Annotated in this window: 178 protein-coding genes, 5 pseudogenes and 1 riboswitch (1 of these 184 only partly in view); of the genes and pseudogenes, 102 read left to right on the forward strand and 81 right to left on the reverse strand. The window is 72.1% G+C overall.

The features are described from left to right. Positions 1 to 127 precede the first annotated feature (127 nt). The 3 genes from ACZ4V1_RS21715 to ACZ4V1_RS21725 all read right to left on the reverse strand — a co-directional run bounded on the left by ACZ4V1_RS21715 (position 128) and on the right by ACZ4V1_RS21725 (position 1,630). Positions 128 to 403 (reverse strand): helix-turn-helix domain-containing protein, encoded by a 276-nt coding sequence (locus ACZ4V1_RS21715; RefSeq protein ID WP_179181131.1) that lies wholly within the window; start codon positions 401 to 403, stop codon positions 128 to 130. Further along, positions 400 to 1,170 carry a hypothetical protein gene (locus ACZ4V1_RS21720; protein ID WP_468338569.1) on the reverse strand — a complete coding sequence of 257 codons (771 nt, stop codon included), beginning with the start codon at positions 1,168 to 1,170 and terminating at the stop codon, positions 400 to 402. The genes ACZ4V1_RS21715 and ACZ4V1_RS21720 overlap by 4 nt, the downstream gene beginning before the upstream one ends. Before the next feature lie 301 nt (positions 1,171 to 1,471). Beyond that, the gene (locus ACZ4V1_RS21725) at positions 1,472 to 1,630 is read right to left on the reverse strand and encodes a hypothetical protein (RefSeq protein WP_468338571.1); all 159 of its coding nucleotides are present in this window, start codon (positions 1,628 to 1,630) and stop codon (positions 1,472 to 1,474) included. 245 nt (positions 1,631 to 1,875) lie between these two features. Here ACZ4V1_RS21725 and ACZ4V1_RS21730 point away from each other — a divergent pair, with 245 nt between their 5' ends. Next, the gene (locus ACZ4V1_RS21730) at positions 1,876 to 4,635 is read left to right on the forward strand and encodes an AfsR/SARP family transcriptional regulator (RefSeq protein ID WP_468338573.1); all 2,760 of its coding nucleotides are present in this window, start codon (positions 1,876 to 1,878) and stop codon (positions 4,633 to 4,635) included. A 30-nt stretch (positions 4,636 to 4,665) separates the two neighbouring features. Here ACZ4V1_RS21730 and ACZ4V1_RS21735 read toward each other — a convergent pair whose 3' ends face one another. After that, positions 4,666 to 5,568, reverse strand: a complete 903-nt coding sequence (locus tag ACZ4V1_RS21735) for a serine/threonine protein kinase (RefSeq protein ID WP_468338575.1) — start codon at positions 5,566 to 5,568, stop codon at positions 4,666 to 4,668. Between the two features lie 39 nt (positions 5,569 to 5,607). On the opposite strand from ACZ4V1_RS21735, the gene ACZ4V1_RS21740 reads away from it, so the two are divergent. From ACZ4V1_RS21740 to ACZ4V1_RS21765, 6 genes and pseudogenes are all read left to right on the forward strand, one after another. Beyond that, positions 5,608 to 7,170 (forward strand): PD-(D/E)XK nuclease family protein, encoded by a 1,563-nt coding sequence (locus ACZ4V1_RS21740; RefSeq protein WP_468338577.1) that lies wholly within the window; start codon positions 5,608 to 5,610, stop codon positions 7,168 to 7,170. 56 nt (positions 7,171 to 7,226) lie between these two features. Then, the gene (locus ACZ4V1_RS21745; RefSeq protein WP_468338579.1) at positions 7,227 to 8,312 is read left to right on the forward strand and encodes a pPIWI_RE_Y domain-containing protein; all 1,086 of its coding nucleotides are present in this window, start codon (positions 7,227 to 7,229) and stop codon (positions 8,310 to 8,312) included. Beyond that, positions 8,305 to 11,814 (forward strand): pPIWI_RE_Z domain-containing protein, encoded by a 3,510-nt coding sequence (locus tag ACZ4V1_RS21750; RefSeq protein WP_468338580.1) that lies wholly within the window; start codon positions 8,305 to 8,307, stop codon positions 11,812 to 11,814. Before ACZ4V1_RS21745 ends, ACZ4V1_RS21750 begins: the two co-directional genes overlap by 8 nt. A gap of 31 nt (positions 11,815 to 11,845) precedes the next feature. Then, positions 11,846 to 14,587 (forward strand): pPIWI_RE module domain-containing protein, encoded by a 2,742-nt coding sequence (locus ACZ4V1_RS21755; RefSeq protein WP_468338582.1) that lies wholly within the window; start codon positions 11,846 to 11,848, stop codon positions 14,585 to 14,587. A gap of 598 nt (positions 14,588 to 15,185) precedes the next feature. Beyond that, a pseudogene (locus tag ACZ4V1_RS21760) lies at positions 15,186 to 15,287 on the forward strand (ribbon-helix-helix protein, CopG family); the annotation flags it as partial. Continuing rightward, positions 15,284 to 15,646, forward strand: a pseudogene (locus tag ACZ4V1_RS21765) (type II toxin-antitoxin system death-on-curing family toxin); the annotation flags it as partial. The pseudogenes ACZ4V1_RS21760 and ACZ4V1_RS21765, both read left to right, overlap by 4 nt. A 465-nt stretch (positions 15,647 to 16,111) precedes the next feature. Here the strand turns inward: ACZ4V1_RS21765 and ACZ4V1_RS21770 are convergent. Further along, the gene (locus ACZ4V1_RS21770; protein ID WP_468338584.1) at positions 16,112 to 17,542 is read right to left on the reverse strand and encodes an endo-1,4-beta-xylanase; all 1,431 of its coding nucleotides are present in this window, start codon (positions 17,540 to 17,542) and stop codon (positions 16,112 to 16,114) included. Between the two features lie 846 nt (positions 17,543 to 18,388). Between ACZ4V1_RS21770 and ACZ4V1_RS21775 the strand changes: the two genes are divergently transcribed. Further along, positions 18,389 to 19,810 carry a non-reducing end alpha-L-arabinofuranosidase family hydrolase gene (locus ACZ4V1_RS21775; protein ID WP_468338586.1) on the forward strand — a complete coding sequence of 474 codons (1,422 nt, stop codon included), beginning with the start codon at positions 18,389 to 18,391 and terminating at the stop codon, positions 19,808 to 19,810. Positions 19,811 to 20,196: 386 nt separating this feature from the next. Here ACZ4V1_RS21775 and ACZ4V1_RS21780 read toward each other — a convergent pair whose 3' ends face one another. After that, positions 20,197 to 20,562 carry a hypothetical protein gene (locus ACZ4V1_RS21780; RefSeq protein WP_468338588.1) on the reverse strand — a complete coding sequence of 122 codons (366 nt, stop codon included), beginning with the start codon at positions 20,560 to 20,562 and terminating at the stop codon, positions 20,197 to 20,199. Between the two features lie 840 nt (positions 20,563 to 21,402). On the opposite strand from ACZ4V1_RS21780, the gene ACZ4V1_RS21785 reads away from it, so the two are divergent. Both ACZ4V1_RS21785 and ACZ4V1_RS21790 read left to right on the forward strand, forming a co-directional pair. Beyond that, a complete protein-coding gene (locus ACZ4V1_RS21785) occupies positions 21,403 to 22,929 on the forward strand; it encodes an ABC transporter substrate-binding protein (RefSeq protein WP_468338590.1) in 1,527 nt (508 codons plus the stop codon). 3 nt (positions 22,930 to 22,932) lie between these two features. Beyond that, complete coding sequence (locus ACZ4V1_RS21790) at positions 22,933 to 24,810, forward strand: ABC transporter permease subunit (RefSeq protein WP_468338592.1); 1,878 nt, start codon at positions 22,933 to 22,935, stop codon at positions 24,808 to 24,810. A 321-nt stretch (positions 24,811 to 25,131) separates the two neighbouring features. On the opposite strand, the gene ACZ4V1_RS21795 is transcribed toward ACZ4V1_RS21790, so the two are convergent. Together ACZ4V1_RS21795 and ACZ4V1_RS21800 are read right to left on the reverse strand one after the other, a co-directional pair. Then, positions 25,132 to 26,223, reverse strand: coding sequence for a fatty acid desaturase family protein (locus ACZ4V1_RS21795; RefSeq protein ID WP_468338594.1), 1,092 nt, complete (start codon positions 26,221 to 26,223; stop codon positions 25,132 to 25,134). 211 nt (positions 26,224 to 26,434) lie between these two features. Beyond that, positions 26,435 to 26,638, reverse strand: coding sequence for a cold-shock protein (locus ACZ4V1_RS21800; RefSeq protein WP_468338596.1), 204 nt, complete (start codon positions 26,636 to 26,638; stop codon positions 26,435 to 26,437). A 693-nt stretch (positions 26,639 to 27,331) separates the two neighbouring features. On the opposite strand from ACZ4V1_RS21800, the gene ACZ4V1_RS21805 reads away from it, so the two are divergent. From ACZ4V1_RS21805 to ACZ4V1_RS21820, 4 genes are all read left to right on the forward strand, one after another. Next, the gene (locus ACZ4V1_RS21805) at positions 27,332 to 28,546 is read left to right on the forward strand and encodes a N(5)-(carboxyethyl)ornithine synthase (RefSeq protein WP_468338598.1); all 1,215 of its coding nucleotides are present in this window, start codon (positions 27,332 to 27,334) and stop codon (positions 28,544 to 28,546) included. Positions 28,547 to 28,703: 157 nt separating this feature from the next. Continuing rightward, a complete protein-coding gene (locus tag ACZ4V1_RS21810; RefSeq protein ID WP_370443954.1) occupies positions 28,704 to 28,781 on the forward strand; it encodes a 50S ribosomal protein bL37 in 78 nt (25 codons plus the stop codon). Between the two features lie 122 nt (positions 28,782 to 28,903). After that, positions 28,904 to 30,250 carry an APC family permease gene (locus ACZ4V1_RS21815; RefSeq protein WP_468338600.1) on the forward strand — a complete coding sequence of 449 codons (1,347 nt, stop codon included), beginning with the start codon at positions 28,904 to 28,906 and terminating at the stop codon, positions 30,248 to 30,250. A gap of 254 nt (positions 30,251 to 30,504) precedes the next feature. Beyond that, positions 30,505 to 31,161: a TetR/AcrR family transcriptional regulator gene (locus tag ACZ4V1_RS21820; RefSeq protein WP_468338601.1), complete on the forward strand. Its 657-nt coding sequence runs from the start codon at positions 30,505 to 30,507 to the stop codon at positions 31,159 to 31,161. 73 nt (positions 31,162 to 31,234) lie between these two features. Here the strand turns inward: ACZ4V1_RS21820 and ACZ4V1_RS21825 are convergent, their stop codons facing one another. After that, entirely contained in the window at positions 31,235 to 31,930 is a 696-nt protein-coding gene (locus ACZ4V1_RS21825) for a TetR family transcriptional regulator (protein ID WP_468338603.1), read from the reverse strand. Positions 31,931 to 32,167: 237 nt separating this feature from the next. Here ACZ4V1_RS21825 and ACZ4V1_RS21830 point away from each other — a divergent pair, with 237 nt between their 5' ends. Next, positions 32,168 to 33,781 carry an MFS transporter gene (locus tag ACZ4V1_RS21830; RefSeq protein ID WP_468338605.1) on the forward strand — a complete coding sequence of 538 codons (1,614 nt, stop codon included), beginning with the start codon at positions 32,168 to 32,170 and terminating at the stop codon, positions 33,779 to 33,781. A 27-nt stretch (positions 33,782 to 33,808) separates the two neighbouring features. On the opposite strand, the gene ACZ4V1_RS21835 is transcribed toward ACZ4V1_RS21830, so the two are convergent. From ACZ4V1_RS21835 to ACZ4V1_RS21860, 6 genes are all read right to left on the reverse strand, one after another. Beyond that, entirely contained in the window at positions 33,809 to 34,624 is an 816-nt protein-coding gene (locus ACZ4V1_RS21835; protein ID WP_468338886.1) for an ATP-binding cassette domain-containing protein, read from the reverse strand. Positions 34,625 to 34,782: 158 nt separating this feature from the next. Next, positions 34,783 to 35,532, reverse strand: coding sequence for a cobalt ECF transporter T component CbiQ (gene cbiQ / locus ACZ4V1_RS21840; protein ID WP_468338606.1), 750 nt, complete (start codon positions 35,530 to 35,532; stop codon positions 34,783 to 34,785). Next, positions 35,533 to 35,901, reverse strand: a complete 369-nt coding sequence (locus tag ACZ4V1_RS21845) for an energy-coupling factor ABC transporter substrate-binding protein (protein WP_468338608.1) — start codon at positions 35,899 to 35,901, stop codon at positions 35,533 to 35,535. Next, entirely contained in the window at positions 35,898 to 36,605 is a 708-nt protein-coding gene (locus tag ACZ4V1_RS21850) for an energy-coupling factor ABC transporter permease (protein ID WP_468338610.1), read from the reverse strand. The genes ACZ4V1_RS21845 and ACZ4V1_RS21850 overlap by 4 nt, the downstream gene beginning before the upstream one ends. Before the next feature lie 30 nt (positions 36,606 to 36,635). Continuing rightward, a riboswitch (cobalamin riboswitch) is annotated at positions 36,636 to 36,820 on the reverse strand. Between the two features lie 127 nt (positions 36,821 to 36,947). Beyond that, positions 36,948 to 37,433: a potassium channel family protein gene (locus ACZ4V1_RS21855; protein ID WP_468338888.1), complete on the reverse strand. Its 486-nt coding sequence runs from the start codon at positions 37,431 to 37,433 to the stop codon at positions 36,948 to 36,950. A gap of 86 nt (positions 37,434 to 37,519) precedes the next feature. Next, the gene (locus ACZ4V1_RS21860) at positions 37,520 to 38,893 is read right to left on the reverse strand and encodes a chloride channel protein (protein ID WP_468338612.1); all 1,374 of its coding nucleotides are present in this window, start codon (positions 38,891 to 38,893) and stop codon (positions 37,520 to 37,522) included. A gap of 281 nt (positions 38,894 to 39,174) precedes the next feature. Here ACZ4V1_RS21860 and ACZ4V1_RS21865 point away from each other — a divergent pair, with 281 nt between their 5' ends. Continuing rightward, the gene (locus tag ACZ4V1_RS21865) at positions 39,175 to 39,651 is read left to right on the forward strand and encodes a DUF7144 family membrane protein (protein ID WP_468338614.1); all 477 of its coding nucleotides are present in this window, start codon (positions 39,175 to 39,177) and stop codon (positions 39,649 to 39,651) included. 176 nt (positions 39,652 to 39,827) lie between these two features. Here ACZ4V1_RS21865 and ACZ4V1_RS21870 read toward each other — a convergent pair whose 3' ends face one another. Next, complete coding sequence (locus tag ACZ4V1_RS21870) at positions 39,828 to 42,959, reverse strand: FAD-binding and (Fe-S)-binding domain-containing protein (protein ID WP_468338616.1); 3,132 nt, start codon at positions 42,957 to 42,959, stop codon at positions 39,828 to 39,830. A gap of 194 nt (positions 42,960 to 43,153) precedes the next feature. Here ACZ4V1_RS21870 and ACZ4V1_RS21875 point away from each other — a divergent pair, with 194 nt between their 5' ends. The 4 genes from ACZ4V1_RS21875 to ACZ4V1_RS21890 all read left to right on the forward strand — a co-directional run bounded on the left by ACZ4V1_RS21875 (position 43,154) and on the right by ACZ4V1_RS21890 (position 45,859). Next, the gene (locus ACZ4V1_RS21875; RefSeq protein ID WP_468338618.1) at positions 43,154 to 43,546 is read left to right on the forward strand and encodes a cell division protein SepF; all 393 of its coding nucleotides are present in this window, start codon (positions 43,154 to 43,156) and stop codon (positions 43,544 to 43,546) included. A 157-nt stretch (positions 43,547 to 43,703) separates the two neighbouring features. Continuing rightward, positions 43,704 to 44,867 carry an AAA family ATPase gene (locus ACZ4V1_RS21880; RefSeq protein ID WP_468338620.1) on the forward strand — a complete coding sequence of 388 codons (1,164 nt, stop codon included), beginning with the start codon at positions 43,704 to 43,706 and terminating at the stop codon, positions 44,865 to 44,867. Next, on the forward strand, positions 44,864 to 45,208 hold the full coding sequence (locus ACZ4V1_RS21885; RefSeq protein ID WP_468338622.1) for a nucleotide pyrophosphohydrolase: 345 nt from the start codon (positions 44,864 to 44,866) through the stop codon (positions 45,206 to 45,208). Before ACZ4V1_RS21880 ends, ACZ4V1_RS21885 begins: the two co-directional genes overlap by 4 nt. A gap of 180 nt (positions 45,209 to 45,388) precedes the next feature. After that, positions 45,389 to 45,859, forward strand: a complete 471-nt coding sequence (locus tag ACZ4V1_RS21890; protein ID WP_468338624.1) for a DUF6099 family protein — start codon at positions 45,389 to 45,391, stop codon at positions 45,857 to 45,859. Positions 45,860 to 45,949: 90 nt separating this feature from the next. Here the strand turns inward: ACZ4V1_RS21890 and ACZ4V1_RS21895 are convergent, their stop codons facing one another. Next, positions 45,950 to 46,126 (reverse strand): hypothetical protein, encoded by a 177-nt coding sequence (locus ACZ4V1_RS21895; RefSeq protein WP_468338626.1) that lies wholly within the window; start codon positions 46,124 to 46,126, stop codon positions 45,950 to 45,952. Between the two features lie 247 nt (positions 46,127 to 46,373). Here ACZ4V1_RS21895 and ACZ4V1_RS21900 point away from each other — a divergent pair, with 247 nt between their 5' ends. From ACZ4V1_RS21900 to fxsT, 6 genes are all read left to right on the forward strand, one after another. After that, complete coding sequence (locus tag ACZ4V1_RS21900) at positions 46,374 to 47,297, forward strand: LLM class F420-dependent oxidoreductase (RefSeq protein ID WP_468338628.1); 924 nt, start codon at positions 46,374 to 46,376, stop codon at positions 47,295 to 47,297. 181 nt (positions 47,298 to 47,478) lie between these two features. Next, positions 47,479 to 48,972, forward strand: a complete 1,494-nt coding sequence (locus ACZ4V1_RS21905) for a 3' terminal RNA ribose 2'-O-methyltransferase Hen1 (RefSeq protein WP_468338630.1) — start codon at positions 47,479 to 47,481, stop codon at positions 48,970 to 48,972. Further along, positions 48,969 to 51,527: a polynucleotide kinase-phosphatase gene (locus ACZ4V1_RS21910; protein WP_468338631.1), complete on the forward strand. Its 2,559-nt coding sequence runs from the start codon at positions 48,969 to 48,971 to the stop codon at positions 51,525 to 51,527. The genes ACZ4V1_RS21905 and ACZ4V1_RS21910 overlap by 4 nt, the downstream gene beginning before the upstream one ends. A 147-nt stretch (positions 51,528 to 51,674) precedes the next feature. Next, positions 51,675 to 53,222 carry a VMAP-C domain-containing protein gene (locus ACZ4V1_RS21915; protein WP_468338633.1) on the forward strand — a complete coding sequence of 516 codons (1,548 nt, stop codon included), beginning with the start codon at positions 51,675 to 51,677 and terminating at the stop codon, positions 53,220 to 53,222. Further along, complete coding sequence (locus ACZ4V1_RS21920) at positions 53,219 to 54,343, forward strand: AAA family ATPase (protein WP_468338635.1); 1,125 nt, start codon at positions 53,219 to 53,221, stop codon at positions 54,341 to 54,343. Before ACZ4V1_RS21915 ends, ACZ4V1_RS21920 begins: the two co-directional genes overlap by 4 nt. Then, entirely contained in the window at positions 54,344 to 58,993 is a 4,650-nt protein-coding gene (gene fxsT / locus ACZ4V1_RS21925) for an FxSxx-COOH system tetratricopeptide repeat protein (protein WP_468338637.1), read from the forward strand. Between the two features lie 177 nt (positions 58,994 to 59,170). Here fxsT and ACZ4V1_RS21930 read toward each other — a convergent pair whose 3' ends face one another. Further along, positions 59,171 to 60,526, reverse strand: coding sequence for a cation:proton antiporter (locus ACZ4V1_RS21930; protein WP_468338639.1), 1,356 nt, complete (start codon positions 60,524 to 60,526; stop codon positions 59,171 to 59,173). 152 nt (positions 60,527 to 60,678) lie between these two features. Here ACZ4V1_RS21930 and ACZ4V1_RS21935 point away from each other — a divergent pair, with 152 nt between their 5' ends. From ACZ4V1_RS21935 to ACZ4V1_RS21965, 7 genes are all read left to right on the forward strand, one after another. Next, entirely contained in the window at positions 60,679 to 61,878 is a 1,200-nt protein-coding gene (locus ACZ4V1_RS21935; RefSeq protein WP_468338641.1) for an alpha/beta fold hydrolase, read from the forward strand. Continuing rightward, positions 61,875 to 63,035, forward strand: a complete 1,161-nt coding sequence (locus tag ACZ4V1_RS21940) for a caspase family protein (protein WP_468338643.1) — start codon at positions 61,875 to 61,877, stop codon at positions 63,033 to 63,035. Before ACZ4V1_RS21935 ends, ACZ4V1_RS21940 begins: the two co-directional genes overlap by 4 nt. A gap of 105 nt (positions 63,036 to 63,140) precedes the next feature. Then, the gene (locus ACZ4V1_RS21945) at positions 63,141 to 63,371 is read left to right on the forward strand and encodes a hypothetical protein (RefSeq protein ID WP_468338645.1); all 231 of its coding nucleotides are present in this window, start codon (positions 63,141 to 63,143) and stop codon (positions 63,369 to 63,371) included. A gap of 94 nt (positions 63,372 to 63,465) precedes the next feature. Beyond that, positions 63,466 to 65,514: an aKG-HExxH-type peptide beta-hydroxylase gene (locus ACZ4V1_RS21950; RefSeq protein ID WP_468338646.1), complete on the forward strand. Its 2,049-nt coding sequence runs from the start codon at positions 63,466 to 63,468 to the stop codon at positions 65,512 to 65,514. Positions 65,515 to 65,578: 64 nt separating this feature from the next. After that, positions 65,579 to 66,802, forward strand: coding sequence for an arginine deiminase (locus ACZ4V1_RS21955; RefSeq protein ID WP_468338648.1), 1,224 nt, complete (start codon positions 65,579 to 65,581; stop codon positions 66,800 to 66,802). Positions 66,803 to 66,876: 74 nt separating this feature from the next. Beyond that, complete coding sequence (argF, locus tag ACZ4V1_RS21960; protein ID WP_468338650.1) at positions 66,877 to 67,884, forward strand: ornithine carbamoyltransferase; 1,008 nt, start codon at positions 66,877 to 66,879, stop codon at positions 67,882 to 67,884. A 171-nt stretch (positions 67,885 to 68,055) separates the two neighbouring features. Then, entirely contained in the window at positions 68,056 to 69,498 is a 1,443-nt protein-coding gene (locus ACZ4V1_RS21965; RefSeq protein ID WP_468338652.1) for an amino acid permease, read from the forward strand. Here the strand turns inward: ACZ4V1_RS21965 and ACZ4V1_RS21970 are convergent. After that, positions 69,455 to 69,895: an ATP-binding protein gene (locus ACZ4V1_RS21970; RefSeq protein WP_468338890.1), complete on the reverse strand. Its 441-nt coding sequence runs from the start codon at positions 69,893 to 69,895 to the stop codon at positions 69,455 to 69,457. The genes ACZ4V1_RS21965 and ACZ4V1_RS21970 overlap by 44 nt on opposite strands. 310 nt (positions 69,896 to 70,205) lie before the next feature. On the opposite strand from ACZ4V1_RS21970, the gene ACZ4V1_RS21975 reads away from it, so the two are divergent. Next, entirely contained in the window at positions 70,206 to 71,033 is an 828-nt protein-coding gene (locus ACZ4V1_RS21975) for an enoyl-CoA hydratase family protein (protein ID WP_468338654.1), read from the forward strand. Beyond that, the gene (locus tag ACZ4V1_RS21980) at positions 71,018 to 73,417 is read left to right on the forward strand and encodes a bifunctional salicylyl-CoA 5-hydroxylase/oxidoreductase (protein ID WP_468338656.1); all 2,400 of its coding nucleotides are present in this window, start codon (positions 71,018 to 71,020) and stop codon (positions 73,415 to 73,417) included. The genes ACZ4V1_RS21975 and ACZ4V1_RS21980 overlap by 16 nt, the downstream gene beginning before the upstream one ends. Here the strand turns inward: ACZ4V1_RS21980 and ACZ4V1_RS21985 are convergent. From ACZ4V1_RS21985 to ACZ4V1_RS21995, 3 genes are all read right to left on the reverse strand, one after another. Then, positions 73,405 to 74,307 carry a sulfotransferase family protein gene (locus tag ACZ4V1_RS21985; RefSeq protein ID WP_468338658.1) on the reverse strand — a complete coding sequence of 301 codons (903 nt, stop codon included), beginning with the start codon at positions 74,305 to 74,307 and terminating at the stop codon, positions 73,405 to 73,407. The two genes, ACZ4V1_RS21980 and ACZ4V1_RS21985, sit on opposite strands and share 13 nt — an antisense overlap. An 83-nt stretch (positions 74,308 to 74,390) precedes the next feature. Continuing rightward, the gene (locus ACZ4V1_RS21990) at positions 74,391 to 75,239 is read right to left on the reverse strand and encodes a PaaX family transcriptional regulator (protein WP_468338660.1); all 849 of its coding nucleotides are present in this window, start codon (positions 75,237 to 75,239) and stop codon (positions 74,391 to 74,393) included. 15 nt (positions 75,240 to 75,254) lie between these two features. After that, positions 75,255 to 76,964: an AMP-binding protein gene (locus tag ACZ4V1_RS21995; RefSeq protein ID WP_468338892.1), complete on the reverse strand. Its 1,710-nt coding sequence runs from the start codon at positions 76,962 to 76,964 to the stop codon at positions 75,255 to 75,257. A 74-nt stretch (positions 76,965 to 77,038) separates the two neighbouring features. On the opposite strand from ACZ4V1_RS21995, the gene ACZ4V1_RS22000 reads away from it, so the two are divergent. The 3 genes from ACZ4V1_RS22000 (at position 77,039) to ACZ4V1_RS22010 (ending at position 79,773) form a co-directional block, all read left to right on the forward strand. After that, positions 77,039 to 78,394: an acyl-CoA dehydrogenase family protein gene (locus ACZ4V1_RS22000; protein ID WP_468338662.1), complete on the forward strand. Its 1,356-nt coding sequence runs from the start codon at positions 77,039 to 77,041 to the stop codon at positions 78,392 to 78,394. Next, complete coding sequence (locus ACZ4V1_RS22005; RefSeq protein WP_468338664.1) at positions 78,391 to 78,789, forward strand: RidA family protein; 399 nt, start codon at positions 78,391 to 78,393, stop codon at positions 78,787 to 78,789. Before ACZ4V1_RS22000 ends, ACZ4V1_RS22005 begins: the two co-directional genes overlap by 4 nt. 156 nt (positions 78,790 to 78,945) lie before the next feature. Beyond that, positions 78,946 to 79,773: an alpha/beta fold hydrolase gene (locus tag ACZ4V1_RS22010; RefSeq protein WP_468338666.1), complete on the forward strand. Its 828-nt coding sequence runs from the start codon at positions 78,946 to 78,948 to the stop codon at positions 79,771 to 79,773. Positions 79,774 to 79,792: 19 nt separating this feature from the next. Here ACZ4V1_RS22010 and ACZ4V1_RS22015 read toward each other — a convergent pair whose 3' ends face one another. Then, the gene (locus ACZ4V1_RS22015; protein WP_468338668.1) at positions 79,793 to 80,002 is read right to left on the reverse strand and encodes a DUF5999 family protein; all 210 of its coding nucleotides are present in this window, start codon (positions 80,000 to 80,002) and stop codon (positions 79,793 to 79,795) included. Between the two features lie 239 nt (positions 80,003 to 80,241). Here ACZ4V1_RS22015 and ACZ4V1_RS22020 point away from each other — a divergent pair, with 239 nt between their 5' ends. Both ACZ4V1_RS22020 and ACZ4V1_RS22025 read left to right on the forward strand, forming a co-directional pair. Further along, complete coding sequence (locus ACZ4V1_RS22020) at positions 80,242 to 80,682, forward strand: DUF6299 family protein (RefSeq protein WP_468338670.1); 441 nt, start codon at positions 80,242 to 80,244, stop codon at positions 80,680 to 80,682. 251 nt (positions 80,683 to 80,933) lie between these two features. Continuing rightward, positions 80,934 to 81,290: pseudogene (locus tag ACZ4V1_RS22025) on the forward strand (ABC transporter permease subunit); the annotation flags it as partial. 20 nt (positions 81,291 to 81,310) lie between these two features. Here ACZ4V1_RS22025 and ACZ4V1_RS22030 read toward each other — a convergent pair. Then, positions 81,311 to 82,204 (reverse strand): hypothetical protein, encoded by an 894-nt coding sequence (locus tag ACZ4V1_RS22030; protein WP_468338672.1) that lies wholly within the window; start codon positions 82,202 to 82,204, stop codon positions 81,311 to 81,313. Between the two features lie 1,108 nt (positions 82,205 to 83,312). Between ACZ4V1_RS22030 and ACZ4V1_RS22035 the strand changes: the two genes are divergently transcribed. After that, positions 83,313 to 86,087, forward strand: coding sequence for a glycosyl hydrolase (locus ACZ4V1_RS22035; protein ID WP_468338673.1), 2,775 nt, complete (start codon positions 83,313 to 83,315; stop codon positions 86,085 to 86,087). 133 nt (positions 86,088 to 86,220) lie between these two features. Here ACZ4V1_RS22035 and ACZ4V1_RS22040 read toward each other — a convergent pair whose 3' ends face one another. Both ACZ4V1_RS22040 and ACZ4V1_RS22045 read right to left on the reverse strand, forming a co-directional pair. Beyond that, the gene (locus ACZ4V1_RS22040) at positions 86,221 to 87,243 is read right to left on the reverse strand and encodes a LacI family DNA-binding transcriptional regulator (protein WP_468338675.1); all 1,023 of its coding nucleotides are present in this window, start codon (positions 87,241 to 87,243) and stop codon (positions 86,221 to 86,223) included. Between the two features lie 341 nt (positions 87,244 to 87,584). Next, on the reverse strand, positions 87,585 to 88,082 hold the full coding sequence (locus tag ACZ4V1_RS22045; RefSeq protein WP_468338677.1) for a TerD family protein: 498 nt from the start codon (positions 88,080 to 88,082) through the stop codon (positions 87,585 to 87,587). A gap of 898 nt (positions 88,083 to 88,980) precedes the next feature. Between ACZ4V1_RS22045 and ACZ4V1_RS22050 the strand changes: the two genes are divergently transcribed. From ACZ4V1_RS22050 to ACZ4V1_RS22065, 4 genes are all read left to right on the forward strand, one after another. Next, positions 88,981 to 89,319 carry a DUF7144 family membrane protein gene (locus tag ACZ4V1_RS22050; protein WP_468338679.1) on the forward strand — a complete coding sequence of 113 codons (339 nt, stop codon included), beginning with the start codon at positions 88,981 to 88,983 and terminating at the stop codon, positions 89,317 to 89,319. A 423-nt stretch (positions 89,320 to 89,742) separates the two neighbouring features. Further along, the gene (locus ACZ4V1_RS22055) at positions 89,743 to 91,569 is read left to right on the forward strand and encodes a glycoside hydrolase family 15 protein (RefSeq protein ID WP_468338681.1); all 1,827 of its coding nucleotides are present in this window, start codon (positions 89,743 to 89,745) and stop codon (positions 91,567 to 91,569) included. After that, positions 91,566 to 92,966 carry a glucose-6-phosphate dehydrogenase gene (locus ACZ4V1_RS22060; RefSeq protein ID WP_468338683.1) on the forward strand — a complete coding sequence of 467 codons (1,401 nt, stop codon included), beginning with the start codon at positions 91,566 to 91,568 and terminating at the stop codon, positions 92,964 to 92,966. The genes ACZ4V1_RS22055 and ACZ4V1_RS22060 overlap by 4 nt, the downstream gene beginning before the upstream one ends. An 85-nt stretch (positions 92,967 to 93,051) precedes the next feature. Further along, complete coding sequence (locus ACZ4V1_RS22065; protein ID WP_468338685.1) at positions 93,052 to 93,573, forward strand: gluconokinase; 522 nt, start codon at positions 93,052 to 93,054, stop codon at positions 93,571 to 93,573. 258 nt (positions 93,574 to 93,831) lie between these two features. Here ACZ4V1_RS22065 and ACZ4V1_RS22070 read toward each other — a convergent pair whose 3' ends face one another. The 6 genes from ACZ4V1_RS22070 to ACZ4V1_RS22095 form a co-directional block, all read right to left on the reverse strand. Further along, positions 93,832 to 94,641: a universal stress protein gene (locus ACZ4V1_RS22070; protein ID WP_468338687.1), complete on the reverse strand. Its 810-nt coding sequence runs from the start codon at positions 94,639 to 94,641 to the stop codon at positions 93,832 to 93,834. A gap of 167 nt (positions 94,642 to 94,808) precedes the next feature. After that, the gene (locus ACZ4V1_RS22075) at positions 94,809 to 95,849 is read right to left on the reverse strand and encodes a C-terminal binding protein (RefSeq protein ID WP_468338689.1); all 1,041 of its coding nucleotides are present in this window, start codon (positions 95,847 to 95,849) and stop codon (positions 94,809 to 94,811) included. After that, positions 95,836 to 97,626, reverse strand: coding sequence for an IlvD/Edd family dehydratase (locus ACZ4V1_RS22080; protein WP_468338691.1), 1,791 nt, complete (start codon positions 97,624 to 97,626; stop codon positions 95,836 to 95,838). Before ACZ4V1_RS22080 ends, ACZ4V1_RS22075 begins: the two co-directional genes overlap by 14 nt. Before the next feature lie 138 nt (positions 97,627 to 97,764). Continuing rightward, complete coding sequence (locus ACZ4V1_RS22085) at positions 97,765 to 98,223, reverse strand: universal stress protein (RefSeq protein ID WP_468338693.1); 459 nt, start codon at positions 98,221 to 98,223, stop codon at positions 97,765 to 97,767. Positions 98,224 to 98,682: 459 nt separating this feature from the next. Beyond that, positions 98,683 to 100,212 carry a helix-turn-helix domain-containing protein gene (locus ACZ4V1_RS22090; RefSeq protein WP_073732162.1) on the reverse strand — a complete coding sequence of 510 codons (1,530 nt, stop codon included), beginning with the start codon at positions 100,210 to 100,212 and terminating at the stop codon, positions 98,683 to 98,685. A gap of 75 nt (positions 100,213 to 100,287) precedes the next feature. Beyond that, the gene (locus ACZ4V1_RS22095; RefSeq protein WP_468338695.1) at positions 100,288 to 100,485 is read right to left on the reverse strand and encodes a DUF4236 domain-containing protein; all 198 of its coding nucleotides are present in this window, start codon (positions 100,483 to 100,485) and stop codon (positions 100,288 to 100,290) included. A gap of 306 nt (positions 100,486 to 100,791) precedes the next feature. On the opposite strand from ACZ4V1_RS22095, the gene acnA reads away from it, so the two are divergent. Next, positions 100,792 to 103,506, forward strand: coding sequence for an aconitate hydratase AcnA (acnA, locus tag ACZ4V1_RS22100; RefSeq protein ID WP_468338696.1), 2,715 nt, complete (start codon positions 100,792 to 100,794; stop codon positions 103,504 to 103,506). An 87-nt stretch (positions 103,507 to 103,593) separates the two neighbouring features. On the opposite strand, the gene ACZ4V1_RS22105 is transcribed toward acnA, so the two are convergent. Then, positions 103,594 to 104,538, reverse strand: coding sequence for an FG-GAP repeat domain-containing protein (locus ACZ4V1_RS22105; protein ID WP_468338698.1), 945 nt, complete (start codon positions 104,536 to 104,538; stop codon positions 103,594 to 103,596). A 223-nt stretch (positions 104,539 to 104,761) separates the two neighbouring features. After that, positions 104,762 to 105,772: an acetylxylan esterase gene (locus ACZ4V1_RS22110; RefSeq protein WP_468338700.1), complete on the reverse strand. Its 1,011-nt coding sequence runs from the start codon at positions 105,770 to 105,772 to the stop codon at positions 104,762 to 104,764. A gap of 270 nt (positions 105,773 to 106,042) precedes the next feature. Here ACZ4V1_RS22110 and ACZ4V1_RS22115 point away from each other — a divergent pair, with 270 nt between their 5' ends. Genes ACZ4V1_RS22115 through ACZ4V1_RS22140 form a run of 6 tightly spaced genes read left to right on the forward strand, consistent with a single transcriptional unit; the run spans position 106,043 to position 113,806 of the window. After that, on the forward strand, positions 106,043 to 107,038 hold the full coding sequence (locus tag ACZ4V1_RS22115) for an ABC transporter permease (RefSeq protein WP_468338702.1): 996 nt from the start codon (positions 106,043 to 106,045) through the stop codon (positions 107,036 to 107,038). Continuing rightward, positions 107,032 to 107,913 (forward strand): carbohydrate ABC transporter permease, encoded by an 882-nt coding sequence (locus ACZ4V1_RS22120; protein WP_468338704.1) that lies wholly within the window; start codon positions 107,032 to 107,034, stop codon positions 107,911 to 107,913. The genes ACZ4V1_RS22115 and ACZ4V1_RS22120 overlap by 7 nt, the downstream gene beginning before the upstream one ends. Positions 107,914 to 107,941: 28 nt before the next feature. Beyond that, complete coding sequence (locus ACZ4V1_RS22125) at positions 107,942 to 109,591, forward strand: ABC transporter substrate-binding protein (protein ID WP_468338706.1); 1,650 nt, start codon at positions 107,942 to 107,944, stop codon at positions 109,589 to 109,591. Then, on the forward strand, positions 109,588 to 111,102 hold the full coding sequence (locus ACZ4V1_RS22130; protein ID WP_468338708.1) for a GH39 family glycosyl hydrolase: 1,515 nt from the start codon (positions 109,588 to 109,590) through the stop codon (positions 111,100 to 111,102). The genes ACZ4V1_RS22125 and ACZ4V1_RS22130 overlap by 4 nt, the downstream gene beginning before the upstream one ends. Continuing rightward, positions 111,099 to 111,791 (forward strand): YesL family protein, encoded by a 693-nt coding sequence (locus tag ACZ4V1_RS22135; protein WP_468338710.1) that lies wholly within the window; start codon positions 111,099 to 111,101, stop codon positions 111,789 to 111,791. The genes ACZ4V1_RS22130 and ACZ4V1_RS22135 overlap by 4 nt, the downstream gene beginning before the upstream one ends. Continuing rightward, positions 111,788 to 113,806 carry a beta-galactosidase gene (locus ACZ4V1_RS22140; protein WP_468338712.1) on the forward strand — a complete coding sequence of 673 codons (2,019 nt, stop codon included), beginning with the start codon at positions 111,788 to 111,790 and terminating at the stop codon, positions 113,804 to 113,806. The genes ACZ4V1_RS22135 and ACZ4V1_RS22140 overlap by 4 nt, the downstream gene beginning before the upstream one ends. Positions 113,807 to 113,809: 3 nt before the next feature. Here ACZ4V1_RS22140 and ACZ4V1_RS22145 read toward each other — a convergent pair whose 3' ends face one another. The 3 genes from ACZ4V1_RS22145 to ACZ4V1_RS22155 all read right to left on the reverse strand — a co-directional run bounded on the left by ACZ4V1_RS22145 (position 113,810) and on the right by ACZ4V1_RS22155 (position 120,246). Next, positions 113,810 to 115,750: an alpha-glucuronidase gene (locus tag ACZ4V1_RS22145; RefSeq protein ID WP_468338714.1), complete on the reverse strand. Its 1,941-nt coding sequence runs from the start codon at positions 115,748 to 115,750 to the stop codon at positions 113,810 to 113,812. Between the two features lie 4 nt (positions 115,751 to 115,754). Continuing rightward, complete coding sequence (locus tag ACZ4V1_RS22150; protein ID WP_468338716.1) at positions 115,755 to 116,285, reverse strand: hypothetical protein; 531 nt, start codon at positions 116,283 to 116,285, stop codon at positions 115,755 to 115,757. A gap of 154 nt (positions 116,286 to 116,439) precedes the next feature. Then, complete coding sequence (locus ACZ4V1_RS22155; protein ID WP_468338718.1) at positions 116,440 to 120,246, reverse strand: GH92 family glycosyl hydrolase; 3,807 nt, start codon at positions 120,244 to 120,246, stop codon at positions 116,440 to 116,442. Positions 120,247 to 120,699: 453 nt separating this feature from the next. Here ACZ4V1_RS22155 and ngcE point away from each other — a divergent pair, with 453 nt between their 5' ends. The 9 genes from ngcE (at position 120,700) to ACZ4V1_RS22200 (ending at position 132,895) form a co-directional block, all read left to right on the forward strand. Then, the gene (gene ngcE, locus ACZ4V1_RS22160; protein ID WP_468338719.1) at positions 120,700 to 122,148 is read left to right on the forward strand and encodes an N-acetylglucosamine/diacetylchitobiose ABC transporter substrate-binding protein; all 1,449 of its coding nucleotides are present in this window, start codon (positions 120,700 to 120,702) and stop codon (positions 122,146 to 122,148) included. Positions 122,149 to 122,233: 85 nt separating this feature from the next. Further along, entirely contained in the window at positions 122,234 to 123,160 is a 927-nt protein-coding gene (locus tag ACZ4V1_RS22165) for a carbohydrate ABC transporter permease (RefSeq protein WP_468338721.1), read from the forward strand. Between the two features lie 3 nt (positions 123,161 to 123,163). Further along, the gene (locus ACZ4V1_RS22170; protein WP_468338723.1) at positions 123,164 to 124,087 is read left to right on the forward strand and encodes a carbohydrate ABC transporter permease; all 924 of its coding nucleotides are present in this window, start codon (positions 123,164 to 123,166) and stop codon (positions 124,085 to 124,087) included. 193 nt (positions 124,088 to 124,280) lie between these two features. Continuing rightward, positions 124,281 to 125,492: an ROK family transcriptional regulator gene (locus ACZ4V1_RS22175; protein WP_121749743.1), complete on the forward strand. Its 1,212-nt coding sequence runs from the start codon at positions 124,281 to 124,283 to the stop codon at positions 125,490 to 125,492. A 132-nt stretch (positions 125,493 to 125,624) separates the two neighbouring features. After that, on the forward strand, positions 125,625 to 126,728 hold the full coding sequence (locus ACZ4V1_RS22180) for an ABC transporter substrate-binding protein (protein ID WP_468338894.1): 1,104 nt from the start codon (positions 125,625 to 125,627) through the stop codon (positions 126,726 to 126,728). Between the two features lie 167 nt (positions 126,729 to 126,895). Beyond that, complete coding sequence (locus ACZ4V1_RS22185) at positions 126,896 to 127,687, forward strand: ATP-binding cassette domain-containing protein (RefSeq protein WP_468338726.1); 792 nt, start codon at positions 126,896 to 126,898, stop codon at positions 127,685 to 127,687. Then, a complete protein-coding gene (locus ACZ4V1_RS22190; RefSeq protein WP_468338728.1) occupies positions 127,684 to 128,976 on the forward strand; it encodes a sugar ABC transporter permease in 1,293 nt (430 codons plus the stop codon). Before ACZ4V1_RS22185 ends, ACZ4V1_RS22190 begins: the two co-directional genes overlap by 4 nt. A 320-nt stretch (positions 128,977 to 129,296) precedes the next feature. Then, a complete protein-coding gene (gene dxs, locus ACZ4V1_RS22195; RefSeq protein ID WP_468338896.1) occupies positions 129,297 to 131,225 on the forward strand; it encodes a 1-deoxy-D-xylulose-5-phosphate synthase in 1,929 nt (642 codons plus the stop codon). Between the two features lie 107 nt (positions 131,226 to 131,332). Beyond that, positions 131,333 to 132,895 carry an amino acid permease gene (locus ACZ4V1_RS22200; protein ID WP_468338730.1) on the forward strand — a complete coding sequence of 521 codons (1,563 nt, stop codon included), beginning with the start codon at positions 131,333 to 131,335 and terminating at the stop codon, positions 132,893 to 132,895. A 94-nt stretch (positions 132,896 to 132,989) separates the two neighbouring features. Here ACZ4V1_RS22200 and ACZ4V1_RS22205 read toward each other — a convergent pair whose 3' ends face one another. Continuing rightward, positions 132,990 to 133,367 carry an NTP pyrophosphohydrolase gene (locus ACZ4V1_RS22205; RefSeq protein ID WP_468338732.1) on the reverse strand — a complete coding sequence of 126 codons (378 nt, stop codon included), beginning with the start codon at positions 133,365 to 133,367 and terminating at the stop codon, positions 132,990 to 132,992. Positions 133,368 to 133,447: 80 nt separating this feature from the next. Here ACZ4V1_RS22205 and ACZ4V1_RS22210 point away from each other — a divergent pair, with 80 nt between their 5' ends. The 3 genes from ACZ4V1_RS22210 to ACZ4V1_RS22220 all read left to right on the forward strand — a co-directional run bounded on the left by ACZ4V1_RS22210 (position 133,448) and on the right by ACZ4V1_RS22220 (position 139,997). Beyond that, on the forward strand, positions 133,448 to 134,467 hold the full coding sequence (locus ACZ4V1_RS22210) for a DUF8189 domain-containing protein (RefSeq protein ID WP_468338734.1): 1,020 nt from the start codon (positions 133,448 to 133,450) through the stop codon (positions 134,465 to 134,467). Positions 134,468 to 134,587: 120 nt separating this feature from the next. Further along, a complete protein-coding gene (locus ACZ4V1_RS22215) occupies positions 134,588 to 135,712 on the forward strand; it encodes a PLL family lectin (protein ID WP_468338736.1) in 1,125 nt (374 codons plus the stop codon). A 340-nt stretch (positions 135,713 to 136,052) separates the two neighbouring features. Further along, the gene (locus ACZ4V1_RS22220; RefSeq protein WP_468338738.1) at positions 136,053 to 139,997 is read left to right on the forward strand and encodes a bifunctional glycosyltransferase/CDP-glycerol:glycerophosphate glycerophosphotransferase; all 3,945 of its coding nucleotides are present in this window, start codon (positions 136,053 to 136,055) and stop codon (positions 139,995 to 139,997) included. A gap of 148 nt (positions 139,998 to 140,145) precedes the next feature. On the opposite strand, the gene ACZ4V1_RS22225 is transcribed toward ACZ4V1_RS22220, so the two are convergent. Further along, positions 140,146 to 141,066, reverse strand: a complete 921-nt coding sequence (locus ACZ4V1_RS22225; protein ID WP_468338740.1) for an endonuclease/exonuclease/phosphatase family protein — start codon at positions 141,064 to 141,066, stop codon at positions 140,146 to 140,148. A 71-nt stretch (positions 141,067 to 141,137) separates the two neighbouring features. On the opposite strand from ACZ4V1_RS22225, the gene ACZ4V1_RS22230 reads away from it, so the two are divergent. From ACZ4V1_RS22230 to ACZ4V1_RS22240, 3 genes are read left to right on the forward strand one after another with little or no spacing between them, the layout of a single operon-like run. Next, complete coding sequence (locus tag ACZ4V1_RS22230; RefSeq protein WP_468338742.1) at positions 141,138 to 142,616, forward strand: hypothetical protein; 1,479 nt, start codon at positions 141,138 to 141,140, stop codon at positions 142,614 to 142,616. 48 nt (positions 142,617 to 142,664) lie between these two features. Continuing rightward, positions 142,665 to 144,182, forward strand: a complete 1,518-nt coding sequence (locus tag ACZ4V1_RS22235; RefSeq protein ID WP_468338744.1) for a hypothetical protein — start codon at positions 142,665 to 142,667, stop codon at positions 144,180 to 144,182. A gap of 46 nt (positions 144,183 to 144,228) precedes the next feature. Then, a complete protein-coding gene (locus ACZ4V1_RS22240; protein WP_468338746.1) occupies positions 144,229 to 145,737 on the forward strand; it encodes a hypothetical protein in 1,509 nt (502 codons plus the stop codon). An 81-nt stretch (positions 145,738 to 145,818) separates the two neighbouring features. Here the strand turns inward: ACZ4V1_RS22240 and ACZ4V1_RS22245 are convergent, their stop codons facing one another. The 5 genes from ACZ4V1_RS22245 to ACZ4V1_RS22265 form a co-directional block, all read right to left on the reverse strand. Further along, positions 145,819 to 147,957 (reverse strand): 3-hydroxyacyl-CoA dehydrogenase NAD-binding domain-containing protein, encoded by a 2,139-nt coding sequence (locus ACZ4V1_RS22245; protein WP_468338748.1) that lies wholly within the window; start codon positions 147,955 to 147,957, stop codon positions 145,819 to 145,821. Next, positions 147,954 to 149,171, reverse strand: a complete 1,218-nt coding sequence (locus ACZ4V1_RS22250) for a thiolase family protein (RefSeq protein WP_468338750.1) — start codon at positions 149,169 to 149,171, stop codon at positions 147,954 to 147,956. The genes ACZ4V1_RS22245 and ACZ4V1_RS22250 overlap by 4 nt, the downstream gene beginning before the upstream one ends. 182 nt (positions 149,172 to 149,353) lie before the next feature. Next, positions 149,354 to 150,640, reverse strand: a complete 1,287-nt coding sequence (locus tag ACZ4V1_RS22255; RefSeq protein ID WP_468338752.1) for an HRDC domain-containing protein — start codon at positions 150,638 to 150,640, stop codon at positions 149,354 to 149,356. 230 nt (positions 150,641 to 150,870) lie between these two features. After that, entirely contained in the window at positions 150,871 to 151,533 is a 663-nt protein-coding gene (locus ACZ4V1_RS22260; RefSeq protein ID WP_003972894.1) for a response regulator transcription factor, read from the reverse strand. Positions 151,534 to 151,821: 288 nt separating this feature from the next. Further along, positions 151,822 to 152,499 carry a DUF3000 domain-containing protein gene (locus ACZ4V1_RS22265; RefSeq protein WP_468338754.1) on the reverse strand — a complete coding sequence of 226 codons (678 nt, stop codon included), beginning with the start codon at positions 152,497 to 152,499 and terminating at the stop codon, positions 151,822 to 151,824. Between the two features lie 150 nt (positions 152,500 to 152,649). Between ACZ4V1_RS22265 and hemE the strand changes: the two genes are divergently transcribed. The 6 genes from hemE (at position 152,650) to ACZ4V1_RS22295 (ending at position 159,766) form a co-directional block, all read left to right on the forward strand. Next, the gene (gene hemE / locus ACZ4V1_RS22270) at positions 152,650 to 153,717 is read left to right on the forward strand and encodes a uroporphyrinogen decarboxylase (RefSeq protein ID WP_468338756.1); all 1,068 of its coding nucleotides are present in this window, start codon (positions 152,650 to 152,652) and stop codon (positions 153,715 to 153,717) included. A gap of 681 nt (positions 153,718 to 154,398) precedes the next feature. Then, positions 154,399 to 155,496: a phytanoyl-CoA dioxygenase family protein gene (locus ACZ4V1_RS22275; protein WP_468338758.1), complete on the forward strand. Its 1,098-nt coding sequence runs from the start codon at positions 154,399 to 154,401 to the stop codon at positions 155,494 to 155,496. Further along, positions 155,478 to 156,803, forward strand: coding sequence for a DUF6271 family protein (locus tag ACZ4V1_RS22280; RefSeq protein ID WP_468338760.1), 1,326 nt, complete (start codon positions 155,478 to 155,480; stop codon positions 156,801 to 156,803). The genes ACZ4V1_RS22275 and ACZ4V1_RS22280 overlap by 19 nt, the downstream gene beginning before the upstream one ends. 8 nt (positions 156,804 to 156,811) lie before the next feature. After that, positions 156,812 to 158,008 (forward strand): type III PLP-dependent enzyme, encoded by a 1,197-nt coding sequence (locus tag ACZ4V1_RS22285; RefSeq protein ID WP_468338762.1) that lies wholly within the window; start codon positions 156,812 to 156,814, stop codon positions 158,006 to 158,008. Further along, entirely contained in the window at positions 158,001 to 158,570 is a 570-nt protein-coding gene (locus ACZ4V1_RS22290; RefSeq protein WP_468338763.1) for a GNAT family N-acetyltransferase, read from the forward strand. Before ACZ4V1_RS22285 ends, ACZ4V1_RS22290 begins: the two co-directional genes overlap by 8 nt. Continuing rightward, positions 158,570 to 159,766, forward strand: a complete 1,197-nt coding sequence (locus tag ACZ4V1_RS22295) for an MFS transporter (RefSeq protein WP_468338765.1) — start codon at positions 158,570 to 158,572, stop codon at positions 159,764 to 159,766. The genes ACZ4V1_RS22290 and ACZ4V1_RS22295 overlap by 1 nt, the downstream gene beginning before the upstream one ends. Before the next feature lie 18 nt (positions 159,767 to 159,784). Here ACZ4V1_RS22295 and ACZ4V1_RS22300 read toward each other — a convergent pair whose 3' ends face one another. After that, a complete protein-coding gene (locus tag ACZ4V1_RS22300) occupies positions 159,785 to 160,603 on the reverse strand; it encodes a rhomboid family intramembrane serine protease (protein ID WP_468338767.1) in 819 nt (272 codons plus the stop codon). A gap of 134 nt (positions 160,604 to 160,737) precedes the next feature. Between ACZ4V1_RS22300 and ACZ4V1_RS22305 the strand changes: the two genes are divergently transcribed. Further along, complete coding sequence (locus ACZ4V1_RS22305) at positions 160,738 to 161,100, forward strand: hypothetical protein (protein ID WP_468338768.1); 363 nt, start codon at positions 160,738 to 160,740, stop codon at positions 161,098 to 161,100. A gap of 20 nt (positions 161,101 to 161,120) precedes the next feature. On the opposite strand, the gene ACZ4V1_RS22310 is transcribed toward ACZ4V1_RS22305, so the two are convergent. Together ACZ4V1_RS22310 and ACZ4V1_RS22315 are read right to left on the reverse strand one after the other, a co-directional pair. Continuing rightward, positions 161,121 to 162,545 carry an FAD-dependent oxidoreductase gene (locus ACZ4V1_RS22310; RefSeq protein ID WP_468338770.1) on the reverse strand — a complete coding sequence of 475 codons (1,425 nt, stop codon included), beginning with the start codon at positions 162,543 to 162,545 and terminating at the stop codon, positions 161,121 to 161,123. 27 nt (positions 162,546 to 162,572) lie between these two features. Further along, positions 162,573 to 163,643, reverse strand: coding sequence for a DUF4349 domain-containing protein (locus tag ACZ4V1_RS22315; protein WP_468338772.1), 1,071 nt, complete (start codon positions 163,641 to 163,643; stop codon positions 162,573 to 162,575). A 191-nt stretch (positions 163,644 to 163,834) separates the two neighbouring features. On the opposite strand from ACZ4V1_RS22315, the gene hemG reads away from it, so the two are divergent. After that, the gene (gene hemG, locus ACZ4V1_RS22320) at positions 163,835 to 165,313 is read left to right on the forward strand and encodes a protoporphyrinogen oxidase (RefSeq protein WP_468338774.1); all 1,479 of its coding nucleotides are present in this window, start codon (positions 163,835 to 163,837) and stop codon (positions 165,311 to 165,313) included. 4 nt (positions 165,314 to 165,317) lie between these two features. Then, positions 165,318 to 166,055, forward strand: a complete 738-nt coding sequence (gene hemQ, locus ACZ4V1_RS22325; protein ID WP_468338776.1) for a hydrogen peroxide-dependent heme synthase — start codon at positions 165,318 to 165,320, stop codon at positions 166,053 to 166,055. 109 nt (positions 166,056 to 166,164) lie between these two features. Here hemQ and ACZ4V1_RS22330 read toward each other — a convergent pair whose 3' ends face one another. The 14 genes from ACZ4V1_RS22330 to zapE all read right to left on the reverse strand — a co-directional run bounded on the left by ACZ4V1_RS22330 (position 166,165) and on the right by zapE (position 181,206). Next, positions 166,165 to 167,790 carry an alpha/beta hydrolase gene (locus ACZ4V1_RS22330; protein ID WP_468338778.1) on the reverse strand — a complete coding sequence of 542 codons (1,626 nt, stop codon included), beginning with the start codon at positions 167,788 to 167,790 and terminating at the stop codon, positions 166,165 to 166,167. A gap of 114 nt (positions 167,791 to 167,904) precedes the next feature. Continuing rightward, on the reverse strand, positions 167,905 to 168,699 hold the full coding sequence (locus ACZ4V1_RS22335) for a TIGR04222 domain-containing membrane protein (RefSeq protein ID WP_468338780.1): 795 nt from the start codon (positions 168,697 to 168,699) through the stop codon (positions 167,905 to 167,907). 117 nt (positions 168,700 to 168,816) lie between these two features. Then, positions 168,817 to 170,142 (reverse strand): MbnB/TglH/ChrH family RiPP precursor modification enzyme, encoded by a 1,326-nt coding sequence (locus ACZ4V1_RS22340; RefSeq protein WP_468338782.1) that lies wholly within the window; start codon positions 170,140 to 170,142, stop codon positions 168,817 to 168,819. Between the two features lie 112 nt (positions 170,143 to 170,254). Next, positions 170,255 to 170,827 carry a GNAT family N-acetyltransferase gene (locus ACZ4V1_RS22345; RefSeq protein WP_468338784.1) on the reverse strand — a complete coding sequence of 191 codons (573 nt, stop codon included), beginning with the start codon at positions 170,825 to 170,827 and terminating at the stop codon, positions 170,255 to 170,257. Positions 170,828 to 171,140: 313 nt separating this feature from the next. Continuing rightward, positions 171,141 to 171,860, reverse strand: a complete 720-nt coding sequence (locus ACZ4V1_RS22350) for a peptidyl-tRNA hydrolase (RefSeq protein ID WP_468338786.1) — start codon at positions 171,858 to 171,860, stop codon at positions 171,141 to 171,143. Between the two features lie 207 nt (positions 171,861 to 172,067). After that, a complete protein-coding gene (locus ACZ4V1_RS22355) occupies positions 172,068 to 172,268 on the reverse strand; it encodes a hypothetical protein (protein WP_468338788.1) in 201 nt (66 codons plus the stop codon). An 18-nt stretch (positions 172,269 to 172,286) separates the two neighbouring features. After that, the gene (locus tag ACZ4V1_RS22360; RefSeq protein ID WP_468338790.1) at positions 172,287 to 173,144 is read right to left on the reverse strand and encodes a polysaccharide deacetylase family protein; all 858 of its coding nucleotides are present in this window, start codon (positions 173,142 to 173,144) and stop codon (positions 172,287 to 172,289) included. A 96-nt stretch (positions 173,145 to 173,240) separates the two neighbouring features. Further along, the gene (locus ACZ4V1_RS22365; RefSeq protein ID WP_468338792.1) at positions 173,241 to 174,776 is read right to left on the reverse strand and encodes an FAD-dependent oxidoreductase; all 1,536 of its coding nucleotides are present in this window, start codon (positions 174,774 to 174,776) and stop codon (positions 173,241 to 173,243) included. A gap of 118 nt (positions 174,777 to 174,894) precedes the next feature. Continuing rightward, positions 174,895 to 176,307, reverse strand: coding sequence for a PhoX family protein (locus ACZ4V1_RS22370; RefSeq protein WP_468338794.1), 1,413 nt, complete (start codon positions 176,305 to 176,307; stop codon positions 174,895 to 174,897). Positions 176,308 to 176,396: 89 nt separating this feature from the next. Further along, complete coding sequence (locus ACZ4V1_RS22375) at positions 176,397 to 177,197, reverse strand: slipin family protein (protein WP_468338796.1); 801 nt, start codon at positions 177,195 to 177,197, stop codon at positions 176,397 to 176,399. A gap of 106 nt (positions 177,198 to 177,303) precedes the next feature. Further along, positions 177,304 to 178,800, reverse strand: a complete 1,497-nt coding sequence (locus tag ACZ4V1_RS22380; protein WP_468338798.1) for a SulP family inorganic anion transporter — start codon at positions 178,798 to 178,800, stop codon at positions 177,304 to 177,306. Between the two features lie 8 nt (positions 178,801 to 178,808). Next, positions 178,809 to 179,390 (reverse strand): carbonic anhydrase, encoded by a 582-nt coding sequence (locus ACZ4V1_RS22385; protein WP_468338800.1) that lies wholly within the window; start codon positions 179,388 to 179,390, stop codon positions 178,809 to 178,811. Between the two features lie 77 nt (positions 179,391 to 179,467). Next, a complete protein-coding gene (locus ACZ4V1_RS22390) occupies positions 179,468 to 179,842 on the reverse strand; it encodes a hypothetical protein (protein WP_468338802.1) in 375 nt (124 codons plus the stop codon). Between the two features lie 233 nt (positions 179,843 to 180,075). Further along, a complete protein-coding gene (gene zapE / locus ACZ4V1_RS22395) occupies positions 180,076 to 181,206 on the reverse strand; it encodes a cell division protein ZapE (RefSeq protein ID WP_468338803.1) in 1,131 nt (376 codons plus the stop codon). A 300-nt stretch (positions 181,207 to 181,506) separates the two neighbouring features. On the opposite strand from zapE, the gene ACZ4V1_RS22400 reads away from it, so the two are divergent. The 4 genes from ACZ4V1_RS22400 to msrB all read left to right on the forward strand — a co-directional run bounded on the left by ACZ4V1_RS22400 (position 181,507) and on the right by msrB (position 184,851). After that, positions 181,507 to 182,301: a pyrimidine reductase family protein gene (locus ACZ4V1_RS22400; RefSeq protein WP_468338805.1), complete on the forward strand. Its 795-nt coding sequence runs from the start codon at positions 181,507 to 181,509 to the stop codon at positions 182,299 to 182,301. A 156-nt stretch (positions 182,302 to 182,457) separates the two neighbouring features. Beyond that, positions 182,458 to 182,931 (forward strand): indole-3-glycerol phosphate synthase, encoded by a 474-nt coding sequence (locus tag ACZ4V1_RS22405; RefSeq protein ID WP_468338807.1) that lies wholly within the window; start codon positions 182,458 to 182,460, stop codon positions 182,929 to 182,931. 100 nt (positions 182,932 to 183,031) lie between these two features. Further along, complete coding sequence (gene murC, locus ACZ4V1_RS22410) at positions 183,032 to 184,429, forward strand: UDP-N-acetylmuramate--L-alanine ligase (protein WP_468338808.1); 1,398 nt, start codon at positions 183,032 to 183,034, stop codon at positions 184,427 to 184,429. A 14-nt stretch (positions 184,430 to 184,443) separates the two neighbouring features. After that, entirely contained in the window at positions 184,444 to 184,851 is a 408-nt protein-coding gene (msrB, locus tag ACZ4V1_RS22415; RefSeq protein WP_468338810.1) for a peptide-methionine (R)-S-oxide reductase MsrB, read from the forward strand. Position 184,852: 1 nt separating this feature from the next. On the opposite strand, the gene ACZ4V1_RS22420 is transcribed toward msrB, so the two are convergent. Together ACZ4V1_RS22420 and ACZ4V1_RS22425 are read right to left on the reverse strand one after the other, a co-directional pair. Further along, positions 184,853 to 186,286 (reverse strand): sensor histidine kinase, encoded by a 1,434-nt coding sequence (locus ACZ4V1_RS22420; RefSeq protein WP_468338812.1) that lies wholly within the window; start codon positions 186,284 to 186,286, stop codon positions 184,853 to 184,855. Further along, positions 186,283 to 187,026, reverse strand: coding sequence for a response regulator transcription factor (locus ACZ4V1_RS22425; RefSeq protein WP_468338814.1), 744 nt, complete (start codon positions 187,024 to 187,026; stop codon positions 186,283 to 186,285). The genes ACZ4V1_RS22420 and ACZ4V1_RS22425 overlap by 4 nt, the downstream gene beginning before the upstream one ends. A 357-nt stretch (positions 187,027 to 187,383) precedes the next feature. On the opposite strand from ACZ4V1_RS22425, the gene ACZ4V1_RS22430 reads away from it, so the two are divergent. From ACZ4V1_RS22430 to ACZ4V1_RS22445, 4 genes are all read left to right on the forward strand, one after another. Continuing rightward, entirely contained in the window at positions 187,384 to 188,565 is a 1,182-nt protein-coding gene (locus ACZ4V1_RS22430; RefSeq protein ID WP_468338816.1) for an ABC transporter ATP-binding protein, read from the forward strand. Then, complete coding sequence (locus tag ACZ4V1_RS22435; RefSeq protein WP_468338817.1) at positions 188,562 to 189,272, forward strand: ABC transporter permease; 711 nt, start codon at positions 188,562 to 188,564, stop codon at positions 189,270 to 189,272. Before ACZ4V1_RS22430 ends, ACZ4V1_RS22435 begins: the two co-directional genes overlap by 4 nt. Further along, positions 189,269 to 189,934 (forward strand): ABC transporter permease, encoded by a 666-nt coding sequence (locus ACZ4V1_RS22440; RefSeq protein ID WP_468338818.1) that lies wholly within the window; start codon positions 189,269 to 189,271, stop codon positions 189,932 to 189,934. The genes ACZ4V1_RS22435 and ACZ4V1_RS22440 overlap by 4 nt, the downstream gene beginning before the upstream one ends. A gap of 87 nt (positions 189,935 to 190,021) precedes the next feature. Next, positions 190,022 to 190,981 (forward strand): ABC transporter substrate-binding protein, encoded by a 960-nt coding sequence (locus tag ACZ4V1_RS22445; protein ID WP_468338819.1) that lies wholly within the window; start codon positions 190,022 to 190,024, stop codon positions 190,979 to 190,981. Positions 190,982 to 191,066: 85 nt separating this feature from the next. Here ACZ4V1_RS22445 and ACZ4V1_RS22450 read toward each other — a convergent pair whose 3' ends face one another. The 7 genes from ACZ4V1_RS22450 to ACZ4V1_RS22480 form a co-directional block, all read right to left on the reverse strand. Further along, positions 191,067 to 191,681 (reverse strand): GTP-binding protein, encoded by a 615-nt coding sequence (locus ACZ4V1_RS22450; RefSeq protein ID WP_468338820.1) that lies wholly within the window; start codon positions 191,679 to 191,681, stop codon positions 191,067 to 191,069. After that, positions 191,668 to 192,027 carry a DUF742 domain-containing protein gene (locus ACZ4V1_RS22455; protein ID WP_468338821.1) on the reverse strand — a complete coding sequence of 120 codons (360 nt, stop codon included), beginning with the start codon at positions 192,025 to 192,027 and terminating at the stop codon, positions 191,668 to 191,670. Before ACZ4V1_RS22455 ends, ACZ4V1_RS22450 begins: the two co-directional genes overlap by 14 nt. A gap of 1 nt (position 192,028) precedes the next feature. After that, complete coding sequence (locus ACZ4V1_RS22460; protein WP_468338822.1) at positions 192,029 to 192,448, reverse strand: roadblock/LC7 domain-containing protein; 420 nt, start codon at positions 192,446 to 192,448, stop codon at positions 192,029 to 192,031. After that, a complete protein-coding gene (locus ACZ4V1_RS22465) occupies positions 192,445 to 195,015 on the reverse strand; it encodes a sensor histidine kinase (RefSeq protein ID WP_468338824.1) in 2,571 nt (856 codons plus the stop codon). Before ACZ4V1_RS22465 ends, ACZ4V1_RS22460 begins: the two co-directional genes overlap by 4 nt. A 105-nt stretch (positions 195,016 to 195,120) precedes the next feature. Then, entirely contained in the window at positions 195,121 to 196,134 is a 1,014-nt protein-coding gene (locus ACZ4V1_RS22470; RefSeq protein WP_468338826.1) for a substrate-binding domain-containing protein, read from the reverse strand. 366 nt (positions 196,135 to 196,500) lie between these two features. Beyond that, the gene (locus ACZ4V1_RS22475; protein WP_468338828.1) at positions 196,501 to 196,956 is read right to left on the reverse strand and encodes a DUF6114 domain-containing protein; all 456 of its coding nucleotides are present in this window, start codon (positions 196,954 to 196,956) and stop codon (positions 196,501 to 196,503) included. Then, a complete protein-coding gene (locus ACZ4V1_RS22480) occupies positions 196,956 to 197,660 on the reverse strand; it encodes a DUF6230 family protein (protein ID WP_468338830.1) in 705 nt (234 codons plus the stop codon). The genes ACZ4V1_RS22475 and ACZ4V1_RS22480 overlap by 1 nt, the downstream gene beginning before the upstream one ends. Before the next feature lie 558 nt (positions 197,661 to 198,218). On the opposite strand from ACZ4V1_RS22480, the gene ACZ4V1_RS22485 reads away from it, so the two are divergent. From ACZ4V1_RS22485 to ACZ4V1_RS22505, 5 genes are all read left to right on the forward strand, one after another. Further along, a complete protein-coding gene (locus ACZ4V1_RS22485; RefSeq protein WP_468338832.1) occupies positions 198,219 to 198,884 on the forward strand; it encodes a Tat pathway signal sequence domain protein in 666 nt (221 codons plus the stop codon). Positions 198,885 to 199,039: 155 nt separating this feature from the next. Further along, complete coding sequence (locus ACZ4V1_RS22490; protein ID WP_468338834.1) at positions 199,040 to 199,687, forward strand: ScbR family autoregulator-binding transcription factor; 648 nt, start codon at positions 199,040 to 199,042, stop codon at positions 199,685 to 199,687. A gap of 102 nt (positions 199,688 to 199,789) precedes the next feature. Further along, complete coding sequence (locus ACZ4V1_RS22495) at positions 199,790 to 201,010, forward strand: damage-control phosphatase ARMT1 family protein (RefSeq protein ID WP_468338836.1); 1,221 nt, start codon at positions 199,790 to 199,792, stop codon at positions 201,008 to 201,010. 181 nt (positions 201,011 to 201,191) lie between these two features. Then, positions 201,192 to 203,375, forward strand: a complete 2,184-nt coding sequence (gene cyc2, locus ACZ4V1_RS22500; protein WP_468338838.1) for a germacradienol/geosmin synthase Cyc2 — start codon at positions 201,192 to 201,194, stop codon at positions 203,373 to 203,375. Positions 203,376 to 203,450: 75 nt separating this feature from the next. After that, the gene (locus ACZ4V1_RS22505; protein WP_468338840.1) at positions 203,451 to 204,050 is read left to right on the forward strand and encodes a PDZ domain-containing protein; all 600 of its coding nucleotides are present in this window, start codon (positions 203,451 to 203,453) and stop codon (positions 204,048 to 204,050) included. Positions 204,051 to 204,084: 34 nt separating this feature from the next. Here the strand turns inward: ACZ4V1_RS22505 and ACZ4V1_RS22510 are convergent, their stop codons facing one another. Then, a complete protein-coding gene (locus tag ACZ4V1_RS22510; RefSeq protein WP_468338842.1) occupies positions 204,085 to 204,840 on the reverse strand; it encodes a phosphodiesterase in 756 nt (251 codons plus the stop codon). Positions 204,841 to 205,019: 179 nt separating this feature from the next. On the opposite strand from ACZ4V1_RS22510, the gene ACZ4V1_RS22515 reads away from it, so the two are divergent. Together ACZ4V1_RS22515 and ACZ4V1_RS22520 are read left to right on the forward strand one after the other, a co-directional pair. Further along, positions 205,020 to 206,150 carry an aminopeptidase P family protein gene (locus ACZ4V1_RS22515; protein ID WP_468338844.1) on the forward strand — a complete coding sequence of 377 codons (1,131 nt, stop codon included), beginning with the start codon at positions 205,020 to 205,022 and terminating at the stop codon, positions 206,148 to 206,150. A gap of 53 nt (positions 206,151 to 206,203) precedes the next feature. Then, positions 206,204 to 207,205, forward strand: a complete 1,002-nt coding sequence (locus tag ACZ4V1_RS22520; protein ID WP_468338845.1) for a phosphotransferase family protein — start codon at positions 206,204 to 206,206, stop codon at positions 207,203 to 207,205. Positions 207,206 to 207,267: 62 nt separating this feature from the next. Here the strand turns inward: ACZ4V1_RS22520 and treZ are convergent, their stop codons facing one another. After that, positions 207,268 to 209,013: a malto-oligosyltrehalose trehalohydrolase gene (treZ, locus tag ACZ4V1_RS22525; RefSeq protein WP_468338847.1), complete on the reverse strand. Its 1,746-nt coding sequence runs from the start codon at positions 209,011 to 209,013 to the stop codon at positions 207,268 to 207,270. Positions 209,014 to 209,288: 275 nt separating this feature from the next. On the opposite strand from treZ, the gene ACZ4V1_RS22530 reads away from it, so the two are divergent. The 3 genes from ACZ4V1_RS22530 (at position 209,289) to ACZ4V1_RS22540 (ending at position 211,850) form a co-directional block, all read left to right on the forward strand. Next, positions 209,289 to 209,840, forward strand: a complete 552-nt coding sequence (locus ACZ4V1_RS22530; RefSeq protein WP_468338849.1) for an FHA domain-containing protein — start codon at positions 209,289 to 209,291, stop codon at positions 209,838 to 209,840. 226 nt (positions 209,841 to 210,066) lie between these two features. Beyond that, the gene (locus ACZ4V1_RS22535; RefSeq protein ID WP_468338851.1) at positions 210,067 to 211,392 is read left to right on the forward strand and encodes a M14 family zinc carboxypeptidase; all 1,326 of its coding nucleotides are present in this window, start codon (positions 210,067 to 210,069) and stop codon (positions 211,390 to 211,392) included. Continuing rightward, positions 211,389 to 211,850 (forward strand): SSI family serine proteinase inhibitor, encoded by a 462-nt coding sequence (locus tag ACZ4V1_RS22540; RefSeq protein WP_468338853.1) that lies wholly within the window; start codon positions 211,389 to 211,391, stop codon positions 211,848 to 211,850. The genes ACZ4V1_RS22535 and ACZ4V1_RS22540 overlap by 4 nt, the downstream gene beginning before the upstream one ends. A gap of 58 nt (positions 211,851 to 211,908) precedes the next feature. Here the strand turns inward: ACZ4V1_RS22540 and ACZ4V1_RS22545 are convergent. The 3 genes and pseudogenes from ACZ4V1_RS22545 to glgX all read right to left on the reverse strand — a co-directional run. Beyond that, a pseudogene (locus ACZ4V1_RS22545) lies at positions 211,909 to 212,079 on the reverse strand (dihydrolipoyl dehydrogenase); the annotation flags it as partial. A 257-nt stretch (positions 212,080 to 212,336) separates the two neighbouring features. Beyond that, a complete protein-coding gene (gene treY, locus ACZ4V1_RS22550) occupies positions 212,337 to 214,745 on the reverse strand; it encodes a malto-oligosyltrehalose synthase (RefSeq protein WP_468338855.1) in 2,409 nt (802 codons plus the stop codon). A gap of 93 nt (positions 214,746 to 214,838) precedes the next feature. Then, on the reverse strand, positions 214,839 to 216,968 hold the full coding sequence (glgX, locus tag ACZ4V1_RS22555) for a glycogen debranching protein GlgX (protein ID WP_468338857.1): 2,130 nt from the start codon (positions 216,966 to 216,968) through the stop codon (positions 214,839 to 214,841). 365 nt (positions 216,969 to 217,333) lie between these two features. Between glgX and ACZ4V1_RS22560 the strand changes: the two genes are divergently transcribed. Further along, positions 217,334 to 218,581, forward strand: a complete 1,248-nt coding sequence (locus ACZ4V1_RS22560; protein ID WP_468338859.1) for an SAV2148 family HEPN domain-containing protein — start codon at positions 217,334 to 217,336, stop codon at positions 218,579 to 218,581. 115 nt (positions 218,582 to 218,696) lie between these two features. After that, positions 218,697 to 219,419, forward strand: a complete 723-nt coding sequence (locus tag ACZ4V1_RS22565) for an exonuclease domain-containing protein (RefSeq protein ID WP_468338860.1) — start codon at positions 218,697 to 218,699, stop codon at positions 219,417 to 219,419. A 31-nt stretch (positions 219,420 to 219,450) separates the two neighbouring features. On the opposite strand, the gene ACZ4V1_RS22570 is transcribed toward ACZ4V1_RS22565, so the two are convergent. Then, a complete protein-coding gene (locus ACZ4V1_RS22570; protein ID WP_468338862.1) occupies positions 219,451 to 220,314 on the reverse strand; it encodes a phosphotransferase enzyme family protein in 864 nt (287 codons plus the stop codon). Between the two features lie 248 nt (positions 220,315 to 220,562). On the opposite strand from ACZ4V1_RS22570, the gene ACZ4V1_RS22575 reads away from it, so the two are divergent. The 5 genes from ACZ4V1_RS22575 (at position 220,563) to mgt (ending at position 226,019) form a co-directional block, all read left to right on the forward strand. Further along, positions 220,563 to 221,558, forward strand: a complete 996-nt coding sequence (locus tag ACZ4V1_RS22575; RefSeq protein WP_468338864.1) for a carbohydrate ABC transporter permease — start codon at positions 220,563 to 220,565, stop codon at positions 221,556 to 221,558. Beyond that, positions 221,555 to 222,388, forward strand: a complete 834-nt coding sequence (locus ACZ4V1_RS22580) for a carbohydrate ABC transporter permease (protein ID WP_468338866.1) — start codon at positions 221,555 to 221,557, stop codon at positions 222,386 to 222,388. The genes ACZ4V1_RS22575 and ACZ4V1_RS22580 overlap by 4 nt, the downstream gene beginning before the upstream one ends. Then, positions 222,388 to 223,677: an ABC transporter substrate-binding protein gene (locus ACZ4V1_RS22585; protein ID WP_468338868.1), complete on the forward strand. Its 1,290-nt coding sequence runs from the start codon at positions 222,388 to 222,390 to the stop codon at positions 223,675 to 223,677. The genes ACZ4V1_RS22580 and ACZ4V1_RS22585 overlap by 1 nt, the downstream gene beginning before the upstream one ends. Before the next feature lie 300 nt (positions 223,678 to 223,977). After that, positions 223,978 to 224,757 carry a 23S rRNA (adenine(2058)-N(6))-methyltransferase Erm(O) gene (gene erm(O), locus ACZ4V1_RS22590; protein WP_468338870.1) on the forward strand — a complete coding sequence of 260 codons (780 nt, stop codon included), beginning with the start codon at positions 223,978 to 223,980 and terminating at the stop codon, positions 224,755 to 224,757. Then, positions 224,754 to 226,019 (forward strand): macrolide-inactivating glycosyltransferase, encoded by a 1,266-nt coding sequence (gene mgt / locus ACZ4V1_RS22595; RefSeq protein ID WP_468338872.1) that lies wholly within the window; start codon positions 224,754 to 224,756, stop codon positions 226,017 to 226,019. Before erm(O) ends, mgt begins: the two co-directional genes overlap by 4 nt. Positions 226,020 to 226,127: 108 nt before the next feature. Here mgt and ACZ4V1_RS22600 read toward each other — a convergent pair. After that, positions 226,128 to 226,763: pseudogene (locus ACZ4V1_RS22600) on the reverse strand (MMPL family transporter); the annotation flags it as partial. 208 nt (positions 226,764 to 226,971) lie between these two features. Between ACZ4V1_RS22600 and ACZ4V1_RS22605 the strand changes: the two are divergent. Then, the gene (locus tag ACZ4V1_RS22605; protein ID WP_468338874.1) at positions 226,972 to 227,520 is read left to right on the forward strand and encodes a DUF1697 domain-containing protein; all 549 of its coding nucleotides are present in this window, start codon (positions 226,972 to 226,974) and stop codon (positions 227,518 to 227,520) included. Between the two features lie 178 nt (positions 227,521 to 227,698). Here the strand turns inward: ACZ4V1_RS22605 and ACZ4V1_RS22610 are convergent, their stop codons facing one another. The 4 genes in view from ACZ4V1_RS22610 to ACZ4V1_RS22625 are tightly spaced (at most 35 nt apart) and all read right to left on the reverse strand, a layout consistent with a single transcriptional unit that may run on beyond the window. Next, on the reverse strand, positions 227,699 to 228,436 hold the full coding sequence (locus ACZ4V1_RS22610; RefSeq protein ID WP_468338876.1) for a sirohydrochlorin chelatase: 738 nt from the start codon (positions 228,434 to 228,436) through the stop codon (positions 227,699 to 227,701). A gap of 7 nt (positions 228,437 to 228,443) precedes the next feature. Next, the gene (locus ACZ4V1_RS22615) at positions 228,444 to 229,340 is read right to left on the reverse strand and encodes an ABC transporter permease (protein ID WP_468338878.1); all 897 of its coding nucleotides are present in this window, start codon (positions 229,338 to 229,340) and stop codon (positions 228,444 to 228,446) included. Next, the gene (locus ACZ4V1_RS22620) at positions 229,327 to 230,121 is read right to left on the reverse strand and encodes an ABC transporter ATP-binding protein (RefSeq protein ID WP_468338880.1); all 795 of its coding nucleotides are present in this window, start codon (positions 230,119 to 230,121) and stop codon (positions 229,327 to 229,329) included. Before ACZ4V1_RS22620 ends, ACZ4V1_RS22615 begins: the two co-directional genes overlap by 14 nt. A gap of 35 nt (positions 230,122 to 230,156) precedes the next feature. After that, positions 230,157 to 230,686, reverse strand: partial view of an aliphatic sulfonate ABC transporter substrate-binding protein gene (locus ACZ4V1_RS22625; RefSeq protein ID WP_468338882.1) — the end only. It continues 574 nt past the right edge of the window; 530 of the gene's 1,104 nt are visible here — the last part of the coding sequence; its start codon lies off the right edge, out of view; it ends in the stop codon at positions 230,157 to 230,159.

The raw sequence follows: 230,686 nt of genomic DNA on the forward strand, positions 1-230,686 counted from the left end.
TTCCCCCTCTGGTTGCGGGCGAGTGGGGGAGAACTTTGCGGCAACCGTCGGCGGAGAACGCCCTGTTGGGGGGGGAAGTGCTCTGCTCCTCTTTGCCCGCTCCCACGGACCCCCACGGTGGTTACCGTCAGAAGCCGGCGCTCGGATCGTCCGTGTCCTCTTCCGGGTCCACGCTGTACAGCGGGCGGTCCTCGATCCCCAGGGCGCGCATCAGCTCGTTGGTCGGAATCCTGTACCTACGTCCGATGCGGAGGACGGGGCAGGGGAACTCGTGCTCGCGGATCAGCCGGTACGCGGTCGTCGAGCCGATTCCGAGTGCTCGGGCCGCCGTGCGCAGGTCCACTGCGACGGGCAGGTCGAACATCTCCGTGAAACTGAGGCGGCCCTCTGCCGGGTCCTTCATCCTCGCCTCCCCGCAGGGCGGACCGGCCGGGTGTCCGCGCGGCGCCCGGGCCGTCGCCTCTTCCCGGGGCTGTGACCCGCCGAACGGTCCTGCGACCCGTCGTCGGTGTCGATGAAGATTCCCTGTCGGCGCAGATGCTCCGGGCGCACCCGGAAACGCAGCGGTGCGCACAGCCCGTCCGGGCCGTCCGGACGGTCGACCCGTACGTCCAGGCTCTCCGCCGCCGGAGCGTCCGCCTCCTCGCCGGACGCAGTGAGAGCGTGCTCCTCGGTGATGCGTTCGATCTGGGTGGAGGGAAGCTCCCGCAGCCCTTCCCGGGCGAGATGCCACGCCCTGGCGCGCGCCGCGTGCAGCAGGGAGGAGTCGGTGAGACAGCTCGCGCCGTCCCGATCCGCCAGCTTCTCCAGGAGAGACAGGACCATCTCGGCCTCCACGTCCGACCGGTCGGCCCGCAGGCGCGTGCAGACCCGGTGGACCGTCCCGGTCAACCGGGGCAGGGCCAGCCAGATCGCCAGGAGTTTCCCCGTGCTGTCTGGAGTCAGGTCGCTCTGCGCCGTGCGGATGACCTCCTTCCAGACCGCGGTGGCGAACTGCGGGTCGGAGTCGGGGCCGTACAAGGCCTCGTGCGTCTCGGCGGCGGTCAGCCGGACCGGATCAGCCTCGTCGGCGTCCGTGGGGACGAGCACGAAGACCGCGTCACTGGTCCGGGGATCGTCGAAGTGCCGCTTCACCGAGGCGAACGCACTGCTGTGCGGTGGATACATCATGAAATGTCCTCTCTTCGGACTGCGGGAACCTGAGTCCGGAGGTGCTGGAGATACCGAGATGCTGGACGAGGTGGGTCCTGTGGTGGGGACGTACCGCCTCATATCCGCGTCAAGGGGAGACGAGTCCCACCAGCCTCACTTTGATGCGTGGGCATGCGGTAGTGGTCTTCTCGACCAGGTAACGCCGCCTTTGACCACGAGCGTGCAACAAGCGCGGCAGCCAGGCCGCGAGCTCGCCGGTGACGGAATTCGCGAGGCGGGTGGGTGCCCGTACAGAACGGGCACCCACGAACTGTTGCGCTCAGGCGGTCTCGGAGGACGAGGTGTCCGGCATCTCGGTGGGCGGGGTCGCCGGGGTGGTGTCCTCGGTCCGGACGGCCGCCCGCCGGCGGCGGCTCGGCGGCCAGTCGGGGGACTGGCGCAGACGGGCTGCCCGGCGGTTGCGCTGACGGTTGTTCATCGGGTTCGCGGTTCCTCTCTGATAAGTCGATGGATGACTAAGCCGCCGTTTCGTGCTTCTGCGAGCGGCTGGTGCCATCGTGCCCGGGGGTGAAGCGGGGCCGCAGAGCGAAAACTGAGGGGTAACTGAGTCCCCGGGGGGCGTGAAGAAGCAAGCGCGTGTGAAGCGGCACAGCGCGGCGCACAGATGAAGGAGCGCCGGCGAGGGGCCGGATCACTGACTGCGGCGCGGTGAGGGGGAGGGCGATGGAGGGGTACGTGCTGGGCCCGGTGCGAGCGGAAGGGGACGGCGGCAGAAGGGTGGTCGAAGGGTCGAAGGTGGCGGCCCTGTTCGCCCTCCTGGTGACCTCGCCAGGCTGCCGGTGTACCAGGAAGGAGATAGCCGAGGTCCTCTGGGAGGGCGACGAGGATGTCGGCGTCCGGGTTGACCGCGTCGTCGCCGACCTGCGGAAGCGGTTGGGCCGGGAATCCGTGCCCCATAGCGGCAAGTCGGGTTACTGCACGCTCCGCGTGCCGGTGGGAGACGTCGACCTGCTCCGTTTTCGCGAAAAGGTGAAGCAGGCTGAGGGACTGACCTGTAAGGCGCAGTTCGAGCTGCTCGGCGCGGCCTTGGAGGAGTGGAACGGCGAGGACGAACCGCTGCACGGACTGTCCGAGACCGGCTTCCACTTGCGTCGGGAGGAGCTACGGGTCGAGTTGATGGCCGCCGTGTACGCGCGGCTGGACGCAGCCTACAAGTCCAGGGAGGTCAAATGGCTGCGCGAGGAGACGGAGAAATGGTTCGAGCGCGCGCCGGAACTGCCCCAGATCTTCCGGTTCTACCTGCTCGCCCACGCAGACCTGCCGGAGTCCCAACGTGAGCGGCTCATCAGGAAGTGGGAGACGCGCAACGGAAAAGCGGATGTCGATGTACAGAGCGCCATCGACCAGGTCCGGGGAGAGAGCCGCCGGCCGGGCGGGGCGCTCCTGCCGCCCGTTCCCGACCAGTTGCCCGGCGGCAGGCGCAAGCCGATCGGGCAGGACGAGCTGATCGGTGACCTCTTCGAGGCCGTGTGCGAGGAACAGGATGCCGGCAATCTGGCGCTGGTCCTGATCAGCGGCATGGCGGGCGTCGGGAAGACCACGGTGGCCGAGAACCTCGCCGGTCGGCTGCGGGAGCGGTTTCCCGACGGGGTGCTGTGCGGCGAACTGAACGGATTCGCCGACGGAGACGTGCGGCCCGCCGAACCGGACGAGGTCCTGGACGGCTTTCTGGCCGCGCTGCCGCCCTACACCACGGTGACCGGAACGGAGAGCAAGAGCAACGCGCTGCGGTCGGCGCTGGCCCACCGGTCGGTGCTCATCGTCCTCGACGACGCGCTCAGCGCCCAGCAGGTGCTGCCGCTGCTTCCCGGAGACGGTACCTGCGCCGTGATCGTCACCAGTCGTAACGACCTCTTGCGGCTGCAGTCCGAGAGAAAGGTGCTGTTCCGCAAGATGGAGCCGCTGCACGAGGCGGACGCCCTGGAGGTGCTCCAGGAGAAAGTGTCGGCCGAGGACCGGGCCAAGCACGCCGTGCCCTTCAGCAAGCTGGTCCACCTCTGCGGTCGGCTGCCGTTGGCCCTCGTGGTGGTGGCCCGGCTCTTGGAGGTCGGTGCGCGTCCGCTGCACACCCTCCCTGCCCTGGTGCGGGAGATGGAGAAGGAGCTGGAGCGGGCGAAGCTGGACACCCTGGACCTGCCCGAGCACGAACTGTCGGTCCGCGCCGCGCTCAACTGCTCCGTGCGCGTGCTGAATGAGGAAGCCCGGCTGCTGCTGTGGCAGCTCGCCGTCCACCCCGGGCCCAGCGCTTCCTGGGAGGCGGTGATGGATCTGGGACGGGCAGTGGACGAAGGGACGCGTACCGACCGGGCCCTGGTGGACCTCGTGGCGGCGAACCTGGTGGAACATCACGGCGACCGCTACGGGCTGCACGACCTCGTGCGGGCCTTCGCCCTTCGGCACGTGCGGCCGGTGCCGGACGGAGAGAACGCGGAGATCGAGCGGGCGACCGTACGACAGGTGCTGGAACACCAGCTGCACAACGTCCGCGCCTGCGACCGGGTGCTCGACCGCGAACGCACCCTGCCCACCGGCGAGCCCGGAGCGGTCAGGGTCACCGACCCCGCGGACCTCGCGGAGGCGATGGCGTTCCTGGACGAGGAGTACGCCACCGTCCAGCGAGGCATTCACTTGGCGATCAATCGGCGTATCGACCGGTACGTATGGCTGCTTCCGATGGCCCTGGTCATCTACCAGTGGCGCCGTCGCCTGCTCGATGATGCGCGGCAGAACCTCCGGTACGCCGCCGAGGCGGCGGAAACCGTCGCCGGCCCGGTCGATCGCGCCATGGTCTACCGGTCGCTGGCAGGGACCCACTGGCGGCTCGGTGAGTACGACTTGGCTGTGGGCAACCTGCGCAGGGCCGTCCGGCTCAGCGAGGAGGACCGCAGCACGGAAGGCCGGCTGAGTCTGGCCCGTACGCTGCACCGGCTCGGACTCACCCTGCGCAAGCAGGGCGACCGGACGGGAGCGGAGGAAGCGCTCGGCCGCGCACTGGAGTTGTGCCGGGAGGTGTCCGACCGGGTCGGGGAGGCGGCTGTTCTGAACGTCCTCGGCGCGATCGACCTCGACCGGGGCGAGCACGAGCAGGCGCTCCGTCGGTGCGCCGACGCTCTGGGCATGGCGGAGCGCACGACGGAGCGCAGCGGCCTGGCCGATGTGCTGTTCACCCTGGCCAAGGTGCACCTGGCCCGTTCCGAACGGGACGAGGCCATCACCCTGTACCGGCAGGCCTCCGACATCTACCGCGAACAGGAGAACTGGCCCAACGAGGACAAGGTGCGGATGCTCTTCGCTGATGTCCTGGTGTCCGCCGGCGACACCGACGCGGCGGTGCGGGAGCTGGAGAGAGTCACCGTGCTGCGTGAGCTGATGCACGGTGAGGGGGTGCGGGAGGTCCGGGAGCGGCTGGAAGGGCTGAGGTGACCCGCCCGGTCGGCGGCCGTCGGCTCACCGTCAAAGCCGGGGCGGATGCGTGCGGTAGTACTCGGTCGGGTCCGGGCGCAGGGGCTTCGATGGCCGTTGCGAGCCGAGCTGAGGTAGGTAGCAGCGGAGCCGATCGAACACTTCACGGACATCCGCGGGGCGCTCCGCCGCCTTCCACCGGACCATCCACAGCGCCAGGGAGGCGAACTCCGGGGGTAGTTTGGCGAGCCGGTCGGCCGGCAGCACCGGGGCGCCCTCTTCCGCCCGCTCGTCCTGTCCGCCGTAGGGCAGGCGCATCACGGTCATCTCCAGCAGGATGCAGCCGAGTGCGAAGATGTCCGCTTGCCGCGTCAGACCTGACTGGCACGCGTCGGACTGCTCGGGGGAGGCCCAGCCGCGCGTGCCGCGTGCGTATTCCGTTTTCTGATCCGCCACGACCGCGTGGCCCATGTCAATGAGCCGGAGACGGCCGTCCGGCTGCACGATGACGTTCTCGGGCTTGAGATCGCAGTGCACCAGATTCCGGTCGTGGACTTCTGCCAGAATTTCGCACAGTTGGCCGATGACGGCCGCAACGGTCCCAGGATCCTTAACGGGCAGGGCCGCCGACAGGACCTTCTGCAGTTGGTGCCCTTCGACAAATTCCATGACCAGGCACCGGCGTCGCCGGTGTGTCCCCGTGGCGATGACTTCGGGAATCGCCTGGATTCCCGTCAGCATCATCATGCGTGACCCCTCTTTGAGGAGTTCATCGCCGGCCCAGTGGAAATCGCTCTCGGGCCCGAGGTCCCGGGCCTTCTGAAGCTTCAACGCCACCTTCTGCCCGCTGTTGCGGTCACGCCCGAGGAAAAGGTCGCCTTGGCCGCCGTCGCCGACCATGTCCAGCACTTCGTAGCGCCCCTCCACATCACCGACCTCCTCGATCTCCCTCACGGCCATCCACCTTTCCTTCGTACGGAAATGGAGCATGAAATGTCACAGCCATGGCTGCCCCCCGACGGGGTGACCCGCACGTCCGACGTCATCACGGTATCCGCCGGAATGTTCAAGGGGGGAGAGTTCCGATGCCCCGCCGCCGACGCTCTCAAGACCCGCGGTTACCACACCACCGACCCCGTACCGCGCCGCCGTGAGCGGTTAGAGCACTTCGCTCTGGGCCCCTTCATGGCTGCCTGTGACATCCGTTCGGGGCCTGCCGGCAGCCCGCCCCGGACACGTACCGGGCCCCTGCACGACGGTCTGCGGACCTGGTCGGAGCACGGCGTGACGATGTACGAGGCAGCCTTCCCCCTCGACCCGGAACGCCCCCTGCACGAGGTGCCCGAGCCGTGGACGTACCGCTACCGGCCGTCCGGTCCCGACCCGCGCGACGCCCAGGAGTACCGCCTCACCGTGTGGGGCCGCTGCCTGGCCTCCCCCGACGGTGCCTACCGCGAGCTTCGTCTGCCCGTGCACCGCCTGCGCGACCTGCCGCCCGACGGGTTCACCGCGGCCGTCGCCCTGGTGCTGGCCGAGGGCGCCCCCGGACCACCGCCGGAGCACGTACGGATCGTGGAGTTCGCGCTCTTCGACGGCCGTACGCGGGAACTCTTCGCGGGAAGCCGGGAAGAGGCGCGCGCCCGGTACCGCGAACACGGCCCCGCTGCCCTGGCCGGCGTACTGGACGGACGGGAATACCGCCCGGGGTCCGCCTGCGGCGGATGCCCCTACCTGTCGGTGTGCCCGGCCCTGCGCACAGCGCCCGGACTGCTGGGCATCGAGGCGCACGACCGGCCCCGCCGTACCTGGTCGGTCACCAACGGGCGGTCCTACCGAGCCTGCCCGGCGCGTGACCACATGCGCCGGCTGCACCTGCCCACGGCGGATTCCGTCGAACGCGAGGTGACGGCCGAGCGCGGCCGGGCCCTGCACGCCTACCTCGCCGAACGGCACGCCCACGGATCGCCTCGGCCCTGCACGGTCGAGGTCCCCGAGGAGTGGGTCCCGCAAGGATTCGACCTGCCCTCAGACGAACGCGCACTCGGCGCCCTGCTGTTGCGGCGGCACGCCGCGGTCTGCCCGCTGCGGTACGTCGGGGACGGCACGGATGTGCGGACCGAGCCCCGGGTGGTGCGGCACGACACCACCGCCGACGTGGTGGTCCTGGCCGCGCCCGACCTGCTCTACCGGGATGCCGGGTCATGGGTGTGGCGCGAGACTAAGACCTCCGTCACCGACCGGCGGTCCGACCGCCCCCTGCTGGAGCGTTATCCGCAGTTGGCCCTGGCCGTCGTGCTGATCGCCCGCGGTGACCTGGGCGGTGATCCGTTCCGCGCCCGGGTCGAGCTGGAGGTGCTGCGCCCCGGCGGCGCCGACCTGGAGATCATCGATCCCTTCGCCCCGGCCAATCGGGTCACCGCCGAGAAGGTACTGCGGGCAATGGTGGCCGACTGGCACGGTGACGACCAGTACGCGGCCCGGCCCGGACGCTCCTGCGAGCGGTGCGAAGTGGCCCGCTGGTGCACGGCGTCGTCCGTCAGCAAGGCCGCGGCATGAGGGCGGGGTCGGCCGGCCGGGCCGATCGGCCGGACGCCGGCGAGGCGCCCGATGGCGTGGGCAGCGACCTCTTCGGTGAACTCGCCCGCATGGTGGCGGCTCTCTCCGAGGTCCAAGGGCTCCGCTCCTTCACCCTGCCCTACCCCGGCCTCGCCCAGCGGGCGCTGGATCACACGGTGATGCGCTGCCTCGAAGCGGGGGAGTCGCCGCCGAGGAGTCTTCCGGAGCTGTGGGAGTGGTGCCGGGCCAGGCCGTCCGACGACTCACTCTTCGCGGTCCCCTCCTCCTTGGTCTCGCCGGGCACCACGCTGGTGCACCGGGTCGGCCGGATGCCGACCCGGTCGTGTCTCGAGGTGGCCTCGCACGGACCGGACGGAGGCGTGGCGGCACACGCCCGCGCGCTCCTCGGGGACCTGCACGCGCGGAGTGGAACGGAGGAGCGCTACCGGCAGTGCCGGGCGTTCCTGGCGCGTCACCCGGTCGTCCACCAGCAGGACCGCTTCGCGCCGGGTTGGAACAGGGCGGTCTGGAGCCGGGTCAAGAGCCTCTACGGTCCGTTGCCCGAGTTCTTGCTCGTCGACGGAGACTTCCTGTACTGCCCCTCGTGCAGGCTCCCCGCGCTGCCCCGGGACAGTGCCGTGCCCGTACCCGGACCGTCCGGCACCGGCACGGAAGTCTGGTGCGAGGGGGAGGACTGCCCGCGCGATGCCCCTCCGCGGCTCATCCGTGAGCCGGACCAGGCGTGGATCCTGCAGCGCTCGCTGCGGTGGTACCTCGTACTGCCGCACCGCACCGACGAAGCCGCCCGGGAGGCACTGGAGCGCGCCGAAGTCGCGTACGAGACCCTGCCCGGTCTTCTGCCCGCCTACCGGCTCAGGGACACCGGCCCCCGCATCGTGGACATCCAGGTGTACGACCGCCTGCAGCCGGCGCTCCTCGCAGCCCATCTCACCGACAACACACTCCTCGCGGACCGCACCCTCGTCGTGGTCCCCGACGCGCTCGCCGGACGGGACGGCTACCGGCAGGCCTTCACCGACGCCCTTCCTGCGCTCCTGCGGGACCGGCTGCTGCTCACCACCCCCATGGACCTCGTGCCCGACCTGGGACAGACCCGGCGAGAAGAGAAGGACGATGCGTAGCCTCACCCCGCCCTTGACCGACGTGTTCAACGCGCTCAAAGCATTTCTGGGGTCCTCCGTGCCACAGCCCGCGCTGGAAGCCCTCTGCCAGGTCGAACTCGGCCTGTACCTCCAGCAGAAGATGATGCCGGGCAGCCCCGCGGGCAGCGCCTGGGTGCTGTTCAGCGGGTACGGATTCGCCGAGGCGCACCGGGCACCGCTGCCATCCGACGCGGCGAAGACCCTGCGTACCGCCCGGTACTCGCTGTGGACGCTGCGCCGGAGCCGTACCTGGCTCGATGCGCTGGACACCTACCAGAGGTTCGACCCCAGGGTGCGCGCCTACGACGTACCGGACGCCGAGACACCCGCTGCCCGCCGCGACCTCTCCGTCGCCGGCGACCGCTTCTCCGTCTACGAACAACTGCTGTGTGCCGCACCGCCGCTGGCGGGCAAGCGGCTGCCGGTCGCGGGTCAGGGCCCGCACGCCTTCCCCGTCAGTCGCACCATGGCCGTCGTCGATCTGCCGCCGGTCCCCCGCGCCCCCCTCGTCGCCCACGACATGGACCTGGAACCGGCCGGCGGCGGCGAGCCCCTTGTCTTCACCAGGGAGGGGCTGGAGCGCACGGCGGCGGAAATGGACGCACAGCACACCCGCTTCGGCGAGGGACGGGCGCCACGGTGGCTGGAGCGGTTACGGTCGTTCGACCTGTCCACCAAGGAGAACGGAACCTTCCACAAGACGAGGAAGGACGAGGACTTCACCTTCACGGTCGACGGCATCCAGCACCTGCTCGGCATCGTCGGCGCCGGCAAGAGCACACTGCGCGACATCATCGCCGTCCATCTCGCCAAGCTGGGCAAGCGCACCACCGTCGTCGTCACCGATGTCGCGGAGGTGCTGAAGCTCGTCCGGCTCTACGACCTCTATACCGACGGCGCCGCCGCACCCGTGCTCGGCTCCTCCGGCCGCGAGCGGCACGCCCAGCGGCTGCACCGTCGGCTGGCGGGCCGGGGCGAGCACCGACTGCTCGCCCACGACGACCCCGCCTTCGCCTACCTCGGCACGTCCTGCCTGCTCAACGTCAGACGGCAGGGCGCCACATCGACGACCGAACCACTCGCCTACGGCGAGGCACCCTGCTCCCGGCTCCGACCCCCGTCGGCCCTGCGCCGTGCCCCGAGCGACGGACGACACTCCGCGTGGCAGAAGAGGGCGATGAGCTGCCCGTACTGGTCCGCCTGCCCCCGCCACCACGGAGCCCGCACGCTGGTCGACGCCTCGATCTGGGTGGCCACCCCGGTCGGGCTGATCGACGCCTCGCCGCCCCGCCCTCAGAACGGCGAGCGCATCCGCTTCCTCGAACTCGCCTGCCGCCGTAGTGACCTCGTGATCATCGACGAGGTCGACCGTGTCCAGATGCAGCTCGACCGGACTTTCGCACCCGCCGTGGTCCTCGCCAGCGACGAGGACAAGGGCCTCATCGACCAGCTGAGCCGGCACAAGATCCGGGAACTCGCGGCCGGCGGACGCACCCAGCTCTCCGAACGGGACGTCGAGACCTTCGCCGCCGCCCTCAACACCGCAGGCGCGGCCACCGACCGGCTGTACGCGATGCTCGTCGCCGGGTACGAGCTGCGCAAGTGGGTGCGGACGGGCTACTTCAGCGCCTGGACGCTCCAGCTGGGGCTCCTCGACGAACGCTACGAACTCCCCGACGACAGCGGTCGGGACCACCCTCATCACGCCCCCCGCGAGGCTCTCGGGAAACTGCTCGACGCGTTCCGGGACAACCCGTTCGGTGACCGTCACCGTAGGACGGAGGAGGACTTCAGCCGGCTGACCGCCCTTCTCAACGAGCTGCTTCACACCGGCAACCCGGAGAACACCCGGCGCCGCCTCACCGAGGTCATGGATGACGTCTTCGCCATCGACCCGAAGTACATGGCTGCCCGGCAGCGGAAGTACCAAGAGGCGTACGACGAGTGGCGGCGCGAGGAGGAGGAACAGGAGAAGAAGCGCGGACGCCGCAGGAAGCCCAAGCCTCCGCCCCAGACTCCCGAGGAATGGCGGAAGCAACTCGCGGAGCGCTTCGAGTTCACACTGTTGCTCAGCGCCCTGGAACCACGGCTCGCCATGATCAACGCCATGTGGCCCCGCGTCGAGGGCGCCCTCAGCCTGGGCTTCAACACGATGTACCGCCGGCCGCTCGACTACGGCCCGATGGTGCCCGAGGCCCCGATGGGCAATGTGCTCGGCTTCCAGTTCCGGGTCCCGGGTGAGGACAAGGGCGGAGTCCGCAGTGGCGAACTGACCTTCTTCCGGTGCAGCGGCGTCGGACGTGAGCTGCTGCGCGCCATCCCCGATCTCACCTCCGTCGACGGCAGGCCTGGTGCCCACTTGCTGCTCATGTCGGGCAGCAGCTGGGCGGGTGCGTCCAGCCGCTACCAGGTCTGCGTCCCGGTCGGTGTGGTCATCGAACCGCCGGCCGAGGTGACCGAACGCATCGCCAACGAGAGCTCCATGCGTTTCGAGTTCATCGACGACGGCGACGAGAAACTGCGCATGTCGGGAACCCATCCGGACGACCGCCCGGAGAAGCTGCGCCGCATCGCGTGCCATCTAGGTGAGGGCGGAGACGAGTACGAGGTCACTGAAGGTGGTCCGCTCCAGCAGGAGTTGCTCTCTCTTCCTCCAGGGCGCGACCAGATCCTTCTGCTGGTCGGCAGCTATGCCGAGGCACGTGTGGTGGCCGACACACTGCACAACCTCAACGTCCGCTGGCGCAACAAGGTGCTGTGCCTGGTGTCGGACGACGAGGAGATCACCGCGGAGGACGAGGCGCCGTCCGCCTACCACGCCCGATCACTGCGCCGGGGCGACGTCGAGCACCTGAAGGACCTCGAGGCGGACATCCTGGTGGCGCCCCTGCTCGCGCTGGAACGCGGCCACAACATCCTCAACGAGGACGACGAGGCGGCCATCGGCACGGTCTATTTCCTGGCACGGCCCCATCCGCACCCAGAGGACCTCCACTTGGCCGTCAATGCCGTCAACGACTGGGTCGTCCGCGCCGTCACCGGCGGTGACTTCGCCACCCTGGTACAGGGAAAACTCACCGTCGAGGAAGGAGCGGAGGAGTTCCGCCGCCTCGCCCGTTCGTACTGGTACCAGGTACTCGCCCGTTCGATGGCGTGGAGCCGTCTCGACGACGACGTACGGGAGCAGGTCACCTGGGACATGCTGGTCCTGTTGTGGCAGGTGATCGGGCGACTGGTACGCGGTGGCGTACCGGCCCGGGTGGTCTTCGTCGATGCCGCCTTCGCCCCCAACCGCGGCGCCGTACCGGCGCGGCCCGACACCCCCGAATCCAGTCTGCTGCACAGCGTCCTTGCCGTCCTGGACCCGTACTTCGACGGCGGCACGACGACCGCGGAGGAGCAGTTCATCGTCCGCGCCCTGTACGCGCCACTGCGCAGCATGCTCACCCGCCTGCTCGCCGCCGTACCCGCCCGCCCGTAAGCGCCGAACCCCTGTCCCAGGAGGTAATTCCGTGTACCACCACATTCGCGTCGCGGCCTACGAACCCGACCCGCTCCACGGACCCTGGCGGGAGGAGATGAAAGTGCTGCGGCTCGGCGAGGACCTGCACGCCGAGCTCACCGGGATGCATGCCGAGGCGGACAAGAACTCCGTCCACCCCCACCGGCTCCCCGTGCGCAGGCTCAACTCCCTGCTGCAGGCGATGGCGCCAGGCGTCATCGCGACCGGCCGCAACGCCGGGACGGATGGCCGTCTGCCGTGGCTCTATGCGCGGGAAGCCGTCCCGCCGGACGTTCTGGCTCCGGTGGTAGGAGCTTGGGCGGCGGGCATGCACCGGGAGGACGACGACTCGGAGGGCGCCGATCTCGAGGAGAGGCTCCGCTCCGGTGACCCGGCCGAGACGGTACGTCTGCCTCACTGGGAGACGGAACCGGTCGACCTCGCCGAGAGCGTGCTCTCGGCGGGCGGAACCGCCGAACCCGCAGTGCGGCTCTACAGCCTGCTGCCCGAGTGGATCGCCTTCCGGCTGGCCGCCCGGACGTTCCGCACGGGCGGCACCACACTCCACTTCCGCGTCGAGAGCTCGGGTGACGGCGCGCGGCTTGTCTCCTGGCCGCCTCAGCGATACGAGCGCCGCCGGCAGACCTGGTACTACTCGGCCTGCCTCACCATCACCGTCCACACCGTGCCGTTCGCCCCGCGGTTCCGCGTCCATGTGTCCACCCAGGTACGCCGGTGGGCCACCCGACTGGACGTACGCCCCCACCAGCTCGGCGGTACGACCGTCCTGCTCGACGCTCCACTGCCGTGGCCGGAAGGGCCGGACCGGGGCCACCGGCTGATGGTGAACACGCTGGGCTACGACCGGCGGTCGAAGGAACTGGCCTGGCGCCGGCACAGCCCCGCACCGCTCGTGCCCGAGCTGGACATCGTGCGCAACTATCCCCGGCCCGAAGCGCTCTTCTCCGACCCCGAACGCTGGATCAACGGTTCCGGGGACGTGGCCGCCGGCATCGTCTACCACCCGTCGATCGGCCCGCACGAGGTCGGACCCGGGCTGATGCCACGGGAGCGGGCGGATCTGGACGCCTGGGTCGAGGAAGGGCTGCGCCCCCTGTTGACCCGGGTCCCCGACCTCACGCGCGTCTCCCGGAGCAACACACCCTCCCTGCTGCCCCGTTCCGGCGCCGGACGCGTCCCGGGTGTCCGCGACGCCCAGCTGGCTCTGCAACGGCGGGCGGCGCTGACACGCGCACTGAACGGCCGCCCCCTGGAGATCGACGTCTTCTGGCAGTCCCCGGAAACCCGTGCGGCGCTGCTCGCTGAGCTGCCCAAGCTCATTGGTCTTTCCGCCGGGCAGCAAGTGCTGTCGGCCGACGGGGAGACCTGGCAGTGGCAGTGCGAGGGGGTCGACATCCGCGTCCGGGCCCGGCCCGCAGGACCCTTGGCCGACGCCCTGCCGACGACCCGAGCTCGCGGGCGCCTCCGGGCCGTCCGGCTGGCCGAGGCCATCGAAGGGCGCTGCGGGCTCGTGGCGGACCAGGCGGACCCGCTCCTCGGCGGGGCCGGAGTCGTGATCACGGAGATCGCCGGCAAGGAGCGCTTCGCCGCCGTCCCGGACTCCGACCCCAAGCACGCGCTGCGCATCGCCTGGGCACGGCAGGGACGGCTGACCCAGTTCGTGAACTCGCCCGACGACACCGACAGCGCTCTGGAACACCGGGCCAGGTGGACCTGGCTGGACGCCTTCCGGCAGCTGGGCGCCATCAGCCCGCCCGCCCATCGGGTGGGAGCCGGCATTCCGGGCGACCTCCAGTACGCGGCGCTCTGGCTCGTACGCCACACCAGGAAGGGGCCCACGCGATGCCCCGTCCACCGGCTGGTGGCGGTGCGGGTGCGCCCCGGGGACGGACCGGGCGTCATCGAGGGGTGGGACGCAGAACGAGCCGAATGGGTGCCGTATCCGAAGCTGTTGCTGCTGCTCTCCCAGGCGCGGGAACCGGCGGCGAGCGGCGGGAAGGAGGCCGGCACGGGGAAGATCGTCGATGACTCGGCAGCCCCGGGAGGATCCCGGCCCGCTGCCCGCCCGGGCGTGGAGCAGGACAGGCAGCGGGAGACCGAGCGGCAGATCCGGGCACTGCTCTTCCAGCTCCGCGACCGCCCGACGCTGCTGCTGGCGGACGCCGGCAATCTGCGCCAGTGCTGGCCTGGCCTGCGCAACGGTGCACTGGACCGCGACACGCTCGGCTTCGGGGCCGAACCCGCCCAGCGGCACACGCTCTACGGCCACGACCTGCGGGTGCTGCTCGTACGGGACGCCAACGCCCGGGGTGAAGTGGCGGAGTGGTACGCCCACGACACCGAGGACGGGGTCGGCTTCGCCGAGGGGGTGTGGGGGACGGCGGATACGGAGGGCCGTGTCTTCGCGAGTACGGCCTCGAAGCCGCACACGGTGGCGAAACTGCCGAAGGGGCTCATGAAGCTGGTGCCCACGGCACAGGGCCGGACAGCGCCCGGGAAGACCGCGTGGAACCCTGGGCAACTGGAGATCACCGTGCTCGGCTGTCTGTCGGAGAAGGCGCTGACGGACTCGGGGCGTGCGGGTGACCCGCCCGACCGGCCGGCGGAGTGGGCGACGCTCGCGCACCAGCTGCGTTACCACGACGACTACCCACCGCTCGCCCGGCCTCTCCCGCTGCACTGGGCGCGTCTCGCCGGTGAGTACGTGCTTCCGGTGGCCGGAACGAAGTAAGCGGGGAGTACGTCATCCGCTTCCTGAACGAGGTGCCGCCTGCATGGGGCGTCCCAAACGATCGACGCTGATAAGGATCAATGCTTCCCTCGTGTGAGCGCCGAAGCCTGAACCTGACCACGGGGACGGCGTCTGGTGCACTCCTTGCTGGGATCACTGGGCGTCCGCCGTGACGCTCGTTTGACGCTCTTCGCGCCTGGTGCCCCCAAGACGGAGAGGAGAGACGGACCTGACATGCGGTTTTCTCTGAGTTCACCCGGGTGACATGCTTCCGATGACGCATCATGTGGAGTGCGTGGCGATCCTGGAGCCTGCGGGCAAGGGTGCTTGACCTGCGGTTTTTGTTGCTCTGGTGGGTTGCTCGACCTGTCTCCCTCCGTGCAGCGGTTCAAGCGAGCGGATCGATCTTTGAGACCTCTCTGACCTGCCGGCTCGTGAGGGATGCGCTCCATGGGGGCGACGCCTTCAGATGTCTCTTCGGAGATTCTTGACGCTCGAGTGACGCTTGAATGGAGTCTCTGCTGCGCCTCCGCGGTAGCGGTGCAAGCGGCCGCCTGGTCCCGCGCTCCGCGGAGCTGAGAGCGGGATCCGACCGCGCCAGGCTATCCGCGAGGCCCAGAACCGGGCCGAGTTGAAGGTCGACGACGTCCTGGCCGAGCTCATGGACAGCGATGCGGAGATCCTGGACCACCTGAAGTGACCGACGTGCGCCACATCCAGATCGACGAGATCCTGGCCATCGCCCGCACGGTCAACGGTACCGAGCACAGCGTGCGTGACATGGGCCTTCTGGTGTCGGCGATCGAGCGGCCCCGGACCAACGTGTGCGGAGCCGAGTTGTGTCCCACGCCGCACGAGAAGGCGGCGGCATTGCTGCGCTCCGTCGCCCGCAATCACGCCCTGATCGACGGCAACAGGCCCACCGCCTGGCTCGCCATGCGTGTCTTCCTGCGGTTCAACGGTGTCAGCGCCAGTACCGTCCTGCCGCCCGTCTCGGTTGCCGGCCCGTTCGTCGAGGAAGTCGCGCAGGACAACATCGATGTACCGGCCATTGCCGAGGTCTACGATGCCTCGCCGTGTAGGACACGGCCTCCAGAGGTCATCGTTGGCGAGTCGATGGTGCCTGCGGTGGCACACAAGGAGGGCGGTGGAGCCCTCGACGCCTCACCGCCGACCGTGCGTGAACTCGTGAGCGAAACCGCACATACGAGACGCTTGACGATGCGACGCCGCCAGGACCGGGTGGAGGTGCCAGGTGTGCTGTCGGGAGGTTGGTGACGGGATCACCACGACAGGCGTCCAGTGCCTTGCCGTTGTCGCGATCGACCAGGACGCCCCAGGTATCGGTGTCCACCGTCGCCGCCTCGGCGGGCGCCGGCTTCACCGCGGCGAGCATGTCGATGGTCCCGGGTCGCCGCCACCGCGGCAGCGACCCGGGACCGTCAACGATGTCCTCCTGGAGGGGTGGGAGAAGCCGCACCGAAGGCCGTCATCGATGCGCCCGTCCGTTCGTGGCGGGTCCCATCAGGTGCGGGTCCAGCGTTGGTTGCTGCCGTTCGAGCAGGAGTAGAGCTGGATCAGGGTTCCGTTGGCGGTGCCGCCCGCGACGGCGTCGAGGCAGAGGCCGGACTGGACGCCGGTTATGGATCCGTCAGAGTTGAGGCGCCATTTCTGGTTGTCGCCGCCCCAGCAGCTGTAGATCTGGACCTTGGAGCCGTTGCCGGACCCGGCCGCGTCCAGGCACTTGTTGCCGTAGACCCTGAGCTCACCGGCGTCGGTGTACGTCCACTGCTGGTTGGTGCCGCTGTGGCAGTCCCACAGGTGGAGCTGGGTGCCGTCGGTGGTGCTGGTGCCGGGCACGTCCAGACAGCGGCCCGAACCGACGCCCTTGATCTGTCCGGATTCCGCAGGGGGCGTGGTGGAGCCGCCGTTGAGTGCGTTGAGGACGGCGGTGTAGGCGGGCTTCTTGCTGCCGTCACCGTTGAACAGCAGCGGTGTCTGCTCCGAACGCCAGGAGTCGGTGTCGCGCACCCCCCAGACGGTGATGCCGAGGCAGCGCGGGACGGCCAGGCAGTCGTTGGTCACGTTGGCGTAGGTCGAGGCCGGGGCACCCTGGATGTCCAGTTCGGTGATGGCCACGTCGACGCCGAGGGCGGCGAAGTTCTGCAGGGTGGTGCGGAAGTTGCTGTTGTAAGGGCTGCCGCTGTTGAAGTGCGACTGGAAGCCGACGCAGTCGATCGGCACGCCGCGCTGCTTGAAGTCCCGGACCATGGCGTACATGGCCTGGGTCTTGGCCCAGGTCCAGTTCTCGACGTTGTAGTCGTTGTAGCAGAGCTTGGCCGCCGGGTCGGCGGCGCGCGCGGTGCGGAAGGCGACCTCGATCCAGTCGTTGCCGGTGCGTTGCAGGTTGGAGTCCCGCCGGGCGCCCGAACTGCCGTCGGCGAACGCCTCGTTCACGACGTCCCACTGGGCGATCTTGCCCTTGTAGTGGGCCATCACGCCGTTGATGTGGTCGATCATCGCCTGGCGCAGTGCGCTGCCGCTGAGGCTCTGCATCCAGCCGGGCTGCTGGGAGTGCCAGGCCAGAGTGTGGCCGCGTACCTGCTTGCCGTTCTGCACCGCCCAGTTGTAGACGCGATCAGCGGCGGTGAAGTTGAACTGGCCCCGCTGCGGTTCGGTGGCGTCGATCTTCATCTCGTTCTCGGCCGTCACCGAGTCGAACTCACGGCCCGCGATCGTCGTGTACGTCGAGTCGCCCAGCTTGCCCGAGGCGATGGCGGTGCCGAAGTAGCGACCGCTCTGCGCCGCCGCTGCGCCGAGCGTGCTCTCTGCGGCGTGTGCGTTCGGCGGCGCGACCAGTGCGGCGACCACACCGAGGACGCCGGCGACCATGGCCAACAGCAGGCCGCGGACCTTTCGGCGGACAACGGATCTGGGAAGGGCATACGAGCCCATGACTGTGCCTCCAAGGTAGACAACACGGAAGGACTGAAGCGCAGGGGGACTTCGTCGTCCGCTCCCATTCGGCAGACGGACGGACGGGGTGGGCCGAAGCCCGGGCGGCACGGAGTCACCGGACAGCGCGGTCATGGAACGGGACGGTCTACGACACCGGTTACTCAGACAGGAATGATTGGGGAATTGACGATGCATCGTCAACACTCCTGCCAAGAAAAGTTTCCGTGACATTTACGAAACTGTCGAGACTCGGCGATGTGGGCTCGGTCTGCCTCGGCGTCCGCGTGAAACGACTGGTGTTCGGCTGCGCTCGGCCGTCTCCCCTTCGGCGCCGAGTGTGGTGCTTGAGCACTTGTCGGTGTGACGTGCGGGGTTTCGTGAGTGAGAACTCGCGAAAGTTTCGGTATCGATGACGACCTCTGCGGAAGGTATTGACGTCGTTCACCGGTTCTCTATCATTCAGCTTGCTCGATACTTCGATCTGCGTTCGATATCACGGACATCTGAAGTCGCTCTCGCTTCGGGTCGCACCGCCCGAACGTGGAGCCGCAAGGAGCCGTGCCGCATGCATGTGTCATGACCTCGCCAATCATTGTCGTCGCCCTCGTCGCCCTCGTCGCCCTCGTCGCCCGGGCGCTCGGTCGTCGAAGCCTCCATCCCTGGTGCCCATGCCGCCCGAGACGCTGGGCACCACCGGTCATTCAGACGGTCGCGAAGGACCGGGAAGCCGCAAGCGGTCTGCCGTGGTGCTCATGGGCCGCCGCACACCGCAGTGCACCGACAGTCCGGACGACCTCTGACGAGGCCGGCCGGAACCGCCCACTCACGGTTGAGGAAGTCCCTATGCACAGAGGAAGTTTCAGCCGCAGGCATCCGTCCGCGGTGCTCGCCGCCGCGGTTGCGGTCCTGGCCGCGTTGGCGGCGATGCTCGTCACCACCCCGGCTCAGGCGGCTTCCACCGGCGCCTTGCGCGGTGTCGGTTCGAACCGGTGCCTGGATGTGCAGGGCGCCGGCCAGACCAACGGAACGTACCTGCAGATCTACGACTGCTGGGGCGGGACCAACCAGCAGTGGACGCTCACGGACAGCGACCAGCTCACCGTGTACGGCGACAAGTGCCTGGACGTTCCGGGCCACGCCACCACGGCCGGTACCAGGGTGCAGATCTGGAGCTGTTCCGGCGGCGCGAACCAGCGGTGGCGGGTGAACGCCGACGGCACGGTCGTCGGCGTGCAGTCCGGACTGTGCCTGGAGGCTACGGGCGCCGGCACGGCCAACGGCACGGCGGTACAGCTCTGGACGTGCAACGGCGGCAGCAACCAGAAGTGGACCGGTCTGACCGGAACGCCGCCGGACGGCACGTGCTCTCTTCCGTCGGCGTACCGGTGGTCCTCGACGGGTGTGCTGGCACAGCCGGCGAACGGGTGGGCCGCGGTCAAGGACTTCACCACCGTGACGCACAACGGCAAGCACCTGGTCTACGCGTCGAACTTCTCGGGATCGTCGTACGGCTCGATGATGTTCAGTCCCTTCACGAACTGGTCGGACATGGCGTCTGCCGGCCAGACCGGGATGAGCCAGGCCGCGGTGGCGCCCACGCTGTTCTACTTCGCGCCCAAGAACATCTGGGTGCTGGCGTACCAGTGGGGTCCGTGGCCCTTCATCTACCGCACGTCGAGCGACCCGACCAACCCCAACGGATGGTCCTCCCCGCAGCCGCTGTTCACCGGGAGCATCTCCGGCTCCGACACCGGCCCGATCGACCAGACCCTGATCGCCGACGGCCAGAACATGTACCTGTTCTTCGCCGGTGACAACGGCAAGATCTACCGGGCGAGCATGCCGATCGGGAACTTCCCGGGCAACTTCGGCTCGTCGTACACGACGGTCATGAGTGACACGAAGGCCAACCTGTTCGAGGGCGTGCAGGTCTACAAGGTCCAGGGCCAGAACCAGTACCTCATGATCGTCGAGGCGATGGGCGCGAACGGGCGCTACTTCCGTTCCTTCACGGCCTCCAGCCTGAGCGGCTCGTGGACCCCGCAGGCCGCCAGTGAGAGCAACCCCTTCGCGGGCAAGGCCAACAGCGGTGCCACCTGGACCAATGACATCAGCCACGGTGACCTGGTCCGCGACAACCCTGACCAGACCATGACCATCGACCCCTGCAACCTGCAGTTCCTCTACCAGGGCAAGGACCCCAACGCGGGCGGCGACTACAACCGGCTGCCGTGGCGGCCGGGTGTCCTCACCCTGCGGCGCTGACCTACCGGTCACGGTGCCCGTGATGTGGCGCGGTCCGCAGGTAAGGCGAGCGGTTCACGGCGTGGGCGATTCCACCTCCTGACCGACGGCACCGAGGAACCCCAGCCGTGCGGCGGCCGGGGTTCCTCTCACCTGCGGTGCCGTTGTCGCGGCCCGGGTACTCCGCCGGCGAGACCTGAAGGACCGCCGCGAGGACGCGTGGCTCGGCACCCAGCAGTGGAGGCTCGTACAAGACGCCCCAAGGCGCCCCCTTTAGTCCATTCGGGTTCGGGCCCTGCCGTCGGGGTGGCAGGGCCCTGCCGTAGGGCTTTCCCGGGCGGGCAGGCCCTAGGAGAATCCACCCGTCGGGCGGGGATGGAAGAGGGTCCTCGGTTACGTGACCGTTCTCAGCAGGTGGATCGTGAGTCGATGCGAACGGCTATGACTCTTTCCCCAGAGCCGAAGCTACCGTTCGGCTTCACGCACAACACCTTTCCGTCACTCTGCAATACGTACGCGACGTCGTCGTTGCGAGTGTTCACGACGGCGTAGCCGGTGTTCGGGTACCGCAAGTACTGCCAGGAAGATGTCACCACCTGGAAGCGAGCGACGATTCCGGACTGCACGCTGGGACCGGAGTAGAAGCAAACCTCGGGATAGTTGCAACCGTACGCACTGACGGCGTGCGCCGACGGCGCGGCCACCATCGGAATGGTGACGGCGGCGGCAGTCGCACCGATCACGCCGACGAGCTTCCGCGTCCAAGGCTTCATGTGTGATACCTGCCATTCTGTGAGGGGGACTCGAGGTGCGCCCCGTGGTGTCTCCGACCAGGAGGCGGCGGTGCACTGGGCGATGGCGATGGCGATGGCGATGGCGATGGCGACGCTTCGCTTGGAGGAAGTCCCGCTCGGTGCATCCCGTGGCGGGGTGACGAGTGAGGCTCGTCCGCGGCTCCGGTCAGGTGGTGGATCAGGGCCTGAGGATTCAGCAGAATCAGGAGCCGGCAGAGGGCAGCCCGTAGGGCCTTGAACTCGGGCCCTCCGCTGCCGAACAGCAGGTAGCGGTTCCGACTCGTGGTGTCGTAGGCGGGCCGTCGGGCCGTCGCTGTTCGAAGCCGTTGGTGGTCGAAACGGCATCGACGCTGTCGCACTCGCTCCCTTCTCCGGTCTCGCTCATGAAGCCTAGGGGCGTCGTCGGCCTCGAACTTTGTCATTCGTGCCAGAAGCTTTGTCAGTGGTGCACGGCTTCGGGCGCCGCGAGTCGACCACCACTTCGTCCGTTCCGCGCGGGACGTGCCCCTCGGGCGTCTCCCGTTCGGCCGGCCCATCCGCCGGTGTCCCTCCGAAGAGCTCGACGAAGTCGCGGCACGGACTCCGGCGGCAGCTTGGTCCGCCTCTCCCGGTCATGCCGACCGCGCACTGACGCGCGGTTCTACCGGACCGCGGCGGTGTCACCTCTGACGCGACCTTGGGATGGCGGTCGGTTCATATGTTGAGCGTTCAGTCACCCGGGTGAAGTTTGGTAAGGCTTACCTCATAGACTGCCGAGGTCTCTGAGGCGCGCCCGCCGCGGCCAGGGCACGCCGTCCCCCCTCGTACGACAGGACCCACATGCGCACGCCCCGCTCCCGTGCTCCCCTCACGGTGCTCGCCCTCGCTCCGCTGCTGGCCGGCTGTTTCGTGTCGGGGGAGGGCGGTGCCGACGCCGGGGCGAACGACGGATCCGGCGGTCGGCTGAGGGTGGCCCTCGCGGTGCCGCCGGTGCGAGCCCTGTCGCCGTACAGCAACGACGCCACCGTGCTGAGCAAGCTCTCCGTGGCCGAAGGGCTCACCGCGCTCGACGAGGACGGCTCCGCAGCGCCCGCGCTGGCGAAGTCCTGGAAGCGGCGGAGCGACACCACCTGGACGTTCGAGCTGCGCAAGGCCGACTTCCAGGACGGCACCGCGGTGACCGCCGAGTCCGTCGTCAACGCGCTCGACCACGCGGCCGCCGCCGAGCCCAAGCCCCGTGTGCTCAGCGACGTGACCCTCACCGCGAAGGCCGATGACGCCGACACCGTCACGCTCACGACGAAGACCGCCGACCCCGTCCTCCCGCTGCGCCTCGCCAGTCCCGCGCTGGGCATCCTCGCCCCCAAGGCGTACGCGAAGGACGGCGTCGTCGACCCCGTCAACAACGGCACCGGCCCCTTCGAGATCACCAAGCTCACCGGGAAGACCGAGGCCACCCTCGACCGCTACGACGGCTACTGGGGCGGCAAGGCCAAGTCGTCCGGCATCGACGTCACCTGGATCGCCGACGGCACCGCCCGCGCCAACGCCCTGCGAGGAGGCGACGTCGACATCGCCGAGTGGATCCCCACCGCGCAGGCGAAACTGCTGGACGAGGGCACTCGTCACGAAGTGCCCTCCGTGCGGACCGACAGCCTGATCCTCAACACACGAAGCGGCGTCTTCACCGACGCGTCCCTCCGTGCGGCCGCCCGTGCGGCCGTGGACGGCTCCGCCCTCGTCGACTCGGTCTTCGGCGGGTACGCCGACCCCGCACAGGGACTGTTCGGGCCCGCGATCCCCTGGGCGGCCGGCCACCGGGTCGAGGTGTCCGGCCGCGCCGAGGCTGCGACCGCCGCCCAGATCAAGTCGAGGACGAGGGGCCGCACGCTGCGCCTGGCCACCTACACCAACCGGGCCGAGCTGCCCGAGGCCGCCACCGTGCTCCAGCAGCAGCTGGAGAAGGCCGGGTTCACCGTCAAGCAGGACGTGCGCGAGTACACGCGGATGGAGGCCGACCTCCTCGCGGGCAAGTACGACGCGCTCGTCTTCTCCCGGGTGACGCTCCTCGACACCGGGGACGCGGTCGCCTACCTCGCCAGCGACTTCACCAGCGACGGCGTCTACAACATCGCGGGCCTGAAGGACGCCCGGGTCGACCAGGCCATCGAGGCCGCCGCCGAGGAAGGCGACAGCGCGCGTCGGCAGCAGAAGGCCATGCGGGCCGAGGCGGAGATCCTGCGTACCGACGCCGTCGTGCCGCTGGTCCACGAGAAGGTCGTACAGGGCGTCAGCCCCGAGGTCACGGGCGTGCTGCTCGACCCCCGCGAGCGCGCGCTGATCGATGTCGACACGCGCCTGAAGTAGTCGATGACTGTGACTTCGGCCGGTGCCGACACCCGAACTTCGGCCGGTGCCGACGCCCGCCCGTCCCGGTGGCCCGCCGGCCTTTGCCGCCTCCTCGCGGGTGCCGCGCTGCTGACGGCCGTCGCCCTGCTGCCCTGGCTGTCAGGTACCGACCCCGCGCTGACGGTCCTCCGGGCCCGCCAGGCCGACCAGGACCCGACGCCTGCCCAACTGGCCGCCGTGCGGGAGCAACTGGGCCTGGACGAAGGGCCGTTCAGCCACCTCGTGCACTGGCTCGGCGGGCTGCCGCTCGGTGACGCGGGCACCTCCTGGGTGTCGGGCGAGCCGGTGCTGCCCCAGGTGACGTCCGCCTTCGCGGTCTCCCTCACCCTGATGTTCGGCGCGTTCGCGGTCACCGTCGCGGTGGCCGCGCTGGTCAGCGCCCGCACCCTGTACCTCGGCTCGCGACGGCGGCTGTACCGGGCGGGCGCGGGCACCGGGGCCGCCGTCCTCGCCGCACTGCCCAAGTTCCTGCTCGCCTCGCTGCTCGCCACCGTCTGCGGCGTCTGGCTGGGCTGGTTCCCCTCCAGTGGCTGGGAGGGACCGCAGTCGATGGTGCTGCCCTCGCTCGCCCTCGGCGTACCGTCCGGAGCGATGATCGGCGGCCTGCTCGACCAGGCCCTGCCCGCCGCCTTCGACGAGCCGTGGGCACGGACCTGGCGCGCCTTCGGCTTCCCGTCCGGCCTTGTCGTCCGCAACGCGTTGCGCCGCGCGCTGGCCGGTGTCCTTCCACAACTCCTGCCGACCGTCGTCGCCCTGGTCGGCGGCGCGGTCGCGGTGGAGAAGATCTTCAACATCCCGGGTCTCGGCCGGCTCGCCCTGGACGCCGCCGTGGCCCAGGACCTCCCGCCGCTGCAGACCGCGACGTTGTTCCTCGTCCTGCTCGGTGTTGTTGCCGGCCTCCTCATCCAGGTTCTGCGCCGTGCCCTGCTCGGCCCGGCCCTGCGTGACGGCGCGCTGGCCGCCCCGCCCCGGTCGGCTCCCGCGCCACGGCACTCCACGCGCTGGGCCGCCGGCCTCTGCGGCGTCGCCCTGCTCGTCCTCGTCGTGACCGGTCTGCTGCGCGATCCCCTGCACGTGGACACGGCCGCCCGGCTGCTGCCGCCGTCCGCCGAGCACCCGCTCGGCACCGACCCCCTCGGCCGGGACCTGCTCGCCCGGCTGGGTCACGGGGCGCTGCGCACGGCCGGCGTGGCCCTCGCGGTGACCGCGGTCAGTGCCGTCGTCGGGCTGCTGCTCGGTATGACGGCTCGGGTGAGCGCGGGCCTGACCGAGGTGGCGTCCACACTGCCGGCCGTCCTCGCGGGACTGCTGACGACCGCGGTGACCGGCCCGTCCGTGTGGGGTGCCGCGTGCGCGGTGTGCCTGGTGGGCTGGACGCCGTACGCCGCCCAGGCCGCCGCGCTACTCGAAGAGGAACGGGCCAGCGGTCACATGCTCGCGTCGATCTCGTTCGGCGCCGGCCCGCTGTACATCCTGCGCAACCACCTGCTGCCCGCGGCCTTGCCCGCGCTCGTGCGCAACGCCCTGCTGCGGCTGCCCACCATGGTCCTGGTGCTGGCCTCCCTCGGCTTCCTGGGGCTGGGTGAGCAGCCGCCCACTCCGGAGTGGGGGCGGCTGCTGTCGGAGAACCAGCCCTATGCCGAACTGGCCCCCTGGACCGTCCTCGGCCCGGCCTGCGCACTGGTCCTGCTCTCCGTCCTCGCCGTGTCCGCCACGGCGTCGGGACCGGGCGGTACCCGACGGGTCCGGCACGGCCTCGTCCCGAAAACTCGCCGCCCCCGGCGTTTCACGGTGGGCCTTGGCGGCCCGCGAAGCGGTGACGCTCGTCCGACGCTCTGATCGCTCGGCGGCTCTTCCCGGAGGGGCCGCGCGGACCGGGCCGTCGGCACGGGGGCAGGACTCCGGCTCGGGGTCCGAGCGGCTCCCAGCCAAGCCGGCGTTCTCGGAGCCGGACCGAGCCACGCCGCACGAGGAAACCGCGGCACTGCCGCACTCCGTTGCCCGAAACGAGGCACTGATCGACGGCGACGAGCACTCCGCCTGACTCGCCCTGCGCGTTGTGCTGCGGTTCAACGGCGTCAGCGCCGGTATCCCCGCGCCGCCCGTTTCTGGTGCCGGCCCGCTCGGCTCGCCTGCGCTCAGGTGCGGGCGGGTGAGTGGTCAGTACTCCAGTTCGGGGCGTAGTGGTCCGCCGACGGCGTGGAGGTGCCTGAGCACCTGGGCGTACGAGTCGAAGAGGCCCGTCTCGTGGTACGCGATGCCGTGCCGGGCGCAGAACGCGCGCACGATCTCCTGGGCACGGCGCAGGCTGGGCCGCGGCATGGACGGGAACAGGTGGTGCTCGATCTGGTAGTTCAGTCCGCCGAGCGCCAGGTCGGTGAACCGGTGGCCACGGATGTTGCGTGACGTCAGCACCTGGCGGCGCAGGAAGTCGACCTTGTCGTCCTTGGCGAACAGGGCCATGCCCTTGTGGTTGGGGGCGAACGAGCACCCCATGTACAGACCGAACAGCCCTTGGTGCACAAGGAGGAAGGCCACGGCCTGAAGGGGGGTCAGGAACCAGAACAGGGCGGTGAGATAGCCGACGATGTGCGTCGTCAACATGCCCGCCTCGGCCAGCCTGGCCGCCCGCCCGGTACGCCTGCCGGTGCCTTCGATCATCGCCCGTACACCCGCGACGTGCAGGGCGAGTCCCTCCAGCAGCAGCATGGGGAAGAAGAGCCAGGCCTGGTGGCGGCCCAGCCAGGCGTGGGCCCCCCGGCGGACGCGGGCCTGGTCCTCGGTGAAGGCGATCGCGCCGTCGGCGATGTCGGGATCGCGGTCGACGTGGTTGGGGTGGGAGTGGTGCCGGGTGTGCTTGTCGATCCACCAGCCGTAGCTGAGACCGACCAGCAGGTCGGCGTGGACGCGGCCGAGCAGGTCGTTGACCCGCTTGGTGCCGGCGATCTGGTGGTGGCCGGCGTCGTGCCCGATGAAGGCGGTCTGGGTGAACATCACCGCGAGGAACGCGGCGGTCCCCAACTGCCACCACGACTGGCCGAGCAGGACGAAGGCGGTCCATCCCGCGGCCAGGAGGAGCAGGTTCGCCCCGACCTTGACGGCGTAGTAGACCGGGCGGCGCCTCAGCAGCCCGCTCTCCTTCACCTCGCGGGAGAGGGCGGCGAAGTCACTGCCGCGGCGGGTGGGCGGGGTCTCGGTCGTTCGGGCGGGGTCCGCCGGGCCGTTCCCCCGGTCGATGGTCTCCGTGGTCACGTTCTACCTCTCGGGGTGCGTGGGCGCCGACGGCGCGGGCAGGGCGCCGGGCGGCGCGAGCACCCCGGGACGGGCCCGCGTGCACGGGCCTGCCCCGGAAGGTGCCGGCTTCGGGACAGGACTCGTCCTGGGGACGGGGCTGGTCCTGGGAACGGGGCCCGTTCTGGGACCGGGCCCGCCCCGGTGACTGCCTGTTCAGGGAAGGCGCGCCTCAGAGCGCACGGACCTGGTCGGCTTGCATGCCCTTGGGGCCCTGGCTGGAGGCGAACTCCACCTTCTGGTTCTCCTCCAGGGAGCGGAAGCCCTCGGTGTCGATGGCCGAGTGGTGGACGAAGACGTCGGTGCCGCCCTCATCGGGGGCGATGAAGCCGAAACCCTTCTCCGCGTTGAACCACTTCACTGTTCCTTGAGCCATGCGCTGTCTCCTCCGAGACGACGAGCCGATCGGAGAGCACACGTCCGCGCGCCTCCGGGTTGCTGGTCGCCAGCCGTCGAAGAAAACCCCAAACGACGGCGCCCGCTGTCGGAACTCCGCGGGCGCTTCCACGTTCGCAAACTTCAAACCACAACCACTCGTCACAACGTTCGGTGTGCCGGATGCGTTCCCGCGCCGGCGGAGAGGGACCCTCGGCGCGGCTGCGGCCCGCTCGCGGCAGGTCGGGGCCGGGCGCGAAAGGGAGTACGGTTGCGTCCACTGGGCGCACCTCGTATGCCGTCATCCGTCGCGGCGTCGCACCCGGAGAACGGCAAATGGCCGACGTACGACGAATCCGGCCGGAAATGAGCCACGCGATGCCTTCTGGCTCGCACAGTCCCGCCGTCTCCCGCGAGCTCTTCCGCGCCCGGCGGTAGCCGGATCTCCCAGCTCCCCAGGCACCTGCGGGCGCCCTTCGGGCACACGTACCCGGCGAGAAGCCCCTCCCCGCCGCGGGAGCAGCCTCCTCAGGCACCGGGGTGATCGCGTTCCCGGGCCCGGGCCGTCCGTTCCCGGCCGGGCGCTCCCGGCGGCCACACGTACGACGACGAACACGTACGACGACGAACACGTACGACGACGAACACGTACGACGACGAACACGTACGACGACAACGAAATAGAAGGACGCGCATGAGTCTGCTGAGTCTCGGAGTGCTCGCCTCCTCCCTCAAGGAGAACGAGTTCCGACTGCCGTTGCATCCCGATCACCTCGACCGGATCGCACCCGACGTACGCGCGAAGGTCTTCCTCGAAGAGGGCTACGGCGAACGGTTCGGCGTCGCCGACGACACGCTGCGTCCGCTGGTGGGCGGGCTGCGCTCCCGCGGGCGGCTCATCGCCGAGTGCGACGTGCTGCTGCTGCCCAAGCCGACGCACGAGGACGTCGCCCAACTGCGTGCGGGCCAGGTGCTGTGGGGCTGGCCGCACTGCGTGCAGGACGAGCGGATGACCCAGCTCGGCATCGACCGGCGGCTCACCCTCATCGCCTGGGAGGCCATGAACCACTGGACCTCCACGGGCGCCTTCAGCGTCCATGTCTTCCACAAGAACAACGAGCTCGCCGGCTACTCCTCGGTGCTGCACGCCCTGCAGCTCGGTGGGCTGACCGGCAGCTACGGCCGCCGGATGCGCGCGGCGGTCATCAGCTTCGGCGCCACGGCACGCGGGGCGGTCACGGGCCTGGGCGCCTTGGGCGTCTCCGACGTCACGGTGCTCACCCAGCGGGCCGCCGCCGCGGTGGCCTCGCCGATGCCCTCGGTGGTGATGGGCCACTTCGCGGAGCGGGCGGGCGATCCGTCCCGCCTGGAGGTGCCCACCGGGTTGGGCCCCGTGCCGCTCGCGGAACATCTGGCCGGGTTCGACATCATCGTCAACTGCGTGCGGCAGGACACCGACGCGCCGCTGACGTTCGTCACCGACGAGGAACTCGCCCTGTTCCGGCCCGGGACCCTCTTCGTCGACGTCTCCTGCGACGAGGGGATGGGCTTCGAGTGGGCCCGGCCGACCACCTTCGAAGACCCGGTGATCGCAGTGGGCCCCGGCTGCCACTACTACGGGGTGGACCACAGCCCGTCGCATCTGTGGAACTCGGCCACCTGGGAGATCAGCGAGGCGCTGCTGCCCTATCTGCGCACGGTCATGAGCGGCCCCGCGTCCTGGGACGGCGATGCCACGGTCAGCAACGCCGTCGAGATCCGCGACGGAGTCGTCCTCAACCCCAAGATCCTCTCCTTCCAGAACCGGCCTGCCGAGTACCCGCACGTCCCGGCTCCGGCTCCGGCTTCGGCTCCGGCTTCGGCTTCGGCTTCGGCTTCGGCTCCGCACTCCTCCGCGCAGCCGGTCTGACCCCCGCGGTGGGGCGGCGTCGCCTCCCGTGACGTAGGCCACCCGTGTGCATTTGGCGTGTGGGGTTTGCCGTCGCGCCGGTGGGAAAGGCGCTCCGTGATCTCCGGGGCCACAATCCGGTGGATAGTACGTGAACGCGCAGGAACAGGAGGTTTCGATGTCCTCGAAGCGACGTCGTAAGAAGAAGGCCCGCCGCAAGAACGGCGCGAACCACGGCAGCCGTCCGCAGAGCTGAGGACGCGTCGACGTATCGGGTGGGTGGCGGTCGCCGCCCACCCGAACGCGTTCCTGGCGGGGCGCCCCGTGCGGCGCGGCGACAGGGCGTGCTTCCCGTCCTTTCGGGAAACCTGAGGCGTCATGGCGAGACTCGGAGAGCAACCGACGGCGGACGCGCCGGACAGCCCGGCACTCAAGCGCGCGCTGACCACCCCGCTGCTGTACTTCTTCATCCTGGGCGACGTGCTCGGCGCCGGCGTCTACGTCCTGGTGGGACAGGTGGCCGGGGACGCCGGGGGAGCGGTGTGGGTGCCGCTGACCGTCGCGCTGCTGCTGGCGATGCTGACCGCCGCCTCCTACGCCGAGCTGGCCACGAAGTATCCGCGGGCGGGAGGGGCCTCCCACTACGCCACCCGAGCCTTCGGACCGTTCGCCGGATTCGTCGCGGGCTTCTGCATGCTCGCCGCCGGCATCGTCTCCGTGGCGGCCCTCGCCCGCGGTTTCGGGGGCGACTACCTGTCGGCCTTCGTGACGCTGCCGGTGGCGCTCGTCGCCGTCCTGTTCCTCGCCCTGCTCGCGCTGGTCAACACGCGGGGCATCAAGGAGTCGACCCGAGCCAACGTCGTCGCCACCGTCGTCGAGGTCGGCGGCCTCCTCGTCATCGTCGTCCTCGGTGTCCGGCTGCTGTTGCGCGGCGACGGCGACGTGGCGCGGCTCGGGCAGCTCGGGACGCCGGAGAAGGGCGCCGCGGCGGCGGTCCTGAGCGGCTCCGTACTGGCCTACTACTCCTTCGTCGGCTTCGAGACGTCCGTGAACGTCGCCGAGGAGACCCGCGACCCCCGGCGCTCCTACCCGCGCGCCCTCTTCGGCGCCCTCGCCACCGCGGGCGCCGTGTACGTGCTGGTGGGGCTCGCCGCGTCCGTGGCGGTGCCGACGGCCCGGCTGGCCGAGTCGAGCGGGCCGCTGCTCGAGGTCGTCGAGGCGGCCGGCGGCGTCCCGCCCCGGCTGTTCAGCGCCATCGCGCTCGTCGCCGTGGCGAACGGCGCGCTGCTCACCGGCATCATGTCCTCCCGCCTGGCCTACGGCATGGCCCGGGACGGGCTGCTGCCCACCGCGCTGACCAAGGTGCTGCCCGGCCGCCGTACACCGTGGGCCGCGATCGCGGTCACGACCCTGCTGTCGATGCTCCTCGCGCTCACCGGCAGCGTCGCCACGCTGGCGTCCACCCTGGTCCTGCTGCTGCTCGTGGTCTTCCTCATGGTCAACACGGCCGTACTCGTGCTGCGCCGCGACCGTGTCGAGGCCGATCACTTCCGTGCCCCGACCGTGCTCCCCGTGCTGGGCGCTCTGTCCTGCGTCGCGCTCGCCACGCAGATCGAGGCCGAGGTGTGGCTGCGCGGTCTGCTGGTCGTGGCCGTGGGGATGGTGCTCGCCGCGCTCGCCGCCGCGCGGCGGGGCCGGGGCCCGGAACCGGCCGGACGCGGGTAGCCGGTCGCGGGGCCGCCGAGGGCGTGGAGCCGCCGGGGGCGTGGAGCCGCCGGGGGAGGGGAAGGGGGCTCCGGTCGTGGTCCGCGGGGCGTGGAGCGGTCGACGTCGGGTGCGTCGCGGGGGTCCTCTTCTCCGTCGTGGTTCCGCGTGGAGCCGTTCCGGTGCCCCGAGCCCGCCGGTCACCGGCCGGGCCGGGGTCTCCGTGCCAGAATGGACGCCCCCGCTGCCCCGCCCGACCGCCCAGAGGTTCCCCCGTGACCAAGCCCGTCGCCCGTGAGCCGCAGCGCCGCAACGCGCGGTCCAACCGGGCGCGCATCCTGGCCACGGCCCGCCGGGAGCTGGGGCGGAACCCGGACACGACCCTCGAGGAACTGGCCCGGGCCGCCGGTGTCGTGCGGAGGACTCTCTTCGGTCACTTCCCCGGGCGCGCGGCGCTGCTGGAGGCCCTCGCCGAGGAAGCTTCCGAGGTGCTGCGGAGTGCGATGGACGCCGGGGCGCAGCGGGTGGGGCCCGCCGAGCCGGCCGAGCGCGCGCTCGCGCACTTCGTGCTGCTGATGTGGCCCGTGGGCGACCGTTACCGGATGCTCCTGGCGCTGGCCCGGCACGACCTGGGCGTGGAGCGGGTGGCCGAGATCCTGGCGCCGGCCCGCGCGGAGGTCACCGCCATCCTGGAGCGGGGGCAGCGGGACGGTGTCTTCCCGGGCCACCTGCCCCCGGCCGTGCTGAGCGCCGGACTGGAGGCCATGACGGTGGCGCTGTTGGAGCAGGTCAACACCGGTGCGCTGGAGGACGACGGCACCCGGGCCGCGGTCGCCCAGCTCATCGCGGCCGGCGTCCCGGAGCAGCGGGCCCGGGCCGTGGTCGAGGACGTGGCACCGGTGGCGCGCGCGGAGGCCGTCCCGGACGAGTGAGGCGCCGGGCCGGACGGATTCCCGTACGGCGGACGCTTCCGGGCCGGACCGTGCGCGCACTCGCGCGCCGGCCCTATCCGGCGCCGCTTGTTCCGCCTGTACCGCCTGTACCACCCACACCGCGCACCGTCCCCGTCGCGGCGTCGCTCCCGACCCCAACGACGATCAGCGCTGCCACGGCCGCGTCCGGGCCGCCGCCGTCCCAGGCCCCGGAACGGGCGCAGCCCAGGAGCGCCAGCAGATGCGCCTCCAGCGCGGCGCCGAGCACGCCGGCCGGAACACCGGTGTGGAAGACGCCCGCTCGCTGACCGCGGGCGATGATGCCGGCGACCGTGCCGCGGGCCGGGGCGAGGATCGCGCTCACCCGGTCGGGGCCGAGGCCCCGGCGGCGGGCGAGGGCGATGAGCGTGCCGTAGCGGTCGCCGACCGGCCACAGGGTGAGGACGAAGCGGGCCAGGGCGGTCACCGGGTCGTCGTCCGGAACCGGCGCGTTCGCGCCCGCCGCCGCATGCCGTACGGCGACCGGCGCGCCCGCGCCCGCCGCCGCATGCCGTACGGCGTCTCCGCCCGTACCCGCCATCGCATGCCGTACCGCCTCCGCGGCCTGCTCGACGAGCCCCTCCGTCAGCGCCTCCCGGCCGGCGAAGTGGCCGTAGAGGGTCCGGCGCGCCACGCCGGCCGCCGCGGCGATCGCGCTGAGGCTGCGGTCGGGGTCGCGGCCCAGTTCACGCTCGGCCGCCCGCAGGATGCGGGCGCGTGTGGTGGTCACCTCGGTACCTCGATCGGAACGGACTCGGATGGGCTTCGGGAGGGACGGTCGGAAGGGACTCCGGATGGGCTTCTGGAGGGGCATCCGGGGCCTTCGGAAGGGCTTCCGAACGGACTCCGGCGGAAGGGCACGTCGAGATATTTGCACGTCCCTGTGCAACAAACTACTCTGCCACTAGTCTGCACACCGATGGGCAATTAACTTTCCCTTGCTTGCCCTAGTTCCCCGGGAGCCCCCATGCCCCTCCTAGCCACCACACCCGTCGACAAGATGACCGGGCCCTACGCGCGGCGCTGGTGGGCGCTCCTCGTGCTGTGTCTGAGCCTGCTGATCGTCGTCATGGCCAACACGTCCCTGATCGTGGCCGCGCCTGCCATGACGGCCGACCTGGGCCTGAGCAGCAGTGACCTGCAGTGGGTCATCGACGGCTACACCGTCCCGTACGCCGCGCTGATGCTGGTGCTCGGCTCGATCGGCGACAAGTACAGCCGCCGCGGCGCGCTGATCACCGGCCTGGTGATCTTCGCGGGCGGGTCGGTGATGGGCAGCCTGGTGGACGAGACGGGGCTGGTCATCGCGGCTCGGGCGATCATGGGCGTGGGCGCCGCCGTCGTCATGCCGGCCACACTGTCGCTGCTGGTCGCGGTCTTCCCCAAGGGGGAGCGGGCCCGCGCCATCACGGCCTGGACCGCCACCTCCGGCCTGGCCATCGCGGTCGGTCCGCTGGTCGCGGGCTGGCTCCTGGAGGATCACGCCTGGGGTTCGACCTTCCTGGTCAACGTTCCCATCGCGGTCGCCGCCGTCGTCGGCGCGCTGGTCCTCGTCCCGCCGTCCAAGGCGGCCGGCATGGGCCGGATCGACTACGTGGGCGGTCTGCTCTCCATCGTCTCCGTCGGCAGCCTGGTCTACGCGAGCATCGAGGGCCCGCACTTCGGCTGGGGCGCCGGTCCGGTCGCCGCGGCCGTCGTCGCGGTCACCGGCCTGGCGGCCTTCGTGTGGTGGGAGCTGCGCCACCCGCACCCCATGCTGGACGTGCGCAGGTTCCTGCTGCGCCCCTTCAGCGGCTCGATGCTCGCCGTGCTGTTCTTCTTCTTCGGCACCTACGGCGCCATCTACTACGCCACGCAGTTCCTGCAGTTCGTGCTCGGCTACGGCGCCCTGGAGACCGGCGTACGGCTGCTGCCGCTGGCCGGGGCCGTGTTCGTCGGCGCCGCGGTGACCGGGAAGCTGACCCCGAAGCTGGGCGTCAAGGCGATGGTGGGCTCCGGCATGGTGATCGGCACCGTCGGGGTCTTCCTGCTGGCCCTCGTCGAGAAGGACTCCACCTACGCCGACTTCCTGGCCCCGATGCTGCTGCTCGGCCTCGCGATCGGGCTGAGCGTGTCCCCGGCCACCGACACCATCATGGGCTCCTTCCCGGAGAGCGAACTGGGTGTCGGCGGCGGTGCCAACGACACCGCGCTGGAACTCGGCGGCTCGCTCGGCATAGCCGTGCTGGGCTCCCTGCTCGGCACCGCCTACCGGGACGAACTCGCCGACCTGGTCGGAGGCCGGCTCCCGGCGGACGCGCTCGACACCGCCCAGGACTCCGTGGGCGGCGGACTGGCCGTCGCCGAGCGGCTCGCCACGAACCCCGCCGCCGGACCGCAGCAGGCCGAGGCCCTCGCCGACGCCGTGAACCAGGCCTTCGCCCACGGCGTCGCCACGACCAGCCTCGTCGGCGGGATCATCATGGCCGCCGGCACCCTGATCGTCCTCGCCGTCCTTCCCGGCCGCCGCGGCACCCGGCAGGGGCGGGAGGAGAAGCCGGCCGGGGAACGGGACGCGGAGTACAGCGACTCGGCCGGGTGAGTCGGAGCCGCCCCGCCCGGCGCTCCTTCAGCCGGTCAGGGCGGCCAGTTCCTCCGCCGTACGGGGGCCCGTCGCCCCGTCCGCCAACAGGCCCTGCGCGCGCAGCAGCCGGGCCGCCGCGACGCCCCACGGCAGGCGCAGCCCGGCCTGCCGCAGCAGTTCGGCGCGGGCCAGCGTCGGGGCCGTCGGGCCGGTGTGCACACCGGCCGGGGTGAGCAGGGCGGCGTCATCGGACCAGCGCAGGGCGAGGTCGACGTCGTGGGTGGCCATCACCACGGTGGTGCCGCCCGCGCGGAGCCGGTCGAGGGTGGCCAGCAGCCGTTCCTGGCCGTCCGGGTCCAGTCCGGCGGTGGGTTCGTCCAGGATCAGCACCCGGGGCCGCATCGCAACGGCTCCGGCGATCGCGGTCCGCTTGCGCTGCCCGTACGACAGCAGGTGGGTGGGCCGGTCGGCGAGCGCCGTGATGTCCAGGGCGGTGAGCGCCTCCTCGACCCGGGACCGGACCTCCGTGTCGGACAGGCCCAGGTTCAGCGGGCCGAAGGACACGTCCTGGGCCACCGACGCCGCGAACAGCTGGTCGTCCGGGTCCTGCACCACCAGCTGCACCGTGGTCCGCAACCGGGTCAGCCCCTTGCGGTCGTACGTCACCCGCTCACCGCCCACCGCCAACGTCCCCGCACGTGGCCGGAGTCCGCCGCTGAGCAGCCGCATCAGCGTGGTCTTGCCGCTGCCGTTGCGGCCCAGCAGCGCGAGCGCACGCCCCTCGCACACCGCGAAGTCCAGGCCGACGAGCACGTCCGGTCCCTCCTCGTACGCGAAGGACGCGCCCCGCAGCGCGACCAGGGCCGCCTTTGACGCCTCCGGCCCCGTCGCCTCCGGCCCCGTCGATTCCGCTCCCGTCGATTCGGCCACCGTCGGCTCCGCTCCCGTCGATTCCGCTCTCGCCGGCTCCGATCCCATCGATTCCGGTTCCGGTTCCGATTCCGACTCCGTCGACTCGCTCACGACAGGTGCCTTTCCAGTACGAGGGTGAGCGCGGCCAGCGCCGTCAGCAGTGCGACGCTCGCCGCCGTGAAGGGCACCGAAACGCGGGCCTCGGGCACCAGGACGCGCAGGGTGCCGTCGTAGCCGCGCCCCGCCAGACCGGTCTGGAGCCGCGCCGCCCGGTCGAAGGCCCGCACGAACGCCGTCGCTCCCAGCCCGCCGAGCGAACGCCAGGCGGCGGCCCGGGTGGTGTGGCCCAGCCGTGCGGCCTGCGCCTGCCTGACCCGGTGCACGGAGTCCAGCAGCAGGAAGCTCATGCGGTACGTCACCAGCGCCACGTCGACGACCGGCGCGGGCACCCCGGCCCGCACCAGGCGGGGCAGCAGATCCGACATCGGCGTGGTGAACGCGAACAGCAGCACTCCGAGGGAGGCCGCCGAGGTGCGCAGCAGAAGTTCACCGGCGCGCACCGGGCCGCCGTCCGCCGCCGTCAGGAACCCGCCCGGGCCACCGACCTGTACCAGCAGCGGCAGCGCCCCGGTCACGCAGAAGCCCAGCGGAACGCGGTACGCCCGCCACAGCCGACGTCCGGGCACCCGCGCCGCGCCGAGGAGCACGGCGAGCGCCGTCACCAGGACCAGCGCCGCGCCGGGCCAGGGCGGCAGCGAGATCGCGAGCACGGTCAGGCCCAGTCCGAGCACGGCCTTGTCCACCGGATGGCGACGGCGCCAGCGACTGCTGTGCGCCGCCGCGTCGATCGGCAGCACTCAGTCGCCCGCGGGAACGTCGCCCGCGGGAACGTCGCCCGCCGGGACGTCCCGCAGCGCTGCCGCTGCCCGCTCCTCGCCCTGTCGCCGGCCCCGGCGCAGCCCGAAGTAGTAGGCCAGCACGCCCGCGCCGATCGCGGCCTGCACGGCGAACAGCGCCGACTCGATCTCCCCGGACGGCGGCTCGTACAGCGGCGAGAACCAAGGCTCGTAGTCCGGCTCGATCTCCGTGATCGCCGTCTCCGCCTCGGCATCGGCGCCGGCGAACGGCTCCTCCTTGTGGTCGCCGAGACCCAGCACCAGCGGCAGCACCGCGAGCGCGGCCACGACGAGCAGCAGCAGGGCGTTGATCTTCGCGTTGCGGCTCATCGGGCCACCGCCTCCCGCTCGCCGGACGTGGTCTTGCCGGACTTGGCCGACAGAACGCCCAGCCGGGTCAGTTCACCCTTGCTGGACTGCACCAGCAGTCGCATCACGACCACCGTGAGCAGCCCCTCGCTCACCGCGAGCGGAACCTGCGTGACGGCGAAGATGGACCCGAACTTGCCGAGCGCGCCCAGGAACCCGCTGCCCGGGTCCGGGAACGCCAGCGCCAGTTGCACGCTGGTGACGCAGTACGTGGACAGGTCGGCGACGAACGCCCCGAAGAACACCGCGACCATCAGCGGCACGTCGTAGCGGCGCAGCAGCCGGTATACGGCGTATCCGGCCCAGGGGCCGACGATCGCCATCGAGAAGACGTTGGCGCCGAGGGTGGTCAGCCCGCCGTGCGCCAGCAGCAGTGCCTGGAAGAGCAGGGTGATGGTGCCCAGTACCGCCATGATCGGCGGACGGAAGAGGATGGCGCCCAGACCGGTGCCGGTCGGGTGCGAACAACTCCCGGTGACGGACGGCAGTTTCAGGGCCGACAGGACGAACGTGAAGGCCCCGGCGGCGCCGAGGAGCAGGGTGCTCTCCGGATGCTCCCTGACCTCACGGGTGAGTGAACGGACTCCGTGTACGACGAACGGCGCGGACGCGACACCCCAGGCGATCGCGTGCGCCGGTGGCAGAAAGCCCTCGGCTATGTGCATGGCTCAGCAGACCCTCTCCAGCACCTCGTGGATGGACGACGCGCCTTGGCCGGTCTCCTGGCTTACGGGTACCACCGCCCGTGCTCCGCCTTCCCGGGTCACAAGAACCCAGTGGCTGCCCGTGAGGGCCGGAGCCGGACTTCCCGATTCACAGTGGCGAGGGCCGCACCGGCATCACACCGGATTTCCCGTTCACCAAGGCGTGGCGACAGTAGTGCTCCCTCGAGGGTGGTGACAAGCGGGCCTCCGGTCCGGCCGGGCGTGCCGCCGCTCCCGCGGACAGACCCCGGGGCTGCGGAAACGGCCGCCGGCGCCGCTCCTCGCCCGGACGGGGCACTCGCGTCAGCCCGGCCGGCCCCGGCCCGTCCGCCGGACCACCACGTCGCGCATCCGCTGGGTGAGCGCGGTCGCGGCGGCGGTGAGGAACACGAAGCTGTAGACGATCTGCAGGACCGTCACGACCCGCGCGGCCTGGCCCCGCGGCGTGATGTCCCCGTAGCCGACCGTGGCGAGCGTCACCACGGTGAAGTACAGCGCGTCGACGCGGGTGCCCAGGCCGGTGAACTCGCCCGGCTGCTTGGCGAGGGCGTAGTACGTCGCCGAGAAGACGTGCACGGAGAGGACGATGAGCAGGGTGATGACCACACCGGGCCGGGTGTCCGGGCGTTCGAGGAGGACATGGCGGATCTGCCTCAGCAGCAGCGCCGCCACGGCGGTCAGCATCAGGGCGAACAGCAGCCAGCTCAGCAGGGGCCGCTGCGGGCCCAGGTGGTCCAGGGGAAGCAGGAAGTAGGCCACGACCACGCCCCCCGCGACGCCGGCCCGCATCAGCCAGGGCCGGGCCGCGCGCCAGGCGGTCCGGGGCCGGCTGCCGCCCGTGCGGCCCCCGCGCTCGTGGGTGGCGCGGCGCTCGGTCACCGTCCCGTCTCCGCGGCCGGGCCCGACGCCGGTGCCGATGCGGACGCCGGTTCCGGTGCGGTCCGGCGTACCAGCTGGGTGACGACGAAGGCGACGACCGACGCGGTGACGATCAGCGGCATCTGGTCGTACGCGTCCGCGCCGGTCAGCAACACCGCCAGCACCGAGCTGGCCAGCGGCAGCCCGGTCACCGCGGCCGACGCGGCGGAGATACCCAGGGCGAGGGCCGGGGCCGCGCCGAAGCCGGGGAGGCCGGAGCAGGCCATGGCCGTCGCCGTGCCCAGCAGTACGGCCGGGAAGATCGGGCCCCCGCGCAGGCTGCCCAGCGCGATGCCCCAGGCCAGCCCCTTGCAGGCCACGAGCGCGATCAGGGCGCCCACGGACCAGGCGTGCGGATGCGCGGCGAGCTGGGCCAGGGTGGCCTGCCCGGACAGTGCCGCCTCCGCCGGGGAACGGCCGGTGATCAGGGCGTACGCGGTGAGGCAGACGCCGACCGCCGTGGCGCAGGCGACGGTGCGTACGGCGGTGCGGTGCCGTGTCCAGGAGACGGTGCGGTAACCCAGCTCGCGGGCGAACGTGACCAGTACGGCGATCAGCGCCGCCGTGGGGACGCCCCACAGGAAGTCGCCCGCGTCCGGGTTGGCGCCCGGCGGCACGTCGTGCAGGGCCAGCGCGCCGATCCTCAGGCCGGTCCACTCACCGAAACCGGTGAAGACCAGGGCGCCCGCCGCACTGGCCAGCAGACAGGGCAGCAGCAGGGCGACCAGCTGCGCCCCGCCGAGCCCGGCCCCCTCGATGAGCAGCACCGCCGCCACCACCGGGCCGCCGAGGATGGTGGAGATCGCGGCGGTGGAGCCCGCCGTGGCCAGGATCGCGCCCGCCCGCGGGTCCCCGGCCGCGCCCGCCCGCCGCACCGCCAGCAGCGCGAGCCCGCTGCCGACGGCCATCAGCGGAGCCTCCGGTCCCAGCACCACGCCGAGCGGCAGCGTGGCGAGGGCCGCCAGGACGGCGCCGGGCAGCGCGCGCGGGCCGACGGGCGCGCCGCCCAGCCCGTTGACCGGCAGATGGCCGCCGCCGCCCGGCATCCGGGTCACGATCGGCGCCAGGATCAGCCCCGCCAGCACCAGTGCGGGCAGCGGCCACCACCAGGGCGGGGCGTCGTAACCGGCGGCCTCCGGCAGCGACGTCCACACCCAGTGCTGGAACTCGTGCTGGAGACCGACGAAGAAGAAGCAGGCCAGCGCGATGGGGACGCCCAGCAGTACACACAGCAGCAACAACCGCAGATAGCCGGGGCTGAGCAGGGTGCGCCGCAGGGACTGCTCGGCCCGGGCCGGCACCGCGTTCGCCGGCGGGGGCTGAGTCGTCACGGGCCCTCCTCGGTCCACCTCGCCCCTCGGCACCTGGTCCGACGGTCCGTCGCGCGCGTTCGCATGTGCGCCTCAGTAAACGTGAGGCGCGCGAGGGGCGCACCCGCACGATTCCGTTGCGGACGACCGTGCGCTCCGGCACGACCGAACCCGGATCACCCGTTCGGCGGGCCCACATGGCCGGGCGGGGCGGGTGCCCGCAGGCTCGGAGTGACCTGTCGGCGCCCCGGGGTGCCGGTGGGCGCAGTCCCGTACGGGGACCCGCAGAAAGGACTCCGCTCATGAGCCAGCACGCCGCACCTTCTCCCGGCACGCCGTCCCACGGCGCCGACGGACCGCGGCCCCCGCGATCGGCGGACCGCGCCGGCGGCTGGGTGACCGGCGGCGTCGTCTTCGCGGGCGTACTGATGCTGCTGAACGGCGCCCTCGCCGTCCTGCAGGGCATCGCGGCCATCGCCGAGGACGACGTGTACGCCCGCGTGGGCAGCTACGTCTACGAACTCAGCCTCACCGGCTGGGGCGTCATCCACGTCATCCTGGGCGCCCTGGTGCTCGCCACCGGTTACGGCCTGCTCAAGGACATGGCCTGGGCGCGCTTCGCGGGCATCGTCCTGGCCTCGCTGAGCCTCGTCGCCCAGTTCCTCTTCCTGCCGTACGCGCCCGTCTGGGCCGTGATCATGATGGCGATCGACGTGTTCGTGATCTGGGCGCTGGCCAGCCGCCAGGAGCAGGCGGACCACGCCGGCCGACGGGTCTGAGCACCGCGTGCCGACGGGCCTGAGCACCGCGAGCGTACCGACGCCCCGCCGAGCACCGGCGGGGCGTCGGTGCGCCTGGCGCCGGACCCTGGGCTCGGTGGCGTCGCGGGCCGCGGGCCGCGGGCCGGTGCTCGGCGGGGCGTCGGTGATGGCGTAGGTGTTTCAGGTGTCGCTGCTCAGCGGCGTCGCAGGACTCGCGTCAGTGCCGTCGCCGCGACGGCGGCGGCAAGTCCCGTGCCCGCGAGGGCCAGAGCCTTGGTCCGGGGCCCCGGAGCCACCGGCCGGGCGCCCGGCGCGGTGCCGTACGCGCTGCCCGGCACGTCCGCGTCACCGGCGGCGTGGGGGAGCGCCGAGGCCAGCAGCTCCGCCAGGTGCACGCCCTCGTGCCCGCCGCTGTCGAACTCGTGGATCTGTGTCCGGCAGCTGAAGCCGTCGGCGAGCACGACGGTCGCCTCGTCCTCCTCCCGCAGCCGCGGCAGCAGCACCCGCTCCGCGCACGCCTCGCTGACGTCCAGGTGGCCGCGCTCGAAGCCGAAGTTGCCGGCCAGGCCGCAGCACCCGGAGTCCAGCCGCTCGGCGTCCACCCCGGCCCGGCGCAGCAGTTCCCGGTCGGCCTCCCAGCCGAGCACCGCGTGCTGGTGGCAGTGCACCTGGGCCAGCGCCCGGGCGGACCGGTCGGGCACCCGCGGCGGCTCGTAGCCGGGGGAGTGCTCGGTGAGCAGCTCGGACAGCGTCACCGTTTGGTCGCGCAGCCTCAGCACGTCCTGGTCCCCGGGGAACATCTCCGCCGCGTCCGCCCGGAACACGGCCGTGCAGCTCGGCTCCAGCGCCACCACCAGGCCACCCGCCCGCACATGCTCGGCCAGTCCCCGCACGGTCCGGGTCAGGACTCTCCGTGCCGTCCCGAGCTGCCCGGTGGAGATCCAGGTCAGCCCGCAGCACAGCGGCCCGGACGGCAGTTCCACCCGCCAGCCGGCGTGCTCCAGCACCCGCACCGCCGCCCGTCCGATGTGCGGATGGAAATGGTTCGTGAAGGTGTCCGGCCACAGCAGCACGGTCCCGCGCCGCCCGTCGCCGTCCGGCTCGTGGCGGGCGAACCACTGCTCGAAGGTCTGCTCCGCGAACAGCGGTACCTCACGGTCCGCCACCCCCGCGACGGCCACCGCGGCCTTCGACAGCAGCGGCGCGTGCGTGAGCGCGTTGACGGCCGGCGCGAGGCGGCTGCGGCCCACGGCCTGGGCGAGCGCGGGCAGCCAGCCCATCGACCAGTCGGAGCGCGGCCTGCGCCACGGCCGCCCCTCGTAGTGGTGGGACAGGAACTCCGCCTTGTACGTGGCCATGTCCACGTCCGCCGGACAGTCCTTCTTGCACCCTTTGCAGGACAGGCACAGATCGAGGGCGTCCTTGACCGCATCCGAGCGCCAGCCGTCCTGGATCGCGGCGTCGCCGTGTCCGTCGAGCATCTCGAACAGCAGCCGCGCCCGGCCCCGGGTGGAGTGCTCCTCCTCCCGCGTCACCTGGTACGACGGGCACATCACCGTGCCCTCGCTGGTGTGCTGCCGGCACTTGCCGACGCCGACGCACCGGTTGGCCGCCTGGGAGAACGATCCGCCGTCGTGCGGGAATCGGAAGCGCAGGTCGCGAGGCTCGTACGGGGCCCAGTCACCGCCCAGGCGCAGGTTCTCGTCCAGCCCGTACGGCGCGACGACCTTCCCCGGGTTCATCCGGTCGAGTGGGTCGAAGACGGCCTTCAGCCGCCCGAAGGCCTCGACGAGACCGTCTCCGAACATCCGCGACAGCAGTTCGCCCCGGCTCTGTCCGTCCCCGTGCTCGCCGGACAGCGACCCGCCGAACTCGACGACGAGGTCGGCCGCCCGCTCCATGAACCTCCGGTACGTCGCCACCCCTTGCGCGGTGTACAGGTCGAAGGGGATCCGGGTGTGCACGCAGCCCTGTCCGAAGTGGCCGTACAGGCTGGGCCCGGTGTCGCTCTGATAGCCGAACTCCTCGAACAGCGCCCGCAGCCGCCGCAGGTAGTCGCCCAGCTTCTCGGGGGCGACCGCCGAGTCCTCCCAGCCCTCGAAGGTGTCGGGCTTGCCCGGGATGTGCGCGGTGGCGCCGAGCCCGGCCTCGCGTACCTGCCACAGATCCTGTTCGTGCGCCGGGTCGTCCATGAAGGCGCAGTCGGCGTCGTGCTCGGAGCGGTGCACCGCGTCGAGCATCCGGTGGGCCCGCGCGCCCGCCTCGTCGACGGTGTCGCCGCCGAACTGCGCCAGCAGGTAGGCGTTCCCCTCGGGCAGTTCGCCGAGCGCGCTCTCGTTGAGGCGCTTGATCCGCTGGTCGCGGACCAGCCGGGCGTCGACGCCCTCCAGCGCGATCGGCTCGTGCGGCAGGACGTCGGGTACCGCGTCGGCGGCCTTGTCGATGGCGTCGAAACCGAGGACCACCAGGACGCGTTCCTTGACCACCGGTACCAGCTCCAGCTCCGCCCGCACCACGGTGACCAGCGTCGACTCGCTGCCCACCAGCAGCCCGGCGACGTCGAAGCCGTACTCCGGCAGCAGCGAGTCCAGGTTGTAGCCGGAGACCCGGCGCGGGATGTCGGGGAACCGGCGGCGGATCTCGTCCCCGTAGGTGTCGCGCAGGGCGCGCAGCCGCCGGTAGACGGTGGCCCGCAGATCGCCCTGCCGTTCGATCCCGGCGTACTCCTCGTCGCCGGTCTCGCCGCACCAGAAGCGGGTGCCGTCGTAGAGCAGCACTTCCAGGCGGGCGATGTTGTCGACGACCTTGCCGTGCGCCTGTGCGGTGGCGCCGCACGAGTTGTTGCCGATCATGCCGCCGATCGTGCAGTTGGCGTGGGTGGCGGGCTCGGGCCCGTAGCGCAGGCCGTGCGGCGCGAGCTGCCGGTTGAGGTCGTCCAGCACGATCCCCGGCTGCACGACGCAGGTGCGGGCATCGGCGTCCACCGACTCCACGCGCGTGCAGTACTTCGACCAGTCGAGCACCACACCCGCGTTGGTGCACTGTCCGGCCAGGCTCGTCCCGCCGCCCCGCGACAGCACCGGCGCGCCGAACTCCCGCGCCACGGCCACCGCCTCGGCACCGGCCTCGGGGGTGCGCGGGACGACCACGCCGATGGGTGTCTGCCGGAAGTTCGAGGCGTCCGTGGAGTACGCGGCCCGGCTCCCGGCGTCGAAGCGGACCTCACCGTCGACCCGCTCGCGCAGGGCGGCTTCGAGCGAGGAGGCGTCCACCGGCGGCGGTGCTCCGTGGCGCGTGACGGGTTCGGGCAGGTCCAGCGCACCCATGGGCTCTCCTTCGGGGGTCGGCACGACTACGGCGCCCGCGCGTGCGGAGCGGCCGTCGCTGAGTACCCCGGCGGCCACGGCGGCAATCACGGACACGGAGCGTCGCCAACCGTGTCGCTGTTGGGCCGAACGGGTGACTTGGCGTAAGAATTGGCTGGTGCAGGCAATGAAGGCGAGTGAAATCGGGGGAGCCGGTGAACAGCCACGACGTCACCGATGAACAGTGGGAAGGGCTCGCCCAGGTCGTTCCGTTGCGCGGGCGCGACGCATGGCCGTCCGCGGTCGGCCACCGGGCGATGCCGGAGGCGGAGACGGAGACCCGCCGCCGTTTCGTCGTCCTGCGGGTCAACGTGTTCGCGGACGCCCGCGAGGTCGCCGAGATCCTGATGGCGGGCATCCCGGTCCTGCTGGACCTGACCAGTGCCGAGACCGAGGTCGCCAAGCGGGTCCTGGACTTCAGTACGGGCGTGGTCTTCGGTCTGGCCAGCGGCATGCACCGCGTCGACCGCAACGTCTTCCTGCTGACACCGGCCGGGACCGAGGTGAACGGGCTGATGGAGGACGCGGCCGAGGTGCCCGGGGTGTGACGGGCCGGCGGGTGAGTGCGGTGCCGTCCGCCGGGACGCCTCCCGGACCTCCCAGGTGTGACGGGCGGCTCCGCCCCTGACGGTCCCGTCCCCCGATCGTGGGAACGCCCTCCGGACGGAACGGTTCACCACGAGGTGGGACTTCTACGGTCCGCATATGGCCGTGCCAACCGCGTCAACGGTGTCCGCCACTCCCGCGCCGCCCCATCCGGACCGGCCCCGCATCACGGAGCTGCGGCTGTCCGCCTTCGCCGGGCACCGGCGTGCCGTGCTGCGGCTCGGACCGCTCACCGTGCTCGCCGGGCCCAGTGGCAGCGGCAAGACCAGCGCGCTCAGGGCGTACGACGCACTGGCCCGGCTGGGGGGCGGCGCCCGGCTGGGCGCGGTGTTCCCCGACCCGGTCGCCTGCGTGCCCGAGCGGGCCCGGCCCGACGCCCAGCGCCGCCGAGGCTTCCGCATCGGCTGCACGGCCGACGGCGCGGCGGGCCCGGTGCACCTGGACGTCGCCGTGCAGGCCGAGCCGGAGTTGCGGATCGTCGGAGAGCGGTTGACGGCGGACGGCGTCGTACTGCTCCAGACGGCGCTGCGCGACCCCGGCCGGCGTGCCGTGCAGGCGGCCTGGCACACGGCCGGGTCGGCGCCCGTGACCCGGGCCCCGCTGCCGGACGACCGGCTCGGCACCCCGCTGCTGCCGCTGCGGGTGGCCGGCAAGACGGACGGACAGCGCAGGGTGCTGGCCGCGGCCGAGCAGATGGTCGTCGCCCTGCGCTCCGTCTTCTCCTGCGACCCGCGGCCCGGCCGGATGCGAGAGCCCGTGCCCACCGGCTCCGGGCGGCTGCTCGGCGGCTGCGACAACCTCGCCGACGTGCTGTGGCGCACCCGCGCCGAGTGCGGGCGGCGGCACGCGCAGTTCGTCGCGGCGGTACGCGCCGGATGCGCGGGCCCCGTCGTGGACGTCCTGTCCGAGCCCGTCGTCGGCGGCGTGGTGCGCGCGCTGCTGGACCGGGGCGACGGCACCCGCACCGGCCTCGCGCGCCTCGGCTACGGTGAGCTGCGCTACCTCGCCCTCGCCCTGGTGCTGTTCACCGGCCCCGGTGTGCTGGAGGTCGACCCGGCCGGCGAGGTACCCGCGGCATTGCAGACGCTCAGCGTCCTCGCCGACGGCTTCGACCGCGGCCTGGACGTGCGGCAGCGTGCGGAACTGCTCCGGCTGGCGGCCCGGATGTGCGAGCGCGGGCACATCCGCCTCGTCGCCGCGGTCGCGGACGCCAGCTGGGCGGCCGGGACGGACGGCGTCACGGTGGTAGACCTGGAACCGTGACCGATCACCCCCAGGACCTCGCGGCGTTGCAGCGCAGGCTGGCCGAGTTCGCGGCAGCGCGGCACTGGCAGCCGTACCACACGCCCAAGAACCTCGCCGCCGCGCTCAGCGTGGAGACCGCCGAACTCGTCGAGATCTTCCAGTGGCTGACGCCCGAGCAGTCGGCCCGCGTGATGACCGACCCGGGCACCGCGCACCGGGTCCGGGACGAGGTCGCCGACGTGCTGGCGTATCTGCTCCAGTTCTGCGAGGTGCTCGGCGTCGACCCGCTGGCGGCGCTGGAGGCGAAGATCGAACGGAACGAACACCGGTTCCCGGTGCGGGAAGACCCGGAGAGCTGAGAGGAGTCAGACGCTCCGTTATCACTCTCCGCAGTCAATTACCGGCCAGAAATCAATTTGTTGTCCGAAGATTTCCGCCTTCCTCTGGCTTTTCGTCCCACACGCCTTCACTCTGGGTAGTGGACAGCGGAGTTCGGGCGGACGCGCCATGAGCGCGTCGGAAACAGACGGGGGCAGCGCATGGACGCTGTGCGGCTCATCGTGACGAGTGGCCGTGCCCTGGCAGCCGGCGGCGAGGTGCCGGAGGTCCTGACGGAGGTGTGGCAGGTGCAGGCCCTGGCGCAGGCGATCGGCAGCCGGCTCGCGGTCTCCGGACCACCCGAACTGCGCGGCGAGGCACTGGGACTGACCGAGCTCGCGGGCCGCGGCTGCGGAGTGCTGCGCACTCCCGAGCTGGCCCCCGGTGAGCTGCGCGCCGCCCAGCTCACCGAACTGGGCGACGCGCGCCAGGCCCTGATGCGCCTGGGCACCCTGCTGGGCGAGACCGGCATCGCGCTGGTCGGCATCGCCTGTGCCGCGGACGACGAAGCCACGTACTGGCAGTGCGTGGAGGCCATCGACGCGGCGGACGAGTCGCGGGACAGGGTCATGGAGATGCTGCGCAAACTGGCCGACCGCGACGCGGAGTTACCAGAGCGGGAGGCCGGCTAGCCAGGACACCGCGAGCCGCCGACCGCACCCCCGCCCACCTCGGTCGCTGTGCCCCTCCGCGCCCGCCGGCCGCTCCTGGCCCAGCCCACCTCAGTCGGTGCGCCCCTCCACGCCCGCCGGCCGCTCCCGGTCCCCGGCCGACTGGAGGTCGGCGTCCAGGGCCGACAGGTCCGCGTCCAGCGCCGCCATGAGGTCCTCCATCTGCTGGAGCAGCCCCTTCGGCCGGGCATCCGCCGCCTCCTGCTGCGGCACGGTCTCTTCGGACATGACGGCCTCCTCGGCCCCGGGCCCCACGGGGGAGGCCGACGCTGGTGCGCGCCGGCGCACACCGGCCGGCGCGGACGCCGGGCGATCCGGCTCCGCCCCGGCAAACGATCACCGTCCGGCCCGGTCACCGGCCCGGCCCCGTACCCGGCCCGGGGTTGACGCGAATTCACCCGCCGGGGACCGGCAAAGCGCCGGGCCCGTCGGGAGCCTGTCCGGCACACCCCCGCCGAGCGGGCAGGATGGAGACATGGATCTCCGTATCTTCACCGAGCCCCAGCAGGGGGCCACCTACGACACCTTGCTCACCGTGGCGAAGGCCACCGAGGACCTCGGCTTCGACGCCTTCTTCCGCAGCGACCACTACCTCAGCATGGGCTCCGCGGACGGCCTGCCCGGCCCCACCGACGCCTGGATCACCCTGGCCGGCCTCGCCCGCGAGACCAAGCGCATTCGGCTCGGCACCCTCATGACCGCCGGCACCTTCCGGCTGCCCGGCGTACTCGCCATCCAGGTGGCGCAGGTCGACCAGATGTCGGGCGGCCGGGTCGAGCTGGGCCTGGGCGCCGGCTGGTTCGAGGAGGAGCACAAGGCGTACGGCATCCCCTTCCCCAAGGAGAAGTTCGCCCGGCTGGAAGAGCAGCTGGCGATCGTCACCGGTCTGTGGGCCACGGAAACCGGCAAAACCTTCGACTTCCACGGCAAGTTCTACGACCTCGCCGAGTCGCCCGCGCTGCCCAAGCCCGCGCAGGCGAAGGTCCCCGTGCTCATCGGCGGCCACGGCGCCACCCGCACTCCGCGGCTGGCCGCCCAGTACGCCGACGAGTTCAACATCCCCTTCGCCTCGATCGAGGACACCGAGCGCCAGTTCGGCCGGGTCCGGGCCGCCGCCGAGGCGGCCGGCCGCGGGGCGGACGCGCTGACCTACTCCAACGCCCTCGTCGCCTGCGTCGGCAAGGACGACGCCGAGGTCGCCCGCCGGGCCGCCGTGATCGGCCGAGACGTCGAGGAACTGAAGGCCAACGGCCTGGCGGGCTCGCCTGCCGAGGTCGCCGACAAGATCGGCCGATACGCCGCGGTCGGCGCGCGGCGGATCTACCTCCAGATCCTCGACCTCGACGACCTGGACCACCTGGAGCTGATCTCCTCGCAGGTGCAGACGCAGCTGCCGTGACGCCGTGACGCCGTGACGCCGTGACGCCGTGAGACCGTCCTCCGAATAACCGAAGGCGCCGGTCAACCGCCCCGTGCGATGGTATGACCGTCGTCCTGCCGGAGCCCCCGGGATCAACACCCTGGGGGCTCCCGCGCGTACGGCGCCTCGTGACCATCCGCCGGCCGGAGAGGCCCTCAGCATGTTCCTGACCATCACCACCACCGGTACTCCCGAGCACCCCGCGACCGACCTCGGTTTCCTGCTGCACAAGCATCCCGACAAGGCGCAGGCGTTCTCCACCTCCTTCGGCACGGCCCACGTGCTCTACCCGGAGGCGGGGGAGCGGCGCTGCACGGCGGCGCTGCTGCTGGAGGTCGACGCGGTGGCGCTGGTCCGGCGCGGCAAGGGCAAGGGCCGGGGCGGTGCCCCCGACGCGGCACTCGCCCAGTACGTCAACGACCGCCCCTACGCGGCCTCCTCACTGCTCGCCGTGGCGCTGAGCAACGTCTTCGCCAGTGCGATGCGCGGCGTGTGCAAGGCCCGTCCCGAGCGGGCGACCGAGCCGCTGCCGCTGCGCGTCGAGGTCCCGGCGGTGCCCGCCCGCGGGGGCCCCGACCTCGTGCGACGCCTCTTCGAGCCGCTCGGCTGGGCGGTCAGCGCCGAGCCCGTCCCGCTGGACACCGAGTTCCCCGAGTGGGGCGACTCGCGCTACGTCCGCCTCGTCCTGGAGTCCGGGACCCGCACCCTCGCCGAGGCGCTGCGGCACCTGTACGTCCTCCTCCCGGTGCTCGACGACGCCAAGCACTACTGGGTCTCCCCGGACGAGGTCGACAAGCTGCTGCGGGCCGGCGCGGGCTGGCTGCCCGGACACCCCGAGCAGAAGCTGATCACCAGCCGCTACCTGTCGCGCCGCTGGTCCCTGACCCGCGAGGCGATGGACCGGCTGGAGCTGCTCCGGCTGGCCGAGACCGACGACAGTGACGTGGAGGAGATCGACAACGCGGTCGGGGCGGAGGCCGAGCAGGAGGAGAAGCCGGCCCCTCTCGCGGTGCAGCGCCGCGAGGCGGTCCTCACCGCGCTGCGGGACGGCGCCGCCGCCCGCGTCCTCGACCTGGGCTGCGGTGAGGGGCACCTGGTGCGCGAGCTGCTCAAGGAGCCGCGTTTCACGGAGATCGTGGGTGTGGACGTGTCGGTGCGCGCGCTCACCATCGCCTCACGGCGGCTCAAGCTGGACCGCATGGGCGAGCGGCAGGCCGCGCGGGTGAACCTCTTCCAGGGCTCCCTCGCCTACACCGACAAGCGCCTGAAGGGCTACGACGCCGCCGTGCTCAGCGAGGTGATCGAGCACATCGACCTGCCGAGGCTGCCCGCCCTGGAGTACGCCGTGTTCGGCTCGGCCCGTCCCCGCACCGTGGTCGTCACCACGCCGAACGTCGAGTACAACGTGCGCTGGGAGACCCTCCCGGCCGGCCACGTCCGCCACCGCGACCACCGTTTCGAGTGGACCCGCGCGGAGTTCCGCACCTGGGCGGAGACCGTCGCGGAACGGCACGGCTACGACGTGGGATTCCGCCCCGTCGGCCCCGACGACCCCGAGGTGGGCCCGCCCACCCAGATGGCCGTGTTCACCACGAAGACCGAGACCGTGACCGCGACCGAGACCGAGACCGAGAAGGAGGCGAAGGCCGCATGACCACCACCGGCACCACCGGCACCACCGCGCGGGCCCGCGCCCTGCCCGTCACCGACCTCTCCCTCGTCGTGCTGATCGGCGCCTCCGGCTGCGGCAAGTCCACTTTCGCCCGGCGCCACTTCAAGCCGACCGAGGTCATCTCCTCCGACTTCTGCCGGGGCCTGGTCGCCGACGACGAGAACGACCAGAGCGCGAGCCGGGACGCCTTCGACGTCCTGCACTACATCGCGGGCAAGCGGCTCGCCGCCGGCCGCCGCACCGTCGTCGACGCGACCAACGTGCAGCAGGACGCCCGGCGTCAGCTCATCGAGCTGGCCAGGAAGCACGACGTGCTGCCCATCGCCATCGTCCTCGACGTGCCCGAGGAAGTGTGCGCCGAGCGCAACGCCACCCGCACCGACCGGGCCGACATGCCCCGCCGGGTCATCCAGCGCCACACCCGCGAACTCCGCCGCTCCCTGCGCCACCTGGAGCGCGAGGGCTTCCGCAAGGTACACGTCCTGCGCGGCGTGGCGGAGACCGAGCAGGCCACCGTCGTCACCGAGAAACGCTTCAACGACCTCACCCACCTCACCGGCCCCTTCGACATCATCGGCGACATCCACGGCTGCGCCGCCGAACTGGAGACCCTGCTCGGCAAGCTCGGATACACCGACGGCGTCCACCCCGGGGGCCGCACCGCCGTCTTCGTCGGCGACCTGGTCGACCGCGGCCCGGACAGCCCCGGCGTACTGCGCCGCGTGATGTCGATGGTGAAGTCGGGCAACGCCCTCTGCGTCCCCGGCAACCACGAGAACAAGTACGGCCGCCACCTGAAGGGCCGCAAGGTCCAGCACACCCACGGACTCGCCGAGACCGTCGCGCAGATGGACGGCGAGAGCGAGGAGTTCCGCACCGAGGTACGCGAGTTCATCGACGGCCTGGTCAGCCACTACGTCCTGGACGGCGGGAGGCTGGTGGTCTGCCACGCCGGTCTGCCCGAGAAGTATCACGGCCGCACCTCCGGCCGGGTCCGCTCGCACGCCCTGTACGGCGACACCACCGGCGAGACCGACGAGTTCGGGCTGCCGGTGCGCTATCCGTGGGCCGAGGACTACCGGGGCCGCGCGGCCGTCGTCTACGGCCACACCCCGGTCCCCGAGGCCACCTGGCTCAACAACACCATCTGCCTGGACACCGGCGCCGTCTTCGGCGGCAAGCTGACCGCGCTGCGCTGGCCGGAGCGCGAGCTGGTCGACGTACCGGCCGAGCGGGTCTGGTACGAGCCGGCCAAGCCGCTGCGCACCGAGGCGCCCGGCGGACACGACGGCCGCCCGCTGGACCTGGCGGACGTGCGGGGCCGCCGGGTGGTGGAGACCCGGCACGCCGGGCGGATCACCGTGCGCGAGGAGAACGGGGCGGCGGCCCTGGAGGTCATGAGCCGCTTCGCGACCGACCCCCGGCTGCTGCCGTACCTCCCGCCGACCATGGCCCCGACCGCCACCTCGGGGGTGGACGGCTACCTGGAGCACCCTGAGGAGGCGTTCGCGCAGTACGCGGCCGACGGTGTGGCGCGCGTCGTGTGCGAGGAGAAGCACATGGGCTCCCGGGCGGTGGTCCTGGTCTGCCGCGACGCCGACGCGGCCCGCGCCCGCTTCGGAGTGGACGGCCCCACGGGCGCCCTCTACACCCGCACCGGCCGCCCCTTCCTCGACGACGCGGGCGTCTCGGAGGCGATCCTCGACCGGCTGCGTACCGCGATCGGCGAGGCCGGCCTCTGGGACCGACTGGCCACCGAATGGCTGCTGCTGGACGCCGAGCTGATGCCCTGGTCCCTGAAGGCCGCAGGGCTCCTGCGTTCCCAGTACGCCGCCGTGGGCGCCGCCTCCGGGGCGGTGTTCCCAGGCGCGCTGGCCGCACTGGAGGGCGCCGCGGCGCGCGGCGTCGACGTCACCGGGCTGCTCGACCGCCAGCGTGCCCGGTCCGCCGACGCCGCGGCGTTCACGGACGCCTACCGCAGGTACTGCTGGACGACCGACGGTCTGGACGGCGTCCGCCTGGCCCCGTTCCAGATCCTGGCCGCCCAGGGCCGCAGCCTGGCCGCGGTTCCGCACGACGAGCAGCTCGCCCTCATCGACCGGCTCGTCGAGCACGACGGCAGCGGCCTGCTCCAGACCACCCGGCGGCTGTACGTCGACACCGGTGACCCCGAGTCGGTGTCGGCGGGCACCGACTGGTGGCTGGAGATGACCGGACGCGGCGGCGAGGGCATGGTCGTCAAACCGGTCGGCGCGCTGGTACGCGACGGCAAGGGCCGCCTGGTCCAGCCCGGCGTCAAGTGCCGCGGGCGCGAGTACCTGCGGATCATCTACGGTCCCGAGTACACGCGCCCCGACAACCTCGCCCGGCTGCGCGGGCGGTTCCTGAACCACAAGCGGTCCCTGGCCATCCGCGAGTACGCCCTCGGCCTGGAGGCCCTGGACCGCCTCGCGGACGGCGAACCGCTGTGGCGGGTGCACGAGGCGGTGTTCGGTGTTCTCGCCCTCGAGTCGGAGCCGGTGGACCCCCGGCTCTAGCACACGTTTCCGGCCGAGTTGCCCCCGGAGAGGCGACTCGGCCGGACTCCGTGTCCCCGCACCCCATGTGTCCCTGGTTAACCGTCAGTTCCCGTGCTAACTTCGCAGGTCGGTCAGGCAGACGTACCGACTCATGGGGGACAGTCGGTGGAGACAGGCGCGGGATTCGGCGGGGCCGAGGGCGATTCCGGGCATGCGCGAGGACTGGCACTGCTGCTGGAGCTGACCGAGGCCCTGTGCGGACTCGGCTGTACGGAGGACCCGCAGGGGCGGGGCCAGTTCGCCGCGGTGCTCGGGGACCAGCTGGGCCGCCCCGTCGACCTGCGCGGTGTCAAACAGCGCGAGGACGTGGTCACCCTGGTCCGCAGCGCCCTGAACGTGGCGGGCGGGGAGCACGTACTCGTCGCAGTGGTGCGCATCCTCGAAGGGGCCCTCGCCGGCGACGAACTGGACCGGCTGATCACCCCCCGCCCGCCCGCGGCGCCCGAGGCACCGCCGGGCCCGTTAGGCAGCGACGACGAGACCGGCGCGCGCGCCGTCCTCGCCCGGGGCGAGCTCCCCGCCGGCCGGCTGCGCGACGACCTCGCGGAGGAACTCAACGGCCTGGACCTGCCCACCGGGCTCTTACCCGACCAGCTCTTCCTCCACGTCCTCGCCTGGAACGCCCAGCCGGACGGGCTGCCGCCCGCCGTGCTCCTCCTCGACCGGGCGGCCCCGCTCGCCGCCACGCGCGGCCACCGCGCCGCCCTGACCGACTGGGTGGACGACTGGGCGAAACGGGCCGGCCTCCCCCAGGAGCTGCGGCGGCGCCGGGAGGCCCGCAGCCGGGTCGCGCGGGACCCCGACATCCCCCGCGTCCTGATCGTCGCGGTGGAGCCCGCCCGGGACGGCTCCGACGACGTCGTCGTACGCCCCTGGCTCAACACCGTGCCGGGCCACTGGGACCCGCAGCCCGGTGCACCGTCCGTGACCACCCTGGAAGCGCTCGGCCCGGCCGTCGACGACGCGCTGCGGCAGGGCGCCCGGCTGTGGACCGGGCCGGGCGAGACGGCTCCCGGTGGACACCGGGGGCCGTCGGCGTACGTGGAGTTCGTCCTTCCGTACGACCTCCTCAACCACGATGTGGCGAGTTTGACGTACCGCATCGGCGACGGACGGCCATTGCCGCTCGGGCTGAAGTACGGGGTGCACCTACGGAGTCTGGAGCGGATGCGCACCGACGACGCGCTGGTGCGGCACCAGTGGCAGGAGCGCTGGCACGCGCTGCGGCAGCACGGGGTCGGCGTGCACGGCTGGAGCGAGCCGGACGCGGCGCGACTCGACGCGTGGCAGGCGACCCTCGCGGGGGACACCAGACACACGGCCGTGGTGCTGGACGCCCCCGCCCGTGTCTCCGCGATGGAGGCACTCAAGGCGGCCATAGCGGAAGGCATCGGGCTGGCGGTGTGGGACCGCAGAGGAGCCTTCCCCGAGGAGCGGCGCGAGGTGGTGACGGCCGTGTTCGCCGCGGTGCCGACTGCCGGTCAGATCCCGCTCGCCATCCACCGCCTGCGGCAGAACGCCGAGCTGAACCAGCGGGGTCCCGGCCGGCTCCTGGGACGGCACATCGGATTCTTCTGGGATGATCCCACCCGAATCGTCGACATGCACACAATCGACCCCGGCGACCTCGCCGGCGAGGAGGCACCGGCATGAACGCGCAGGAACAGACGTCCCCGAACGGCTGGCGCGTGTTCCACGGCACCGGCCGGCCGCCGCTCGCCCCGCCCCCGCTGCCCCAGGCGCCGCCCTGGCGGCGCTTCCTCGGCGCACCGTCCCAGCCCGCCCCGCCGGACGAGCCGGAGGCCGCGGTGCGCCGGCTGGGCCCCGGCGACGTCACCCCGCAGCTCGGCCCCGAGGAGATCGACGCCGTCAACGCCGCGCTGCTGCTGCGCCGGCCGCTGCTGATCACCGGCCCGCCCGGGATCGGCAAGTCCACGCTCGCCTACGTGATCTCCCGGGAACTGGGCCTCGGCCGGGTCCTGGAGTGGAGCATCGTCAGCCGGACCACGCTGCGGGACGGGCTGTACGTCCACGACGCCATGGGCCGCGCCCAGGCCATCGCCGCCTGGCAGGCCGGACTGCGCGGCGCCGCGGCCCGGGAACCGGACGGGACCGTACCGGAGACGGCCCGCACGGAGGGCGCGGCGCCCGAACCCGGCGGCGTCAACCCGACGGTCGTATCAGCACACGGTCAACTCCCGCCTGTTCTCGGAGACTTCATCACCCTGGGTCCACTGGGTACCGCTCTGCTGCCCTACGATCGACCCCGGGTACTCCTGGTCGACGAGCTCGACAAGAGTGACATCGATCTGCCGAACGACCTGCTGCACGTCCTCGAGAACGGAAGCTATGACGTCCCGGAACTGGTGCGCGACGCCGTGGACACCGCGCGCGTCCACACCAGCGACCCCACCGGCCGGGCGCTGGTGCGGGGCGGGCGCGTCGAGTGCCGGGAGTTCCCGGTCGTGGTGATCACCAGCAACGGAGAGCGCGAGTTCCCCGCCGCCTTCCGCCGTCGCTGTCTGCCGCTGGAGCTGCGCACCCCCAGCCGCGAGCAGCTGCTCGCCCTGGTGGAAGGGCACCTGGGCGTGCGGCCCGAGGGCACCGAGCGCCTGGTGGACGAGTTCGTGGGGCGGATCCGGTCCGGCGGCACCCACTCCCTGGATCAGCTACTCAACGCTGTACAGATGACTACCGCGGGTGGTTTCCAGGCGCACGGTGACGGGCGTAAGCTCGTGGAAATGCTGCTCCGCGACCTCGCGAAGGGCCGCTGAATGACCGGCTTTCCCAGGGAGCGCGCATCCGGACCGGGCGACGGTGATCCCGTATCAGGGACGTCGCCTCCGTCGGAGTTCCCCGAGTCCGTCGAAGGCGCGAGTGGGTACGGAGCGGCGCTCACCACTGCCCCGGCCCAGGAAGCGTCCGCCCGCGGCCAACTGCCCCCGGACGGACCGGAGCCGTCCGACGCGCACTGGCGGGAGGTCGCGGAAGCGGTCTGGCTCGCCGCGTACTGGGACCGCCACGGCGGCCCGGGCGGCGGCCGGCCGGAACCGGAGACGGAGCCGGCCCCCGCGCGCTCGCGGCCCGCTCACCCGACCGGTACCGGATCGGAGACCGGACCAGGGGCCGGCACCGGACCAGGGGCCGGCCCCGAGGACCCACGGCCGCCGGAACCGTCCCCGGCCGACGACCGCACCCCCGCCGCCGATCCGGCGTCGGCTTCGGCACCGGCCGTTCCCGGCACCGGGTCCCGCACCACCGCACCACCGCACGACCCCGCCCACCGGCCCACGTCCACCGGCCCGCCGAGCGGTGCGCCCGCCGGACAGGCCGGCCGCGGACAGCTGTCCCCCGACGCCGAGGGCACCTTCACGCTGCACCTCGGGCGGCCGCTGCTGCCCGCCGAGGAGCGCCCGCGGCCCGGCCCCGGCCGCACCACCGCGCTGCTCGCCCGAGCCCTGCACCGACTGGCCCGCCGCATCCCCTCCCGCCACACCCTGGAGCTCGACGAGGAGGCCACCGCCGAGCAGGGCGTGTCGGACGGTCTGTGGCTGCCCTTCCTGAGGCCCGCCCGGGCCACCGCCTTCGACCTGGTCCTGCTCGTCGACGACGCCCCGACCATGCGAATCTGGCAGGAGACCTGCGCGCGCCTCGTCGAGGCCGCCGAACACAGCGGAGCCTTCCGCGGCGTCCGCGCCGTCCGGGTCCACCTGCCGCGCACGGGCACCGCCACTCTGCGCCGCCCCGACGGCCGATCCTGCGCCGGCCCCGCCGAACTCCTCGACGGCCGGGGCGGCCGCGTCTTCCTCGTCGTCACCGACGGGCTCTCCCACGGCTGGGCGGCCCCGGCAGCCGACGACCTGCTCGGCCGCCTCGGCCACGCCGGTCCGACGGCCCTCGTCCACCTGCTTCCGCCACACCTTCGGCACCGCACCTCCCTCTACCCGTACCAGGCGGTCCTGGAGGCCGGCGGTTTCGGCGCCACCAACGAAGGCCTCGGGCACTGGGCGCCGCCCGGCGGCCCCGACCCGCTGCGCCCGCTGCCCGAGGCCGGCGACGGCTCCGTACCGGTGCCCGTGCTGTCCCTCAAGCCCGGCTCCCTCGGCACCTGGGCCGACCTCGTCACCGGTGAGCGGGGCGTGCGCCGGTCGCTGCCCGTCGTCCTCGCCGGGGCTCTCGCCAAGGGCGCGCCCGCACCCGGTCTGCGCGCCCCGCGCATGCCGCGCGCCGCCACCGCGGCCGTCCGCCGCTTCTTCACGCTCGCCACCCCCGCCGCCCGCCGGCTCGCCACTCAACTGGCGGCCGTGCCCTTCGAGTTCGACCTCGTGGAGCAGCTGCGGCGACGCACCATGCCGGAGACCGGCCCCGACCACCTCGCCGAGATCCTCATGGGCGGGCTGATCGACTGGAACAGCGGCGGCGAGGGCCGCCCCGAGTTCGCCGACGGGGTGCGCGAGGCACTGCTCGCCACCACGACCCGCAGTCAACTGGCCCGCACCGTCAGCATGGTGGGCGAGCTGCCGGCCGCCGGACGGCGAGGCGTCGCCCTGCGCGCCGCACTGCAGGACCCGGCCGGAGCAGCCCTGCCCGACCCGGCCGAAAGCGGCTGGGCGCGCAGCGAACTGGCCGTGATGCGCGCCCTCTCGGGGCCCTACTCCGAACGGGCGAGGCGCATCGAACCCCGACTCTCCGGACGCCTGCCGTCCGGTGCGGCCGAACGGGTGGGCGCCGGTTTGCCCGCAGGTACACCCACTGAGGTGAACCCTGCGGGCGGCGGGGGATCATCCGGCGGCCGAGAAGGCAGTGATCCAGCGTCGAGCAACCCCGACGAACCTGGAGACCACGTGCCGCCCCTGGTACCCGACGCGACCCGACCCGAAGCCCCGGAGGCTGAGCAGCTCATGCAGAGCACCACGACCGCGACGCCCGCCCTACTGGTGAACGTTCCCCTGCGGAACACCTCGTTCGTCGGCCGGCAGGGGCTGCTGAGGGCCGTGGAGGAGCAACTGAGTTCCCAGGACACGGCCGCGGTGCTGCCGCACGCGCTGCACGGCCTGGGCGGCGTCGGCAAGTCTCAGCTCGCGCTGGAGTACATCTACACCCACCAGCACGACTACAAGGTGGTCTGCTGGATCCCCGCGGAGCGGGAGAGCCTCATCCTGGCCACCCTCGCGACCCTCGCCGCCCGGCTGGGGATCGCCCCGCCGGGCCAGGACGGCGTGGGCAGTCTCACGGCCAACACCGCGGTGCCCGCCGTGCTGGAGGCGCTGCGGGCCGGCGCGCCGTACGACAACTGGCTCCTCGTCTTCGACAACGCGGAGAACGTCGACGCCGTGCGCCAGTACTTCCCCACCAACGGCCCGGGGAAGGTCGTCGTCACCTCCCGGAACCGCGCCTGGGAGCGGGTCGCCACCCCTCTGCCGGTGAACGTCTTCGAGCGGTCCGAGTCCATCGAGCTGCTCCAGAAGCGCTCGCCCGACCTGTCCACCGAGGACGCCGACCGGCTCGCCGAGGCCCTCGGCGACCTGCCCCTGGCCGTCGAGCAGGCGGGCGCCTGGCGGGCGGTCACCGGCATGCTCGTGGACGAGTACCTCGACCTGCTGGCGCAGCGCAGTCCCGAGATCCTCGAACTCGACCCCACCCCCGACTACCCGGTCTCCGTCGCCGCCGCCTGGGACATCTCGCTGGAGCGCATCCGGCAGAACAACCCGGGAGCCCGGCAGCTCCTCGACATCTGCGCCAGCATGGCACCGGAGCCGATTCCGCGGTCCATGCTGCGCGGCAGCCGCGGGGTCAGCGTGACCCCCGACGTCGACCCGCTGCTGCGCGAGTCGATCAAACTGAACCGGGCGGTGCGCGACCTCAGCCAGTTCTCCCTGGTGCGGGTCGACCCGCGGTCCGACACCCTGCAGATGCACCGCCTGCTCCAGACCGTGCTCCTGGCCAAGCTGAACCCCGACGAGCGCGAGCGCATGCGGGACGCCGCCCACCAACTGCTGTCGGCGGCCAAGCCCGGCCCCTCCGGATCCTCGCTGGAATGGCGCGCGTACCAGGCGCTGCTGCCCCACCTCCTCGCCTCGCAGGCGGTGACCAGCACCGACACCTACGTGCGCGACCTGGTCTACGACACCGCGTGGTTCCTCTACTACTGGGGAGACCACGAGGGTGCCGCCTCCTTCGCGCGCCAGGCGTGGAACGCCTGGCTGGCGGCGTCCGGCGAGGAGGACGTCCAGGCCATCCGCATGGCCAAGTGCCTCGCCTTCCTGCTGCGCCAGACCGGCCAGGTCGCCGAGTCCCTGCCGCTCACCGAGCGGGCACTGGAGGTGAGCCGCCGGGTCGGCGACGACCCGGAGAGCCTGATCGACTCCCTGTGCGAGCTGTCCGACGCGCGGGGCTACCAGGGGCGCTTCGAAGAAGTCCGGACCCTGACCCAGGAAGCCAGGGAGCTGGCCCGCTCCCTGTTCGGCCCCGACGACCCGACCGCCCTGCGCGCCACCCACGCCCACTGCGTCGGCCTCAGGCTGTGCGGTCAGTTCAGGGAGGCGCTGCCCCTCGACCAGGAGAACGCCCGGCAGCGCGAACTGCTCTTCGGCCCGGCCAGCTTCTTCGCCCTCAACGCGCTCAACGGCCTCTCCATCGACATGCGCGAGAGCGGCGACTACCCCGGCTCCCGGGACTTCCAGGAGGACGTCTACCGCCGCGCCCGCGGCACCCTCGGCGACGAACACCCGCTGACCCTGCGTATCGCCCGCAACCTGGCCGTGTGCCGCCGCCGCGACGGAGCACTCACCGAGTCCGCCAAGCTCGCCGAGGAGACCCTGCGGCACTTCCGGGCCCGCTACGGCCCCGATCACTTCGACTCTCTGTCGACCGCGACGAACCTGTTCGTCGACCAGCGGCTGGCCGGCGACCTGGAGGCGTCGCGCGTGCTGGCCGAGGAGACCGTGCGCGGCCTGGTCCAGCGCCTCGGCCCGGACCACGCGCACACACTCCTGGCGCAGGCGAACGCCGCCGCGACGCTGCGGGCGATGGGCAGCCTCGACGCCGCGCAGGAGATGGAGGACGCCGTGGCGGAACGGCTGAGCGAGACGGTGGGCGCCCGGCACGTGCTCACCCTGACCGTGGCCATCGGACAGGCGAACACGGCGTACGCGCGGCTCGACTTCGACCGGGCCCACCAGATCGACGAGGCCAATCTCCCGCTGCTGGCCGAGCAGGCGGGGGAGGAGCATCCGCTGACCCTGTCGGTGATGGCGAACCTCGCCCTCGACCTGCGCGGGCTGGGCCGCGGACCCGAGGCGGACGAACTGCAGCGCAAGGCGGTGGAGGGCTTCACCCGCGTCGTCCGTGCCGACAACCCCTGGCTCCTGGCGGCGAGCAGGCGCCGCCGCATCGAGTGCGACCTGGCCCCCATGCCGATCTAGGGCACCTCGGCGGGCGCCGGTTCGGATCCGGTGCCGGCATCGGTGGTCGTGGCCAGTGCCAGTGCCTGTGCCAGTGCTGGCCTCTGTGCCGGTGGCATGCGTCGGTGCGGGGCGGGCAGCAGCGGCGGCGCGGCCGGGCGGGCCGTGGAAGGGCGTGTGCCTCCCACGGCCCGCCGGTCAGCTCGCGTCCGGCAGCGCGGCGGCCGGCGGGTCGTCGGAAGGACGCCCCTGCGGCGGCCCTGTGGCGTCCGACGGCTTGGACCCGACGAGAACGCCCGGGCAGCCGCCCGCGACGGTGTCCGGCCGGGACGCGGAGAGCCGGTCGACCAGCAGCAGCAACGGCTGGGTGAGGAGCGTCGTGGCCAGCGCCATGAGTACCAGGACCGTGTAGAGGGGCCTGCTCAGCAGTCCCGCCTGGAAGCCCGCGTTGAGGGCGATCAGCTCGGTGAGCCCGCGCGTGTTCAGCAGCACCCCCACCGTCCGCGCGTCGTCACGGCCCAGTCCGCCGAGCCGGGCCGCCGCCGTACCGCTGCCGATCTTCGTGACGACCGCCAGCACCGTCACCACCAGGACCGCGATCCACCCCGAGGCGGTGAGGCTGTTCAGGACGACGGCCTGGCCCGAGAAGACGAAGAAGAAGGGCAGCAGCAGCGAGCTGATGTCGTGCAGCGGACGCAGCAGGTCGGGGTCGAGCGTGCCGTTCTCCTCACGTGGGCAGACGACACCGGCGAGCAGCGCACCGCAGATGGCGTGCAGCCCCAGGTACTGCGTCACGCAGGCCGAGCCGAAGGCGAAGGCGATGAGCAGCGACAGCCGCAGCAGGGGCTCCGTCTGGGTGCGCCACAGCAGCCTGCGCAGCAGCGGCCGGGCGACCACGAGCATCAGCCCGATGAAGACGACCGCGGCCAGCGCCCGCCATTCCGGGCCGAGCGACCGCTCCCCCGTGCCGTCCAGCAGGGTGCCGGCCAGCACCGTCCAGCCGACCACGTCCATCAGCCCGGCGGCGGAGACCGCCAGCACGCCCGGCACCGAGCTGGCCAGGCCGTTCTCTCGCACCATGGCCGTGAGCACCGGCACCGCGGTTATCGACAGCGCGACCCCCGCGAACACGACCACGGCCGGACCGACCCGGGACACGCCCAGGTCGTGCAACTGCTCCCGGAACAGCAGCGCGGCGCCGCCGCCCGCGGCCATCGGCACCAGGAAGCCGGCCGCCGCCACGGTCAGCACCGTACGCGCACGGTCGCCCAGCACCTTCAGATCCAGTTCGTAACCCACCGCGAACAGGAACACCACCAGGGAGAACTGGGCCAGACCCGTCAGCGCCGTCGTGAGTTCCGCCGGGAACAGCACCGAGTAGGCGTCCGGTGCCGCGCCGCCGAGCAGCGAGGGACCGAGGACTATGCCCGCCACCAGCTGACCGACGATGTAGGGCTGCTTCAGCCGCCGGGCGGTCCAGCCCGCTCCGTGGCCGACCGCGAGGATCAGCGCCGAGGCGAGCAGGAAGTGCATGACCGTCGAATCAGGGCTCACGGCGAGTCCCCCTGGTGTCCAGTTGTCGGTACCGGTCGCCCGGCGGTGGAACGGGCCTTCGACACCGCGTCGGCCCAAGTACTGGAGGGTATGGGTAACTTGACGTCACCAAGGAGTCGTAGACAACAGTGCACTGGTGTCACGGGGGGCACATGACGGCGGTCGTTTTCATCCACGGCACGGGGGTGCGCGAACCGGGCTTCTCGAAGCTCGCGGGGCGCGTTGGAGCAGGGCTGACCACGCTGCGCGACGGGCTGCGCATCGTGCCGTACTACTGGGGCGGCCCGCACGGCGCCACCCTCGCCGCCGGCGGGGCCAGTCTGCCGCCGGGGCCGGGAGCCGCGGCCCGGGGGCCGGCGGCGTTCGCGGGCGGGCCGCCGGCCGCCGAGGTCACCACGGCCGCCGGGGAGGACTCCACGGACGCGTGGGCCGCCCGCTACGCCGATCCCTACGCCGAACTCGCGCTCGCCGCGGCGGGCGGCGCCCCGGCCGCCGAACGGCCGCCCGGTTCCGTGCCGCCGGAACAGGCGCTGCGCGAGCGCCTGTTCGCGCTCGCCGCCCAGGGCGACGGACCCGCGGCCGAGTTGGGTGACGGCCTGTCCCGGGCGGCCCGCGACCTGGCCGCCCATCCCCTCCTCGGCCCGGCCGCCGAGGCCCTCCGCCCCGGCGACCTGGCGGCCGTCGCCGCGCGCAGTCTCACCGCGCGGATCATCGCGGACGCCCTCGACGCCGACACGCCGCTGGTACCGGGCGGCGACGTCCGCGACGCGGTCGCCGACCGGCTCGCCGCGGCCCTCGGCGCCACCGCCCCCGGTACGGAGCGCGGAATGCGTTCCATGGTGCTGCGGATCGCGGGCGCCGCGGCATCCCGTGCCGCCGTGCGCCGCCGACGCGCCCTCACCGAAGCCGCCCACCCTGCGGCCGCGGACATCCTGCGCTACCTCAGCCGCGGCGAGGCCGTCCGTGCCGAACTGCGCGCACTCGTCGAAGGCCTGCGGCCCCCCGTCGTCCTCGTCGGCCACAGCCTTGGCGGCATCATCGCCCTGGACACACTGATCTCGGCCCCGCTGCCCCAGGTGCGGCTCCTGGTGACGGCCGGTTCCCAGGCGCCGTTCCTGTACGAGTCGGGGTCCCTGCCCACCCTGGAACACCCCGCTCCGCTGCCGCCGCACGTCCCGGACTGGCTGAATCTCTACGACCCCCGGGACCTGCTCTCCTACCTGGGGGAGGGCCTCTTCCCGGGGCGCGTCACCGACACGGCGGTCGACAGCCGCCAGCCCTTCCCGGCCGCGCACAGCGCCTACTGGACCAATCCCGAGGTCTTCCGCCACATCGTGGAACGCCTGCCGTGACCGGGCCCGAGTCCACCACCGTGCCGCGGGGAACGCCGTCCGCGCCGCGCGTCGACCCCTCGCGGGTGCACGCGCTGATCGTCGGCATCGAGGCCTACGGCGCCGGCCCGCTCTGGGACCTGCCCGGACCCGCCCGGGACGCCGTGCGCTTCCGGCGCATGCTGCGGACGGCCGGGGTGCCGGAGGACAACCTGCACGTCCACCTGTCACCGCTGCCGCCGTACGCCCCCGAAGTGCCGTACGCCCCCGCCGACCACGCCACCCTCCGCCGCGCCCTGGTGCGGCACCTGCCGCAGGCATCCGGTGACGTCCTGTGGGTGTGGTGGGGCGGTCACGGCGTGCTGGATCTCGCCGGCCACCTCAGACTGTTCTGCGCGGACGCCACCATCGCCGACAAACTGGGCATCGACCTGGACTCCGCGCTGGCGCGGTACGCCGGGGACGCCGTGCCGGGATTCGCCGAGCAGCTGTGGATCGTGGACGCCTGCGAGACCTTCGAGGAGGACCTGGCCTTCCGCGAGCAGCTGCCGCCCGACGCCCTGCCCGTGGGGCGCCGCACCCTCGGTCACCGGCAGACGGTGCTGCGGGCCGCGGGCCGCGGCCGGGCCGCCGCCAACGATCCGCGGCGCGCCACCGGGCTCTTCTCCGACGTGCTGCTCGCCCTGCTGGCCGAGCGGAGCGACGTGCTGCCCGCGCCGCCGGATGCGGAGGAACTGTTTCCGGCCGTACGGGCGCGCATCGCGGCCCTCAGGGAGTCGGGCCGTACTCTGCAGCATCCCGAGATCCGGTTGCGGAGCCCCGAGCGCACCGAGTCGCTGGGCCCGCCGGCGCCCGCCCCGGTGACCCGTCCGGCCTCGCCGCTGGCGCGGGCGGTCGAGGCGCTCCTCGCCTACCCCTTGATGGGCGACCCCGTTGAACGGCAGACCGTGGTCGCCGCGTTGGACCCGGCAGTCACCGCGGTGCTGCCCCGCCACACCAAGGCCCGCACGGACGCGGCCGGGATCCTGAACGCGCTCGCCCGACGCCGCCCCGAGGAGTTGTGGACCCTGTTCGACGCCGTCGTGTCCGTCGACGACGACGCCGACCGCAAGGCCGAACTGGGCCTCGCCCTCGACGCGTTGGCGGCGTCGGCGGGGCCCGGCGGAGGCAGGCGGTGATCGAGTGGCGTGATCGTACGGTTTTCGACAGCGCTGTGAATGGCCATGATGGAAGGAACACGAGCACGAGGCATCGAGTGCCATCGTGCGAGAAGGGGGAGCACCTTGGACCAGCCGCCCGCCCCGCACCGCGCCGCAGCCGCCGCCCGTGAGCCGGCCGCCGCCGTGGGTGCCGACGTCTGGGAGTCGGACCTGTCCGACCTCGCGGGGCTGCCCCTGACCGCAGTGGACGGTCTGGCGCCGCTTCGCCCCACCGCCCGCCTGCTGGAAGAGGTACTGCGCGCCCGCGGCGGCGTCCGCGGCGGCCAGGACGGTGGTGGTGCCCGAGCCGAATAGCCACCGCACGCCGCACGTCGCTCCCTTGACGGGCCCGGCCGTGCGCCCGCCGGGGTCCCTGCCTGCCCGCACCCGCAACCGGAGGTCCCCGCCCATGACCGGTGAGCCGCGCCCTGCCGTCTTCCGCATGCCGGAGCGGCTCTTCGCGGAGCTGGCCGCCGGAGGCGGCACCGCGGAGGCCGTCTCCTTCCTGGAGCGGGCGGAACGGGCCCGCCGACTGCTCCTGTTGCGCACGCTGCTCGACCGGCTGGCGGACGTACCCACCCCGCTGACCGCGCCCGCCGAGGCCTGGTCCGTCCTCAAGGAGGCCGCCGAGCGGGTTCCGGAGGCGGTCGACGGGCTGCTCGCCGCCCCGGCCACCGGCGGATGGATCGCCCACATGCTGCGCCGGTTGCACGGCACCGCCACGGGTCCTCCCCTGTGGGCGGAAGCGGGCCACCTGAACCTGCTGGCCCTCACGGCGGCCCTGCACACCGGCACGGAGACGGCCCTCGACGTTGCGCTCACCGACGGGACGGTGTACCTCCCGGCCCTGGGACAGGCCCGGCTCCCTCAGGCGAAGCCGGGACTCGCGGTCGCCCTGGCCGTGACGACGGGCCGCGGCGAACTGACCCTCTCGGCCCGGCGCCGCGACGGCTCCCCGACGTCCGTGACCTGCCGCCCGGCCACGACCCCGGCCACCACTTGCCGCGTCCCGGCCGCCCGGCCCACCACCGCGCCGCCCGCGCCGGGCGCCCCCGGGCCGGCGGACGCGGCCGGGCCGGCGACGACCACCACGGCCGCCCCGCTGCGACCCGCGCCACGCACCGCCGCCGCGCCGTCCCGCGCTCGCCCGGCGCCCCCGGAGCGCACCGCCACCGACGCCCGTCGCGTGCCGTCGGCGTCCGCCGCCGCGTCCTCGGCCGTCCGGCCGGTGACGCCGGCCCGGGACGCCACCGAGCCGCCACCCGGTCCACCGCCAGCCGGCCCGCTGTCCGGCCCGATGCCGCCCGCCCCCGTGCCGGCATCACCGCCCGCCCCCGTGCCGGCAGCACCGCCCGCCGGCGCCGTCGACGCGCCCTCCTGGCTCCCCCTGCGGACCCTCACCCACACCACCGCCTCGGGCCGCGTCGCCATACCCCTCGACGACCTCGGTCCCTACCGCGACCTCGACGATCCGGTCCCGCCCGCCCGGCTCGACGCCGGTGAGGCGGCGGAGTGGCAGCGGGTCTTCGACGGCGCCGCCGCCATCCTCGCGGGGGCGGGCACCGGCCAGGGCCCGGGGCGGCTCGAACCGTCCCTGATCCGCGCCGTCGTGCCGTACGGCCGTACCGCCCCCACCCCGCCCGCTCCGCCGACCGTCGCCGTCTCCGCGTCCAGCGGCGACTCCTTCGGCGCCATGCTGATAACCCGCCCGGGGTCCGCGCTCGCCCTCGCCGAGACCCTCGTCCACGAGTTCCAGCACAGCAAGCTCGCCGCCCTCCTCCACCTCTTCCCCCTCCTCGACGACGACCGCGAGGAGCGCTACTACGCTCCCTGGCGCGCCGACCCGCGCCACCTCACCGGGCTGCTGCACGGCGCGTACGCCTTCACGGGCGTCGCCGGCTTCTGGCGGGACCGGATGACCGAGCCGGAACACGCCGAGGCCGCCGCCTACCACTTCGCGCTGCGCCGGCTGCAGAGCCGGCTGGTCGTGCGCACCCTGCTGACCAGTGCCCGGCTCACCCCGCCGGGGCGCCGGCTGGTCGAGGGCCTCGCCCGGACGCTGGACGGCTGGCTGCGCGAACGCGTCGACCCGGCCGCCCTGTCCCGGGCCCGTACGGCCGCCTCCCTGCACCGCACCCAGTGGCGGCTGCGCAACGTCGCCGCACCGGCCGGGCCGGACGGCACCCTCCGGTTCCGCCCGGACCGCGGCTTCTGGTCCGACACCCGCACCGCCGCGTTCGCCACCCGCCCCGCCGCTCCCCGCACCCCCGACGAGCACCTCGCCGCCGGCGACCCGGCCACCGCGCTGGAGGGCTACGCGGGGGAACTGGCCCGGGACCCGGCCGACCCGCGGGCGCTGTCCGGCTGGATCGTCGCCCGCGCTGCCCTGGACCCGGGGCACCCGACCCGCCGCCCGCTCGCCCGCCCGGAGCTGCTCCAGCCCCAGCCCAGCGGTTGAACCGGGGCGCACGGGTCCGCCCAAGCAGGGGGTGAACAGGCGCCCGAATGGTCAGGATGGAGGCATGGGATTCACAGTCGACTCCGAAGCCGGGCGGCTCACCCGCGTCATCCTGCACCGGCCGGATCTCGAGCTCAAAAGGCTCACCCCCAGCAACAAGGACGCCCTTCTCTTCGACGACGTGCTGTGGGTGCGCCGGGCGCGCGCCGAGCACGACGGGTTCGCCGACGTGCTCCGCGACCGCGGAGTCGCCGTGCACCTCTTCGGCGACCTGCTCACCGAGACCCTTGACGTCCCGGCGGCCCGGCGGCTCGTCCTGGACCGGGTCTTCGACGAGAAGGAGTACGGAGTGCTGGCCACGGACCATCTCCGGGCCGCCTTCGAGACCCTGCCCGCCCGTGAACTCGCCGAGGCCCTGGTCGGCGGCATGACCAAGCGGGAGTTCCTCGACGCGCACCCGGAGCCGACCTCCGTGCGCTTCCACGCCATGGAGCTGGACGATTTCCTGCTCGGTCCGCTGCCCAACCACCTCTTCACCCGGGACACCTCGGCCTGGATCTACGACGGCGTCTCCATCAACGCCATGCGCTGGCCCGCCCGGCAGCGCGAGACGGTGCACTTCGAGGCGATCTACCGGCACCACCCGCTCTTCCGCGACGAGACGTTCCGCCTCTGGTCCGAGGGGCAGGCCGACTACCCCTCCACCATCGAGGGCGGCGACGTCCTCGTCATCGGCAACGGCGCGGTACTCATCGGCATGAGCGAGCGCACCACACCGCAGGCCGTCGAGATGCTCGCGTACAAGCTGTTCGCGGCGGGCTCCGCACGCACGATCGTGGCCCTCGACATGCCCAAGCGGCGGGCCTTCATGCACCTGGACACCGTGATGACGATGGTCGACGGCGACACCTTCACCCAGTACGCCGGGCTCGGCATGCTCCGCTCCTACACCATCGAGCCGGGCGTGGGGGAGAAGGAGCTGAAGGTCACCGACCATCCGCCGGAGCACATGCACCGCGCGATCGCGGCGGGCCTCGGTCTCAACGAGATCCGGGTGCTGACCGCCACCCAGGACGTGCACGCCGCCGAACGTGAGCAGTGGGACGACGGCTGCAACGTCCTGGCCGTCGAGCCGGGCGTCGTCGTCGCCTACGAGCGGAACGCCACCACCAACACCCACCTGCGTAAACAGGGCATCGAGGTGATCGAGATCCCGGGCAGCGAGCTGGGCCGGGGCCGGGGCGGGCCGCGCTGCATGAGCTGCCCGGTGGAACGGGAGCCTGTATAGAAATTCAGCACTTCGTATAGACTTCCAGCTGTCCCCGTCCCCCGTCCCCGTCCCTGTATCCCTGGAGCGCACCCATGGTGACAGTCCCGACCGCCCTCGCCGGCCGCCACTTCCTCAAGGAGACCGACTTCACCGCGGACGAGTTCCGCAGCCTGGTCGATCTGGCCGCGGAACTGAAGGCCGCGAAGAAGGCCGGGACCGAGACACGGCATCTCCAGGGCAGGAACATCGCGCTGATCTTCGAGAAGACCTCGACGCGCACGCGCTGCGCGTTCGAGGTCGCCGCCGCCGACCAGGGCGCCTCGACGACGTACCTCGACCCCGCCGGCTCGCAGATCGGCCACAAGGAGTCCGTGAAGGACACCGCGCGCGTGCTGGGCCGCATGTTCGACGGTATCGAGTACCGGGGCGACAGCCAGCAGAAGGTCGAGGAACTGGCGGCCTTCGCCGGCGTCCCCGTCTACAACGGCCTGACCGACGACTGGCACCCCACCCAGATGCTCGCCGACGTGCTGACCATGACCGAGCACAGCGACAAGCCCCTGCGCGAGACCGCCTTCGCCTACCTCGGCGACGCCCGCCTGAACATGGGCAACTCCTACCTGGTCACCGGCGCCCTGCTCGGCATGGACGTGCGCATCGTCGCCCCGAAGTCCTACTGGCCCGCCCAGGAGGTCGTCGACCGGGCGAAGGCGCTCGCCGAGTCGAGCGGGGCGCGCGTCACGCTCACCGAGACCCTGGACGAGGGCGTGCGCGGCGCCGACTTCGTCTGCACCGACGTCTGGGTCTCCATGGGCGAGCCCAAGGACGTCTGGGCCGAGCGGATCAAGGCCCTCGCCCCGTACGCCGTGACCATGGACGTCCTGCGCGCCACCGGCAACCCGGACGTGAGGTTCATGCACTGCCTGCCCGCCTTCCACGACCTGGGCACCAAGGTCGGCCAGGAGGTCTTCGAGGCCCACGGTCTCGATTCCCTGGAGGTCACGGACGAGGTCTTCGAGTCCGCGCACTCGGTCGTCTTCGACGAGGCGGAGAACCGGCTGCACACCATCAAGGCGGTCCTGGTCGCCACGCTGGCCTGACCGGGCGGCCGACCAGGGCCGATGTGGCGGCCAGGACCCATGCGGCGGCCAGGACCCATGCAGCGACCAGGCCCGTTATTCTGACCGGCGGCCCCGGAGCCACCCCTTCCGGAGCCGCCGGCCGCGACCACCGTCGCGCCCCCGCACCACCAGAAACGAGCACCACCCGCAATGCCCGCTTCCCGCGTCAAGTCCCCCCACCTCCTCGTCGCCGAATCCGGCGCCGACCGCGAAGGCCACGGCCTGAAGCGCACGATGGGGCTGTTCCAGCTCGTCTGCTTCGGCGTCGGCGCGATCGTCGGCACCGGCATCTTCGTCGGCCTGTCCGACTCGGTCGCCGAGGCCGGCCCGGCCGTCGTCGTCTCCTTCGTGCTGGCCGCCATCACCTGCGTGTTCACCGCGTTCGCCTTCGCCGAGCTGGGCGGCGCGATCCCGGTCTCCGGTTCCTCGTACTCCTTCGCCTACGCCGGACTCGGCGAGCGGACCGCATTCCTGGTCGGCTGGTGCCTGCTGCTGGAGTACGGCGTGTCCGTCTCCGCGGTCGCGGTCGGCTGGAGCCAGTACGTCAACGAACTGCTCGACAGCGTCCTCGGCCTCCAGCTCCCGCACGCGCTCTCCGCGGGCCCCGGCGACGGCGGCGCGGTCAACCTCCCCGCGGTGATCGTCATCGCCCTGGCCTGCGTCCTGCTGGTGCGCGGTGTGCGGGAGAGCGCCCGGGCCACGGCCGCGATGGCCGTCCTCAAGCTGGCCGTCCTGGTCGCCTTCTGCGCCATCGGCTTCCACGCCTTCCAGGACGGCAACCTCAGCCCGTTCTCCCCGGCCGGTCTCGGCGGCATCGGCGCCGGCACCACCGCCGCCTTCTTCTCGTACATCGGCTTCGACGCGATCACCACCGCCGGCGAGGAGGCCAAGAACCCGCGCCGCGACATCCCCATCGCGATCCTGGTCTGCATCGGCCTGGTCACCCTGCTCTACTGCGCGGTCGCCGTCGCGGCGATCGGCGCCGTCGGCGGCGACGCGGTCGGCGACCGGCCCGCCGCGCTGTCGTACGTCGTGAACGAGGTCACCGGCTCCACGGTCGGCGGCGGCGTGGTCGCCTTCGGCGCGGTCGTCGCCATCGCCTCGGTGGTGCTCGCCGTGATGTACGGCCAGACCCGCATCCTGATGTCCATGTCCCGCGACGGTCTGATCCCGCGCGTCTTCGAGAAGGTCTCGCCGCGCACCGCGACCCCCGTCGCCGGCACGCTCATCGTCGGCGTGGTCTTCGCCCTCCCGGCGGCCTTCGCCCCGCTGGACGCGGTGGTCAACCTGTGCACCATCGGCACGCTGGCCACCATGGCCGCCGTGAACGTCTCGGTGATCGCGCTGCGCCGCCGCGAGCCGGGCCTCGCCCGCACCTTCCGGGTGCCGCTCTACCCGGTGACGCCGCTGCTCGGAGTCGCCTTCTGCCTGTACCTGATCTACGAGACGGGCGCGGCGACCTGGCTCCAGTTCGCGGTGTTCCTCGCGGTGGGCCTGCTGGTGTACGCGGCCTACGGGCGCCGGCACTCCCGCCTGGCCCGGGCGGAGGTCACTCCGGAGAGCGACGCGGAGCGGGTACCGCAGGAAGCCTGAACCAGACCGCCTTGCCGGACCCGGTGGGCCGGTGGCCGCAGGACGAGCTCAGGGCGCGGATCAGCAGCAGACCGCGCCCGTGCTCCTGCCAGGGGTCGGGCGGCTCCACGCCGGGCCGGGTGAGGTCACCGGGCGGCGCCGGGTCCGGGTCGTGCACCTCGACCTGGCAGCCGGTCGGCAGCAGTTCCACCACCAGCTCGATCGGCGACCCGCCGGTGGTGTGCTCGACGGCGTTGGCGACCAGCTCCGCCGTGAGCAGTTCCGCGGTGTCGCCGTCCGCCGCGTGCTCCAGCTCGGCCAGCGCCGTGCGGACCAGGGCACGGGCCACCGGCACGGCCGCGGCGGAGTGCGGCAGTGCGATGCGCCAGGAGGCGGGAGCTTGCGGGTGATCGTGCACGACGAGTCCGTTCCGGAGCAGGCTGTCGTCCTGTCCTGCTTTCAACCTTGTGAATGGTACGGCGCCACCCGGCAGAGGCGTTCGACGGGCACCTCCCGGGACCTTCGGCCCCGGTACGGGGCGGCCTACCCAGGTGAACGCCGTCCCTCGCACGTTTGCTCCCGCTGTTACCGCGTCATCGACGGCCGGTGACTTCCGGCGGACCAGGTTATCGCGCCCTCGTGACGACGGTCACAGATGGGTGATAGCTTCGGAGGCGTACCGAGACGTAGCGCTCAGTGGCCGTGCCCGCCCTAGGAGGCCGCCCGTCATGAGTCCCTTCACCGGCTCCGCCGCCCCCACCCCCGACTGGCGGCACCTGCGCGTCGATCTCACCGACGGTGTCGCCACCGTCACCCTCGCCCGGCCCGACAAGCTCAACGCCCTGACCTTCGAGGCCTACGCCGACCTGCGCGACCTCCTGGCCGAGCTGTCCCGGTCGAGGTCCGTACGGGCCCTGGTGCTGGCCGGCGAGGGGCGCGGCTTCTGCTCCGGAGGCGACGTCGACGAGATCATCGGCGCGACCCTGTCCATGGACACCGCCCAGCTGCTGGACTTCAACCGCATGACGGGCCAGGTGGTGCGGGCCGTCAGGGAGTGCCCGTTCCCGGTGGTCGCCGCGCTGCACGGCGTCGCGGCGGGCGCGGGCGCGGTCCTCGCGCTGGCCGCCGACTTCCGGGTCGCCGACCCGTCCGCCCGCTTCGCCTTCCTCTTCACCCGCGTCGGCCTGTCCGGCGGTGACATGGGCGCCGCCTACCTGCTGCCCCGCGTCGTCGGGCTCGGCCACGCCACCCGGCTGCTGATGCTGGGCGAACCGGTACGGGCGCCCGAGGCCGAGCGGATCGGCCTGATCAGCGAGCTGACCGACGAGGGCCGCGCCGACGAGGCCGCCCGGTCCCTCGCTCGCCGCCTGGCCGACGGGCCGGCCCTGGCGTACGCCCAGACCAAGGCCCTCCTCACCGCCGAACTGGACATGCCGCTCGCGGCGGCCGTGGAACTGGACGCCTCCACCCAGGCGCTCCTGATGAACGGCGAGGACTACGCCGAGTTCCACGCGGCCTTCACGGAGAAGCGGCGGCCGAAATGGCAGGGACGGTGACCGTGCCGACGGGAGGGGCGCGGGACGGTGCCGATCCGCGGCTCCGCGGGGCGCGGCCGACCACAGACACCCCGCGGCCGCATGCCGAGACGCGTCACCCCCTGCGGGTCGCGATCGCCGGCGGCGGCCCCGGCGGCCTCTACGCCGCCGCCCTCCTCAAACGCCTCGACCCCGGCCGCCGGGTCACCGTCTGGGAGCGCAACGCCCCCGACGACACCTTCGGCTTCGGTGTCGTCCTCTCCGACGAAACGCTGGGCGGCATCGAACACGCCGACGCGGTCGTCTACGCGGCCCTCAAGAAGGACTTCGTCCGCTGGGACGACATCGACATCGTGCACCGGGGCACCCGCCACACCTCCGGGGGGCACGGCTTCGCGGCTCTCGGCCGCCGCCGCCTCCTGGAGATCCTGCACGAGCGCTGCCACGCCCTCGGCGTCGAGCTGCGGTTCCGCGCCGAGGCCCCGGACCCGGCCCTGCTGGCGCAGACGTACGACCTCGTCGTCGCCGCCGACGGGGTGCACAGCACCGCCCGCGACGCCTACCGCGACGCCTTCCGGCCCACCCTCACCGGCCACCGCTGCCGCTACATCTGGCTGGCCGCCGACTTCGCCTTCGACGCCTTCCGCTTCGAGATCGCCGAGACCGGGCACGGCGTGATGCAACTGCACGGCTACCCGTACGCGGCAGACGCGTCGACCGTCATCGTGGAGATGCGCGACGAGGTCTGGCGGGCGGCCGGCTTCGACGAAATGGACGTGTCCGAGTCCACCGCACGCTGTGCCAAGATCTTCGCCGACGCCCTCGGCGGCCGGCCGCTGAGGGCCGGCAGGTCGGCGTGGACCACCTTCCGCACGGTGGTCAACGAACGCTGGTCGCACGGCAACACCGTCCTGATCGGCGACGCCGCCCACACGGCCCACTTCTCCATCGGCTCGGGCACCAAGCTCGCCGTGGAGGACGCCCTCGCGCTCGCCGCCTGCCTGGAGGAACAGCCCACACTCGCGCAGGCGCTCAGCGCCTACGAGGAGGAGCGGCGTCCCGTCGTCGCCTCCACGCAGCGGGCGGCCCGGGCCAGCCTGGAGTGGTTCGAGGACCTGCCCCGGTACCTGGACCAGCCGCCCCGCCAGTTCGCCTTCAACCTCCTCACCCGCAGCCGCCGCGTCACCCACGACAACCTGCGGCTGCGCGACGCCCGCTTCACCGGCGCCGTCGAGCGCGAGTTCGGCTGCCCGCCCGGCACGCCCCCGATGTTCACCCCGTTCCGGCTGCGCGGTCTGACCCTGCGCAACCGCGTCGTCGTCTCCCCGATGGACATGTACTCGGCCACCGACGGCGTCCCCGGCGACTTCCACCTGGTCCACCTGGGCGCGCGGGCCCTGGGCGGCGCCGGACTGGTGATGACCGAGATGGTGTGCGTCAGCGAGCAGGGCCGCATCACTCCGGGCTGCGCGGGCCTCTACACCGGACGCCAGGCCGAGTCGTGGCGGCGGATCACGGACTTCGTGCACGCGCAGGCGCCCGGCACCGCGATCGGCGTGCAACTCGGGCACAGCGGGCGCAAGGGCTCGACCCGGCTGATGTGGGAGGGCATGGACGAACCGCTCCCCGACGGCAACTGGCCCCTCGTGGCGGCCTCCCCGCTGCCGTACAAACCGGGCGGCCAGACCCCGCGCGAGCTGTCCCGGGCGCGGCTGACGGACATCCGGGAGCAGTTCACGGCCGCCGCCGTCCGCGCCTCCCGGGCCGGTTTCGACCTGCTCGAACTGCACTGCGCCCACGGCTACCTGCTCTCCGGGTTCCTCTCGCCGCTCACCAACCACCGCACCGACGCCTACGGCGGCCCGCTGGAGAAGCGGCTCCGCTTCCCGCTGGAGGTCTTCGACGCCGTACGCGGCGTGTGGCCGCCGGAGCGGCCGATGACGGTCCGCGTCTCCGCCACCGACTGGGCCGAGGGCGGCACGAGCGCCGAGGAGGCCGTGGCGATCGCGCGCGCCTTCGCGGCGCACGGCGCCGACGCCGTCGACGTGTCCACGGGGCAGGTCGTGGCCGGGGAGCGCCCGGAGTTCGGGCGGTCGTACCAGACGCCGTACGCGGACCGCATCCGGCACGAGGCGGGCGTCCCGGTGATCGCCGTGGGCGCGATCTCCTCCTGGGACGACGTCAACTCGCTGATCCTGGCCGGCCGCACCGACCTGTGCGCACTCGCCCGCCCCCACCTCTACGACCCGCACTGGACCCTGCACGCGGCGGCCGAGCAGGGCTACGAGGGGCCGGGCGCCGTGTGGCCCGCACCGTACCGGGCGGGCAGCCGCCGGCCGGTGACCGGACGCACCGACGCGCCCAGGCCGAGGCTCACGCTGCACGGCCCGCGTCAGGACGTGTAGCCCCAGGCCGCGCAGATCCCGCGCAGCCGCTCGGGGACCTCGTCCTCCTTGGGCAGCGCGCGCCCCGGCTGCACGGTGCCGGTGCGGATGTTCTCGCGCCAGTCGCCGAGCCCGCGGACCAGCTCGCGGTCGCTCTTCCTGCCGTAGTCCAGCATCGCCGGCGCGTAGTCGACACCGAGGAACGCGCACAGGCGGCGCATCTCCCGCTCGGGGTCGGCGGTGATGTCCTCGTAGCGCACGGTGAAGCCGTCGGTGTCGGCCGTGCGGGCCTCCTCGACGGCCGTCATGTAGCGCAGCACGTCGGTGACGGCGGTGTTGAGCGGCCGCTTGACGGGGTCGGTCTCGTGCCAGGAACGGGCGATCGAACCGGGGTGGCGCAGCAGGAAGACGAAGCGCGCGTCGGGCCAGCAGTCCTTGAGACGCCGGTACATATAGGCGTTGGCCGGGGTCTTCTCCACGACGAAGTCCTTGCCGGACCTGACCAGTTCGCGGTGCAGGACGCGGTCCCACAGCAGGTGCTCCAGGTCACCGCGCTCCAGGCCGAGGGCGCCCATCGCGCGCTCGGAGAACCAGTTGGCACAGGTGACCTCCAGCCGGCCGATGTGCAGTTCGTGCGGGGCGTGCAGCCGCGGGTGGGCGCCCAGCATCATGCGCAGAAGGGTGGAGCCGGAGCGGATGGACGAGATGATGAAGACGGGCCGCCGCAGCAGCCGGTCGGTCGCCAGCTCCTCGGCCGACGGAGACCGGTACGCGGCCGCGGGCCGCTGCGCGGGTTCCGGCGCAGCGGCGGACTTCTTGCCCTGCGCCCCCTTCGCCGCCTGGGGAGCTCTCCGTACCTGGAGGCCGGTGGTGACGGTGAGGGCCCGGTTCAAGTTACGCGCGAGACTCATGCGTCCGCACGGTAGGTGAGAAACCTGAGAAGAGGGTCTGAGAAGGCTGAGGGTTCCCTGATCCAGGAGAAGTGTGACGCGAGTCACTGCTCAGGGTGGTCCGTGGACGTTCCGGGCATCGCGTAGACCGCGCCCGCGTCCCGCAGCCGCTCGTGCAGGGCCCGGAAGACGGCCGCCGAGCGCGTGCCCGGCCAGCCCTCGGGGAGCAGCCGGTCGGGCAGCCCGGGGTCGGCGTAGGGCAGGTGGCGCCAGGAGTCCAGGGCGAGGAGGTAGTCGCGGTAGGCCTCCTCGGGCGGAGTGTCGGCCCGGCGCTCCCAGTCGTGCAGCACGCGCGCGTGGCGGTCGAGGAACGCCTCGTGCTCCTTGGCGATCGCGGCCAGGTCCCACCAGCGGGCCGCCGCCTCGGCGGTCGGCGTGAAGCCCAGGTGCTCACCGCGGAAGAAGTCCACGTAGGTGTCCAGGCCCAGGCGGCCCAGCGCGTGCCGGGTCTCCTCGTACAGGCGCGCCGGTGCGATCCACACGCCGGGTGCCGCGGTGCCGAAGCCGAGACCGGCCAGGCGGGAGCGCAGCACGTGCCGCTTCTGCCGCTCCGACTCGGGCACGGAGAACACCGCCAGCACCCAGCCCTCGTCCTCGTGGGGCGCCGTGGCGTAGATGCGCCGGTCGCCGTCTTCCAGCAACTGCCGTGCCTCGGTGGAGAGTTCGTATCCTGCCGCGCCGTCGGCCGTGCGCGCGGGCAGGAGCAGCCCGCGCCGCTTGAGCCGGGAAACCGACGAGCGTACGGAGGGGGCGTCCACCCCCACCGCGGCCAGCAGCCGGATCAGCTCGGCGACGGGCACCGGACCCGGCGCGTAACGGCCGTACGCGCCGTAGAGCGTGACGATCAGGGATCTCGGGGCGTGCTGCGCGTGCTGGTCGGACACGTTGATCATCTTAGGTTGTCGTCATCACGTCCGACCGCCGCGGGGACCGTGACCGGGTGGGGGCAGGAGCCGGTAGCGCTGGAGCTTGCCGGTCGCCGTGCGCGGCAGCGCGTCCCGGAAGACGATCTCGCGCGGGCACTTGTACGGCGCCAGCTCGGCCCGGAGGAACGCGCGCAACGCGTCGGCGTCCCGCTCGGCGCCCTCCCTGAGTACGGCGTGGGCCACCACGACCTGTCCGCGGTGGGAGTCGGGCCGGCCCACCACGGCCGCCTCCACCACGTCCGGATGGCGCAGCAGCGCGTCCTCCACCTCGGGCCCGGCGATGTTGTAGCCCGCGGAAATGATCATGTCGTCGGCGCGGGCCACGTACCGGAAGTACCCGTCTGGCTCGCGCACGTACGTGTCCCCGGTGACGTTCCAGCCGTCGCGCACGTACTCCCGCTGCCGCGGGTCGGCGAGGTACCGGCAGCCCACCGGCCCGCGCACCGCCAGCAGCCCGGGCTCCCCGTCGGCCACCGGCGCGCCGTTCTCGTCCTGCACGCGCGCGTGCCATCCCGGCACCGGGACGCCGGTCGTGCCGGGCCTGATGTCGTCGTCGGCCGCGGAGACGAAGATGTGCAGCAGCTCCGTGGCGCCGATGCCGTTGATGACGCGCAGGCCGGTGCGCTCGTGCCAGGCCCGCCAGGTGGCGGCGGGCAGGTTCTCGCCCGCCGACACACAGCGCCTGAGGCACGTCACGTCGTAGGCGTCGAGCTCGTCGAGCATCGCGCGGTACGCCGTCGGAGCGGTGAACAGCACCGAGGCCCGGTGCTCGGCGATCGCGGGCAACAACTGCCTGGGGCCCGCCTGTTCGAGGAGCAGTGCGCTCGCCCCGGCCCGCAGCGGGAAGATCACCAGTCCGCCGAGTCCGAAGGTGAAGCCGAGCGGCGGGCTGCCCGCGAAGAGGTCGTCCGGACGCGGCTTGAGCACATGCCGCGAGAAGGTGTCGGCGATCGCCAGCACGTCACGGTGGAAGTGCATGCAGCCCTTGGGACGCCCGGTGGTGCCCGAGGTGAAGGCGATCAGTGCCACGTCGTCGGCCGCGGTGTCCACGGCCCGGTACGGCCCGTCGGGCACGGTGCCGGCTGCCCCACGGGTGAGCAGGTCGTCGGGCGCGTCCCCGCCGTACGTGGTGATCCGCAGCCCGGGGACCTCCGCCTTGGCGAGGTCGTCGACGGTCCGCACGTCGCACAGGGCGTGCCGCACCCGAGCGATCTCGCAGACGGCGCGCAGCTCGTGCGGGCGCTGCTGGGCCAGCACGGTGACCGCCACCGCGCCCGCCTTCAGCACCGCCAGCCAGCAGGCGGCCAGCCACGGTGTGGTGGGGCCGCGCAGCAGAACCCGGTTGCCCGGGACGACGCCGAGATCGCCGCTGAGGAGATGGGCGAGCCGGTCGACGCGGGCCCGCAGCCGGCCGTAGGTCCAGCGGTCCCCCGACGCGGTGCGGAAGACCGGGCGGTCGTCGGGCGGACCGGTGAGCAGCTCGGCGGCGCAGTTCAGCCGCTCGGGGTAGCGCAGCTCCGGCAGGTCGAAGAGGAGCCCCGGCCACTGGTCCGGGGGCGGCAGGTGCTCGCGGGTGAAGGTGTCGATGTGGCCGGAGCGGTGCGGTTCCGCGCGGTGCGTCTCCGCCATGGCGGTTCGCCCCCTTTGTCGTGGTGGGCTCGCGCAAGGAGCGTATCGTGTTGGTGACGACAGTCAACGGTGCGCGATAACCTCGAGTGTGGCCCAGCGGCAGGGGAGCAGCGACGTAGCAGGGGAAGGGACCGGCGGTGACCGCATTCTCGCTCGAACCGGCACAAGTCACCTGGTGCGCCGAGCTGCGCGCCCTGGCCGCCGAACGGTTGCGCCCACTGGCGGAGAAGGGCGAACCGGGCCGCGTGAACCGGGCCCTGCTCACCCAGCTCGGCATCCTCGGCCTGCTGCCCCGCCTGTTCTCCTCGGGCGCGCTCGACCTGTGCCTGATGCGCGAGTCCCTCGCCCACGCCTGCACCGAGGCCGAGACCGCCCTCGCCCTCCAGGGCCTCGGCGCCCACCCGGTCCACGCCCACGGCACCGAGGCCCAGCGCGCCCGCTGGCTGCCCCGCGTGAGCGACGGCAGGGCGGTGGCCGCCTTCGCCCTCAGCGAGCCCGACGCCGGCTCGGACGCGGCGGCGCTGAGGCTCAGGGCGGAACCGGCCGCGGGGCGGACCGCCGCCGGGCACGGCGGGGAGCGGCGCCCGCCCTCCCCGGACGACGCCACGCGGGCCGCCCCCGGTCGCCACGCGGGCACGGGCCCCTCGGCTCCGGAGGCCGCGCGGCCCGCCGCCGGGCTCCCCGGGCGGGCGCGGCCGCCCGGCGACCGGCCGGGCACGTCCCAGGGTGCGGCCGCCCTGGCCGCCGACCGTGACGGCCGCTCCGGTTGGCGGCTCACCGGCGAGAAGTGCTGGATCTCCAACGCCCCCGAGGCCGACTTCTACACCGTCTTCGCCCGCACCACCCCCGGCGCCGGTGTCCGCGGCGTGACGGCCTTCCTCGTCCCCGCCGACCGTCCCGGCCTCACCGGCACCCCCCTCGACATGCTCTCCCCGCACCCCATCGGTGCCCTCGCCTTCGACGCCGTGCCCGTCACGGCGGACGACGTGCTCGGCGAGCCGGACCACGGCTTCCGGGTCGCCATGGACACCCTCAACCTGTTCCGCCCCAGCGTCGGCGCCTTCGCCGTCGGCATGGCGCAGGCCGCGCTGGACGCCACCCTGGCGCACACCACCGCCCGCGACGCCTTCGGCGGCAAGCTGCGCGACCTCCAGACCGTCTCCCACCAGGTCGCCGAGATGGCCCTGCGCACCGAGGCGGCCCGACTGATGGTCTACGCGGCGGCGACGGCGTACGACGACAACGCGCCGGACGTCCCGCGGCGCGCCGCGATGGCCAAACTCCTCGCCACCGAGACCGCCCAGTACGTCGTCGACAAGGCCGTCCAACTGCACGGCGCCCGCGCCCTGCGCCGCGGCCACCTCCTCGAACACCTCTACCGCGAGGTGCGCGCCCCCCGCGTCTACGAGGGCGCCAGCGAGGTACAACGCGGCATCATCGCCAAGGAGCTGTACCGAGCGCACGCCGCGACGGCGAAGGAGGCCGGCGCATGACCGCCGAACGGGTGAATCCGCCCGAACTCTCCCCGCCCACCGGTTTCTCCCACGCCGTCGTCGCCACCGGCACCCGCGTCGTGTTCCTGGCCGGCCAGACCGCCCTCGACAACGACGGCAAGGTCACCGGCGACACGCTCCCCGCCCAGTTCGAGAAGGCCCTCACCAACCTCCTGACCGCCCTGCGCGCCGCCGGCGGCACCCCCGCCGACCTCGCCCGCGTCACCGTCTACGCCACGGACGTCGCCGCCTACCGCACCCACGCCGCCGACCTCGGCCGGACCTGGCACCGACTGGCGGGCCGCGACTACCCGGCGATGGCGGTCGTGGAGGTCGTACGCCTGTGGGACGAGCGGGCCCTGGTGGAACTCGACGGATTCGCCGTACTGCCGTAGCCGTACGGTCGTAGCAGGACGGCTACGACCGTACGGCCGTAAACACCTCGGCAGCCGGCCCTGCGCCGCAGCCCTGCGGCATCGGCCCTTCCGCCGTGACCGCCACCGAAGTGGGGCCCACTGCCGTAAGGCCCGCGTCCGCCCTAGAGTTCCGCCATGCCGGACATCCAACTGACCGCGGGAACCATCGAGTACGACGACACCGGCGGCGACGGCCCCGTCGTCGTCCTGCTCCACGGCCTCGTCCACGACGCGACCGTCTGGCGCGAGGTCCTCGCCGACCTGCGCACCGACCACCGGGTGATCGCACCGACCCTGCCCTACGGCGCCCACCGCAGGCCCATGTCCCGGCCGCCCACGCCCGACCTGGTCAACGAACTGATCGCGGAATTCCTCGACCGACTGGACCTGACCGACGTCACCCTGGTCGAGAACGACTGCGGACGGGCCCAGACGGTGGCGGCCCGGCACCCGGAGCGCCTCGCGCGGCTGGCGCTCGTCGCGTGCGAGGCCTTCGACAACTACCCGCCCGGCCTGCCCGGCAAGATGATCAGCGCCGCCTGCCGGGTGCCCGGCGGCGTCTCCTTGCTGGTGCGCACCCTGGGGTGGAAACCGCTGCGCCGCCTGCCCGTCGGCATCGGCGCGCTCACCAAGCGGCCCGTGCCGGACGCGATCGTCGACGGCTGGCTGCGCCCACTGCGCACCGACCCGGCCATCCGGCGCGACTTCCGGCACTACGGCACACACGTCCGCCGCGATGAACTGCTCGAGGCCGCCCAGGGCTTGCGGAGGTTCGACCGGCCCGCGCTCGTCGTCTGGGCGACCGAGGACCTGATGATGCCCCGCGCGCACGGCCGGCGGCTGGCCGAACTCCTCCCGCGGGGACGGCTGGTGGAGATCGAGGACGCCCGGACGCTGATCCCCGAGGACCAGCCGGAACTGCTCGCCTCCCTGCTGCGGGAGTTCATCGCCGAGAAGCGCTGAACGCCGGCCGGCGGGGCGGTCAGGCCGCCATCGCCAGGCGCCCCGCGGTCTCCCGGCGCGGCGCGACGACGCGGCCGTCGGGCCGCAGCTCGCCGGTGTCGTCGAAGACGATCGTGCCGTCGCACAGCAGGTGCCACCCCTGCTCGGGATGGGCGGCGACGACGTGCACGGTCACGACCGGGCCGGCGGGGGAGTCGGCTGCGGGGCAGGAAGGCCGGTGGGTACACATGGCGCACCTCCACGTCGGGAGACCGTCCCGCCGTCGGGACCGTCGCATGTACAGACCGTGCGCCCGGCGGGAAGTCATCGCCAAGACCCGGGCGGCAAGCGTGACAACACCCGGACAACCCGGCGACGGTCCCACGACGGCCGGAGCGGACTCGCCACCGAAGGGGTGACGGTCACCGCCGCCGGCCCGTCCGCCCGGTACCAGTGGAACCCCCATTCCGACCGACCGGGAGGTCTCCCATGCCCGTACGATCCGCGGCTCTCGCCACGGCCGCCGGCGCCGCCCTGCTGCTGGCCGCCCCCGCCGCGACGGCGGCTCCCCACGACGCCCGCCACGTCACGGAGTCGGTGACGGTCGACCCGACCGGCCGCCTCGCCGCGGACGGCACCGTCACCCTCTCCGGCACCTACCGGTGCACCGCCGGCACCGGCGCCGTCTTCGTCAGCTCCTCCGTGAGCCAGAGCGACCCGTCCGTCCGGTACGGCATCGGCGGCACCCGCGCGGTCTGCGATGGCCTGGAGCACCGCTGGGTCAACACGGGCACGCCCTCCGCGAACGCCCTGAAGCCCGGCGCGGCCCACGTCGAGGCCACCCTGATGGAGCTGCGGCCCATGGGCGGCCTGCCCCTCCCGGCCTTCCACGCCCGCCACGGCCAGAACGTGACCCTCACGGAGGCCTGACCCCTCCTCGCCCCCACCCGGTGGGGGCGGGCACGATCGGAGCGTTTGTCCCGGCGCGGCGTCCCTTGGACGGCGTGTCGCCGGGGCGAACGCTCCCGTCCGGGCTTGAAGCCCGGGGCGGGGGCGCTGGAGGGTGAGGAGACGGTCGGCGTAGACCCGGCGCGGTTCGTGGCAGAGCGGCTTGAGCCGGCCGTTGCCGTCCACCGCCGACCAGGAGCTGACCGGCCAGCAGTCGTTGAGTTGCCGGCCATTTCCTGCAGTTCATCCGAGGAATTCCCAGATCGTCGGACGAGGCCGCGCGGATCGACGGCGCCAATTCCTTCACCAGCTACCGGAAAATAATCTTTCCACTGCTCAAGCCGGCGACCGCGACGGTCGTCGTCATCAAGGGCGTCACCACGTACAACGACTTCTGCATTCCGTTCCTCTGCATGCCCTCGGAGGAACTGGGCACCAGCTCGACCGCGCTTTTCCGTTTCAAGGGGCCGTTCGGTGCCCGCTGGGAGCACATCTCCGCCGGAGCCGTCCTGGTGATCGTCCCGACCCTGGCGGTGCTCCTGTTCCTGCGCTACGTCTACAACGGGTTCGCCCGGGACGCCGCCAAGTAGTGACGCCCGCGGCCGTCCTGTCAGGCCCGCCCACCCGGCCCGGCGCCGGACCGCGGCGAGTGCGGAGGGCGGTGCCGCTGGTGGGGCAGGGACACCGGATCCGGGGCCGCGGCGTCCCCCGCCTCGTCGCCGGGCTCCGACGCGGACGGCGGACGCTGACGGTGGCGCGGCGTCGCTCGCCGGGGTGGACGGGTGAGCGTGATCTGGCGGACGATCTGCTGGAAGCAGACCAGGGACGCCAGCCCCGGCAGGGCCGCGGCCGCGCCGTCGCCGAGCGTTCTGGGCGCCTGGGCGACGCACAGCAGCATCGCGATCGCCGAGAACAGCAGGACCACGGCCCAGGAGTGGACCGCGCGGCGCTGGTGCAACGCGGACCGCAGGACGGCCAGCGACGCCACCAGCCAGGGTCCGTACACCAGCAGCGGCCACCAGGAAACGACGCTGCCGCGGGTGCGGGTCACGGCTGCCAGGCGCAGCGGTTCGTAGGCCACCATGCCGCCGAACAGGCTCACGGAGGCCGCGATGACCGCGGCGAGGGCCGCGACGAACAGGCTCGCGGCGCGCAGCCGGCTCACCTTCGGTTTGCGGACCCTGCGGTGACTGGTGGGGGATTCCCTCAACGGCGGCAGTTCCGCCGTGATTTCCTGCAGATTGCTCAGCGGCGTGCCCGGCACGGGGGCGATCGCCGACGTGTCCGTCGTCCCCCTGACGACGGTGGTCTGCTGCTCCACCGCGTCCTGGAGGAGGAACGCGAGCTCCTCGGCCGGGTCCCAGCCGGGTTCCGGCGGGACCAGGACTTCCCGGAAGTTCTGCTGAAAGGCCTCCTCGGGAGCCCGGTGGCGGCCGGAGCCGCCCGCGGCACGGAACGAGCCTTCGCCGTAGGACACGTGGGGGTGGGTCTGTTCCTCGTACACGACGCCCGGGTCACTCCGCCCGGTTGTACGGCGAGGAACCCTGGGAGCGCCTCCACCGTTCGGCGAGGCCGGTCTCCAGCTCGGCCATGACGTCCAGGAAGCGCTGTAGCACCGGCTCGGTCACCCGGAGTGGAACGGGGAGCCCGCCTCTGGTCAGAGTTCCGTCGCTGGGTGACGGACAGTGATTTCTGCCGGGCCGGTAAATGTATGGGCCAAGCGTCATCAATTCCCCGTATTCCTCGGTCATATCCGAAATAACGTCTGCCTACTCCGTCGGATGCGCGGCAGTCGAGTGAACGATTTATGCGATTCTTGCCCCGTCCCGAATTCACACCGGTTGGCGGCAACGCTGTACGAAAAGCGTGAAATGATGCCGGGTCGCCCCTGTACCTGCACGCCACGGCCACCTGCCGGCAGGTCGGTAGCCGGGGGCCCCGCGCCCGGGTGGAGGGTCCGCGCGGCACCACTCGGTGACCCCGGCCCGGGTGGAGGTCCGAGCGGCCACCACTCGGTGACCCCGCCACGAGTGCCGCCGCACCCACTCGGACAAGGGCTCCCAACATCCCAACAGGCCGGGGCGGGCGCGACGGCACAGGCGCGCGTCGGAGGCCCTGGAAGGGACCAAGCGGCCCTGCGGCTTGCCGGCGGTGGACAACCGCAAGCCTTGGAGCCGGGAGACGGTCTGTCGCCGGGTCGCCGCCCCCGGTGGACGACGTCACCGAGCCCGGTCCGTACTCGGTGACCGTCGACGACTCCGCGGGTCCCGGCAACGACGGCCGGCTGGTGCAAAACGCCGAGTCATGCGAGAGCGCTCTCTCAGCGGGGCGGGTGCGTGCCCGGCGCCACCTTCCTCCCGTCAAGACTTGAAGAGATGACGAGGCTGCGGTGCGAAGAAATCTCCCCTTTGTCTTCACCGATGCCTCGCCTTGCGCGATGTATTGACAACTGATTTCAGAAGTCTTACTTTTCCGCCATCTGAGAGCGCTCTCAATCAGACTTTCCCCTCCCCCCACAACGGTTCCGCCGCCACTCCAGGGCACCCCACCCCCGGCCGGCGCGCGGCCGCCGCTGAAGAGCCCCTCCCTCTCGACGACACGAGGTGCACCCCATGCCAACTCCCCGATCACGGCCGGCCGCCGCGGTGGTCCTCGCCGCCGCGCTGGTGGCCGTAGGCATCGGCCCGGCCGCGACTGAGGCAGCGGCCGCCACCGTCCCCGTAGGAGCCGGGAGCTACTCCGACACCCGGCCGGCGGGCACGACCGGCCCCACGACCAACACCGGCGCGCCGGTCACCCCGAAGGTCACGCAGGCCGCCAAGGGCAAGCCCGTACCCACCAACGACTGGTGGTCCTCCCTCGCCTTCCAGCGCTACGGCGACAACCCGTACTCCACGCCCATGTACGGCCACCCGCTCACCTACCAGGCAGTCTCCGGCGGTCTGGAGGTCGGCTACCCGACCAGCCCCACCGTCGTGGGCGAGGGCCGCCAGTACGAGTACGCGCACAAGCGCGACCTCACCCTCGGCCTGAGCGGGCTCAACTCGCCCGACACCAAGGCCGACGCCTGGTCCGACTGGACGGTCACCCCGTACTGGTCCGACGGCTCCCGCACCCTGCGGACCACCATCGGCCACGGCATGCCCTTCGTCTACGCCCAGGGCTCCGGCGGCAACGCCCAGATCACCACCGCGGCGACGCCGACCGTCTTCGCCGACCAGGGCAACGTCGTCGGCATCACGGTCGGCGGTCACCACTACGCCCTCTTCGCGCCGACCGGCAGCGACTGGAACGTCTCCGGCACCACGATCAGCGCCGGCCTCGGCGGCAAGGACTACTTCTCCCTCGCCGTACTGCCCTCCACCGACGCGCTCGCGACCTTCCGCAAGTACGCGTTCAGCTTCGTCACCGGATCGCAGGTCGACTGGAGCGCCTCCGGCGGCACGGTCGGCGCCACGTACAAGCTGACCACCGAGGCCAAGGAGGGCACCGAACGCGGCACCCTCCAGGCCCTCTACCGGCACCAGTGGCTGCACACCACCGACGCCCTCACGCCGTACACCTACGTCTCCCCCCGCGGCACCATGAAGGTCCGGGAGGGCACCTCCTTCACCACCCGGCAGAAAGCCGCCCCGGTGCTGCCCGGGCTGCCGAAGACCAGCGCGGTCGAGACCTCCCGGCTGCGCGGCTACCTGTCCGAGGTCGCCGACTCCTCCGACCCGTTCTCCGGGGCCACGGACACCTACTGGACCGGCAAGGCGCTCGGCAAGCTCGCCCAGCTCGTGCCGCTCGCCGACCAGATCGGGGAGACCGCGGTCCGCGACAAGCTCGTCGGCCTGCTCAAGGGCCGTCTCCAGGAGTGGTTCACCGCGGGCGGGGCGAGCGAGTTCTCGTACGACAAGGACTGGAAGACCCTCACCGGCTATCCCGCCTCCTACGGCAGCGACGCCGAGCTCAACGACCACCACTTCCACTACGGCTACTACGTGTACGCCGCCGCGATCGTCGCCCAGTACGACGCCTCCTGGGCCGCGGACTCCGCCTGGGGCGGCATGGTCAAGGCCCTGATCCGCGACACCGCCAACCCGAGCCGCACCGACAGCGCCTTCCCCTTCCTGCGCGGCTTCGACGTCTACGCCGGGCACAGCTGGGCCTCCGGTCACCAGGGCTTCGCCGCGGGCAACAACCAGGAGTCCTCCTCGGAGTCCACCAACCTCAGCGCGGCGCTGGTGCTCTGGGGCTCGGCCACCGGCAACACCGAGCTGCGCGACCTCGGCAGCTACCTGCTCGCCACCGAGGGCGAGGCGATCGCCCAGTACTGGTTCGACGCCGACCAGCAGGTCTTCCCCGGCTCCTTCGGCCACGACACGGTCGGCATGGTGTGGGGCAGCGGAGGGGCGTACTCCACCTGGTGGACCGCCAATCCGGAGGAGATCCACGGCATCAACGTCCTGCCCGTGACCGCGGGCAGCTCCCCGCACCTGGCCGGACACAAGAACGCGATCCGGCGCAACATCGCGGAGATGGAGCGTGAGAACGGCGGGCCCGCCGTCGAATGGCGCGACATACTCTGGGAGTTCCAGTCACTGGCCGACCCGGCCGGCGCCAAGGCGAAGTGGGACGCCGGCCACGCCGGATACACCCCGGAGCAGGGCGAGTCCAAGGCACACACGTACCACTGGATCACCACCCTGGACGCGCTCGGTGCCCCCGACCCGTCGGTGACCGGCGACCTGCCCACGTCCGCGGTGTTCAGCAAGAACGGCACCCGCACCTACGCCGCCCACAACCACGGTTCCACGGCCCGCACGGTCACCTTCTCCGACGGCAAGACGCTCACCGTCCCCGCCCGCTCCACCGCGACCGGGACCGGCACCGACAGCGGCGGCGAGGTCCCCGGGCCCGCCACCGGCGACACCTTCCGGCTCCGCTCCGGCGGCGCCCTCACCACGGCCACCGGCGGCACGGCCGTCAGCGACACCATCCCGTCGGCCGAGGGCCGCAACCACGACGGCGCCCCGAACAAGCCGCTCGTGTACGAGGCCAAGGGCGTCAACGCCACCCTCAAGGCGGGCGCGTCCACCACGTTCCGCCTGCCGGTGGACGCCGGCACCGCGGTCGGCCTCGGCCAGCAGGCCCGTATCAGCTACGACCTCACCGGCGACGGCACCTTCGACCGGACCGAGACGTACCGCTACTTCGCCACCGACCCGGTCACGGGCTGGGAGGAGTACAACCAGGCCCGTGGCCTGAAGGCCGCGACAGGCACCCTCGGAAACCTGAGCGGGGGGACGGTGCGGCTGGAGGTCTGGAGCGCGATCGGCAACGGGAGCGCGCTGCTGCGCACCGGCGGCGACACGTCCCTGGTGGTCATTCCCTACGAGTGACGCACCCGGCAGCCTCCGGCAGGTGACGGCGGCGGGTGTGGGGGCCCCGCCCCCGCGCCCGCCGTTCGCCGACCCGCTCCTCGTGCTCGCAGGGCGCGGGGACGCGCGGGCGGCCCTGGGGCATGCACGCCGGTCAGGCCGAGGCCCGGCGGACCAGCGTCGTCGGCGTGATCACGGAAGCGGGCACCTCCTCGCCCGGCGCGTCGAGCAGACGCATCAGCAGCTTGACCATGATCCGGCCCATGCCCTCTATGTCCTGGCGGACCGTGGTGAGCGCCGGCTCCGCGGCCCGTACCACGGAGGACATGTCGTCGAAGCCGACCACCGCGACGTCCTCAGGCACCCGCACCCCGCGCTCGCGCAGCGTGCGCAGCGCGCCCAGGGCCATCGTGTCGTTGGATGCGAAGACCGCGTCGATCCCGGGACGCCGGTCCAGCAGCTCGCCCATCGCGCGGGCCCCGCTCTCCTCGGTGAAGTCGCCTTCGCACAGCAGCAGTGGATCGGCGTCGACCAGGACATCGCGGTAACCGTGGATCCGGTCCACCGCCGAGGTCTGGTCGCGCGGGCCCGAGATGTGCGCGATGTGGCTGCGGCCCAGGCGCACCAGATGGCGCACAGCGTCCCGGGCCCCGCCCCGGTTGTCGCAGTCCACGAGGGGAATGCCCAGGTGCTCGCTCCCCGCCGGGCGGCCCCCGAGCACCGCCGGCACCCCGGTGCGGGCGATCAGGGACGGCAGCCGGTCGTCGTGGAGGGAGAAGGCGAGCGCGCCGTCGACGTGCCCGCCCCCCAGGTAGCGTGCGATCCGCTCGTGGTCGCCGGAGCCCTCCGCCCACAGCAGCACCAGCTGCATGTCGTGCGCGGTCAGCTCTCGGCTGATCCCCCGTACCTGCTGCTCGAAGAACGGATCGGCGAACACCCGGAACTCGGGCTCCGCGATGATCACCGCCACCGCGCCGTTACGCCGGGTGACCAGGGTGCGGGCCGCGTGGTTGGGTACGTAGTCCAGTTCCTCGACCGCCCGGCGCACCTTGTCGGCCAGCGCGGGCCGCACTCCCGCGCCTCCGTTGACGACCCGGGAGGCCGTCGCACGGGAGACGCCGGCGCGCGCCGCGACGGCTTCCAGCGTGGGACGAGGCCTCACGGTCTGCTCCGGCACGGCGGACGCTCCTTCTGTGTGCTTCTGCGATGGATCTGACGACTGTTCCGTCGTGAATCCGTGTGCCCCACAATAGACGCAGGCCATGGCTTTCTGAGAGCGCTTCCACGACGGCTCGCCTGAGGACGTGCCCGCCCGCCGGGCAGGCACGGGCGGTGGGAGCCGCCGAGGTGTCCGGCGCGATTCCCGGACGTACGGCCGGATCCTCCACACGGTCGCGCGGGCCGCCCGGACGGATCGAACCTTCATCCAGAAGCGCATGGACGATCGTGGTCCGCCCGCCGGGCACGTCCTCACGCGTGGGCCATTCGGCGGTGCGCGAGTCCGCGCCGGTCACCCGGTCAGGGCCGCGGCGCGCTGCCCATTTCCGTGGCGAAGCGGACCGGGTCGCTGTCGAAGCCCCGGATCACCTCGTGGAACTCCCAGACCCCGGACGCGTTCCGGGTGAACTCCGCGACCGTGGCGGCGGTGGCTCCGGCGACCCGTGCGAGGTCGTCCGTCAGCAGCTCCCTGTACCCCTCGACGACCAGTACGCCGACGTTCGGGACGTCGCCGAAGGTCTTGGGACCGTCGCTCTGATGGATCGCCACTCCCACGACCACGCGGGCGAAGGAGGGCGCCAGGCGGCCGAGTTCGAGGGTCATCTCCTCGACGAAGCCGAAGCCCTGACCGGTCCGGCTGTGCCGGCTCATGTTGATGGTCCCGTCCGGCGAGCGCCTGTCGAACTGCACGACGTACACCGGTCGCCCGTGCGGCGCGTCCGCGGCGTAGGTGGTGGCGATGATGTCCAGGTGATGGGGCGGCCGGTCCCAGCGGCTCGGGTCCCACTTGAGCCTCACCTCGGCCTTCTCCAGTCCCTTGGTGTCGCTGTTACCGGATTGCCACCCTCTCGTTCCAGGTCACCGCGGGGCGTTCCCCACACGGACAAGTATGGTTCGTCGCGCCTTCGTTGCGGCCCCGGGCGCGGGCTCCCGTCCCGAAGACGGCACCACGCGGCCCCGGGCGGTGGAACCCGGCGCCCATCCGGCGCGACAGTCGGGCAGAACCGGCCCGGGCACCAACCGCCCCGACGGCCGAAGCCGAAGGGTCTGCCGACTCCGTCGACGGACGCTCGCGAAAGAGCGAGCGGAGAGCAGGCTGACTTCCGTCGGCACTCACGCAGTTCACGCCCTCGGGTGCAGGTGCCCCAGGCGACGTGCTCGACGAGCTCGCACGGGACGCCGAGCACGTCCAGGGCAGGGAACCGACACTCACCTGTGTGCTGAGGTTCCGCCCTCGTGAGAGCGGACTCGTGCGGGGGCACTGCGGGCACTGCGGGCACGGCGGGGACGGCGGGGACGGCGTTCGGCAGCGGGCCCTGCCCTACCGACGACTCCCGGGGCTCAGCGCTTCAGAGCTGCGAGGGCATGCGCCGACCGCTTCCGCCGAGGCCGCAGGCGCCGCCGCCCGACCGAGCGCACGGGGGCAAGGGCCACTACTTCGACTCTCCGGGATCGATAGGTGAGCCGACTCGCGCTGCGCACCCGATCGCCACAGTGCGCTCGCCGTGCTCCTGGTTTCGGGTGAGGCTGTGGCCGTGACGATGCGCCCGCTGCCCGCCCGCGCCGTCTGGCGCGGTGACGATCGCCCGAATGGAAGGGTCAACCGGTCATGGTGGACATGCCTCAAGGAGCACGGCAGGAGACCGGGGGTGCCGGAAACGACGGCCGTCTGGCCGGACCTCTGAGGTACTTCGGCGTGCCGCTGGTCCTGAGTGGAGTGCTGAGTATCCTTCAGGGTATCGCCGGTATCGCCAAGGACCGTCTTTTCGGAGTCCCCCAGCACTACGAGTACCGGTTCGACCTCACCAGTTGGGGCTGGATTCACGCCGTGGTGGGAGTCGGCCTGCTGGTTGTGGGCGTCGCGATGCTGCGGGCCCTGAGCTGGGGCCGCGCGGCCGGGATGAGTACCGCTGCGATCAGTCTGGTGACCCAGTTCATGTTCATCCCTTACTACCCTCTGTGGTCGATCAGTGTGATGGCGCTCGACCTGATCATCTTGTGGGGCCTGGCGCGGATCGCGCCGACACTTGTGTGACGGTTGCCACGGTGGAACTCCGCAGCCACGACTTCCCGTGAGCAGGTCATCGATCACGAGACGGACACCGGTCCCGAAGACGGCCCGGCGGGCCGGGCCGGCGGCCGCGTCCCACCGGCGGGGCCGGGCATTCGGGGTCGCGGCTTGCGAGGGGCGCCGACCTCGGTGAATCTGGAGTAGTTGCCCGCGCGAGCGGACGGCGGCGGAGTGACCCAGGGTCCCGGGGTCTCGCCGTTTCCCTGCCCGGAAAGACCGTTTCCCCGCCCGGAAAGACCGGAAAGAACCGACAGAGGGCGAACAGCGCCTCCGCACATGGCGCGCGCATGTGCCGCATGAGGAGGTGGGGCGCGCCTTCCAGACGCGCACGCGGCCGGTGCCGGGGGTGTGCGCGCAGACCCCGAGAACGGTCAAGGAGCGAACGGCATGCACGATCCCGACCCGCCGTTCCGGCCGGTTCGTCGGCTGGACGGATACCTGCCCCTCGAGGATCTCGGCCTCATCGGGGACGGCACCACCGCGGCACTCGTCGGTCTCGACGGCACCATCCCGTGGATGTGCCTGCCCCGGTTCGACTCCGAACCGGTCTTCTGCGCGCTGCTGGATCACACGCGGGGCGGTCACTTCGCCGTGGCCCCCGAGAACCTGCGCGAAGCGCGGCAACGGTACGAGACGGACACCGGCGTGCTGCACACGGAACTGCGCAGTGACACCGGCGTGGTGCGCGTCACGGACGCCATGGTCCTGCGCTCGGGTGCCGACCTCTCCGACGACGCTCCGTCGAGCCGCGGGGAACTGGTCCGCTCGGTGACGGTCCTGGAGGGATCCGTACGCCTCGCAGTGGAACTGGAGCCACGCGGCGGCGCGCAGGCCCACCACCTGTACAGCGGACTGGAGGTGCGGCCCGCTCATTCAGCCGGTCTGCGTCTTCACCTACGGTCCAACCGCCCCGTGGACGGCCTGCGGACCGTACACGACCTGAGGCAGGGGGACCGCCTCGACGTCGTGCTGTCCTGGGGGCGCTTCCACCGCCACCACCGCTTCGACCCCGACGCGATGGTGCGCCAGACGGTCGACGCCTGGCGGCGATGGATGGGGGCCTTCGACTACGCCGGCCCCCAGCACGCCCTCGTCCGGCGATCCGCGATCACGCTGAAGATGTGCGACGACTGGGTCAACGGCGCACTCGTCGCCGCCCCCACATCGTCCCTGCCCGCGCCCATCGGGGGGATTCGGAACTGGGACTACCGCTACGCCTGGATCCGGGATGCCGCGTTCGCGGTCTTCGCACTGCGCCGCATCGGCTTCGACGGTGAGGCCGACGCCTTCCTCGGCTGGGTCCTCGACGCGTTCGAGCGCAGCCGCCGGCCTCGCATCATGTACACCCTGCGCGGCGATCAAGTGCCGGACGAAATCGAGGACGCCGGACTGGAGGGCTACCGCGGCTCCGCGCCCGTCCGCTGGGGCAACGGCGCCGCCGACCAGCGACAGCACGACGTGTACGGCGAGATCCTGGACTGCGCCGACCAGTGGCTGCGTCGAGGCGGCGAGATCCAGCCCGCGATGTGGGCCAGCCTGGCCGGCCTCACCGACGCGGCCGGACGCGCCTGGCGCCAACCGGACCAGGGCATTTGGGAGATCCGGGGCGACGGCCGTCCCTTCACCTACTCCGCCGGCCTGTGCCACGTGGCTCTGGACCGGGGGGCCCAGATCGCCGAGCGCCTGGGACTGCCCGGCGACGCCGGCCGCTGGCGTGCCGAGGCCGCCCGGCTGCGCGACCTCATTCTGGAGCGGTCCTGGGACGAGGGAGCACAGACGCTGAGCGTCTACCTGGACGGCGGCGGCATCGTCGACGCGAGCCTGTTGAACCTGCCGCTGCGCCACGTCGTACCGGTCGACCATCCGCGGATGGTGGCCACCACCCACGCCGTCGCCGAGCGCCTCTCGGCCGGCGGCGGGCTGCTCTACCGCTACCTGCACGAAGAGCACCCCGACGGCCTCGCGGGCGACGAGGGCGCCTTCGTTCTGTGCTCCTTCTGGATGGTCGACAACCTGATCGGCCAGGGCAGGGTCGAAGAGGCCGAGGAGCTGTACACGTCGCTGTGTTCGCGAGCGAGTCCTCTGGGGCTGCTGTCGGAGCAGATCGAACCGGCCACGGGAGCATTCATGGGCAATTTCCCCCAGGCGTTCAGCCACATCGGCGTCATCGCCAGCGGAGTCAGCCTCGACCGGGCGAAGGGCGGTTCCCGATGACCATACGGCGACTGGCCGTGTTCGGCGGGACGGGCGACCTCACGGGCCGCTACCTCCTTCCGGCTCTGGCCGCTCTGCGCGCGGCGGGACGTATCGACGACCGGTTCAGCCTGATGGCCGCCAGCCGGGAGAACTGGGACCGGGAGCGGTACCGGCAGTGGGCGGGCGGCCAACTCGACGAGCACGGAGCCGGCTTCCCGGCCGACGTCCGGAAGTCCGTCACGGCTTCGGCGGACTACCGCAGGGCCGATGTCACGAACCCCGCGGACGTCGCGGCGGCCGTCGCCGGTGACGACCCCGTGGCCGTCTACCTCGCGCTTCCCCCCGCCCTCTTCCCGGACACGGTGACCGCGCTCCACGAGGCGGGACTGCCCCGGGGCAGCCGCGTCGTCCTGGAAAAGCCCTTCGGAGAGGACCTCGCTGGCGCCCAGGAACTGAACCGGCTGCTCGCCGACCTCGTGCCCGAGCGCGCCGTCTTCCGGGTCGATCACTTCCTGGCCATGACGACCGTTCAGAACGTTCTCGGCAGCAGGCTCGCCAATCGGGTCCTGGAACCCATCTGGAACAGTACCCACATCGCCGAGATCGAGATCGTCTGGGACGAGACCCTCGCTCTGGAAGGAAGGGCCGGCTACTACGACCACGTGGGCGCGCTGAAGGACATGGTGCAGAACCACCTGTTGCAGCTGCTGTGTCTGGTCGCCATGGAGCCACCGCTCACCCTCGGTGAGCGAGACCTGCGCGACCGCAAGTTCGACGTGCTGCGCTCGGTGCGGATGCTGACCGACCAGGACGTCGTAGAGCGCACGCGTCGCGCCCGCTACTCGTCCGGCACGTGCGGTGGCCGTGACGTGCCCGCCTACACCGACGAGCAAGGCGTCGACGCGCGGCGCGGGACGGAGACCCTCGCCGAGATCGACCTGGAACTGGACAGCTGGCGCTGGGCGGGCACCCGGTTCCGGCTGCGCAGCGGCAAGGCCCTGGGCAGGGACCGCAAGGAGGTCGCGGTGCGTTTCCGTTCCGTTCCTCACCTGCCCTTCGGGCCGGACCAGGACGTCCGGCCCAACGTGCTGCGCTTCGGACTGGAGCCGGAGAGCCTCAGCTTGGACATGACCGCCATCGGCTCGCGTGCCGAGACCCTCACGCAGCTCTCGTTGAGCGCCCGCATGGACGCTCCCGCTCTGCCGGCCTACGGCCGTCTGCTGATGGACGTTCTCGACGGGGACCCGGCCCTGTCGATCCGCGGAGACGAGGCCGAGGAGGCGTGGCGCGTCGTCGAACCGGTCCTGTCCGCCTGGGAAAGGGGCCTCGTGCCCCTCGAGGAGTATCCGGCCGGCTCGGACGGACCGCCGCCGCGCCACCTCGCCCCGGGGCGGCGGGACGACTCGCTGCACTAGCGCCCGGTCGCACCGACCGGCCGACGGAGTGATCAGGACGGACATGCTGTATCGGTGATCGCACGCCGGCGCGAAAGGAGCATCGATGTCCCACCGGCAGAGCCGTCCTCCGTGTGTCGTCGTCACAGGAGTGTCCGGGGCCGGGAAGTCGACCGTCGCCCGGGAGCTGGCCGACCGGCTGGGCGTGCCCTTCGCGGAGGCAGACGACTTTCACTCGCCCAGCAGCGTACGGAAGATGTCGGCGGGGGCCGCGCTGGACGATCAGGACCGCGGGCCGTGGCTGGAGTCCGTCGGGCGGTGGCTCAGGGACCGCGACACCGATGGCAGCGGAGGCGTAGCGGCCTGTTCCGCGCTGCGGCGGCGCTACCGGGACACGTTGAGGTCGGCCTGCCCCGCCGTGTTCTTCCTCCAGCTCACGGCCGACCGTGAGGCGCTCGGGCAGCGCCTCCGGGGACGCAGCGGGCACTTCATGCCCGAGACCCTGCTCGACTCCCAGCTCGCGACGTTCGAACCGCTCGAACCGGACGAGAAGGGAGCCTGTCTGGACGCGGCACCGGACCCCGGCGATATCGTCCGGACGGCGATGCGCCTGCTCACCGGACCATGACCGGCGGCCCGCCTGGCGGCGCGCCCCGGCGCGCCATGGACGCACAGGCGCCGACACGGCACCGACAGGGGGTGCTCTGCTCCAAGCCGGCCCGCGCCGAGGGCTTCGCCGCCCCCGAGCAGCCGCCTGGAGCAGAGCACCCCCAGGCGCTCATGCCGGGTGCCGTGGCCCTGAGGAGGGCATCACTGAGCTCCTGAGCCGGTCGGCGGCTCGGCCGCCTTGCTGCCACCGCTCGCTCGGCGGCCTTGCTGCCACCGCTCACGCTGTGTCCCGGACGATGGCCACCGGGCAGTGCGCGTGGTACAGGAGGGCTTGGCTCACCGAGCCCAGGAGCATTCCGGAGAAGCCGCCGCGCCCCCGGGCTCCGGCCACCATCAACTGCGCGTTCCGGCTCGCTCCGATCAGGACCTCGCGGATCTCACCGCTCAGCACTTGCTGTCTGACGGTGATGTCCGGATACCTTTCCCTGCGGCCGGCGACCGACAGGGCCAGCAGACGCTCCGCGCTCTCCGCTCCCGTGCCGGGCGGCGCCAGGTCGGGCTGCCACGCGTGCACGGCGTAGATCTCGGACCCCCACAGCGACGCTTCGGCGAAGGCGAATTCGACGGCCTTCTCACCTTCCGGGGAGCCGTCGACGGCCAGGACCACCGGCCCGACGTCGTCTGGCTCCTCACGGACCACCAGCACCGGACAATGGCTCTGGCCGACCAGGGACACCGCGGTCGAACCCAGCAGCATACCGACGAACTTCCCGACGCCCCGGCGGCCGACGACCACCAGATCCGCGGTTCGCGACTCGGCCGACAGCACGGGCACCGGGTCGCCGACGACCACGGCATGGGTGACGTCCAGCTCGGGCACCACACCGCGGGCGTGTTCCGCGGCGTCATGGGCCAGGCGGTGGATCGGCGACGGGTCAAGCGGCGCGTACATGGGCCTGACCGGCCAGCTCAGGGCGTGCACCACACGGAGCCCCGCACCACGCCTCCCGGCTTCCCGTGCGGCCTGTGCCACGGCGGCGTCGCTCGAGGACGAGCCGTCCACTCCCACGACGACCAGACCACTCATCGTGCCTCCACGCTCGCGTCGTTCCAGTCCCGTCAGGCACTCCGGCCCGTCAGGTTCTCCAGCCCGTCAGGTTCTCCAGGTCCAAGCCTCACTCCGGCCGAGCCCCGCCGCCAGCCGGCCGGAGGCGGGCGGCCGAGCTGCCGGCGCTCGCGCGGCTGGTCGGACGGTCATGACCCGGAAGAGGAAGGGCCGTCGCGGTGCGGGCGGGACTCGGCCGGCAGTCGGTTCACCGGGAAACGCGCCGGCCGCCCGGTCAGCACCCGTACGGCTTCCTCGGCGGCGATGGTCCGTACCGTCCTGACGGCTTCCTCCGAGTAGTAGGCCGCGTGGGGTGTGACGATCACGTTGGGCAGTTCGAGGAGGGGGTTCGTCGGGAGCCATGCGCGCTGCTTCGCGGGTTCCTCCTCGATGTCGTCCAGCGCCGCACCGGCGATCCACCCCTCGGTGAGTGCCTGGTGGAGCGCCGCGTCGTCCACGATGGGCCCGCGTGCCGTGTTGACGAGGACGGCGGTCGGCTTCATCCGCCGGAGCGTCGCGCGGTCGAAGGTGTGGTGTGTCTGCGGGGTGAGCGGCGTCTGGACCACCACGTGGTCGGCGCCTTCCACCAAGTCGTCGAAGGACACCGGGCGGGCCCGGGCGTCCCGGATCACGGACTGGTCGATGTACGGGTCATGGGCCCAGACCTCGACGCCGAACACCTTCGCGCGTTCGGCGATGAGCCGTGCGATGGCCCCGAACGACAGCAGGCCCAGCACCTGTCCCCGCAGTCTGTGGATGGGCATCCCGGTCTTCCAGTGCCATTCGCCCTGCCGGGTCGCCCGGTCGTACCGGCAGATCTTGCGGGCGGCCGCGAGCCAGAGCGCGACGGCGTGATCTGCGACCTCTTCGGCACACCACTCGTTCGGGGCGTTCGTGACCTGGATGCCGTGCCGGGTGGCGGCGTCGATGTCGACGATGTCCACGCCGGTGCCGTAGCGGGCGATCACCCGGCAGCGGGTCAACGCGGCGACGGCGCGGGAACCGACGCGCGCGTACTGGGTCAGGACGCCGTCCGCCTCGCGTCCCGCCTCGATCACCTCGTCCTCGCTCTTGCACTGCGCGGCGAGGAGCCGCAGTCCGGCACCTTCGACGATCGCGCGTTCGATGTCCACCTCGCCGAAGTCGGAGTCGGCGATCAGGATCGTTCCGGGGGAGTCAGTGCGAGTCACGGGGGATCCCCTTCGTGTGGACGAGGTCCTGGTACGCCACGGCAAGCTCGAGGCAGGCCCCGCTGTCCAGTTGTCCCACCGTGGCGCGGTGGATCTCCTGCCACGGTGTCTGGTGCTCCAGGGCGGGAGGTGTGTGGTCGGCCCAGCGCGCGGCGATCTCCTCGTCCGAGAGGAGGACGTCGACGCGTGCGTTGTCCAGGTCGACCCGGATCCGGTCACCGGTGCGCAGGATGGCGAGGTTGCCGCCGACCGCCGCCTCGGGGCTGGCGTTGAGGATGGACGGCGCGTCCGACGTGCCGCTCTGCCGGCCGTCTCCGAGCGCGGGCAGCGCGGTGATACCTCGCTGGACCAGCCCCGCGGGAAGTTCCATGTTCACCACCTCGGCCGAGCCCGGATACCCGACGGGCCCGGTGTACCGGATGACGAGGAGACAGTCCTGGTCGATGCCCAGCTCCGGGTCCTCGATGCGGGCGTGGTAGTCCTCGGGCCCGTCGAAGACGATGGCGCGGAACTCGAACACCGACGGATCACCGGAGTGCGGCAGCCCACGGGCCCGGAAGCCGTCGCCGATGACCGACGTCTTCATGATCGCGGAGTCGAACAGGTTCCCGGTCAGGACGAGCAGTCCGCCGCTCGCGGTCACGGGGTCGTGGAAGGGGCGGATGACCGCCGGATCGGCGGGCGCGCCCTCCTCCAGGTTCTCGGCCAGGGAACGGCCCGAGACGGTCATGGCGTCGCCGTACAGGTGCCCCGCTTCCAGCAGCGACCGCATGACCGCCGGGACGCCGCCGGCGCGGTAGAAGTCCTCGCCGAGGAACTCTCCTGCGGGAGCGAGGTTCACCAGTACCGGAATGTCGCGCCCGACGCGGTGCCAGTCCTGGTTGGACAGGGCCACACCGGCGTGACGGGCGATGGCGTTGACGTGGATGGGTGCGTTGGTCGAAGCCGCGATGGCCGACGCGACCACGATCGCGTTCTCGAAGGCGTGCCGGGTCATGATCTTGCGGGGGGTCAGGTCCTCTCGCACCAGGGCCACCGCTCGCAGGCCCGTCTCATAGGCCATCTGCGCACGTTCGTTGTAGGGGGCCGGGATCGCCGCACAGCCGGGAAGGGACATGCCCAGTGCCTCGGCCAGACTGTTCATCGACAGCGCGGTGCCCATCGTGTTGCAGTGCCCGATGCTGGGCGCGGAGGCGGTCACCCGTGCCGTGTATTCGTCGTGATCGATCTCCCTGCTCGCCAGGAGCCGCTTCGACTGCCAGATCACCAGCCCCGAGCCCGTGCGCATGCCGTTGTGGTAGCCGTTGAGCATCGGTCCCCCGGACAGGACGATCGCCGGGATGTTCACCGTCGCCGCCGCGGTCAGGCAGGCGGGCGTGGTCTTGTCGCAGCCGGTCGTCAGGACCACTCCGTCGAGCGGGTATCCGTAGAGGACTTCGACCAGTCCGAGATAGGCGAGGTTCCGGTCCAGTGCCGCGGTGGGACGTTTTCCGGTCTCCTGCAACGGATGGACGGGGAACTCGAGGGGGATGCCGCCACCGTCGCGGATTCCGTCCCTGACCCGCTCGGCGAGGGCGAGGTGGTGACGATTGCAGGGGACCAGGTCGTTGCCCGTCTGGGCGATTCCGATGATCGGCCGGCCCGACTGAAGCTCTGCCCGTGTGAGGCCGTAATTCAGGAACCGCTCGAGATACAGGGCCGTCATCTCCGGTTTCTCCGCGTTGTCCCACCATGCCTGGCTGCGCAGTTCCCCTGCGGTGTGGTCCGTCGGTGACATGCTCAGCTCCTCGCCGACCGGTCCGGGCTGTCGCCGCGAGACCGGGAAAGGAAGTCGAAGGTCCGAAAGCGCTGATTCGGCAGGTCGTGAGGCCCCGGTCCGAGGTCGACAGGGCACCGGTGGCGTCGTCACCCTCGCTCAGCGGCCGTCGTCGCGCACCACGACCACCGGACACACGGCCTGCTGGACGCAGTGCTGGGCCACCGAGCCCAGGAGCAGCCCGGCGAAGCCCCCGAGCCCCCGGCTGCCGACGACGAGCAGGGAGGCTTCGTGTGCCGCCGTGAGCAGGACGTCGGCCGCGGTGCCGTAGCGGGCCTCGGTACGTAGGTCCACCGGTGGCGGCTCTCCCACGGTTTCCCCCACGACCTGGACGAGAGCGCTGTGCGCCCGTGCCCTCACCGCTGCCTCGTCGCTGCTCGACGGGGGCAACCAGCCGAGCGCGCCGTGGAACTGGGGGAGGGTCCAGGCAGTCAGCGCCTCCACCGTGCCGCCGGTGAGTTCGGCTTGACGTACGGCCCAGCGCAGCGCTTGTTTCGACGAGTCCGATCCGTCCACTCCGACCACGACGCGTTCGGTGTTCTGCTTCCGGTCAGCCACGGATCCTCCTTGGTTCGCCAGTGGCGGGCGACTGGCTCGGCCGGCCGAGTACGGGTGCCAGCATCAGCTTCGGCCAAAGGGGCCGGACGCGCAGTTCGGGAGGCGCGGACGGGCCGGAAGCCGCCACGCGGCGGCTCCTCCGATGCCGCGGCGGGCCGAGTACGCCGACGACGGCGTGGCGTCGACGGACTGGTGGGCCGGGTGGCACGGGCACGAGTACGTGGAGGATGGGCCGGGCGGCACGGGCACGAGTACGTGGAGGAGGTGCAGCACGCCTGCGGCAGCCGGGGCTGAATGCCGTGCGAGCGCCGGGCCGTGTCCCCGCGCGGCCTTGTGCGGCGCTGCTCCTTGGCCGGCCTGAAGTCCCAGAAAGTCCCGCAGGCGCCAACAAGCCACCCCCTCCGGCCCAGCATTTGCGCAGATCGGAGGGGGCTTGTCGCTTGTTTCTTCCCAGAGTTTTCAGATGTCCCGGAAGATCTCGATCTGCGCCCCGATCGAGTTCAGCCGCTCCGCCAGGTCCTCGTACCCGCGGTTGATGACGTACACGTTGCGCAGCACCGACGTGCCCTCGGCCGCCATCATCGCCAGCAGGACCACCACGGCGGGGCGCAGGGCCGGCGGGCACATCATCTCGGCGGCGCGCCAGCGGGTGGGGCCCTCGACCAGGACGCGGTGGGGGTCCAGCAGTTGGAGGCGGCCGCCGAGGCGGTTGAGGTCGGTCAGGTAGATGGCGCGGTTGTCGTAGACCCAGTCGTGGATGAGGGTCTGGCCCTGGGCGGAGGCGGCAATGGCCGCGAAGAAGGGGACGTTGTCGATGTTCAGGCCGGGGAACGGCATGGGGTGGATCTTGTCGATCGGTGCTTCGAGTTTGGAGGGGCGCACGGTCAGGTCCACCAGGCGGGTGCGGCCGTTGTCCGCGAAGTACTCGGGCGTGCGGTCGTGGTCGAGGCCCATCTCCTCCAGCACCGCCAGCTCGATCTCCAGGAACTCGATGGGGACGCGGCGCACCGTCAGCTCCGACTCCGTCACCACGGCGGCGGCCAGCAGGCTCATCGCCTCGACCGGGTCCTCGGAGGGGGAGTAGTCCACGTCGGCGTCGATGACCGGCATGCCGTGCACGGTGAGGGTGGTGGTGCCGATGCCCTCCACCCGCACGCCCAGGGCCTCCAGGAAGAAGCAGAGGTCCTGGACCATGTAGTTGGAGGAGGCGTTGCGGATGACGGTGACGCCGTCGTGGCGGGCTGCGGCGAGCAGCGCGTTCTCGGTGACCGTGTCGCCCCGCTCGGTCAGCACGATCGGGCGGTCCGGGCGGACGGTGCGGTCGACCACCGCGTGGTAGTGGCCCTCGGTCGCGGCGACGTCCAGGCCGAAGCGGCGCAGCGCGATCATGTGCGGCTCGATGGTCCGGGTGCCGAGGTCGCAGCCGCCGGCGTAGGGCAGCCGGAAGCGGTCCATGCGGTGCAGCAGCGGGCCGAGGAACATGATGATCGAGCGGGTGCGGACGGCGGCCTCGGCGTCGATGGCCTCCATGTCCAGCTCGGCCGGCGGCACGATCTCCAGATCGGTGCCGTCGTTGATCCAGCGGGTGCGTACGCCGATGGAGTTCAGCACCTCCAGGAGGCGGTACACCTCCTCGATGCGGGCGACCCGGCGCAGCACCGTGCGCCCCTTGTTGAGCAGCGAGGCGCACAGCAGGGCCACGCAGGCGTTCTTGCTGGTCTTGACGTCGATGGCGCCGGAGAGGCGCCGGCCGCCGACCACACGCAGGTGCATCGGGCCCGAGTAGCCGAGGGAGACGATCTCGCTGTCCAGCGCTTCGCCGATGCGGGCGATCATCTCAAGGCTGATGTTCTGGTTGCCGCGCTCGATGCGGTTGACGGCGCTCTGACTGGTGTTGAGCGCCTCCGCAAGCTGTGACTGCGTCCAGCCGCGGTGCTGCCGGGCGTCACGAATGAGCTTGCCGATGCGTACGAGGTAGTCGTCTGCCATGAGGTTGAGGCTATCTCAGATATGAGATGGCACCTCTCGGGGGGCCCGTTGGGGTGACGGGTAGTCAACGTCGCCTCAATGATGCCTGGTCGAGCGGGTGCGCCGCCATCCGAAAGGTCCGGGCAAATCCATCGATGTCGTACGACGTCCCGTGCTGCTGCGGGTGTGGCGCGGGCTGTTCCCGCCTCCGGTCGTGATGGACCAGGAACGTTTGTTGATGTTCAGTCGTACTCCGGGAAGGATCCGGAAGCTCTTGCGGAACGTGAGGGGCATCGCGCCTCCTTCCGAGTCGTGCCGGGTCGTCCCGGCGCAAGTCGGATACCCCCGTTCGGCGTAGTGATGGCCGTGGGGGTCACTCGGAGTGGGGCGCACGCCACACCGCGCCCGGGCATGACCAGCTCGCCCCCATGTACTAGAGTTATCTCGACATCGAGATATCTGCCGAGGCGCACCGCAGCCGCGCGCCGCTAACGGGTCTGGCGGTAAGGCTTACCTAACTTAGCCCTACCTTAGCGGATCGGCCAGGGCGGCGTGGCGGCAGGATGCGGTGGTACGCGCACATAAATGAAGGAGACTGTCGTGTCGGCGAACAGCTTCGACGCCCGCAGCACACTGCAGGTGGGCGACGAGTCTTACGAGATCTTCCGGCTGGACAAGGTCGAGGGCTCCGCGCGCCTTCCCTACAGCCTGAAGGTGCTGCTGGAGAACCTCCTCCGCACCGAGGACGGCGCGAACATCACCGCCGACCACATTCGCGCCCTCGGCGGCTGGGACTCGCAGGCCCAGCCGTCGCAGGAGATCCAGTTCACGCCGGCCCGCGTGATCATGCAGGACTTCACCGGCGTGCCCTGTGTCGTCGACCTCGCCACCATGCGCGAGGCCGTCAAGGAGCTCGGCGGTGACGCGGCGAAGATCAACCCGCTGGCCCCGGCCGAGCTCGTCATCGACCACTCGGTCATCGCCGACAAGTTCGGCACCAACGACGCCTTCAAGCAGAACGTCGACCTGGAGTACGGCCGCAACAAGGAGCGCTACCAGTTCCTGCGCTGGGGCCAGACCGCCTTCGACGAGTTCAAGGTCGTCCCGCCGGGCACCGGCATCGTCCACCAGGTGAACATCGAGCACCTGGCCCGCGTCGTCATGACCCGTGACGGCAAGGCCTACCCGGACACCCTGGTCGGCACCGACTCGCACACCACCATGGTCAACGGTCTCGGCGTCCTCGGCTGGGGCGTCGGCGGCATCGAGGCCGAGGCCGCGATGCTCGGCCAGCCGGTCTCCATGCTGATCCCGCGCGTCGTCGGCTTCAAGCTGACCGGCGAGCTGACGCCCGGCACCACCGCCACCGACCTGGTGCTCACGATCACCGAGATGCTGCGCAAGCACGGCGTCGTCGGCAAGTTCGTCGAGTTCTACGGCGAGGGCGTGGCGGCCACCAGCCTCGCCAACCGCGCCACCATCGGCAACATGTCGCCGGAGTTCGGCTCCACCGCCGCGATCTTCCCGGTCGACGACGAAACGCTGAACTACATGCGCCTGACCGGCCGCTCCGACCAGCAGGTCGCGCTCGTCGAGGCGTACGCCAAGCAGCAGGGCCTCTGGCTGGACCCGAAGGCCGAGCCCGACTTCTCCGAGAAGCTGGAGCTCGACCTGTCGACGGTCGTGCCCTCCATCGCCGGCCCGAAGCGCCCGCAGGACCGCATCGTCCTCGCGAACGCCGCCGAGCAGTTCAAGCAGGACGTGCGCAACTACGTGGACAGCGTGGACGAGGCGGGCCAGGAGTCCTTCCCGGCCTCCGACGCCCCCGCCGTCACCAACGGCGTCCCGTCCAACCCGGTCCCGGTCACCGCCCCCGACGGCACCACCTACGAGCTGGACCACGGTGCGGTGACGGTCGCGGCCATCACCTCCTGCACCAACACCTCCAACCCGTACGTCATGGTCGCCGCCGCCCTGGTGGCCAAGAAGGCGGTGGAGAAGGGCCTGACCCGCAAGCCGTGGGTCAAGACCACCCTCGCCCCGGGCTCCAAGGTCGTCACCGACTACTTCGAGAAGTCGGGCCTGACCCCGTACCTCGACAAGGTCGGCTTCAACCTGGTCGGCTACGGCTGCACCACCTGCATCGGCAACTCCGGCCCGCTGCCGGACGAGGTCTCCAAGGCCGTCAACGACCACGACCTCGCCGTCACCTCGGTCCTCTCCGGCAACCGGAACTTCGAGGGCCGCATCAACCCCGACGTCAAGATGAACTACCTGGCGTCCCCGCCGCTGGTGGTCGCCTACGCGCTCGCGGGCTCCATGAAGGTGGACATCACCAAGGACGCCCTGGGCGCCGACCAGGACGGCAACCCGGTCCACCTGAAGGACATCTGGCCCACCGAGGCCGAGGTCAACGAGGTCGTCGCCAGCGCCATCGGCGAGGACATGTTCACCAAGTCCTACAGCGACGTCTTCGCGGGCGACGCCCAGTGGCAGGCGCTGCCGATCCCGACCGGCGACACCTTCGAGTGGGACGCCGAGTCCACCTACGTGCGCAAGCCCCCGTACTTCGAGGGCATGCGGATGGAGCCGGCCCCGGTCGAGGACATCTCCGGCGCCCGCGTGCTGGCCAAGCTGGGCGACTCGGTCACCACCGACCACATCTCCCCGGCCGGTGCCATCAAGGCCGACACCCCGGCCGGCAAGTACCTCACGGAGCACGGCGTCGAGCGCCGCGACTTCAACAGCTACGGCTCGCGCCGCGGCAACCACGAGATCATGATCCGCGGTACGTTCGCCAACATCCGGCTGCGCAACCAGATCGCGCCGGGCACCGAGGGCGGTTACACCCGCGACTTCACCCAGGCCGACGGTCCGGTGTCGTTCATCTACGACGCCTCGCGGAACTACCTCGAGCAGGGCATCCCGCTCGTCGTCCTGGCCGGCAAGGAGTACGGCTCCGGCTCGTCCCGCGACTGGGCGGCCAAGGGCACCGCGCTCCTCGGCGTCAAGGCCGTCATCGCCGAGTCCTACGAGCGCATCCACCGCTCGAACCTCATCGGCATGGGCGTCCTGCCGCTCCAGTTCCCGGAGGGCCAGACGGCCGGTTCCCTCGGCCTGACCGGCGAGGAGGCCTTCTCCGTCTCCGGCGTCACCGCGCTGAACGAGGGCACCACCCCGCGCACGGTGAAGGTCACCACCGACACCGGCGTCGAGTTCGACGCGGTCGTCCGCATCGACACCCCCGGTGAGGCGGACTACTACCGCAACGGCGGCATCCTGCAGTACGTGCTGCGCAGCCTGATCCGCAAGTAGGCGGCAGGGAACAACAGCTGAGGGCCGCACCCCCGTCGCCGGGGGTGCGGCCCTCGCCTGTGCCCCGGTGGGGCAACCGCGTACGTCCTAGAACATGATGCGGTACGCGTTCCAGCCGCCGCTGCCGATCTTCACGCGGGACTCGTACGGGGAGCCGGCGTAGCCGGTGCCCTTGTACAGGTACAGCGCGCCCTTCTTGTCCCGGGCGATCAGGTCGGTGATGCCGTCGACGTCGATGTCACCGACGGAGACGATGTTGTTGTACGTGTTCCAGCCACCGCCGATGCGGGTGCGGGACTTGAACGGCGCCTGGTAGCTGCCGGTGCCCTTGTAGAGCCAGAGCACGCCGGAGCCGTCCTTGGCGACGATGTCGGCCTTGCCGTCGCCGGTCAGGTCGCCCTTGCCGGTGATGTGGGTGTACGTGTCCCACCCGCCGCCGACCCGGTAGCGCTTGGTCAGCGTGCCGGTGCCGTAGCCGAGGTACAGCCACAGGACGCCGGACTTGTCGCGGGCGATCAGGTCGTCGGCGGCGGCGCCACCGAGGTTCGCGCCCGAGAACAGCTGGTTGTAAATGTTCCAGCCGTTGCCGACGAACTTGTGGTCGCCCTCGGTGTCCCACTGGGCGTAGTAGAGCTGGCCGCCGTCCGTGACGTGCCACAGGCCGTCCGAGGAACCGTCGGCGTCGTGGTCCACCTGCGTCATGAAGCGGGCCCACTCCCAGCCGTAGCCGGAGTACCAGGCGGAGTCGATTCCGTCGTCGTCGGTCTCGCTGGTGGGCGGGTAGCCCCACAGGGTCCCGTCGCGGTCCACGCCATACAGCGCGTTGACCGGAGCGTCGCCGGGCAGGGCGGAGGCGTTGTACCTCTCGGCGCCCGACGGCTTCACGTCGATAGGCGCCCGGGACGCGGTGGGTCCCGGCTCGTCGGCGGCGACAGCGGCACTCGTGCCGGTCGCCACCAGGGCGGCGGTGAGCGCCGCAGCCGTGGCACGCGCCAGGGCGCGACGCGTGTTCAGGCCGGAGCTTTTGGCCACGTGGGTCCTCCATTTGGTCATGCCGAAGGGGATCGCGGACCGGGGTACGGTCCAGCAGGATCCGGATAACTCCGTGATCCTTACACATGGCCTTTACATGTCAATCAGATTTACGTTCGGTTGTGAACTGGTATCGAAACGGGAACACAAGTGCAACGTGAGTCGTGCAACCATTCCCGTGCCAGGTGTGTCGAAGTGGACCGGAACTGGCCGGTGCGGTGCGTCAGTTGCCCGTACCGCCCTCCCATCGCCCCGCCAGCCAGCTCAGTTGGCGCCGCACATGCACCGCGTCCCCGCCCTCGTGCCCGTTGAACGGGTACGCGTGGATCTCCTTGCGGGGGTCCACGCCGGACGCTTCCCCGTACCGGTTGAAGGCGGCGTACACCCCGCTCGGCGGGCACACCGTGTCGCGCAGGCCCACGCCGAAGTGGGCGGGGGCGTGCGCGCGCCGGGCGAAGGAGACGCCCTCCACGTACGACAGGGTGCGGCAGGCGGCCTGGACGGTGTGATCGCCCCGGCGCACCGACAGATACGCGGCGATCTCGCCGTACGGTCCCGCGTCGCTGAGGTCCAGTGCCCGCCGGATGCCGCACAGCAGCGGGGCGGAGACCAGCACCGCCGCCAGGTCCGGGACCAGGCCCGCGACGGCCAACGCCAGCCCGCCGCCCTGGCTGTTGCCGACGGCCGCGACACGCCCCGCGTCCACGCCGGGCAGCGCCCGCACCGCGGCGACGGCGCGCACCGCGTCCGTGATCAGGCGGCGGTAGTGGTAGGCGTACGGGTCGAGCAGGCCCCGTACCGCCGGGCCCGGACCGCCCGGTGCGCCGGCGTGCGGGTCCGGGGTGTCACCGCCGCAGCCGTACTGGTCGCCCTGGCCCCGGTTGTCCATCAGCAGGTGCGCGTACCCGGCCGCAGGCCAGGTCAGGCGCTCGTGCGGCAGGCCCCGCCCGCGCCCGTAGCCCGCGTACTCGACGACCGCCGGCAGCGGTGCGTTCGCATCGGCGGGTCTGCTGAGCCAGGCGCGCACCGGATCGCCGCCGAAGCCCCGGAAGGTCACGTCCCAGGTCCGCGTAAGCCGTAGCCCGGTCTCCACCGGATGCGCGGACACCAACGGGTCACCGGCGGCCACCGACTCCGCGAGGGTGCCGCGCCAGAAGGCGTCGAAGTCGTGGGGTTCGTCGGGGGCCGGGCGGTAATTCTCCAACTCCGTCTGCGGCAGGTCGAAGGCGGGCACGGTGGCACCTCGCACTGGGCTCGGGGGACAGTGGGCGGCCGATCGTTGCGGTCCCATCTCAGAAAGGTGCGACCGACCGTAACAGCTCGGCCGCGGCTTTCCCCAGGTGCGAGTCCAACGGGCCCGGCCGCGCGCACGCTTCAACATCCCGGTGTGTACTGGCCATTGACAGCGCTTTCCCGCTGCCCCTAAGTTGCCGCGAAGTTACCGGTAAGCGCTCGAAAGTTTCGGAACCGCGTCCCGTGTCCCACGCCACCGGGAGACCCGAGCATGAGCACCTCCACCACGCCGGCTCCACCACCACCCGGCACGCAGGACCCGCCCGCGGCGCGGGCCGCACCGAGCTCCGAGCGCCGCCACGCGCCCACCGGCTGGCGGCGGGCGCTGCGCCGCGACTGGCAGCTGTACTCGCTGGCCGTGCTGCCGCTGCTGTTCTTCCTGGTCTTCCGCTATCTGCCGATGGTCGGCAACGTGATCGCCTTCCGCCGCTTCGAACCCGGCGGTTCGATCCTGGGGGAGCACTGGGTCGGCCTCCGCTACGTCGAGATGTTCCTCACCGACCCCACCTTCTGGCAGGTGTTCCGCAACACCCTGTGGATCGGCGGCCTCACGCTTCTCTTCTGCTTCCCCATCCCGATCGTGCTCGCGCTGCTCCTCAACGAGGTGCGCACGCGGGCGCTGAAGCGGTTAGTGCAGTCGGTGTCGTACCTGCCGCACTTCCTGTCGATCGTGATCGTCGCCGGTATCACCCTGCAGATGCTCGCCACGGACGGGCCCGTCAACCACGTCCTGGGCTGGTTCGGGCACGACCCGATCCGGTTCATCCAGGAACCCGAGTGGTTCCGCACCATCTACGTCGGCTCGGAGATCTGGCAGACCGCCGGCTGGGGCACCATCCTCTACCTGACCGCGCTCACCACGATCGACGACGACCTCTACGAAGCTGCCCGCATCGACGGCGCGAACCGCTGGCGGCAGATCTGGCACGTCACGCTGCCCGGCATCCGCCCCACCATGATCACGCTGCTGATCCTCAACATCGGCACCTTCCTGGCGGTCGGCTTCGAAAAGATCCTGCTGCTCTACAACCCGCTGACCTACCAGACCGGTGACGTGATCTCCACGTACCTCTACCGCACCGGTGTCGAGTCCAACAGCTTCAGTTACGCCGCCGCCATCGGCCTGTTCGAGGCGGTCATCGGCCTGGTGCTGATCACCTCGGCCAACCTGCTCTCGCGCCGCACGGTGGGGACGAGCCTGTGGTGAACACCGACCGGCCCACCCGCGGCTACCGCGTCTTCCAGGGCGTCAACGGCCTGATCCTCACCGGCGTCGTCGTGGTGACGCTCTACCCCTTCCTCAACATCGTCGCCCGCTCCTTCAGCGGTGAGCGCCAGATCCGTGCGGGCGAGGTGACGCTGTGGCCCAAGGGCTTCAACCTCACCACCTACGAGATCGTCTTCCAGGACGGCACCTTCTGGCGCAACTACGGCAACACCGTGTTCTACACGCTCGTGTCCACCGCCATCGCGATGCTCCTGACCACCTGCTACGCCTACGTCCTGTCGAAGAAGCACCTCAAGGGACGCGGACTCCTGGTCGGCATCGCCGTGTTCACCATGTTCTTCTCCGGCGGCCTCATCCCCACCTATGTGCTCATCACCAGCCTCGACCTGAAGAACACGGTGTGGGCGCTGGCCCTGCCCAACGCGATCAGCGTCTTCAACCTGCTGGTGATGAAGGCCTTCTTCGAGAGCCTGCCGGACGAACTGGAGGAGGCCGCGCAGATCGACGGCCTCAGCACCTACGGCACCCTGCTGCGGATCGTGCTGCCGCTGTCCAAGGCGGTCGTGGCGACGATGGTGCTGTTCTACTCGGTGTCCTTCTGGAACTCCTGGTTCGGCGCCTTCCTCTACATGGACCGGGCCGAACTCATGCCGGTCACCGTCTATCTGCGCAACCTCATCGCGGGCGCCACCGGCGGCACCGGCGCCGGCGCGGGCACCGAGCAGCTCACCCAGGTCGCGGCCAACATCCAGGCCGTCACCATCGTGCTCACCGCGTTGCCCATCCTCTGCGTGTACCCGTTCGTCCAGCGCTACTTCGTGTCGGGCGTGATGCTCGGCGCGGTCAAGGGCTGAGCCCCCCCGCCACATCCAGGGAGTAACCGTGAAGAACGCAGGACAGCTTTCACGACGCCAGGTCCTGGCAGCCGCGGGCTTCGCCGGCCTCGCCGCGCTCACCGGCTGCGGCAGCGGCGACGACGGCGGGGACGCCAAGGACCTGTCGAAGAAGCGGAACGGCGCGATGAAGGAGTACCGGGCCGGACAGCGGTTCAAGGCGACGAAGCCGCTCACCTTCTCGCTGCTGAACCTCAGCAACCCCGTCTACCCGCCGAAGGACGACTGGCTGTTCTGGAAGGAGCTCACCAAGCGCACCGGCGTCACCTTCGAGACCACCGACGTGCCCTACAGCGACTACGAGAAGAAGCGCAGCCTGCTCATCGGCGCGGGCGACGCGCCCCTGCTCCTGCCCAAGACCTACCCCGGACAGGAGACGCCGTTCGTCTCGTCGGGGTCCGTCCTCCCGGTCAGCGAGTACGTGGAGCTGATGCCCAACTTCCGCGACAAGGTGCGCAGATGGAAACTGGAGCCCGAGGTGGACTCCCTGCGCCAGTCCGACGGCCGGTACTACCTGCTGCCGGGCATGCACGAGCGGGTCAAGTCCGGCTACTCCCTCGCACTGCGCACCGACGTCCTCGACCGGCTGGGGCTGGGCCTGCCGGCCACCCTCGACGAGGTGGCCGACGTCTTCCGGGCGATCAGGTCGGAGTACCCCGACCGCTACCCCTTCTCCGACCGCTGGAACCAGCCCGAACCCGCCGGTGCCCTGCTCGGGTACATCGGCCAGGCCCACGGCGTCCGGGCCGGCTGGTCGTACCTGAACACCAGCTGGGACGCCGAGGGCGGGAAGTTCGTCTTCACCGGCTCCACCGACGGGTACCGCCAGATGATCGAGTACCTGCGGAAACTGGTCGACGAGAAGCTCGTGGACCCGGAGGGCTTCACCCAGAGCGACGACGACGCGGTCAAGAAGCTGCTCTCCGAGAGGTCCTTCGCGATCAGCGCCAACCCGCAGGAACTGGTGCAGAACTACCGCTACAACCTCGAGCGGCAGGTCGAGGGCGCGACGATCGAGATGATTCCGGCTCCGCTCGGACCGGCGGGACCGGTGGTGCTCGGCGGCTCCCGCCTGGAGAACGGCATGATGATCTCCGGCGACGCCCTGAAGCGCGACGACTTCGTCGCGCTCATACAGTTCGTGGACTGGCTCTGGTACTCCGACGAGGGCCAGGAGTTCACCAAGTGGGGCGTCGAGGGCGTCACCCACACCGCCTCGGACGGCCGGTTCCGGGTCGCCGACGGCATCAGCCTCATGGGCTCCGACCCGGACGCGCCCAAGGACCTCCAGAAGGACTACGGCTTCCACAACGGCGTCTTCTCCTACGGCGGCAGCTGGGAACTGGTCTCCTCCTCCTTCGGCCCCGACGAGAAGAGGTTCCAGGACGCCATGTCCGGGCGCAGGCAACTCCCCGTCGACCCCGCCCACCCCCTCCAGTCCGTGGAACAGGAACAGGCCACCCTCTGGGACACCCCGCTCAAGGACCACGTCCGGCAGAACACCCTCCAGTTCGTCCTCGGCAAACGCCCGCTGTCCGAATGGGACGCCTACGTGTCCGAGCTGAAGGCAAAGAACATGGACCGCCTCGTCGACCTGCACAACAAGGCCCACGACCGCTTCCGGAAGGAACACGGGTGATCCGCGTCCCCGCCGAGGCGGCCGGCCCCTTCCCCGACGCCTGGCGGTACTGCGTCGGCACCGGCCGCCTCGACCTCGCCCTGCGCCGCGACTACCAGGACTCCCTCGCCCTGCTCCAGCGCGACATCGGCTTCCGGCACATCCGCGGCCACGGCCTGTTCAGCGAGGGCATGGCCGTCCACCGCCCCTACACCCACCGGGGCACCCGGCACGTCCACCACTCCTTCACCCACGTCGACCAGGTCGTCGACGCGTACCTCGCCGCAGGCATCCGGCCCTTCCTCGAACTCGGCTTCATGCCGCACGACCTCGCGAGCGGCGACCGGACGGTGTTCTGGTGGCGCGGAAACGTCACCCCGCCCCGCGACGTCGCCGAGTGGGCCGCGCTGGTCCGGGCGACCCTCACCCACCTCGTCGACCGGTACGGCCTCGACGAGGTCCGCACCTGGCCCGTGGAGGTCTGGAACGAGCCCGACCTGCCCGACTTCTGGCAAGACGCCGACGAGGGCGCGTACCACCGGCTCTACGAGAGGACCGCGCACGCCGTGAAGGACGTGGACGCCGGCCTCCGGGTGGGCGGACCGGCGGTGTCGCCGGGCGCGGGACCGGGCTGGCTGGAGCGGTTCGCCGAGTTCGCCGAACGCCGGGACGTGCCCGTCGACTTCGTCTCCCGCCACGCCTACAGCTCCGGACCCGCCCGGCACGTGCCGTTCGGCGTGCACCAGACCCTCGCCCCGGCCGGGAACCTGCTCGACCAGTTCGCCGAGCCCCGCCGCACGCTGAAGGGGACGCGGCTCGCGGACGCGCCGGTGCACATCACGGAGTTCAACTCCTCCTACCGGCCCGACAACCCGGTCCACGACACCGCCTTCCACGCCGCCTACCTCGCCCCGGTCCTGGCGGCCGGCGGGGACCTCGCCGACTCCTTCTCGTACTGGACGTTCAGCGACGTCTTCGAGGAGACCGGCGTCCCCACCGCCCTGTTCCACGGCGGCTTCGGGCTGCTCACCCACCGGCAGGTACGGAAACCGACGTACCACCTCTACGCCTTCCTCGCCCGCATGGGCCCCGACCTGCTGGCCCGCGGCGACGACCACCTCGTCACCCGGCACCCGGACGGCCGGGTCACCGTCCTGGCGTGGGCGCCCGTGGACCCGTCCGGCGCCACACCCGGACCGGACGGGCACGCCGTGCGGTTCTCCCTCCCGGTCGGCGGACGCGGCGAGGCCTTCGTCCGGCGTCTCACCGTCGACGAGGAGCACGGCAACGCGTACACCGCCTGGCGCCGCATGGGCAGCCCCCGCTCACCGCGCCCCGACCGACTCGACGTCCTCCACGAGGCCGCCGAACCCGCCCGCACCCACCGGCGCCTGCCCGTCCAGAACGGCCGCGTCGACCTGCCCCTCACCCTCGCCCGGCACGAGGTCACCTTCGTCGAGCTGAGCCCCGTCCACGACGAGACCCCGCCCTGGTGGGACGAGCGCCGCCTGCTCGGCCGGGAGCCGGGATGAGCGGCGCACCCACCGCACGCCCCGCCGGCTTCGGCACCGGCGTCCTGTCCCGCGCCGCCGCCCTGATCCACACCCTGCTCACCGTCGAGGCCCTGCTGCTCCTGGCCACGGCACCGGGCCTGGCCGGCCTGCTCCTGCTCGCCCCCGACCCCGCCAACCTCCCCCTCGCCGCCCTCTGCCTGCTGCCCCTCGGACCGGCCCTGTCCGCCGCCGTGTACGCCCTGCACCACCGCGGCGGCGACCTCACCGACCTCCACCCGGCCCGCACCTACTGGCGCGGCTGGCGGCTCAACGCGCTCCCGGCGCTGCGGCTGTGGGCGCCCCTGCTGGCCTGGCTCACCGTGATCGCCTTCACCCTCACCCACTTCACCGCCACCGGCCTGCCCGGATGGTGGGCGGTGCTGCTCGCGGCCGTCGGCGCCGGCTCCCTCCTGTGGGCCGCGCACGCCCTCGTCCTCACCTCCCTCTTCGCCTTCCGTGCCCGCGACACCGGCCGCCTCGCCGCGTACTTCCTGCTCCGGCAGGGCCGTGCCACCCTCGGCGCCGCCTCGCTGCTGATCCTGGCCGCCGCCCTGACCGCCCTGCTGACCGAGGCCCTGACCGCCCTGCTGGCCGCCCCGCTGCTGCTCTCCCTGCTGCACAGCAGCCGCCCGGTGATCGCCGAGACCCAGGAGGACTTCACCGCATGACAGCGCCCCGCACCCCGAGGATCCCGTACGGCGGCGACTACAACCCCGAGCAGTGGCCCGAGGACGTGTGGGACGAGGACCGGCGCCTGTTCACCCGGGCGGGCATCGACACCCTCACCGTCGGCGTCTTCTCCTGGTCCCTCACCCAGCCCGGGCCGGGCACCTACGACTTCGCGGTCCTCGACCGGGTCCTGGACCGCGCGGCCGACGAAGGCCGCCGCGTCTGCCTGGCCACCGGCACCGCGGCCCTCCCGCCCTGGCTCGCCAGGCGCCACCCCGAGGTCAACCGCACCGACTTCGAGGGCCGCAGGCACCGCCACGGGCAGCGGCACAACTTCTGCCCCAGCTCACCGGCGTACCGGAAGGCGGCCACCGCGCTGGCGGCCCGCCTGGCCGAACGCTACGCCGGCCACCCCGCCCTGCTCGCCTGGCACATCAACAACGAGTACGGCGGCGCCTGCCACTGCGACCTGTGCGCCGGAGCCTTCCGCGCCTGGCTGCGCGAGCGCCACGGCACCCTCGACGCGCTCAACGACGCCTGGTGGACCACCTTCTGGTCGCACCGCTACACCGACTGGGACCAGATCGAGGTGCCCAGCGCGCTCACCGAGCACTGGCGGGGCCCCGACCACACCGCCTTCCAGGGCATCACCCTCGACTACCACCGCTTCACCACGGACGCCCTGCTCGGCTGCTTCCTGGCCGAGAAGGAGGCGATCCGCGCACACGATCCGGTCACCCCCGTCACCACCAACTTCATGGGCCTGTACCGCCCCCTCGACTACCATCGCTGGGCGCCCCACCTCGACTTCGCCTCCTGGGACAGCTATCCGCCCCTGGACGCCCCGCCCACCCGGGCCGCGCTCGGCCACGACCTGACGCGCGGCCTCAAGGACGGCGCCCCTTTCTGGCTGATGGAGCAGACCCCGTCCACCACCGCCTGCCGCGACGTGAACCCCCTCAGACGTCCGGGGGAACTGCGCCTGGCCACCTTCCAGGCCATCGCGCACGGCGCGGACGCCGCCCTCTACTTCCAGCTGCGCGCCTCGCGCGGCGCCTGCGAGAAGTACCACGGGGCGGTCATCGGCCATGCCGGGCGAGACGACACCCGAGTCTTCCGCGAGGTCGCCGAGCTGGGCCGGGAGCTGGCCGGCCTGGGCGGCGCCACCCTCGGCGCGCGCACCCCCGCCCGCACCGCGCTGCTCTTCGACTGGGACAGCTGGTGGGCCCTGGAGATCTCCGACGGCCCCTCCCGGCTGGTCCGCTACCCGGACGTCGTCCACGCCTACTACCGGGCCGCCCGCGAAGCCGGCGCCGACGTGGACGTCGTCCCGCCCGCCGCCGACCTGACACCGTACGACGTGGTCCTCGCCCCAGTGCTGCACCTGGTCAAGGACGGCCTCCCCGAACGCCTGGCGGCCCTGGTCCGGCGTGGCGGCACCGTCCTCGCCACCTTCCTCACCGCCCGCTGCGACGAGCACGACCGCGCCTTCCTCACCGACGTACCCGGCCCGCTCGCCCCGCTCATGGGCATCCGCGTCGACGAGTGGGACGCCCGCCCGCCGGACGTCGTGCAACCGGTCGCCCTGGGGGAGTTCCGGACCACCGCCCGGCTCGTCTTCGAGATCGTGCGGCCGCGCGGCGCCGAGCCGATCGGCACGTACGGCGCCGACTTCTACGCCGGCACCCCGGCCGTCACCCGCCACCGCGTCGGCGCGGGAGAGGCCTGGTACGTCGCCACCGCCCTCGACCGGCCCGGCGTCGACCACGTCGTCCGCCGCGTCCTCGACCGGCACGGACTCGCCGGCCCCTACGCGGACCACCCCGCCGTCGAGACCGCGACCCGCGTCACGCCCGCCGGCACCCGCCTGCTGTTCCTCCTGAACCACGCCCCCGAACCGGCTCTCCTGACCGCCCACGCCACCGCCACCGACCTGCTCGGGGGCACGCGCACGGTCGAGGGACAAACGTTCTCCCTGGACCCGCACGGCGTCGCGGTCCTGCGCCTCGCGTAGCCGTCAGTGGATCGTGCGCCCCCGCTCGTCCGGCACCCCGGACTTGCGCAGGAAGTAGCTGTTGACCTGGTCGCGCCACTCGCGGGCGCAGCGCACCTGCTCCTCGTACCGCTCGGCCACGCGCGCGTGCCGGGCCGGGTCGACCAGGTCCGCGAGACCCGCCCACACCCGGCGGGCCTCCTCGGCCTCCTCCACGCCCTCGAAGTGGGTGTCGTAGATGTGCTGGATCACGGTCTTCCCGCTGTGCAGCACATGGTCGTAAGGGACGTGGTGGAAGAACAGCAGCAGCTCGTCGGGGCAGGTGTCCGGCGACTCGTACAGCTGTGACCAGGGCTTGGCGTACTGGGCCGCGTATCCGGTGCCGGCCGCCGCGCTGCGATCGGCTCCGACGCCGTCGCGGTCGGCGAAGTGATAGGTGCCCCAGGGGCTGTACTCGTAGCCGTCCACGCTCGGGCCGTAGTGGTGGCCGGGCTGCACCATGAAGCCGACGCCCAGCGGTGCGGTGTACTTCTCGTACGTCCGCCAGGAGCCGTCCAGCACGGCGCGCAGCCCGGCCACCAGCCGCGCCGGAGCCCCCGGATGGGTCAGCGCGATCCACTCGCCGAGGACCGCGTGCGGATCCGCCGCCGGGTTCCAGGCCAGGCGCCCGAAGGTGTAGAGGTTGGCCTGGGCGAGCGGGTGGCCGGTCCAGAACGGGTCGTCGCCCACGTTGGACACGGCCACGAGGCCGTCCGCGAGCCGCCCGGCGGCCACCTCGCCATCCGGACGGAACCGCAGCGCCTCGCTCCACATCGGGCCCAGCCAGCACACGTGCCGCTGCTGTCCGGTGTACTCCTGGGTCGCCTGCACCTCCACCGCCAGCCGGGTGCGCGGCATCGCGCCGACCAGCGGCGAGACCGGCTCGCGCACCTGGAAGTCCATCGGTCCGTGCTTGACCTGGAGCACCGCGTTCGCGGCGAACCCGCCGTCCAGCGGCGTGAAATGGTCGTACGCGGCACGGGCCCGGTCCGTCGTGCGGTCCCGCCAGTCCTGGCGGTGGTCGTAGACGAAGGCCCGCCAGTGCACGGTGCCGCCGTGCGGGGCGAGCGCGTCGGCCAGCAGGTTGGCGCCGTCCGCGTGCGTGCGGCCGTACGCGAACGGGCCCGGCCGGCCCTCCGAGTCGGCCTTCACCACGTATCCGCCGAAGTCGGGGACCGCGTCGTACACCCGCGCCGTCGTCTCCGCCCACCAGGCGCGCACCCGAGCGTCCAGCGGGTCGGCGGTGGGCAGTCCGCCGAGGACCACCGGTGCGGCGAAGGTGACCGACAGATGGGTGCGGACGCCGTAGGGCCTGAGCGCCCCGGCGATGTCCGCCACCTCACCGATCCGGTCGGTGAGCAGGTGCGCCTCGGTCTCGTGGACGTTGACGTTGTTCACGGCGACCGCGTTGATCCCGCAGGCGGCGAGCAGCCTGCCGTACGCCCGCACCCGCTCCAGATCACCGCGCGCCCGGCCGTCGGACCAGAACAGCGAGCCGCCCGCGTAGCCCCGCTCGACCTGCCCCGTCACCGGGTGCACGGCCACGTTGTCCCAGTGGTCCAGCATCCGCAGCGCCACCGCCGGGCGGTGCTCCTCGCGGGCCCGCCCGTCCCGGAACGCGTCCTCGCCGAGCCGCACCACGTGGAACAGGCCGTACAGCAGCCCGCGCCCGCCGGTCGCCGTGACGGTCGTCGTACCGCCCGCGCGGACGCGGGCGAAGCCCTCGTCGTCGCTGTCACCGGTCAGCTCCAGCACCAGGTCGGCCCGGGCCGGTTCGCGCACCACCCGGCCGCCGAACCGCTCGCACGCCGACGTCACCTCACCGCGCACCGTGTCCACGAGCGGGCCCGCCCCACGGACCAGCGTGCTGCGGCCGCCGACCGCGCGGAAGACGGCGGGCGGCAGCCAGGCGGAGTCGATGTCCATGCGGTCAGGCGACCGCTCCGCCGGTGCCGCGCGCCGCGGCGATGTAGTCGGCGCGGCCGGCCCCGTCGTAGACGGTGATGTCGACGTACGCGCCGTCCGGGATGGCGAAGTCCTTCACCGTGAGGTCGACGGTCTCCGAGGTGCCCGGCGCCGAGAAGGTGCCCAGGTCGTGGTACGAGCCGCCGGAGGAGTAGCCGACGGCCACGTAGAACGTGTCGCCGTCGTTCCTGGTGTCGTAGATCCAGAGCTTCTCGCCGTTCGGGTGGAACTCGACCTTGCCGATGAACCAGCCCGCGTCGTTCAGCTCCATCTTGACGGCGGTGCCGCCCGCGTCGTGGGCGAAGTAGGTGCCGTCGAAGGGGTCGCTGAGGCTGCCGCCGCTGCACGGGCAGGTGTCGGTGTCGCGGTAGTACGTGGAGACGCCGGGATCGGGGTCGTAGGCCTGGGCCGGTGCGGCCGTCGCGAACAGCGCCCCCGCCGCCAGCAGCGCGCCCGTGACCAGTCCCGTGAGCCGTTTGCCGATGCTCGTCCGCACGTGTTCCCCCTTTGACGAAGCGTGAGGCGCCACCCGGCGTCCGCCGATGGTGCCCGCTCATTCTGGTGCATCCGTCACGCACGGGGAATGGGGCGGCACACGGGAGTGGCGGGTTCGGGCCAGAGCCCGGACCCGCCACCCGTGTCTCATCCGCTCACGACAGCAGCTCCACCTCCGCCAGCGTGTGCTCACCGTCGAGGACCAGGCGGTACTTCTGGTACGTCCCCGGCGACTTCACCGAGAACGCCCGGGTCTGCCGGTCCCAGGCGAAGGACTCGCCGGAGCGCTCGTCCAGCGTCCGCCAGGTCGCGCCGTCGGCCGAGCCCTGGAGCTTCCAGCCCGTCGGGGCCTTCGCACCGTCCGCCGGCGAGGTCAGCGTGTACTGGACCGCCTCGGCGCCCTTCTCCGACACCGGCAGCTCCACCGAGGTCACGGCCGCCTCGGTCGCCGACGTGTCGTCGAACAGGGCGCCCTCGCCCCGGATCGCGTCCGCGCGCGGGTCCGGCACCTCGTCGTCCTTGGTGATCGACACCGGCGCCGCGTTCTTTCCGGTGCCCCACGAGGAGGGCCGCGGGCCCATGTCGAACTCCAGGACGCCGCCCTTCGCGATCATCGAGTGCGGGAGCGAAGTCGAGTTCCAGCGCTTGCCGTTGACCTTCAGGCCCTGCACGTAGACGTTCTTCGTGCTGTTCTTCGGCGCCTTGACGACCAGCTTGCGGCCGTTCTCCAGCTCGACGGTCGCCTTGGTGAACAGCGGGGAGCCGATGGCGTACTCGCCGCTGCCCATCACCAGCGGGTAGAAGCCGAGCGAGGAGAAGAGGAACCAGGCCGACTGCTCGCCGTTGTCCTCGTCGCCGTGGTAGCCCTGGCCGATGTCGCTGCCGGTGTACAGGCGGGAGAGCACCTCGCGGACGTTCTTCTGCGTCTTGTGGGGCTGCCCGGCCGCGTCGTACATGTACAGGGCGTGGTGGGCGACCTGGTTGGAGTGCCCGTACATGCCCATGCGGACGTCCCGCGCCTCGGTCATCTCGTGGATGACGCCGCCGTAGGAGCCCTTGAACTCCGGTGAGGCCGTCTCGGGGGTGGACAGGTACTCGTCGAGCTTGTCGCCGAGGCCGTCCCGGCCGCCGTACAGGTTGGCCAGGCCCCGGCTGTCCTGGGGGGCGGTGAAGGCGTAGCCCCAGCCGTTGGTCTCCGTGTAGTCGTAGCCCCACACGCGCGGGTCGTACTTCTCGGAGTCCACGCGCCAGTCGCCCGCCAGGTCCTTGCCCTGGAAGAAGCCGGCCTTCGCGTCGAACATGTTGACGTAGTCCTGGGCGCGGTTCAGGAAGTACGCGGACTCCTCCTTGTACCGCTTCTCGCCGGTCTCCGCGTAGAGCTTCTCGCCCATCTTCGCGATGCCGTAGTCGTTGAGGTAGCCCTCCAGCGCCCACGACATGCCCTCGTGCGTCTCCGTGCTGGTGTAGCCGAGGAACGGCGAGGTCGCCATGCCCTTGCGGCCCACGCCCGAGGACGGGGGCACGACGGTGGCGTTCTTGACGGCCGCGTCGTACGCCGCCTTCGCGTCGAAGTCGACGCCCTTGACGTACGCGTCGGCGAACGCCACGTCCGAGGAGGTGCCGGTCATCAGGTCCGCGTAGCCGGGGGAGGACCAGCGCGAGGTCCAGCCGCCGTCCTTGTAGTGCTGCACGAAGCCGTCGACCAGTTCACCGGCCTTGGACGGGGTCAGGAAGGAGTACGCGGGCCAGGTGGTCCGGTACGTGTCCCAGAAGCCGTTGTTGACGTAGACCTTGCCGTCCACGATCTTGGCGCCGGTCTCCGTCGGGGTGTCCTCCTTGACCGCCTTGGAGAACGGGGAGGCGTACCGGTACTCACCGTCGACCTTCTCGTGGCCCGCGTTCGGGTACAGGTACAGGCGGTAGAGGCTGGAGTACAGCGTGGTGAGCTGGTTCTGTGTGGCGCCCTCCACCTCGACCTTGCCGAGGATCCTGTCCCACTGCTGCCGGGCGTCGCGCTTGACCTTCTCGAAGGAGGCGCGCTCCGGGATCTCCTGGCGCAGGTTGTCCTTCGCCTGGTCGACGCCGATCAGAGAGGTCGCGATGCGCAGCGTCACGGTGCGGTCCCGGCCCGCGTCGAAGCGCAGGTGGCCCTTGACGCCCGCGGAGTCGCCGCCGGTGACCTTGGAGTCGAACTCGCCGTAGACGAAGAGCCGGGTGGCGCCCGTGGACAGCCCGGACTTGACGTCCGAGTAGCCGCTGAAGGTGCCCGTCTCCTTGTCCAGGGTCAGGCCGGCCTGGTCGTTGACGTTGTCGAAGATCACGCTCGCGTCGTCACCGGGGTAGGTGAAGCGCATCATCGCCGCGTGGTCGGTCGGCGCCATCTCGGCCTTCAGGCCGTTCTCGAACCGCACCCCGTAGTAGTACGGCCGGGCGGTCTCGTTCTCGTGCCGGAAGGCCAGCTCGCGGGCGTCCCGGCCGGTGTCCGGGGTGCCGGAGGCGGCGGACGGCATCACCTGGAAGGTCTGGCGGTCGCCCATCCACGGGCTCGGCTCGTGGCTCGCGCCGAACGCCTGGAGGGTGGGCAGATTGTCCGCGTTGTTGCCGCGCGCGTAGTCGTACAGCCAGCTCAGCGAACCGGCGTTGGTCACCGGGGTCCAGAAGTTGAAGCCGTGCGGCACGGCGGTCGCCGGGATGTTGTTGCCGCGGGAGAAGCCGCCGCTGGAGTTGGTGCCTCGGGTGGTCAGCGCGTAGTCGGAGAGGTGGGCCTCGGGCCGCACGGGCGCGGCCCGCTCGATCGCCACGTCGTCCAGCCAGCCGCGGAACTTCGCCGGGCCCTTGGGGGAGTCGTACGCCACCAGGATCCGGTCGACGGTCTTGCCGGCCGCGACCGAACCGATGCCCGACTGGACGCTGTTCCACTGGTTGACGTAGAGGATCTTGGCGTCGCCCTGACCGCGCGGCGTCAGCGGGAACCCGTGCTGGTCGGTGGCCTTGAGGTCGCTGAGGTAGGTGCCGTCGGTGAAGGCGAGGTCGACGGAGACGTTCGTGGCGTCGTAGTCGAGGTCGCCGTCCGCCATCGACGGGAAGATCTTGTAGGAGAGCTCCGTGCGGCGGTCGACCCTCACGTCGACGTCGAAGACCTTGTTGTACGAGTAGGCCCGGCCGTCCGCGGTGTGCCGGCCGGCGTACTTGAGGGCCCGCTTGCCGGTGAAGCCGGCGCCCGCCTTGGCGGTCGGCGAGCCGCTCGGGCCGCGGTCGACGAGGGAGAGCATGTCCTCGGGGACGGGCGTGTCGGTGGCGGCGGTGGCCAGTTGGACGTCGGCGAGCTGGAGCGCGTCGCCCGCCCCGTTGTTCTTGGTGATCTCCAGCCGGAAGTGCCGGAACTCGGCGGCCTCGGCGAGGTCGTAGGTCTTCGTCTGGAAGCGCTCGCCGAAGGACTCCCCGGAACGGGTGTCCAGCGTCTGCCAGTCCTCGCCGTCCGCCGAGCCCTTCAGCGTCCAGTCCACCGGGTCGCGTTCGTCGTGGTCGTTGGCCGAGGTGAGCGCGTATTTGGCGATCTTCGCCGGTTCGTCCAGGTCGAACTCGAGCCAGCCGGTCGGCGCGAAGGTCAGCCACTTGGTGCCCGGCTCGTTGTCGACGAGGTTCTCCTTCACCTCCCCGCCGCCCGTGTTCTCGGCGCTGGCCCGCACCCCGGTGACGTGGTCGGTCACGTTGCCCGGTATGCCGGTGCTGAATCCGCCGTCCACCCCCGACGACCGCTTGCCGCCGTCCGGGCCCGTCTCCACGGTGTTGAGCCAGTCCGGAACCGGGTCGTCCGCCTCGAAGGAGGAAGCGAACTCCCGGTCGGCCTTCGCGGGTGCCGTGGGCAGCGCCACCGCCGCCCCCTGCGAGCCCACCGCCAAAGCGAAGGCGGTCGTCACCACGACCGCCGGACCCCATCTGTGCCGAACTCTGTACTGCATGCCCTGGCCACCCTCCCTGCGCTGCGGACAACGTTGTCAATTCAATCGCGCAAGGACCAGTAGGGGTCAAGTGGCATGTGATGTCAAGGGTGTTGGATGTGGCGTTCGGGGCTTATGCCGGGGATTCTTCCGGCAAGTGGCGCACGGGCCACTCATATTTCCGGGAGGTCTCAACTCGGAAAAGACGTACCGCCAACCTTGCATTCGATCTTGCTCCGCTGGCGGGAAGTGGACTATACCTGTCGGCCACCGGGGGGTTCCGGGGGGAGCCGGGAAAAGCAACCGCCGGAGCGCCCGAACAGCAGTGTCCGGCAGCAGTACCCACACGCGGTACCAGCACGATGTATCGCACAGCAGCACCCGCACTTCCTGCACAACCCAGCGTGACCCGATCGCGGTGCCGGGGAGGATCCGGTTCACCGCCTGAGTCCTGGAGAAGGCGAGGACTTGAGCATGGGATCCACTTCCGCCGAGAACAACGGTAGGGGCGTCGGCCGCCGCGATCTGATCAAGCGGTCCGCGGCGCTCGGCCTGATCTCCGTACCGACCATGAGCTTCCTCTCCGCCTGCGCGAGCGGCGGCGGCGACGACCAGGAGAAGGCCGAGGCGGGAAAGAAGTCCGCCGAGAACCCGCTCGCGGTCAACGAGAGCGCCAAGATGGAATTCGTCCTCTTCGACGGAGGCTTCGGCAAGGAGTACGCCGAGGACGCCGTGAAGCTGTACGAGAAGGCCTTCCCGAAGGCCGAGGTGAAGTTCTCCGCCACGCAGAAGATCCAGTCCACCCTGCAGCCGCGCTTCAACGGCGGCAACCCGCCGGACCTGGTCGACAACTCCGGCGCCGAGCAGATGGACATGGGCGTCCTGGTCGGCAAGAAGCAGCTCGCCGACCTCACCCCGCTGCTGGACGCCCCCTCTTACGACGACCCGGACAAGAAGGTCCGCGACACGCTGCGGCCGGGCATCGTGGAGATGGGCCAGTTCGACGGGGACCCGGTCTGGATCCTGTACTACGCCTACACGGTCTACGGCAACTGGTACTCGCAGAAGGCCCTGGACTCGCTCGACGCGGAGTACCCCAAGACCTGGGACGAGATGCTCGCGGTCTGCGCCAAGGCCAAGAAGAAGGGCATGGCCGGCTGGACGTACGCCGGCAAGTACCCGTACTACATCCCCTTCTCGATGTCCCCGATGATCGCGAAGGTCGGAGGCCGCGAGGTACTCGACGCCATCGACAACCTGGAGCCGAACGCCTGGAAGCACCCGGCGGTCAAGACGGTCTTCGAGGCCTGGTACGAGCTGTACGAGAAGGGCTACATCCTCAAGGGCACCCCGGGCCTGGACCACATCCAGTCGCAGACCGCCTGGGCCAAGGGCGACGCCCTGTTCATCCCCAACGGCTCCTGGGTGGAGAACGAGTCGGCCAAGGTCATCCCCGCCGACTTCGACCTCGCGGTCTCCGCCCCGCCCGGTATCGACGACAGCGACAAGATGCCCTTCGGCACCATCTGGGCCTCCGGCGGCGAGCCCTTCATCGTCCCGGCCAACGCGGCCAACGGCGCCGGCGGCATGGAGCAGCTGCGCATCATGCTCAGCGAGGCGTCCTCGAAGAACTTCACTAGCAAGGTGAAGTCGCTGAGCGCCTACGACGGCGGCACCGACGGCATCGAGCTCACCCCGGGCCTCAAGTCCGGTGTCGCGGCGCTGGAACTGGCCGGCGACAACGTGGTGAACCCGCGCATGCAGGACTGGTACGTGCAGCTCCAGAAGGAGAAGATCGGCGTCGGCTGCCTGGGCGAGATGATGGCCGGCCGGCTCACCCCGGCCGAGACCATCAAGAAGATCCAGGGCTACGCCGACGACGCCGCCAAGGACTCGTCGATCAAGCACTACAAGCACCAGTGAGGACGCGTCACCAGGGCCTGTCCGGCGCCACCGTGCCGGACGGGCCCTGGCGGCGCCACCCGCGCGCAGATCGGGGTCGGTAGCAATGCAGCACGGCAAGTACCGGTTCATCGTGGGGTTCCTGGCGGCTCCCCTGGGGCTGTACGCGCTCTTCGTCATCTGGCCGTTCATCCAGTCCATCTACTACTCGTTCACGGACTGGACGGGCCTGAGTCCCCAGTTCTCGATGGTCGGCTTCGACAACTACTCGCGGATGCTCGACGACGACATCTTCTGGAAGTCGTTGCAGCACAGCGTGATGTTCGCCCTGCTGGTGCCGCTGGTCACCCTGGGCCTGGCGCTCTTCTTCGCCTTCATGATCAACGTGGGCGGACGCCGTCGCCGGGGCGGCCCGGCGATCACCGGAGTCCGCGGCTCCGGCTTCTACAAGATCGTCTACTTCTTCCCGCAGGTGCTCTCCATCGCGATCGTCGCCCTGCTGTTCCAGTTCGCGTACAACCCGGACAGCGGCGCGATCAACTCCCTGCTGCGCGGCATCGGCCTGGACTCCGTCCAGCCGCTGTGGCTCGGTGACCCGAACATCGCCCTGTGGTGCGTGATGGCGGTGCTCGTCTGGTCCACCGTCGGCTTCTTCGTGGTCCTCTTCTCCGCGGGCATGGCCTCCATCCCGGCGGAGCTGTACGAGGCCGCGCTGCTGGACGGGGCGAACCGCGCCACCACCTTCTTCAAGGTCACCCTGCCGCTGCTGTGGGACACCGTGCAGTCCGGCTGGGTCTACATGGGCATCCTCGCGCTCGGCGCCGAGTCCTTCGCGGTCGTGCAGATCATGACGACCGGGCCCGGCGGACCCGACTACTCGACCACCGTGATGGTCCTGTACGTGTACCAGAAGGCGTTCCGGGACGGTCAGGCCGCCTACGCCACCACCATCGGCGTCGCCCTGCTCGTCGTCACGCTGGCCTTCGCCGCCCTCGTGATGCGACTGGGCCGGCGCGAGCGGCTGGAGTACTGATCAATGAAGACGACCGAGACCCCCGCCCCCGTACCGGCCGAGTCCGGCGCGCCCGTCCGCAAGAGCGACGCACCGCCCAGCGGGCCCCGGAAGGGGAAGAAGGAGGGCGCCACCCTCAACGTCTTCTCCCACGGCGTCCTCGTCATCTGGGCGATCATGGTCGGCATGCCGCTGGTGTGGGCGGTGATGACCTCCTTCAAGGACGACGCCTCCATCTTCGGCTCGCCCTGGGCGCTCCCCGACAAGCTGAACTTCGACAACTGGTCGCGGGCCTGGTCCCAGGCCCACATGAGCGACTACTTCCTCAACACCGTCATGGTGGTGGGCGGCTCGCTGGTCGGCACCCTGGTGCTGGGTTCCATGGCGGCCTATGTACTGGCCCGGTTCGATTTCCCGGGCAACCGGTTCATCTATTACTTGTTCATCGCCGGCATGAGTTTCCCGATCATGCTCGCGCTGGTCCCGTTGTTCTACGTGGTGGACAACATGGGGATGCTGAACACCATCCACGGGCTGATCCTGGTCTACATCGCCTATTCGCTGCCTTTCACGGTGTTCTTCCTGACCGGCTTCTTCCGCACCCTGCCCAGCTCGGTGGCGGAGGCCGCGTTCGTGGACGGGGCCTCGCACACCCGGACGTTCTTCCAGGTCATGCTCCCGATGGCCAAGCCGGGCCTGATCAGCGTGGGAATCTTCAACTTCCTGGGGCAGTGGAACCAGTACATGCTGCCGACCGTGCTGAACACGGACCCGGACAAACACGTCCTCACCCAGGGCCTGGTACAGCTCGCGGTCAGCCAGGGCTACAAGGGCGACTGGTCGGGCCTCTTCGCCGGCCTGGTGATGGCGATGCTGCCGGTCCTGGCCGCGTACATCATCTTCCAGCGCCAGGTGGTCCAGGGGCTCACGGCGGGCGCCCTGAAGTAACACCGCCGCCCCGTGTGCGTGCCGCTCCCGGAATGCCGGGGCGGCACGCACACGTGTGTGCGGATATGTGTGGCGGGCACCCGGATGCGGTTCAACCTCTTGACGGGAGGCGACCCGAACGGCTCAGCTTAGAGTTCACTAGTTGGACATGGACGGGGCCTCATCGAAGCGGCCCCGCGCGCAGGAGGTCGTCGTGGAGACTCCCGGGTCGCAGTCGTCGCTGCACCGAGCCAACCTGGAACGGGTCGTACGAGCGGTACGGCTCGCCGGGTCGCTCACGCAGGCGGAGATCGCGAGGACGACGGGGCTGTCCGCGGCCACGGTCTCGAACATCGTCCGGGAGCTGAAGGACGGCGGAACCGTCGAGGTCACGCCCACCTCGGCGGGCGGCCGCCGGGCCCGCAGCGTCTCGCTGAGCGGGGACGCCGGCATCGTCATCGGCGTGGACTTCGGGCACACCCACCTGCGCGTCGCGGTCGGCAACCTCGCCCACCAGGTACTCGCCGAGGAGTCCGAGCCGCTGGACGTCGACGCGTCCTCCGCGCAGGGCTTCGACCGGGCGGAACAGCTGGTCGACCGGCTGATCGCGGCGACCGGCATCGACCGCGCGAAGATCGCCGGAGTGGGCCTCGGCGTGCCCGGCCCCATCGACGTGGAGTCCGGGACGCTGGGCTCGACCGCCATCCTGCCCGGCTGGGGCGGCACCCGGCCCGCCGAGGAGCTGCGGGGGCGGCTCGGCGTGCCGGTGCACGTGGACAACGACGCCAACCTCGGCGCCCTGGGCGAGCTGGTCTGGGGCAGCGGCCGGGGGGTGCGGGACCTGGCGTACATCAAGGTCGCCAGCGGCGTCGGCGCGGGACTGGTGATCAACGGCAAGATCTACCGCGGGCCCGGCGGCACCGCTGGCGAAATCGGGCATATCACACTCGACGAAGCCGGTCCCGTCTGCCGCTGCGGAAACCGGGGCTGCCTGGAGACCTTCGCCGCCGCACGCTATGTGCTCCCGTTGCTGCAGCCGAGCCACGGCACCGACCTGACGATGGAGGGCGTCGTGCGGCTGGCGCGGGACGGCGACCCGGGCTGCCGTCGGGTGATCGCCGACGTCGGCCGCCACATCGGCAGTGGAGTCGCCAACCTCTGCAACCTGCTCAACCCGAGCCGCGTCGTCCTCGGCGGGGATCTCGCCGAGGCCGGTGAGCTGGTGCTCGGCCCGATCCGGGAGTCCGTCGGCCGCTACGCGATCCCCAGTGCGGCGCGCCAACTCTCCGTTCTGCCCGGGGCACTCGGGGGCCGCGCGGAGGTGCTCGGAGCGCTCGCCCTCGCCCTCAGCGAGATGGGCGATTCGACGCTTTTGGACGGAAGTGCGACCGGCGCTCTGTCGGCGGCCACCCCTGCCTTCACTTAGAGCACGGATGGCACCGTTGTCATCTCGTTAAGGATTTACTTCTTGACGTCGCACGTGTGGCCGAGTTGACTTCCAGCCACCTCGGCCGCAACGACGCGGCCTCGTCAGGGAGGTTATGAAGTGAACACGCGTATGCGTCGTGCCGCCGTTGCCGTTGCCACCACCGCGATGGCGGTCTCGCTCGCCGCTTGCGGCAGCGCCGCGGAGTCCGACGAGAACAGCGACTCGTCGGACTCGGCCGCCAAGAAGGGCGACGACATCAAGGTCGGTCTGCTCCTGCCGGAGAACCAGACCGCCCGCTACGAGAAGTTCGACAAGCCCTTGATCGAGAAGAAGGTCAAGGAACTCACGAACGGCAAGGGCGAGGTCGTCTACGCCAACGCCAAGCAGGACGCCACGCTGCAGGCGCAGCAGGTCGACACGATGATCACCAACAAGGTCGACGTGCTGATCGTGGACGCGGTGGACTCCAAGGCCATCGCCGGCTCGATCACCAAGGCGGAGCAGGCCGACATCCCGGTCGTCGCCTACGACCGCCTGGCCGAGGGCCCGATCGACGCCTACACCTCGTTCGACAACGTGACGGTCGGCAAGACCCAGGGCGAGGCCCTGCTGAAGGCGCTGGGCGACAAGGCCAAGGACGGCCAGATCGTCATGATGAACGGGTCCTCCACCGACCCGAACGCCGCCCAGTTCAAGGAGGGCGCGATGTCCGTCCTCAAGGGCAAGGTGAACATCGGCCGCTCCTACGACACCAAGGAGTGGAAGCCGGAGAACGCCAACTCCAACATGCAGGCCGCCATCTCGGCGCTCGGCAAGGACAAGATCATCGGCGTCTACTCCGCCAACGACGGCATGGCGGGCGGCATCATCACCGCGCTGAGGCGCGCGGGCATCGCCGACATCCCGGTCACCGGCCAGGACGCCGAACTCGCGGGCGTGCAGCGCATCGTCACCGGTGAGCAGTACATGAGCGTCTACAAGTCCTACCCGCAGGAGGCCGCGGTCGCCGGTGAGATGGCCGTCGCGCTCGCCCAGGGCAAGTCGCTCGACTCCATCGCCAAGGACAAGGCCGACAGCGCCACCACCAAGGGCATCCCGACGACGCTGGTCCCGGTCGTCTCGCTGACGAAGGACAACATCAAGGAGACCGTCGTCAAGGAGGGCTTCTACACGATCGACGAGATCTGTGGCGGCAAGTACAAGGCCTCCTGCGACAAGATCGGTCTCAAGTAGGCGGTTCCCGTCTCCCGTACCGCGTGAGCGCGTACGGGACCGGCCGCACGCAGCTTCCTCCGGCGCCCCGCATTCAACAGCCCCGCAAGCTAGGCGGGGCGCCGGACGGAACACACCCCCCCCGAAAACTTCTGCACAACCTCCCGCCGGGTCAGGCGGCGAAGGAGATGGTTCACGTGTCCGCTACGCCCGTGCTGGCGTTGCGCGGGGTCTCCAAGCGATTCGGTGCCGTCCAGGCGCTCACCGACGTAGAGCTTGAGGTCCACGCCGGTGAGGTGGTCGCCCTGGTCGGCGACAACGGAGCCGGAAAGTCCACGCTGGTCAAGACGATCGCCGGCGTGCATCCCATCGATGAGGGCTCCATCGAATGGGACGGCAAGGCCGTCTCGATCAACAAGCCGCACGACGCCCAGAACCTCGGCATCGCGACCGTCTACCAGGACCTCGCGCTGTGCGACAACATCGACGTGGTCGGCAACCTCTATCTGGGCCGCGAGATCATCAAGCGCGGCGTCCTGGACGAGGTGGAGATGGAGCGCCGCTCCCGCGAGCTGCTGGACACGCTGTCCATCCGCATCCCCAGCGTCCGCATCCCGATCGCCTCGCTCTCCGGCGGACAGCGCCAGGTCGTGGCGATCGCCCGGTCGATGCTCGGCGAGCCCAAGCTGGTCATCCTCGACGAGCCCACCGCCGCCCTCGGCGTCGAGCAGACCGCACAGGTCCTCGACCTCGTGGAGCGGCTGCGCGAGCGCGGTCACGCCGTCATCCTCATCAGCCACAACATGGCCGATGTGAAGGCGGTGGCCGACAAGGTCGCCGTCCTGCGCCTCGGGCGCAACAACGGCGTCTTCGAGGTCAAGTCGACCTCGCAGGAAGAGATCATCTCCGCCATCACGGGCGCCACGGAGAACGCCGTGACCCGTCGTGCGGCGCGCACCAATGGGGAGATCAAGAAGTGAGCATCGACAAGACCTCCACATCCGCCGAGGACCACGCGGTGGAGAACCCCGACGCACCCGCCGCCGCGACCACCGTGGTCGACCCGCGGCTGCTGGTCCGCGAGCAGGGCTTCGCGGGCTACCTCGGCGAGTTCAAGCGGAAGATGAAGGCCGGCGACCTCGGGTCCATCCCGGTCGTCGTCGGTCTGCTGGTCATCTGGGCCATCTTCACCGGCCTGAACTCCAACTTCCTCACCGCGGGCAACTTCTCCGACATGTCCGTCGCCATGGTCGGCACGGGCATGATCGCCGTCGGTATCGTCTTCGTCCTGCTGCTCGGCGAGATCGACCTGTCGGTCGGCTCGGTCAGCGGTGTCGCGGGCGCCACCTTCGCCGTGCTGAACATCACGCACGGGATGAACGAGGTGCTGGCCCTGGTGCTGGCCATCCTCACCGGCACCGTGGCCGGCGCCATCCACGGCTTCTTCTTCGCCCGCATCGGCGTGCCGGCCTTCGCCGTGACCCTGGCCGGACTGCTGTTCTGGCAGGGCTTCATGCTCCAGATACTCGGCAGCAACGGCACCATCAACCTGAACAGCGACGGCATCGTCGTCAAGCTGACCAGCTACTACTTCAGCGACGTGGCCGCCGCCTACGGCCTGGCGATCGTCGTCACCGCCGGGTACTTCCTCGCCGCCTTCTTCGACAACCGCCGCCGTGAGGCCGCGGGCGTGCCGTCCCGGCCGCTGAACGAGATCATCGTCCGCACGGTGCTGCTGGCCGTCCTGGCCTTCGTCGTGGCGATCGTCTTCAACCAGTACAAGGGCCTGCCGCTGGCCGTGGTGGTCTTCCTCGGGTTCCTGCTGCTCACGGACTTCGTGCTGCGCCGCACCTCCTACGGCCGCAAGGTCTTCGCGCTCGGCGGCAGCGTCGAGGCGTCCCGCCGCGCCGGCATCAACGTGGAACTGGTCCGGATCTCGGTCTTCGCGATCGCCGGCACCTTCGCCGCGATCGGCGGCCTCTTCGTCGCGTCGAAGATCGCCTCCGCCAACCAGGGCGCGGGCACCGGTGAGTTCCTGATGAACGTCATCGCCGCGGCCGTGATCGGCGGCACGTCCCTCTTCGGCGGCCGCGGCCGCACCTGGGACGCGCTGCTCGGTGTGATGGTCATCGTCTCGATCCAGTACGGCCTCGCCCTCGAGGGCATCGCCTCGCCGGTCCAGTACATGATCACCGGTGGTGTGCTGCTGGCGACCGTCGTCATCGACGCGGTCACCCGCAAGACCCAGAAGACGGCGGGGCGCGCGTAGCCACGCCCCGCCCGTCCGGGGCGCACCACCCCGCCGCCCGCCCGAGCTGAGCCCTCGGGCGGGCGGCGGGCTGTCCGCCCGGGCTGGGCGCTCCCCGCGCGTCACCTGGGCGGACGTGTCCGTACCGGACTCCTCGCGTACGGGGCCGACGACATCCGCCGGTATGCCGTGGACGGCGGTTCACGGGGCAGTCGTAGAACGGCCCGGCGATGGGTAAAGCCGAACGCGTGACGTACGACGCACCGCCCGGACACGTTCCGCCACGGCGGAACATTAGACTCGGGCAGGCCCGGCAACAGCTCTACTGCAAGGAGGCACGGGTGCCGCTGCTGACCCGCATCACGGGACCGCGCGATCTGGACCGGCTCAGCCTGGAAGAGCTGGGCCGGCTGGCAGAGGAGATCCGCACCTTCCTCGTCGACGCCGTGTCCAAGACCGGCGGCCACCTCGGCCCCAACCTCGGCGTGGTGGAGCTCACCCTCGCCCTGCACCGGGTCTTCGACTCGCCGAAGGACAAGGTGCTCTGGGACACTGGTCACCAGTCCTACGTGCACAAGCTGCTCACCGGCCGTCAGGACTTCTCGAAGCTGAAGATGAAGGGCGGCCTGTCCGGCTACCCCTCGCAGGCGGAGTCCGAGCACGACGTCATCGAGAACAGCCACGCCTCGACCGTCCTCGGCTGGGCCGACGGCATCGCCAAGGCCAACCAGGTCCTCGACCGCGACGACCACGTCGTCGCCGTCATCGGCGACGGCGCGCTCACCGGCGGCATGGCCTGGGAGGCGCTGAACAACATCGCCGCCGCCAAGGACCGCCCCCTCGTCATCGTCGTCAACGACAACGAGCGCTCCTACGCCCCCACCATCGGCGGCCTCGCCAACCACCTGGCGACCCTGCGCACCACCGACGGCTACGAGCGCTTCCTGGCCCGCACCAAGGAGGTCCTGGAGCGCACCCCGGTCGTCGGCCGCCCGCTCTACGACACCCTGCACGGCGCCAAGAAGGGCCTGAAGGACTTCATCGCCCCGCAGGGCATGTTCGAGGACCTCGGCCTGAAGTACGTCGGACCCATCGACGGCCACGACCTGGAGGCCCTGGAGTCCGCCCTCACCCGCGCCAAGCGCTTCGGCGGCCCGGTCATCGTGCACTGCCTCACCGAGAAGGGCCGCGGCTACCAGCCCGCCCTGGCGGACGAGGCCGACCGCTTCCACGCCGTCGGCAAGATCCACCCCGACACCGGCCTGCCCATCTCCACCTCCGGCGCCGACTGGACCTCCGTCTTCGGCGACGAGATGCTCGAGCTCGGCAAGGAGCGCGAGGACGTCGTCGCCATCACCGCCGCCATGCTCCAGCCGGTCGGCCTCGACAAGTTCGCCAAGGCCTTCCCGGACCGCGTCTACGACGTCGGCATCGCCGAGCAGCACGGTGCCGTCTCCGCGGCCGGCCTCGCCCACGGGGGAGTGCACCCGGTCTTCGCCGTGTACGCCACCTTCCTCAACCGCGCCTTCGACCAGGTGCTGATGGACGTGGCCCTGCACAAGTGCGGCGTGACGTTCGTGCTGGACCGGGCCGGTGTCACCGGCACCGACGGCGCCTCCCACAACGGCATGTGGGACATGTCGATCCTCCAGGTCGTCCCCGGTCTGCGCCTGGCCGCACCGCGCGACGCCGACCAGGTGCGCGCCCAGTTGCGCGAGGCCGTCGAGGTGGACGACGCGCCGACCGTGGTGCGCTTCTCCAAGGGCGCCGTCGGCCCCGCCGTACCCGCCGTCGGCCGCGTCGGCGGCATGGACGTGCTGCGCGCCCCCGGCACCGACACGCCCGACGTGCTGCTGGTCTCCGTCGGCGCCCTGGCGCCGATGTGCCTGGAGGTCGCGGACCTGCTGAACAAGCAGGGCATCTCCACCACCGTGGTCGACCCCCGCTGGGTCAAGCCCGTCGACGAGGCCATGGCCCCGCTCGCCGAGCGCCACCGCGTCGTCGTCACCGTCGAGGACAACTCCCGCGTCGGCGGAGTCGGCTCCGCCGTCGCCCAGGCCCTGCGCGACGCGGGTGTCGACGTCCCGCTGCGCGACTTCGGCATTCCGCCGCGCTTCCTCGACCACGCCTCCCGCGCCGAGGTCCTGGCGGAGATCGGGCTGACCGCCCCCGACATCGCCCGCCAGGTCACCGGACTGGTCGCCAAGCTCGACGGCCGGTACGAGCGCACGGGCGCCGACGTGGACTCGGTGGAGGCCGCGCGCGACTGACGCGGGACCGAATGGGTCGGTCTCTCCACTCGTTGCGGTGGTGAAACCGACCCATCCGCGTGAATCCGCTCACGCCGGGGCATACGCAGTACGCCCCCCTCTCGATCATGTCGGGGACGACAAGCTCGGAGGTACCCGTGAGCAACAGCAGTCTCTTCAGGACCAAGAAGATCGAGCAGTCCATCCGGGACACCGAGGAACCGGAGCACGCGCTCAAGAAGTCCCTGTCCGCGCTGGACCTGACCGTCTTCGGCGTCGGTGTCATCATCGGCACCGGCATCTTCGTACTGACCGGCACGGTCGCCAAGAACAACGCCGGGCCCTCCGTCGCCCTGGCCTTCGTCGTCGCCGGTGTGGTCTGCGCGCTCGCCGCGCTGTGCTACGCGGAGTTCGCCTCCACGGTCCCGGTGGCCGGCTCCGCGTACACCTTCTCCTACGCCTCACTCGGTGAACTGCCCGCCTGGATCATCGGCTGGGACCTGGTCCTGGAGTTCGCGCTCGGCACGGCGGTGGTGGCCGTCGGCTGGTCGGGCTACATCCGTTCGCTGATGGACAACGCGGGCTGGCAGATGCCCGCGGCGCTCGGCGGCCGGGACGGCGCCGAGGGGTTCGGCTTCGACATCCTCGCCGCCGTCCTGGTGCTGGTGCTCACCGGCATCCTCGTCCTCGGCATGAAGCTGTCGGCGCGGGTCACCTCGGTCGTCGTCGCCATCAAGGTGACCGTCGTCCTCATCGTGATCATCGCGGGCGCCTTCTTCATCAAGGGCTCCAACTACGACCCCTTCGTGCCGGAGGCGCAGCCGGTGGAGGCGGGCGGGGGCCTCGACTCGCCACTGATCCAGCTGATGTTCGGGTGGGCGCCGGCCAACTTCGGCGTGATGGGCATCTTCACCGCGGCCTCGGTCGTCTTCTTCGCCTTCATCGGCTTCGACATCGTCGCCACGGCCGCCGAGGAGACCAAGAACCCGCAGCGCGACATGCCCCGCGGCATCCTCGGCTCCCTGTTCATCTGCACCGCGCTGTACGTCGCCGTGTCGATCGTCGTCACCGGCATGCAGCACTACAGCGAGCTGTCCGTCGACGCCCCGCTCGCCGACGCGTTCAAGTCCACCGGGCACCCCTTCTTCGCCGGTGTGATCAGCTTCGGCGCCGCCGTCGGCCTGACCACGGTGTGCATGATCCTGCTGCTCGGCCAGACCCGGGTGTTCTTCGCGATGAGCCGCGACGGGCTGCTGCCGCGCTTCTTCTCCCGCGTTCACCCGAAGTTCCGGACCCCGTACCGGCCGACCATCCTGCTCGGCGTGCTCATCGCGATCGTCGCCGGCTTCACCAGCCTGAGCGAACTCGCCGAGCTGGTGAACATCGGCACGCTGTTCGCGTTCGTCATCGTCGCGCTCAGCGTGATCATCCTGCGCCGGACCCGTCCCGACCTGCCGCGCGCCTTCCGCACCCCGCTGGTGCCGCTGCTGCCGATCGTGTCGGTGGGCGCCTCGCTGTGGCTGATGCTGAATCTGCCCGCCGAGACCTGGGTGCGGTTCGGCGTCTGGATGGCGATCGGCGTCGTCGTGTACTTCCTCTACAGCCGCTCCCACAGCCGCCTGGGCCGGGGCGAGGAGGCACCGGCCGGCACCCCCGGGCCCTCGGGGCCGTCAGGCGGAAGCACCCCGTAGTCCCGTCGGCTGACGCTCCGGCCCCGCGGTCCCCCTCCCGGGGCCGCGGGGCCGGACCCGTTCGCATGCGGGGGTGCGGACAGGGCGGGCGGCGTCATGCGGGCCTGACCGTCCGCGGTCCCGCCACCTCCGCGCCCAGTTCGGTCACCCGGCGGCGCAGCTCGCGGTCGGCCGTCACGACCAGGACCGGACGGTCACCGGCGGCCTCCGCGACCAGCCCGACCATGTGGTCGTCCCCGCTGCCGGGGGCCGGCTCCACCCGCACCCCGGGCACCGAGCCCACCCCGCGGGCCTCGCCCTCGACGACCAGGACGACCTCCACCGGGCCGGCACGCCCCGGCACACCGTCCGCCGCCAGCCGGTCCCGCAGCCGTTCCGCCGCCCCGCGCCGGTCGTGCCACCACCCGTCGGGTACCGACCCGACGACGTTCGCGGCGTCGACGATCACGAGCAGGGGAGCGTTGTCGTCCATGCCGTCAGGGTCCCACGGCACCGTCGCGCCGGGTCGCACCCGATCGACGCGGACCCGGTGGCCCCGCTTAGAGTGAAGCGGTGAACGGCGACTGGCTTCTCCTCGGCCGCGACGGCCGCCTCAGTGTCTACCTCCCGTCGGACGGTGCCGCCCTGTGGCGTGCCGAGCGCGCGCCCGCCGGGCCCTGGGAAGCCCCGCGCAGGATCGGCGGCGACCAGGAACTGCGCCCCGGTCTCGCGGTCGGCCGCGGCCCCGACGGCTACGGCCACCTGGTCGCCTGGCGGCCCGCCGGCACCGACCGGTCCGAACTCGTGCACACCACGCACTTCCGGCCGCTGCTCGCGCCCCTGGACTGGCAGCCGGCCGGCCACCCCAACAAGCAGGGCGACCGCACCGGGACACCGGCCGTCGCGGTCGACGCGCAGGGCCGTGCCCATGTCTTCGTCCGCAACGGAGGCGGCGGCATGAGCATGGTGGCCCAGAAGGAGAAGGGCGGCTGGGAGCCGTGGCGGGACCTGAAGGGACGCGGAGTCCGGGAGGAGCCCGCGGCCGTGACGGGGGAGTCCGGCAGGGTCGAGCTCTACGCGGCCGTCACCGGGGGTATCCGGCACTGGCGGCAGGAGCAGCCGGGTGCGCGGCCGGTGCTGGGAGAGGGCGTCGACGCGGCCGTCCGTCCGGGCACCCTGCGCGCGCTGGCGACCTCCGAGGAGTCCACCACCGTCCTGTTCACCGACGACGACACGGGTGAGCTGTGCGCCTGGCGCCCCGGCGAGAAGCCGATGCCGCTGGTGGGCGCGGCGGGCCCCGGGCCCGTCTGCGCCGTCCGCTGCTTCATCGACGGTCACGACTGCACGCTGGTCGCGCAGCGTTCGACGAGCGGCCGGGTCGCCTTCGCCGCCTACCCCTCGGAACAGGAGGCGCTCGGCGCCGCGTGGACGGAGTCGGGCCCGGAGCTGCCGGCCGACGCGGTGGTGTCGCTGGCCCTGGACGCCGACGGCCGGCTGGTGGCGGCCACGTTCTCGCCGTCCACCGGGCAGCTCCGCCTCACCCGCCGCAAGGACGAACCGGGCCTCGCGCTCGGTCCCTGGCAGTCCGTCTGACGGTCCCCCGGCGGGCCGGCCAACGAGCCATGGGGAACTGGTGAACGAACGGCATATGATGTTCCGCGTTCGAGGGTCCCTGTCCGTGACACGGCGGGCTTCAGGAAGGTGCAGCAGGCCATGCGGAGAAGGTCGGCAGGCCCCGTCGGCGCCGCCCGCCAGATCGGGCCCGGCACCGTGGAGCGGGGGCGGGGCGGTGTGTCCGGACCGGCCCGCGGCGACTGGCTCACCCTGGGCAGGGACGGCCGGCTCAGCCTCTACGTGCCCGCCGAAGGCGGTCTGGTGCGCTGGACGGAGACCGTCGCGGGCGGTCCCGACTGGAACGGGCCGCATTTCGTGCCCGTGGCGGGACTGACCCATCTGACGGTGGTGCAGGGCGCGGACACCTATGTCCACTTCCTCGGCCGCAGGGAGCGCGAGCGGGCCGACGGCGGGCCCGGCGTGGACGTCGTGCACGCGATCCAGTACCAGACGGGACTGGCCTTCACCGAGTGGCGTTCGCTCGGCAATCCGCACGGCGACCGCGAGCGCGGCCGGGAGCTGGGGCCGCCGGCCGGTGCCGTCGCGGCCGACGGCACCGTGCACGTCTTCGTGCGGAACGCGGGCGGTGGTCTGTCGCTGCGCCGCGAGTCCCCGAACGGCAAGTGGCGGGCCTGGGAGGACCTGCGGGGCGGCGGGACCGACGCCCTGCCGGCACCGGTCGCCCTGGCCGGGGGACGGCTGGAGGTCTGCGCCGCGGCCGCGTCGGGCGTCCTCGTCTGGCGCCAGACGGCGCCCGGCGGCGATTTCGCCGGCCCCCGCGGCTTCGCCCTGCGTCCGGCGCCGGGGACGGTCACCGCGCTGGAGACCGGGCCGGACCGTGTCACGTTCTTCTGGACCGACGCCGAGAGCGGCGGAGCGGCCGCGTGGCGGGAGGGCGACTGGCCCGCGGCGCTGGGCGGATCGCCGGCCGGGCAGGGGTACGCGTCCCTGCGCACGGCGGTGGACGGTTTCGACTGCGTAGTCCTCGCCCACCGGGACCGGGACGGCTCGGTGGTGCTCGGCATGGGCGGCACCGAGAACGAGGCCGGCGGTTTCTGGTGGTACGCGCTGGCCGAGTCCTGTCAGGGGGCGCCCGCTCTCGCCCGGGACGGACGCGGGCGGGTCGTGATGGCGCTGATCGGACCCGACGGCGCACCGAAGGTGGCCCGTCAGGACGACGGCGCCGGCCTGTCCTTCACCCGGTGGCAGACCCTCGGGCACTGAGCCGTTCCCGTCGCCGCCTCACCTGCGGGCCAAAGCCGCTCGTCCATGCGGTCGGGCCGGCGCGAGAACCGTTTGCGCCTACACATAGCAATTTTGCGAGCCGGAAACCATAGCGTGATGCAGCGATGGACGCCACATTAACTGACCTTGACCAGCCTTAAGGGTGACATAAGATATGGCGGGCCTGTGGCCGTGGTGAGGGGGGCTTCGCCTGCGGACAGGGGTGACGGTGAAGCCGAGGCGGTTGAGGGGACCGCGGGTGCACCAGGTAGGGGTGGGGCGTCCAGTACGGACTGTTGGTGGCCCGCTGGGCGAAATGTCTTGGTAGGAGTACGAGTTGGTGGATCACCCGCGTCTGAGCATCGTCGTGCCCTTTCAGGACGTCGATGCCTATCTCGCCGAATGCCTGGAGTCGATCGCGCGCCAGTCGTTCCGCGACTTCGAGGTGATCCTCGTCGACGACGGCTCCACCGACGGCTCCTCGCGGATCGCCGCCGACTTCTGCGCCGCGGACCCGCGCTTCCGCATGATCCGCCAGGAACCGAACGGCCCGGGTCACGCACGCAACACCGGGCTGCGCGCCATGCACCCCCAGGGCGAGTTCCTGGCCTTCGCCGACGGTGACGACGTCATCCCCGAGTACGCCTACGGACTGCTGGTCCGCACCCTGGAGGGGTCCGACTCGGACTTCGTCTCGGGCAACGTGCAGATGATGAACTCCACCAAGAAGTGGCAGTCGCCGCTGCACAAGGGCCCGATGCAGAAGAACCGGCGCGGCACCCACATCACCAGGTTCGAGGCGCTGATCTACGACCGCACGGTCTGGAACAAGATGTTCCGGCGGTCCTTCTGGGACTACCACTACATCGCGTTCCCCGAGGGCGTCATGTACGAGGACTCCTGGGTCAACATGTACGCCCACTTCCGCGCCGCCAAGGTCGACGTCATCACCGACATCGTCTACTTCTGGCGCCGGCGCGAGGGCGGGGCCGCGCCGTCGATCACCCAGCGCCACACCGAGCTGTCCAACCTGCGCGACCGGGTCGCGGCGGTGCAGTCGGTCAGCCGGTTCCTGGCCGACCGGCGCTCGCGGCAGTACGAGGAGAGCAAGCGCAAGTACGACTTCGCCTGCCTGAAGTCCGACCTCATGCTGCACCTCAAGGTGCTGCCGGACGCGGACGAGGAGTACCGGCAGTCGTTCATGCGGTGGGCCAACGAGTTCCTCGACGAGAGCGACCTCACCATCATCGACGAACTGCCCGCGGACGCCCGGGTCAAGTGGCTGCTGGTACGCGAGTGGCGGCTGCCCGAACTCCTGGAGGTCATCGAGTTCGAGCGCCGGGGCGGCCCGATGCCGGTCCAGCGGCGCTTCCACCGCTATCTGAAGTACCCCTACCTCGGTGACCGCGGTGTCGGCCTCGACAAGAAGGCGTTCCGGCTCGACAAGGAACTCTCCCTGCACGGTTCGCTCAGCGGGGCCCGCTGGAGCACCAACGGCCACCTGCTCACCCTCACCGGGACCGCTTACGTGCGCTACATCAACGTGCACAAGCGGCACATGTCGGTGAAGGCCATCGCCCTGCGGAACAAGAAGCAGGGCCGCATGGTGATCACCACGGCGAAGACCACCTACGCGCCGCAGGCCACCGAGTCCTCCAACCAGAATCGTTACTGCTACGACTGGGCCGGCTTCGAGGCCCGCATCGACACGACCCGCCTCAAGCGCAAGGGCCAGTGGGCCGAGGGCACCTGGGACGTGGCCGCCGGCGTCCTCAGCCGGGGGCTGTTCCGCTACCGCGGCATCGACCGGGGCGGGGCGGGCAGCGCCGCCAACCCCCCGTACCGGTACGTCGACAAGAACACCCGAATCCTCCCGGTCTTCCTCCAGGGCAAGCTGAAGCTGCGGGTGGAGGTCGTGCGCTGCCGGATCACCGGCCACCGCGTGGCCGGGGACCAGCTGGAGCTGCGCGGGGTGTACCTCGGCCCGAAGGTGCCCGACTGGGGCAAGCTGCGCGTCACCAGCCTGAGCGGCTCGGGCCAGCACGACGGGCGGGTGTACTTCACCCCGGGAGGCGAGGGCTGGTGCACCTTCGCGGCCAGGCTGCCCCTGCGCTCGCTGGTACCGGCCTTCCGGGCCGAAGCCCAGGCCGACACGGACATCCCGCAGTCCTGGAGCATGGGCAGCAACGGCTGGAAGACGACCCTCCACGTGGAGGGCCGCAAGACGGCCATCTATCCCGTCATGGCCGAGGAGACCCCGGACGGGCACTACCGCATGCCCGCCTCGCTGCAGACCCGCGAGGGCGACCGGGAGGTCGTCGTCCACCGCAACGGCTCGGGCTACCTCGTGGTGTTCGAGCGGGCCACCCTGCCCACCGCGACGGCGTTCGCCTGGCGCGAGGACGGTTCGCTGGAGATCCACGGGCGGTACCTGGCCGCCGACCGGCTGTCGCCCCGCGAGTACCAGGACGCGCACCTGGTGGTCCGCTCACGGGCGCACGGCGCGGAGCGCGAGGTCCGCGTCGAGTGGCACGGCAACGAGTTCCGGTGCCTGCTCAGCCCGGCCGCCATGCGGACGCTGGCCGGGGACATCCCGCTCGCGGCGGGCCGCTGGGACTTCTTCCTGCGCCGGCAGGACCTGTCGGCGGTGGCCCGCGAGGACCGCCTCGAGGACCTGATGGTGAAGACCGAGCAGGACCTCATCGCCGCCCTCCCCGAGGAGTACGGGGAGAACGAGCGCCGCTACGAGCTCCAGGCCGAGGCGTACGACCGGTTGTCCCTGCTGGTCCACTCGGCCATGCCCGACCACGCCCGCGGCCCGTACCGCCAGAAGGTGCTGCGCACCAAGGCGTATCCGGCGGCCCGGCGGCAGAGGGTGCGCCCCGCCGTCCTCTTCGACGCCTTCAAGGGCACCCAGTACTCCGACAGCCCCCGGGCGCTGCACGAGGAACTGCTCCGGCGCGGTACCGACCTCGAACACCTGTGGGTGGTCCGCGACGACCAGGTGGAGGTGCCGGCCACCGCGATCCCGATCCGCATGTGGTCGCCCGAGTGGTACGAGGCCCTCGCCACCAGCCGCTACGTCGTGGCCAACAACCACCTCCCGGACTGGTTCCAAAAGCGGGACGGCCAGCTCGTCGTCCAGACCTGGCACGGCACCCCGCTGAAGAAGATCGGCCACGACATCGAGTCCATCCACTTCGCCGACCAGCGCTACCTGGAACGGGTCGAGAAGGAGGTGCGGAACTGGGACATGCTGGTCTCGCCCAACAGCTTCTCCACCCCGATCCTCCAGCGCGCCTTCGGCTTCCCGGGCGAGATGGTGGAGTCGGGCTACCCGCGCAACGACATCCTGCGCCTGCCCGGCACCGAGCAGCGGGAGCGGGAGATCCGGCACCGGATCGGCCTGCCCGAGGGCAAACGGGTCGTGATGTACGCACCCACGTGGCGCGACGACCAGTACTACGCGCCCGGCAAGTACAAGCTGGACTTCCGCATCGACCTCGAGGACGCCCGCGCCAGGCTGGGCGCCGAGCACGTCCTCCTGGTCCGCCGCCACCCCAACGTCGTGGACCCGGTGCCGGGCGCCGGCGACGGATTCGTCTTCGACGTCTCCGACTACCCGGACATGGCCGACCTCTCCCTGATCACCGACGTGATGATCACCGACTACTCGTCCCTGATGTTCGACTACGTCAACACCGGGCGCCCGATCCTCTTCTTCACCTACGACCTGGACCACTACCGCGACACCCTGCGCGGCTTCTACTTCGACTTCGCGAGCAGCGCCCCGGGCCCCCTCCTGGACAACTCCGAGGACCTGGTGTCGGCCGTCGAGCAGATCGACCGGATCCGGGACGCCTACGCCGAGCGGTACCGCTGGTTCCAGCGCGAGTTCTGCGACCTGGACGACGGGTACGCCGCCGCGCGGCTCGCCGACCGGATGCTGGTGGCGGGCGGCGACCTCGCGCCCGGGCAGGCGCACGCACCGGCCGTCGGGACCGTGGACACCCGGCAGACCGGGCGGGCCATGACCCCCGTCCAGGGGCGGGCCGGGAACTGGTTCACCTCGCCGCGCCGGGCGGTCCGCACGGAGACCGGTCCCGCCCATGTCGTCGACGCGCTGCCCGCGCAGTCCTCCCCGGCGCACGCCACCACGCAACAGCACCCACGGCAGCAGGCGCACGTTCCGCAGCTCACGCCGGCGAGGTACGAGCAGCCGGCCGAACCGGCCGAGCAGGCACCACTCACCGGAGGCCGGACCTACGAAGGCGTGATCGTATGACGCCGACGGCACAGCCGGACGGCGGGACGACGCCCCCGGTCGCGCCGGAAAGCACCGGCGCTCCATGACCGTACCGTCGTCCGCCTCCCGGGCGCCCGGTCCGCCCGCCGCCCGCGGTGGGGGAGCCGAGCGTCCCTGCGGCGTCGCCTCAGCCGGTGTCCACCCGCATCAGCAGCGCCCGGTGATCGGAGACACCCGTGTCGCGTACGGTGCAGCCGGACCGGGGCAGTCCGGTGAAGAGGTAGTCGAGTTTGTGGCCGGACAGATGCGTCGCGCGGCCCGACCGGTCGGCGCCGGAGTCCTGGTCGCATTCCCGGAAAGCGCCGTAGGCGGCGGACGGCCACACCCAGCCGGACGGATTGCGGACACCGGGCGGATTCAGGTTGAAGTCGCCGCCGAACACGGTGCGCCGTCTCGGCACCGCCGCGACCAGCGTCTTCAACTGGTCGTCGCGGTACTCCCGGCCGGGATGCGCCCGGTCGCTGCCGGGAAGGCTCAGATGGGCGTTGCGCACCCGTACGCCGACCGGCCCGACCGTCGCGCACAGGATGCCCCGCCGCAGTCCCACATCGGGCTGGCGCGAGGGCACGGACCGCACGGAGGACAGCGGGTGGGCCGAGAGAACGGCCAGACCGGCCGTGCCCTGTCCGCGCCCCTCGCAGCGGATCGTGCCGGTGCGTCCGCCGCCGTCCCGCCAGGTGTAGGGCCGGAAGGACAACCGCCAGGACCCGCCGAGTGCCTCGCGCACCGACTCGGCGTGCGTGGCGCAGGCCTCCTGGAGCAGCACGACGTCGGCCCCGGCGTGGACGAGCCGCTGCACCGCCAGCCGCTTGGCCGAGGCACTGCCGGTGTCCGCGCAACCCCACTGCCGGACGCCGCACATGTTCCAGGTCGCCACCGTCAGGGCGCGGTCCGGGGCCGGGGCCGGGGCAGGGGGCCGTGCCGTGTCCGTGGCGGCCCGCACCAGCACCGCGGCGAGGACGGCCGACAGCGCGAGTACCGAGGCCGGCGCGAACGGTCCGCGGCGCCGGCGAAGGCGGGGCGGGAGCGGGGAGGCCACGGGAGACATCCCGACATCATGTCCGATCAGGTGATTCGGAGCCAATCCGACGATCTGCCCCTGAGACTGGAGTTCCGTACATGTCGAAAGCACCCACGAGCGGGCGGAAGCTGTTCAACGGGATCGAGGCGTCGGGTGCGTTCCCGGTCGAGTACCGGTTCTCCCACGCCAAGGGCGGCAACCGGCACCTCGTCGTCGTGTTCGCCAACTTCTCGGCGCCCGAGGACTACGGCTGGTCCAACGGCGTCTTCGACAACGTGCGCGCCAACATCCTGTGGATCCGCGACCGCTTCGACGGGACGAACGCCTACTACCTGTGCCGCAACATGGACTTCGGTCTGGCGGACTCGGTGCAGACCCTCATCTCGAACGTCATGAGGTCGCTGGGGCTCACACCGGACCAGGTCACCCTGTGGGGCGGGTCCAAGGGGGGCAGCGCGGCGCTGTACTTCGGACTGCGGTACGGCTACCGGAACATCGTGGCCATCGTCCCGCAGTTCCTCGTCGGCGACGCACTGGAGAAGCGGCACCCGAAGGTCTCCGCCTACATGCTCGGCGAGGGGGCGCAGGCCCACAACGCACGGGTGCTGGACGCGCTCCTGCCCGACCTGGTGCGGGCACAGGCGAACCGGGGCGCCAACATCTACCTGCTCTCCTCGCCACAGGACGAGCACTACGGCGTGCAGGTGGAGCCGTTCCTCGGCATGTTCCAGGGCTACGAGAACTTCAACTTCATGTACAGCGAATCGCCCACCATCACCGGCCACGCCACGGTGACGAGGCGGAACGTTCCGGCGCTGGTCGGCCTGCTGAACCTGCTGGCCGACGGCTACGCCCCGCGCCTGGGGTTCGTGCGCCACGCCGCCGAGGAGTTCGACCGCGACCAGTCGGGCATCGACACCTACCTCTCCGCCACCTCGAAGGTCCAGGGCGCCGACGCGTTCTCACCGCCGGTGGTGACCTCCCCGGGCTACGACAGCGAGGTCCCCGTCGCCGGCCAGCACTTCGCCGGGCTGGCCCCGGGCGCGGTGCGGGTGAGCATGTGGAGGAACGGCAAGTTCGTGGCGTCGCCGGAGGTCGCGGCCGACGGGACCTGGTTCTGGCAGCCGGCCAAGCCGTGGGCCACGGGGAAGCACCTGGTCAAGATCTTCGCGGTGGACCCGGCGGGTTTCCACTCGAGCCGGGTCGAGGTCCCCTTCACGGTGGTGGACGGCCCTGCCGCCGCCCCGGCCGTACCCGCTGCGCCGGCCGTACCCGCTGCGCCGGTCGTCTCCGTGCCGGGACCGCGGCAGCAGGTGGGGACGTCGGTCGTCTTCCACGGCACCGCCCCGGGCGCGGCGCAGGTGGGCTTCCGGGAGAACGGCGTGCTCCTGGGCGCGGTGGCCGTCGCGCCGGACGGGATCTGGGGCTGGGACCCGGGCTGGTCGTGGCCGGAGGGACCGCATCTGGTCGAGGTCGTCGCGGTGGACGCGAACGGTGCGGAGTCCGCCCCCGCCCCGGCCGGCTTCACGGTCCTGAACGCCTCCGTGCCCGTCGGTCACCTCCCGCCGCGGTACTGAGCACCGACGGCCGCCGATCACAACGACTTCACGACTGGAAAGCCACACATGCGCAAAGCAGCGTCGAAGGTGCGCCAGATCATCACCGGGATAGACACGTCCGGCGCGCACCCCGTCGAGTACCGCTTCACCCACGCGAAGAAGGGGAACCGTCATCTGACGGTCGTCTTCGCCAACCTCGCGGCACCGGACGACTACGGATGGTCCACCGGCACCCTCGATGATCTGCGGTCCAACATCCTGTGGATCCGCGACCGTTTCGACGGCGGACTGACCTACTACCTGTGCCGGGAGATGGACTTCTCCGTCGAGCGGTCCGTGATCGACCTGATCGCCAAGGTGGTGCAGGCCCTCGGCCTGACGCCGAACGACGTGACGCTGTGGGGCAGTTCGAAGGGAGCCAGCGCGGCCCTCTACTACGGGCTGCGGTACGGGTTCCGGAACATCGTCGCGTGCGTCCCCCAGTTCCGCATCGGCACCTTCGTCCGCGAGGTCTACCCCAAGGTCGGCCGGTCCATGCTCGGTGAGGGGCTGCCGGAGGAGAACGCGCGGATCCTGGACGCGATCCTCCCCGACCTGCTGAGAGCGGGGGCGAGCCCCGAGGCCAACATCTACCTCGTGTCGTCGCCGCAGGACGAGCAGTACCGGGACCAGGTCGAGCCCTTCCTCGAACTGCTGCGGCGCTACCCGAACTTCAACTACATCCACAGCGAGTCCCCGTTCATCAAGGAACACAACCAGGTGACCCTGCGGAACGTGCCGCTCCTGATGGGCATCGCCTATCTGCTGGTCGAGGGGATCACCCCGCGGCTCGGTCTGACCGGACACGGCTACGAGCAGCCGGACCGGGACACGTCCGTCATCGACGACTTCCTCGGCTCGACCGCCAAGGTCAAGGAGAGCACGGCCTTCCAGCCTCCGGTGGTGACCGTCCCGGCCGCGGGCGGACAGCTGCCTGCGACGGGCTCGCGCCTCACCGGTACCGCCCCGGGCGCGGTGCGGGTGAGCCTGTGGGAGAAGGGCAAGTTCCTGGCCTCGCCACCGGTGGCCGCCGACGGGACCTGGTCCTGGGAGCCGTCCAGACCGTGGGCCGACGGGGAGCACCGCGTCAAGATCTTCGCGGTGGACCCCGCGGGCTTCCACTCGGCGACGACGGAGGTCCGCTTCACGGCGACGCCGGGCGCCGGGCACGGCACATCGCCGACGGCGGGCGGTCCCGTCCCGGCCGCGTCGGCGGCACGGCCCGTGGTCGCGGGCCTGCGGCCGCCCGTCGTGTCCCTGCCCGCGGCACATCAGCAGGTGCCCGGGACGGCGGTCGGCTTCCGCGGCATCGCCCCCGGCGCGGCGCAGGTCCGCTTCCGCGCGGGCGGCGCGCTGCTGGGGGCGAACGGCGTCCGGCCGGACGGAACCTGGGCCTGGGAACCCGGCGGCCCGTGGCCGCAGGGCCCGCACCTGGTCGAGGTCGTCGCGGTGGACGCCGACGGCGCGGAGTCCGTGCCCGCCCAGGTCCCCTTCGCCGTCGCCCCCGTGGCCGCACCGGCCGACTACTTCACGCCGCGGTACTGACCACCGCCGCGACCGCCGCCGAACACCTCATGAGTGGAAGCCACACATGCCCAAAGCACCGTCGCAAGCACGCGAACTGATCAACGGGATCGACACCTCCGGTGCCTATCCCGTCGAGTACCGCTTCACGCATGCCAAGGGCGGCAACCGCCATCTCGTCGTCGTCTTCGCCAACTTCGGCGTCACCGACGACTACGGCTGGTCGAATGGCGTCCTCAACCCGGTGCGGGCCAACATCCTGTGGATCCGCGACCGGTTCAACGGCATGCGGAGCTACTACCTGTGCGAGGGGATGGACTTCTCCCTGGAGCAGTCCGTGATCGGCGTCATCTCCAAGGTGATGAACGCCCTCGACCTGACCCCGGACCGCGTCACGCTGTGGGGCGGCTCCAAGGGCGGGAGCGCGGCCCTCTACTTCGGCATGCGCTACGGGTTCGGCAACATCGTCTCCATCGTGCCGCAGTTCCTCATCGGCACCTACATCAGCACCGTCCACCCGAAGACCGCCCGATTCATGCTGGGGGAGGGAGCGCCCGAGCAGAACGTCCGGACACTCGACGCGATCATCCCGGACCTGGTGCGCTCGGGCGTCGCCCGGCAGGCCAACATCTACCTGCTCTCCTCGCCGCAGGACGAGCAGTACACGGAGCAGGTCGAGCCGTTCATCGGGCTCTTCCAGGGCTACGACAACTTCAACTTCGTCTACAGCGAGTCGCCCTACATCACCAAGCACTCCGAGGTCACCAGGCGCAACGTCCCCTTCCTGATGGGCCTGGTCAACATGCTCGCCGACGGGCTGCCGCCGCGGCTCGGCATGGTGCGCAACGGATACGAGGAACCCGACCGCGACACCTCGGCCATCACGGCGTACCTCTCCGACACCTCGCGGGACAAGCCCTCCGCCCTGGCCCTGCCGGTGGTCACCCACCCGGTGCCGAACTCCGAACTGCCCACCGACGGTGTGTACTTCACCGGGATCGCCCACGGTGCCGTACGCGTGAGCCTGTGGGAGCACGGCAAGTTCCTGGGCTCGCCCTCGGTGGCCGCGGACGGCACCTGGTCCTGGAAGCTGAGCAAACCCTGGAGCAAGGGCAAGCACCAGGTGAAGGCCGTCGCCTGGGACGGCGCCGGAGGCCACACCAAGGGTGTCCTCGTCCCGTTCACCACCGTGGCCGGCGCCACGGCAGCCGCCGGCACCGCGATCCCGGCCCAGCCGACGGCGCGTTTCGACGCGGCCCCCATGGGCGGGCAGCTGCCGGCGCCGACGGTCCAGTCCCCGGTGGCCTACGAGCAGGTCGCGACGCCGGCCGTGCGCTTCACCGGCCTGGCCCAGGGCGCAGCCCAGGTGGGGTTCAGGGCGGGCGGCACCCTCCTCGGCGGGAGTCCGGTCGCGGTCGACGGACGCTGGGCCTGGGACTCCGGCTGGCCGTGGCAGGAGGGCCGGCACACGGTGGAGGTGTTCGCCGTGGACGCGGTGGGAAACGAGTCCCCCGCCACCCTGGTCCCCTTCGCCGTCGCGCACGTGACGGCGGGCGCGACGCCGTACGGCTACTGACCGGACCCACGGCACGCGAGAGGGCCCCCGCCTCGCAGCGGGGGCCCTCTCTTCGTCGTACGGAGACGACGCGGACGGAGACTACGCGGGCACGCTCGCCACGCCGGTCTCCAGGAACCGCTTCCCGTTCACCCGCTCGGCGACGCCCTCACGGTCCAGGTACGGCGTGATGCCGCCCAGGTGGAAGGGCCAGCCGGCGCCGGTGATCAGGCAGAGGTCGATGTCCTGGGCCTCGGCGACGACGCCCTCGTCGAGCATGAGGCCGATCTCCTGGGCCACCGCGTCCAGGACACGGTCGCGGACCTGCTCCTCGGTCAGGACGGAGTCGCCCTGCTTGAGGAGCGCGGCGACCTCCGGGTCCAGCTCGGGCTTGGCGGGATTTTCGGCGGAGTGGACGTAGAAGCCGCGCTTGCCCGCCTCGACGACCGCCTTGAGGTTCGGGGAGACCGTGAAGCGCTCCGGGAAGGCCCGGTTGAGGGTCTCCGAGACGTGCAGGCCGATCGCCGGGCCGACCAGTTCGAGGAGGACCAGCGGCGACATCGGCAGGCCGAGCGGCTCGACCGCCTTCTCCGCGACCTCGACCGGGGTGCCCTCGTCGATGACGTTCTGGATCTCGCCCATGAAGCGGGTCAGGATGCGGTTGACCACGAACGCCGGGGCGTCCTTGACCAGCACCGCGGTCTTCTTCAGCTTCTTGGCGACACCGAACGCCGTCGCCAGCGAGGCGTCGTCGGTCTGCTCGCCGCGGACGATCTCCAGCAGCGGGAGGATCGCGACCGGGTTGAAGAAGTGGAAGCCGACGACCCGCTCGGGGTGCTTCAGCTTCGACGCCATCTCCGAGACGGAGAGGGACGAGGTGTTGGTGGCGAGGATCGCGTGCGCGGGCGCCACCGCCTCGACCTCGGCGAACACCTTCTGCTTGACGCTCATCTCCTCGAAGACCGCTTCGATGACGAAGTCGGCGTCGGCGAAGCCCTCGGCCTTGTCCAGGACGCCGGAGACCAGGCCCTTCAGCCGGTTCGCCTTGTCCTGGTTGACCCGGCCCTTGCCGAGCAGCTTGTCGATCTCGGCGTGGACGTAGCCCACACCCTTGTCGACGCGCTCCTGGTCGATGTCGGTCAGGACGACCGGCACCTCCAGGCGGCGCAGGAACAGCAGCGCGAGCTGGGAGGCCATCAGACCGGCGCCGACCACGCCCACCTTGGTGACCGGACGGGCCAGCGACTTGTCCGGGGCACCCGCGGGGCGCTTGCCGCGCTTCTGCACCAGGTTGAAGGCGTAGATGCCGGAGCGCAGCTCGCCGCCCATGATCAGGTCGGCGAGCGCCTGGTCCTCGGCGTCGTAGCCCTGCTGGAGGTCGCCGTTCTTGGCGGCGGCGATGATGTCCAGCGCGCGGTAGGCGGCCGGGGCGGCGCCGTGCACCTTGGAGTCGGCGATGAAGCGGCCCTTGGCGACGGCCTGGTCCCAGGCCTCGCCGCGGTCGATCACCGGACGCTCGACGGCGATCTCGCCCTTGAGGACGGACGCCGTCCAGATCAGCGACTGCTCCAGGAAGTCCGCGCCCTCGAAGATCGCGTCCGCGATGCCGAGCTCGTAGACCTGCTTGCCCTTGAGCTGCTTGTTCTGGTTCAGGCTGTTCTCGATGACGACCGAGACGGCCTTCTCGGCGCCGATCAGGTTCGGCAGCAGCGTGCAGCCGCCCCAGCCGGGGACGAGGCCGAGGAAGACTTCGGGGAGCGAGAACGCCGGGAGGGCCGCCGACACCGTGCGGTAGGCGCAGTGCAGGCCGATCTCCACGCCGCCGCCCATGGCCGCGCCGTTGTAGTACGCGAAGGTCGGTACGGCCAGCGTCGACAGCCGCTTGAAGACGTCGTGGCCGCCCTTGCCGATGGCGAGCGCGTCCTCGTGCCGCTTGAGCAGCTCGACGCCCTTGAGGTCGGCGCCGACCGCGAAGATGAACGGCTTGCCGGTGACACCGACGCCGACGATCTCGCCGTCCGCGGCCTCCCTCTCGACCTGGTCGATCGCGGCGTCGATGTTCGCCAGCGACTGCGGACCGAGGGTGGTCGGCTTGGTGTGGTCGTGACCGTTGTCCAGGGTGATCAGGGCGAAGCGCCCGGCGCCCAGGGGAAGGTCGAAGTGGCGTACGTGCGCCTGCGTGACGACCTCGCCGGGGAACAGCTCGGCCGCACCCTTCAAAAGCTCTGCGGTGGTGCTCACTTGTCCCCCTCGAAGTGCGGGTTCTCCCAGACGACCGTCGCGCCCATGCCGAAGCCGACGCACATGGTGGTCAGGCCGTAGCGGACGTGCGGCTGCTCCTCGAACTGGCGGGCCAGCTGCGTCATCAGGCGGACGCCCGACGAGGCGAGCGGGTGGCCGAAGGCGATGGCGCCGCCGTACTGGTTGACGCGCGCGTCGTCGTCGGCGATGCCGTAGTGCTCCAGGAAGGCGAGGACCTGGACGGCGAAGGCCTCGTTGATCTCGAACAGGCCGATGTCGTCGATGGTCAGCCCGGCCTGGGCCAGCGCCTTCTCCGTCGCCGGGATCGGGCCGTAGCCCATGACCTCCGGCTCGACACCCGCGAAGGAGTACGAGACGAGGCGCATCTTGACCGGCAGGTTGTTCTCGCGGGCGAAGTCCTCGCTCGCGATGAGGGACGCGGTGGCGCCGTCGTTCAGACCGGCCGCGTTGCCCGCGGTGACCCGGCCGTGCACGCGGAACGGCGTCTTCAGGCCCGCCAGGCTCTCCATGGTGGTGCCCGGACGCATCGGCTCGTCGGCGGTGACCAGGCCCCAGCCGGTCTCACCGGCCTCTTCGTTGGTGCGGCGCACCGAGACCGGCACCAGGTCGGCCTGGATCTTGCCGTCGGCGTACGCCTTGGCGGCCTTCTCCTGCGAGCGCACCGCGTACTCGTCGGTACGCTGCTTGGTGATCGTCGGGTAGCGGTCGTGCAGGTTCTCGGCAGTCATGCCCATGAAGAGGGCGGACTCGTCGACCAGCTTCTCGCTGACGAACCGCGGGTTCGGGTCCACGCCCTCGCCCATCGGGTGGCGGCCCATGTGCTCGACACCGCCGGCGACGGCGACGTCGTACGCGCCGAAGGCGACGGAGCCGGCCACCGAGGTGACGGCGGTCAGGGCGCCCGCGCACATGCGGTCGATCGAGTAGCCCGGGACCGAGGTGGGCAGGCCCGCCAGGATGCCGGCGGTGCGGCCGATGGTCAGACCCTGGTCGCCGATCTGCGTGGTCGCGGCGACGGCGACCTCGTCGATCTTCTTGGGGTCGAGGCCGGGGTTGCGGCGCAGCAGCTCCCGGATCGCCTTCACGACCAGGTCGTCGGCGCGGGTCTCGTGGTAGATGCCCTTCGGGCCCGCCTTGCCGAACGGGGTGCGGACGCCGTCTACGAAGACGACGTCCCTGACGGTACGAGGCACGATGGCTCTCCTCCAGGGTGCGGGATGGCACTGCTGCGGCACGCAGGTACTGAGCGCGCGCTCAGGCCCATGCTACTTATGAGTAACGTAGCTGCCCAGTCCCCCCGGCCCAAGCGGCGAACGTCACACCGCCGGATCATCCTCCATCCCTGGATCTTGGCCGGAACTCGCCGCCGCCTCCTCTACGACACGCTCTGGGACAGAGCCGTCACCAGCGCGGGCGTCACCTGCTCGACCTGCCAGGGCCGGGCCCCGTGTCCGGCGAGGGCCGCGCCCACGGACTCCGTGCCGACCGTCGCCGGCGGCTCCCAGCAGACCCTGCGCACGGTGTCCGGCGTGATCAGGTTCTCCTGCGGCATGTTCAGCCGCTCGGCCAGTGCCGTCACCGCCGCCCGCGCGGCGGTGAGCCGGGCCGCGGCCGCCGGGTCCTTGTCGGCCCACGCCCGCGGCGGCGGGGGACCGGTCACCGGCTGGCCGGGCTGCGGCAGCTGCGACTCGGACAGGCCCCTGGCCCGGTCGACCGCCACCTGCCACTGCTCGAGCTGCCGCCGGTTGACCCGTCCGAACCCGTTCAGGGCGGCGAGCGCGTGCGCGTTGACCGGGAGGGCGAGCGCCGCCTCGACGATGGCCGCGTCCCCGAGCACCTTGCCGGGGGAGACGTCGCGGCGCTGCGCGATGCGGTCCCGGGTCTGCCACAGCTCCCGCACCACGGCGAGCTGCCGGCGCCGGCGCACCTTGTGCATGCCGGACGTGCGGCGCCACGGGTCCTTGCGGGGCTCGGGCGGCGGGGCCGAGGAGATCGCGTCGAACTCCTGCCGGGCCCACTCCAGCTTGTCTTGCCGGTCCAGCTCCTTCTCCAGCGCGTCGCGCAGGTCGACGAGGAGCTCGACGTCGAGCGCGGCGTAGCGCAGCCACGGCTCGGGCAGCGGGCGGGTGGACCAGTCGACGGCCGAGTGGCCCTTCTCCAGGACGTAGCCCAGCACGTTCTCGACCATCGCGCCGAGGCCGACCCTCGGGAACCCGGCGAGCCGGCCGGCCAGCTCGGTGTCGAAGATGCGGGTGGGCACCATCCCTATTTCGCGCAGGCACGGCAGATCCTGGGTGGCCGCGTGCAGCACCCACTCCACGTCGGAGATCGCCGCGCCCAGCCCGGACAGGTCGGGACAGGCCACCGGGTCGATCAGCGCGGTCCCGGCCCCCTCGCGGCGCAGCTGCACGAGATACGCGCGCTGGCCGTAGCGGTAGCCGGAGGCGCGCTCGGCGTCGACGGCGACGGGGCCGCTGCCGGCGGCGAAGGCGGCGGTCACCTCGGCGAGGGCGGCCGCGTCGGCGATCACCGGCGGAACGCCCTCGCGTGGTTCGAGCAAGGGGGTCGGCGCCTGACTCGCAGAAGATCCGGCGTCGTCCGGAGGAGCGCCTCCGGTGGTTCGCAGTGAACGGTCTGCTGCGGTTTCGTGGGCGTCGGTCACCTGTCAAGGGTATCGGTGGATCGACGGCGCCCGCCGACGGAACGTTCCGTCGGCGGGCGCCGGGGGGTCGTAAACCAGTCAGGTCGGTGAAAGACCGGCCGTGGGGAGGGTGAGGGCGGAGGGGGAAAGCGGTGAAGCGGAGAAGCGGGACGGGGAAGGGGAAGGGGAACGGGAGGAGGGGAGGAGGGGAGGAGGGGGAAGACGGGTGGAGCGGGCGGGAGCGGGAGCGGTCAGTGGATGATGCCGGTGCGCAGGGCCACGGCGACCATTCCGGCGCGGTCGCCCGTGCCGAGCTTGCGGGCGATGCGGGCCAGGTGGCTCTTGACGGTCAGGGCGGACAGGCCCATCGAGACGCCGATCGCCTTGTTCGACTGGCCCTCCGCGACCAGGCGCAGCACCTCCACCTCGCGGCCGGAGAGCTCGCGGTAGCCGCCCGGGTGGCTCGGGGCACCCGGGGGGCGGCGGTGCAGGCGGGCGGCGGCGGCGCCGATGGGGGCGGCGCCCGGCCGGGTGGGGAGCCCGACGTTGGTACGGGTACCGGTGACGACGTAGCCCTTCACGCCGCCGGCGAGGGCGTTGCGTACGGCGCCGATGTCGTCGGCGGCGGACAGGGCGAGGCCGTTGGGCCAGCCCGCGGCGCGGGTCTCCGACAGGAGGGTCAGGCCGGAGCCGTCGGGGAGATGGACGTCGGCGACACAGATGTCGCGGGGGTTGCCGATGCGGGGACGAGCCTCCGCGACGGACGAGGCCTCGATGACGTCGCGCACACCGAGCGCCCACAGATGGCGGGTGACGGTGGAACGAACGCGCGGGTCGGCCACGACCACCATGGCGGTCGGCTTGTTCGGGCGGTAGGCGACCAGGCTTGCAGGCTGCTCGAGGAGAACGGACACCAGGCCTCCTGGGGTGCGGGACGGGGCCGGCTCATGGGGGTGAAGCCGGGACGAACCGTGCTTTCAAGGTCACAGTCGTCTTCGGCACCGAACCCGTCCGCCTTTAGAGAATGATCACGATCTGGTGAGTAACAATCCGAGCAATTCGGACACGCGGTCGATCATTCGAAGATCGAACGGTTTCACACTTTGTCGATACGGGTCCGAAAGTGGCCGTGTCGACAAAGTGACGGAACGTTTCCCGGGCCGGGGAGGACCCGGGTGCGGGAAGCGGAGGCGGGGGCGGGCCTAGCGGGGCTGCGGGCCGCGTCGCTGCGGCAGCGACACGATCGACGCGTCGCCCGGCGCGGCCGGCGGCAGCCCCGCGACCTGGGCCAGCAGATCGCACCACGAGGCCAGGTGCGCCGCGGTGTCCGGGACGCCGCCCAGCCCCTCACGCGGCGTCCAGGACGCCCGGATCTCGATCTGCGAGGCGGGTGGGCGCGCCGAGAGGCCGCCGAAGTAGTGGGAGCCGGCCCGCGTGACCGTGCCACTGGGCTCCCCGTACGCCAGCCCGCGCGCCTGGAGCGCACCGGTGAGCCAGGACCAGCACACGTCCGGCAGCAGCGGATCCGCGGCCATCTCCGGCTCCAGTTCGGCGCGCACCAGCGTCACCAGCCGGAAGGTGCCCCGCCAGGCGTCGTGCCCGGCCGGGTCGTGCAGCAGCACCAGCCGCCCGTCCGCCAGATCGTCGTCCCCGTCGACGACCGCGGCCTCGAGCGCGTACGCGTACGGGGCGAGCCGCTGCGGTGCGCGGGTCGCCTCCACCTCGACCTGCGGCCGCAGCGGCGCCGCCCTGAGCGCCTCGACGGCGGCCGCGAAAGCCGGCGGTGCCGTGTTCCCCGTATGCCGGGCCTTGTCCTCGGTACCCTTCTGTTCGTCCATTCCGCCAGCGCCGTCCGACAGTCGTCCCTGAGCCGCAGCCATGCGGGGAAGATTAAGCGGAACGGCGCCTCGGTGCAGGGAGGGACACCCGCGTGCGGACGCGATGTCCGGATCACGCGGGTCCGTGGGGCGCGCGGGAGCCGCCCCACCCGAGGTCGGGCGCCGTCGCGGCGACATGCGAGACTTGCCGGTGTGAGTGCCAACCAGAGCCCCGCGGGCAAGCAGCCGACCGCCACGTACGACTCCGCGTTCCTCAAGGCGTGCAGGCGTGAGCCGGTGCCGCACACCCCCGTGTGGTTCATGCGGCAGGCCGGGCGCTCACTCCCCGAGTACCTCAAGGTGCGCGAGGGCATCCCGATGCTCGAGTCCTGCATGCGGCCGGAGCTGGTCGCCGAGATCACCCTCCAGCCGGTGCGCCGGCACGGCGTGGACGCGGCGATCTACTTCAGCGACATCGTCGTCCCGCTCAAGGCCATCGGCATCGACCTCGACATCAAGCCGGGCGTCGGCCCGGTCGTCGAGAACCCGATCCGCACCCGCGCCGACCTGGCACGGCTGCGCGACCTCACCCCCGAGGACGTCTCCTACGTCACCGAGGCGTTCGGCCTGCTCACGGCCGAACTCGGCGCCACCCCGCTGATCGGCTTCGCCGGCGCGCCGTTCACCCTCGCCAGCTACCTCGTGGAGGGCGGCCCGTCCCGCAACCACGAGCACACCAAGGCGCTCATGTACGGCGACCCGCGGCTGTGGGCCGACCTCCTGGACCGTCTGGCCGACATCACGGCCGCCTTCCTCAGGGTGCAGATCGAGGCGGGCGCGAGCGCCGTCCAGCTCTTCGACTCCTGGGTCGGCGCGCTGTCTCCCGCGGACTACCGCCGCTCGGTCATGCCCGCCTCGGGCAAGGTCTTCGAGGCCGTCGCCGGGTACGGCGTGCCGCGCATCCACTTCGGCGTGGGCACCGGCGAACTCCTCGGCCTCATGGGCGAGGCCGGCGCGGACGTCGTCGGCGTGGACTGGCGCGTCCCGATGGACGAGGCCGCCCGCCGCGTCGGCCCCGGCAAGGCGCTCCAGGGCAACCTGGACCCGGCCGTCCTCTTCTCCACCACGCAGGCGGTCGAGACCAAGACCCGCGAGATCCTGGACGCCGCGGCGGGCCTGGAGGGCCACGTCTTCAACCTCGGACACGGCGTACTGCCCACCACCGACCCGGACGCGCTGACCCGCCTCGTGGAGTACGTGCACACGCAGACCGCGCGCTGACGGTCTCCGGGGGCGGACCATCGGACCGCCCCCCGCTCGGGCCGGGTGAGCGCACGCCACGGAGGCGGCGTCCGGCGTCCCGTCCGCGGGACCTTGCCGGCCGACGCGATGGTGCCGTGCGGCCGGAGGCCGAGCCCATCCCCCTCACCATCCCCTTCTTGATGCCCATTCCCATCCCCCATCCCATTGGTGGGAGCGCGAGCCGACGCGGCTCGCTGCCGTGCTTGCCGGAGGCCGTCGACCGCGCCCTTCGGGTGCGGCTCCTCGTGTGGGCCGACTGGTGCGCGCCGAGGCCGGCCGGGCGTGCCGAGAGGGGCGTCGCCGAACTCGGAAGTAACAACTGGGCCCGTGGGGACGAGTGTTGACACCCTTCCCTGGTCTAGTCCATTGTGAGACGCAAGTTCGGCGAGGGGCACAAGTGACGCCCCGTCTCCATGCCGGACGACTTCCGCTTCCGTGACGACCACCCCGGACGAGACGACCATTCCGGACGAGAGCGCGGACCGGGCGATCCCCTGACCAGGGAAACCCCGTCCAACCGAGCCGCCCTCGTCGCCCCGCTCCGCCCCCGGGCGTGAGCGGGCCACGCTGCCCCCATCGACCTCATGTGCGACGGCCCGACCTCCGTCGCGCACACCGCCGTTGCCCGCATCAGGCGACGGCGAGGATCTGGAGCACCACATGGCGACGCCCGATTCCTACCTCCACCGAGCCCCGTCGGACCTCCCCTACTTCAGTGCGGACGCCGACACCTACCTGGCCCGCACCCAGTTACGCGACCTGCGCAAGACACGTCCGCTGCGGGTCCTGTCCGAGGAGGACTTCGCCCACTGGCAGACCTACGGATACGTCGTGGTGAAGGAGGCGATACCCGCGTCCGCCGCCCGCCGGCTGCTCGACTTCGCCTGGGACTTCCAGGGCCTCGACCCCGACCGCCCCGACACCTGGTACCAGGAGCGGGAGTACCGCTCCGACCTCGACCGGGAACTGCACATCTACGGCTTCGTCGAGGCGTACCACCACCAGCTCATCTGGGACAGCCGCCAGACACAGCGCGTCTACGACGCCTTCGTCGACGTATGGGACTGCGAGGAGCTGTGGGTCACCCTGGACCGGCTCAACCTCAACCCGCCCAACACGGGCAACCGCGACCGCGCCCTGATCGAGCGCCGGGAACGCGGCTTCGACATCGAACTGCACTGGGACGTCGACACCACCCTCGGTGTGCTGCCCCAGCGGGTTCAGGGCATCATCGCCCTCAACGACACCAAGCCGGACCACGGCGGCTTCCAGTGCTGTCCCGACCTGTTCCGGCGCTTCGACCGCTGGAAGGCCCTACAGCCCGACGACCGCGACCCGATCCGCCCCGCGATCGACCGCGAGGACATGCCCGTCGTACGGCCCGACCTGGAAGCCGGCGACCTGCTGATCTGGAACGGACTGCTGGCCCACGGCGTCGCACCCAACGTCTCCGGGGAGGGCGTGCGCGCGGTCCAGTACCTGTCGATGATGCCCGCGCTGGAGACCCACCGGACGCTGCGCGACTCCCGCGTCGACTCCTGGCGCACCCTCGCGACCCCCGACTGGAACGCCACGCTGCTCGGCGACGCCCACCGGCACGAGTCCGAGCGCTACGGCCCCGCCGAGCTGAACGAACTCGGCGCCAGGCTGCTGGGCCTCGAGTCCTGGCACGCGGACGACGGCACCGACGCCGACAGCGCCAGGAACGAGGCGACCGACGAAGCCACCGGGGACGCCGCATGCGCAGCATCTGCCTGACCCTGCCCACCAACCGGCCCTGCCCGGACACCATCGCGGCCCTCGGCGAGGAAGCGGCCCACGCCGCCGACCACTTCGGCGTCGAGGTCCACCTGCTGGTCCTCGACTCCTGCCCGCCACCGGTCCACGCCGCCCACGCCGAGGCCGTACGGAGCCTGCCCGCGCACCCCCGGATCACGGCGCACCACCTCGACGAGGCCGCCCAGCGCGACTTCCTGTCACGGGTGACGGCGCACTCCGGCAGCGCCAAGCCCGATCTGCTCCTAGACCTCATGCTCCCGGACGGCCTGTCCTACGGCGCCTGCACCAACCGTGCCTTCCTGATCGCGGCGGCGCTCGGCTGCGAGTCCGTCCACCGCAGGGACTCCGACAGCCGGTACCAGAGCGTGGCCGGCCGTACGGTCTTCCCCGTCCACCACGAACTGCTGTCACTCGGCAGACGCGCCGCCGACGCCGTGCCCCACGTCACCGAGTCGGCCTTGCCCGACCCCCTCCTGGACCGGCGGGTCGCCATGGTGGGCGGCTCCTTCGTGGGCGAACTCTCGGTGGACATCGGGCGGATACGCGACACCGATCCCGGCGTCTACCACGACGTCGTCTCCCTCTGGGCACCCGAGCACTGGTCCGCCGAGCGGAAACGGGAGCTGGTCGAGGAGTCCTTCCTCGGGGCGGGCACCGCCCCCTTCGCGGCCGACCACTCGCTGCTGACACGGGTCGATCCCATGCGGGTGGACATGTGCAACATCGCCTTCCACGGCGACACCGTCAGCGAACGGGTGCCGCTGCCGCCCGCCCGGGACACCATCGGCAGCGACTACTTCCTGATCCACCTGGTGCACGACGCCCGGCTGCCCGGTGTGCTGCACAACCGGCACATCGTCAACTACCACACCGGCGAACGCCGGACCGGGCCCGGCTTCCTCGCCTACCAGACCCGCTTCGTCAAGTTCCTGTTGTCGATGCTCCACTTCCACTTCGTCTACGACCGGATGGCCGAGGCCGGCGACACCCTGCTGGACGACCGCGGCCGGGCCCGCCCCTCCGCCGTCGCCGCCCTGGCCCGTGCGAGCACCGGCCTGGACCATGCGGAGAACGTCCGCCGGCTCGACGCCCTCGACACCGCCTACCGGCGGCTCGGCGGCCGGTACGCCGACTTCGCCGGCCTCCTGGCCGGCCGGCGCGAGCGCCTCCTGGACGAGGCGCGCGGCGACATGGCGGACTTCGCGCTGCTGACGGAGGCCTGGGAGGGCCTGGTGGCCGCGGCCAGCGCCACGCCCCTCGCCCTGACGCCCGGGCAGCCGGAGTGAGCGCGGCGATGACGGAGGATCTCAGCGCATCCCTGGCCACCGCCCTCGCCGCCGCCACCGAGGACCGGCTCGTCTACGACCTCGCCGGCATCGAGCGGCGCTACGACACCCTGCGCCGCGAACTTCCCGGCGTACAGGTGCGGTTCGCCATGAAGGCCTGCCCGGTCGACGAGGTCCTGACCGCCCTGGCACGCAGGGGCGCCGGCGTCGACGCGGCGAGCCCCGGCGAGGTGGCGCAGGCGCTGCGGGCCGGAGTGCCGGCCGGGCGCGTGCACTACGGCAACACCGTCAAGTCCGACCGGAACATCGCCGACGCCCACCGTCTCGGCATCCGCACCTTCGCGACCGACAGCCTCCAGGACGTGGCCGCCCTCGCCGTCCACGCCCCCGGCGCCCGCGTCTTCTGCCGGGTGGCGACCGGTGGAGCGGGCGCCGTATGGGGGCTCAGCCACAAGTTCGGATGCCCGCCCGGCGACGCCGTCCGCGTCATGGCACGGGCCCGGGACGCGGGGCTGGTCCCGGCGGGGCTGTCCGTGCACGTCGGCTCCCAGCAGATGACGGGCGAGGCGTGGCACACCGCCCTGGAGGACCTGGGCGGCACCCTGCGCGCCCTGGGCCGGCGCGGCATCCGCGTCGACCACGTCAACCTCGGCGGCGGCCTGCCCGCGCTCGGCTACCGCGACCGGCACGGCACGCCCCTCGACCCGCCCCTGGACAAGATCTTCGCGGTGATCCGCGAGGGAACGGCCGAGCTGCGCCGCGCCCACGGCGGCCCCCTGGACTTCGTCATCGAGCCCGGCCGGCACCTCGTCGCCGACCACGGGGCGATCCGCGCACACGTCGCCCGCCTCACCGAGCGCCGCGGCGCGGGCGGCGAGCGGCAGTACTGGCTGTACCTGAGCTGCGGCAAGTTCAACGGCCTGTACGAGATGGACGCGCTGCAGTACCGGCTGGTCTTCCCGGGCCACACCGACGGCCCGCGGGTCCCGGCCGTCGTCGCCGGACCCACCTGCGACAGCGACGACGCCTACGCGCACGAGGAGGCACTGGTCCCGGTGCCCGCGGCGCTGGCCTCGGGCGACCCGGTCTGGGTGCTGTCCAGCGGCGCCTACGCGGCCAGTTACACCACCCTGGGCTTCAACGGCTTCGCCCCGCTCCCGTACGCCTGGGCCGGCCGTCCGGACGGGAGCGCCGCCGATGGATGACACCGTGCGCGTACGCCGTATCGACGACGGGGACTGGGACACCGTCGTGGCGCTGGAGCGGGAGGCCTACACCGGACTGGGCCTGTCGGAGGGCAGGGCCGCGCTGCAGTCCCGGGCGGCGGCCTCGCCGGAGACCTGCTTCGTCCTGGACGTCGGCCGCCGCACGGCCGGCTACGTGCTGGCGCTGCCCTACCCGCTCCACCGCTACCCGGACCTCGAACGGGCGGAGGGGGCCGCGCCCGCCTTCCCGCCCGGCAACCTCCATCTGCACGACATCGTCGTGGCGCCCGGCCTGCGCCGCAGAGGGCTGGCGCGGCACCTCCTGCACCACCTCACGAGCACCGCCCGCGCGCGCGGTGACGAGTGGATCTCCCTGGTCGCCGTCGGCGGCACCGAGCGGTTCTGGGCGGCGCGCGGCTTCGTACCCCGGCCCGGGGTCGTGCCCGCCGGCGACTACGGCGCGGACGCCGTCTACATGTCCCAACCCGTGCCGGCGGCCGACCGGACCGGACGGCCGCTCCCCTTCCCACCTCGGTCCCCGTCCCTGCGCGAAGTGAGCTGATGCGCGTGTCCCGTCTCCACGACCCTTTCCACTGCGGCCAGTTGGCGATCGCCGCGCTGTTCCTTTCCCTCGGCTTCCAGTACGCCACCTGGGCCGCCCGGATTCCGGCCGTCAAGTCCGACCTGGACCTGACCGCGGCCGAGGTGGGGGTGCTCCTGATGGCCGCGGGGGCCGGCGCTGCGGTGTCGTTCCCGGTGGTGGCGTGGCTGATGCGACGCCTCGGCTCGCGGCGGCTGGCCCTGCTGTCCCAGCTCGGCCTGGCCCTGCTGCTGCTCGCCCTGGCGGCCGCCCCGAACTACCCGGTGGCCCTGCTGGTGATGTGTGCCGACGGCGTCCTCGTCGGCTGCCTGAACGTGGCCATGAACGCGCAGGGCGCGGCCCTGGAGACACGTCACGAGCGCAACACCATGGCGAAGCTGCACGCGACGTTCAGCGCGGGATCGCTCCTCGCGGCGCTGCTCGCCTCCGGCATGACCGCCGCGACCGGGTCGGTCGGAGCCCACTTCGGCGTGGCCGCCGCCCTCCTCGCCGTACTGGGCGCGTGCGCGCGCACGGGACTGCTCGACGAGGACGCACCCGCCGGTCCGGCCGAGCGGGGGGCGAAGCCGGGCCGCCGCCGCTGGACCGTCCCGTCCGCCCTGACACTGTGGCTGTGCTGCGCCATGGCCTTCGGCACGGTCGCCGAAGGTGCCATGAACGACTGGTCCGCCCTCTACCTGGAGGACGTCGCCGGCGCGTCGGCGGAACTCGCCCCCCTGGGCATCGCCGTCGTCTCGGGAATGATGGTCGTCGCCCGGCTCTTCGCCGACGGCTGGCGGGCTCGCTGGGGAGACGGACGGGTCGTCCTCCTGGGCAGCGCGGTGGCCGGTGCCGGCCTCGCCGCCGCCCTGGTCGGCGGCGGCTTCGCACCGGCCCTCGCCGGCTTCGCCTGCATGGGCCTGGGCCTCGCGGCCGTGACCCCCTGCGTCTACGCCGCCGCCGCCCGGCAGGGCCCGGCCGCGCTGACCCTGGTCGCCGCCATGGGAACCACCGGCCTGCTGGCCGGCCCGCCGCTCATCGGCTTCATCGCCGGTGCGAGCGACCTCGCCTGGGGCATGGGCGCCGTCGCCGCGTCGGCGGTCGCCGTCTCGCTGTGCAGCACCCGCATCCGCTGGACCCCCGCCCCCGCGGTCCGGGGAGAGGCCTCCCACGCCTGACCGCGACACCCCCGGCGCTCACCACCCCGGCCGGGCCCGCCTCCCGAACAGCAGCCCGCGCGGCTCCGGCGGGGGCGGCGTGCCGCGCCGCAGCGGCCAGGCGATCAGCATGCCGACGACGAAGCCGACGACATGGGCCACATAGGCCACCGTGCCCGCGTCCGGGACCGCCCCGCCGGACGAGTAGACCGCCTGCAGCCCGAACCAGAAGCCCAGCACGATCCAGGCCGGCAGGCGCAGCGGCAGGAAGACGAGGAAGGGGACGAGAACCCAGACGCGCGCCTTCGGATACAGCACCAGATAGGCGCCGAGCACCCCGGCGATCGCGCCCGAAGCACCGATCAGCGGGGCGCCCGAGCCGGAGTCGAGGAGGGCGAAGCCGTAGGTCGCCGCGTAGCCGCAGACGCCGTAGAACAGCAGGTAGCGCACATGGCCCAGCCGGTCCTCGACGTTGTTGCCGAAGATCCAGAGGAAGAGCATGTTGCCCAGCAGGTGCAACCAGCCGCCGTGCAGGAACATCGCCGTCAGGACGCTCAGCTCCGGGGACTTGTCGTAGTCCGGCGGCCCGACCACGCAGCCCGGCCCCTGCGGGCCGACCCCGGTGTCGCCCGTCGGCACCAGTCCCGGCAGCCGGTGGTGGAGCAACTCCCGCGGCACCGCCGCGTACTGGTCCAGGAAGGCCTCCAGGCGGCACAGCTGGGCGAGCCCGCCCTCGCCCGTCAGGGGAGCGGCGGTACCGGGGGTGAACAGGAAGACCAGGACGTTCGCGAGGATCAGGGCATACGTCACCCAGGGGGTGCGGCGCGCGGGGTTCACGTCATGGACGGGGATGACCACGAGACACTACTGCCCGCCTGCCGGACGGTGAATCCGTACGTCCCCTGAACGCCCGCGTCCGGGTCTGCGTATGTCCTCTCAACCGCCCGCGGCCCGGGGAAGGCGGGGCGCGGGGACGACGTGAGGAACAGGCGATGAACGAACGGGTCACACCGGCTCCGGCCATGCACGCGCTGCCCGACGGCGAGGCCGAGGTCGCCCTCGTGCTGCGCCTGCCGTGGGAGGACGTCGCCCGGCTCGGTCAGGAGGCCGGGCGGCTGGCCGCGCAGATGCAGCGCCCGGTCACCCTGGACGAGGCGGTGAGCCACCGGCTGCGCTCCGCGCGGGGCGCGGCGCACGCCAAGCCGGCGGGTGAGCAGCCGCCCGCGGTGAGCACCCCGGGGCCGGCGGCCGCCCCGGCCCGCGTGACCACCCCGGCGCCGGTGTCGTCCCTGCCGTCGCGGCCCCCGGCGGAGCAGGCACGGCAGGCCATCGACCGGATCAACGGGACGGCGTAGCGGGCGGCGTGGCAGGCCGCTCAGACCTGCCGCTCCACCGCCCTCGCCGCCTTGCGGGCGGCCACCAGCACGGGGTCCCACACCGGTGAGAAGGGCGGCGCGTAGCCCAGGTCCAGGGCCGTCATCCGTTCCACCGTCATACCGGCCGTGAGGGCGACCGCGGCGACGTCGACCCGCTTGCCCGCGCCCTCCCGGCCGACGATCTGGACGCCGAGCAGCCGTCCCGTGCGCCGTTCGGCGAGCATCTTCACCGTCATGGGGGAGGCGCCCGGGTAGTAGCCGGCGCGGCTGGTGGACTCGACGGTGACCGCCTCGAACCGCAGCCCCGCCCGCAGCGCGTCCTTCTCGCGCAGCCCGGTCCGCGCGATCTCCAGGTCGCAGACCTTGCTGACCGCCGTGCCGACCACGCCCGGGAAGGTGGCGTAGCCGCCGCCCGCGTTGGTGCCGATGACCTGGCCGTGCTTGTTGGCGTGCGTGCCGAGCGGGATGTGCCGGTCCTGCCCGGAGACCAGGTCGAGCACTTCCACGCAGTCGCCGCCCGCCCAGACGTTCTCGTGCCCGCGCACCCGCATGGCCAGGTCGGTCAGCAGCCCGCCGTGGGCGCCGACCGGCAGCCCGGCGGCCTCGGCGAGCCCGGTCTCGGGGCGTACGCCGATGCCGAGCACCACCACGTCGGCCGGGAACTCGGCGTCCTGCGTGGCCACCGCCCGGACCCGGCCGTCGTCCCCGGTGAGCACCTTGGTGACCTCGGCGTCGTTCACCATGGTGATACCGAGCCCCTCCATCGCCTCGTGCACCAGGCGGCCCATGTCCGGATCGAGCGTGGACATCGGCTCCCGGCCGCGGTTGACGACCGTCACCTCGTAGCCGCGGCTGATGAGCGCCTCGGCCATCTCCACGCCGATGTACCCGGCGCCGACGACCACCGCGCGCCGGCCACGCGTGCGTGCCAGCGTGTCGAGCAGGGCCTGCCCGTCGTCCAGCGTCTGCACCCCGTGCACGCCGGGCGCGTCGACACCCGGCAGCTCCGGGCGGATCGGACGGGCACCGGTCCCGATCACGAGCTTGTCGTACGACGTCCAGGACTCCGCGCCCGAATCGACGTCACGCGCGCGTACCCGCCCGCCGGTGACGTCGATCTCGGTGACCTCGGTGCGCATCCGCAGATCGATGCCACGCGCGCGGTGCTCCTCGGGCGTCCGGGCGATCAGCCGGTCCCGGTCGGTCACGTCACCGCCGACCCAGTACGGGATGCCGCACGCCGAGAACGAACTGAAGTGGCCCCGTTCGAACGCCACGATCTCCAGCTCGTCCGGGCCCTTCAGCCGACGGGCCTGTGACGCCGCGGACATCCCCGCGGCGTCACCGCCGACCACGACCAGGCGCTCCCTGGCCCGTCCGGTCCCACTCGTCCCGCTCGTCCCGCTCGCAGCGCTCATGCTCATGCGAACACGCTACGGGGGCGGGGCGTTTCAGTCCTGCCCGCCGGACTCCTCGTGGCGTGCGGCCCCGGGCGCCGGGCGGGCCGTCGGCAGCGAGGCGGACGTGGCGGACGCGGCTCCGGCTCCCGTGGGCGCCGTGGGCGAAGCCGGCACCGGTGCCGGGCGGCGCGGCAGCCGGGGCCGCACCACCCGCAGCCACAACAGCGCCAGCACCACCGCCACCGCGGCGAACGGCAGCACCGCGCCGAGCGCCACCGCCACCCAGCGCAGCATCGTCACGAAGGCGTCCCAGCCGCCCGCCAGCGCGTCCGTGAACCCGGGGTCGTCGTCCTGCTCCGCCCGTTCCACCGGCGTCTCGGACAGGGAGAGAGTGATGGTGGCCAGGCTCGTACGGTCCTCGAGGGCCGCCTGCCGGGCGAGCAGCGCCTCCAGCTCCGCCTGGCGGGTGCTCAGTTCGCCCTCCAGCGTCACCACGTCGCTCAGCTTCGTCGCCCGGTCCATCAGCTCGCGGACGCGGGCCACGCTGGCGCGCTGCGACTTGACGCGGCTCTCCACGTCCACGACCTGCTCGGTGACGTCCTCGGCCTTCGCGTTGCGTTCGAGGAGCTTCCCGGCGCCCTCGAGCTCGTCGAGCACCTCTGCGTAGCGCTCCACGGGCACGCGCAGGACGACCCGGGTCCGCTCGTGGCCCTCCTCGTCCCGGGTGGTGGTCTCGTCGCCGACGTAACCGCCGGCGTTCTCGGTCGCGGTACGGGCCGCTCCGAGGGCCTTCGGGGCGTCCTCGACCCGCACCGTCAGGGAGGCGGTGCGGATGATGTGCGTAGAGGCGGGTTCCGGCGGCGCGGTCGCCTTCGCGCCGGCGGCCTCGCCGCCCGCGGCACCGTCCCGGTCCTCGGCCCGTCCGTCGGCGCGCGACTGCTCCCGCGGCGCGACCCCCTGCGGCGGCGCCTCCTTCGCCGCGCTGCCGGCCGAGTCGGAGCCGGCGTCGGACCGGGTGCAGCCGGTGAGGGCGAGGGCGGTGGCCAGCAGCAGGCCGGCCAGGAGGCGGGCGGGCGGCGCGGAACGGTGTGCCGAGCGTGGTGCTGATCGCGGTGTGCGCATGGCGGTACCCCCGAGGGCCGTGACGACTGACGCTCCTTCGACGCGGGGAGGGGCGCGGACGTTGGCGCGGAACGGTTCCGAAGAGGTCACGGTCCGGACTCGCGCCATCGCGGGACGCGACGGACCCGCGGCGGACGCGCGCAGGCACCCGGCCCCGCGGGGCTGTCGGCGCGGTCTGAGACGCTGGGGGCATGTGCGCAAGTGAGAGCCCCGCGGGCCGGCTTCCCGCGGACCCGGGGCATGCCGTCGTCATCGGAGCCGGAATCGCCGGACTGGCCGCCGCCCACCGTCTGCTGGAGCGCGGCGCCCGGGTCACCGTGCTGGAGGCGTCCGGCCGCGTCGGCGGCAAGCTGCTGCCCGGCGAGATCGCCGGAGTGCGCGTCGACCTCGGCGCCGAGTCGATGCTGGCCCGCCGCCCCGAGGCCGTCGGTCTCGCCCGTGAGGCCGGTCTCGCGGACCGCCTCCAGGCACCGGCCACCGCGTCGGCCTCCCTGTGGACCCGTGGCGCCCTGCGCCCCATGCCCAAGGGCCACGTCATGGGCGTCCCCGGCACCGCCGCCGCCCTGGCCGGCGTCCTCTCCGACGAGGGCCTCGCCCGTATCGGGCGCGACGCCGAACTTCCCCGTACCGAGGTCGGCGACGACGTGGCGGTGGGGGAGTACGTGGCGGCACGCCTCGGCCGCGAGGTCGTCGACCGCCTCGTCGAACCACTGCTGGGCGGCGTCTACGCCGGCGACGCCTACCGCATCTCCCTGCGCTCGGCCGTGCCCCAGCTCTTCGAGGCCGCCCGCACCCACACCTCGCTCACCGAGGCCGTGCGCGCCCTCCAGGGCCGGACGGCCACCTCACCGCCGGGCGGCCCGGTGTTCATGGGTATCGCGGGCGGTATCGGCACCCTCCCGCTCGCGGTCGCCCGGTCGGTGCGCGCGCGGGGCGGCGAGATCATCACGGACGCGCCCGTATCGGAGCTGCGCCGCACGGCCCACGACGGCTGGCGGATCGTCGCCGGCGACCGGGCGCTGCACGCGGACGCCGTCGTCGTGGCCGTCCCCGCCCGCCCCGCCGCCGAACTGCTGCGGGCCGAGGCCCCCGCCGCCGCGGCCGAGCTGGCCGCCGTGGAGTACGCCTCCATGGCCCTGATCTCCCTCGCCTACCGCCGCTCGGACACGGCCACGCTCCCCGAGGGCAGCGGCTTCCTCGTACCGCCGGTCGACGGGCGCACCATCAAGGCGGCCACCTTCGCCTCCCGCAAGTGGGGCTGGATCGCCGACGAGGACCCGGACCTGGTCGTCCTGCGCACCTCCGTCGGACGGTACGGCGAGACGGAGATCCTCGGCCGCGACGACGCGGGCCTGGTCGCCGTCTCACGGCACGACCTGGGGGAGGCCACCGGACTCACCGCCGAGCCCGTCGCCACCCGCGTCACCCGCTGGCGGGACGGCCTGCCCCAGTACCCCGTCGGCCACCACGCGCGCGTGGCCCGCGTCCGCGAGCACGTCGCGGGGCTCCCCGGCCTCGCGGTGTGCGGCGCGGCCTACGACGGCGTCGGCATCCCGGCGAGCATCGCGAGCGCGTACGCGGCCGTGGACCAGCTCCGGGGTGACCTGCGAGGTGTGGAGCAGCTCACCGCCCACCCGGTGCAGAGCCTGCACGGCGGAGCGGGAGAATAGGGCCATGAGTGACGACGCCTCCACCCCCGCTGCCGACCGGATCCCCAACAAGGGCAAGCTGGCCAAGGACCTCAACGAGGTCATCCGCTACACGCTCTGGTCCGTCTTCAAGCTCAAGGACGTGCTCCCCGACGACGCCGCGCGCGCGGGCTACGCCGACGAGGTCCAGGAGCTGTTCGACCAGCTCGCCGCCAAGGACGTGACGATCCGCGGCACCTACGACGTGTCCGGTCTGCGCGCCGACGCCGACCTCATGATCTGGTGGCACGCGGAGACCGCCGACCAGCTCCAGGAGGCGTACAACCTCTTCCGCCGCACCAGGCTCGGCCGCGCGCTGGAACCGGTCTGGTCGAACATGGCGCTGCACCGCCCCGCCGAGTTCAACCGCGCGCACATCCCGGCCTTCCTGGCCGACGAGACGCCCCGGAACTACATCAGCGTCTACCCGTTCGTGCGCTCCTACGACTGGTACCTGCTGCCCGACGAGGACCGCCGCCGCATGCTCGCCGACCACGGCAAGATGGCCCGCGGCTACCCGGACGTGCGCGCCAACACGGTCGCCTCGTTCTCCCTCGGCGACTACGAGTGGATCCTCGCCTTCGAGGCCGACGAACTGCACCGCATCGTCGACCTCATGCGCCACCTGCGCGCCTCCGAGGCCCGGATGCACGTCCGCGAGGAGGTCCCGTTCTACACGGGGCGCCGCAAGGACATCGGCGAGCTGGTGGCCGGGCTCGCCTGACCGGCGGACGTGGTTGCCGGGCCGGCCGGGGGTTCGGGGGTTGTCCCCCGGGCGGCGGGGCACGGGGCGCCGCAAGGACATCGGCGAGCTGGTGGCCGGGCTCGCCTGATCAGGCCGCCGGCGCCGCGGCGGATCCGGCCTCCGGCTCGGCCGCGGACCTCGGCTCCGGTTCCGGGCGCGGGGCGCACGACGCGTCCCGCGCCGGGCGGCGGCCCTCCAGCAGGTAGGCCTCCAGGTAGCCGTTGACGCAGGCGTTCGGACCGCCGCCGACGCCGTGCGTACCCGCGTCCCGCTCGGTCACCAGCACCGAGCCCGACAACCGCCGGTGCAGCTCCAGCGCCCCGCCGTACGGAGTGGCGGCGTCCCGCTCGGCGGCCAGGATCAGCGTCGGAGGCAGCTCGCCCGGCCCGGTGCGCACGTCGAGAGGGGTCTGCCGGGGCGCCTGCCAGTAGGCGCACGGCAGGTTGGTCCAGACGTTGTCCCACGTCTCGAACGGCGCCCGGCGCGCCAGCCGCGTGTTGTCCCGGTCCCAGACCGCGAAGTCGGTCGGCCAGGGCGCGTCGTTGCACTCGACCGCCGTGTAGACGGCACTGGAGTTCTCCGCCCCGGCCGCCCCTTCCTCGGTCCGCGTCCCCGCCTGGTCGACCAGCGGCCGCGGATCCCCCTTCAGATACGCCGACAGCTCCTCGGCGCGGTGCGGCCAGTAGTCGTCGTAGTACCCGGCTTCGAGGAACGCCCCCTGCAACTGCGCGGGGCCCACCGTCCCGCCCGCGGGCTCCGCCGCGAGCCGCGCGCTCGCCTCCTCGTAGCCGTTCTGCACTTCCCTGGGCGTGTCCCCGAGCCCGTACACGGCGTCGTGCTCGGCGACCCACTCCTTGAAGTCCGACCAGCGGTCCTCGAACGCCTCCGACTGGTCGAGGTTGTTGCGGTACCAGACCTGCTCCGGGTCCGGATTCACCACCGAGTCGAACACCATCCGCCGCACGTGCGAGGGGAACAGCTCGGCGTACAGCGCCCCGAGATAGGTGCCGTACGACGCGCCCATGAACGTGAGCCGCCGCTCGCCCAGCGCGGCCCGCACGACCTCCAGGTCACGGGCGTTGTTGAGGGAGTGGTAGTGCCGCAGCGCGTCCCCGGCACGTTCGGCGCAGCCGCGCGCGTATGCCCCGGCCTCGGCGGCGCGCTGCCTCTTGTACGCGTCCGAGGGCCGCGTCGGCGCCGGCCGGGGCCCCTTGAAGAAGTCCCCGGGGTCCTGGCAGGACAGCGGCGCGGAGGGCGCGACCCCGCGCGGGGCGTAGCCGACGAGGTCGTACGCCGCCGCGATCCGCTTCCACTCGGGCACCATGCCGACCAGCGGGAAGTACAGGCCCGAGGCGCCCGGTCCGCCCGGGTTGTAGAGCAGCGCGCCCTGCCCGGGCACCTTGCGCTTGCTGTTGTCCGGGTCCTTGTGCGTGGCCCGCATCCGGCTGACGGTGAGCCGGATCAGCTTCCCGTCGGGATGCGCGTAGTCCAGGGGCACGGCGACCGTGCCGCAGCGCATGCCGTCCGGCAGGTTCTCCGCTTCCGGACACCTTCCGAAGTCGACGCCTGCCACCGCGGCCCGCTGCGCCGCCACGGCCGTGCCGCGCGCTTCGGCGCTCCCGGACGAGAGCCCCGCCCTCGCCTCCGCCGGGGCGGCCGCGAGGGTGGTCAGCAGCAAGGACCCGGCGGCCGAGTAGAGGGCGGCAGCTCGCATCGCGTATCCCTTCGGTGCACGGTGTGACAGAAGGGATGTTTGATGCGGCGACCGGGCGGGGCAAGCACCGCCCGCGGGTGTCGGCGCCGAGTGCCTCCGTGCGCCCCCGGCGCGTCAGGCCTGGCGCTCCCAGTAGTCCCCGGCGTACTCCTCGCGGTGGGCGAAGGCCGCGCGCAGGTCGGGTTCGCCGATCGCGTGGACGCCCCGTACGGCGACCGACGTGAGGTAGGCGCGGTCGTCCGCCGAGCCGTCGGCGTGCCGCACGAGGGAACCGATCAGCCGCTGCCCGGCGGGGGAGGCCCAGTACGAGTACGGGTGGGCCTCCATCCGCGTGATGGCGAGGCACCCCAGGGTCAGCGCGAGCGGCAGCGCGAACCACAGGGCGATCAGCAGCCGCGGCTGGTCCGCCGGCAGTGGCAGAACCAGGGCGGCGCCGCCCAGCGCGCACACGGTCACCGCGGCGACCCGCACCCGCCGGACCCCGGCGGCGACGCTGCGGGCGCCGTCCGGCACGGCGAGGCCCGCGCCGACCAGCCGTTCGGCAAGGCGGCGCACCGCGTCCGCGGTCGCCGCGGTGGCCCGTACCGGCGCGATCCGGGACTGTCCACCGGGCCCTATCGCCCCTATGACCGACCGCTCCATCTCGTCCCGCCCACGCGGGTCGACGACGGTCGCCCAGCCGGTGTGCGCGAGCAGCAGCCGGCGCTGGCGTGCCATGGAGACCAGCGTCAGGTCGGCGACCCGCCGGGGGCCGCCGGCCAGGAACGCCGCCTCGTACAAGGTCAGGGCGTGCTCACGGCCGACGGTGTGCGGGCCGACGGCAGCCGCGCGCACGGCGGCCAGACACAGCCGCAGGCAGGCCAGGCCGGCGACGGCCCAGGCCGACAGGAGCAGGAGGACCCAGAACATGCCGTACTTCTATGCCAAAGGCTTTCGCCGGCGCCATGCCCTGTTCACATGTCGGGACGCAGTGTTGTGGGTATGTGACGTTCCGTTTGGTGATGTCCGGGCCTCGGCCCGACCGGTTCAGCGGCGCAGCAGAACACGCCTGGTCACACGGGCCCACCGCACGCCGGGACGCTCCGCCCGCGGCTGGGGCCCCGACCGCTCCAGCCACCACTCCCGCAACTCGCGCCGCACATCGGCATCCTGCGGAGGGCACTTCCCCATCAGGTGCTCGACGAAGTCGAGGGCGTCCCGCCGGTAGCCCCCGGTCATCGGACGCTTTTGGGCGTAGGCGAGGAAGGCCGGCCGGTAGCCCGTACCGAGGATCACCGGCAGCTCGGGCGCGACCCGGGCGACCACGTCGGCCCGCTTCCCGGCGAGCGCCCGCGCCTGCACCCCCAGCCGCACCCGGTCGAACCCCTCGGGCACGGGTGTCCCGGCGACCAGCGCGGACAGCAGCGCGGCCTGCGCCAGACCGAGCCGCTGCCGTACGGCATCACCGGCGCCGGACTCGGCACGCGCGGCTCGTGGCGCCGCCGCCCCGCCTCCGGCGAGCCCCGCCGCACCCGCCGCCCGGCCCTTCTCCACGGCACCGCGGATCGCCTCCACCTCCCGCTCCAGCTCGTCCCCCTCGGGGAAGTCCTCGTCGCGCTCCAGCAGCACACCCGGCGGCGCCACCCGCGAGGCGAGGTCGGCCAGGATGTCGAGCACCGGCCGCGCGACGGGGTGGGCGTGGGTGTCGTGCCAGACGCCGTCCCGTTCGATCCCGCCCGCGACATGGACGTAGGCGAGGGCCTCCAGGGGCAGTTCGGCGAGCGCCTCGGCCGGATCCTCACCGCGGTTGACGTGATTGGTGTGCAGGTTCGCCACGTCGATCAGCAGCCGCACCCCCGTCCGGTCGGCCAGCTCGTACAGGAACTGCCCCTCCGTGAGCTCCTCGTCCGGCCAGGAGACGAGCGCGGCGATGTTCTCCACGGCGAGCGGCACGGGCAGCGCGTCCTGCGCGACGCGCACGTTCTCGCACAGCACGTCGAGGGCGTCGCGGGTGCGCGGCACGGGCAGCAGGTGCCCCGCTTCCAGGAGCGGGGAGGCGGTCAGCGGCCCGCCCGCCCGGACGAACGCGATGTGCTCGGTCACCAGCGGTGCCCCCAGTGCCTCCGCCCGCTCGGCCAGCGCCGCCAGCCGCCCCGGGTCCGGCCGCCCGGCGCCGCCGAGCCCGAGCGAGACGCCGTGCGGCACCACGGTCACCCCGCGCTCGCGCAGCCGCAGCAGCGAGTCGGGCAGATGCCCGGGACAGAGGTTCTCGGCCACGGCCTCGACCCAGTCGATGCCGGGCATCCGCTCAACGACGTCCGCGATCTCCGGACGCCATCCGATGCCGGTTCCCAGTGGTGCCACTCGCCGCATGGTTCCGTCCCCTCCCGCGAACATGTCGGGGGTATCGCCGGTCCCGCCCGGGCCGAACCCCGGAAAGGGCATGTCCAGAGCAACATTTGAGGTTCGCGGCGGAGCCGGGCCGTCAGCGCAGATCGAGCCGCATCAGCACCCGCGGGTGACCGGCCAGCGCCGAGTCGGTGTCGGCGGCGTGGACGAACCCGGCGCGTTCGAAGTTCTTCCGGAGTCCGGCGTACGCCATGGTCAGGTCGACCCTGGCAGCCCCGTTGTCCAGCGGATACGCCTCGATCGCCGGCGCGCCCCGGGAGCGGGCGAAGTCGACCGCCCCGGCGATCAGGGAGTGCGAGATCCCCTTCTTCCGGTGACCGGGGCGGACCCGGACGCACCACAACGACCAGACCGGCAGGTCGTCCACGTGCGGGATCTTGCGGTTGCGTGCGAAGGAGGTGTCCGCACGCGGTGCCACCGCGGCCCAGCCGACCGGCTCGTCACCGTCGTAGGCGAGCACCCCCGGGGGGAGATCCGAGCGGCACAACTCGGCGACGTAGGCGCCGCGTGCCGGTCCCCGCAGCTCCTTGTTGACCTTGGAGGGGACGCGGTAGCTCAGACACCAGCAGACGTCGGACCGCGGCGACTTCGGACCGAGCAGCACCCGGACGTCCTCGAAGCGCGAGGCGGGGCGGACGTCGATGGTCATGGCACCACGATGGCACGGCGCAGGGGGTCCCGCACCGCCTCCCGACGGCGGGCAGGCCGGCCGGCAGGTAGCCATCGAGGGCCTCCCGGGCCTCCCACGCGTCCACCGCACGCGGGCCGTCGGCCGTGACGACGGCCCGCGTGGGCGAACAGGCCGGGGGCGGGGCGTCCGGAGCGAATGCCGCCGGTGTCCCGGACGCCGTCGTGCCGCTCGGCGGTGACACCGGGGTATTCGATCTCCGCCGTACGCGCCATGTCACCGCACTGCGGTCAGGTCGCGCGCCGCGCCCCGCCCGGCGGACCGGGGTCGCCGGCTACCGCAGCGCCGGATGGTCCGCCACCACCGTGCACGACCCCGGCGCGATCTCCGTGTATCCGGCGTCGCGGACCACCGGCAGGCCGCTCGCCGTCAGGGCGTGCCAGCGAGCCGGGTCCGGGACGCGCACCGTCAGCGGGTATCCCGCGTCCCGCCAGGCCGACCGCGCCTCGTCGTCCAGCTCCCACCACGCGAGCTGCGCGCCGTGCCCGGCCTGGGCCATCGCCTTGCCGGCCGACATGCCCAGGTCAGGGTTCATCCAGAGCACCGGCGCGGAGAGGTCGGCGTCGACCGGCGGCTCCGGGTCGTCGAGGTCGGTGCCGGAGACCTGGAGGCGGGCCAGGTCCTTGGGCCAGCCGTCCAGGGGGACCGGCGGGAAGACCCGCACCTCGGCCGTCTTGCCGGTGACCGTGATGCCGGGCAGTGCCTCGGCCCGCCGCCACTCGGCCCCGCGCGCCCGCCGCACGACCTTGCGGATGCGCGCGTCCTGCCAGTCCCGCACCGCCCGCGCCCACTCGCCGTCGCCGGTCGACCGCTCGTCGCCGAGCATCATCAGCACCGCCCGGGCCGCGGTCTCCAGCGCGTCGGTACGCGGCGGCGGCGCCGCCCGCTCGACGCGCACGACGAGCGGCAGCACGAACTGCGGCGCGAGGTCGCGGTCGCCGGGCTCGGGGCGGAAGGGACTGTCGGGGACGGGAGTCGTCGGATCGTTGCTCACGCCCACCAGTCTGCCAAGTCACGCGCGTGCGAGAGGACGACCCCGTGCGACGCGAGCCACGGCTGGACGGCGTCCGCCGTCGGTACGGCGGTCAGCGGCCCGGTCACCGGGCCGAAGCCGGGCGTGGTACCGCTGCCGCCGCTCCCGCTGGGCGTGGCGGCCGTCATCGCCGCGGTCGCCGCGGCCGGTGCGCTCAGCTCGCGCAGGTCAGCCTGAGCAGGCCGTGCGCTGGGCCTCCTGCCACTCGCAGACCGGGCAGAAGGTGACGCCCTTGTACGACTCGGGGTACTCCGTCGGCTCCCGGCACAGCACACACTCCGCGTAGGGCGGGCCGTCGGCCTTGGGCGGCCTGGGCGCGTCGATCAGCAGACAGTAGTCGTCGGGACCGGTGTCGTCGTCGCTGCTCATCCCTCCAGGGTAGGCCCGTCAGGCGCGGCCGTTCGCGGCGCCGACCAGCTCCGAGACCCTCACGAAGCGGTACCCCTTGCGGCGGAGCTCGGGTACGACCGTCCGCACCACCTCCTTGGTCACCGGGGCGGCGCTGCGCGTGCAGTGCATGACGACGACCGAGCCCGGCCGCACCCCGTCCAGCACCTGCCGGGCCACCGCCTCCGCGTCCGTCGCGAACGCGTCCCCGCTCACCACGTCCCACTGCACGGCGGTGACGCCGGTGGCGCTCAGCTCCTCGAGGGCCGCCTTGTCGTAACAGCCGCCGGGGAAACGGAAGTACGGCATCGCGTTGCGGACCCCGGCCTTCTCGAACGCCGCGTAGGCCCGCTCCACGTCCGAGCGCATCCGCTCCCTGGACACGGTCGGCAGGCCGTAGCAGTCGTCGGTGTAGGCGTAGTGGCTGTAGGAGTGGTTGGCGATCTCGAACCGGGCGTCCCGGCCGATGGACCGGGCCTCGTCCGGATACTCCTCGGCCCACCGCCCGGTCATGAACACCGTGGCCGGCACCTTCAGCCTCCGCAGCGTCGCGATCAGCGGCGGATTGTCGAACCGTTCGCCCGCCGCCGCCCGCGGCCCCTGGTCGGCGGTCATGTCCGCGTCGAAGGTGAGGGCGACCGTCTTGCCGGCCGCGCGCGGACCGTGCTCGAAGACGGGGGTCAGGCCCGCGGGGCCGGGGGCGAGCGTCGGGGGCCGGGACGGGACCGGCTTCGGCGGGGCGGCGGAGGGCGCGGTCGGCGCCGGACGGGGGGCCGGCGGGGCCTCGGCGGTTCCGCAGGCGGCGAGGGCGGCGCCCAGGGCGCACAAGGCGGCCGTGCGTCGTACGAGAGTGATCACCGTACGAACGTATGAGTACGTTGTTGTGTATGTATGACAATGGAGGGTGACGTGCCCGCAAGGTCACCCTCGCGGGTCAGAGCGGTGCGGCGACCGTCAGATGTCCCGCTGCTCCAGCGGCTTGGTCGCCGGGCCCTCGATCACCTTGCCGTCCGTGTCGAAGCGGGAGCCGTGGCAGGGGCACTCCCAGGCGCGCTCGGCGGCGTTGAAGTCGACGAGGCAGCCGAGGTGGGTGCAGCGCGGCGAGACGGCGTGCAGCGCGCCGGCCTCGTCCCGGTAGACCGCCAGCCGGTCCCCGCCCGCCCGCACGACGGCACCCTCGCCCGGCGGCAGGGCGTCCACCGGCGGCGAGGGCCTGAGCCGGTCGCCTACGAAGTGGCGCGCGACCTCGGCCTGGGTCTTGAGGAACGCCGGCGCCGCACGCACCGCCGTGCGCAGCCGGCGCGGGTCGTACAGCTCGCTCCACGCGCACTCCTCGCCGGTGATCTGCGCGGTGAGCAGCCGGCCCGCCATCATGCCGCCGCTCAGTCCCCAGCCGCCGAAGCCGGTGGCGACGTACGTGTGGTGCGCGCCCGGGTGCAGCGGACCCACCATCGGCACGGTGTCGGTCGGGTCGATGTCCTGCGTGGCCCAGGCGTACGTGAGGTCGACTCCGGGGAAGTGCTCGCGGGCCCAGGCGGACAGGCGGTCGAAGCGCTCCCGGGTGCCGCCCGTGCCGGGGGTGAAGTGCTCCCCGGTGACGACGAGCAGCCGGCGGCCCGCGCCGTCGCCTCCGTCGTCCAGGGGCGCCGTACGCACCGAGCGGGTGTTCTCGTCCGGCGTGATGTACATGCCGTCGATATCGCGGTCCGCCTCGATGCTCCCGGCGACCACCAGCTCCCGGCGCGGCGAGAGGCGGGCGAACAGCAGCGCCCGGTCGAAGATCGGATAGTGGGTGGCGACCACCACGTCCCGGGCGGTGACCGTCGCTCCCGCCTCGGTCCGCACCCGGCACGGCTCGCCCTCTTCCAGGCCGTGGACGGTGGTGTCCTCGAAGATCCGCCCGCCGCGCGCCTCCAGGTCGCCGGCGAGGGCCAGCAGGTACTTGCGCGGATGGAACTGGGCCTGCCCGGTGACCTCCACCGCGCCCGCGACCGGGAACGGCAGCCCCGTCTCCGTCACGAACGACGCCGGCAGCCCCGCCTCCTTCGCGGCGGCGGCCTCGGCCCGCAGCTCGTCCACGCGGCCCGCATCGCAGACGTACGTGTACGCGCTGCGGGTCTCCCAGTCGCAGTCGATGCCCAGCTCGGCCACGACCTCGGCGGCGTGCTCGATCGCCTCGGACTGCGAGCGGGCGTACAGGCGGGCGCCCGCCGGGCCGCGGGTGCGGCGCAGCTTGTCGTAGACCAGGGTGTGCTGGGCGGTCAGCTTGGCGCTGGTGTGGCCGGTGACGCCGGCGGCGATCCGCCCGGCGTCCAGCACCGCCACACCGCGCCCGGCCCGTGCCAGTTCCCAGGCCGCGCTGAGGCCGGCGATCCCGGCGCCGATCACCGCGACATCGACGTCGAGGTCCTCCGCGAGGGCGGGGCGCGGCGCACCGCCCGGTGCCGTACGAAGCCAGTACGAGCCGTTGACCTGCGGGTTCTGCGTCATGCGGACCCGAGTACCCCGTAGCCGCGGCTTCAGTGACCGGTCGGTGCGCCGGCCGCCGGCAGGTGTGCCGGGGCCGCCTGGCAGCGGCCGTGCCCGCCGCTGCCAGGCGGCCCCCCCGCTACCTGCGCCAGGGGCCCGTCACCGCGAACGTCGTGCCGGGCGTGTAGCAGTTGACGTACATCGTGTCGCCGTCCGGGGAGAAGGTGACCCCGGCGAACTCACCCCACTCCGGCTCCTGCGGCGTCCCGATGTTCTGGGCGCCGCGGGCCATCGCGTACACCTCGCCGCGCCTGGTCACGCCGTAGACGTGCTGCGCGCCCCCGCCGTCCTCGCAGACCATGAGTCCGCCGCTCGGGGCCAGACAGATGTTGTCGGGGGACTCACCGGGGAGCTGCACGTCGGTGTCCGGGCCGAAGACGATCACCAGGGTCAGCCGGCGCCGCTCGGGGTCGTAGCGCCAGATCTGACCGTAGTGGTCGGCCGCCGAACCCTCGTCGCTGTGGGCGAAGGACGACACGAAGTACACGCTGCGCCCGCCCCAGTAGCAGCCCTCCAGCTTCTGCGCGTGGGTGATGCCGCCCCGGCCGAAGTCCTGGAAGCGGATCGGCGTCCCGGCGGCCAGCGGGTCGGGCACGTCCACCCACTCGACGCCGTCGAAGCAGGCACCCGTCTCCTGGATCGACGACAGGTCGGGCACGCCCGGCACGCGCATCGCCTGGAGCCGGCCGCCCGCCCGCAGCGAGCCCGTCCCGCCCAGCGGCTTCTCGGGCAGGAACCGGTAGAAGAGGCCGAACGGCCGCTCGAACGCGTCCTCCGTCTCGTACACGACGCCGCGCCGCGGGTCCACGGCGATCGCCTCGTGCTGGAAGCGGCCCATCGCGGTCAGCGGCACCGCGCCGGTTCGGTGCGGGTCGGCCGGGTCGACCTCGAAGATGAAGCCGTGGTCCTTGGTGTAGCCGTTCGTGCCGGCCTTGTCCTCGGTCTCCTCGCAGGTCAGCCAGGTGTGCCACGGGGTGGGGCCGCCCGCGCAGTTCACCGCCGTACCGGCGATCGCGACCCGCTCGTCCCGTACGTGGCCCCGGGAGTCCAGGGTCAGCGTGGTACAGCCGCCCTTGCCTTCCGGGTCGTACGTCAGGCCGCGCACCGTGGGGACGGGGATCCTGCCGTCCTCGCGGTTCTCGTGGTTGCGGACGAGGTGGACGCCGCCGTGGTGGCCGCCGTGGCGGCCCCGGGAACGCGCGGCGAAGGCCGCCATGCCGTCGTGGTTGGACGGGACCGGGCCCTCGCCGGAGCGCAGCTGGTCGCCTTCGCGGGACAGGACCCGGTAGCGGAACCCTCTGGGCAGGTCGAGCAGGCCGTCGGGGTCGGGGACCAGCGGGCCGTAGCCGGTGTGGCCCAGGGACTGCGCGGCGGCGGTACCGGCGAAGAGTTCGGAGAGGGCTCCGGTGAAGGCGATGCCCGCGCCGAGGGCGCCGGTGCGGGCGAGTACCTGGCGCCGGGTCGTGTCGCGACCGGACGGAGAACTGGACATGGGGCGGCCTTCCTGCTGGCGGACAGGATTGTGACCCCGCCGTGTCTATCACCTGGCACGTTCCCCGGGAACCACGCGCGCTACACGCGTCACATGCCGGCCGGCCGCTCGAGCGTCTGGTCGGGCGGTACCCGCTGCGGGTTCTCCAGGAACCGCAGCAGCTCCACCGGGAAGGGCAGCACCAGCGTCGAGTTCTTCTCCGCGGCGACCGCCACCACCGTCTGCAGCAGCCGCAGTTGCAGCGCCGCCGGTGTCTCCGACATCTCCCGCGCCGCCTCGGCGAGCACCTTGGAGGCCTGGCGCTCGGCGTCGGCGTTGATCACCCTGGCCCGCCGCTCGCGGTCGGCCTCGGCCTGCCGGGCCATCGAGCGCTTCATGGTCTCGGGCAGCGACACGTCCTTGATCTCGACGCGGTCGATCTGCACGCCCCAGCCGACGGCCGGGCTGTCGATCATCAGCTCCAGCCCCTGGTTCAGCTTCTCCCGGTTGGACAGCAGGTCGTCCAGGTCGCTCTTGCCGATGATGGACCGCAGCGACGTCTGCGCCATCTGGGACACGGCGAACTTGTAGTCCTCGACGCGGATGAGCGCGTAGGCGGCGTCGACCACCTTGAAGTAGACGACCGCGTCCACGCGGACGGTCACGTTGTCCCGGGTGATGCCCTCCTGGGCGGGCACCGGCATCGTCACGATCTGCATGTTGACCTTGTGCAGCCGGTCCACCACCGGGACGATCAGGGTGAAGCCGGGTTTCCGCACCTCACCGGCGAGCCGGCCGAGCCGGAGGACGACCCCGCGCTCGTACTGCTTGACGATCCGCGCCGCCGAGGCGACGTACAGCACCCCGGCGCTTCCGGCGGCGGCAGCCGCGGTCAGCAGTTCCTGGAGCATGGCGACCTCCTCGCCCTGAGGACCGTTTCGCCCTCTCCTGTCACGATATGCCGGAGGCCCGGTCCGAGGCCATGCCCCGGACCGGGCCTCCGGTCTGCCGACGGGACTACACGTCCGCCGTCGCCGGGTCGGTGACCTTCACCGGGTCCGTGCCGGTGGCGCTGTGCCGCTCGGCCCAGTTCTCCAGCGCGGTGCGGCAGGCGTGGTCCAGGTGGTGCAGCCCGGACAGGTCCAGCTCGACCGGGCGGTCCTGCGGCAGCGCCTCCAGGCTCTCCAGGATCTTCGGCAGCCGCAGGAAGGTCGCGTTGCCCGACAGGTGTGCCTGGACCGGGCCTGCGCCCTTGTCGACGACCTCCAGCTTGAGGTGCGAGGCCTCCCAGGCGGTCTTGGCCACGGACAGGGCCAGACCGATCAGCACGCCCTCGAACATGTTCACCGCGACGATCGACACGGCCGTGACCACCAGGATCAGCGCCTCGCCCCGGTGGCCGCGCCACAGCGACACGATGCCGCGGAACGGGATCAGCTTCCAGCCCGCGTGGACCAGGATGCCGGCCAGCGCGGGCAGCGGGATCAGCGCCAGCGTGGACGGCAGCAGCGCGGCGAACAGCAGCAGCCACACCCCGTGCAGCACCCGGGACGCCTTGGTCCGCGCGCCGGCGCCGACGTTGGCGGAACTGCGCACGATGACCGCGGTCATCGGCAGCGCGCCGAGCATGCCGCACACGGTGTTGCCGGCGCCCTGCGCCATCAGCTCCTTGTTGTACTCGGTGCGCGGGCCGTTGTGCAGCCGGTCCACCGCGGCGGCGCTGAACAGGCTCTCCGCCGAGGCGATCAGGGTGAAGGCGACGATCGTGCCGAGGATGCCCACGCTCGCCAGTTCGCCGAAGGCGTCGGCGCCGGGCGGCTGGACGGAGTCCAGCAGGCCGTTCACCTCGACCGTCGCGACCGACAGGCCGAAGGCCGCCGTGACCGCCGTGGCGAGGGCGACCGCGGCCAGCGCGCCCGGCACGGCCCGCGCACGCTTCGGAAGCCGCTTCCACAGCACCATCACCGCGACGGTGCCGGCGCCGAGGGCGAGCGAGGTGAGCGCCTCGCTGCTGCCCAGCGCGTCGGCCGCGGCCCCGGGCAGGCCGGTGAGCTTGTCGAGGCCGGAGGCGGGCGCCTCGAGACCGGCCGCCGAGTACAGCTGGCCGGCGATGAGCACGAGGCCGATACCGGCCAGCATGCCCTCGACGACGGAGAGGGAGATCGCCCGGAACCAGCGCCCCAGCTTCAGGGCGCCCATCACGAGCTGGATCAGACCGGCGGCCAGCACGATCACGCCGAGCGCGGGCAGTCCGTACTCGTCGACCGCGCCGAAGACCAGCACGGTCAGGCCGGCGGCCGGACCGGACACCTGGAGGCTGCTGCCCGGCAGGAGGCCGGTGACGAGGCCGCCCACGATGCCGGTGACGAGGCCGAGTTCGGCCGGGACGCCGGAGGCGACGGCGACGCCCACGCACAGCGGGAGGGCCACCAGGAACACGACGAGCGAGGCGGTGAAGTCCTGTCGCAGATGCGGGAACTTCCGGGAGTTCCCGGATATGGCGTCCGTGCTCACGCCGGCGCTCACAGGGTCTCGAACGTGTCGGTGTCCGCGTGGTGTTCGCGTACGAGCCCGGTGTGGACCTCGTAGTACCAGCCGTGCATCCGCAGCCGGCCGTCCGTCAGCCGGCGTTCGACACAGGGGTAGGAGCGCAGCCGCAGCAGCTGGGCCAGGACGTGGTGCTGCACGGCCTCGGCGACCGTCGGGTCGGCGGGGTCGCAGGGCTTCGGCTCGTCCGCGGCGTGCGCCAGCCACTCGCGCACGGCGGGTACGGCGGTCAGGTCGTCGCCGCGCACCAGCGCGCCGACGGCGCCGCAGTGCGAGTGGCCGCAGACCACGATGTCGGTGACGCCGAGCACTTCAACGGCGTACTCGATGGTGGCCGCCTCGCCGGAGGGGCGCTCGGTGCCGTAGGGCGGGACGATGTTGCCCGCGGTACGCAGCTCGAAGAGCTGGCCGGGCCGGGCGCCGGTGATCAGGGCCGGTACGACCCGGGAGTCGGAGCAGGTGATGAACAGGACTTCGGGCGACTGGCCTTGGGCGTGCCCGGCGAACTCCTCAGGGCGCTGTCCGAACATGCGGGCGTTGTCGATGAGGGGCTGCATGATGCGGTGATTCCTCCTGGCGCGCTGTGGGGGGCGCGTCGGATGGGCAGGACAGGGGGTGGGGGGTGTTCCGTCCCTCAGCAGCGGAAGACCTGAAGTGCCGCCGGGGAGTGGTCCGGCGCTGATCTCGGCCGGTGCCCGGTCGCACGGCCGGATATGGCGGCTTCGGGCGTCGCCGGGCCGCGCTCCCGCAGAAGCGGGCGTTCGGGGGCCTCGGGCTGGGGCGCGGTGGTGCTGCGGTGCCGGTCGCGCACGCGCGGGGAGCTGTTCGGGTTCCCGGAGCGGCCGGCGTCGTGGCAGGTGACGGTCTCGTCGTGCGGTGCCGTACCGGAGAGGGTGGTTCCGGAGTCGGCATTGGCCACGGCATCACGGCTCGTATGCGCGGATGCGAAGGGTGTGCCGGGAGTGAAGGCCACCAGGGCGATCAGCACGGCGGCGAGGAGCGGAACCATTGACCGGATCGTCGCGCCTCGTGACATACGCCCCCCTCCCAGGCAGTTCACGCCTGCGGCGTGTGCCGACACATGGTCGATGCAAGGTCAATGTACTGCCAACGCATGGTCAATGCGCGGTCAAGAAACACGTTAACCCTGCAAAGAGCTTTGCAGGGTTAACGTAGCGTTACGAGCTGAAGAGAGCCTGAAATTCGTGGGTGGTTGGCGGGAACCGGCTGTTCCGGCCGTGCTCAGGGCGCGTCGACGAGGCGTGCCGCGTCCCGGGCCAGCGCGGTGAGCCGGGAGATCGCCCGGAAGTACTTCTTGCGGTACCCGCCCTTCAGCATCTCCTCGCTGAAGAGCCGGTCGAAGGGCAGCCCGGAGGCCAGGACGGGCACCTCACGGTCGTAGAGCCGGTCCGCGAGCACCACGAGGCGCAGCGCCGTCGACTGGTCCGGCACCGGGCGCACCCCGGTGAGGCACACGGCCGTGACGCCGTCGGTCAGGGCGCCGTAGCGGCTGGGGTGGACGCGGGCGAGGTGGTCGAGGAGCGCGGGGAAGTCGTCCAGGGAGGCGCCGTCGGCGGCCTGTGCCGCGCGGGTCACCTGCTCGTCCGAGTACGGCGCCGGCGCCTCGGGCAGGCCCCGGTGGCGGTAGTCCTCGCCGTCGATGCGCAGGGCGCGGAAATGGGCGGACAGGCCCTGGATCTCGCGCAGGAAGTCGGCCGCCGCGAAACGTCCCTCGCCCAGCTTGCCGGGCAGCGTGTTGGAGGTGGCGGCGAGCGCCACGCCCGCCTCGACGAGCCGGGCGAGCAGGCTGGAGACGAGGACAGTGTCGCCGGGGTCGTCCAGTTCGAACTCGTCGATGCACAGGAGGCGGTGCCCGGAGAGGGTCCGCACGGTCTGCTGGAAGCCGAGGGCGCCGACGAGGTTGGTCAGCTCGACGAAGGTGCCGAACGCCTTGCGGGAGGGTTCGGCGGGCGTCGCGTGCCACAGGGAGGCCAGCAGGTGGGTCTTGCCGACGCCGTAGCCGCCGTCGAGGTAGACGCCGCGGGGACCGGCGGGCGGCTTCGGGGCCCTGCTCCGGCCGAGGCCGAGGAAGCCGCGCCTGCCGGTGGCGGCGGGGGTTCCGTCCAGCCCGGTCGCGAAGTCCTCCAGGACCCGTACGGCCTCGCTCTGGCTGGGCTGGTCCGGGTCCGGGAGGTACGTGCTGAAGCGGACCGAGTCGAAGCGGGGCGGGGGCACCATCTCGGCGACCAGGCGGTCCGCGGGGACGTGGGGCTCGCGGGCGCACAGGGACAGCGCAGCGGCGCCGGGCGCCGCCCCGGCTATCGGGGGGCGACCGGAGGGGGCGGAACCGGGGGCGGGGGAGGAGGACGACACGGGGGTCCATGGTAGGGCCTGTCCCGAGGGTGCCTGTAGCCGTACTGGGGCGGTGCGGGGCGGTGCGGGGCGGTGCGGGGCGGTGGGGGGTGGTGCGGGCGGTGCGTGGCGTGGCCGGGCCGGTGCTGCCCGGTGCGGGTGCGGGTGCCGGGCGGGTGTGGCGTGCGCGGCCCGGCGCTGCGGGGTGCCGCCGCGTGCTCCCGTGCCGCCCACGGCCCTGCGGACACCGGGGGAGGGGCGTCGCCCGCGGCTGGGCGGCTGGGCGGGTTCGGGTTTTGGCTGCGTGGAACACTGCACGGCATGCGACGCCTGTTCCCCGTGACATCTGTGACCGATCAGACAGCCGGCCCGGGCTCCGACGGGGCCGATCGGGAGTGGAGCCTCGCCGAGCTGGCCGCCGCCTACGCCTATCCCGAGCGGGACGGGGCGCCGGGGGCGTGGCTGCGGGCGAACATGGTCTCCACCCTCGACGGGGCCGCCCAGCACGACGGCCGGTCCCAGCCCATCTCCAGCGCGGCCGACATGCGCGTCTTCGGCACCCTGCGCGCCCTGGCGGACGTGGTCGTCGCGGGCGCCGAGACCGTACGCCAGGAGGGTTACCGCCCGGCCCGCTCGCGTGCGGAGTTCGCGGAGCTGCGGCGGGCGGCCGGACAGCGCCCCGCGCCGGCGATCGCGGTGGTCAGCGCGAGCCTGGAGCTGGACTTCTCCCTGCCGCTGTTCACCTCGCCCATGGTGCCCACCCTGATCCTGACCGGGGCGGCCGCGGCACCGGACCGCATCGCGGCCGCCGAGAAGGCCGGCGCCCGGGTGGTGATCGCCGGTGACGGCGTCGGCGTGGACCCGGCCCGCGCCGTCGACGCGCTCGTCGCCCTCGGTCACACCCGGCTGCTGACCGAGGGCGGACCCCGGCTGCTGGGGCAGTTCGTGACGGCCGGCGTGCTCGACGAGCTGTGCCTGACCGTCTCGCCGATGCTCACCGCGGGTGACGCCCAGCGCATCGCGGGCGGACCCGCGGTCGAGGTCCCGCGGCGGTTCGCGCTGGCGTCCCTGCTGGAGGAGGAGGGCTTTCTCTTCAGCCGGTACCGCCGGGACTGAGCAAATCGGCGGAATCTACCGTTCCGCTTAGGCCGAGCCGGGCACACTGAATCCGGCAGTACCCGTGCGATCACGGGGCAGGATGGTTTCCGCAGGGTCCGGTACGGCCTACGGAGGGTGGGCCGCACGAACCCTCGAAGGAGAAGGGGCGCCTGAGTGTTCACAAGCGTTTTGATGATCGAGAAGGCCCTGACGTCCGCCGACGTGGAGTTCGTCACCACCTTGCACGGGGAGGAGCCGGTCGCCTTCCACGTGCTGCTCCAGCCACGCGGCGATCAGGCGGACAGGCTGCTGAGAGCCATCGACGACGTCGCGCTCGGCGAGCTCGACGACGCGGTACGCGAGGGCGAGACGCCCGAGGGCCAGGAGGCGCAGAGCGTCGGGCAGCGGGCACTGGAAGTGTCCCTCACCGCCCTGCGCGCGTCCGGAGCCGAGGCCGAGGGCCGCCTGATCGAGGACCACCCGCTCGACGAGCTCAAGTCCCTGGTCCTGGAGATCGGGGCCGACGAGGTGATCGTCCTGACCGACCCGCACTACGTGGAGGAGTTCTTCCACCGGGACTGGGCCTCGCGGGCCCGGCACAAGGTCGGCGTACCGGTGCTGAAACTGTTCTCCCACAGCAAGGCATAGGCTGGGGCCGCGCTCCCGCGCCGGGGGCGCGCCCACCGGCAGACCACCTCTGGTACACACCAGGTCTCCACACCCGTCGCACCTCTGGGGAGAACAGCGCATGGCACCCGGCCTTCCAACCGCCATGGACCGACCGCACTTCATCGGCATCGGCGGCGCCGGAATGTCGGGCATCGCCAAGATCCTCGCCCAGCGCGGCGCCGAGGTGGCCGGCAGCGACGCCAAGGAGTCCGCGACCGCCGGGGCCCTGCGCGCGCTCGGCGCCACCGTGCACGTCGGGCACGCGGCGGAGCACCTCGCCGACGACGCGAGCTGCGTCGTCGTCTCGTCGGCGATCCGCGAGGACAACCCGGAGCTGGCCCGCGCGGCCGAACGCGGCATCCCGGTCGTCCACCGCTCCGACGCCCTCGCCGCCCTGATGAACGGCCTGCGCCCGATCGCGGTCGCCGGCACCCACGGCAAGACGACCACCACCTCCATGCTGGCGGTCTCCCTGTCCGAGCTGGGCCTGGACCCGTCGTACGCCATCGGCGGCGACCTGGACGCGCCCGGCTCCAACGCCCTGCACGGCGACGGCGAGATCTTCGTCGCCGAGGCGGACGAGAGCGACCGCAGCTTCCACAAGTACGCCCCCGAGGTCGCCATCGTCCTCAACGTCGAGCTCGACCACCACGCCAACTACGCGTCGATGGACGAGATCTACGAGTCCTTCGAGACCTTCGCCGACAAGATCGTCCCCGGCGGCACCTTGGTGATCGCCGCCGACCAGGACGGTGCCCGGGAGCTGACGCGGCGACTGGCCGGGTCGGTGCGGACGGTGACGTACGGGGAGTCCGAGGACGCCGACGTACGGATCCTGTCGGTCGTACCGCAGGGCCTGAAGAGCGAGGTCACGGTGGTGATGGACGGCGCGGAGCTGACCTTCGCGGTCTCCGTCCCCGGCCGCCACTACGCCCACAACGCGGTCGCCGCCCTCGCCGCCGGTGCCGCCCTGGGCATCCCCGCCGCCGAGCTGGCCCCCGCGCTGGCCGCCTACACGGGTGTCAAGCGGCGCCTCCAGCTCAAGGGCGAGGCGGCCGGCGTCCAGGTGGTCGACTCCTACGCGCACCACCCCACCGAGATGACCGCCGACCTGGAGGCCATGCGCGCCGCGGTCGGTGACGCCCGCATCCTCGTCCTCTTCCAGCCGCACCTGTTCTCCCGGACCCAGGAGCTGGGCAAGGAGATGGGCCAGGCCCTCGCGCTGGCGGACGCGTCGGTCGTCCTCGACATCTACCCGGCCCGCGAGGACCCCATCCCGGGCATCACCAGCGACCTGATCATCGAGGCGGCCCGCGCCGCGGGCGCGGACGTCACGCCGGTCCACGACAAGGCGGAGGCACCCGCGGTGGTCGCGGGAATGGCGAAGGCCGGTGATCTCGTTCTCACCATGGGCGCGGGCGATGTCACCGACCTCGGACCGCGCATCCTGGACCAGCTGTCGAGCACGGGCAAGTAAGGGGCTGAGGACTCATGTCGTACGACGTCGAGAAGCCGGACGAGCAGTGGCGCGCGGAGCTGGCCCCGGCCGAGTACGCCGTGCTCCGCCAGGCCGCCACGGAGCCCGCCTTCACCGGTGAGTACACCGACACCAAGACCGAGGGCGTCTACTCCTGCCGCGCCTGCGGCGCGGACCTGTTCACCTCCACCACCAAGTTCGAGTCGCACTGCGGCTGGCCGTCCTTCTTCGACCCCAAGGACACCGACGCGGTCGAGCTGATCGAGGACCGGTCCCACGGCACGGTGCGCACGGAGGTGCGGTGCGCCCGGTGCGGTTCGCACCTCGGGCACGTCTTCAAGGGCGAGGGGTATCCGACCCCGACCGACCAGCGGTACTGCATCAACAGCATCGCGCTGCGGCTGGCACCCGCGGAGAGCTGAGTCAGCGGGCGGCGGCCGGGAGCGTCACGGTGAACACCGTCGTACCCGGCCCGCCGCCCAGCTCGACCGTGCCGCCGTGCGCCCGCACCAGCGAAGCGGCGACGGCGAGGCCCAGTCCACTGCCCCCGCGGTCGCGGCTACGGGCCTTGTCGACGCGGTAGAAGCGGTCGAAGATCCGTTCCCGGTCGGCCACCGCGATGCCCGGCCCCTCGTCGGCGACCGCCACCCGGGCCGCGTCGGCCGTCAGGGACACGGCGACCGAGACCTTCGTGCCCGGTGGTGTGTGCACGGCGGCGTTGGTCAGCAGGTTGTCCAGCACCTGCCGGATCCGCTGCGGGTCCAGACGCAGCTTCACCACCGCGGGACCGGCCGTCACCGTCAGCGGATGCTCCGGGTGACCGGCTCGGAAGGCGTCGGCCGCCTGCCTCACCAGCCCCGTCAGATCCGCGTCCTCCCAGCGCAGCGGCGTCTCCACCTCGGCCGCGTCCAGCCGGGCGAGCAGCAGCAGGTCGTCCAGGAGCACACCCATCCGGGCCGCCTCGGCGCGCAGCCGGGCCAGATGCCGCTCCCGTTCCCCGGGCGCGTTGGCCGCCGCGTACTGGAACAGATCGGCGTAGCCCCGCACCGACATCAGCGGGGTGCGCAGCTCGTGCGAGGCGTCCGCGACGAACCGGCGCAGCCGCTGCTCGGCCTCGGCGCGCACCGCGAGCGAGTCGTCGATGTGTTCCAGCATCGTGTTGAACGCGGCCCGCAGCTCCGCCACCTCCTGCCCGCCGTCCCGCCCGTCCACCCGCAGCGGCAGCCGGGCGGCCGACTCCGTCAGGTCGTGCGAGGCGATGCCGTGCGCCGTGCCCGCCATGTCGCTCAGCGGCTTCAGACCGCGCCGCAGCATCCGCCGCCCGGACACCACCAGCGCCAGCAGCGCGAGACCGAAGACGACGACCTGCACCGTGACCAGCTGCTCCACGGTGTCCTCGACGTCCCCCATCGGCGCGGCGCTGACCAGCACCACCCCCGGCTCGACCTCGCAGGCCCGCAGCAGATAGGGGCCGTGCCCGTCGATCCGCACGGTGCGGGTGAGGTCCTCGTCCGAACGGGCCATGGTCTGCGCCAGCGCGGTCAGCGCACGGCTGTCCGCCGGCACGTCGGCGGGCGTGCGCAGGTCCGCCGAGCCGCCGGAGACGTCGTAGACGGCCGTGTACCAGCCGTAGTACGGCTTGCGCCGGACCGTGCCGTGCGCCGCCGCGTCCTTGGACTGCACGATCTGCACCAGCTTCATCTGGTCGGCGAGCTGCCGCTCCAGATAGTCCCGCATGTACGCGGTCAGCACCGTGCCGACCACGGCGAACACCACCAGCGACAGCACCCCGAGGCCCAGCGCCAGCCGGGTCCCGAGCCGCAGCCCGCGGTAGGCGCTCCACAGCCGCCGTGTCACCGGGCCGCCTGCCGGATCACGTACCCGAAGCCCCGCACCGTCCGGATCAGCGGCTCGCCGGTGTCGTCCGTGTCGTCCGTGTCGTCGAGCTTGCGGCGCAGCCGGCTGACGACCAGCTCCACGACGTTGGACCGGCCGCCGAAGCCGTACTCCCAGACGTGGTCGAGGATCTGCGCCTTGGTCAGCACGGCCGGCGACTTGCGCATCAGATAGCGCAGCACCTCGTACTCGGTCGGGGTCAGCGGCACCCGCCGCTCACCCCGGCGCACCTCACGGGTGTCCTCGTCCATCGTCAGATCCGCGATCCGGAGCACCGGCCGATGGAGACCGGGGCCGGCGCTGCGCCGCAGCACGGTCCGCAGCCGGGCCATCAACTCCTCCACCGCGAACGGCTTGACCAGGTAGTCGTCACCGCCCCGGGTCAGCCCCGCCACCCGGTCGGCCACCCCGTCGCGTGCGGTGAGGAACACCACCGGCACCATCGTGCCCGAGCGGCGCAGCCGGTCCAGGACACCGAAACCGTCGACGTCCGGCAGCATCAGGTCGAGCACCACGATGTCCGGCCGGAAGCCGGCGGCCAGCCGCAGCGCCTGCTCGCCGGAATTCGCGGTGACCGCCTCCCAGCCCTCATAGCGGGCGACGGTGGCCACGAGATCGGCGATGGGCGGGTCGTCGTCCACCACGAGGAGTCGTACTCTTTCCACCCGCTCATACTGCGCCACCGGCCGCCCGCGCCCCATACCGCGGGGATCCGCCGTACCGTGCCGACAGGTACCTGAAAGCCGCCCGACAGCAAAACGACAGGCCGGGCGGGTGAAAGCCCGGGGCCGGGACCGTGGTTCCGAGCGCCCTGCGGCTCACCGACGGGTCGGCCGCGGCCTCCGCCCGCCAGGAACGCGGCGGCCACATCGCCGACGGGCGCACCGGCGGTCCGGCGACCGGACTGCCCGGCCGCACCCGTCGTGGCGCCGGCCCCCGCAGAGGCGGGCCCCACACGGCCACCACGGGCCCGCGACAGCGGACGTCTAGACTCTCCCGGCAATGACCCGTAGCGACCTGGCCAGAACTTCCCGCACACCCGAAGGGTATTCGGCGCTTTGATACGGATGGAATCAGTCACCAAGCGGTACCCGGACGGCACCGTGGCGGTCGACCGGCTGTCGTTGGAGATACCGGACCGCTCGATCACGGTCCTCGTCGGTCCCTCCGGCTGCGGCAAGACGACGACCCTCAGGATGATCAACAGAATGGTCGAGCCCACCGAGGGCACCATCCTCCTCGACGGCGCGGACCTCCAGCAGCAGCCGGTCACCACCCTGCGCCGGTCGATGGGATACGTCATCCAGAACGCCGGTCTCTTCCAGCACCGGACGATCATCGACAACATCGCCACCGTGCCCCGCATGATCGGCTGGGGCAGGCAGAAGTCCCGCGCACGGGCGGCGGAGCTGATGGAGCGGGTGGGGCTCGACGCCTCCCTCGGCAAGCGGTACCCGTACCAGCTCTCCGGCGGCCAGCAGCAGCGCGTCGGCGTGGCGCGGGCGCTCGCCGCCGACCCGCCCGTGCTGCTCATGGACGAGCCGTTCTCCGCCGTCGACCCGGTGGTCCGCAAGGGACTCCAGGACGAACTCCTGCGCATCCAGGAGGAGCTCGGCAAGACCATCGTCTTCGTCACGCACGACATCGACGAGGCGATCAAGCTGGGCACCATGGTCGCGGTGATGCGCACCGGTGGCCGGCTCGCCCAGTCCGCGCCGCCCGCCGAGCTGCTGTCGAACCCCGCGGACGACTTCGTCGAGGACTTCCTCGGCGCCGACCGCGGCATCCGGCGGCTGTCCTTCTTCCCCTCGGCCGGCCTGGAGTTGACGAGCGACCGGGTCGTGCGCGTGGACGCCACTGCCGAGCAGCTCGCCGCGTCCGACGCCGCCCACCTGCTGGTGACCGACGCGGCGGGCAGGCCGCTGGGCTGGGCGGCACCGCGAGACCTGACCGTCGGGAGCATCGCGGTGGAGGGGCTGCTGTCGTACGGGCGGCCGTTCGTGCCCGGCACCGACTCGCTGCGGGCCGCGCTCGACTGCGCCGTGCTCTCACCGACCGGCTGGGCCGTCGCCGTGGACGCCGACGGCCGGGTGGCCGGCGTCGTCTCCCAGCAGACCATCGGCGAGGCGATCCGCACCGCCCACGGCGCCGGGGACACCGGCGCCGCGCAGGCCGGGACCGCGCAGGCCGGTGACGCGCAGGCCGCGGGGCCCGCCGGTGTCACGAAGGTCGGCCCGTGAACCGGTTCTTCGACATCCCGAGCGACCTCGGCAACACCTACTTCGGGCTGATCGGGCTGCACCTGCGCGAGGCGCTGCTGCCGGTCCTGGCCGGTCTGCTCCTCGCGCTGCCCATCGCCCAGCTCTGCGTGCGCTTCCGCTGGCTGTACCCGCCCGTGCTCGGCGTGACCACCGTCTTCTACGCCATCCCGTCGCTGGCCGTCTTCGTCGTCCTCATCGACTACACCGGCCAGACCGAGCTGACCGTGATGATCCCGCTGGCCCTGTACAGCCTGGTGGTACTCGTCCCGGCGATCGTCGACGGGGTGCGGTCGGTGCCCGAGGAGACCCTGGCCGCGTCCACCGCCATGGGCTTCGGGCCCGTACGGCGGTATCTGCAGGTGCAGTTGCCGATCGCCGTGCCCGCGATCCTCGCCGGTCTGAGGGTGGCCGTGTCCGCCAGCATCTCCCTGGTCAGCGTCGGCGCCCTCATCGGCAACCAGGGCGCCCTCGGCAACCTGCTCGCCGACGCCCAGAAGTACGGCCGGCCCGAACTGGCGGTCAACTCGGTCCTCACCACGGCCGTACTGGCGGTCCTGTGCGACGCGGCGCTCGTCCTGGCCCGGAACCTGCTCACCCCCTGGATGCCGCGCGGCAGGCGGCAACGCCCGAAGGAGGCCGCCGTGCGACAGGAGCGGCCCGAGCCGGAGAAGGCGGCTGCCCGGTGAACGTCATCCACTTCGTCAACGCCTTCTTCAGCGACGGCGCCCACTGGCACGGGTACGACGGCATCCCGCAGCGCCTGCTGGAACACGTCCAGTACACGCTGATGGCCCTCGGCCTCGCCGCCGCGATCGGCCTGCCCGTCGGGCTGCTCACCGGGCACACCGGGCGCGGCGGAAACGCCGTCGCCTTCGTCGCCACCGCCGCCCGCGCGCTGCCCAGCTTCGGACTGCTGGTACTGATCGCCGTCGTGGTCGGCATCGGCCTGCTGCCCGTGATGATCCCGCTGGTCGTACTCGCGATCCCGCCGATCCTGGTCACCACCTACGAGGCGGTCCGCTCCGTCGACCCCTCCCCGGTGGACGCCGCGCGCGGCATGGGCATGCACGAGTCGAGCATCCTCTTCCGGGTCGAACTGCCCGTGGCCCTGCCGCTGGTGCTCAGCGGGCTGCGCTCGGCCGCCATCCAGGTCGTGTCGACGGCCACCATCGCCGCGTACGTCAGTCTCGGCGGGATCGGCCGGTACATCATCGACGGGCTCTACCAGCGAAACTACGAGAAGGTCGTCGGCGGGGCCACCCTGGTGGCGCTCCTGGCGCTCGTCACGCTCGCGGTGTTCTGGGCGGCGGAGCGGCTGGCGGTGTCGCCCGGGGTGCGCAGGCGCTGACGCCGGATCCGACATTCGAACACAGTTGTGAAAACCGTAACCAGGCCGTTCTTGACTGACCGACAAGTGGCTCGTTTGGATCGGTGGATGACTTCTACCGCGAAGAGCAGCTGGTCCAGGACGAGGCACACCGGTGCGGCGGCCGTCGCGCTCACCGCCGCGGCGGCGCTGCTCGCGGGCTGTTCCTCCTCCGACGACACCTCCGACAACCCCCTCGCGGGGGAGAAGGCGGAGGCCGGCACCGTCGTCGTCGGCTCGAACAACTTCGCCGAGAGCACCCTGCTCGCCGACATCTACGGCGAGGCGCTCAAGGCCAAGGGCCTCAAGGTCACCTACAAGCACAACATCGGCAGCCGGGAGACGACGTACGGTCTGATGAAGAACGGCTCGGTCACGGTGCTGCCGGAGTACAACGGCTCGCTGCTGGCGTACCTCGACCCCGAGGCGGAGCAGAAGAGCACCGAGGCGGTCAACACCGCGGCCAAGGCCAAGCTCGACAAGAAGCTGACGCTGCTGGAGTCGTCGCCGGCCGAGAACAAGGACTCGGTGAGCATCAACGCCGAGACGGCGAAGAAGCACGGTCTCACCGCGGAGTCGACCCTCGCCGACCTCAAGGACATCGCGCCGGACCTGGTGATCGGCGGTTCGCCCGAGTTCCAGACCCGGCAGCAGGGCCTGAAGGGCCTGGAGTCCGTGTACGGCCTGGAGTTCAAGTCCTTCAAGGCGCTCGACGCGGGCGGCCCGCTGACCCAGTCGGCACTGACCAAGAACACCGTGCAGGCCGCGGACATCTTCACCACCGACCCGACCATCGTCAAGGAGAAGTTCGTCGTCCTGAAGGACCCGGAGAACCTCTTCGGCTACGCGAACGTGACACCGCTCGTCCACAAGGAGGGGCTGTCCCAGGAGGGCGTCGACACGCTCAACGCGGTCTCCGCCAAGCTGGACACGAAGACGCTCCTCGACCTGGACGCGCAGGTGCAACTGGACAAGAAGGACCCGCTGGACGTGGCCAAGGAGTGGCTCGAGTCGGCCGGGCTGAGCTGACGCCCCGTCCCGACTACCCGTCCCGACTACCTTTCCCGACTACCCGTCCCGACTATCCGTCACCAAGCCCCGTCCCGGCGGCCTCTCACGACGCCGCGGCCCCGGCCGCGGCGTCGATGAGCTGGTCGATCAGGGCGATGAGCACGTCCCGGCAGGAAGCCCGCTCCCGCGCGTCGCACAGCAGCACCTGCACGTGCTCCGGCAGCGCCAGGGCCTCCCGGATCTCCTCCGCCGGGTACGGATGCCGCCCGTGGAAGCCGTTGACGCCGACGACGAACGGAATGCCCCGCCGCTCGAAGAAGTCGATGGCCGCGAAGCTCGACTCGGGCCTGCGCACGTCGACCAGGACCACGGCGCCGAGGGCACCGATCGCCAGGTCGTTCCACATGAACCAGAACCGCTGCTGACCGGGCGTGCCGAAGAGGTACAGCACCAGTTCCCGGCCGATGCCGATCCGCCCGAAGTCCAGGGCCACGGTCGTGGCCCGCTTCTCCTCGATGCCGGCGAGGTCGTCGACGTCCAGTCCCGCCGCGGTCAGCGGTTCCTCGGTGCGCAGCGGGGCGATCTCGCTGACCGAGCCGACCATGGTGGTCTTGCCGACGCCGAAACCACCGGCGATCAGGATCTTCACGGCCTCGGGGGCGGCAGCCGGGGTGGCGGGTGCCGTGGGCGCCGGAGCGGCGCGGTCAGAGCCGGCCAAGGCCGTCCCTCACTTTCTGCAGCAGGTCCAGGTCCGGGGTGGCTCGGGAGACCAGACGCGGGGGCCGGGCGGTGATCCGGCCGGCCTCCAGCAGGTCGCAGAGCAGAATGACGACCACGCTCACCGGCAGGTCCAGACGGGCCGCGACCTCCGCCACGGCGACCGGCTCGGCGCACAGCCGCAGGATCCGCAGGTGTTCGGGCTGCGGCCGCGCGGCCCGCGAGGGCTGCGGATCGACCGCGGTCACCGTCGTGATGAGGGTGAAGTCGGCGCGGCTGGGCCGGGTCCGGCCGCCGGTCAGGGTGAACGGCCGTACGAGCCGGCCGCCCGCGTCGCCTCCGGTCACGTCACTCGCCGGGGGCGGCGGTGGCCCGCGGTGCCGCGCTCAGGTGCTCGCCGATCTTCTTCACCAGCATGTTCATCTGGTACGCCACCACGCCGACGTCGGCGTTCGGGCCGGTGAGTACGACGAGATGGGCGCCGGTGCCCGCGGAGGTGAGTATCAGGTAGCTGTTGGCCATCTCGATCAGTGCCTGGCGCACGGGGCCGCCGCGGAAGTCCATGCTGACGCCCTTGCTGAGGCTCATCAGGCCCGACGCGGTCGCCGCCAGCCGCTCGGCGTCGTCGCGCGGGAAACCGGTGGACTTGCTGACGACCAGTCCGTCCTCGGAGAGCACCACCGCTTGGTTCACGTCGGCGACCCGCTCCACGAGTCCGGTGAGCAGCTGGTCCAGCTCGGTGTGCGTGGCGGGGGAGGGTCGGGTCATCGCGTGTCCTTCGTCGGCGGTCGGCGGTCGGTGGTCGGGGTGGAGGGTGCGGCGGAGGGGGCGGCGGACGAGCGGATCTGCTCGTCGGTCGCGGTCGCGGTCGCGGTCGGGGTTGCGGTCCCGGTCGCGGTCGGGGTTGCGGAGTCGGAGCTTTCCGAGCCGGAGCCTTCGGAGTCGGTGACGTCGGATTCGCCGGCCAGGGCCCGCAGGGTGCCGCTCTGGAAACCGGCGAGGGAAGAGGCGGCACGGTCGGCGGTGAAGTCGGCGTAGTCGTCGGACGCGCCGTCGGGACCGTCCGGTCCGCCCTGGCCGGTGACGGCGTCCTCGTCGCGCAGCTCGGCGGCCAGGCTGGTCTGAGGCACCCGGCGGGGCAGCGGGGCCGGGCCGCTCCCCTTGGACGCGGACGAGGACGAGGCCGGGGACGAGGACGAGGCCGGGGGCGAGGACGAGGCCGGGGACGCGGAGGGGGCGGCGGGGGCGGAAGCGCCGGGCCGGCCGGCGGGCACGGCGGGCCGCACCGAACGTACCGGCCGCTGCGCGGACACGGCCTCGGACCCGCTCCCGCCCTCGGTGGGCGCGAGGGCCTCGCGCGTCTCGAGGGGCGCCGCACGGTCCAGGCCGTGGGCGTGGGCCGCGTCGATCGGCTCGCGCACCACGATCTCGTGCGGGATCAGCACGATCGCAGTGGTCCCGCCGTACGGGGAGGAGCGCAGCGTGACGGTGATGCCGTGCCGGTGCGCGAGCCGGGCGACGACGAACATACCGAGCCGCAGGTCGTCGGCGAGCGCGACCACGTCGAACTGCGGGGGCACCGCCAGCTGGGCGTTGAACGAGGCGTAGTCCTCCTCCGACAGGCCGAGCCCGCGGTCCTCGATCTCGACGGCCAGGCCCTTGGCCACCAGCGCCGCCCGCACCCCGACCGGGTTGGGGGCGGGGGAGTAGGCGGTCGCGTTGTCGATGAGCTCGGCGAGCAGGTGGATCACGTCGGCCACCGCGGGCGGCGCGAGGGCCACCTCCTCGTCGGCGTGCAGCTCCACCCGCTGGTACTCGGCGACCTCGCCGACGGCACTGCGCAGGATGTCGACCAGCGCGACCGGCTCGCGCCAGGTGCGCCGGGGCTGCTCCCCGCTGATGATGACGAGGTTCTCCTCGTACCGGCGCAACTGGCTGGCGGTGGAGTCCAGTTCGTACAGGCCCTTGAGGATCTCCGGGTCGGTGTGCTCGCGCTCCAGTGCGTCCAGCTTGCTCAGCTGCATGTTCACGAGGTTCTGGCTCTGCCGGGCGATGCCGAGGATGACCTTCTGGAAGCCGCGCCGGGTGTCGGCGAGTTCGACGGCGGTGTGCACGGCGGTGCGCTGTGCGGTGTTGAACGCCTGGGCGACCTGGCCGAGTTCGTCCCGCCCGTAGTCGAGCGGCGGGGTCGCCGACTCCACGTCGACCTTCTCACCCCGTTCGAGCCGGGCCACCACGTCGGGCAGCCGTTCCTCGGCCAGGCTCAGGGTGGCCAGGCGCAGCCCGCGCAGCCGGCGGGAGAGCGAGCGGGTGATGCGCCAGGACATGGCGACGCACAGCAGCAGGGCGACCAGGCCCCCGGCGCTGAGGGAGGCGGCCGTGATCAGCAGCGCGCGCGCCTCGTCGGCGCTGCGGTCGAGCAGCCCGTCGGTCTGCTGCCGGATCAGCGCCTCGTACTGGTCCGAGACCTCGGCCAGGGCGGCCGTCCAGCGCTGCCGCGCGTCCGGCAGGTCGATCCCGCCGTCCCCGTCCGCCGCACGGGCCGCGAGTACCTGGTCCTCGACGGTCTCCAGGGTCTGCCACTCGGGGGTGGCGAGGACCCGCTCGGTCTGCGCCTTCGCGCTGCCGCGCAGGGAGGGGACGATCTGGTCCTGGACGAGCCAGCGCCGGGTGTGGGCCAGCTGGGCGAACTGCGACCACTCCCTCTCGCCCATCCGGCCGGACGGCCAGGCCAGGGTCAGCCGGGCGTTCTCCTGGGAGACCAGCTCCGCCGCGCGCTCCAGGGCGACCAGTGGCCCGGCCTGCGAGGTGAGGTCGCCGTCGTCGACCTGGGAGAGCTCCTGGAAGGCGTGGATCTGTTCGTCGATGATCGAGGTGTATTGGTCGAGTGCCTGCTCCGCGGTGATGTCGCTGGGGTCGTCCACCTGATTGCGGTAGTACTCCAGGCTGCCCACCGAGCCGAGTACCGAGTACAGCCGGTCCGACACCCGGGCGGGCGCGCGGTCGATCGCGTCGGATTGCCCGACCAGCTGGGCGACGGCCGCGTCCGTCTTCTTCCGCTGGGCGTCCAGGGCCGCCCGGTCGCCGCCGGGTTCGGCCAGCCAGGCGGCCGACAGACTGCGCTCCTTCTGGAGTGCGAGGGCCGCCTCGGTGCCCATGGCACCGGTGTCGCGGCTCAACTCGGTCTGCGCGCGCAGCCGCAGGCCCTCCGAGAACATCTGGATCGTCGTCACCCCCCACACGGCGGCGAGGGTGACGCCGGGAACCAGGGCCAGGAGGATCAGGGAGAGACGTATGGAGCCGAGGCGGCGCCGGGCACCTGTCCGTGCAGACATCGTGGTCCTAGGCGATCAGTGGGAGAGGCTGTCGGGTGTGTGCAGACGCAGACGCAGACGCAGACGCGGGCGCAGTCGCAGTCGCAGTCGGCTGCGGGGTACCGGTCACCGGGTGCCGCCGGCGGCGAACTCCGCGACCGCGTCCGCGTTCGACCGGGTCACGAACGCGGGGCCGGTCAGCACGGGTGCCACTCCGCCGCCGCTGACGTTTCCGTTGGCGCGGTACAGCCAGAGGGCGTCCACCGCCAGATAGCCCTGGAGGTACGGCTGCTGGTCCACCGCGAACTGCACGTCCCCGCGCTTGACCGCGGCGACGAGATCCTCGTCGAGGTCGAAGGTGGCGACCTGGGCGCTGCTGCCCGCCTCCTCGACCGACTCGACCGCGGTGAGGGCGAACGCCGCGCCGTTCATGACGACTTCGTCGATGCTCGAGTCCTGCCGCAGCCGCGCGGTGACGGCCGCGCGCACCGCCTTCATGTCGGTGCCCTCGACGTAGAGCATCTCGGTCTCGCCCCCGAAGGTCTTCTTGACCCCGGCGCAGCGGGCCTCCAGGGCGACGTTGCCGCGCTCGTGGATGACGCACAGGGCGTGTTTGGCCTTGAGTTCGTTCAGCTTGTCGCCGACGGCCCGGCCCGCGACGCTCTCGTCCTGCCCGAAGTACTCCAGGAGCCCGGCGGACCGCCACGCGTCCATGCCGGAGTTGAGACCCACCACGGGGATGCCCGCCGCCCTGGCCTCGGCGACCGGCCCCTTCATCGCCTGTGGTTTGGCCAGGGTCACGGCGATGCCGTCGGCCTTGTCGCGGACCGCGTCCCGCACCAGGTCGGCCTGGTCGGCGGTGTCGGCGTCACCGGCGTACGTCAGGTCGATGCCGTCCTTGGCGGCCGCCGCCTCGGCACCCTTGCGCACCCGGTCCCAGAAGGCGTCGCCCTCGCCGCCGTGGGTGACCATGACGACCTTCATCCGGTCGGCGCCGGACCCGCCCGCGGCGTCCGCGGCCGGGTCGTCCTCCTCCCCGCCGAGGGCGGAGCAGCCGGCCGCCAGCAGACAGACGGCCGCGGCGAGGGCCGCGGCGCGGAGACGTCCGGGGGAGTGGGTGGACGGGGAAGATGTACTCATGGGGGGTGCGGCACCTCGCTGTACGGCCGAGCAGGAGGAACGGGGCGAGGTGGGACCGGAGCCGCGTGTCGGTACGCCAACCGGGTGAACCTCGCCTGGCCGGAGCAAACCGTGTGTGACCGCTGGTAGTCAAGTGACCAGCGACCAGGTGTGAGTTCTCGGTGCCGCATCGTGATGAACGGGGCGGGCGAAGTGTGAGTGAAGCACGGCTGAGTCTCGTCCGAGTCACGACCGAATGCCCGCCCGAATGCCCGACTGAATGCCCGACTGATGCCCGACCGAGGCGCGACTCAGGCGCGAGCGGGCACGGAAGCCCGGCGCCCGGCTCCGGGTGCGTGCCGGGGCGCGGACGCCGGGTGGCCGGTGTCAGGCGGGCCCGCCCGCCTGCTCCAGCGGCTGCTGGACTCCGCGCGCGGCCCGGCCCTCCTTCCTGCGGCGCCGGCGCTCGCGGCGCGACTCCTGGTCGGGCAGCCAGCCGAAGACCAGGCAGCTGCCGACGCAGCCGAGGAGCAGCCCGACGAGGAACCCGCCCAGGTTGGAGGTGACCCACGTGCCCAGGGAGGCCAGGACGCCGATGAGGGAGTAGAAGAGGCGCTGGGTGGGGTTGACCAGGGCCAGCAGTCCGCACAGCAGCATCACGACGGGCAGGAGATAGCCGGCCACGCCCTGCATGCCGACGTGCAGGACGACCTTGAAGGAGGCCTTCATGGTGAACAGGACCTCGGCCCCGGCCAGGGTGAGCAGCAACCCGCCCCAGAAGGGCCGGCCGGAGCGCCAGCGGCGGAAGCCCGCCCGGAAACCGGCACGCCGATCGCCGGGCATCAGCAGCCCGACCCGCTGAAGCGCAGCTTCAGGCCGGGGAGCTTGAACACCCCTGCGGTGGTCGCGTAGTTGGTCTGCCGCAGGTTCTTGATCTGCACGGTGTCGGCCTGCTGGCTGAAGACGCCGATCGGTCCACGGCCCTTCGGGCCGGCCTTGTCCAGGGTGCTGGCGTCGTTGCCGATCTCGATGTTGTTGAAGGCGGCGTCACCCGACAGGAACGTGGAGTCGGTGGTCAGGTCGCTCGCGGACACCCTGGTGTCCCCTTCGCCCGCGGTGATGAGCAGGTTGGTGCCGCCCAGGTCGACGCTCTGGCACAGCTTGGTGAGCTTCGCCTCCTTGATCACGGAGGTGACGACCAGCACCTGCCCGCCGGTGTCGCCCGCGTTCGGGCTGCCCTCGGCCATGTTGTCGAGGCCGCCGAACTGGGCGAATCCGGTGCCGTCGAGTTGTGTGGCCGTGACGGTGAAGGGCATGCCGGAGATCGCGAACTGCACGCCCAGGGCTCCGTGGGCGGTGAGGATCGCCAGGCCCGCGGTGACCGCGGCCGCCGGTACGGCCAGCACCGCGGCCCGGCGCAGCCTGACCCGGCCGCGTCTTGGCGGGGCCCCGGCCCCGGAGGTGTCCGGCTCCGGCACGCTTTCCGGGCCGGTCTCGGGTTCGGGGGCGCTGCCGGCGGGCGGGGTGACGTCCGAGGACGAGGCCATGTCTGCTCCCAGAGGCATAGTGAATGCGGATCGGGTCTCAGTGGCACGTTCTTGAGCGGCACGCTGTCCTGGCGCGGACAGCGGCTGATGCGGACAGCGGCTGATGCGCACGCCTCCCGGCAACTCCCGGCGGGTGCAGGGGCTTTCACGTTACGCACCAGTAGCCAATCGGGAAGTTACCGGTGGTTACACCGCAGGGTCAAGCAAGTTGTGAGTAAAGAGTGGGGATTGTGTGCCACCTGCCGCTTTCCCGGCCCGGCGTCTTCGCGAACCCGCGGCGGTCCGGGTCAACTCGTGCGTCAAGCCTTGACGTTGACTGAACGTCAGGTCTACAACTGCTCCTGTTTCCCGGATCCGTGGCGCCGGATCCGTTCCCGCGGCACCGTCCGCGTTCCCGGCACCGGGCCCCGTCCTCCGGACAGGCCCCGGCCCCGCCCCCAACGGGGCACGCCGCACCTCCTGGGCATGGCCCGGAATCGCATCGCATCGGCCCGGTCGCATCCCCGCGGCCGGCCCAGCCCTGCTTCACCGAACCCCACTTCCGGAAGAGGTAGCCGCATGCGTACTCGTACTCTGCTCACCCTCACCGCAGCCGTCGCCGCGCTGAGCTTCCCCGTGGCGGGCACCGCCGTCGCGGGTCCCGCCGAGGCCGACACCCCCGTCCTCACCACCGGTGCCGCCGGCGGTACGCCCGTCGCGGTGGGAGACACCCTCACCGCCTCCCTGGCGAGCGGCACCAGCGCCACGTTCCACTCCAGCGCGACCGGCACCAGCGGTGTCTCGTGCACGTCCTCGCAGTTCACCGTCACCGTCACCGACAACCCCACCGCCCCCGGCACGGCGACCGAGTCGCTCACCGCCCACACCTTCGACAGCGGAAGCTGCACCAGTAACGTCGTCGGCGTCATGGGCGTCAACGGAATCAGCGTCGCCAATCTCCCCTACACCACCACCGTCTCCTCCGACGGCGCCGTCACCGTCACCCCGCCGAGCGGCTCCACCGTCCGGACCACGGTCAGCCTGCGCACCCTCCTGGGCAGTATCAACTGCGTCTACGAGGCCCCCGCCCTGTCCGGCACGGCGAGCAACGACGGCAACTCGATCGCCTTCGCCGACCAGCACTTCACCAAGGTCTCCGGCTCGGGGCTCTGCTTCGCCGACGGGTACTTCACCGCCACCTACGCCCCCGTGACCGACGGGAGCGCCACGGTGTTCGTCAACTGACCCCGTGCGGCGGCCCGGCTCACGCCCGCGAGGGGCGGGGCCGGGTCGCCGTGTCCGGGGCCGCGGGGAGGCGGATCTGACGGTGAGTTATCGTGTACTGGGGGTTAAGACAGGCGGCACGGCCTGTTGAGTTCCAGCCCAGGAGAGTTCAGCCGATGGCGAGGCAGCTACGCGCCGAACAGACCCGCGCGACGATCATCGGGGCCGCCGCCGACCTGTTCGACCGTCACGGCTACGAGTCGACCAGCCTGAGCGAGATCGTCGCCCACGCCGGAGTCACCAAGGGCGCCCTGTACTTCCACTTCGCGGCGAAGGAGGACCTCGCCCACGCCATCATGGAGCTCCAGTCCAGAACATCCCGCCGGCTGGCGATGGAGCTGGACGGCCGGGGCTACACCTCACTGGAGGCGCTGATGCGCCTCACGTTCGGCATGGCCCGGCTGTGCGAGGAGGGGCCGGTCCTCCGGGCCGGGCTGCGGCTCGCCACCGGGGGAGTGCCGGTACGGCCGCCGCTGCCGCACCCCTTCACCGAGTGGCGGGAGATCGCCTCGTCCCGCCTCCTGGACGCAGTCCGCCAGTCCGACCTGCATCCGGACATCGACGTCGACTCCGTCGCCCACACCCTCGTCTGCTCCATCGTCGGCACCCGCGTCGTGGGCGGCACCCTCGAACCGGCCGCGCGACAGCCCCGCCGCCTGGCCGGAATGTGGCACATCCTGATCCGCGGCATGGTCCCGGTCACCCGCCGCGCGCGCTACCTCACCCTCGCGGCACGTCTGGAGCGGGAGCTGGGCAGGGTCTGACGCCCGCCCCGTGCGGCCGGCGCCCGCCCCGTGCGGCCGGCCCTCGCCCCGGCACGGTCGGCCCCGCCTGCCCGCCCCGGGTCGCGCGGTACGGTGAGGCGCATGCCCGACACCCCGTCCGAGCCCGCCCCCGCCCCCGTCATCGTCGGCGACGAGCCCGGGTCCTTCCCCCACGGCGTACTGGCCGAGCGGCACCCGGCCATCATCCGGCAGGTGCGGGAGGCGTTCCCCTTCGGCCCCGAACGGCAGGGGGCGCTCGACGCGCTGCTCGAGAGCTGTGCCGACGGTGTGGTCGAGCCGCTGCCCGCCGGTGCCGACGTCCGCGACCGGGACCGCTGGGCGCACTGGGGGATGGACGTGTACGCCGGCCGCTCCTGGTTCGACGTGCCCTGGCTGTGGGCCGAGAGCCACTTCTACCGCCGGCTCCTCGACGCCGTCGGCTACTTCGGCCCCGGCGCCTGGCAGGGCGTCGACCCCTTCCGGCCCGCCAAGCTCGCCGAACTCGACGCGCCGGAGACGGACGAGGAACTCGCCGCGCTCGACGGCCTCGCCGGCCTGCCCGCCGACGAGTGCGCGCGGGCCCTGCTGCACGGCTCGCTCTGGGGCAACCGCGCGGACCTCGGCTTCCGCCTCTCCGACAACGGCACCGGCACCGGCACCAAGGACCAGGTGCAGGCCCTGGTCGCCGACGACAGCGACATGCTCTGGTCACTGCTCCCGCCCGCCGGGAAGGGCACCTCCGGCCCCCCGGCCACCTTGTGCCTCGTCGCCGACAACGCCGGCCGCGAACTCGTCCCCGACCTGCTCCTCGTCTCGCACCTGCTCGACCGGGGCCGCGTCGACCGGGCGGTCCTGCACCTCAAGCCGTATCCGTACTACGTCTCCGACGCCACGCCCGCCGACCTGCTCGACGCGCTGCGGCGGCTCGTCGCCGCCGGTGGCGCGGCGGCCGCACACGGCGAGCGGCTGTGGACCGCGCTGACCGACGGCCGCGTCACCGTCCGCGCCCACCCCTTCTCCTGCGCCCCGCTGCCGTACGCGGACATGCCCGCCGACCTGCGCGAGGAGTTCGCCGCGGCCACGGTCACCGTCCTCAAGGGCGATCTGAACTACCGCCGCCTGGTGGGTGACCGGTGGTGGCCCCCGACCACGTCCTTCGCGGAGGCCACCGCCGCTTTCCCGGGCCCCGTCGCCGCGCTGCGCACGCTGAAGTCGGACGTGATCACCGGCCTGTCCCGGGACACCGAAGCGGCGCTCGTGGCGAGCGGGGAACAGGGCTGGCGGACGAGCGGGACGCACGCGCTGATCCAGGTCAGGCGCTGATCCAGGTCAGGCGCTGATCCAGGTCAGGCGCTGAACGCCCGCGTCGGGAGGTGGCGGACCGCCCCCGCGCCCCGAGTGGACGGACCGGGGAAAGTTCCCGCGTTCCCCCTCGATTCACGCGATGGTGTGATCATGTCCCACCTCGCGGATGTGCTCGCAGGGCCATGGGTAGTGCCCGGCCATGACGCAACAGCCCTTCGAACTGCCGCACTTCTACATGCCGCACCCCGCGCGGCTCAACCCGCATCTCGACGAGGCCCGTGCCCACTCGACGACGTGGGCGCGCGACATGGGCATGCTCGAGGGCTCCGGGGTCTGGGAGCAGTCCGACCTCGACGCACACGACTACGGCCTGCTCTGCGCCTACACCCACCCCGACTGCGACGGGCCGGCGCTCTCCCTCATCACCGACTGGTACGTGTGGGTCTTCTTCTTCGACGACCACTTCCTGGAGAAGTTCAAACGCAGTCAGGACCGCGTCGGCGGCAAGGCCCACCTGGACCGGCTCCCCCTGTTCATGCCGCTCGACCTCGCCACCGACATGCCCGAGCCGGAGAACCCGGTCGAGGCCGGTCTCGCCGACCTCTGGACGCGCACCGTGCCGGCGATGTCGGCCGACTGGCGCCGCCGCTTCGCCGTCGCCACCGAGCACCTGCTCAACGAGTCCCTGTGGGAGCTGTCCAACATCAACGAGGGGCGGATCGCCAACCCCGTCGAGTACATCGAGATGCGCCGCAAGGTGGGCGGCGCCCCCTGGTCGGCCGGGCTCGTGGAGTACGCGACCGCCGAGGTGCCCGCCGCCGTCTCCGGGTCCCGGCCGCTCAGGGTGCTGATGGAGACGTTCTCCGACGCCGTGCACCTGCGCAACGACCTCTTCTCCTACCAGCGGGAGGTCGAGGACGAGGGCGAGCTGAGCAACGGGGTGCTGGTCCTGGAGACCTTCTTCGGCTGCACCACCCAGGAGGCCGCCGAACTGGTCAACGACGTCCTCACCTCCCGGCTGCACCAGTTCGAGCACACCGCGTTCACCGAAGTGCCCGCGGTGGCCCTGGAGAACGGCCTGACCCCGGCCGAGGTCACCGCCGTCGGGCTGTACGCGAAGGGCTTGCAGGACTGGCAGTCCGGCGGCCACGAATGGCACATGCGCTCCAGCCGGTACATGAACAAGGGCGCGCGTCCCGTCGCCGGCTGGCAGGCGCTGACCGGCCCCGGCACCTCCGCCGCGGACGTCGGCGCGCTGCTCGCCGCGGCCGGTGCCCAACGGGCCCGCCCCTACACGTACGTGCCCTTCCAGAAGGTCGGGCCCTCGGTCATCCCCGACATCCGCATGCCGTTCCCGCTGGAGCTGAGTCCCGCCCTGGACGGCGCCCGCCGGCACCTGTTCGAGTGGTCCCACGCGATCGGCTTCCTCAGCGAGGGCGTCTGGGACGAGGACAAGCTGGCGAGCTGCGACCTCCCGCTGTGCGCCGCGGGCCTCGACCCGGACGCCACCCAGGAGCAGCTGAATCTCGCCTCCGGCTGGCTGGCCTTCGGCACCTACGGCGACGACTACTACCCGCTGGTCTACGGCCACCGCCGCGACCTGGCCGCCGCCCGGCTGACCACGGCCCGTCTGTCGGCCTGCATGCCCCTCGACGGTGAACCGGTCCCGCCGCCGGCCAACGCCATGGAACGCTCCCTGATCGACCTCTGGGCGCGCACGACGGCCGGCATGACCCCCGAGGAGCGGCGCCCGCTGAAGTCGGCCGTCGACACGATGACCGAGGCCTGGGTGTGGGAGCTGTCCAACCAGATCCAGAACCGCGTCCCCGACCCGGTGGACTACCTGGAGATGCGGCGCGCCACCTTCGGCTCCGACCTCACCCTGGGCCTGTGCCGCGCCGGTCACGGCCCGACCGTGCCGCCCGAGGTCTACCGCAGCGGTCCCGTCCGCTCCCTGGAGAACGCGGCGATCGACTACGCGTGCCTCCTCAACGACGTCTTCTCGTACCAGAAGGAGATCGAGTACGAGGGCGAGATCCACAACGCGGTCCTCGTCGTGCAGAACTTCTTCGGCGTCGACTATCCGGCGGCCCTCAACGTCGTACAGGATCTGATGAACCAGCGCATGCGCCAGTTCGAGCACGTCGTCGCGCACGAACTGCCGATCGTCTACGACGACTTCCAGCTGTCGGACGAGGCGCGGGCCGTCATGCGGGGTTACGTGACCGACCTGCAGAACTGGATGGCCGGCATCCTCAACTGGCACCGGGAGGTTCCCCGGTACAAGGCCGAGTACCTGGCCGGGCGCGCCCACGGCTTCCTCCCGGGCCGGGTGCCGGCCGTGCCCGTTCCGAGGAGCACCGCACTGCCCGCGCTCGGCTGACCACCGGTCAGTCTCACTCTTTCGTGGCTCGTCACACGCCGGTGCGCCGGGTAGAGCACCTGCCGGAGGCGATCCATGGAACAGACAGCGTTGCGACCCAAGCCGATGCCCGGTCGGGAACCGGGAGCCGGCACCGCGCCCGACGGCGACCGGCGTCCGCATGCCGGGCGCCGGCGCCGCCGACGGCTCACCACCGTGCTGCTCGGCGTGTTCGCCGCGACGGTCCTGCTCCTGGCGGGCGTGGGACTCGGCACGATGGGCGCCACGGTGATCGGCATGAGCAAGCTCGCCGAACTGCAACGGCAGGCGGGGGCGCCGGGGCCCGGGGCGGAGCCGGGAGGACCGGCGACGCGGCCGGGCGGCCGGGCCGCCCCCGCGCATTCGTCGGCCGGTCCGTCGCCGTCCCCGGCCGCCGCCACCCTCGGCGTGGAGGCCGTGGACGACGAGAAGCCGGGGGCCCTGGTCGTGGGCGTCCACGTGCCCGGCCCCGGGTACGCGGCCGGACTGGTCCGGGGCGACGTGCTCCTGGCGTTCGGCAGGACCCGGGTCGACTCGGCCGCCGACCTCGCCGACGCCGTGGTCCGCGCCCGGCCCGGCAAGGAGGTCAAGCTGACCGTGCGCCACGAGAGCGGCGGCTACCGGCAGCTGACGGTCGTACCGGGGGTCGTCACCTGACCCGCGTCACCCGGCCTCACCACCCGCCGCGCCGTCACCCGACCGTACGGAAGTGGCTCGTGAGCCGTCCGGTGTCGTCCAGCACGTGGTAGGCCAGCCCGACCGGGGCGTCCCGGTCCGCGATCTGCTCGCCCTCCCAGGGGAGCCGCAGCGTCCACGTCACCCCGGGTCCCATCACCAGGGGCCGCCCGGCGAACACGGTGGCGGCGGGTGAGTGGGCGTGCCCCGTGATCAGCCCGGCGATTCCGGGCCGCCGGTCCAGCAGCGCGGCGAGGCGTTCGGGGCGGCGCAGCCGGTAGGAGTCGGGCAAGGGGTGGTGCAGGGTGGCGGGCGGGTGGTGGAAGGCGAGGAGGGCCGGGCGGTCGGCGCCGAGTTCGTCGAGCGTCGCCTCGATCCAGCCGTACGTCTCCTCGTCCAGTTCCCCCTCGTCGCTCCCAGGGATGCTGGAGTCGCACATCAGCACCGCACCGCCGTCGAAGACCCCCACCTCGTTGACCGGACCCTCCGCGGGGGGCATATCCAGCAGGGCCTTGCGGTAGGGCGCGCGGCGGTCGTGGTTGCCGGGGCAGGTCAGCACGGGGAACGGCGCGGTGCCGTCGCGCAGCCCCAGGACGCGGGCGGCTTCCTCGTACTCCCCCTCCGTGCCGTGGTCCGCGATGTCCCCGGTCACCAGCAGGGCGTCCACCCGCCCCGGCAGCCGCCAGAGCCGGTCGCGCACCCGCTCGGCGCGCCCGGTCGCCCGCGCGCTCCCGTCCAGGTGCAGATCGCTGATGTGCGCCAGTACGAGCACCGGGCAGGCCTCCTCCGGGCGCCGCGGGCACGCCCTCACGGCACCAACGGCTAACGTTTGGATCGTATCCAAGCATTAACGCCGGTGGTGATCAATGGCAATCGGCTCGCGTCCCTCCCTCGCCCGGGGCAGGATGCTGCCCGTAGTCACCTTCACTCTTGTCGCCCAGGGAGGCCCGGATGACCGGCAGCGCGCCCGCTGCACCCTTCACCGCCGACGACTACCGGGCCCGGATGGAGCGTGCCGCGCGGGCGGCCGCCGACGCCGGGCTGGCCGGGTTGCTGGTGGCGCCGGGGCCCGACCTCGTGTGGCTCACGGGCTACGCGCCCACCGCGGTCACCGAGCGGCTGACCCTGCTCGTCCTCGCCGCCGGCCGCGACCCCGTCCTCGTCGTCCCGACGCTGGAGGCCCCCGACGCGGAGAAGGCCGCCGGCGCCCCCGCCCTGACCCTGCGCGACTGGACCGACGGCAAGGACCCCTACGCCGCCACCGCCGCCCTCCTCGACGGCTCCGGACGGTTCGGCATCAGTGACAACGCCTGGGCGATGCACCTGCTGGCCCTCCAGCGGGTGCTGCCCGGAACCTCGTACGCCTCCCTCACCGAGGCGCTGCCCATGCTGCGCGCCGTCAAGGACACGGCCGAGCTGGAGCTGCTGGCGGCGGCGGGCGCGGCCGCGGACGCCGCGTTCGAGGAGATCCGGAACGTGCGCTTCGGCGGTCGCCGCGAATCCGACGTCGCCGCCGACCTCGCCGCGCTGCTGCGGCGGTTCGGGCACTCCCAGGTCGACTTCACGATCGTCGCCTCCGGCCCGAACGGAGCCAACCCGCACCACGAGGTCGGCGACCGCGTCATCGGGGACGGCGACATGGTCGTCCTCGACTTCGGCGGGCTGAAGGACGGTTACGGCTCCGACACCTCGCGCACCGTCCACGTGGGCGGGCCAACCGACGAGGAGCGCCGGGTGCACGACCTCGTCCGCGAGGCGCAGGAGGCGGGCTTCGGCGCGGTGCGGCCCGGCGTCGCCTGTCAGGAGGTCGACCGGGCCGCCCGCGCGGTCATCGCCGACGCCGGGTACGGCGAGTACTTCATCCACCGCACCGGGCACGGCATCGGTGTCACCACGCACGAGCCGCCGTACATGATCGAGGGCGAGGAGCAGCCCCTCGTGCCCGGCATGTGCTTCTCCGTCGAGCCCGGCGTCTATCTGCCCGGCCGGTTCGGGGTACGCATCGAGGACATCGTCACGGTCACCGAGGACGGCGGCCGGCGTCTCAACGACACCACCCGGGAGATGGTCATAGTGGAGTGACCGGCACGGACAGGCCCCTACGCCCGGCAGACCCGGAAGACGACGGCGCGACCATGACCCAGGCACCGACACCCACCGCGGACACCGTCCGCCGACTGGTCCGCTCCCTGCTGGGCGAGAGCGCGGAACCCGAGGTCCGGCCCGTCGCCGAGGGCGCCGAGCCCGCCACCTGGTGGGTCGGTGCCCGGCACGTGCTGCGCCTGGCCCCCGACCGCGAGAGCGCGGTACGGCAGCGACGCGAACTGCGCCTGCGTGAACTGGTCCGCCCGTATGTCTGCGTCGCGGTGCCGACGAGCGTGGCGCACGGAGAGTGGGCGCCGGGGCTGACCTACACGCTCGACGCCAAGGTGCCCGGCGGGTCGGGCGAGGACCACGCCGTGTCGGCCCTGGGCGAGGCGGACCTCGCGGCGCTGCTCACCGGCGTGCGTGACGTGCCGGTCCGCCAGGCCGAGACCCTCGGCGTGCCCCGGGTGGCCCCGCGCTCACTGGAGGCGCTGCGGGAGGCCGCCGAGCGCGCCGCCCGGCGCCTCGCCGCGGCCGACGAGTTCGACGCCGCGCGGCCGGAGCGGCTCACCCGGGCGGCGACGGCCCAGCTCGGCGCCCAGCCCGGCGCGATCGTCCTCGTCCATCACGCACTGGCCGGCGAGCACCTCGTGGTCAGCGACGACGGCCGGGTGCGCGGCGTCCTCGGCTGGACCGACGCGGTCCTCGGCGACCCGGCCGAGGACATCGCCGGGCTCGCGCTCTCCGTGGGCTCGCCCGCCGCCGTCCGCGCCGCCACCCTCGCCGGCTACGGCGCCCGGCCGTGCCTTCGCGGCCTGTGGCTGGCCCGCTGCGACACCCTCGTCCAACTCGCCGCGGCGCTCTCGGGCCGGCCCGCCGCGTCCGCGTCCGTGCCGCTGCCACCGCCGCTGCTCAGGACTCGGCTGCGGCGTGCCTGGGAGCCGATCCTGCTGGAACGGGTCACGGAACTGCGCGAGGACGGCACGGAAGACGGCACGGTCGGCGGTACGGACGGCACGGACGGCGGTACGGACGACGACGCCCCCGTCTGATCGCCACCATCCGCTCCGGCACTCCGGGCGCTCCCGCCCCGCCGGCCCTTCCGGCATCCTCGTCAATCCTGTTCGAGCACCACACTCGACTCAGCCGGTACGCGCAGCACCCCGTCCCTCCCCGGCGCCTGTACCGGTTCCCACGCGGCGAGTACGCGCGCGGGGCGGCCGCCCAGCGGGATCGCCGCCGGTTCGGGACCCAGGTTGACGGCCACCCGGATGTCCCCGCGCCGGAAGGCCAGCCAGCGCGCCTCGGCGTCGTACGCCACCCTGGTGTCGGCGAGGTCCGGGTCGGTCAGGTCCGGCTGCTCGCTGCGCAGGGCGATCAGCCGGCGGTACCAGTCCAGTACGCGCGCGTGCGGCTCGCGCGCCGGCTCGGACCAGTCGAGGCAGGACCGCTCGCGCGTGGCAGGGTCCTGCGGGTCGGGCACGTCCTCCTCCTTCCAGCCGTGCGCGGCGAACTCCCGCCGCCGGCCGTTGCGCACGGACTCGGCGAGCTCCGGGTCGGTGTGGTCGGTGAAGAACTGCCACGGTGTGCCCGCCGCCCACTCCTCGCCCATGAACAGCATCGGCGTGAACGGCGCGGTCAGCGTGAGTGCCGCCGCGCAGGCCGCGAGGCCGGGGGAGACCAGCGCGGCCAGGCGGTCCCCCTGGGCGCGGTTGCCGACCTGGTCGTGGGTCTGGCTGTAGCCGGTCAGCCGGTGGGCGGCCACCCGGCCGCGGTCCAGCGGACGGCCGTGACCGCGGCCCCGGAAGCTGGAGTAGGTGCCGTCGTGGAAGTAGCCCCGCGTCAGCGTCTTGGCGAGCGCCGCCAGCGGAGCACGCGCGAAGTCGGCGTAGTAGCCCTGCGACTCTCCGGTCAGCGCGGCGTGCAGGGCGTGGTGGAAGTCGTCGTTCCACTGCGCGTGCACGCCCAGGCCGCCCTCCGCGCGCGGGGTGACGATCCGCGGGTCGTTGAGATCGGACTCGGCGATCAGGAACAACGGGCGCTCCAGGTCGGCGGCGAGGCCGTCCACAGCGGTCGACAACTCCTCCAGGAAGTGGCACGCGCGCGTGTCCGCCAGGGCGTGCACCGCGTCCAGGCGCAGTCCGTCGACCCGGTAGTCCCGCAGCCACGCCAGCGCGCTGTCCACCAGATAGGCGCGCACCTCGTCCGAGCCGGGCGCGTCCAGGTTGACGGCGACGCCCCAGGGCGTGTGGTGGGTGTCGGTGAAGTACGGGCCGAAGGCGGGCAGGTAGTTGCCGGTCGGGCCCAGGTGGTTGTGCACCACGTCCAGAACCACGCCCAGGCCCAGTTCGTGGGCCCGGTCGACGAAGCGTTTCAGCGCCTCGGGCCCGCCGTACGGCTCGTGCACCGCCCACAGCGAGACACCTTCGTACCCCCAGCCGTGCCGGCCCGGGAACGGGCACAACGGCATCAACTCGACGTGCGTGACGCCCAGTCCGGCCAGATGACCGAGCCGCTCGGCGGCGGCGTCGAGCGTGCCCTCGCGCGTGTACGTGCCCACGTGCAGCTCGTACAGGACACCGCCGGGCAGCGGACGCCCGCCCCACTCGGCACGCCACGCGTACCCCCCGTGGTCGACGACCGCGCTCAGCCCGTCCGGTCCGTCCGGCTGCCGGCGCGAGCGCGGGTCCGGGAGCACCGGCCCGTCGTCCACCGCGAATCCGTACCGCGAGCCGTCCCGCGCCTCGGCCTCACCGCACCACCACCCCGGCCGTTCCGGATCGCGCTCCAGCGCGCGCGTGGCGCCGTCGCACTGCAACGTCACTCGGCCGGCCTGCGGTGCCCACACCTCGAACTGCACGGACGGTTCCCCTTCGTCTGCTCACCGTGATGTAGGGCCTGTGTCCGGCACCTCACTGCCGAAGGCGAGGTGCCGCGTCCTTCCCGCGACCTGATCCGCCGGACAGGCCCTGGCCCGTCCATGGTCCTGCAAAAGTGATCTCCCCGCTGCCGAAAGCCCCCGTTTGCGGCGGGTGTCGCGCGGAGCCCGGCCTGTGGCGGTCGGGGCCCCGTGCGCGTGGCGGCCGTTGTCCCGTCTTCTGGACACTCCGGCCCGGCTGACCGACAATCACCTGCGTGACGTCGTCCTTCGAGTTCAACACGTACCCCGCGCGGTTGTCCGACGCGGAGCGCGACAAGGCGCTGAAGGTGCTCCGGGACGGCGTTTCCATGGGGCGTCTGTCGCACGACACGTTCATCCGCAGGATGGAACTGGCGTTCGCCGCCCGCCGCGTGGAGGAAATCGCCGCGCTCACCGCCGACCTGCCCACCGAGGGCCGGATGTCGCGGCTGGTGTTCGGCACCGTCGAGGCGGTGTCCGGGTTCGGCGTACGGCTGCGCAGGGCCTGGCAGGCCGAGCGGCTGCCCAAGCTGCTGCTGCCGCACCCCGGCGCCGGCCACCCGCTGCGCATAGGGCGCGACCCGGCGAGCGGGCTGCGGCTGACCCACGAGACGGTCTCCCGTGTGCACGCGGAACTGAGCCGCCAGGGCGGCATGTGGGTGCTGCGCGACCTCGGCTCCACCAACGGCACCACGGTCAACGGGCGCCGGGTCATCGGCGTGGCCGTCGTCCGGGAGGGGGATCAGATCGGCTTCGGCCAGATGGCCTTCCGCCTCGCGGTGAACTGAATCCCGAGGAGGGGACGGCGCACAGCTCTGGCCTGGGCTTCACTCGGCGTCGTGCGAGGCGGTGGGCGGATCGGCGGCCGGACCGGTGGGGCAAACCCCTTTCCTTTTCATGGTGTTGACGTACCCCCCAAGTCGTGACTGACTGTGCGTACACCGCGCACGCCAGGTGAACCGACGGCCCGAATCGTGGAGGTGTGCCCTGCCGCCCCTCCTGCGCTATCCGACCGTGGACGAGCTGGGCGCACGGGCCGCCGCTCTCGCCGCCCGCCATCCCGGACGCGCGCGGCTGCGCCGTGTGGGCACCTCGCGCGCGGGCAACCCGCTGTGGCTGCTCTCCGTGGGCCACGGCAGCCGCCAGGCCCTCGTCGTCGCCGGACCGCACGCCAACGAACCCGTGGGCGGCGCGACCGTCCTGCGGCTGGCCGAGCGGGCCCTGGCCGACCCCCGGCTCACCGAGGGTGTCGACGCCACCTGGAACCTGCTGCTGTGCGTCGACCCCGACGGCCTGCGCCGCAACGAGGGCTGGCTGTCCGGCCCGTACACCCTCGGCCGCTACGCACGGAACTTCTTCCGGCCCGGCTTCCTGGAACAGCCCGAGTGGCTGCCCCACGGCCCGGACCACGTCGCGCTGCCGGAGACCCGCACCCTGCTCGAACTCCAAGACGAGCTGCGGCCCTTCCTCCAGTGCTCCCTGCACGGAGTCGACGTCGGCGGCGGCTTCGTCGAGCTCACCCACGACCTGCCGGGACTCGCCCAGCGCATCGCCCACGCCGCGGCCCGGCTCGGCATCCCCCGCGAACTCGGCGCCTACGACACCCTGTACTGGCCCGACCTCGGCCCCGCCGTCTACCGCATCCCGCCGCCCCGCCGCGGCGACCTCACCGCGGCCATCACCGAGGCCGCCGTCGACTCGACGTGGTGCCACCCGCAGCGGTACGGCACCGTCACCGCGGTCGTCGAGGCGCCCATGTGGGGCGTGGCCGCCGTGGCGGACGGCTCGCCCCCGGCCGACCGGGACGCGTTGCTGCGGTCCGTGAGCCGCACCCTGCGCCACGACACGCGGCGCCTGCACGGCGTCCTCGCCCGGGTCCGGCCGCACCTGGCCACCGTGCCGGAGGCGGCGCACCTCCTCGCACCGGTCGACGACTACCTGCTGGTCTGCCCCCGGCTCGCCGACGCGTGGGACCCCGACACCGACGACGGGTCGGGCCGCACCCTCCCGCCGATGAACACCGCCCACCTGGTCGCCCTGCGCCTCGCCGGACGGCGCCTGGCCCTGCGGACCGCGGGGCTGCTGCATCAGCTGGTGACCCGTACCGGAGGCGATCCGGCGGGTGTACTGCCCGAGCTGGACCGGCTCGTCGACGAAGGCTGTGCCGACTACCGGGACGGCTGCGCGGCCCGCTGGATCCCGGTCGCGCGCCAGGTCGAGTACCAGACGCGCGTCGTACTCGCCGCGTTCGAACTGGCCGGGCGGCGCCCCACCGCGGACTCCCGTTCGGGTGAGCCGGGCTGGGGTTCCGAGGCCGCGGTGCCGATGCACCGGGAATGACCCACGACATCACGGCCCGAGCGGCACGGACCGGCCTCCTGGCGGCCGCCTCCCTCCTCCTCACCTGCGCGGTCCCGGCGCAGGCCGTCGCCGAGCGGGAACCGGCGAGCGACTGGCTCCTCCTCACCGTCACCCAGGGCGACGACCGGCCGGGCGCATGGCCCGGTGCCCCGTCGGGCACCCAGTCCGGAGCCACACGCGCTGCCCTCCTGCTGTGCGACCCGCCCGGGGGACACGCCCGCGCCGCCCGCGCCTGCGACGAACTCGACGCCACGGACGGCCGCATCGCCGACATCCCGCCGCGGGACACCCACTGCCCGATGATCTACGCGCCCGTGACCGCCCACGCGCACGGGCAGTGGCGGGGACAGCCGGTGGAATACACGCGGACCTTCCCCAACCCGTGCGCGATGGCGGCACGAACGGGCGCCGTCTTCGCCTGGGACACGGAGGGGTGAGCCGGGGCGGGCGGTGAGCGGGTGACGCCTCGGGGCCCGTGCCCGGCCGTCGGCCGCGTCACTGCTGGTGCGGTCCGCGGTCCGCCAGGGTCAGGAACACCTCGCCGACCGCCTCGGACAGGGTGGGGTGGGCGTGGATGCGGCGGGCCACGTCGGCGGGCTCGGCGTCCCAGCCGACGATCAGCCGGCTCTCGGCGACCATCTCCGACACGTTCGGGCCCACCAGATGCCTCGTGGGCGGCGCGGTCGGTGAGGGCCGCGTGGTCCTGACGCCCGCCCCGCCCTGGCGACACGCCCTGACGGTCTTCGCGCGCGTGCCGCCGACCGGCGCCGCCGAGGCCTTCGTCGACCTGGAAACCCCTTCACGCGAGGGCCGCTCACGACGGTGTGCGGAGGACGCGGGCGTGCGGCGACCCAGGCGTGCGGCGAGGCGAGGAGCGCGGCGGCGCCGGATGGCGGACCCCGCGGCCCGGCGGCGGCCGACGGTCAGCCACCGTCTCCCCCCTCCGCCACCACCCGCTCCAGCAACGCCACCGGCACGCCCGCGAAGAGATCCTCCACGCGCGCGTGGCCCGTGAACTCCCGTCCGGGCGTCAGCGCGTCGGCCCACCGGCCCGGCGGCAGGGGCAGAGCCGTGCCCTGCCAGCCGCCCGCCTCCGCCAGCCGCAGTGACAGCCGGGTCACGGCGGTCAGGACCTCCCCGGAGCGGACGAAGGCCACGCAGTGCGCCGCCGCGGGGCCCACGGCGGGCAGCGGCTCGTACGTCGCCGCGTCGCCGAACGCGTCGGGCCGCCGCGCCCGCAACGCCAGCGCCGCCCGGGTCACCGCCTCCTTCTCGCCGCCCTTCCCGGCGTCTTCGCCCTCTCCCGTCTCTCCGAAGCGCGCCGGCCGGCGGTTGTCCGGGTCCACCAGGGCCAGGTACTCGCCCTCGGTGCCCTGGTAGAGGTCCGGCACCCCCGGCATCGTCAGATGCGTCAGGGCCGTGCCGAGGACGTTGGCCCGGATGTGCGGCTCCAGGGTGTCGCGGAAGGCGACCACCCGCCCGCCCGGCGCACCGCACGGCCCCGCCCACACGAACCGCTCCACGGCCTCCTCGTACGGAGGCTGCCGCTCCGTCCAGCTGGTGTGCATCCCCGCCTCGCGCACATGCTTCAACAGCGCCTCCCGCACCCGCTCCCCGTCCGCCGGCCCCAGCCCGAACACCGTCTGCCAGGCCGCCCACGCCAGCTGCGCGTCCGGCGCGCCCTCACCCGTGCGGGTGACCTCCGTCAGGACGTCCGCCCACCGCTCGGGGCACTCCGTGAGCACCGCCAGCGCGGCGCGCACGTCGGCGCTGCGCTTGGTGTCGTGGGTCGAGACGACCGTGCCCGTCGCGGGCCAGTCGCGCTGCACGCGCGCGCAGTACGCGTGGAACTCCTCCGGCGACAGGGCCGGGCTCCCCGGGTTCCCGCCCACCTCGGTCGCCGACAGCAGCGGCACGTAGCGGTAGAACGCCGTGTCCTCCACCGACTTGGCGCGCAGCGCCGACGCGGTCTGCGCGAACCGCGTCCGGAACTCCACGTGCTCCGGCCCGTCCCCGTACCGGCCCAGCACCAGGTCACGTACGACGTCCACCGCGCCGGACTCCTCCGGCACCGCGAACACGAGCCGCGCCTCGGCCGCCGCCTCCTCGGTGACGACCGACGCCGCGTCCACCGACGCGTACGGCCGGTACACCTCCAGCCGGACCAGCAGTTCCCGCAACGCGGTGCGCAGCGCCCACGGCGCCCGGTCGCGCAGGGCGGGGTCCGGCGACGCGACGCACAGGCGGTGCGCCACCCGGGTCAGCCGGTCCATCTCGGTGGCCAGCTCGTGCGTGAGCACCTTGTACGCCGCCCGCCGCACCGTCGCCGCCCAGTCCCCGCCCCGGTCCGTCCGCGGGGCGGCGAACCTGCGGTACCGGCCGAGCAGTTCCCCGTACCCGGCGGGATCCGTGAAGAGCCCGTCGACGTGCCGCAGGGCGTCGTAGCCGGTCGTGCCCGCGACGGGCCAGGCGGCGGGCAGGCGCTCGCCGTCCGCGAGGATCTTCTCCACGACCGTCCACCGGCCGCCGCTCGCCTCGTGCAGCCGCCGGAGGTAGGCGTCGGGGTCGGCGAGGCCGTCCGGGTGGTCGACGCGCAGCCCGTCGATCACACCCTCGTGCAGCAGCCGCAGAATCGTGGCGTGCGTGGCCTCGAACACCTCCGGGTCCTCCACACGCAGGCCGATCAGCTCCGAGATGCTGAAGAAGCGCCGGTAGTTCAGGTCGGTGCGGGCGAGGCGCCACCACACCGGGCGGTACCACTGCGCGTCCAGGAGCTGCGGCAGCGGCAGGTCACCGGTGCCGTCCCGCAGCGGGAACGCGTGGTCGTGGTAGCGCAGTACGTCGCCGTCGACCCGCAGCTCGTCCAGCACCTCGCCGACCGGTGCGCCGAGCACCGGCATCAGCACCTGGCCGCCCTGAGCCTCCCAGTCGATGTCGAACCACCGCGCGAACGGCGACTTCGGTCCCTCCCGCAGCACCTCCCACAGGGCACGGTTGTGCCGCGGCGACATCGCCATGTGGTTCGGCACGATGTCCACCACCAGGCCGAGACCGTGTTCCCGCGCGGTGCGCGCCAGCGCCCGCAGTCCCTCCTCGCCGCCCAGCTCCTCGCGCACGCGCGCGTGGTCCACCACGTCGTAGCCGTGCGGCGAGCCCGGGACCGCCTCCAGGACGGGGGACAGGTGCAGATGCGACACACCGAGCGAGGCCAGGTACGGCACGGCGGCCGCGGCGGCCGCGAACGGGAACGCGGGCTGAAGCTGCAGCCGGTAGGTGGCCGAGGGGGACGGGGAGGAGGCGGACAGCACCGGGTCGGGTCGCTCAGGCGTCATGCAGAGCTACGTACCCGCCCCGCCGCGATTCGTGTCATCTGCCCCCTGCACGGACGTACGGGCATGCCCGGAACAGACACGCCCGTATGCCCCTCAGACGGGTCGTCGCAGCACCGCGAGGCTCCGGTCCACCAGGGTCAGCCGGTCCCCGGCCTGTACTTTCGCGGTCGTGTCCGCGGGCACGCCCTCCGTCAGGGAGGTGTCGACGACCACCTGCCACTGCCGGCCGTGGTCGACCGGCACCACGAAGTCCAGCGGCTTCGGCGAGGCGTTGAACATCAGCAGGAAGGAGTCGTCGGCGATGCGTTCCCCGCGCGGGCCGGGCTCGGAGATGGCGTTGCCGTTCAGGAACACGGTGAGGGCCGACGCCCGCGCCGAGTTCCAGTCGCGCTGGGTCATCTCCGCACCCTCGGGGGTGAACCAGGCGATGTCCGACAGCTCGTCGTGGGTGCCCTCCACGGGGCGGCCGTGGAAGAAGCGCCGCCTGCGGAAGACCGGATGGTCCCTGCGCAGCCACACCATCGCGCGGGTGAACCCGAGCAGCCCGGCACCGGCACCGGTGACGTCGCCGTCGCCGTCGGGCCACGCCACCCACGCCAGCTCGTTGTCCTGGCAGTAGGCGTTGTTGTTGCCGCGCTGGGTGCGGGCGAACTCGTCGCCGTGGCTGATCATCGGCACGCCCTGGGAGAGCAGCAGCGTGGCGACGAGGTTCCGCATCTGCCGCGCCCGCAGCTCCAGCACCGCCGGGTCGTCGGTGTCGCCCTCGACGCCGCAGTTCCAGGACCGGTTGTGGCTCTCGCCGTCCCGGTTGTCCTCGCCGTTGGCCTGGTTGTGCTTGTCGTTGTACGCCACCATGTCGTGCAGGGTGAAGCCGTCGTGGCAGGTCACGAAGTTGATCGAGGCCAGCGGGCGGCGGCCGTCGTCCTGGTAGAGGTCGGAGGAGCCGGTCAGCCGGGACGCGAACTCCGCCAGCGTGCGCGGCTCGCCGCGCCACAGGTCCCGCACGGTGTCCCGGTACTTGCCGTTCCACTCGGTCCACAGCGGCGGGAAGTTGCCCACCTGGTAGCCGCCCTCGCCCACGTCCCACGGCTCGGCGATCAGCTTCACCTGCGAGACCACGGGGTCCTGCTGCACCAGGTCGAAGAACGACGACAGCCGGTCCACCTCGTGGAACTGCCGGGCCAGGGTGGCGGCGAGGTCGAAGCGGAACCCGTCGACGTGCATGTCGGTGACCCAGTACCGCAGCGAGTCCATGATCATCTGTAGTACGTGCGGGGACCGCATGAGTAGGGAGTTCCCGGTGCCCGTGGTGTCCATGTAGTAGCGGGGGTCGTCGGTCAGCCGGTAGTACGAGGGATTGTCGAGGCCCTTGAAGGACAGCGTGGGGCCAAGGTGGTTGCCCTCCGCGGTGTGGTTGTAGACCACGTCGAGGATGACCTCGATCCCCGCCTCGTGCAGCGCCTTCACCGCCGACTTGAACTCCAGCACCTGCTGGCCGCGGTCGCCCCACGAGGCGTACGCGTTGTGCGGGGCGAAGAAGCCGATCGTGTTGTAGCCCCAGTAGTTGTTCAGGCCCATGTCCACCAAGCGGTGGTCGTTGACGAACTGGTGCACCGGCATCAGCTCCAGCGCGGTCACCCCCAGCTCGGTGAGGTGCTCGATCAGCGCCGGGTGCGCGAGGGCCGCGTAGGTGCCGCGCAGCTCCTCGGGGAGGCCCGGGTGCCGCATGGTCAGGCCCTTCACATGGGCCTCGTAGAGCACCGTGTGGTGGTACTCCGTCCGGGGGCGCCGGTCGTCGCCCCAGTCGAAGTAGGGGTTGACCACGACCGACGTCATCATGTGCGGCGCCGAGTCCAGGTCGTTGCGCCGCCCGGGTTCGCCGAAGTGGTAGCCGTACACCTCCTCGCCCCACTGGATCGAGCCGCTGATCGCACGCGCGTACGGGTCGAGGAGCAGCTTGGCGCTGTTGCAGCGCAGTCCGCGCTCCGGGGCGTACGGACCGTGCACGCGGTAGCCGTACCGCTGCCCCGGCATCACGCCCGGCACGTACGCGTGCCGCACGAACGCGTCGCTCTCCCGCAGCTCGATCGCGGTCTCCGAACCGTCGTCGTGCAGCAGACACAGCTCTACTCGGTCGGCGGCCTCCGTGAAGACCGCGAAGTTGGTGCCGGCGCCGTCGTACGTGGCACCGAGTGGATACGCCTCTCCAGGCCAGACCTGCATGGACACGACTCTTTCAGGTGTGGGGCGCCGGTGCGGACGCCTTGGCTCCGAGTCTCCCGGAAGTCTCCCCGAAAGTGAGGCGACCACCTAGCACGTACGTCCTCCTACCCACCCTTCGGCGTTCCGCCCGGGACGCGCCCCGGGGCCGGCACGGGGAACCTTCCCCGTGCCCGGCCACGTCACCGCTATGAATCCGCTCACTCCCCGGTGACCGGAGGTCCGGAACGGGCTTTGTGATCACGGACGTTGGGAAAACCGGCCCGTCCATCGGGCTGCACCGCGGACCGCTCGCGGAGTACCCTTCCTTGATCGTTGGGACGGGGTCTGACCGGGAGTGCTCCCAGGGAGCGGAAGGCGGTGCGCGGGTGGGCTCGGGAGGGCTGGAGCTGCCTCCTGGTGACGACGGTCACCAGGGGAACTCCGCGGACGTCCCGCCCGGTGCGGTGTCCCTGGCGCGGCCGATGAGCGCGGGCGCGATCGGTCCGGAACTGGACTGGGACACCGACGCCTGGCACGAGGTGCGCACCCGTGCGCAGCGGGCGGGCCGGGCCTATATCTGGCTCAACCTCGTCGAACAGCGGCTGCGCGCGGTCGTGGCCGCCGTCCTGAGGCCGGTCTACGAACCCGTGCACGGCGAGGAGTGGGTGGTGGCCGCGGCCGGACCCGCCGGCCAGGAGTGGGTGCAGCGGGCCGTAGCCGTCCGCGAGGTCAGCCGCCGCAAGGGCTACCTGCTCGACCCGGCCGACGACAACGTCCTCAGCTTCCTCACCCTGCCGCAGCTGCGCGAGCTGATGGTGCAGCACTGGCCCTGCTTCGAGCCCTACGTGGACGAGCGCCGCGACGTGGAACTCGCGCTGGACGAGCTGGAGGTCACCCGCAACGTGGTCTCCCGCAACCGGGCACTGTCCGAGGCGGTGCTGAGCCAGGCCGAGCGGGCCTCGGCGCGGCTGCTGGAGGTCCTCGGCACGGGCGGCGACGTGCCGTCCACGCGCCGCCTGCCGATCGACGCCGTGGAGGACCTGGTCGGCGACCGGTACGCCGACGTGGTCGCCGTGCACTCGGACCGGGTGCGGCTGCTGCGCCAGTTCCCGGCAGAGGACCTCTTCGGCGGCGCGCGGCGCGTGGACGCCCTCGGCATCGGCCTCAACCTGCTCGTGCAGAACTTCTCCGGCCGCCGCCTGCTGCGGCTGGCCGAGTCCGGCGGCCGGGTGCGGCTGCTCTTCCTGAACCCGGCCTCCAGCGCGATCAAGCGCCGCGAGCGCGAACTCGGCATCAAGCGCGGCGAGCTGAGCCGCGCCGTGGAGATGAACATCCTGCACATGCGGCGGGTCCGCGCCCGGCTGCGGGACCCGGGCGCGTTCGAGATCCAGGTTTTCGACGAGACGCCCCGTTTCACGGCCTACCTCGTCGACGGGGACGGCGCCGACGGCATCGCGGTCGTGCAGTCCTACCTGCGCCGGACGCGGGGGATGGAGGCGCCGGTGCTCGTACTGCGCAACGGACGGAACGGCGGCAAGGTCGTGAAGTCGGACCATCTCGACGAAGGCGGACTCTTCCCCACCTATCGCGAGGAGTTCGAGTCGATGTGGGCGGATTCGCGGCCGGTGTCGTGAGCGACCGCCCCGGGCCGGGCGCGGGCGTAAGCGGAATGCGATCCTCTGATTGTCAGTGGCCCGTGGGAGGGTGGAGACCACTGGGGGAACGCACCACCGAGAAGGGGGACCGCCCATGGGCTGGCACCGGGAGCTGCTGATCGGCTTCGACCTGGAGACGACGGGCACCGATCCGCGCGAGGCGCGCATCGTCACGGGGGCCGTGATCGAGGTCGTGGGCGGCGAGCCGCGGGGGCGCCGGGAGTGGCTGGCCGACCCCGGTGTGGAGATCCCGGCGGACGCGGTCGCGGTGCACGGCATCACCAGTGAGCGGGCGGCCGCCGAGGGCCGGCCCGCCGACCAGGTCGCCGACGCCATCGCCGGTGTGCTCGCGGCCTACTGGAAGACGGGCGTCCCGGTCGTCGCCTACAACGCGGCCTTCGACCTCACCCTGCTCTCCGCCGAACTGCGGCGCTACGGGCTGCCGTCCCTCCGCGACCGCCTGGGCGGCCTCGATCCCGCCCCGGTCATCGACCCGTACACCATCGACCGCTCGGTCGACCGCTACCGTCGCGGCAAGCGCAATCTGGAAGCGGTCTGCCGGGAGTACGGTGTCCCGCTCGACGCCGCCCACGACGCCACGGCCGACGCCCTCGCCGCGGCCCGGCTGGCCCGCGCGATAGCCGGCCGCCACCCCAAGGTCGCGTCCCTCGGCCCGGCGGACCTGCACCACCGCCAGATCGAGTGGTACGCCGAGTGGGCGGCGGACTTCCAGGGCTTCCTGCGCCGCAAGGGCGACGCCACGGCCGTCGTGGACGGGACGTGGCCGGTGCGCGAGCCGGCCGACGAGCGGGTCTGACCCGGGCCGGGCCCCGGAAGGCGACGCGGGGTCAGAAGGGGTACCACCGCACCGTCGGGTCCCCGTCCCGCAGCGACGCCACCCGGCGTTCGAACTCGGCCAGCGCCTTCGGATTGCTCGGCGCGTGCTGGGCCACCCACGCGCAGCTGGCCGTCTCCCGGGCGCCGCGCAGCACCGCACAGCCGTCCCACTCCCGCACGTCCCATCCGTAGGTCGCGGTGAAGGCGTCGTGCGCCTCGGCGGGAAGCCCGTACCGGTCCCGGCTGAGCGCCATCACCACCAGGTCGTGCTCGCGCAGGTCGGCGGAGAAGGTCTCCAGGTCGACCAGGACCGGCCCGTCGGGACCGACGTGCACGTTGCGGGGCAGCGCGTCGCCGTGGATCGGGCCCGGCGGCAGATGGGGGGTGAGCGCGGCGGCGGCCGTCGCGAAGCCGTCGCGCCGCTCGCGCAGATACGCGGCGTCCGCGGGGTCGATCACGTCCCCCGCGAGCCGCAGCCAGCGCTCCACTCCGCCCAGCAGCTCGCGGGGCGGCAGCTCGAAGGAGGGGGAGGGCAGCGCGTGGACCAGCCGGAGCAGTGCGGCCACGTCCCGGGGCTCGGCGGGCCGCACCGGGTCGGGGAGCCGCCGCCACACGGTCACCGGGTGCCCCTCGATGAACAGCGCCGTCGGGTCGGCCGCCCGCACCGCCGGCACACCGGCCTCTTCCAGCCACACCGCGACGGCCAGTTCCCGGCGTGCCCGGTCGAGGAGTTCGGCGTCGCGGCCCACCTTGACGGCCAGGTCACCGGCGGCGAACACCGCGTTCTCGCCGAGGGCGAGCAGCCGCGCCTCCCGTGCCGGGCCGGGCAGCACCCCCGCCGCGTCCAGCACCTCCCGCGCCCGTGCCTCGTCCATCGTCGCCCGCCTCCGTGTCCGTCGTGTAGGTGGTGTCGGCCGTCCGGTCGTCCGGTCGTGTCCGTGGTGCCGGTCGGGTCCGTGGTGCCGGTCGTCCGGTCGTGTCCGGGATGTCCGCCGGGTTCCCGCCACCCGTCGGCCAGTGTCGCATTCGCACAGGTGGGAGCGTGTGCGCGGGCTCTTGACGGGGCCCGGCGCCTTCACGACCATGACCAGGCCCGTTCGAGCCGTGCAAAGGGGCTGATTACGTGACATCGGTGTCCGAGTCGAGAAGGCCGGGGCGCCGTGCGTCCGGTACGGACCGGTCACGGCGCGGCCCGGATCACGGTGCCTGGTTCCTGGTGCTGCCCGCGCTGATCCCCATCCTGGTGCTCAGCGTCGGGCCGCTGCTCTACGGCATCCTGCTGGCGTTCACCGACGCCCAGTCGGGCCGGACGGAGCCCACCCAGTGGGTCGGCACCCTGAACTTCCAGGACCTGGTGCACGACACGCTCTTCTGGGAGTCGTTCCGCATCGGGCTGCTGTGGGCCGTCGGGGTGACGGTGCCGCAGTTCCTCCTCGCACTCGGCCTCGCCCTCCTGCTCAACCAGAACCTGCGGATGCGCTTCCTGGCCCGCGGGCTGGCGATCATTCCCTGGGCGATGCCCGAGGTGGTCGTCGGCATCATGTGGCGGCTGGTCTACAACCCGGACGCGGGCATCCTCAACGAGACTCTGCGCGACCTCGGTCTCGGCGACGGCCGCGACTGGCTCAGCGGCCTCGCCACCGCCCTGCCCGCCGTCATCGTCGTCGGCGTCTGGGCAGGCATGCCCCAGACGACGGTAGCCCTGCTCGCCGGGCTGCAGAACACCCCGCGCGAGCTGCACGAGGCCGCCGCGGTCGACGGCGCCGGAGCATGGCGCCGCTTCCGCACGGTCACCTGGCCCGCCCTGAGACCGGTCGCGCTCGCCATCACCGCGCTCAACCTCATCTGGAACTTCAACTCGTTCGCCCTGGTCTACGTACTGACCAACGGAGGCCCCGGCGGCCGGACCCGGCTGCCCATGCTCTTCGCCTACGAAGAGGCCTTCCGCTACGGACAGTTCGGCTACGCGGCGGCGATGGGGTGCGTGATGGTCGCCGTGATCTCGATCCTGCTGGCCGTCTTCCTCGCCGGCCGGCTCAAGGGCGGACTCACGGGCGGACTCAAGGGCGGACTCACGGGCGGGCCCAAGGGCGAACCGAAGGAAGGTGTCGCGGCATGAGGACCTCGACCGGGGCCCGCGTGGGCCAGTACGCCGCGCTGCTCGCGTATCTGGTCTTCCTGGCCTTCCCGTTCCTCTGGCTGATCTCCACCGCGTTCAAACCGCCGCAGGAACTGGCGAGCCTCCACCCCACCTGGATCCCGGAGAACCCCACCCTCGACAACTTCCGCCAGGCCTTCGACGAACAGCCGCTGCTGCGGGCCGCCCTCAACTCGCTGCTCGCCGCACTCGGCGCGGCGGTGGTCGCCGTGGTGATCGCGACACCGATGGCGTACGTCATGGCCCGGCACCGCGGGCGGCTCAGCAGGGCGGCCACCGGGTGGGTCGTGGTCAGCCAGGCCTTCCCCTTCGTCCTCCTGATCATCCCGCTCTTCCTGGTGCTGAAGAACCTCCGGCTGATCAATTCCGTCCCCGGGCTGGTGATGGTCTACGTCGTGTGGTCCCTGCCGTTCGCGCTGTGGATGCTCGCCGGGTACGTCCGGGCCGTGCCGGCCGAGTTGGAGGAGGCGGCGGCGGTCGACGGCGCCGGGCGGCTGCGCACCCTGGTGTCGGTGACCGCGCCGTTGCTCGCGCCGGGGATCGTGGCGACGGCGCTGTTCGCCTTCATCACCGCGTGGAACGAGTTCTTCTTCGCGCTGGTGCTGCTGAAGACACCGGAGAAACAGACCCTGCCGGTGATCCTCACCCACTTCATCGGCGCCGAGGGCGTGGCGGACCTCGGCCCGCTCGCGGCGGCGGCCTTCCTCGCGACGCTGCCCTCGCTCCTGGTCTTCGCCCTCATCCAGCGGCGGATCACGGGCGGCATGCTCGCCGGGGCGGTGAAGGGCTGATGCCGGCGCGTACGAGGATCGCGACCCTGCTCGTCTCCCTCTCCCTGCTGCTCGCGGGCTGCTCGGGCGGCGGCGACGGACCGGACGACGGCCGGATCACCCTGCGCTTCCAGTCGCTGGCCTGGCAGGAGGAGTCCGTGACGGCCAACAGGGAACTGGTGCGGGAGTGGAACGCCACCCACCCGGACGTGCGCGTCGAGTACGTCCAGGGCAGCTGGGACAGCGTCCACGACCAGCTCCTCACCTCCTTCGAGGGCGGCGAGGCGCCCGACATCATCCACGACGCCTCCGACGACCTCGCGGACTTCGCCTACGGCGGCTACCTCGCCGACCTGACCGACCTGCTGCCCGACCGGCTCAAGTCGGACATCCCGCAGCGCAGCTGGGAGACGGTCACCTTCGGCGACGGGATCTACGGCGTGCCGTTCCTCCAGGAGCCGCGGGTGCTCATCGCCAACGCCGACCTGCTGGAGGAGTCGGACGTCCGGCTCCCGACGCCCGAACGCCCCTGGTCCTGGTCCGAGTTCCGGCAGGTGACGAAGCGGCTGAGCGGCGACGGCACGTACGGGGTGGCCTGGCCGCTCAAGGAGCCCGTCTCCGCCACGCTCAACCTGTCGCTCTCCACAGGAGGACGGCTGTTCCACCGCGGAGCGGACGGAAAGGTCACCGTCCGGTTCGAGGAGGGCGACCGGGTGGTGCCGCGCACCATCCACGACCAGGTCAACACCGACCACAGCGCCTCCTCCACCACCCTCGGCAGCGGCGGTTCCGACACCCTGCCCGGCTTCTTCGCGGGCAAGTACGCGATGGTGCCGCTCGGCTTCTCCTACCGCCAGCAGATCGAGCAGCAGGCACCCGAGGGCTTCGAGTGGCGGGTGCTGCCCGCCCCGGCGGGCGACGAAGGGCTCACCCAGGGCGTCAGCCCGCAGACCCTGTCGATCGCGGAGGACAGCCCGCACAAGAAGGAGGCCGCCGCCTTCGTCGACTTCCTCCTCCAGCCGGACAACATGGTGCGCCTCGCCCTCGGCGACTGGATGCTGCCCACCGGCGGCGAGGCGCTGAAGGACCCGGCCCTGCGCACGGCCGAGCACGGCTGGGCCACGGGCACCGCCCTCGCCGGTCATCTGCGCTCGGCACCCGCGCAGTCCGTGAGGGGATATCCCGAGTGGAAGGACAAGGTGGCGACCCCCGCGCTCCAGGAGTACTACAGCGGAGCCATCGACACGGAGGAGCTGCGCAGTCGCCTGGTGACGGACGGAAACCTCGTCCTCGCCCGCTACCAGCGCTGACGGCGTCCGCGCCGGTCGGGCGGGAAAACCCGTTGCCCGCCCGCGGCGCGGGCGCCTAACGTCGCCTCCGTGGCAGCTTTCAACGCGATCTTCGACTCCGGTCTCGGCCGGGGCTGCACGCACGCCATCAGGATGCGTCGTGGCCCCGGAGCCCTGACCGGCCCGGGGACCCCCCGCCGCTGACACACGTGACACACATGCGGCGGGGCTGAGCCTCCGCATCCCCTTTTCGCCTTCGTCTTCCGGTCAGGGCCTTCGGCTGCCCTTTCCCCCTTTCCTGGAAGACAAGGACCGCAGGCCATGGCCCGCCCCACCCAGCGTGCCCGCACGCTCTCGCAGAACTTCCTCGCCGACCGCGCCACCGCCGCCCGTGTCGCCCGGCTCGCCGCCCCCGACATCCGGCGCCCGCCCCTCCTCCTCGAAGCCGGCGCCGGAAAGGGCGCCCTCACCGAGCCGCTCGCCCGCCGCGGCCGGGAACTGCACGCCTACGAGATCGACCCCCGGCTCGTCCCCGTGCTCCGCGCCCGCTTCGCGGACACACCCCACGTCCACGTGGTCGCCGGTGACTTCCTCGCCGCGCGGCCCCCGCGCACGCCGTTCTCCGTAGCCGGGAACGTGCCCTTCTCCCGCACCGCGGACATCGTCGACTGGTGTCTCAACGCACCCGGCCTCACCGACGCCACGCTGCTCACCCAGCTCGAGTACGCCCGCAAACGCACCGGTGACTACGGCCGCTGGTCCCTGCTGACGGTCCGGACCTGGCCCCGGTACGAGTGGCGGCTGGCCGGGCGGGTCAGCCGGTACGGCTTCCGTCCGGTGCCACGCGTCGACGCCGGAATCCTGCGCATCGAACGCCGCCGCACCCCGTTGCTCGCCGGCGCCGCCCACCGGAGCTGGCGGGATCTGGTCGAGCTGGGCTTCTCGGGAGTCGGCGGCTCGCTGCACGCGTCCCTGCGGCGCGCCCACCCAAGGCGCCGGGTGGACGCGGCGTTCCGGGCGGCGCGCCTGGACCCCGGCGTGCTCGTCGGCGAGGTGTCCCCGGCGCGCTGGCTGCGGCTGCACGAGGAGCTGGCGGCATGAGGAGGGACGTACGGGGAAAACAATTGCACGAGACGTATCGTCTCGCGTACTCTCCTCGCATGACCAGTCCCGCTCACATCGCCATGTTCTCCGTCGCCGCGCACGGCCACGTGAATCCCAGCCTGGAGGTGATCCGCGAGCTCGTGGCGCGGGGGCACCGGGTGACGTACGCGATCCCGCCGCTCTTCGCGGAGAAGGTCGCCGAGACGGGCGCCGAACCCAAGCTGTGGAACAGCACGCTGCCCGGCCCCGACGCCGACCCGGCGGCCTGGGGCACCACGCTGCTGGACAACGTCGAGCCGTTCCTGAACGACGCCATCCAGGCGCTCCCGCAACTCGTCGAGGCCTACGAGGGCGACGAGCCGGACCTCGTCCTGCACGACATCACCTCCTACCCGGCCCGTGTCCTCGGTCACCGCTGGAACGTGCCCGTGGTCTCCCTCTCGCCGAACCTGGTCGCCTGGGAGGGGTACGAGAAGGAGGTCGGCGAGCCGATGTGGGAGGAGCCGCTGAAGACCCAACGCGGCCAGGCGTACTACGCCCGTTTCCACGCCTGGCTGGAGGAGAACGGAATCACCGAGCACCCCGACCCGTTCGTCGGCCGCCCCGCCCGTTCCCTGGTGCTGATCCCGAAGGCGCTCCAGCCCAACGCCGACCGGGTGGACGAGGCGACCTACACCTTCGTCGGCGCCTGCCAGGGCGACCGCTCCGCCGAGGGGGACTGGCAGCGTCCCGACGGCGCCGAGAAGGTCGTCCTCGTCTCCCTCGGGTCGTCCTTCACCAAGCAGCCGGCCTTCTACCAGGAGTGCGTCAAGGCCTTCGGCGGGCTGCCCGGCTGGCACGTGGTGCTCCAGATCGGCAAGCACGTCGACGCCGCGGAGCTGGGGGACGTACCGGACAACGTGGAAGTACGGTCCTGGGTGCCGCAGTTGGCGATCCTCAAGCAGGCCGACCTGTTCGTCACCCACGCGGGCGCCGGCGGCAGCCAGGAGGGAATGGCCACCGCCACACCGATGATCGCCGTACCGCAGGCCGTGGACCAGTTCGGCAACGCGGACATGCTCCAGGGGCTCGGCGTCGCCCGCCACCTGCCCACCGAGGAGGCGACCGCCGAGGCACTGCGCGCCGCGGCCCTCGCCCTGGTCGACGACCCCGAGGTGGCCGGGCGGCTGAAGCAACTCCAGGCGCGGATGGCCCAGGAGGGCGGTACCCGGCGGGCCGCCGACCTGATCGAGGCGGAGCTGGCGGCGGCGAGGGCCTGACCGCACCGCGGCGGCAGACGCCGACGGGCCCGCCGGTTCCCAGGACAACTCCCGGGAACCGGCGGGCTCTTCGGCACGCGGCCGTGCCTCAGTCGTACCGGCCCTCGCTCACACCCCGACCCGATCGCCCTCGTCGTCCCGGGCCGCCGGCACGAGCGCCTCGGACGCCTCGTCGTGGGTGAGGTCCGGGAGCCGGTGCAGCCACTTCGGCAGGTACCAGTTGCGCTCGCCGAGCAGGGCCATCACGGCCGGCAGCAGTACGCCCCGGATGATCGTCGCGTCGATCAGCACCGCCGCCGCCAGGCCCACGCCCATCTGCTTCATGGACTGCATGGACAGCATGCCGAAGAGGGCGAACACGGCCACCATGATGACGGCGGCGCTGGTGACGACACCCGCCATCGCGACGCACACCGTGACACCGGAGACGACGATCGCCCGGCCGCTGGTGGCGGCGGCGATCCGGAGCGCCGTCTGCGCGTCCCGGCCGGCGGCGCGCTCCTCGCGCTCGCGGCGCAGGTAGAACAGGCAGTAGTCGACGCCGACGGCCAGACCGACCAGCAGCATCACGGAGTTGGCGGTCTCGTTCATCGGCTGGAAGTGGCTGACCAGGTCCATCAGGCCCATCGTCGCCATGATCGCGGTGATCGCCAGCGCCACCGGCACCAGCGCCGCGACCAGCGCGCCGAACGCGACCAGCAGGATGCCGAGGGCCACCGGGACCGCGGAGTACTCGGCCTTCTTGCACTTACCGGGGTTGCTCCAAAGTCGTGATCAGGGTGTGGCGCTCGTACGGGAGTCTTCCGCAGAGTTGTTGAATAAGTCACAGGCGCGTGTAGTGGTTGAAGCGCGCACACCGCATCGGCGAGAGTGGCGCGCACGTCCGCCGGCGCGCGGACGAGGCCGTCGTGCCCACCCCCACGGGGCACGACGGCCGTCCTATGGTGTGCGCATGACGACGATGTACGCGGCACTGCTGCGCGGGATCAACGTGGGCGGCGCGAGGAAGGTCCCGATGGCCGAACTGCGCGCGCTCCTGGAAGGTCTCGGCCACGACGCCGTACGCACCCATCTCCAGAGCGGGCAGGCCGTGTTCGCGTCCGGCCACGGGGACGAGGAGTCCCTGGCCGCCGAGTTGACGCGGGCCATCGAGGAACACTTCGGCTTCGCGGTGGACGTGATCGTGCGCGACCACGCCTATCTGCGGGCGGTCGCCGAGGCGTGCCCGTTCCCGGCCGCCGGCCTGGAGGCCAGGCAGCTGCACGTCACCTACTTCTCCGCGCCGGTCGACGCCGAGCGCTTCGCGGCGATCGACCGACCGGCGTTCCTCCCGGAGGAGTTCCGCCTCGGCGACCGCGCGCTGTACCTGTACACACCGGACGGCCTCGGCCGCTCCAAGCTCGCCGAGGCCCTCGCGAGGCCCCGCGTGAACAAGGGCGTCATCGCCACCACACGCAACTGGAACACTGTCGCCAAGCTCGTCGAGCTGACCGCCTCCTGACCGCCTCCTGACCGGCGCCCCGGACGCCCCCGGACCCGAGCACGAGCACGCGCACCGGCGGGCTGCCGTTCGACCGATGGCGACCGGCCGATGGCGACCGGCCGACGACGACCGGCCGACGACGACGGGCCGATGACGATGACGGCCGGCTGACGACGGCCGGCTGACGGCGAGGCGATCAGGCCCCGACCGCCGCCAGCACCGGCGTCCGCGCCTCGTCGTAGCGCTCCAGCAGCACCCGCGCCACCTCCGGCGAGGGACCGAGGACGTCCGCCAGCACGTCCGCCTCGGCGGCACCCCGCGCGATGCGGTCCGGCAGGAAGCCCGGGGCCAGGACGTACGGCGCCACGGCGACGCGGGCGCAGCCCAGCTCCCGCAGCTCACGCACCGCGTCCTCGGTGCGCGGAAGGGATGCGGAGGCGAACGCAGGCCGCACGGCGCACCAACCGGTGTGCCGCCACTCCCGCGCGATTTCTGCGATCACTGCGATCGCCTCCGGGTCGGTGGACCCCGCCGAGGCCAGTACGACCCCGGTCGAGGACTTGTCGGCGGGCGTCAGGCCCGCCTCGTACAGGCGCCGTTCCAGCGCCGACAGCAGCAGCGGGGAGGGGCCGAGCACCTCGGCCTGCCGGATCCGCAGCCGCGGCGGCGCGTCCGCCAGGACCGCCGGGATGTCCGCCTTGGCGTGGAAGGCGCGGGTCAGCAGCAGCGGCAGCGCCACGACGTCCCGCACCCCCTCCGTCTCCAGGGACTCCAGCACGCCCTGCACCGAGGGCACGTTGAAGTCCAGGAAGCCGGTCTCCACCCGTACCTCCGGGCGCTGCGACCTGACCCGGCGCACCAGGGCGTGCACGGTCGCGGCGTGCCGCGGGTCGCGGCTGCCGTGGGCGATGACGAGGAGCACCGGCGCGGTCATGATGGCCTCAGCTCCTCACCAGCAGACCGCGGCTGCGCAGCACCCACCGCTCCAGCGGACTGAAGATCAGCAGGTCGATGGCGATGCCGACGGTCAGGATGAGGAGGATGGCCTCGAACACCATGGCCATGTCGCTGGCGTTGCGGCCGTTCTCCAGGAGCTGGCCGAGGCCCACACCGAGATCGGGGAAGGAGGCGATGATCTCGGCGGCCATCAGCGAGCGCCAGGAGAACGCCCAGCCCTGCTTGAGGCCCGCGACGTAGCCGGGCAGCGCGGCCGGGAGCACGATGTGCCAGGTGCCCTTCAGCCCGGTCGCTCCCAGGGTGCGGCCCGCGCGCAGGTAGAGGGGGGAGATCTGGTCGACGCCGGAGACCAGGCCGTTGGCGATGGAGGGGACGGCGCCGAGCAGGATGACGGCGTACATCATCGAGTTGTTCAGGCCGAGCCAGATCACGGCCGGCGGCACCCACGCCACCGACGGCAGCGACTGGAGGCCGGACAGGATCGGGCCGATCGCCGCGCGCACGAACTTCACCCGGGCCACCAGCAGCCCCAGCGGCGTGCCGATCACCAGTGCCAGCAGGAAGCCGGACAGTCCGCGCGAGACGCTGGTCCAGATGTAGCCGAGCAGTTCGCCCTGGAGCCAGGCCTGGTGGACCACGTCCCAGACGTCGGACGGGGCGGGCAGCTTGGTGGGGTCGTCGACGATCTTGAAGGAGACCAGCGCCTGCCACACCGCCAGTACCAGCAGCACGGCCGCGACCGGCGGCAGGATCTTCTGCGTGAGCGTCTGGCGGAAGGGCGTACGGCCCCTCTGCTGGGTCTCCAGCGCGTCGAGGCCCGCCTCCAGACCGGCGAGGTCGCCCGCGTCCTTGCCGGGCGTGGTGGTCTCAGTGCTGGCCATGTCGGCGGATCTCCCCACGCAGTTCTTCGGTGATCTCGACGGACAGTTCCGCCACGGCGGTGTCCTCGATGCGGCGCGGATGCGGGATGCCGACCGTCCACTCGCGGGCAATGCGGCCGGGGCGGGAGGAGAGCAGCACCACGCGCTCCGCGAGCCGGACGGCCTCGCGGACGTTGTGCGTGACGAAGAGGACGGAGAGTTGCGTCTCGCGCCAGATCCGGGTCAGTTCGTCGTGCAGTACGTCGCGGGTGATGGCGTCGAGTGCCGCGAAGGGCTCGTCCATCAGCAGCAGCTTGCTCTCCTGGGCGAGCGCCCGGGCCATCGCGACCCGCTGGCGCATGCCGCCCGACAGCTCGTGCACCCGCTTGCCGTACGCGCCCTTCAGCCGGACGAGCTCGAGCAGCTCCTCCGCCTTGTCGCGGCGCTCGGACTTGGGCACACCCCGCAGCTTGAGGGCGAGTTCGATGTTCTTGCCGGCGGTCAGCCACGGGAACAGGGCGTGCTCCTGGAACATCAGGGCCGGCCGTCCGTCCGTGGTGATCGCCCCGGTGCTCGGCCTGTCCAGGCCCGCCACCAGGTTCAGCAGCGTGGACTTGCCGCAGCCGGAGGCCCCCAGGAGGGTGACGAACTCGCCGGGCGCGACATCGAGGCTGATGTCGTCCAGCACGAGCTGCTGCCCGGCGGGGCCCCCGAACGACTTCGAGACGTGCTCGATCCGCGCGGCGTGCGAGGCCGCCTCGGTGCCCTCGTCGGCCTTGGCGAGGGTCGTGGTCGTGGCCATGGTCGTCACCTCCTGGGAATGGTCGGGATCCGGGCCTACTGGACGCCGAGTCCGGCGTCGTCGACCGCGGGTTCGCCCTTGGCCTTGAGGACCTTGTTGAGCAGCGTGAGGTCGTAGATGCCCTTGAGGTCGGGCTGTTCCAGCAGGCCCGCCTTGACGGCGTGGTGCGCCTGGGCGTCGAGGGTGGCGGCCAGCGGGTCGTCGGTGAGCCGGATCGATTTCCACGCCGGGTCCAGGACGTCGGCGGGCAGTGCCTTGCCGGTGTCCTTCTCCAGCTGCTTGTTCGCGGCGGCCTTGGCCTCGTCGGGGTGGGCCTCGATCCACTCGTTGGTGTCCACCGAGGCCTTCAGCACCGCCTCCACGGCCTTCGGGTGCTCCTTGAGGAACTTCTGCGACACGATGATGTTCGTGATCACGAACTTCTCGTCCGGCCACAGCGTCGACTCGTCCAGCAGTACCTTGCCGCCCTGGGCGACCAGCCGGGAGGCGGTGGGCTCCGGCACCCAGGCGCCGTCGACGGACCCGGACCTGAAGGCGTCCGGGGTCACCTTGTTGTCGCTGCGGA

It is taken from the genome of Streptomyces sp. NPDC028991, assembly GCF_055564775.1.

Bases quoted from the DNA above. Each gene is read 5' to 3' on its own strand.
- ACZ4V1_RS21715 (WP_179181131.1), bottom strand. From the start codon at position 403: ATGAAGGACCCGGCAGAGGGCCGCCTCAGTTTCACGGAGATGTTCGAC.
- ACZ4V1_RS21720 (WP_468338569.1), bottom strand. From the start codon at position 1,170: ATGATGTATCCACCGCACAGCAGTGCGTTCGCCTCGGTGAAGCGGCAC.
- ACZ4V1_RS21725 (WP_468338571.1), bottom strand. From the start codon at position 1,630: ATGAACAACCGTCAGCGCAACCGCCGGGCAGCCCGTCTGCGCCAGTCC.
- ACZ4V1_RS21730 (WP_468338573.1), top strand. From the start codon at position 1,876: ATGGAGGGGTACGTGCTGGGCCCGGTGCGAGCGGAAGGGGACGGCGGC.
- ACZ4V1_RS21740 (WP_468338577.1), top strand. From the start codon at position 5,608: ATGTCACAGCCATGGCTGCCCCCCGACGGGGTGACCCGCACGTCCGAC.
- ACZ4V1_RS21750 (WP_468338580.1), top strand. From the start codon at position 8,305: ATGCGTAGCCTCACCCCGCCCTTGACCGACGTGTTCAACGCGCTCAAA.
- ACZ4V1_RS21770 (WP_468338584.1), bottom strand. From the start codon at position 17,542: ATGGGCTCGTATGCCCTTCCCAGATCCGTTGTCCGCCGAAAGGTCCGC.
- ACZ4V1_RS21775 (WP_468338586.1), top strand. From the start codon at position 18,389: ATGCACAGAGGAAGTTTCAGCCGCAGGCATCCGTCCGCGGTGCTCGCC.
- ACZ4V1_RS21780 (WP_468338588.1), bottom strand. From the start codon at position 20,562: ATGAAGCCTTGGACGCGGAAGCTCGTCGGCGTGATCGGTGCGACTGCC.
- ACZ4V1_RS21785 (WP_468338590.1), top strand. From the start codon at position 21,403: ATGCGCACGCCCCGCTCCCGTGCTCCCCTCACGGTGCTCGCCCTCGCT.
- ACZ4V1_RS21790 (WP_468338592.1), top strand. From the start codon at position 22,933: ATGACTGTGACTTCGGCCGGTGCCGACACCCGAACTTCGGCCGGTGCC.
- ACZ4V1_RS21800 (WP_468338596.1), bottom strand. From the start codon at position 26,638: ATGGCTCAAGGAACAGTGAAGTGGTTCAACGCGGAGAAGGGTTTCGGC.
- ACZ4V1_RS21805 (WP_468338598.1), top strand. From the start codon at position 27,332: ATGAGTCTGCTGAGTCTCGGAGTGCTCGCCTCCTCCCTCAAGGAGAAC.
- ACZ4V1_RS21810 (WP_370443954.1), top strand. From the start codon at position 28,704: ATGTCCTCGAAGCGACGTCGTAAGAAGAAGGCCCGCCGCAAGAACGGC.
- ACZ4V1_RS21815 (WP_468338600.1), top strand. From the start codon at position 28,904: ATGGCGAGACTCGGAGAGCAACCGACGGCGGACGCGCCGGACAGCCCG.
- ACZ4V1_RS21830 (WP_468338605.1), top strand. From the start codon at position 32,168: ATGCCCCTCCTAGCCACCACACCCGTCGACAAGATGACCGGGCCCTAC.
- ACZ4V1_RS21845 (WP_468338608.1), bottom strand. From the start codon at position 35,901: ATGAGCCGCAACGCGAAGATCAACGCCCTGCTGCTGCTCGTCGTGGCC.
- ACZ4V1_RS21850 (WP_468338610.1), bottom strand. From the start codon at position 36,605: ATGCACATAGCCGAGGGCTTTCTGCCACCGGCGCACGCGATCGCCTGG.
- ACZ4V1_RS21855 (WP_468338888.1), bottom strand. From the start codon at position 37,433: ATGCGGGCCGGCGTCGCGGGGGGCGTGGTCGTGGCCTACTTCCTGCTT.
- ACZ4V1_RS21865 (WP_468338614.1), top strand. From the start codon at position 39,175: ATGAGCCAGCACGCCGCACCTTCTCCCGGCACGCCGTCCCACGGCGCC.
- ACZ4V1_RS21870 (WP_468338616.1), bottom strand. From the start codon at position 42,959: ATGGGTGCGCTGGACCTGCCCGAACCCGTCACGCGCCACGGAGCACCG.
- ACZ4V1_RS21880 (WP_468338620.1), top strand. From the start codon at position 43,704: ATGGCCGTGCCAACCGCGTCAACGGTGTCCGCCACTCCCGCGCCGCCC.
- ACZ4V1_RS21890 (WP_468338624.1), top strand. From the start codon at position 45,389: ATGGACGCTGTGCGGCTCATCGTGACGAGTGGCCGTGCCCTGGCAGCC.
- ACZ4V1_RS21895 (WP_468338626.1), bottom strand. From the start codon at position 46,126: ATGTCCGAAGAGACCGTGCCGCAGCAGGAGGCGGCGGATGCCCGGCCG.
- ACZ4V1_RS21900 (WP_468338628.1), top strand. From the start codon at position 46,374: ATGGATCTCCGTATCTTCACCGAGCCCCAGCAGGGGGCCACCTACGAC.
- ACZ4V1_RS21905 (WP_468338630.1), top strand. From the start codon at position 47,479: ATGTTCCTGACCATCACCACCACCGGTACTCCCGAGCACCCCGCGACC.
- ACZ4V1_RS21910 (WP_468338631.1), top strand. From the start codon at position 48,969: ATGACCACCACCGGCACCACCGGCACCACCGCGCGGGCCCGCGCCCTG.
- ACZ4V1_RS21920 (WP_468338635.1), top strand. From the start codon at position 53,219: ATGAACGCGCAGGAACAGACGTCCCCGAACGGCTGGCGCGTGTTCCAC.
- fxsT (WP_468338637.1), top strand. From the start codon at position 54,344: ATGACCGGCTTTCCCAGGGAGCGCGCATCCGGACCGGGCGACGGTGAT.
- ACZ4V1_RS21935 (WP_468338641.1), top strand. From the start codon at position 60,679: ATGACGGCGGTCGTTTTCATCCACGGCACGGGGGTGCGCGAACCGGGC.
- ACZ4V1_RS21950 (WP_468338646.1), top strand. From the start codon at position 63,466: ATGACCGGTGAGCCGCGCCCTGCCGTCTTCCGCATGCCGGAGCGGCTC.
- ACZ4V1_RS21955 (WP_468338648.1), top strand. From the start codon at position 65,579: ATGGGATTCACAGTCGACTCCGAAGCCGGGCGGCTCACCCGCGTCATC.
- argF (WP_468338650.1), top strand. From the start codon at position 66,877: ATGGTGACAGTCCCGACCGCCCTCGCCGGCCGCCACTTCCTCAAGGAG.
- ACZ4V1_RS21965 (WP_468338652.1), top strand. From the start codon at position 68,056: ATGCCCGCTTCCCGCGTCAAGTCCCCCCACCTCCTCGTCGCCGAATCC.
- ACZ4V1_RS21975 (WP_468338654.1), top strand. From the start codon at position 70,206: ATGAGTCCCTTCACCGGCTCCGCCGCCCCCACCCCCGACTGGCGGCAC.
- ACZ4V1_RS21980 (WP_468338656.1), top strand. From the start codon at position 71,018: ATGGCAGGGACGGTGACCGTGCCGACGGGAGGGGCGCGGGACGGTGCC.
- ACZ4V1_RS21985 (WP_468338658.1), bottom strand. From the start codon at position 74,307: ATGAGTCTCGCGCGTAACTTGAACCGGGCCCTCACCGTCACCACCGGC.
- ACZ4V1_RS21990 (WP_468338660.1), bottom strand. From the start codon at position 75,239: ATGATCAACGTGTCCGACCAGCACGCGCAGCACGCCCCGAGATCCCTG.
- ACZ4V1_RS22005 (WP_468338664.1), top strand. From the start codon at position 78,391: ATGACCGCCGAACGGGTGAATCCGCCCGAACTCTCCCCGCCCACCGGT.
- ACZ4V1_RS22010 (WP_468338666.1), top strand. From the start codon at position 78,946: ATGCCGGACATCCAACTGACCGCGGGAACCATCGAGTACGACGACACC.
- ACZ4V1_RS22015 (WP_468338668.1), bottom strand. From the start codon at position 80,002: ATGTGTACCCACCGGCCTTCCTGCCCCGCAGCCGACTCCCCCGCCGGC.
- ACZ4V1_RS22020 (WP_468338670.1), top strand. From the start codon at position 80,242: ATGCCCGTACGATCCGCGGCTCTCGCCACGGCCGCCGGCGCCGCCCTG.
- ACZ4V1_RS22035 (WP_468338673.1), top strand. From the start codon at position 83,313: ATGCCAACTCCCCGATCACGGCCGGCCGCCGCGGTGGTCCTCGCCGCC.
- ACZ4V1_RS22055 (WP_468338681.1), top strand. From the start codon at position 89,743: ATGCACGATCCCGACCCGCCGTTCCGGCCGGTTCGTCGGCTGGACGGA.
- ACZ4V1_RS22060 (WP_468338683.1), top strand. From the start codon at position 91,566: ATGACCATACGGCGACTGGCCGTGTTCGGCGGGACGGGCGACCTCACG.
- ACZ4V1_RS22065 (WP_468338685.1), top strand. From the start codon at position 93,052: ATGTCCCACCGGCAGAGCCGTCCTCCGTGTGTCGTCGTCACAGGAGTG.
- ACZ4V1_RS22070 (WP_468338687.1), bottom strand. From the start codon at position 94,641: ATGAGTGGTCTGGTCGTCGTGGGAGTGGACGGCTCGTCCTCGAGCGAC.
- ACZ4V1_RS22080 (WP_468338691.1), bottom strand. From the start codon at position 97,626: ATGTCACCGACGGACCACACCGCAGGGGAACTGCGCAGCCAGGCATGG.
- ACZ4V1_RS22090 (WP_073732162.1), bottom strand. From the start codon at position 100,212: ATGGCAGACGACTACCTCGTACGCATCGGCAAGCTCATTCGTGACGCC.
- ACZ4V1_RS22095 (WP_468338695.1), bottom strand. From the start codon at position 100,485: ATGCCCCTCACGTTCCGCAAGAGCTTCCGGATCCTTCCCGGAGTACGA.
- ACZ4V1_RS22115 (WP_468338702.1), top strand. From the start codon at position 106,043: ATGAGCACCTCCACCACGCCGGCTCCACCACCACCCGGCACGCAGGAC.
- ACZ4V1_RS22135 (WP_468338710.1), top strand. From the start codon at position 111,099: ATGAGCGGCGCACCCACCGCACGCCCCGCCGGCTTCGGCACCGGCGTC.
- ACZ4V1_RS22140 (WP_468338712.1), top strand. From the start codon at position 111,788: ATGACAGCGCCCCGCACCCCGAGGATCCCGTACGGCGGCGACTACAAC.
- ACZ4V1_RS22145 (WP_468338714.1), bottom strand. From the start codon at position 115,750: ATGGACATCGACTCCGCCTGGCTGCCGCCCGCCGTCTTCCGCGCGGTC.
- ACZ4V1_RS22155 (WP_468338718.1), bottom strand. From the start codon at position 120,246: ATGCAGTACAGAGTTCGGCACAGATGGGGTCCGGCGGTCGTGGTGACG.
- ngcE (WP_468338719.1), top strand. From the start codon at position 120,700: ATGGGATCCACTTCCGCCGAGAACAACGGTAGGGGCGTCGGCCGCCGC.
- ACZ4V1_RS22165 (WP_468338721.1), top strand. From the start codon at position 122,234: ATGCAGCACGGCAAGTACCGGTTCATCGTGGGGTTCCTGGCGGCTCCC.
- ACZ4V1_RS22170 (WP_468338723.1), top strand. From the start codon at position 123,164: ATGAAGACGACCGAGACCCCCGCCCCCGTACCGGCCGAGTCCGGCGCG.
- ACZ4V1_RS22180 (WP_468338894.1), top strand. From the start codon at position 125,625: ATGCGTCGTGCCGCCGTTGCCGTTGCCACCACCGCGATGGCGGTCTCG.
- ACZ4V1_RS22185 (WP_468338726.1), top strand. From the start codon at position 126,896: ATGGTTCACGTGTCCGCTACGCCCGTGCTGGCGTTGCGCGGGGTCTCC.
- ACZ4V1_RS22200 (WP_468338730.1), top strand. From the start codon at position 131,333: ATGTCGGGGACGACAAGCTCGGAGGTACCCGTGAGCAACAGCAGTCTC.
- ACZ4V1_RS22205 (WP_468338732.1), bottom strand. From the start codon at position 133,367: ATGGACGACAACGCTCCCCTGCTCGTGATCGTCGACGCCGCGAACGTC.
- ACZ4V1_RS22215 (WP_468338736.1), top strand. From the start codon at position 134,588: ATGCGGAGAAGGTCGGCAGGCCCCGTCGGCGCCGCCCGCCAGATCGGG.
- ACZ4V1_RS22225 (WP_468338740.1), bottom strand. From the start codon at position 141,066: ATGTCTCCCGTGGCCTCCCCGCTCCCGCCCCGCCTTCGCCGGCGCCGC.
- ACZ4V1_RS22230 (WP_468338742.1), top strand. From the start codon at position 141,138: ATGTCGAAAGCACCCACGAGCGGGCGGAAGCTGTTCAACGGGATCGAG.
- ACZ4V1_RS22235 (WP_468338744.1), top strand. From the start codon at position 142,665: ATGCGCAAAGCAGCGTCGAAGGTGCGCCAGATCATCACCGGGATAGAC.
- ACZ4V1_RS22240 (WP_468338746.1), top strand. From the start codon at position 144,229: ATGCCCAAAGCACCGTCGCAAGCACGCGAACTGATCAACGGGATCGAC.
- ACZ4V1_RS22265 (WP_468338754.1), bottom strand. From the start codon at position 152,499: ATGGCTGCGGCTCAGGGACGACTGTCGGACGGCGCTGGCGGAATGGAC.
- ACZ4V1_RS22275 (WP_468338758.1), top strand. From the start codon at position 154,399: ATGGCGACGCCCGATTCCTACCTCCACCGAGCCCCGTCGGACCTCCCC.
- ACZ4V1_RS22280 (WP_468338760.1), top strand. From the start codon at position 155,478: ATGCGCAGCATCTGCCTGACCCTGCCCACCAACCGGCCCTGCCCGGAC.
- ACZ4V1_RS22285 (WP_468338762.1), top strand. From the start codon at position 156,812: ATGACGGAGGATCTCAGCGCATCCCTGGCCACCGCCCTCGCCGCCGCC.
- ACZ4V1_RS22290 (WP_468338763.1), top strand. From the start codon at position 158,001: ATGGATGACACCGTGCGCGTACGCCGTATCGACGACGGGGACTGGGAC.
- ACZ4V1_RS22295 (WP_468338765.1), top strand. From the start codon at position 158,570: ATGCGCGTGTCCCGTCTCCACGACCCTTTCCACTGCGGCCAGTTGGCG.
- ACZ4V1_RS22305 (WP_468338768.1), top strand. From the start codon at position 160,738: ATGAACGAACGGGTCACACCGGCTCCGGCCATGCACGCGCTGCCCGAC.
- ACZ4V1_RS22310 (WP_468338770.1), bottom strand. From the start codon at position 162,545: ATGAGCATGAGCGCTGCGAGCGGGACGAGCGGGACGAGTGGGACCGGA.
- ACZ4V1_RS22315 (WP_468338772.1), bottom strand. From the start codon at position 163,643: ATGCGCACACCGCGATCAGCACCACGCTCGGCACACCGTTCCGCGCCG.
- hemG (WP_468338774.1), top strand. From the start codon at position 163,835: ATGTGCGCAAGTGAGAGCCCCGCGGGCCGGCTTCCCGCGGACCCGGGG.
- hemQ (WP_468338776.1), top strand. From the start codon at position 165,318: ATGAGTGACGACGCCTCCACCCCCGCTGCCGACCGGATCCCCAACAAG.
- ACZ4V1_RS22330 (WP_468338778.1), bottom strand. From the start codon at position 167,790: ATGCGAGCTGCCGCCCTCTACTCGGCCGCCGGGTCCTTGCTGCTGACC.
- ACZ4V1_RS22335 (WP_468338780.1), bottom strand. From the start codon at position 168,699: ATGTTCTGGGTCCTCCTGCTCCTGTCGGCCTGGGCCGTCGCCGGCCTG.
- ACZ4V1_RS22340 (WP_468338782.1), bottom strand. From the start codon at position 170,142: ATGCGGCGAGTGGCACCACTGGGAACCGGCATCGGATGGCGTCCGGAG.
- ACZ4V1_RS22345 (WP_468338784.1), bottom strand. From the start codon at position 170,827: ATGACCATCGACGTCCGCCCCGCCTCGCGCTTCGAGGACGTCCGGGTG.
- ACZ4V1_RS22355 (WP_468338788.1), bottom strand. From the start codon at position 172,268: ATGAGCAGCGACGACGACACCGGTCCCGACGACTACTGTCTGCTGATC.
- ACZ4V1_RS22365 (WP_468338792.1), bottom strand. From the start codon at position 174,776: ATGACGCAGAACCCGCAGGTCAACGGCTCGTACTGGCTTCGTACGGCA.
- ACZ4V1_RS22370 (WP_468338794.1), bottom strand. From the start codon at position 176,307: ATGTCCAGTTCTCCGTCCGGTCGCGACACGACCCGGCGCCAGGTACTC.
- ACZ4V1_RS22375 (WP_468338796.1), bottom strand. From the start codon at position 177,197: ATGCTCCAGGAACTGCTGACCGCGGCTGCCGCCGCCGGAAGCGCCGGG.
- ACZ4V1_RS22385 (WP_468338800.1), bottom strand. From the start codon at position 179,390: ATGCAGCCCCTCATCGACAACGCCCGCATGTTCGGACAGCGCCCTGAG.
- ACZ4V1_RS22390 (WP_468338802.1), bottom strand. From the start codon at position 179,842: ATGGTTCCGCTCCTCGCCGCCGTGCTGATCGCCCTGGTGGCCTTCACT.
- ACZ4V1_RS22400 (WP_468338805.1), top strand. From the start codon at position 181,507: ATGCGACGCCTGTTCCCCGTGACATCTGTGACCGATCAGACAGCCGGC.
- murC (WP_468338808.1), top strand. From the start codon at position 183,032: ATGGCACCCGGCCTTCCAACCGCCATGGACCGACCGCACTTCATCGGC.
- msrB (WP_468338810.1), top strand. From the start codon at position 184,444: ATGTCGTACGACGTCGAGAAGCCGGACGAGCAGTGGCGCGCGGAGCTG.
- ACZ4V1_RS22425 (WP_468338814.1), bottom strand. From the start codon at position 187,026: ATGGGGCGCGGGCGGCCGGTGGCGCAGTATGAGCGGGTGGAAAGAGTA.
- ACZ4V1_RS22445 (WP_468338819.1), top strand. From the start codon at position 190,022: ATGACTTCTACCGCGAAGAGCAGCTGGTCCAGGACGAGGCACACCGGT.
- ACZ4V1_RS22460 (WP_468338822.1), bottom strand. From the start codon at position 192,448: ATGACCCGACCCTCCCCCGCCACGCACACCGAGCTGGACCAGCTGCTC.
- ACZ4V1_RS22465 (WP_468338824.1), bottom strand. From the start codon at position 195,015: ATGTCTGCACGGACAGGTGCCCGGCGCCGCCTCGGCTCCATACGTCTC.
- ACZ4V1_RS22470 (WP_468338826.1), bottom strand. From the start codon at position 196,134: ATGAGTACATCTTCCCCGTCCACCCACTCCCCCGGACGTCTCCGCGCC.
- ACZ4V1_RS22475 (WP_468338828.1), bottom strand. From the start codon at position 196,956: ATGCCCGGCGATCGGCGTGCCGGTTTCCGGGCGGGCTTCCGCCGCTGG.
- ACZ4V1_RS22480 (WP_468338830.1), bottom strand. From the start codon at position 197,660: ATGGCCTCGTCCTCGGACGTCACCCCGCCCGCCGGCAGCGCCCCCGAA.
- ACZ4V1_RS22485 (WP_468338832.1), top strand. From the start codon at position 198,219: ATGCGTACTCGTACTCTGCTCACCCTCACCGCAGCCGTCGCCGCGCTG.
- ACZ4V1_RS22490 (WP_468338834.1), top strand. From the start codon at position 199,040: ATGGCGAGGCAGCTACGCGCCGAACAGACCCGCGCGACGATCATCGGG.
- ACZ4V1_RS22495 (WP_468338836.1), top strand. From the start codon at position 199,790: ATGCCCGACACCCCGTCCGAGCCCGCCCCCGCCCCCGTCATCGTCGGC.
- cyc2 (WP_468338838.1), top strand. From the start codon at position 201,192: ATGACGCAACAGCCCTTCGAACTGCCGCACTTCTACATGCCGCACCCC.
- ACZ4V1_RS22505 (WP_468338840.1), top strand. From the start codon at position 203,451: ATGGAACAGACAGCGTTGCGACCCAAGCCGATGCCCGGTCGGGAACCG.
- ACZ4V1_RS22515 (WP_468338844.1), top strand. From the start codon at position 205,020: ATGACCGGCAGCGCGCCCGCTGCACCCTTCACCGCCGACGACTACCGG.
- ACZ4V1_RS22520 (WP_468338845.1), top strand. From the start codon at position 206,204: ATGACCCAGGCACCGACACCCACCGCGGACACCGTCCGCCGACTGGTC.
- ACZ4V1_RS22540 (WP_468338853.1), top strand. From the start codon at position 211,389: ATGACCCACGACATCACGGCCCGAGCGGCACGGACCGGCCTCCTGGCG.
- treY (WP_468338855.1), bottom strand. From the start codon at position 214,745: ATGACGCCTGAGCGACCCGACCCGGTGCTGTCCGCCTCCTCCCCGTCC.
- glgX (WP_468338857.1), bottom strand. From the start codon at position 216,968: ATGCAGGTCTGGCCTGGAGAGGCGTATCCACTCGGTGCCACGTACGAC.
- ACZ4V1_RS22565 (WP_468338860.1), top strand. From the start codon at position 218,697: ATGGGCTGGCACCGGGAGCTGCTGATCGGCTTCGACCTGGAGACGACG.
- ACZ4V1_RS22570 (WP_468338862.1), bottom strand. From the start codon at position 220,314: ATGGACGAGGCACGGGCGCGGGAGGTGCTGGACGCGGCGGGGGTGCTG.
- ACZ4V1_RS22580 (WP_468338866.1), top strand. From the start codon at position 221,555: ATGAGGACCTCGACCGGGGCCCGCGTGGGCCAGTACGCCGCGCTGCTC.
- ACZ4V1_RS22585 (WP_468338868.1), top strand. From the start codon at position 222,388: ATGCCGGCGCGTACGAGGATCGCGACCCTGCTCGTCTCCCTCTCCCTG.
- mgt (WP_468338872.1), top strand. From the start codon at position 224,754: ATGAGGAGGGACGTACGGGGAAAACAATTGCACGAGACGTATCGTCTC.
- ACZ4V1_RS22605 (WP_468338874.1), top strand. From the start codon at position 226,972: ATGACGACGATGTACGCGGCACTGCTGCGCGGGATCAACGTGGGCGGC.
- ACZ4V1_RS22610 (WP_468338876.1), bottom strand. From the start codon at position 228,436: ATGACCGCGCCGGTGCTCCTCGTCATCGCCCACGGCAGCCGCGACCCG.
- ACZ4V1_RS22615 (WP_468338878.1), bottom strand. From the start codon at position 229,340: ATGGCCAGCACTGAGACCACCACGCCCGGCAAGGACGCGGGCGACCTC.
- ACZ4V1_RS22620 (WP_468338880.1), bottom strand. From the start codon at position 230,121: ATGGCCACGACCACGACCCTCGCCAAGGCCGACGAGGGCACCGAGGCG.